Below are 230,686 nucleotides of genomic sequence, written 5' to 3' on the forward strand. Positions count from 1 at the left end.
AAAAAGTGGATCTTCAGGTAAAACATTCCCACAGGAGTGAAAGTGGGCGGCCTGCGCTTTGAATATATTCTACAACTGTTATAACAGTTATCAACTTGAGCTTTCTAGAAATGAGATAGAAGTCGTTTTTTCAACTCTTGCAATCATTGTAGGACTTATCTAGCGCAGGCGTCCACTTCGACTCCTGAGGGATTAGCATGGTCTGAAGATCCACTTTGAAAAGTGCCTTTCTTTTCAAAGTTAGCTGAAGAACATGCCCCTCGGAAAGCGAAGTGGGCAAGCCGGAGCGGTTTTAAGCACACTCTTCATCTCAAAATTATCAAATCATTTGTAGCGCAGTATCCAAATGTTGCGCTACAAAACAGATAGCATTGTTCATGTTTGAAGTTAAGAAAAATAGTTTTGTCTCAGCCTCTTTTTGCTAATGAATGGGACGGTTACTTTCGTTTATTAATTTTTGATACTTCGGATGCCTTTTGACGAAATCGTCCAAACTTGCACCGTATTGCTGAATCCAGTAGCGCACAATTTTTTGTGTTACTTCTGCTCCTTCATATTTTCTACCAGCTTTTGCTCTGGTTGTTTCAAAATCTTCCCACAATAGCTCAACCCAACTTCTTGCTTCGAGTATTGTAAGCGAGGGATTTTTTTCTTGCAGTTCTTCTGCTAATCGTTGTATTTCTTCTTGCATCTTGCTTCCTCCACTATTGTTTTTGTATATCGCCTAAAATGGAAAGTGGGACCGCCTCTTCCTCTTCAAATTTTTGTCCCAATAAATTAATCCGGTGTCCCCAGGCAAACACACCATTAATATAGGTAATCTCAAATGTCTGACCAGGGTCCCCCGCTAATTCATAACGCATACCTTTTTTAAAATCTGCTGGATTTACTAAATAGGCCGCTGCCATTTGCATCTTTCTTTGTAAGATTTCATATTCACTGACATTTCCCCACTGTTCAGCTTTCTGTAGTTGTTCTTTTAGACTAGCAACCTCTGCTCTTAACTCATCTACTGTATAGGAACTGTATCTTCTCTCCATTCTTCCACCACCATCTTGTTTTCTAGTTTAAGTTTAGCACGGGATAAGTTTCGATTAAATATTTATGGTCATTTTATTTTTTTCTGTACTCAAGAAGCGTTATAATTAAAGTAACCTAATAAAAAGGATGTTGATCAAGTTTGATAAAATTATTTGCCACAGACCTTGATGGTACATTACTAAAACATGGTAATGTTATTAAAGAAGAAGATATCAAAGCGATTCATCGACTTCAAGAACAGAACATTGATTTTGCAGTTGCAACCGGTCGAATGGAACGTGACATAAAAAAGATTTGCTCAGAAATAAATCATGATGCACATCGAATCAGTCAAAATGGTGCATTCGTTGACACGAAAAGTAATCAGGCACTTCTAGCCAAAACATTTGATGCAAAAACTAGTAATGCCATACATAACGTTGTAAATTCCTTTTCAAGTCCATTTTCTATCACAACGGCAGATGAATCGTATATTTCAGTAAAAACACCAGAAATCAAGGCGGTGGAATCGATCCTCTATTTTCCATTGGTAGAGGGTGTAGATTTTGCTGATCAATATAACGATGATTTCTTACCTAGTAAGTTTATGTTACTTGGGGAAGAAAAAGATATTGTTGCATTACAAGAAAAAATTAACGAACAGTTTCTGGATGTTAGCGAAACCTATTTATCTGATCCAAGGTGTGTTGACATCGTTCCAAAAGGTGTCAGTAAAGCGTTGGGATTACGAACACTTGCAAAACACTTAGGTATAGAGCCAGAAGAAATAGCGGTAATTGGTGATTCATACAATGATATTCCAATGTTTGAAATGACCCCTAATAGCTTTGCAATGAGTACCGCACCAAAACCGGTGCAGGAAAAAGCAGCACATGTAGTCGATGATGTTCATCAAGCAATTGAGTGTCTGACACATTTGGTAAACAACTAAACCTGATACAAGCGTCTGCTTTCCAGTCGCTTGTATTCTTTTTATTGTTCTTCATTAACATGCTCTTCTATAAAACGATTAATCAGATCCCCTGCAAAACCTTTTCTGTATAAACTAGCTTTCACCTTTTGTTTTAAAGCAAATCCGCTATCTTTTTTTTGATATTTTGTCACCAACTTTTCGCCTTGAAATACAATAGCATTGTATTCCTCATCATGATCACGTTCGACTTCCAAATTGTTAACAACTTCTGAAATAACGTCAAAGGTAAAACCTTTTTGCAACAGGGTTTGCTTCAAGCTATCTTCCTGTTGCTTAAAAGATTTTTTAGTTGAACTATTTAATTTCTTAAGTGCCAATTTCTCTACCTTTTCAAACTGTTGATCAAATGTATAATGTTTTAAAGCTTCTTCTATAAGTGATGCTTGAATGCCTTTATCCACTAATTCTTTCTTGATCAACATTGGCCCTTTACTTGAAGTTTGGACGCGAGTGCGTACCAATGCTTCACTAAAAGCGGCATCGTCAAGCAATTTTTCTTTCTTTAAGCGATCGATCACTTCATCAATGTAGGTGTCTTCCACCTCTTTCTTTTCTAAATAATCAATTAATTCTTGCTCAGAACGCATTCTGAAACTTAAATACTTCACAGATAGGGTATACACTTTATAAGAGGAATCTTGCTCTTGAATTTGTTCGATTAATTCAGGTGTTAAAAGCATACCTTTTCGTAAATGATAGTCAATAAGAATGTCTTCATTTACACTAAAGCCATAATACTCTTGATCATTTTCTGTTAAAAAAATGTTATAACGGTATTTCGATTTTTTTTGGGTTGTTATTTTGGTTATTTCCGGCACACTTATCACCTCAATACTATTTTATCATTCAAACGTTTGTTCTACAATTTATAACTGGAGGGATTTCAATGAACATTGCTATTGCAGGAGGAACAGGATTCGTTGGTGAACATCTTACAAAAGCATTAACATCAAGAGGAGACGCAGTATATATCTTAACAAGGTCTCCTGAAAAATATCTCAATACCGCTTTAGTAAAATATGTTGGATGGTTATCAGATCAAAGCCAACCTGAAAAAGAACTGCCAAAACTTGATGGGATTATCAATTTAGCAGGAGATTCGCTGTTTGGTTATTGGACCAAATCAAAAAAAGATAGAATTTATCAGAGCCGAATTAACGCTACTTATGCAATCGATAAATTAATAGATAACTTAGAAGCTAAGCCTGAGGTCTTAATCAACGCCTCGGCAGTTGGCTATTTTGGTACCTCGGATGAAAAAACTTTTACTGAACAGTCTGAAGAACAAGGAAATGACTTTCTTGCTGAAGTAACTGATGCCTGGGAAAAAACAGCACTGCAAATCAAATCACATAATGTTCGCACAGTACTAGCCAGGTTTGGTGTTATTTTGGGCAAAGAAGGTGCTTTACCTTTGATGGCTCTTCCTTTTCGATTTCTTGTCGGAGGTAAAATAGGTAGTGGTTATCAGTGGGTATCATGGATTCATATTGAAGATGTTGTAGGAATGTTACTATTTGCTCTGGATAATCCTAATGTTGAGAACGCCTTCCATCTGACTGCACCAAATCCGGTGCGTAACAAAGAATTATCTGCTAGTCTGGCAGATGTTTTAAATCGTCCTAATTGGTTTCCAACACCTAGTTTTTTATTAAAAACTGGTCTAGGAGAAATGAGTATACTAATTGTTGACGGTCAAAAGGTGCTACCTGAAAAAGCGTTAGAATTCGGCTATCAATTTAACTATCCTACCATCGATGAAGCATTGAAGGAAATTTATAATTAAACGTCATAACAGTTGATATATCGTCATATTATCTCTTTTTTATGAAGAAAATGTTATATATATTAAATTTTCTTAATATTCCTTCTTTTTACTCAAAATTTTTTATGATTTTTTTATGATTTTCTATTTACAATTTCCCTATTGATTGTGTAAGATAAGGGTAAGATTTATTGTAAGTTAACTGCTTAAATGAGCAGTTCGTATAAGGGAAGGCAAATGGTGCGCCACCAGTAATACATACTGGTTCTAATGGGTTCGATTCCCATCCCGAATTTTTGTTAAAGTTTGATAAAAATTCGAGGGTGGGAAGAGCAAAGTGACGCACTGTCTCTGTCCTTTTTTCACCCTCCCATCAACAAGGAGGGATTTTTTATGCTTAAAAAAAGAGACGTCCAAGATGCTCCGGTTTTATTTGATTTAATGTCTGATCCTGAAGTATTTCCTTACGTGAGACACAAAGCATATTCAAGTGACGAGTTCTATTTTTTAACGAAACAAACCATCGAAGCGGAAGAAAACGGTGAATTGATTTCTCGTACAATCGTCGATGATTACTATAATCCGATTGGCACGATCAATTTATTTGATATTGAAAATAATGCAGGCTTTCTGGCAACATGGATTGGCAAACCGTATTTTGGCAAGGGATATAATAAGTTAGCAAAAGACGCCTTTTTCGAAGAGTTATTTTACCATCATGACATTGACGCTGTTTTTATTAAAATTAGACGCGCGAATGTACGCTCTTTAAAAGCAATTTTAAAAATCCCTTTTGTTATGTATGGTAATGAAAGCTATCCACAAGTATTTGATAAAATAAATGATTCACAACCCGAAGCTATCTATGACTTATATGTGATTACGAAAGAAAATTACTTCTCTCACGCTCAAACCACTGTCGAGGGAGAAGAAGCAATGTGATTTATCCACACCATTTATCCACAACTCTGTGTATATTGTGCATAAGAGTTGTGGATCTTGTTTTGATAAGGTCAGTTGTTCACTGCTTTTTTTATCGTTTTTCTGTGGATAATGTGGATAAACTCTAAAGAGCGTTCTAATAAGGAATACTTTTGTTGATAACCCTGTGAATATGTTAATATATGAACAGGAGGTTTATTTATGTTTGAAGCGAAATTATTTTGTGATCACTGTGAGAAAAAAATTGAGTTTCTTGAAGAATACTTTTTTAGGAGTAAACTACAAGACGGATTAGGTATAACAAACGTGAAAAAGTATTATAAAGAGTACGGCACTGTTTATTGTAGTACTTGTATGAAGAATTTGTTTAAAGATTAGGCTTGCGCTCTGTTAAAAGAAAAGCGTATGAAGATAGAGCGGAGGAATGGAAATGCGAAAAGTGCTAAAAATTATTATACAGATAAGTGTATTATTTATTTTTTATTATATCGGTGAAACGATCCAAGAAACATTCTCTTTGTTTATTCCTGGTAGCATTATCGGTATGCTGCTATTTTTTGCGTTATTAACATTTAGATGGATTCGCGTGGAGTGGGTAGAAGAAGGCATTGATCTATTAATAAAGGATATGCCGATATTTTTTGTTCCAGTCACAGTAGGGGTGGTTCAATATCTAGATTTCTTTATTGGAAAAGGAAGTTTAATGATACCTCTGATTATCCTTAGTACCTTGCTAGTGATACTGAGTGGTAGTCTGATTACCTCATTACTAGTGAAGAAAGATGGTCATACATATGAATGAATTTCTATTAGGCAGCGTTTTTCTGATTGCAACCATCGCTCTTTTCTTTGTCAGCAAACAAATATATCGATTATTTCCTAACCCTTTTACATTACCAATTTTTTTAACATCAGGCATATTTGTGATTATATTGTATGTTGTCGATATCCCCTATCAATTGTATATGCTTGGTGGACAATGGATCGATCTATTCCTAGGACCAATCGTCGTAGCATTAGCGTTACCTCTATATCGACAATTGAAATTAATTAAAAGATATGCACGTTCCATTTTTATTGGAATATTTGCAGGATCAGCTGTAGGCGTATTATCAGGGGTATCGGGAGCAAAGCTGCTTGGATTCGAACAATGGCTAATTCAATCGGTTGCAGCTAAATCTGTAACAACTCCTGTAGCACTTAGCATTACAGATACAGCTGGGGGAAACTTATCGTTTGCAGCCGTTTTTGTAATGATTGCAGGGATTAGTGGTGCTATGTTCGGACCATCGCTTGTTCGAATATGTCGAATTGAGCATCCTGTTGCTAGAGGGCTCGGGATTGGAACGGCTTCACATGCAATCGGTACGGCAAAGGCCTTAGAGTTAGGGCAGTTAGAAGGTGCTGTTAGTGCTTTATCAATGACAATTAGCGCGGTAATTGTTTCATTTTTAGTTCCATTCTTTTTAATGTTTTTTTGAATAGTTGATGTTTCACTGGAAAAGTTGTCATCTTAACGGGATAACTCTCCTCGTTGACGGGATACCATCTTCTCTTCACGGGATATATCGACTTAGCCTGTCAAGCAAGTAATATATCCCGTGAAGCCGACTGATTATCCCGTCTACAGCATCACTTATCCCGTGAAGAATTCCTTCCTGTGCCTCATTTTCGCACGACATACTTACAAGCCTTCCCCCCTTTTGCCAAACATTCTACTCTTTCAACTTGCTCAGTCTTGAGCACAGATTTAAATAAATTAAGTTCACCCTCACATGGCTTATCGTATTTATTTGCAATTTCTGCAATTGGACAATTATACTGGGAAAAAGATAAAGAAGTGTCATCCTCTTCTTCAAGTTCTGACATATATCCACCCTCACGTTGGATTTCAATAAGCGCTTGTACTTTTTCTGTGATGTTATCTTCAGAAAAAATACGCCTGCTGTACTTTTTGTATAATCGTTCTTTCCTCTTTTCGAATAATTGGAAAATTGCTTCTTTGCCCATTGTTTGTTCAATATCGGATAAAAAATCCACTACAAGTACATCATAACTTTTAGGGAATTGATTTTCACCAGTTCTTGTTAACGAATAATAAATAACAGGTCTCCCCATTGGCTGACGAACCGTTTTGGTAGTAATTAATTTGTCGCCTTCTAATTTGATCAAATGCTTTCGAACTGCCATTTCTGAAATATTTAAATAGGCTGTTATTCCACTAACTGATGATGCTTGATTCTTCTTTAGTAGCTCTAATATCTCATTTCGTGTAGATTGTTGTTTAATCATTTGTGACACCACCTTTATAAATATACTTATCTATTGACAAAATTGTTTTATATAGTTATTTTAAAGGATGATTCTCTTTTTGTCTGTGATTAACGTCATACAGACATAGATGGAAGGTGAGTTAAATGGGAATCGTTGTGGTAGAAATTTGTGATAGTAATTTAATGAACACATTTGATATAGAGGCAATTATTGAAACAGAGTACCCAGAGGTAGCTGTATTAATAAATGATTGTTTGAATTTTTGTGGATTGTGTCGATTAAAACCATACGCACTGGTCAATAATCGCAGGATTCATGGAAAGACACCTGAAGAAACTTTAGATAAAATTCGAAAGGTCATTGAAGAAGAATTAGCTTTCTTCAATGAGTAAGGTTCCGTCTAAACGGAGCCTTTTTTTCATCAAAAAAAGAGGCCTGAGCAACAAAATTCACTCAGACTACTGGAAAATAGATGATAATTCGGTATATCTTTTATCTAAACCTTGTGCCACTGCTTCATGAACAACTTTGCCTTGATACGTATTTAAGCCTTTAGCAAAAGATGGATTCTTTCGGATCATTTCTTTTAAACCCAGATTTGCAAGATGTAAAACATATGGTGCCGTAACATTTGTTAGAGCATATGTTGCTGTTTTAGAAACGGCTCCTGGTATATTAGCAACAGCATAATGATTGACACCGTGTTTAATATAAATCGGGTCTTCATGTGTTGTAATCCGGTCAATCGTCTCAATCGAACCTCCTTGGTCAACCGCAACATCTACGATAACCGATCCTGCTTCCATGGTTTTTACCATGTCTTCTGTGACCAACTTTGGTGCTTTTGCGCCAGGGATTAATACCGCCCCAATTAATAAGTCTGCTTTTCTTGCTTGCTCTGCAATATTATATTGATTGGAAGCCAATGTTCTTATTTTACCAGCGAATAAATCCTCTAACTGTCTCAACCGTTCAATATTTATATCTAATAATGTTACATTTGCCCCTAAGCCAATTGCCATTTTTGCCGCATTTGTTCCAACAATTCCGCCACCAATAATCACGACATTTGCAGGCGACACACCTGGAACTCCACTAACGAGAACGCCTTTACCCCCATGCGTCTTTTCCAAAAAGTGAACTCCTGCCTGTACCGACATTCGTCCTGCAATTTCACTCATAGGTGTCAGCAGTGGTAAACCACCATTATTTAATTGAATGGTTTCATATGCTATTCCAGTTGTTTTGTTTTCTAATAATGCATCTGCTACAGCACCTTCTGCTGCTAAATGCAGGTACGTAAAGAGCATTAAATCTTTTCTAAAAAAGCGAACCTCTGAGGCTTGTGGTTCTTTGACTTTTACAACAAGTTCCTGTGACCAGGCTTGCTCTGCCTCCGCTACTATGATTGCTCCAGCTTCTTGATATAAATGATCATCAATTCCACTTCCGATACCTGCACCTTGTTCAATCTTCACTTCATGACCAGCTTGTGTTAACGCCATCACACCAGCCGGTGTCATCGCCACACGGTTTTCATTACTTTTAATTTCCTTCGGCACACCAATCTTCATTATCCCACCTACCTTCTCTTTGCTAGTATGGTATGAAAATTTCTTATTATTCGTTTTCCCTTTTTTAGGTGGATACAATACAATTTAACAAAAAAAATTAATATAGATCTGATATTGTAGTAGATTGTAACGTTTTTTTCATGTCTTTTTCAGCTTGCGAAAGTACATGTTGAATATTTTGACCGACAAGACGTGATTTATCATCATTTAAGGTAGATGGAAGCGAAAATTTAAATAAGGGACGATCAAGCTCAATCGCACTAAATACATCAAATACCGTAATATCTTGGGCATTCTTTGATAATCGTATTCCTCCACCTGCTCCTTCTTTCGTAGTTATAAGACCAAAGCGATTTAGCGATTGCAGTATCTTTACTACAGTAGGATTTGGGATATTTATCTGCTCCGATAATTGTCGCGCTGAAACATACTCTGTGACACCCTCATCTATTTTTACAGCAGTATAAACAACAATAGATAAGGCATGGGAAAAAGCTGTAGAATAACTCATTTTATCTCCTCTTTCAAATATCTCTTAATTAATCACGAATAGTCCTCATTAACTGACTTCATTTATATTTACTATAACAATAGCTTTATGAAAGTCAATCTAAAAAAACAGTTGACTTATTTATAAACTAAATATATATTATATATAGTTTATAAATAAGGAGTGGTAATGATGAAAGTCTTTGTAACAGGTGGGACTGGTTTCTTGGGAAATCATTTAGTAAAGAAATTGTTAAAGGAAGGATATCAAGTAAAAACGCTGGTGCGCTCAATTAGTAAAGCAAAGGAAATATTAGGCTCTACAGACGCCATTTTTGTTCAGGGAGATATGGCTAATGTCGATGCCTTTGCAGATGAACTTAAAGATTGTGAGCTGCTTTTTCATACGGCAGCATATTTCAGGGAATCCTTCTTATATGGTTCTCATTGGGAAGAATTAGAAAAGATCAATATAACGAATACGCTCCGACTTTTTGAATATGCCAAGAAATATAACGTCCAGCGTATTTTTCATACGAGTAGTAATAACACGATTCAAAAAAGAAAAGATAATAAACCAAGCACTGAATTGGATCTGAAGAAATTGGAGGATGCGAAAACTCTATATGCAAAAAGTAAAATTATTGGTGACAAGCTTATTGGCGACTTTAGTAAACAGCAATCCATACCTGTGATTACTTTCCTACCTGGTTGGATGATGGGACCAGTTGATGCAGGTCCAACAACCGGAGGAAGATATATTCTTGATTATCTCAATAAACAAATACCTGGTAATGTGAACGGTAGCATCGATATCGTTGATGTAAGAGATGTTGCAGATGCAATGGTAGCAGCAATTACCAAAGTGAATCAGACTGATCGTTTTCTTGTTACAGGTAACCATTTCCACTTAAGAGAATTATCCCATCATTTAGAAAAAGCATCAGGAATCCCTTCTCCTAAGCTTACCATTCCTAAACCCGTTGCCTTTACCCTTGCATGGTTTATTGACAGGATGGCAGCTATCACAAAAAAAGAAATGTCTATTTCCGTAAATGGTGTCCATGAAGTGACTGAAGGCAGAGTATGTAACAATACTAAAGCAATCAATTCATTAGCCATTTCTTATCGACCACTCCATGTTACGCTTCAGGACTCTGTTAGTTGGTATAAGGAACATCGTAGTGAACTACTCACTGTACCCATATCACCACAGCCAGAGAAACAATCATCATAGTTGTACTTTAGCTTTATAGACATTCAACAGAATTTAGATAAATTTTAAAGTAAACCTTCAATTATTAAAAAACCGCAACCACCCTCGGTTACGGTTTTTGCCTATGGAGCATAGCGGGATCGAACCGTTGACCCTCGCTCTGCCAGCACAATGCTCTCCCAGCGTTGTTTGTTTCACTGTCCTTACCTTTATCAAAGAAATCTATTAAAAATTGATAATAACGATCACCTTAGTTATAATTGAAAAATAACCCATAATTTTACTAATATACCCAACATTGAATTTTAGTAAATTCCTGAAAACTACGGATTTTCAATTAACTACTATGCTTTATAGACGAGGAGGCGTAGCATTCCTATGAGAATAAGCCCCTACATAAGTTTTGATGGTAAGTGTGAAGAAGCGTTTCTTGAATATCAACGAATCTTCGGTGGAAAGATAGTCACGATGTTAAAGTATAGGGATGCCCCTATGGTAAGAGAGGTAGATCCAGATTCACATAATCGAATCATACACGCTTCACTTCAAATTAATGATTTTATCCTTGCTGGAGCAGACACATTACATGGAGACTATAAGAAACCTCAAGGTGTTTTTGTTATATTAAATTTCCCTGAGCAACTAACTGCAAAAAAGGTTTTCCATTCATTATCTGATGGTGGAGAAGTGCTTTTGCCGTTTGAAGAAACCTTTTGGTCCACAGGTTATGGTATATTAGTCGATCGATTTGGCGTTCCTTGGAAAATAAATTGCGATTAATCACCTATTCCAAATAGCGGAATATATACTAGCCCATGGAGATTGACCACCATGCGCATATAACGAAAACGACACTACAATATCGTGGTGTCGCTTTTTTTCTAGTTGTACCAAAGAGGGATACATTCTAATCCCCACTACTGATAAATGCAAAAGACCGACCCTTTCGGAACGGTCTTTTGCATTAATGGAGCATAGCGGGCTCGAACCGCTGACCCTCGCGCTGCCAGCACGATGCTCTCCCAGCTGAGCTAATGCCCCTTTCTATATAACTATTATAGTAGAAAAAGAGTTCAAAAGCACGAACTCTTAATCTGCCATTTCTTTTGTCTTAAGAATATAATTAGAAGCGATTAACAATCCAACAGATACAATAATTGTAATTGAAGCTGCTCCCCACAAGGCGCTTGGAACTGAACCTTCCATTAACATTTTTGTTATATGTCCACTAATACTATTAGGAAACCATGGCATCCGATAAGAAAATATTTGATTGATTGCAGACATTGCCATAATTGTAACAACAGTTAATGTTAAGACAAGACCAGGTACTTTCACTATTGTATTATAAAAGATAGTTAAGCTAATAACAAAAATCAGCCAGATCAAATAGAAAAAGAATAAACTAAAAAATTGCCCTACTGTTATCTGACCGAATAACAAATCAACATAATACCAGCTTGCTAACATACCGATCAAATATGAAGTGAAAACTAATAACAATTTTTCCGCCCATTTAGCTGATATGTAGGTGAAATAGCTAACTGGTTTCACTAAAATTAATTCTGCCACACCACTCTTTCTTTCACCAGAAATAACTGCCATTGAAATGGCCACAATTACTAGTACACCAAGCATACTTAATTCAGTTAAACTCATCATAATCGCTTGAGCAGGTTCTACTTCTGGAGGCTCGATTACTGTCCCTTCAGGCATTCCTCCTACAGATTCTAATATTTGTGGTAAGTAATACGTCGATATAGGATCCATAATACAAATAACGATAAAGACAAGCGGTACCCATATCCACTTATAATTTCGCCAATCTTCTAATAATTCTTTTTTAAATATTGTCATCCATTGCATTAGTTTTTCACCACTTTCATAAAGAGATCCTCTAACGTCGTTCTGCTTAATTCAAATTTAACAAGTGGCCAATCCGTTGCAATCGCTTCCTGTAATATTTCTCTTCTAGCTGTATCGATATCCTCAACAACGACATGGATTTCCCCTTTTTCTAAAAAGGTTTCCTGAATACAATCCAATTGCTTCAGCCTTTCCTGATATGTACTAGTATCGCCTCGGAAAGCTAGCTCAAATTTAGCTGTTTGATGTTTATGACGTAATGATTCAATTGAGCCCGATTCTACAATTTCTCCATGATGCATTAATAATAAATCATCACTAATTTCCTCGGCATCTCCTAATATATGTGTAGAAAAGAGAATGGTCGTTTGTTGTTTTAACTCTTCCATTAATGTTAATACTTCTCGGCGTCCAAGTGGATCTAACGAGGAAACAGGTTCATCTAACATTAATAACTGCGGACTGTGAATCATGGCCTGGGCTATTCCTAATCGTTGTTTCATACCGCCTGAGTATTTTCCAATTCGCTGATTTCTTGCTTCAAATATAGCTACTTTCTCGAGTAATTGATCTGCTTTCTCTAATGCTTCTTTTTTTGATAAATGGGCAAGCTGACCAACATACACTAGAAATTCCTTGCCTGTCATCCAAGGATGGAAGATTGGATATTGTGGCAAGTAACCGATATACTGGCGAATATCTTCACCTTTTGTAGCACCATCAAAATGAATCGAACCATCTGTCGGCTTCAAAAGCCCTGATAGCATCCTTAATGTAGTTGTTTTACCCGCCCCATTTGGTCCTAGCAAGGCAACACATTTTCCTTTTTCAAGAGTGAAATTCAAACCCTTCACAACTTGATCGCCTTTGAATGCTTTCATTAAATTTTGAACCTCAATAACTGCCATTTAGTATTGCCTCCTTCCGATAATAAAAAATAAAATAGGTCCAATAAATCCGATAAAAATAACAATCACTGCCCACATAGCTTTAGGACCATTCGTCTTTTCTGCTTTAATTAAAGATATAAGTGCAATAATCATTAACAAAAATTGAATAAAAATTATCGGGGCAACAATTGGTAGTGCATTTAATATTTCTTCCATGGTCTCACCTCCTCATATAGTATGTTTACGTTTATCAAAGTAAATAGTTTCAATATTTTATATTTTGATATGTTTCCACTCTGTTTCTTCCATTCCTTTTTGCCTGATAGAGAGCGTTGTCCGCTTGTTCCAGCAATAATTCCGTAGATTGATCCTGATGCTTGGCTATACCGAAGCTAGCGGTGATCTGAGGGATATCTTCAAATTCAAAATTAGCTATCGTCGTTCGAATTTGTTCTATTAATGGAAGAGCTCCTTTTTCTCTTCGTGTAACTATTATAAATTCTTCACCTCCCCATCTACCAATAACGTCATCTTCACCTAATTGAGAGGCTGCAATTTCGGTAATTTTTTTAAGTACTTTATCTCCAGTCGGATGACCATACGTATCATTCACAGCTTTGAAATGGTCAATATCAAATAATACAACATAAAAATCCTTTTTCTTTTGAATGCTTTTCTCTAACCATAAATACACTTTTCGTCTGTTTGCTATTCCAGTTAAAGGATCAAAATAAGCTAATCTCTCTATTGTTTCTTTTTCAGCATAGTAAGTGATAACCCTGCGAACGAAATAGATAAAAATAATATAAACTAAAATAGACAGATAATATTGGAGTAGTCTTTCTGTACCTTTATCTGGAATTGATGACCAATAGTCGAATCCAATATATATCATAATCGCCCATAAAACCAATGCATAATAAATACCTATTTTTCTTGGTAAAGCAATAAAAATAAATACTAATATTAACGGCGTCCAATATGTTGAGCTACCCGTATACGAATAACCCTTTACGATCATGTCTATTGTTATAATAGAATGAAATTTAATAATATGAAGGATAGTTACAACAGTAAGGTTTAAATATTCAACTAACTTTAATGTATTAGGGAACCATAATAATAGAAATGAGAGAGAGAAAACTACCACAAATACACTTAACATCCATATATTGAAAGGATTGGAACGCGAAGAAAAAAAGAGTCCTATAACGCTCGCAATTGTAATAACAGGTAAGATAAATAAATACATATGACGTTTGAGTCTTTCGTATCGATTCATGTTAGGTACCCCTCTGTTGTGGAATGATTATAACTAATCTCAGTATATCAAAACAACAAAGTCCCTTCTAATAGAGAGTATTCTAAAAATGTTCATAATTGAAATTTTTGAAGGGGCTACAACAGAAGTATTTTGTAATTAAAAAAATCAAAACGATTCGAATAGACTTCGATATCGTTTTGATTTTTACATATTCAAGAAATAAACTGCGCACTAAGTTCAAGGGGTGATATTGAAATGATTTAACTGGAGATACGGCTGCCCACATTCCTTTCCTTGGTTTCTCTTAATACTATGTAACAGCCTATTACTCTTTACTTTCTTTCAATTGGTAAGGTGCAACACCTAAATGATCCTCCAGATTTAATAATTTCTGAAAATTCTACTTCAATTACTTTAAAGCCTTTTTGAAATAGTTGACGATTGGTCTCTTCGTTTTCTGGCAATGAAATAACCTTTTTATCACCTATAGAGAATACATTGGTTCCTAAAGTAAACTGCTCACGATCCGCTACTTCAATTAAATCATAGCTCTCATGAAGTTTTTCAACATCTTCTTTTTTAAAAGCTGGACTATAGATTAAACCAATCTCTTCGCTAACTAGGTTGAAGGCACAATCTAAATGAAGAATATCATCGCGTATCGGGAGAGCCACCACGTCTTTATTTGGAAGATGGTGTTGCAATTCAGTTATAGCTCCACTGGTGGTACGTTCACTGTTTCCTACCCACACCTTATCTTCCGCAACGATTACATCGCCACCCTCAATCGAACGAGTTTTCAGCGTTTGATATGTAATAGCGTGTTGATCAAGTACTTGCGTTAATACATCAATTTCAGGCTTACGAATATTTCGTCCCATTTCAGCCGTATAAAGTGTATTACCTATAGCAAAGCCGATGTCTCTGGTGAATACTTGTTCATTTAATTTAGGATCTGTAAACAATTCGATAACGTCGACCCCATGTTTTTTGAGCGTCTCTACAAAATGTTGATGCTGCTTTGTCGCAATTTCAATATCAATATTGTCATTTTCATAAAACTTTTGTGTTTCATTGATCACTTTTTTTATTTCCATATATATTGGCGGACAGACGATAACCTTCTCTAGACTGCCATATTCGTTTTGTTGATGGATCATTTTAGTCCCCCTTTACATATATTGTACCAATTTTAGATAAAAAGATTCTTTTTTAAAAAAGTGTGTTACATATTCTTACAGTATAGTTTTACCCTTTTCTCATTGATGTTAATCTTTAAATAACTTAAAAACGATTTAGGAGGTATTCCATTGAATCGCAGACATAGGAAAAATCCAAATTTTTTCACTTGTGTCATTCTAACGTTTAAATTAATGTTTCAGTAATGAACCTCTCATGACTAAAATCACGAGATTCTTGGGAAGAGAGCCTACTTGCTCATTTTTTGCCTAATAAGCAGCGGTTTCTCTTATTTACCAAGCTATCCCCGTAGTTCCTACGGTTCTTCGTTTTCGTGACTATTCTAGCGCATAGAGTCTTAGACCTTAGTCTCGTATATTTTTACTCGCATTGATGTCACGGTCATGCTGGGCGTGACAAGCAGGACACATCCACTTTCGAATGTCGAGTGATTTCTTGCCGTCTCGATGACCACATTCCGAACAGCTTTGACTAGATGGAAACCATTGATCGACCTTTATGATGACACGACCATACCATTCCGCTTTGTACTGTAATTTCGCAACAAAACTAGACCATGATACATCAGAAATACTTTTCGCTAGTTTATGATTACGCAACATACCTTTTATGTGTAAGTCTTCCATACAGATCACATCGTGGTTTTGGATGATTGCTGTGGAGAGTTTATTCAGAAAGTCGTTGCGTTGATTCATTACTTTTTCATGTAAGCGAGCCACTTTTTGTTTTTGCTTTTGATAGTTTTTCGCTTCAAACAGGCGAATGCCATTCTTTTTTGCAACTAATGCTCTTTTGGACAATTTACGTTGCTCACGTTTTAGTTTCGCTTCCATTTTGGCCGTAAATCGATGGTTGTTTTCTTTATGTCCATCCGAAAAAACCGCGAAATCTGTGATGCCTAGGTCCAGCCCTATGGCCGAATCTGTCTTGGGCAATTCGTGTATTTCTTCTTCACAAAGAATCGAGACAAAAAATCGGCCACTAGCCTGTTTGCGAATCGTTGCTTTGACAATACGACCTTGAGGTTCTCGGCTTTTTGCACATTTAACGAAACCAAGTTTGGGTAATTTAATCGACTTGTCTAAAATAGCAATATTGTGATTCGTGAAGTGTGTCGTGTAACTTTGAATAGGATGCTTTTTGCTTTTGAATTGTGGCTTACCATTTTGGAGAGAGAAAAAACGTGTGAAAGAATCTGCGAGGTTTCGAAGCGCATTTTGAAGAGAAAATTTGTCTACTTCACGAAGCCATTCCGTGTCGGGTTGTTTCTTTAAATCGGTTAATCGCTTGGAACATGCGGAATACGTTAGTCCTTTTCCCGTTTCTGCATAGGACGTATTCCATTGATCCAAAAAATGATTATAGACAAATCTGGAACAACCGATTGTCTTCATGATCAGAATCGCTTGTTCGTTGGTTGGGTAGATTCTATATTTATAAGCTTTGTGTCGTAGCACCGTCTTTTCCTCCTTTCTTTTTCGGATGATGGATAGATGTACGCTCATTCTTCATGAATAGCTCCTACAGAAAAGTGCCTCGACAATAGTATAACATCGCTTGATGACAAACGCACGTTCGAAACCCATGTTATCTTTCTTGAATGTAAAAAACATGTCGGTTGATGAGCATCGCTAAAACGATGCCTCAACCGAAGCTTGCTTACTCACGACTGAAGGCACGAGTTTGCGCAAGTTATATCATCAAAAAAACATCGTTCACATATGATAAAGCAATATCCTATATAAGCACGGTTGATTCGTTTGATAGACAGTCAATCGTGCTTTTTATTTTATGGCCACTCTCCGATTATGTAAACTAAAAAAACACTAGCTAATAATTAGCTAGTGCTTCTCTGTACAACAATATCTTCATTATCAAGTACAATTTCTACTCTAGTTACATCTTCCTCTTCTAAGACAAGGTCTGTGATACCATCCTCGACTTTATCTTGGATTACGCGACGTAATGGGCGTGCACCAAAACGTGGATCATATCCTTTATCTGCGAGGAATTTCTTCGCATCTTCACTCACCGTTATTTCTAGATCTGCTTCTTTTAGTTGCTCAGAAAGCTCAGCAATCATTAGGTCAACGATTTGCAACAAGTCATCTTGCTCTAATTCGTTAAACGGAATGATCGCATCGAAGCGATTCAAGAATTCTGGCTTAAAATAATTACTTAAGTTTTCTAATGTAGAAACAGCTTCGTTATTGTCACTGTTAAACCCAACTGTAATATTTTTTGTTCCAGTACCAGCATTGCTTGTCATAATGATCACACTGTCCTTGAAGCTTACCGTTCTGCCATGACTGTCTGTTAATTGACCATCCTCCATAATTTGCAGGAACATATTCTGAACATCTGGATGAGCTTTTTCGATTTCATCTAATAAAATCAAGCTATATGGGTTATGACGAACTTTTTCTGTTAATTGACCTGCTTCTTCATGACCAACATAACCTGGTGGTGAACCGATGATTTTAGATACGGCGTGTTTTTCCATATACTCACTCATATCAAGACGGATCATTGCTTCTTTTGTACCAAACAGTTCTTTTGCTAATGCTTTAGTTAATTCTGTTTTACCAACACCTGTTGGGCCTACAAATAGGAAAGAACCAATTGGGCGATATTTTGATTTTAAACCTGCACGGCTTCGACGGACTGCTTTTGCTACTTTATCTACTGCTACTTGCTGTCCAATTACCTTTTGTCCTAAATTAGTAGCTAAGTGCTTCATTTTTGATTGCTCGTCAGATTGAATCTTTCGAACAGGGATACCTGTTTTTTCTTCAATAATTAATTGAATATCTTCGACTGTTACCTCTGCCTTCGGTGCTTCATTTGTTTCTTCCAATTTCTTTTCTAATTTAATTTCTTGATGGCGTAGATTGGCTGCTCGTTCATAATCTTCTTTTTCTGCTGCTTCCATTTTTTCTTTGGCTATTTCATCTAAACGTTTTTGCAAGGAATCATGATCGCTTTCACTTACCTCTAAATTTAGACGTGCACCAGCTTCATCCATTAAGTCGATTGCTTTGTCTGGTAAGAAACGATCTTGGATATAACGTTTGGATAATCCTACTGCTGCATTTAGTACCTCATCCGAATAGGTGACTTTATGGTATTTTTCATATCGCTCTTTTAATCCTTGCAAAATTTGTTCTGCTTCCTCAAGTGATGGTTCCTTGACCATAATCGGTTGGAAACGACGTTCTAATGCAGCATCTTTTTCAATTTGGCGATATTCTTTTAATGTGGTCGCACCGATAAGTTGCAATTCACCACGTGCAAGAGCTGGTTTTAGAATATTGCCAGCATCCATTTGCGAGCCTTCTGCCGTACCTGCACCAACTAGTAAATGAATTTCATCGACAAAAAGAATTACATTTTGACGTTCTTGCAGTTCCGCTACCAGTTGTTTCATTCGTTCTTCAAATTGACCGCGAACACCGGTATTTGCGACAAGTGATGCCACATCTAAAATATAAATTTCTTTGTTGAGTAACTTGGATGGGACATTGCCTTCTACTACTTTTAATGCAAGTCCTTCTGCTATTGCTGTTTTACCAACACCCGGTTCCCCGATTAAGACTGGATTGTTTTTATTACGACGATTTAATGTCTCCATTACACGTTTTACTTCTTTATCTCGACCAATGACAGGATCAACTAATCCTGCTCTTGCAGCATCTGAAAGGTTTTTTCCTAATTGATCTAAAATACCGTTACCTTTACCAGCTTGTGAGTTAACTGTTTTTGCTTGTGCTTGATTCGATTCACTTCCTCCACCTGCGAAAAAACCTTCAAATCCTTGATCTTTAAACATATTTCCTGATGGTTGTTGCATTTGATTTTTTATATCTTGAAAGCATGTACTACAAACATGTAAAGACTCTGTCTGATCATTGAATCGAAGGTTTACATTAATAGACGCTTGACGAATTCCACATTGTTGACATTTCATTTGTCATTCCTCCTTCAATTTTCAAAAGGTCAATTTGACTTTGACTATATTTGACCTTTCATCTTATTCCCTATTATAGTCTGACCTTTTTTGACTTTCAAGTCCTTTGCTCACAAAAAAATATTATAACAAGAAAAATCCAAACGATTCAAAATAGGCTTTTTGAATCGTTTGGATTTCTATGCGTAATAGGAATGCTGCGCAATAACTGATGTGGTAATTTTGACAGTTATTATGGGCGTATCAAGCTAATCCCCCAGGAGTCGAAGTGGGCGCCTGCGCTAATTTGATATTCTACAACGGTAATATAAAGAATCATATTGGTATTTCTATCTTTTTAAAAATGCATTATTTGGAGTAAAAGCTCAAAATACTAGCTGTGCCAATAATTGTAGAACCAATATATTAGCGCAGGCCGCCCACTTTCACTCCTGTGGGAATGTTTTACCTGAAGATCCACTTTTTTAAGCGTTCTTTGCTTAAAAAAGTTAGCTGAGGGTAAAACCCCACGGAAAGGGAAGTGGGCAGCCGGAGCGGATCTAACCAGTTAAAACAATTTCAAAATTACTACATCATTTATTGCACAGTAGCCATATATTGCGCAACAATATATATAACCGTTCGCATTTCAAGTAAAAAAAATAGATATGTCATAGTCTCTACTTGAAATGAATTCTATTTTATAATCGTCATTTTTTAAATAACAACCCCAAATGGAATCAATACAATTGCTAAGGCTAAAATGACCATCCATAAAATTTCTTTTAGCACATAGATCCCCCTAATAAGCTTTACTCTCATCATATCACAGGAAAGGTTATATGCTTGCTGTTTGGTACAAAACATTACAAAGAATTTACATTAGAAATGTTGCTAGCACTCTCAGCTAATGAATTTCTCTGCCCATGCTTTAACGCATTTTTCAACTATGCTACAATAGAAGTAATCCGCAAGTAAAAGGAGTTGTTCGACTATGACAACGATCCAATTAACCAATAATAAAAAAACATTGACCCTTCACGTACAGCAAATGACCATTTATAAACAAGCAAAAATTATCGAAGCTACCAGCAAACAAAACCAATGCTATAGCATTATCTTTTACAAAAACCGTTTTATCAACGCCAAGAAAACTACCTCTATCCGTCTGCAATCTTTTTTACATCGAGCCCTCATCAATGGTTACAAATTTACTTCATATCATCCGTTAACAAAAGCATTACTCTCTGAGGAGAAAAGCTATCCTATTTCAACCAACAACCATATGGTCAGCAAATTACAAGATAAATTTAATGATACAGAAATGCTCTATGTGCTTGCTATGTTTGATAACTTTCTCGATCAGAAGAAAATTCAGGCTTTATGCAAGAAAACTTTTTATCAATATCGCCGTAATGGACAACTACTAAAAGCATTTCGAATTTTAATTAATTTTCTCCAAGTTAGACCACATGACACATTCGCGCGTGACATGCTCCATCATTTTGACTTCCAAAAATATAAAGATCGATATCAAAAGATTGATCAAATTACCGAAAAATGGTCTGATCCTCTCTATTTAGAAGCCGTCTTTTTTGAACAAGATTATCCTAAATCAATCATAAATCCACTTCTGCAACAATATCATGTAGATAACCGTGAATTTGATCAGCTAAGTTTATATTTTATAAAATCTTCAGAATTAGATGCTGTTGCCAACATCGATAGACTTTCAGAAAAACTATTATCTAAAGAAGACCGAGCACACTTATGGGAACTTTTATTAGAAAAACAACCAGACTCTAAAGAAATTATAAATAAGCTGGTAAAACTTAATGGATACAAACAACTATTAAACCATTATCTCACTCATCGTCAGGCAAATATTGATTTAAAAATACTTGAAGAGGCATTAGAGCAAGTTTCCTCTGAAGATTTAATTGAAAATTATCAACTTCTATTGGAATCCTTAATGACTTCTTATAAAAATGACACCGTCCAATTGGAGAAATTATTACACATTACAATTCGCAAGTTACTACATCACCTATCATTACCTGATATCATGGAAGCATTACCGCAGACAGAATTGCCAATTATCAACAAATTAAAAAAGATGGAACAACTTACAGACAATCCTGATCAACAGTTTGCTCTCGGGGAAATTTATTATGACTTAGAACAATATGATCAAGCGATTGCTTGCTTTGAATGGGAAATGGAATTATCTCCTAACAACCCAGAACCTATTAACTATTTATACAAAAGTTATTTAGCCAAAGGTGATAAAACACAAGCAAATACTTACAAACAATTGATGGTCAACATCCCATCTTAAGCCTTTTCCATGCTACGCAATAAAGTCTTGTCAGCATGAATTATTACCCACTACTCAAGCTCTATCCTTAAATAGAGCTTGAGAGCATTTTGCATTCCAATATAAACTCACTTCACAAAGAAACTCCCTAGATTCAGAGTATTCTCTCTATTATGATATAATGGAAAAAAATTCACGACAAATAGGGTGATTCGATGAAACAACAATATTATGCAATTATTGACATTGGCTCTAACACGATGCGATTAGTAATCTACTTACGAGAACAAGGCGGTAGATTGAAAGAGGTGGAAAATGTAAAGGCTGTTGCAAGACTGCGCACCTTTCTGGATGAAAATAATCATCTAAATCAAGCAGGCATCAGTCGACTCGTCACAACATTAAAAAGTTTTCAAGATGTCTTAGTGATCTATCCATTACAAGAAGTTGTATGTGTCGCTACAGCAACAATCAGACAAGCTGCTAATCAAGAAGAAATCGTGGTACAAGTTGAAGAAGAAACCGGGATGACGATGCGTATTCTATCTGATGAAGAAGAAGCATATTATGGGTATCTCGCAGTCGTAAACTCTACTTCGATATCCACTGGTATTACCGTCGATATCGGTGGTGGTAGTACAGAAGTGACATACTTTAAAGATCGCGAATTACAAAATGCTCACAGTTTTCCTTTTGGTGCGTTAACGCTAAAAGAATTCTTCTCCAGCGAAATACCAACCGAAGTAGAGTTGAAAAATTTACGCAACTATTTAGCCGAACATTTTAGCACCCTACCATGGCTATCTGACAAAGAGGTGCCACTGGTAGCAATCGGCGGTAGTGCCCGAAATCTTGTCCAAATTGATCAAAATTTAAAGGAATACCCCTTAGCCGGCCTCCATCAATACAAAATGTACGACACAGATATTAAAAATGTTAGTAATTACTTAACATCATTAAAACCAGATAAGTTATCAAAGGTAGAAGGATTATCTAAGGATCGCGCAGATATTATCATTCCTGCGATAGAAGTATTTCACAGTTTATATCAAATTACACAAGCAGACAGTTTTATCTTAAGTCGAAAAGGGTTAAGAGATGGAGTCTTTTATGAGCAATTATCAAAGGAGACAGGTTCTATCCTTTTTCCTAATGTGTTAGAGGATAGTATTCAGGAATTAATTAATGATTATAATTTGGAACCTAAGCAAATCCTGCACGTTCAATATTTGACCAGAAAACTATTTGATTGTTTGAAAGAAGAGGGATTAATTCACTTTGATAAAAAAGATTGGCATTTATTAAAAAGAGCCAGTTATTTATGTAACCTCGGCGAATATATTGATGCCGAATCTAGTGCCCAACATACATTTTATTTGTTAGCCAACCGGACAATTGATGGATTAATGCACAAAGATCGACTCAGACTTGCTTTAATTGCATCCTACAAAAATAAAACAGTGTTTAAACAATTTATTAAACCTTATAAATCGTGGTTTTTAAAAGATGAACGCAAACGATTACGACACTTAGGAGCTTTATTAAAATTCAGTTATTGCTTAGATGCAACAAAAAGACAGGTTATTAAAGACATATCCTGCACTCACAAGAATAACAAACTATACGTCACCCTACTCTGTGAGGGAGATGCCACCCCAGAGGAATATCAATCAGAAAAACAAAAAAAGCATGTCGAGAAGGCGATAAAGAAAGAAATTGAGTTGAATTTTAAATTGTAAAGTTTAACTTTACCTATTCTTTACATTTTCTTAACAAAAGGACGCTCATAAAGCGTTATGATAGATGATAGATATTGTCTAAAAAGGATGATGATTGATGTCCACTGTCAAACAACAAAAAAATTTAGATTCTCCAACCTTTTATAATAATAGAGAGCTGAGTTGGCTCTCTTTTAATAAACGTGTGTTAGAAGAAGCAGATGATCATACAAATCCATTATTAGAAAGATTACGATTTCTTGCTATTTTCTCTTCCAATCTTGATGAATTTTTTATGGTACGGGTAGCTGGTTTAAAAGACCAGGTTAAAGCTGGCTTTAACCGACCTGATAATAAATCAGGCTTAACCCCAAAACAACAACTATCCAGAATATCTAGCTTCAATCATGAACTTGTCGAGCAACAATATGATTTATATAAAAATGTCTTACCACTCTTAACAAAAGAAAATATTAAAATATTAAATATGGAAGATATAAGTACCTCTCAAATCAATCAACTTGAACATTATTTTGATGAAGAGATTTTTCCTGTATTAACTCCAATGGCTATTGATGCCTATCGTGCTTTTCCTATGCTGTTAAATAAGTCAATAAATCTAGCGGTCCAGCTAGAGGATATATATGACTTTGATCATGAGCAAGTCAAAACAGCAATCGTACAAGTTCCTGCACTATTGGATCGTTTTATTCAAATTGGCGAATCACACCATTATGTCTTATTAGAAGATTTAATTCGCTATTTTATTCATAAATTTTTTAAAGGATATCATGTGTTATCAAGTACAACATTCCGAATCACTCGTAATGCCGATATGACAATACACGAGGAGGGTGCCCGAGACCTTTTAAAGGAAATTGAAAAAGAATTAAAGAAAAGAAAATGGGGTGCTGCCGTCCGTTTGGAAGTTGACGCCCGTGAAAATAATACAGAAATGACAGAATTTCTGTTAAATGTTTTGGAAATCCACAAAAAAGATTTATACATTATTAATGGACCATTAGATCTTACCTTTTTAGATGATTTTTATAGCCATGTCAAAAAAGAGTATGAAAACTTGGTTTATGAAACATTAATTCCACAGCCTGCTCAAGATATCCATGAGGATGAAACTATATTTGAAGCCGTTAGAAAACGGGACATATTTCTGCATCATCCTTACGAAACCTTTGAACCAGTTGTCGACTTGATACGTGATGCAGCCGATGATCCTAATGTTTTAGCTATTAAACAAACATTGTATCGTGTTAGCGGTGGCTCACCCATTATCGAGGGATTAAAGCGTGCTGCAGAAAATGGGAAACAAGTAACGGTTTTAGTGGAGTTAAAGGCAAGATTTGATGAAGAGAATAATGTGCAATGGGCTAAAGAGTTAGAAAAAGCTGGTTGCCACGTAATTTATGGGATGATTTCGTTAAAGACACATAGTAAAATCACGCTTGTAGTTCGAAAAACATTAAGTGGAATTGAACGAGTTGTACACCTAGGTACCGGTAATTACAACGATCAAACCGCTAAATTTTACACGGATATGTCCTATATGACAACGAAACGAAAATTTGGAGTAGATGCTACTAATTTCTTCAACTATTTGAGTGGCTATACAGAAAAGCCCACCTTTCATCATTTATCAATGGCTCCTTTTAATATTCGAAATGATATTATTAGCTATATCGATAGTGAAATCTCGTTTCATAAACGTTATGGAAATGGCCGGATCATTGCAAAAATGAATTCACTAACAGACAAGTTGGTGATTCAGAAGTTTTATGAGGCTTCGCAAGCTGGTATTAAAGTTGACCTGGTGGTACGTGGTATTTGTTGTTTACGTCCAGGCATCTCAGGTATTAGTGATAACATTAACGTAAGAAGCATTGTTGGGCGATTTTTAGAACATACTCGCATTTATTATTTTCATCATAATGGCGAAGAAAAAATATTCTTATCATCTGCTGACTTGATGACTCGAAATATGGTCAAACGTGTGGAATTAATGTTCCCGATTTTTGAAGGGAGAATTAAATCAAGAATTCTCTCTATTTTAGAAATAACATTACGAGATACCGCCAAAATGCGAATCCAAGCACACGATGGCAGTTACACACATGTTAGACATCAAACATCAGGCACACTATGGAACAGCCAACTGACCCTGTTTGATATGGCTTATAATGTATTGGAAGATGAAGAATAAGAGCAAACTAAAACGCTCAGAATATATTCTGAGCGTTTTATAATGTGATACTTATTTTCTTCTTCAACTAAAGAATCACCCGTTTGTTTAAGTACAATATTTCACATTTTTCTTGGTTCAAGATTATTTTATTGCTGATTCCCAAGCTAAGATGAATTCTTCTATTGATGAATATCTGCCTTTTTTGTCTTTTTGAACTGCCTTTATTGCAATCTGATAAAGTTCTTGTCCAGCATGCCACTTTGAAATTGAATGGTCAATTTCTCCCCCTAAAAGACCAAATGCTATTGCTCCCAAGTTATAAACATTGGTTCTTTCATCAATTTTAGCACCTAATTCAAATTCTTCTGGTGACATAAATCTTGATGAACCCCAGAGTCGCCCCATTGTGTTAATGAATGGTTTTTTCTTATATAAATCAATGTCGCAAATCTTTGTTACATTACTTTTAAAATCATATAAAATACTCCCGTCATAAAAATCAACTGCTACATAGTTATTTTTCTCTACATTTAGATGGAATTCTAATATAACCTTAAATGACTTTAAACGTTGTTCTATTGGTAATTGCTTAAACCGGTAAAAAGGAGAGTCAGGGTGTGTGTATTTATGAGGTGGTGGAAACGACCAATGGGAGTGAAGACACTCACCTTCAAACCATTCAAAGACTAACCCACATCCTTTCTCAACCTCAAAATGCTCTAGTAAATTTATCAAGTGTTTATGTTGCAAGTCTTCATAAATGGAAATTGAATTCTTCAACGCCGTTATCGCTTCTTTTGGTTGTCCTGTATATTCTTTTGTTTTTGCCCCAGCATACTTTACAAACTTTTTTATCTCGTCATTTTCAATTCCGAAACATATATTTCCTGAGTCTTGATCATCAAAAACCCTAAATACTTCTCCCATATTTGTTAGCCATTCGAAGTTATGTTTTTCTTTTAATTGAAATGATACGTTATCTAGACTTATAACTTGTAATTCGCCCATTTAACCCTCCATTTTTCCTATAAAGACTTATTCTATTTAATTTTGGAGTATGCTCTTTGTTGTACTAAACTGCTTCGTTAGTTCAATATGATTGCAATTTAATTTTAACATAATATCCCAACATTTCATCCGAAAAAAAAGACCACCAAATTAATGATAGTCTTGTTCATGTAGATCGGTCTGAGTTTGAAATTATCGCCCCCTTTTCCCTGTTCACGTTTTACGTGCTGCTTTCACCACTACAGTGTTCCATACACCTGTAACGTAGCATGAATTTTTATATAAGCTAGTCTTACTTACACACATCTAACCTCACAATATGGTGAGGTTAGACCCATACTTCAGAGGTTTGTCAGCTTAACCTTTTGTTTTAGGCTTTTAAGCATTCTCACCATATTATTTTGTAAATTATTCTAATTCAACTTTAATTGGTTCCATCTCAATCGGCTCTTCATTTGCACTTAATGTTCCAAATGGGACAACTATTGAATAATCTCTATAATCAAATTTATCAGGATCTTTTATGTTAAAAATGGATTGATAATGTAAATTACCATCATTTAGTGAGTTTGCTTGATCACTACGAGTCTTGTGTTTAAGCATTTTTTCCATATCCAATTCTCCATTTTCTTTCCTTTGAATATTGTCAGACTTAATTATCATTATAAATTCAGCAAAATTTTGGATCATATCCTTTCTAATTGAATTTGTATTGACATTCTGTATATGATAATCCAATATTAGTTGTTCTCCTTTTTGCTGTACATCATTTACCTTTATAGCATAGTCAAATCTACTACTTTCTACGATAAATGGATTCGAATGGTCTAAAGAATTCACAATATCTTTATCCGATTTAACTATTTCAGGTTGAATAGTTACATACTTTGCATCATCACTGATTTTACTACTAAATAGTTCTTGCTTATCTTTTTCAACAGATCTTCCGTTTACCTCAGTTGTTAAAACATTTGCGTGAAATTTTGATAAAGAATTTCCTTCATTATCAAAAACAGTAAGTCTAATATTATCCTTTTTACCAGCCAACGGTAGGGTCGTCTTATAATTTAATATCGTCGTTGCTTTCCCTTTTACAACTGACTCCATTTGAAGTGAATAACCTTGACCCTCAAGTTCCGTTTTAACTTCTGAATAAATTGTTTCAGAAGGGATTTGCTCAACTGGAACATCAAATTTCCAAAGCCCTTTCGCACCTGTTATATAAGTAAATGTTAAGGGTAAAGTATAATTTTTAGCTAAGTTAGCATTAGGATTATAAAATTCTATGGACGCGATGTATCCATCCTCTGTTTCTTTTAATTCTGTCATTGTCGAAGACCACTGATTTTGTTCTTCACCATCAAATAGATGAAAATTATATCCAGTTTCTGGTCCTCTATCCCCTATACTATCCATTGATACTTTGTCACCTTTAGCGTTAAATGTAATCCCAATAATATTCCCATCGTAATAAGCACTTGTTATTGTAATATCTACTCCATTACTTGTAGCCTGTTGATTTAGTTGAGTAATCAAATTACTTTCTAATAACTCATGTCCGATTTGCAAGCCAACGTTATCATAAATTGAGCCCAATAATGGGATGTATGATAAAGCATATGAAATAGGTGCAAAAACTAAACCTGCTGCTAAGAATAAGGTTACAGCAATTGAGGCAACACCACTAAAAAGTTTAACTTTAGATTTTCTTTTCGGTACTTTTTCTTTACTTCCTTTTTCCAACCCTTTATCTATTGCATTAAAGATTTCTTTTTTTGGAACTTCTATTTCGCTTATTTCTTTATGAAAACGCTCTTTGTTCACTGTAATTCACTCCCCCAATACTTTTTTTTAACTCAATTTTTGCCCGACGTAAATATGTTTTAATTGTATTTTCGGGTTTTCCCATTGTTTCTGCAATTTGAAGAATAGTTAAATCGTGATAGTAATATAAGATAATTACTGTTTGATAATTTTTACTTAAACTTGATATTGCGTTTATTACGTCCATTTCACCTTCAACATCCCTACTGCTACCATCTGATATATTATTAATAAGGTTCTCATCAAAAACTTCTTTCTTTCTTTTTCTTAATACATCATAAGCCGTGCGGATTAAAATTTTAGTTAACCAAGTATAAAAAAACTGAGGTTGCTTTACTTGTTCAATTGATATAAAAGCCTTATAAATTGTTTCTTGAAGCACATCCAATGAATCTTCTTTATTTCGGACGTAAAGAAAAGCTGTTTTATACAGTTTCTCACTTTCATTTTTGACAAGAGTCTCAAAGGCTTCTTCGTTTCCATTTATAGCTTTCTTTACTAGTGATAAATTTTTCAATTTATAACCTCCTTCCACCAGTTAGAGCAAACAACAGCTTAAAAAGTTTCAAAAAATTAACTAGAAGAAAATTGTTTTCTCCTAGCTTCAATAACTACTATTAAATCAAAAAACTAACGTCTTATGCTAATTAAGGATAAGCAACGCGTTAATTTAAGTGTCACAGAATTGCTTGTTGAATAATTAAATAAAAGAGTTTAGGACATCCCTAAATCTTGAATCATTTCCACCCTGTTTCCGAATGGGTCTCTGAACTCAAAACGTTCAAAACCTGGTATTGGTACCCCTTCAATTATCTGAATGTTATTTTGTTCTAACTCATTTCGCCAGTATGATATGTCCTCTACTTGATAAGCTAAATGGGCCTTTGTTTTTAATCGGTCAAAACCATCTTCTGTACCTATATGTACATCTCTATCCCCGACTTTTAACCAAAACCCTCCACGTCCCTTTAGTGATTCGGGCTTTTCTATCTCAGGCAGACCTAGAACCCCACAATAAAATTCTTTCCCCTCTTCTTCAGCACCTTTTGGAATGGTTATCTGAGCGTGATGTAAGCCAAGAATCATAAAATAATACCCCCATTATCAATTTGAATTTTTGATACCTTTTATATAAGATTCAACAACTTAGATGTAAATTCCTTCCTCCACTAGTTTAGCTTTAGTTGAATAAAATTTTCTATTTTTCACGCATATTTTAACATAAATTCAAAAAATCTTTTCGAAGAATAGACCACAACTCATTATTAGCATCACATATCATACTTAAAATAACATCGCTTTTACCCACATTTTCATACCTAAAATGTAAACTGTACATAAAGTTAAGTAAACATGTTAAAAGTATTGCTATTTACTATGTCAATCTAGGTGTTAAAAACTGATAGCCGTTGCTGTTTTAATAAAAATAGGAGTAGAAAACGCTATGCGATTTCTACTCCTATTTAATATGTTATTTATTGTTTTCTTTCCCGATACTGCACTCGTTATTAAATTTTGACTGCCTTTTTTCTTATTATTCCTAATTAAACCCGATAATCTCTCTTGGTAACAGTTGTTTTAACATCAGATCATCCAAACTTTTGAATTGATAGCCTTGTTCTCTGAGGTCATCAATTAAATAAGCTAAGGCATCTGCATTATCTTTTGAAACAGTATGCATCAGCACGATAGCTCCGGGATGAATCTGATCCATCACTTGCTGATAGGCATGTTTCCAACCTTTTTCAGAACCCTCATTCCAATCAACGAATGCTAATGACCAAAAGATATGTGTGTAACCTAACTCATTTGCCCATGCTAACGATGTTTCATTAAAAGTCCCTTTGGGAGGACGAATATATTGTACATTCACTTTATCATCTAGTTTTTCTATCTTAGTTGTCAGCTCTGTCACGTCTTTTGTAAAAGCTTCTTTTGAGATTGAAGTAAAGTCACGGTGTCCGTCCGAATGATTACCAATAATATGGCCATCAGCAATCATTCGTTTCACTAACTCAGGCTGGTCTTCTACATAATGACCAGTCAGAAAAAATGTGGCTGGTGCCTCTTTTTCTTGTAACACATTTAATATTTGCTCCGTAAACCCCGCTTCATAGCCGTTATCAAATGTGAGATAGACATGTTTATCTCCTGATGGATCTAGATAATAACTGTTGTATTTTTCTAAAATTTGTTGATACTTCCCTACCTCAGGCTGTTGATTATTTGTTCCCTTTTTATAACCCCAACCATAACTTTCTGCACCGAGGTCAATTGGTGCTACTATTAACAGAACTAAAAACAATAAAGTTAATTTTTTCATATGATCACCTTTTTTAATTATTATTGAACAAAAGGATGATCATATCCACATCATTTATAAAAGAATGCTGGCAATCCATCCAAATATAAACAATGGGATATTAAAGTGTAGAAAGGTTGGTACACAAGTATCCCAAATGTGATGGTGTTTGCCATCAGCACTTAAACCGGACGTAGGTCCTAATGTACTGTCACTTGCCGGAGAACCTGCATCACCTAATGCACCTGCTGTCCCAATTAATACAGCGATTGCCATCGGTGAAAAACCAGCGGCTACACAGATTGGTACATAAAGAGCTGCGATAATAGGGATTGTTCCAAAAGACGAACCTATACCTAATGTAATAACTAGTCCTACCACTAACAATATAAGGGCTATAATCGCTTGATTTCCTGCCAACATACTTGATGATGATTCGACTAACGCATCAACAGCACCTGTTTCTTTTAGAATGTTTCCAAAACCAGAAGCAACCAGCATAACAAAAGCAATTGTTCCCATCATACCTACACCTTGCTGAACAAAGGAATCACCTTCACGTAATGGTACAGCAAAAAATAACACCATTAGAATTACACCTGTTAAGGCACCAATAACTAAGCTTTCCGTTAGAAGTTGGGCAATTAATGCTGCTAAAATGGCGATTATAGTAAAAACATGCGATGAATTAAAAGTAATTTTATCCTTTTCATGATCTACTTTTATACTATCTACGGGCAAGTATTGCTTTGCTTCACGATTTTTTCTATAAGTGAAAAATACGGCAATTAATAAACCAACAACCATTCCGAGGCCTGGTAATAATAGTGAGAGTGCTATCTCCTTGACCGTAATCGTGACACCATTATTGCTCATTCCATCTTGAATGGTTTGATGAAAGATAAGTCCAAAACCAGCTGGAATCATCACATAAGGGGCTTTCAAACCAAATGTTAAAGCAGTAGCAACTGCACGTCTATCCAATTTCATTTGATCGAATAATTTTAATAATGGCGGTATCAAAATCGGAATAAATGCGATATGCACTGGAACTACGTTTTGTGATAGAGAAGCGATACCTGCTATCACTAGTACAAGCATCATTTTCTTTCCTGTTAATACTTTGATTAATCCACGTACTAATATTGAAGTAATACCCGTATAACTTATCATGGCAGCGAATACTCCTAATAAGATATAACTTAATGCGGTTGTCGCCTGGCCACCCATACCTTCTATCAACATTTCGATCGCTTCCTGAAGATTCATACCTGCCATCAACCCTGCCACAACCGCTGCGATGATAATAGCGAAAATGACATGGACTCTTAATAAACTAAGGGCCAACATGACAATAACTGATACAATAACAATCCATTCCATACTACTCTTCTCTCCCTTTATTCGTTAGCCAAGTTCTTTTTCCATTTTTTCGATCATTTCAATTAATTGATCAACATCTGCAATCGATGTTTTTTCCGGATCCATTTGATCAAGTTGTTTAAGGAAATGTTCTAACTGTAATCTAAGTTGTTTAATTTTTTCTTCGTTATTCATGCTCTCGCTCCTTTCCTTATTCGTGACGCTACTATATGTGGTCTCACTTTATCCCTTACTCATGCTAATAGAAATTCACATACTTGTCTAGAATTTTTTTAACCAACTATTATTTCCCCTTTAAAAGTCCTACGGCATAGTGGTTACAAAATGCATAGTATTGATAATTTTGTAAGTTCGTTTTACATGGATAAGTTACTTCTGATCTTCTTCACGGGAAAAGTCCTGCTATAGACGGGAATTATACTGCTCTTCACGGGAATTATCGTTTTTTCCCGTGAAGAAGCAAACAATTCCAGTCTACAGAAGGGTATTCCCCGTGAAGGGATTGTTAATTCCCGTTAACAGCACATAAATTCCCGTGAAGAGACTTTACACTCTGTTGTTTCAAAGTTTAGATAAAGGAATCCTTTTTAAAGTATAAAAAAGCATGCAGTCTGAATAGATTGCATGCTTTTGGGTTATTTTGTTTCGAAGGTGAAGGTGAGGTGGTTGGCGACTGGGATGTAGGCGCCGATCTCTTGCTTGGTCACGTTTTTGATGACTATTTTTTTATTTGAACCTTTTAATTCTAAGTATACTTCACCAAGCGTCATCTGACCTGTATCCTTAACAGCGGGAAGAAAAGCTTTTAACTGGCCTATTTTCGACTCAGGGACCGTGTATGTTTTGCTTGATTTCGTTTCTTTTCCAACTACCGCATGAAAAGTAAGCGGCAAATCATGGTGCGCTCTCGCTTCTTGCAAAATCATTTGATTAATCTGATCTGACTTTTCAGCCTTTGCAGTTAATGCACCTTTCACATGCTTTTCCTCAATTTGATAGTAAAAAAGATCTTCCTTCTTGTCACCATTCACATTGTTTATTTCGTTTACATTTACCAGTTGAAAATCCCAATTCACTTCAGACGATTCGGATTGATAAGCTAATGGCCAATGACCTAAAAAAACATTAGCCCTGTAACCAAATGCAAAAGGGGACGGCTTTATCGTTGATTCATTTAAGAGCTTTATGAGCACGGGATTATCTATATCAACTTTAGCATCTTCCAATAATTCTTTTACTTCATCACTTGGTTCAATTGTTGTATCCTCTTCTGACATCTGCGTGTACGTATTATCTTTCTCAATTGATGTTACATCATCTGGAACTTTTTCTTTGGAATTTGCAATTAGCGGAATCATTAACATCATAAGTGATAGGATGACAGAAAGACCTAGTTTCTCCATTTATTTCGCTCCTTTTTTTGCTTAGTTTTACATTTGGAGCGAAAAATATGCGTATTAATTACTTAAATTGATAACCTCTAACGTTTCTGTAATATTGACACTATCTTCAATTGTCCTGATCATCGAACAATTCTTTCTTGCAACCTCGATACTTTTTTCCAATTGTTCTTTCTTCAATCCTACTCCTTTTACGACAAAGTGTAATTGAATAGCAGTGATCTTATTTGCTTGATCTGATGCTCGTTCAACTTCTGCTGATATTTTTAAATCATCAATTTCGATTCTTTTTTTATCTAATATTTTACGAAAGACAGATGCACTACAGCCGGCAATAGACGCTACCATCAGTTGAAATGGTCGATAACCGTACTCTTCATTTCCAGAGATATCTAGTTCACCAAACGGTAATTGTGTTCGAACGCCACCTTCAGAAAGATAAAAATCCATTAAAATTCCTCCTCATTAATAATCTTTAAACACAAAGAACTTAACCATAAAAAAGCTTGCCAATGATGATAGTCCCATCGCTAACAATTTCGCTAGATTATAATTCCACCATGAAGGCATATCCATAAACATAAACAATGTATGTGCTCCGATAAATACACCATTACTAATAACTAAACTGACGACTGCTTGTACGATGAAAGAGAGTCGTTGATAGGCGTTGCCTTCGGATGTTCTTTTAAAAGTAATCGAAGCATTCCATATATAACTGTTTAATATAGCTAGCGAGTAGGCAATCGTGTTAAACACTAGTAAAATCATACGGTTTTCTGTGTGAAACAATAACAACAATATATTTAATGCCCCGATATCTATTATGGCATTACTGGCACCAATCATACTAAATTGCAAAAATTGAAAACGTCCACTTTTCTTTGGATGTTTTTTCATATTGCCCCTTCTATCCCTTAATCTTTTGTATTTTCTATTGTTTTATCTGTTGAATCTTGCAAACCTGCAACTTGTCGATAAAAATCTAATGCTTGTTTTGATTGTTCTTCCCATCCCATTTGATGAATCTCTTGCCAAGCTGCTTTTGCCAAACGTTTTCTTAAGGTCTCATCTTCAAAATGCAATACAGTCTGAATAAAGTTTTCCAGACTTTCAGGCTCATACAATAAACCATTTACTTCATCTTGAATTTGTTCTTTAGTGGGGCCACTCCTGGCAGCTACGATTGGCAGGCCCGAAGCCATTGCTTCCATTAAAACTAAACCAAGTGTTTCTGTTGTCGATGGAAATACAAAAACATCAGAAGAAGCATAGGCTTGAGCTAATTCCTCGCCATGCATAAATCCAGTAAATACTGTATCCGTTCCTTTAAAGTATTTTTCAAGTGTTGCTCGATGGGGGCCATCACCAACAATTGCTAGTACAAATTTATCCGATTTTTCAATGACTGATCGAATTTTCTCAATTTCTTTCTCTGCCGCTAATCTGCCTACATACAGTAGCAATTTTTTTGATAGCTTACCATTCGACAATTTGCTGCGCATTTCTTGACTCGATTTATTAGGGTCAAATAGTGTAGTGTCAACACCACGTTTCCAAACATGAACATTCTTAAATTGTTGTTTCTCTAACTCTTCTTTTACGATATGTGATGTACACAAATTAAGCTCTGCTTTATTATGTAATTTCCGAAAATACCACCATAATAACCCTTTGAACATAGATAAATGATAGTAATCCAAATATTTCGGTACTTGCGTGTGGTACGATGCGATTAAAGGAAAGTGTAACTTTTTGGCATAATGGACACCTGAAGCACCTACAAAGCCTGGATTTACCACATGGACAATATCAGGCTGGTATGCTTTTATAATTGCTTTTACTTTTCTATTGGGAAGTGCAAAGGGTTTGGAGCGATAAAAAAATAATTTCCGGGCTGGCAACCCAATCACTTCCGCCCCCTTGTATTGATCCACACCTAAGTCAGGTGCAACAACCTTGACTTGATGACCCGCTTGCAAAAAGTAGCGTATACTATTTGTTAATCGAGTGACAACACCATCTGTGGATGGCAAAAACGTTTCTGTGATGATTAGTATTTTCATTGTCGCCTCATCCTCAACATCTATTTCTACTATACTTCCCCTTTCTTGGCATCATTAATCAAATCTATTTCCACTTCACGTTAGGTAAAATATTCTTTTCTATTACCCGATCTTTATGTTTGATTACTGTTCTTAAGATTTCTCTTATTACATCTTCGTTTAGCAAGTGTGGTTCAAGTCCTAAATCCTTTAACTTCGTATTTTCTGCTTGAAAGAAATGCTCCTCTAACTCCACTCTTGGATTTTCTAAATTAGCAATCTTGGTTTCAAAGCCTTCTTCTTTAGCAACTTTTTGTACTTTTTCAGCTAAATCGGCAACAGAAAATTGTTCCGTAAATTGATTAAACACTCGAAACTCTCCAATATCAGCAGGATTATCAGCTGCGATTTCTATACATCTCACGGTGTCTTTAATATTTAGAAAGCCTCTTGTTTGTCCACCCTTGCCATATACCGTTAAATCATAACCAACTGTTGATTGAATAATAAAACGATTTAAGGCAGTTCCGAAAACACCATCATAATCTAAACGATTTGTTAATACTGGATCCAACTGGGTTTCTTCTGTTTCAAGACCGTATACAATACCTTGGTTGAGGTCTGTTGCACGTATACCCCAGATTTTACAGGCAAACATAATATTATGGCTATCATGTACTTTGGACAAATGATAAAAAGAACCAGGTTGTTTTGGAAAAGGTAGTGTATCTTTCCGCCCTTTATGTTCGATTTCAATATATCCTTCTTCGATTGGAATGTTCGGAGTACCATATTCTCCTAGTGTTCCTAGTTTAATTAAATGACAGTCTGGAACGATTTCTTTTATACCAAATAAGACATTTAATGTTCCCGTTACATTGTTTTCTTGTGTATATACAGCATGTTCTCTATCTATCATAGAATATGGTGCGGATCTTTGTTCAGCAAAATGAACAAATGCATCAGGCTGTTCTTTTTTCAATACTTCTTTTAGAAAATCGTAATGGACGAGATCACCATCAAAAATGTTAATATGTTTCCCGGTTAATTCTTCCCATTTTGCTACTCTCTCCTCTAATGAAGCAATAGGTGTTAGTGAATTAGAATGAAGTTCATTATCTATCTTTCGTCTTACACCATTATCAATAATCGATACATCATGTCCTTTTTTCGATAAATAAAGAGCTGTTGGCCAGCCGCAGAAACCATCTCCACCTGCTACTATAATTTTCATCTAAACCCCCACCTTTTCTCAAAAATCTTATACTTTTTTTGTTATTAAAATGTTATCATGGATCATAAATATAAAACAGAATATTCAGAATGTTTACATAATTTTAATATATATAGAAAAACGTAACAAGCAATAAGCTGTTACGTTTTTTGAATCACATATATTTACTGAATCTATTTTCTAATCGTTCTTGAAAAATAGATATTATAATACACAAAGGCCAGTAAATGAATGCTACTAGTATATACATGGTTAAAGAGTCAAAGCTTCTCCCACCAGCTATCTGGGCTTTTTGAAACAGTTCTGGAACTGTAATGACAGCAGCTAGGGACGTGGCTTTCACTAAGTCCAGAAAAACATTCGTCAAAGGTGGCATTGCGATACGGGCACCTTGTGGCAAAATAATTTTCATCAGTGAATTCCAATAACCAAAGCCTAGTGCTTTTGCTGATTCCCATTGACCTTTAGGTACACTATTAATCGAAGCGCGAATTACTTCTGCAATGTATGCCGCACTATTTAAGCCAAAACCTAAAATCGCTGCCGAAACAGCAGACATCTGTAAATCTATCGTGTCAATCATAGGCAGCCCATAATAGATAATAAATAGAAATACTAAAATCGGTGTCCCGCGCATAAACGAAATATACACCCTCGCCGGATACCGTAAAGCGATCAACTCAGAGCTACGTGCTAGAGATAAAAATAGCCCTAGCACTAGCCCTAAAGCCATACTCCCCAATGAAACAATAATCGTCATTGGTAAACCACTAAGAATCAGTGGTAAGTTTTCCATCGCTAATGTAAAATCAAACAAATCTTTCACAACTATCACACCTTATAGGTCAAGCCCCTCAATTTCTTCAATTTCACCTTCTGGTTTCTTAGAAGCATCTTCTTGATAAAATTGAGTTGCAAGCTCTGTTAATGTACCATCTTCTCTCATTTCTGCTAATGTTTCATTAATCTGCTGTTGCAATGTCTCGGCGTCTTGATCCATTGCCACTGCTTGCTCTGTTGGATGGAATTTCAAATCTGGATGTAGATGAATATCAAATTCTGGAAATGCTCCCACTCCGAATTTTGATAAGAAATAATCATTAACAATTACATCCGTATTACCGTTATGAACATCTCTTAGATAAGCCTCGTTTGGCGCGTTGCCGTATGTTACCACTTCAGCACCGAAATGTTCTGCTATCTGGCTAAAGATGGTTGTCGCTCCACCACCAGCACGTTTCCCCTCTAAATCTTCTAAGTTTTCGATCCCTGAATTATCTTCTTTTCTGACTACCATTGTGGTATAAGAATACTTATATGATTCAGAAAACGCAAATTGTTTTTTTCTTTTATCGGTTACTTCAATATCATTTACCGCTACATCAATTCTACCACTCTCGATAGCCGGCAACATACTGTCGATTCCCATAATTTCGAATTTCACATCTAAATCTAAACGTTTAGCTATTTCACGCATCACTTCTACATCATAACCTGTTAAATTTTCATCTTCATCATAGGTGGAAGCTCCAATCAACGTACCAGAAGTTCCGGCAACAATTGTTCCTTCTTGCTGAATTTCATCCCATTTTTCACTTTTGAGATTATCTTCATTTTGTTCTGCAGAAGACTGATTCTCATTACTATCACCAGTACCACAAGCAAACAGTGTTGCCATAACCATAATAAAACTCATAAAAACAAAAAAATTCCTCACTACAACTACACCCCTCATAATTTGTTATATGTATCATCTCTTATAAAAGATAACAGTTTATCTTCTTTATTTCAATGTTTTTATCATCTGTTATAGTAGAAAAATTTTACTGTTATATTATCACCTAACATAAATAGACACTATTGACTTTTTTCAAAAAAATGCTATTATTAAATTAATTATTAATTTATAATAATTATAATTAAAAGATAATGATAATCATTGTCATATAGGATTTTAACTGAATTATATTCTCAATTAGAAAGGAGAAATATTAGTAATGAGTAATGTAATTAAAATGATTTTAAATAAACCCATATTTGAAAACGAGACAACATGGAAGGATTCTCAAATACTTTCATTTTTGCGGAAACACAGTGAATTAATCGCTGCTTTATTTAGTGGCTTGTTGATACTTTCCGCATGGTTATTACACGATTCACTCTCTACGCGGAGTTGGACCATATTATTACTTAGTGCCTTTGTGATCGGCGGTTATGCAAAAGCAAAAGAAGGTATTACAGAAACCATCTCCAAGAAAAAATTAAACGTTGAACTTCTGATGATTATGGCAGCTATTGGTGCTGCTTCGATTGGCTATTGGACAGAAGGTGCGATTTTAATCTTCATTTTTGCCTTATCTGGTGCATTAGAAACCTATACGGAAAACAAAAGCGAAAAAGAATTAGAATCGTTAATGAATTTACAACCAGAAACAGCAACACTCGTCAGCAAAAAAGAAGTAAACGTTACTGAGTTAAAAATCGGCGATCATATTATCATTAAAGCTGGCGAACGAATACCTGCTGATGGGGTAATCATTAAAGGGGAAACATCGATCGACGAAAGTGCTTTGTCAGGGGAAGCCATTCCTGTCACCAAAAAAATAGAAGACGATGTATTTGCAGGCACTGTCAACATAAATGGCACATTATTTGTAGAAATCCATACATTAACCGATCAAACACTTTTCCAAAAAATTATTCAACTTGTCCAACATGCACAAAGCGAGAGATCTCCGTCACAACAATTTATTGAGCGATTTGAAAATACCTATGTAAAAGTAGTTTTAATTTCAGTCGGCTTTATGATGTTTTTACCATATTTCTTATTTGGCTGGTCTTGGACAGATACTATATATCGTGCCATGATTTTACTTGTTGTTGCTTCACCTTGTGCTCTCGTGGCCGCGATTATGCCAGCAACATTATCTGCCATCTCAAACAGTGCCAGGAATGGAGTCCTTTTTAAAGGCGGTATCTATGTCGAAGGTTTATCTACAATCGATACCATTGTCTTTGATAAAACTGGAACATTAACAAAAGGTGAACCTATAGTAACAGATTCCTTTATTGATCCAACGTATACTTATCAATATCTAGCGAATGTGATCTATCGAATTGAAAATGAATCAAATCATCCATTAGCACAAGCTATGACATCTTGGGCAAGTGACCACAAGAAGGATACCACGATTACTGTCGAAGAGGTAAAGCACGATAATGGAAAAGGATTAAGAGGTCGTATTGATAACGAAGATTGGTTGATTGGCAATAAAGCTATGGTTGGAGATAGACAGGCTGACGAATTTATTAATGCTCAGGGCGTTAACATGGATGAGCATGGTGAAAAAACGATGGTCTTTGTCAAAAAAGCAGAGAAAGTTGTAGCAGTATTCTTCTTGAAGGATACCTTACGAAAAGATTCTATTGAGGCAATAGAGGCATTAAATAAAATGGGAATCAAAACCGTCATGTTAACAGGTGATAACGAAAGTACAGCAGCAGCTATCGCCAAAGAGGCAAATATTGATGAGTTTTATGCTAACTGTTTACCTGAAGACAAAGTGAAATACCTAAAACAGTTATCTGAGAATAATAAAAAAGTTGCAATGATTGGGGACGGAATTAATGATGCACCTGCCTTGGCAACAGCGAACTTAGGGATCGCAATGGGAGCAGGTAGTGATATCGCATTGGAAACGGCTGATATTGTCTTAATCAAGAATAAACTTTCAAAAATCGTTAAGGCCGTACGCTTGTCTAAAAAAATGAATCGTGTTATAAAACAAAATATCGTTTTTTCTATCGCTGTCATCCTAACACTAATTGCTTCTAACTTCTTGCAACTGATCGATATGCCACTTGGAGTTATCGGACACGAAGGCAGCACCATCCTAGTCATCCTAAACGGACTACGCCTGTTAACATTTAAATAATCAATGCAAGAAGAATTATTACACAACAAAAGGATTATGCGACACAACTTTGGTAGCAATTTTGAAAAGGTATATGTGCGTGGTAACCGCTCTGGCTTGCCCACTCCCCTTTTCATGGGCTTTTTCCTTCAGCTAACTTTTCCAAGTAAAACCCACTTGGAAAAGTGGATCTTCAGGAAAAAGAATCACATAGGAGTGGAAGTGGACGCCTACGCTGAATGAAGTTCTACAAAGATAGCTAGTGCTAGCATATTGGATTATTACAGATATGAACATCTTTTATTAATTATCGTAAGTAAGCTAAAGAAAATTCATAAACTATATTGAATAATACCAATAGAATTATTCTTACTGGCGTTGTAAAGTATTAAAAAGCGCAGGCGTCGGCTTCCACTCCTGCGGGATGTTTTTATCCGAAGATCCACTTTTTAAGCGTCCTTTGCTTAAAAAGTTAGCTGAGGAGAAAAACCCGCGGAAAGGGAAGCCGACAAGCCGAAGCGGTTGTTACGCAGTTCTCAAATCTCATAATTAGAAACTAGAGTTATGTCGCATAATCCTTCAAATACGCATAAAAATCCAAACGATCAAATAACTATCGTTTGGATTTTTCTAATTAAAGAATTCTTTTGTGCTAATCTCTTTCTTGTTTATGGGTTTCTCTTTTGTTTTTGTGTTTACTTTCTATTTCTGCGTTAATTTCTCCTCCGGTGATGATGATGATTCCTGAAAGGTAGAACCATATCATAAGGATGATTACACCACCTAAGCTACCATATGTCGCCGAGTAATTGCCCATTGACGAAACATAGTAAGAGAATGCTAACGATGTTAACTGCCAAAACACCGTAGCAAAGATTGCCCCAATATAGACATGTTTAAAATAAACTTTTTTACTGGGAGCTAACCGATAGAGTGTCACTAAAACAATAAAGAAAATAACGGAAGAAATTACCCACCTTAATGCGTTCCACAAATCTAAGAATCCTGCAGACAAACCGAAAAATGAAAAGAGATACACGCCGATCATCCGTCCAAATATCGGTAACAGAAATGCGATAAGAATGACAAGCAACATCGCAATCGTCAAGACAATGGAAATTCCTCTCGTCACAATAAAAGACCGTTCTTCATCAATATTGTATGCTTTATTAAAAGAGCGAATTAAAGCATTAATACCATTTGAAGCAGACCAAAGTGTACCGATAATCCCAATTGATAATAACCCACCATTACGATTATTCATAATTTGTGTTAGATTATCAGTTAAAAGTGTCATGATTTCATCTGGCGCATAGGTAGAAACAAAGTTCATCACATCAATATTATCGAACGGTAAATAACCTACCAATGTTACAAGGAAAATCATAAAAGGAAACAAGGATAATAAGAAAAAATAAGATAATTGAGCCGCTAATCCCGGAACCTCATCAGACGTAATTCGTTCAAAAAGTCGTTTTAGAAAACGAATAAACGGTTGATTTAACCATTTCTGTTTCATTTAGAATCTCTATTGTCTATTTTCTTTGTGATTTCCTGTAATTGATTAAGCATATCTAGCGCTGTGGTTAAACCGGATGAAAGCTGCTGTGAACATTTAGCGTATCCTTCATTAAGTTGATGGATAGCATCTGCTGGGTTTTTGGCATAATATGCAGATTTATCCCCACAATTCTTGAGGTTTTCGGCTACAAAAATTCGTGTATCTCGATCAAATAATGTCAGCAAACCTCCAACAAGTGCTCCAGCTGCAATTCCTTTAATCAGTGTTTCTTTTCCCATTAGCTCTCAACCCTTCTCTATTTTGATAACTTACCGTTGCTATAAATTGTGCTCTTTTTCAATATACTCGAATAAATGTGCACAACCTTCTTGAACTAACTCGAATGTATAATCAAAATTTTTAGTGAAATATGGATCAGGTACATTTTGTTCTTTTGGCTGGTCGATAAAATCCATTAATTTTCTTACGGTTACTTTTTTAGACTCAAAATTAAATTGTTGTAAATCGTCCATGTTCTGCTGATCCATTGCAATGACGTAATCGAATTCTTCTAAGTCATTTGCTATAATTTGACGCGCCTTTTGTCCTTGATAAGAAATCTGCATCTCGTCTAATTTTTTTCTGGTTCCTTGATGCGGAGATTTTCCAATATGCCAATCACCTATCCCAGCTGAATCAATTTCAAACGTATCCTCTAGTCCTTTCTCCTTGACGATTTGGCGAAAGACCGCTTCTGCCATTGGCGATCTGCATATATTTCCTAAACAAATAAATAACACTTTAATCATATAATACCACCTCATTCATTATGCTAATCCTCTTTTTAAAAGGATCTGTTACGAATATTCTAACAATTTCTCTTTAATTATTTCTGGTTCCACTGGTTTACTATAGAAATAGCCTTGATAGTAATCACAATCTTGATGTTGAATAAAAGAGAGAATCTGTTCACCTTCTACCCCTTCTGCTACCACCTTTAAACCAAAAGTATGTCCTAATTGAATCATTGCTTTAATAATTTCAGCGCTTCCCGATTGATTAAATAATTCTTTAATAAAAGATTGATCGATTTTTAAATAATTTATCGGAAACTTTTGCAAATACCCCATCGAAGAGTATCCTGTGCCAAAATCATCAATTGATAATGAGATACCCATATCTCGTAATTGGTTCATTGTAGCAATACATTCTTCTGTGTTTTGCATGATACTGTTTTCTGTAATTTCAATTTCTAAATAATTAGGGTCCATCCCTGTTTCCTTAATAATATTTTTCACTCTTATTAAAAATTCTGCTTGTTGTAACTCTACCGCAGACACATTGACAGCTACCATCACTGGTTTGAGTCCGCTTGATCGCCATTTTACAAATTGGTTACATGCTTCCCGTAATACCCATTCCCCAATTTGTTCGATCATACCGATCTCTTCTGCTATTGGAATAAAAGTAGATGGTGGGATCTTTCCCTTTTTACCATGTTCCCATCGAATCAATGCCTCGACACCGACTATTTCATTCGTATGTACGTCCACCTTTGGTTGATAAGAAAGAGTAAACTCATTAAATTGAAATGCTTTACGTATATCTGACTCGAGTAATAGTAATTCATTATATTTTTCACTCATTTGATTATTATATTCAAATACGCGATTACCACCGTTCACTTTGCCATAATGAACAGCAACACTCGCTCTATTGATATAATCCTCTGCTTGCGCTCCCGATTCATTCAAATAACTGATACCTATTGTTCCGGTCATATAAAAGTCATTTTTCGATAAGACAAATGGCTGTCGAATGCTATGTAAAATTTCTTCAGCGAATGGACTTAAGTCTTCTATCGTTTGATCAACAACAATAATGAATTCATCTCCACCAAACCGATAAATCTTACAACCTCTAGGTGTTATCTCAAGAAGGCGATCTGCAATTAATGTAATTACTTGATCTCCTGCATATTGCCCTAATGTGTCATTTATATTTTTCAACCGATCCAAATCACACATAATCAGTGCTTTAGGTGTATTAATTTGCTCATTTTCAATGCTTATTTCTAAATCTTTTAATAATTTTTCACGATTAGGAAGGTTTGTCAATCTGTCATATGTTCGTAAATATTCTATTTCCTGCTCCGCCTTTTCAAAAGCTGTAATATCGATAGAAGTACCAACAATTTCAATAACTTTTCCATTCTCTATGATCGGTGATAACATCGAATATAAATAACATTGTTGATAGGTGTGTCTAAAGGCAATATCTTGACCTGTTAACGTTTCGAGTAATTTAGCCTTAAACAAAGCTTTCAAATCAAGATCCAATTTCGATAAGTCTGCATCTTTTCCTAATAAGTTATCTGATAGACCTAACTTTTCCTTTAACTTCCCCGCTAATAGTGAAAAATAGAAACGGCCATCCACTTGACGAATCACAAATATCAAGTTCATATTTTGCTGGATAATTTGTTGATAATTATGGTCTTCCAAAAGGTTATTGCGTTTACTGGGATTATTGTTTAGATCATCTTCGACTTGTTTGATTGCTTTTTCATTTGGCATGGTTGTCACCTTTATTTTTTATAGTTTCTTTTAGTATACGTTAAACAGACCAGCTAAAAAAGTAAATTAAGGACTTTTTTCTACTATTGCCCTATATTTCACTTTATTTCTATAAAAATATATCTTAACCTAATTTATCGATTCTTTTCTGTAAGGTCGCTTTGACATTGGCAGCAAGTCCGTCTAGCAGAAGATACTCTTCCATTCGTTGCTTGTTTTGACGATCATGAAATAAACAATCAAAAATATCAAAAGATGACACACGGTGTTTAGCCTCTTTTATCTTTTTCAGCTCATCCGTAGGTTTCACTGCACCTTCTTTTAATACTCGAAAATAAAATCCGCTATACCCTGTCTCCGTTACTACAGCAGGCATTTCATTAATACCGTTTACTTTTGCTATTTTGTAACATGGTTGCCGTGGTTGAGATACTTGAACCTCTGCTTCCCCTAATTGAAAAATGTCACCGATAAAAACATCTTTTTCAGTTAGACCTTCAATCGTTATATTTTCACCAAAAGCGGGATAAGCAAATGATTTATTATATTGTTTGTTCCAAAATAAATAATGTTCTTTCGGATACATTAGTAATGCTTTTTCTACACCACCATGATTTTTCAGGTCTGCCTGTCCATCTTCTTCAAAACCAGTTAACGTTAGAAAGCTAGGTTGATTAATTGGTTTTTTAATAAAGCCAGTTCTTATTTCTTTTCCTTCTAGTTGATATATTTTAGGTTTTCCAACGTTTAAAGAGATAATGGTATATACCATATGAATCCTCCTCCCACTATTTAAGTTCTATTATACAAAAAATAAACGAAAAAAATTACCATTCACCCCTTTTCACTATAATTTTCAGATGTTAGAATGGCACCTGCGAAATTTTTCAGTAAGGAGTGGTGAGTTATGCACGTAGGAAGTAAAGGTTGGTATGTAGAGAAATTGAAAGAAAAAGGTGTGCGTCATCATGAAGGAAGAAAAATCGAAAAATTCAAAGCACACGTCCTTGCTAATCTATTGGACGAAAAAGAACAATAAGCGAGCTTAAAATCCCAATTTAATCGGCGTATCGTTAGCGTCTCAAAAAGTAACAGGCCATACAACGGTCTGTTACTTTTTTGTTTTAAAATAATTGTTAAAATACACCACCCTTTCTACCGTCATAATTCTTAATTAAAAATAGAATAATTATATATAAAGGAGAAAACCATTAAAAGGGATATAGATGTCTTAGATGGTTAATAAAGCATATCATGAAATTAATTTTTGATATAAATACGTTCAACTTATGGAGGTAACAACATGTTTTCAAATACGGAAATTGGAATTGATTTAGGTACAGCAAATATTCTTATATACGCAAAGAACAAAGGTATTATTTTAAATGAACCATCTGTGGTTGCAGTTGATACAACGACTAATCAAGTAGTAGCAGTTGGTAATGAGGCAAAAGAAATGATTGGTAAAACGCCACGAAATATTGTTCCGATTCGTCCACTAAAAGATGGTGTAATTGCTGATTTTGATATGACCACACAAATGTTAAAAGCATTCCTAAAAAAAGTAAGTAAAAAAGCAGGAGTATCGATGCGAAAGCCTAGTGTAGTGGTTTGTACCCCATCTGGCAGTACGGCGGTGGAACGAAGAGCTATTGATAATGCAGTGAAAAATTTTGGCGCAAAAGAAGTGCATCTAATTGAAGAACCAGTCGCAGCTGCAATCGGTGCGGACTTACCTGTCGCTGAACCAACAGCAAGTATGATTGTTGATATTGGTGGAGGTACCAGTGAAGTTGGTATTATTTCCTTTGGTGGTGTAGTAGCTAGCCGTTCCGTCCGCGTAGGTGGAGATCATATGGATGAAGAGATTATTCAATATATTAAACGCCATTACAATGTATTAATCGGTGAGAGTAGTGCCGAAAAGATCAAAATGGAGATCGGTTACGCGCTAGTCGAGCATTCAGAGGAAGAAATGGATGTCAGAGGACGTGATCTTGTTACAGGCTTACCAAAAGTAGTTTCAATTCGTTCAACAGAAATCCAGCGTTCTATTAAAGAAGTATTGGAATCGATCTTACATGCCATCACTGAAACATTGGAAAGTTGCCCACCAGAACTAAGTGGAGATATTGTAGATCAAGGTATTACTATTACTGGCGGTGGGTCTTTGTTAAAAGGGATGCAAGAATGGTTATCAAATGAAGTGAACGTTCCAGTACACCTTGCTCAAAATCCATTAGAATCTGTTGCGATTGGTACAGGACGTTCTTTAAAAATGATCCAGAAATTACAGAAAGCTGTGAAATAAAACCTCAATCCTGATTGATTTTTTAGAAGATGTGAATAGACAATAACTCCCTGAACAATATGATATAATTGGAAATAATATTATTTTAAAGGAGTTATAGTATGAAAGCACCCTTCACCATCTCAAGAGAGAAAAAAGAAGAAATGGTAACATCGATTCAAGATTTCTATCTAAACGAACGCCAAGAAGAAATCGGAAATTTAGAAGCAGGCTTTTTATTAGATTTTTTTATGGTTGAAATAGCTCCAATCTTCTACAATCAAGGCATAAGAGACGCACATCAGTTTTTAAGTGAAAAATTAGAAGATGTTTTTGAAATTGAGAAAATAGAAAAATAAAAAAATGAAGAGTGTCTTAAGCTTACATCAATCAATGTATATCGGGCACTTTTCTATTTCTATGCTCTTTTTTCATTCCTGAAAACGTGTTATGATGCCTTCTATTGGAGGTGATCAAATGAAAGCATACATTCTCTTAATTTTAGCTGCTATGTTCTACGCTGGAAATTTAATTGTAGGGAAGCCTGTTACACAGGAAATTCCTCCAATAATGCTATCATTTTTTAGATATTTAATAGCTGCTATCGTTATTTTGCCAATTGGTTATCGTGAATGGAAAAACAATAAGGAACTATGGAAAAAAGAATGGAAAGCAATCCTGGCATTATCTATAACAGGACTTGTTCTCTTTAACATTTTCGTTTACTTAGCACTTAACTATACGACCTCTATCAATGCAGGGATTGTAGAAGCATCTACACCGATATTCACACTTATTCTTACCTTTTTATTATTTGGCGAACGATTTTCCAGAAAGCAAATGCTTGGGGTATTTATCTCATTATTCGGGGTGTTTTTTGTCATAACAAAGGGATCATTGGAAGTGATCACGAGTTTGCAATTTAACAGTGGTGATTTAATTATGCTACTAGCGATGATTACCTGGTCCTTTTATTCGATTTTCATTAAACAACATACATGGAAGTTTCCAACGTATGGCGCATTACTAGTTATGGTGGTAGTTGCTATTATTATATTTATTCCTTTAATGACCATCGAAATGAATCAATTCAGCACGATTAATTGGTCATGGAAAGTCATTGCCGGTCTTATCTATTTAGGTGTGTTCCCTTCTTTAGTAGCATTAATAGCTTATAATAAAGGAATTGAAGCCATAGGCCCATCACGTGCCTCTGTCTTTTTAAATTTAATTCCGGTATTTACTATGTTAGGTGCAGTTATATTCTTAGGTGAGCAATTAACATGGATACAGTTAATCGGATCGTTTTTTGTTATATTTGGGGTACTGATTACAAATAGAGCAAAGTTGAAAAAAAGATAGGTAACGGAAGATTATACCGTGATAAATAAAACCAACAGAAAATGCTTGGATTTTAGTGTCCAAGCATTTTTATTCTTACGATCTTTCTAGCAAATCTTTAATTTTTTCTTTTAATGTTGGCATCTCTTTCTCTACAACGTTCCAAACAATCTCATTATCGATACCAAAGTAATTGTGAATTAACACATCCCTAAGACCAGCCATCTCCCGCCAAGGTACATCCAAGTGGTGCTCCCTATACTCCTTTGATATCCGCTTTGTAGCTTCACCAATGATTTCAAGATTGCGAATCACTGCATCTTGAATTAATTTTGAGCTGAAAAAGTCATCTTTTCCATTAGGAAGATACGTTTCAATATTGGTTAAACACTACATAATATGCCTCAAATAAAGTTTGTCATCTTTCATAGGTGAAAGGCTCCACTTAAAATATCTTCCTTAATACTCCAATGAATAGAGTTTTCGGTTACAACATCAACGTTGGTTTTTACTATGTTTTCAACTTCTTGTTTAAAGCAAATCAAATCAAACAAACTTCTTCCTTCATCAAAATCCACTAATAAATCTAAATCACTTGAAGGTCCCTCTTCTAATTTAGAGACCGAACCAAAAACCCGTACATTTCGGATTCCGTGTTGATCTGCTAGTTTTAATATTATGTCACTTTTTTCTTGGAGCACATCATAAATCATAATGCATCCCTCACATTCGATATGTTACATCCATTATACCATTTCTGAAATCAGTTTATATAATGTGTGACTTTAAACTTTCCTTGTATATTTGTCTTGTTATTTTTCATTCACCAAATGTCCATTCCGCTAAACTATCGATCGCAAAAGTAGGCTGTTTTTCGATTTCTTTTAAATCCTTTTTCGTAGTAACGCCGGTGTGGACTAATAACGAATCAATTCCAGCATTAATTCCTGCTAATATATCTGTTGCATAATTATCTCCAACCATTAACGTTTCTTCTTTTGGTGTCCCTAACACTTCCAGTGCTTGTTCAACAATAATTGATTCTGGCTTTCCAATAAACGTTGGTTGAACTCCGGTAGTTACGGACAGAACCGAAATAAGCGAACCTGCACCCGGCAGAAAACCACGCTCTGTTGGAAGGGCAACATCGCCATTTGTCGCAACAAACGAAGCTCCTGAGCGAATATGTAATGCACCCTTCGCTAACTTTTCATAAGTAATGTCACGATCTAATCCCATTACGACCACATCTGCATTTTCTTCTACGATTTCAAGACCGCATTCCTCTAATGCCATATGGAGACCTCCTTCACCAATTGGATACACCTTTGCCTCTTTATTTTGCTCTTTTATATAACTTGCCGTCGCCATACTTGTAGTAAAAACGTGTTCTGTTGTACTCGGAACTCCCATATCCACTAACTTTTGAGAAACATCACTAGGGTGTTTCGTTGAATTATTTGTTAAAAAAAGATATGGCAAGCCTTTACGTTCTAATTCTTTTACAAATTCAATCGCTTCAACTATTTTTTCGGTACCTTTGTAGACCGTTCCATCTAAGTCAATTAGAAAACCGCTATATTTTTTCATGAGATCCTCCCGAATTTTTTGAAAATTCCATGTATTTCATTTGTCATTTTCACAATAAATGATAGTATATATTTATGACAGTTCCGTCAACACACCTATTTATATGTTATCATGTATAATATTTTCAATGCATTTTCACACATGGTAGTATAACATAGTACCATTATTTTTTTTGACACGTCGTTACAAGATTATAGCATATCGTGACACATATGCGTATAAAGTGAGACTTCTACTCACAACGGTTAACACCGTAAAAACTCGTAAATAAACATGTAGAAAGGTAGTTAAAGTTAATGACAACGAATAACCCGAAAGCAGTTATTGTTATTTTTGGTGCAACAGGGGATCTTGCAAATCGAAAACTTTATCCTTCCATTTACCGACTCTATCGTAATGGAAAGTTATCTGATAATTTCGCAGTGATTGGTGTAGCAAGACGTCCATGGACAAATGAAATATTCCGTGACAAAGTCAAAGAATCGATCGAAAGTTTCGATGATGATCATATTGATGCAGATGAATTTGCCAGTCACTTTCATTACAACCCATTTGATATTCAGGATCTAGATCATTATGAGAAATTAGAAAATTTAATTAATGAATTAGATGTTAAGCATGATACTGATGGCAATCGTCTCTTTTACTTCTCAATGGCGCCAAACTTTTTTGGTACCCTTGCAGCAAACTTAAAATCAGAAGGATTAACAACGACAAAAGGTTGGACTCGTTTAGTTATCGAGAAACCATTTGGCCATGACTATCAATCAGCGAAAGAGTTAAATGATCAAATAAGAGAAGCATTTAACGAAGATCAAATATACCGTATTGATCATTACCTTGGCAAAGAAATGGTTCAAAATATCGAAGTGATTCGTTTTGCTAATGCTCTATTTGAACCTCTATGGAACAATCAATACATTTCTAATATTCAAATTACATCAAGTGAAGTACTTGGTGTAGAGGAGCGTGGTCGCTATTACGATGGTGCAGGCGCATTAAAAGACATGATGCAAAATCATATGTTACAAATGCTTGCGCTCATCGCAATGGACCCACCAATAAAGTTAACACCTGAGGAAATTCGTAGTGAGAAAGTAAAAGCATTGCGTGCCTTACGTGTTCTAAATGAAGATGAAGTGGGACAATACTTTGTTCGCGGACAATATGATAAGGGACTCGTAAATGGCGAAGAACTTCCAGCATACCGTGATGGTAATGGGGTAGATCCTGAATCCAATACAGATACTTTTGTTGCTGCAAAGCTAATGATCGATAATTTCCGTTGGGCTGGTGTACCATTCTATCTTCGTACCGGAAAACGTATGAAGCAAAAATCAACAGAAATTGTAGTAGAATTCAAAGATTTACCGATGAACCTTTATTACGGTAAAGAACATGAGACAAAGTCTAATCTTTTAGTAATTCACGTACAGCCACATGAAGGGATTACCTTACATGTAAACGCCAAGAAAGGGGATTATAACGCTTCCTCCACACCGATCACGTTAAGCTATGACAATAACTCAGATGATAAAATGAATACACCAGAAGCATATGAAATCCTTTTACATGATTGTATGCGTGGTGATTCTACCAACTTCACTCATTGGGACGAAGTGGCATTATCATGGAAGTTTACCGATGTCATTGCGAAAGCATGGTCACAGAAAAAAGCGGATTTCCCTAACTATGCTTCAGGTAGTAACGGACCAAAAGAAGCTGACCAATTATTACACAATGATGGCTTCGAATGGTGGGACGTAACACCAGATTAAGTCAATTAGCAATCAATCAATATTTCTGTTGATTGATTGCTTTTTTATAATAAACAAAGAGGAGTGTTGACATGAAATTTTATGATATTTCGATGGATGTTCATCCTAACATGCAAGTTTGGGAAGATATAGAAGGGGCCAAACCTGTTTTTGATAGGAACACGAGTGGTCATGTGACGAGTACCACGGCACATATTGGCTTACATACTGGCACACACATTGACGCCCCCCTCCATATGATTAATGATGCGGATACTTTTGAAACGATTCACTTGGAAAGATTAGTACGTAAAGTGAAAGTAATTGATTTAGAAAATGTAAAGGATGGTATCACACGCTCTGACTTGGAAGCGCATTCGATAAAAAAAGATGATTTTATCCTGTGCAAAACGAAAAACTCGTATCACGATAAGCCTTCTTTTGATTTTAATTTTATCTTTTTGAAAGAAGATGGCGCTGATTATTTGAAGGAGTTAGACATTGAAGGGATTGGCATTGATACATTAGGAATCGAGCGTTCTCAAGAAGGAAATCCCACACACAGAACCTTATTCCGTCATGATATTATCATTATTGAGGGATTGCGCCTTAAAGAGATTGAGCCAGGTGAATACTTTATGGTGGCTGCCCCACTAAAATTAGTCGGCACCGAAGCAGCACCGGCTCGTGTTTTGTTATTTGATGAACTATAAATATATTAAAATATAAATTCATTGATAGTATTAACAGTTCCGAATACGTATATTAATCCGAACGATTTCGAAGGGAATCGTTTGGATTTTTTAATGGTAAAGATCTTTTATACCAGCTTCCTTTTGTTTGCTTATCATTTCATATGTTACATAACTTATGATAAAATGATATTAAGTAACATACAGGAGTGAAATATATGGAGTTTGTCCATCCAATTAGAACGAAGGAACAAATTAATCAATTCAAATCCTTTTTAAAGAAAAAGTCCGCTCGTGATTACCTTTTATTTGTGCTCGAAATAAACACAGGTATGCGAATTAATGACTTACTTACATTAAAAGTCCATCAAGTATGGGACGGAATACAACCTCGGGAATTCCTTTCAGTTTCAACACCTATCTACTTAAACACGAATGTCTATATCGCAATCGACAACTATTTATCCACTTCCTCGTTACATGGAGAAGATTATTTATTTCGAACAAAAAATAGTGGTAAGCCAATTACGAGACAGCAGGCATATCGTATTATTAACCATGCTGCACGTGAAATAGGGATGACAGATAAAGTTGGCATCCATACCTTAAGGAAGACTTTTGGATATCACGCCTACAAACAAGGAATTGCAATTTCATTAATAAGAGATATTTATGGACACTCATCTACTTCCGAAACATTACACTATATTGGACTGAATAATGAAATGCCCAATTCGATTAAGATTGATATCAATTTATAAGAAAGGAGAATGTCCTTGTTTGGTGATACATTATTTACAGAATATTTTATTTTCTTAATAGGTCTTTTATTTATTTTAGGGGTGTTAACGACCAAGTTTTCCAGTCGTATAGGCGTACCTGTTTTAATCTTATACATAGGATTAGGTATGTTAGTCGGCAGTGATGGTCTTAATTTCATTTACTTTAGTGATTATAGTCTTGCTCAACATATTGGGATGCTAGCTCTCGTTATCATTTTATTTGAAGGTGGCCTTCAGACAAAATGGAGCGATATCCGCCCTGTGATTGGACCTTCGATATCCCTAGCTACTCTTGGAGTTATCCTAACCTCAGTCATAGTTGCAATCTCTGCAAAATTCATATTGGATGTTAGTTGGTTAGAAGGATTTTTATTCGGTGCGATCGTTGGTTCGACTGATGCAGCCGCTGTATTCGCAGTATTAAAAGGACAAAATATTAAAGCTAAAATAGGATCCACATTGGAAGCAGAATCAGGTTCCAACGACCCGATGGCAATGATTCTAACCATTTCCTTTATCGAATTAATCACAAATGATCAAGCCTCCTATTTAATGTTAATCGGTTCTTTCTTTTGGCAGATGGTGATGGGGGTTGTGATCGGCTTAGCTATGGGTGCGATCGCCGTTTATTCGATTAACAAAATTAATTTAGATTCCAGTGGACTCTACCCTGTTTTTGCTCTAGCCTTGGCCTTATTAACTTTTAGTTTAGCGGACCTTACTCAAGCTAGTGGACTTTTAGCTGTTTATGTAGCAGCGGTATTTGTAGGCAATTCTGAGATTGCTTATCGCCACTCGATTTTTCGTTTTAATGAAGGATTCGCCTGGATTGCCCAAATATTAATGTTTACTATTCTTGGTTTATTAGTATTCCCTAGTGATTTATTTGCTTGGGATATCATTTGGAAAGGACTAGTTATTTCCTTAATCCTTATTCTACTAGCGAGACCTGCTGCCGTTTTTCTAAGTACAATAAAGCTCAACTATTCGTTAAACGAAAGGCTGTTTCTCTCTTGGGCCGGATTAAAAGGGGCAGTGCCAATCGTATTAGCTACTTTCCCTCTGGTTGCTGGGTTAGAGAATGGACAGCTTTTCTTTAATGTTGTATTTTTCGTAGTGCTTATCTCTGCCGCCATTCAAGGTTCAACGATTTCTATGTTTGCAGAAAAACTGGATTTATCTGGGCCAAAAAGGACCGAGCCGATGCATAGCTTGGAACTTGTCTCAATCGGAAAGGCTAACGCAGAAATGATCGAATATGAGGTGAATGAAAAGTTAGATATTATCGGGAAAACATTAATCGATATTGATTTCCCCAAAAACACTTCCATCAGTGCGATCATTCGAGATAATCAATTAGTCACTCCAACAGGTACCACTGTTATAAAAGAAAATGACATTTTATTTATTCTTGTTTCCCACAAAGATAAAAAACATGTGAAAAAACTATTGGAAGGTAAATGAATTATCTTACGGACAATTTTTATTTATATCACGACTTTTGTCCATAAGATCGATTCTTACGGACAGAAATTAGACAATAGTTAGAATTTTGTCCATAAGGTTCATTCTTACGGACAAAAAATCGGCCAAAAGCGAAAAGTTGTCTATAAGATTCTTTCTTATGGACAACTAGCTATCTATTTCTAAACTTTTGTCCGTAACACAAAAAAATCCCACAGCAACTGTGGGATTTTTCATTATGATTAATCTTCTAACCACTCTGTGTGGAATACGCCTTCTTTATCAATTCGTTGATACGTGTGGGCACCGAAGTAGTCACGTTGTGCTTGTAAAAGGTTTGCCGGTAACGTTTCAGTACGATAGCTGTCATAATAAGCTAGTGCACTTGCGAAACCTGGAACTGGAATACCTCGTTCCATTGCAATCGAAAGCACTTTACGCAATGACGTTTGATAGCTTTCTACGATCTCTTTGAAATATGGATCTAATAATAGATTCGCTAAAGCTGGATCGCGGTCATATGCTTCTTTAATTTTTTGTAGGAACTGTGCACGAATGATACATCCACCACGGAAGATCATGGAAATGTCGCCGTAACGTAAATTCCAATCATTTTCTTCAGAAGCTGCACGCATTTGCGCGAAACCTTGTGCATAAGAAACGATTTTACTCATATAAAGTGCTTTACGGATTGCTTCGACAAGCTCATCCTTGTCACCTTCATATGGTTTTTCTTGTGCAGACGGCCCTTGTAGTACTTTACTTGCTGCGACACGTTCTTCTTTCATTGCTGAAATGAAACGTGCGAATACAGATTCTGTGATAACTGGTAATGGTACACCTAAGTCAAGTGAGCTTTGGCTTGTCCATTTACCTGTACCTTTTTGACCTGCAGTATCAAGGATAACATCTACCATTGGTTTACCAGTTTCTTTATCTTTCTTCTTGAAGATATCTGTTGTGATCTCGATTAGGTAACTGTCAAGTTCACCTGTATTCCATTCTTTAAAAACTTCATGTAGTTCATCTGCTTCTAATCCTAGAACATTCTTCATAATGAAGTATGCTTCACAGATTAATTGCATATCACCATACTCGATACCATTGTGCACCATTTTCACATAGTGTCCTGCACCATTTGGTCCAATGTACGTTACACAAGGATCTCCTTCTACTTTTGCAGAAATTGCTTCAAAAATAGGTGCTACTTTTTCATAAGCTTCTTTCTGTCCACCTGGCATGATCGAAGGTCCTTTAAGTGCTCCTTCTTCCCCACCAGATACACCCGTTCCAATGAAGTGGATACCTGATTCATCTAGTTCTGCATTACGACGGATAGTATCTTTAAAGAACGTGTTACCACCATCAATTAAGATATCTCCTTCATCAAGCAGTGGTTTTAATGACGCGATTGTTGCATCTGTCGCTGGACCTGCTTGTACCATTAACATAATTTTACGTGGTTTTTCTAATGATTCAACAAATTCCTCAATCGTTTCTGCACCAACGAAGTTTTTGCCTTTTGCTTCATTATTTAAGAAATCTTCTGTCTTTTGATAAGTTCTATTAAATACTGATAAAGAGTATCCTCTGCTTTCAACGTTTAACGCTAGGTTTTTACCCATTACAGCAAGACCTATCACACCAAATTGTTGTTTTGCCATTGTCTTATTCGCTCCTTTTCTTTTATCACTATGTATGATTCCATCCTCTATTTTAGCATGAAATCATAAATTCCTGTAGTGATCTGAAAAATTCACTCCATCTAATAAGTTATTATATCCTTACCATCACTGCAAGTAATAGCCATTCATTTTCTGAAAATTCTGCTTACGCAAGTTACAATATCCATTCTTCGATTGCTTTTGCTACACCGTCCTGGTCATTGGAGAGTGTTTGCCAATCAGCCTTCTCCTTAACGGTCTCCTGCGCATTACCCATCGCAACCCCTAGACCAGCTTGCTCAATCATTTTAATATCATTAAGGCTGTCGCCCATCGCCATTACTTGGGACATGTTGATACCTAACCGTTCACAGACAACCTCAATCGCTGCTGCTTTATTGACACCAACTGCATTCACTTCAATGTTGGTTGGACTTGAGTTACTTAATTCTACCTCTTCCCAACTCTCGATCACGTTCATGATTTTTTCTTTTGTTGCAGCATCTTTTGTATCAAAACCGAATTTTAACCATTCATGTGCTAATATATCTTCTGGAACCTCACCACGCCAGATGTTATCAATCGAGGAAAGCCATGCCCATGTTTGATGTTCTTCTTTTAATTGGACAAGTTTTTCAATAATTCGTGCGTCAATCGTTTGTCTTGCGATCAAATCACCCGTCATCGTCCATATCTCACTGCCGTTGACTGTGATGAGGTAGTGTATATCTAACTCTTTTGCAATGATCGAACTTGTTTGATAATGTCTTCCTGTAGAAATAATTACTTCTACACCTTTTTCACGTGCCTTTATGATCGCTTCTTTATTTGCTTTGGAAACTTGATGGTCCGTACCTAATAAGGTGCCATCCATATCTAATGCAATTAATCGAATGTCTTTTTTCATAATAAACTCCTCTGGTCATAGTCTCACTCTATTTTATGTGAAAAATGATGAATTAGCAAAAAAGCGAACTTCGTATGTTCCGTGCTATAATAGCCATAATAATGAAATAAATGAGGTGAAAGAAAATGCAAAGACGTGCTGTCGTCAGTGTTGTTGGAAAAGATCAAGTAGGCATTATTGCCAAAGTCACAACCGTTTTATATGAAAATGAAATGAATATTTTAGATATTAGACAAACCATTTTACAGGACTTTTTTACAATGATTATGTTAATCGATATTAAAGATCCCAGTAATTTAGAAGCATTACAAGAAAAATTTAAACCAGTTGAAAAGGAATTAGGACTTAAAATTAATATTCAGCTAGAAGATGTATTTCAAGCAATGCACCGTGTTTAAGATAGGAGGATAACAGATGCCAATAGCTTTTACCGAAATTCAAGAAACCATTCGCATGGTGGAAATGGAACACTTAGATATTCGCACCGTAACAATGGGCATTAGTTTGCGCGATTGTGCGGATCATGATTTTGAAAGAGTGAAAGAAAATGTCTATCAAAAAGTGACAAGTTATGCGAAAGACTTGCAGAAAACAGCAACACAAGTGGCAACCGAATATGGGGTACCGATCATTAACAAGCGCATTGCCATCTCTCCTGCTGCTGACCTTTTAGGTAATGCTACTAAAGAACAAGCAGTTGAACTTGCAAAAACATTAGATAAAGCTGCACAAACGCTTGATGTAGACTTTATTGGTGGTTTCTCTGCGCTTGTACATAAAGGCATTTCAAAAGGAGAACAGATTCTTTTAGATGCTTTACCTGAAGCACTAAGTCAAACGGAAAGGGTTTGCGCATCGATATCAGTTGCTACAACACGCACAGGGATTAATATGGATGCTGTTAAACAAATGGGCAACATCATTCATCAGACAGCAGAATTAACAAAAAATAATAATAGTATTGGCTGTGCCAAACTTGTCGTCTTTTGTAACCCTGTTGAGGACAATCCGTTTATGGCTGGCGCTTTTCACGGTGCAGGTGAAGGAGAAGCTGTCTTAAGTGTTGGGGTTAGTGGACCTGGTGTTGTACTAAACGCCCTGAGAAGATATCCCAATGCAGATCTTGGAGAAGTATCAGATGTCATCAAAAAAACAGCATTTAAAATTACAAGAGCTGGTGAATTAATCGGTCGTGTCGTAGCTGATCATTTGAATGTACCCTTTGGTATTATGGATCTATCGCTTGCCCCTACCAATGCGATGAATGATAGTGTAGCAGAGATATTAGAAGAAATCGGATTGGAACGTGTCGGAACACATGGTACGATCGCTGCCTTAGCTCTTATGAATGATGCTGTTAAAAAAGGTGGCGCGATGGCAAGTTCTTACGTTGGTGGTTTAAGTGGTGCCTTTATCCCAGTAAGTGAAGATAACGGGATGATTCGAGGTATTGAAGATGGCGCCTTAAACTTATCAAAATTAGAAGCAATGACGTGTGTCTGCTCGGTTGGACTTGACATGATTGCCTTAGAAGGAAAAGCTAGTCCTGAAACATTAGCGGCAATCATTGCAGATGAAGCAGCGATCGGAATGATTAATAAAAAAACAACAGCGGTACGCGTTATCCCTGTGATTGGTAAAGAAGAGGGAGATACCGTCGAATTCGGTGGACTACTTGGCCGTGCACCTATTATTGGTGTCAATCCTTTTACATCTGATAAATTAATTAACCGTGGCGGTAGAATTCCGGCTCCATTGCAATCGTTAATAAATTAATGCATAAAGAACGAGCCTCTCATTTGGGGCTCGTTCTTTTTGTGCTTTATATTCACTTATGAAAGACAGTTCTTCTCGGTTTTCACTTTTTTGTCCTTCATCTCGCTTATGATGGACACTTTCTCTCCGGTTTCACTTTTTTTGTTCTTCATCTCTCCTATGAAGGACAGTTCTTCTCCGATTTCGCTTTTTTGTCCTTCATCTCGCTTATGAAGGACAGTTTCTCTCCGATTTCACTTTTTTTGTCCTTCATCTCTCCTATGAAGGACAGTTCTTCTCCGATTTCGCTTTTTTGTCCTTCATCTCGCTTATGAAGGACAGTTTCTCTCCGATTTCGCTTTTTTTGTCCTTCATCTCGCTTATGAAGGACAGTTTCTCTCCGATTTCACTTTTTTTGTTCTTCATCTCACTTATGAATGACTATCTCACTCTATTTTCTATTTTTTTGCCCTTCATCTTAAATATATTTTCAGAATTTTATGATTATTTTTACTTTTTCTTAAATAATTGACGAATATTGTATAGAGTGATATTATGTTTTTTACCGAATTATATACGTTAGCTCTTATCAAGAGAGGTGGAGGGAATGGCCCTATGAAACCCGGCAACCGTCAGCAATGCTGATAGGTGCTAATTCCATCAAAGCAAATTAATGCTTTGAAAGATAAGAGGACATTTAATGAACTTCCTTTCTGTCCTCTTGTGCAGAAAGGATTTTTTATTGTGATTTACACACAATAAAGTGAAAGTTATCAGGAAATTTGCGTCCGTTTATTCTATGCTTCTTTGTTAAAACTCAAGCATTGCAGTAGGATTGCACCGTGTTAATGGAAGGAGTGAGCAATCATGATTCAGATTAAAAATCTATCGAAACTGTACCAGACAAAAAAGCAAAAAGTGCAGGCAGTCGATAATGTTTCATTAAATATTGAGCCTGGTGAGATATTTGGTGTTATCGGCTACAGTGGTGCTGGAAAAAGTACTTTTGTGCGTTTAATTAATCGTTTAGAAGAACCAAGTGATGGTTCTGTTGTAATTCATGATAAGGACATAACCAAGATGCCTGGGCATCAATTACGTAAAAAGCGTCAAAAAATCGGGATGATTTTTCAACATTTTAATTTACTTTGGTCACGAACCGTTTTTGATAATATTGCTTTTCCACTAGAAATTGCTGGGGTCTCAAAAGCAAAAAGAAAAGAGAAAGTACTAGAATTGATTCATTTAGTTGGTCTTTCTGGGAAAGAATATGCCTATCCTTCTCAACTAAGTGGCGGTCAAAAACAGCGCGTCGGTATCGCCAGGGCACTTGCTAACGATCCTGAAGTGTTGTTATGTGATGAAGCAACCTCTGCACTTGATCCGGAAACAACCGATGATATATTAGATTTACTTGTCTCAATTAATAAAAAGTTGGGATTAACGATTATTTTAATCACCCACGAGATGCATGTCATACAAAAGATTTGCCATCGTGTTGCCGTAATGGAGAATGGTAAAGTAGTCGAGACGGGAGATGTTTTAGATGTCTTCGTTAAGCCGCAATCAAAAACAACGAAGCGGTTTGTGCAACAATTAAACCCGCTAGAGCATGAGAAAGATAAATTATATAGCTTTATTAATGAGCGAGATGATAGCGAAGTTGTAAAACTCCACTTCATCGGAAATCATGCAAGACGCGCCTTAATCAGCGAATTAGCCAAAAAATTCGAAGTAGAAATCAACATTTTACAAGGCTCGATTGCTCCAACTCAAGAAGGGGCATATGGTACTTTATTTGTGGAGATCAATGGTGAGAAAGCTGTTTTAACAAACACAATTCAATACATTCAGGACTCTGGTGTGGAAGTTGAGGTGTTAAAGCATGCTTAAAGAGCTATTTCCAAATGTAAGAATGGAAGATATGATAACAGCCACAGAAGAAACATTATATATGACATCAATTGCAGTTCTCGGAACACTTATTTTAGGAATCATTTTAGGATTACTACTATTTTTAACAGATAGAGGTAACCTATGGCAAAATCGATTTGTAAACTTTATTACTGCATTAATTGTAAATGTATTTCGTGCTATACCATTTATCATTTTGATTTTATTATTATTTCCTTTTACGGACTTTATAATAGGTACAATTCGGGGATGGGAAGCAGCCTTGCCTGCCTTAATTATTGGAGCTGCACCTTTTTATGCCCGATTAGTCGAAATTGGATTAAAAGAAGTTGATAAAGGAGTAATTGAAGCCGCGAAATCAATGGGCGCAAAAACACATACAATTATTTTTAAGGTGCTATTACCTGAATCGATGCCAGCACTAATCTCTGGCTTAACGGTGACGGCAATCGCCTTAATTGGTTATACTGCAATGGCAGGAATTATTGGTGCTGGAGGTCTGGGTGATCTAGCCTACATGAAAGGTTTTCAGCGCCGTGATTTTGATGTCGTATTGGCTTGTACCATATTTGTGATAGTTATTGTATTTATTTTTCAATTTATTGGGGACACACTATCCAAAGTGATAGATAAAAGATAAAAAATATTGAAGGGATGATCTATAATGAAAAAATTACTAACATTATTGCTTGCAACATTGCTTTTTGCATTAGCTGCTTGCGGAACTAGCGAAGAGGAAGATCAGACAGCAGACGAATCAACAGGAAACGAAGAAACAGAAGCTACAAACGAAGGTGAAGATGAAGAAGCACAAGAACAAGAAAGTGTTGAAATTACGGTAGGAGCAACTAGTGTCCCACATGGTGAAGTATTAGAAGAAGTTGCACCTCTATTAGCAGAGCAAGGGATTGAAATGGAAATTGAAATTTATCAAGATTATGTTTTGCCTAATCAAGACTTAGAAGATGGCATTATTGACGCTAATTATTTTCAACACATACCTTACTTTGAAGGCCAAAAAGAAGAGATAGGCTATGATTTTGTTAATCTTGGTGGGGTTCATACTGAACAATTAGGTATCTACTCTAAGGATATTCAAAATGTAGATGAAGTACCCGAGGAAACAGTTGTTATTCTAAGTCGATCTGTGGCAGACCATGGGAGAGTGTTATCGTTATTACAGGATCATGACCTCATTACACTTGACGAAAATGTTGATCCGGTTGATGCAACAGTAGATGATGTTGTAGAAAATCCACTTAATTTAGAATTTGATGCAAGTGTGGACGCTGGATTATTGCCAGAATTTTATGACCGCGAAACAGATGCACTAGTAGCGATTAACGCTAATTATGCAATTGAAGGTGGCGTAAACTTTGATGATGCTGTTATTCTAGAGGAACCAGATTTCTCTTATACAAATATCATCGCAGCTCGCTCAGAAGACGAAAATAATGAAGCATTGCAAAAGTTAGTAGAGGTACTTCAGTCAGAAGAAATTAAAACATTCATGGAAGAAGAATATAAAGGTGCAGTAGTACCTGCAGAATAATAATGTAAAAAAGGTGGCGAACTTGATAAAGTGGTCCCTATGTCAAGGACACTTTTAAAAAAAGGCCTTAAATTTAGATGATTAATATCGTATTCTTCTGTTAAGGAGAAGATACGACATAAGAACCAGTACCTCTTCTGCCATAGAAAGTTACTGGTTCTTAAATTTTATCCGTGTCTTAGATGTATATATGAATAGAAATTTTATAAAGTCATTTGATAGCTTTCAAGTATTTATGCTGGGGGAAGATAGGCCGAATTACATTCATAGGTATTGTAACCAATTGGATGATTCACAATGGCAATGGTTTTATGAACAGATGTTGGAACCTGTTGCTTTTGTTACGGACATCACGTATCTTTTCTATGTACTAAAGTGGATTCTAAAGTATGACTTTGACGATTTATCCTATGCTGTGTATTTTCAGGATATTATGAATCCCGAATGTATTCCGCAGTCACAAATCAAAGATGAGTGGTTGGCGAAACTGTTGGATCGCTATGAGCAACGTTTGAAGAAGGAATTATCGGAAATCCATTATAGCTCGAATGTTACTATTGATGATGACGCTGGTATATTCTAAGTGGGTATTCACCTGTTTTTAAATACGCTGCATATTGATTAGGGGAGAGTTTTGCTAGTTTCCATTGATAACGGTCATTATTATAATAATCCATGTAGTTATCAACCTCTTGGCAAAGCTCCTCAAAACAATGGCAGTTTTTCAAATTGAGTTCATCCTTCATATGCCCGAAAAATGACTCCTGCGGTGCGTTGTCCCAACAGTTACCACGTCGGGACATGGATTGCCTAAGTTCCTTATCTTTTAACAGTTGTCGGAAAGAGACGCTTGTATAGTGACAGCCTTGGTCAGAATGGATGATGGCATCCGTCTCTAAGTTATTACCATGCGTTTTTAGTAGGATTTTAATTGTTTCCAATACAAAATCGACTTCAAGTGATTCACTTGAAACGTATGCCAGTACCTGTTTCGTGTAACCATCCTTTATGACAGAGAGATAAGCTTTACAGCCATTATTGTAATAAAGATAAGTTATATCTGTAAGTAGTATTTTTCCTGCACCATGTTGTTCAAATTCTCTATTTACTATATTTTCTGATATGGTATCTGTCCTCAACGCTTTAGCCATTCTTCTGTATGGATTTGCCTTTCTGATTGGACAAAATAAACTAAACTTTTTCATGAGGCGACTGATTTTCTTTTGGTTCATCCTTATGCCCATATGCAGAAGGCGCATATATATGCCTCGTCTGCCTTTGTCATATCCGCGAAAACGATATGCTTCCAATATTAGTTCAAAATCTTTTTTATCCTGCTCATCTTTCTTTATGCGTTTCTCTGCGGACTTCAACCAGTTGTAATAACCACTTCTTGACACACCTGCCATATCACAAAGCCAATAGATATTAAGCTCATTATTATCTCTTAATGTTATTTCTTCGATGTGTCTGAATTTTTCTTCTGGCGTTGCTTCTGGTTTTCCTGCCACTCTGCCTGCCTGTCTAGAAATTCTGTTTTTTTTAGAAATTCATTCTCTTGTTTTAAGTATCTGATTTGATGTTCCAATCGCTTTATTCGGTCGACATCCGTTAATTCCTTAGTGGAAGGACGACCAGAATTTTTCCCTCTCAGGTCTTGATAACCGTCTATTCTCGATGCATACTCCTTAATTCTTTGAACCAGACTGCTTCTTCTCTTTTCACCTAAAAGAGTCGGATCAATTCCCATATCACTTAGTATAGCTGATGGTCCTTTTCCAGTTTGGTATTCGGGATGAAAACGTTCTTTAAATTCTTTTGTGTAAGAAATAGTTGTTTCACTTACTTTCTCGATGAAAGGATTGGACCGTAGCTGTATTTGTTGTTCTTCTGAAAATTTGTTTCTCCCCATTTTTTCAACCTCACCTATTAGAATAAGTTAACTATAACAAAAAAAAGACCCTGCAAAACAGAGTCAGTAAAAATTCAAGGACATGCCTCTTTTTTTAAACTGTCTATTCTACAGGGTCCATTTTATGATTCGCCACCTTTTTTTTATAAGTTAAACCGACTGACAAGTTGATTCAAATCTTTCGATAGTTTTGCAAGTGAATCAGCATTACTCGCAATCTCTTGCATGGATGCTGATTGTTCCTCAGCAGTTGCTGAGCTCTCCTCTATTCCTGCCGCTACTTCTTCTGATGTAGAAGCAATATCTGTACTGGCACTGCTTACTTTTTCACTTGAACCAGCAATCTCCGTTAAGTTGGTTGTGATAATATTGATACGATCAATCATACTACTCATCGATGACTGAATCGTCTTAAAGCTTTGCTGACTTTCCAGTATCTGTTCATTACCAGTCTCCACTTTTGAATAACCGCCTTCTAGCGCACCAGCTACTTCAGAGGTTTCGGATTGGAGACCACCGATAATATCTGTTATTTCTGTAACAGAATCACTCACTTGCTCCGCTAATTTACGTACTTCATCTGCGACAACAGCAAACCCTTTACCGGATTCTCCTGCTCTTGCTGCTTCAATTGCTGCGTTTAATGCTAAAAGATTTGTTTGTTCGGCAATATCTTGTATCACATCAATTAGTGTAGATATTTTTTTCGATTGATCTTCTAAACCTTTTACTTTTCCAACGGTATTCCTCATCATTTCTGTAATTTCTTTCATATAGTCTACGGATTGATTCATTTGTGTTTCACTTGTTGTTGATAATTGCAGGACATCCTCTGATGCAGTTTGCAAGGACGAACCTTCTGTGCTTGAATCTCCTATTTTGCGGTGTAATGCTTCCATCGATGCCGAAATATCTCCTGAAGCACTTGCTTGTTGCTCAGCCCCTTTTGACATTTCCTCCATCGTTGTTGCTATTTGCTGTGAACCTTGACTAACTTCATCTGACGCTCGTGAAAGTTCATTACTTTGACCATTTACCTGATTAGAAATCGTTTTGATTTGTCCGACCATATTTCTTAATTCATCCATCATTCTGTTCGTACTCTTAGCTAAACGACCAATCTCATCTTTTCGATTATCATCTAGATGAGCCATGTTAAGATTACCATTTGCTACATTTTCATTCACTTCCACTAACTGTCCAATCGGTTTCGTTATTTGACGAATTAAGAGAAAGCTCATTAGGAATAAAACAATGATAAATATAGCCATGATAATAATAAAAGCAACAAATGTATAATAGGTGGTCATTTCTATTTCTTCTAAAACAGTAGTCGTGCTCTCATCTAATTCCTGTTGCAATAAATCGATCTCATTACGAGCAATTTCAAATTCATTGCGCATATTGTCTAATAGACTGTTTATCATAACGGTATCTGAAGATTCAAAAATCGATTCGGTCATCGTTTTCCATCTGTCGAAGCTAGCATAAAAATTAGAGAAATGTTCATCAACGAGCGTTTGATCAAGATGTGTATTTTCTCGTAATATTTCCTCTGCTACTTGCATTCTTTCCTCTACTTGTGACACATTTTCTTGATAATCTGCTACATATGTTTCTTGATTTCCTTCCTCTAAAAATGATGTAATAATAGATTGATCAGCCTGATACAAATCTCGATCCGCATTTAACAAATTAAAGGTTGGCTGATAAAGGTCATCATAGAGTTGTTGTTCTAATTGGTCACTTGTTGATACAATAGTCATAATGAATAGAGTAGTGCTTGCTACAATCACAAGAATAGCCAATCCGAGGATGGCATATAACTTTGTAGCTATCTTTTGGTTTTGTATAAATCTTTTCATTTAAAGTCCCCCTTCCCCCCCTATATCGACATAAACAGTCAAAATATTAAACTTAGGAGATGGTAACATGCAGAAATTAGTATTAGAAGAAGCGTGGAAAACAACAATTAGTGACCAGGATCACCAAGACATCGTCACAATTTTCAATAAAACGAAAGAGACACTAAAAAAAATCATCCCGATTCGTTCTGCCTTCAATCATAGGGATGATTTATTAATAACTGTATTACTTCATAATTTTACTGATACCAAGTTAGACTTGCGTAATGTAACCATCCAACTCGTAAAGGAAGAGGAGACCTTAGCTACTCAAAAATTCCAAGATAACAGACTATTATTAGAGCCAATCACCAGTATGCCCTGGACATTCATTTTCCCTAAAAATAGCTACTCATCGCTAGATAAATTCAATGAACAATCCTATCAGATGATTATGATACCTTAGCCGAGAGCATCTCTTCGGCGATAGCTAATAAAACTGAACACAAGTCCCACCGTACTAATAAATAATAAAATTAAAATCGGTGTCCAATTAAATTCATCGACTGGTAATTGTGGAATATGCGAAAAACTTGATAGATCCGCTAACCAGGCGGGCATCTCGATTAATCCACCTAAATATACCGTGAAGAAAGAATAAACGAGATAGAGCCAAACCAATGGTGTCGATTTCGGTTTCCACGCAAATAATAAAACGGCAATCATTAGAACCAATAGCATCGCCGGTAAATACGACAGACCTGCTTTTAGTAGATTAACAAATGGAATAGGTTCTTCCATAACTTGTGAAGAAGCAAACCACAAACCAAAATTAGCAAGAAAAAGAGACACGATTCCAAGTAGAATAGCGATGATCAAATAATGAGCGATTAGGGAGAATCTTGAAATTCCTCGTGTCAATAAATGCTCTGTTCTGCCTTTCTTCTCTTCCCCTCTTACTCTAAGAAAAACTAACACTGCTGGTACCGTCGCCATAATGGCTAATACTACCATCAACATTGTAATAAATTGTTCTGTCATACTATATGCTGAATTGTCTCCTACCATTTGCATGAGTACTTCATTATTTTCAAAAAAGGCTTCCAGATCACCTAATACCGAACCATAAGAAGCACCTAAAAAAAACATCACAATCACCCAGGAAATAATAGCCGTTCGTTGTAATCTCAGAATCAGACCCAAAGGAGATAACAACCATCTTGATCCTTCTCTTTTACCTGGTTTTGACGGCAGAAGCCCTGCACCAATGTCACGGTTGTTATTTAAATAAAATGCAATCAGCGTAAATACAAGAGACACCACAATAGTTACCAAGATCGGCCACCAATAATTTTGCACATATACTTCCGTTCTCAAAACAAGACCAAGCGGTGAGATTAAACTTAATACTTCACTGCTTACATCACCAATCGCTCGTAATAAATAGGCGACTATTAATACTAGAAACGAAAGACCAACTACACCACGGGATGTTTCTGAGAGTTGGCTAATCAACGCTGTAATCGAGGTAAACCATAACCCTGTAACTGTAAGTGTCAGTCCATATAAGATAGAGCCTGTCATCCCCATTCCACCTAAGTTCATCGCAATTAAGCCAAAACCGATTAATAACCCAATCACGATATTTAAGAGAGTAACGAAAATAACGGAAGCACTTAAACTAGATAAGCGCCCAACTGGTAAAGAACGAAGTAGTTCCTGTTTTCCCTCTTCTTCTTCTGCCCGTGTCATTTTAGTGATGAGTAAAATACTCATCACAGCAAAAACAATTGCTGTAAACAATAACATTTGGTGTGCCATCATTGCTCCATTTGTATAATTATCCAAGCCATAGCCTGGTCCTACCATTGCTGTCATTGCGGGATTTTCCATTGTTTGTGCCATCGATTGCCGTTCCTGATCTGACTGATATAACCCAGTAAAAGCAGAAGCTGTTAAGACCGTGACCCCTACTAACGAAATCGCCCAAATTAAGCTCGCTACTCTATTTTGTCTCAAAGTAAAGAACAACAACTGGAATGTTTTATCATATAACATGCCCTCACTCCTTATTCAACTGTTCTTCAGAATGATAATGGCGCATAAACAAATCTTCTAATGTTGGTGGATTACTCTCTATCCTTTTGATCCCTAATTGACTTAATTCTTTCATAACTTGAGAGAGTCGTTCCGTATCTGCTTGAAAATAATAAACTCCTTGATCTAAAAACAAATGATGAACACCTGGTACATCCTCTAATATACTAGCCGATTTTTCTGTTTCCACTCTAATATTTGTTCTGGTTAAATGACGTAATTCGTCCAATGTTCCACTTTCAATCATTTCACCTTTTCTAATGATACCGACCTTGTCACAAAGCTTCTCCACTTCTGATAAGATATGACTGGAAAGCAGTACACTTTTTCCTTGTTGTTTGACCTCTTCTACACATTGTTGAAAGACTTTTTCCATTAGAGGATCTAATCCAGAAGTAGGTTCATCTAGAATAAAAAGATCACTTTCAGAAGCAAATGCAGAGATAAGTGCTACTTTTTGGCGATTACCTTTAGAATAGGTGCCAGCCTTCTTTTTGGGATCTAATTGAAACAGGTCAATAAGATGATCTCTTTTTGTTTTATTTAATTGCCCTTTTAAACTTAAAAAAGTATCGATGATTTCTCCACCTGTTAGGTTATTCCATAAATTCACATCCCCAGGAACATATGCTACTTTTCGATGAATATCTACCGCGTCTTTCCAAACATCTTTACCAAAAATAGTCGCATGACCGGATGTTGCTTGAATAATACCTAATAAAATTCGAATAGTAGTCGATTTTCCAGCTCCATTTGGTCCAATAAAGCCATAGACCTCTCCCTCTTTCACTTCAAATTCAATGTTATTTAAAGCTTGAAATGATCCAAACTTCTTACTAACTTGCTTTATTTCGATTCTATTCAATAACAAAACCTCCCTATAGTTTTGAAATATTTTCACTTATATATTTCATAATATATAAGTTTTTATTTAATTTCAACATATTTTGAAATTTATTTATTGTTTAATTTCAAAATATTAATTAAAATAAGAGATAGAGGTGAAGTAAATGGACGGTTTTCAAAAACGAACCAAATTAAAACAAAACAGTATATTAGAAGCGGCCTTACACTTATTTTCTCGCTTCGGTATAAAGAAGGTGTCGATTGGTGAAATTGCCCAAAAAGCGGAAGTTTCCCAGGTAACCATATATAATTATTTTGAAAGTAAAGACAATTTAATCCATCAAACACTTGTCTATTATATAGAAAAAACCTATCAGAAATACCAAGATATTATTAATCGTAATACAAGCTTTCCTGAAAAAATAGAAAGCATAATTTTTAATAAAGTCGATATTGCAGGTTCTATACACGAAGAAGTTTATCAATATCTGATAAAAGATTTTGCAGATGGACAATCCTATTTAGAAACCATATACCAGGAAAAATCGATACCGTTTTTTCGACAACTGATCGCACAAGGAAAAACAGAGGGGTATATTCATAAAGAAATATCAGAAGAAGCAATCATGTTTTATATCCACATGATGAAAGAACATATGCAAAAAAAGGAACTAAATGATTATTTATTACCTATTACAGAAGATATAATGCATCTGTTCTTTTATGGTATAATGGGCAAAAAACAGTGAAAAGTATGACATCAAGGAGGCAGTTTGATGACTTCATCACCCAATCAACGATTCACATATAACGACTTACTTACTATTATTCAACAAATACCGACACCGATGTTCCTGGCAGAAATAATCGATGAATATCATATTAATATCACAGAAAGCAACCATGTTGTAGAGAAGTTAACTGGTTTTTCAAAACAAGAACTGCTTAAAATGAGTCCCTACGATCTAATAGATAAAGACCTGCTACGTAAAGCCAGTTTTGACCAAACAGAGATTTCTGAAAATACACCTTTTATGTTTGAATCGATTATTACCAAAAAAGATGGTTCCGTCACACCAGTCTTATTTCAAGTAATTATTATTACATTAAGTCATAACAAAAAATATTCAATCACTTTGATTCACGATATTACCGATAAACGAAATACAGAGGTTTTGTTGGAAAAGACCCATCAACAACTAGAATCCTTATTTGTCTATAACCCAGACCTTATTTTTATGCTTAATCGACAAGGGCATTTCACAAACATAAATCCTGCTAATGAACGAATATTGCAATACACAAAACATGAGATGTTGCACATGAATTACAGCGATATTATATATAAAGAAGACCTAGACTGGACCAACCAGAAATTTGAGGAAGTACTTCAGAATGCTACCATGCAAATAGAGTTACGAGTACATAATAAAAGTGGAGATTTACTTACTTTAGATATCACAGCAGTTCCTACCATACATGATGGAGAAGTGACTGGTGTGATTGGTGTGGCACGTGACATAACTTCGGAGAAAGAAATGGCAAAACGACTTCAAGCAAGTGAACAACGGTACCGTTCTATATATGAAAATAATATTGATGCGGTACTTTCATTTGATTTGAATGGCTGCTTCTCTTATATCAATAAAGCGACAGAACAATTAATGGGTTATCGTGCAGAAGAATTAATTGGCACTCCTTTTCTTCCTCATATCATCCCAACGGAAAGAAGACGCACTGCAGAGGAGTATACCAAAGTAGAACAGGGGATTGCGGTTCAGTATGAAACATGTATGTTCAATAAACAAAAAGAACATGTCTATTTACATGTAACTGTTATTCCTATTATTGTCGATGGAAAATTAACCGGCGTTCACTGTTTAGGTAAAGATATTACAGATAAGAAGAAATTTGAAGAAAAACTGAATTACATGGCCTATCATGATTATTTAACAGAATTACCGAACCAGCATTACTTTCATCACCAATTGAAAGAACTAATGGATACGGAGCAACCGATAGAACCTTTTTCTATTTTCTTTTTAGATTTAGATCGTTTTAAATCGATTAATGACTCTCTTGGCCATGAATATGGTGATAAATTACTAAAAAAGGTCGCAGAACGACTACAATGGTTCACCCCGAAGAATGCAACAGTTTTCAGGTATGGGGGTGACGAGTTTATTTTGCTTTTACAACAGACCACTGTATCCAAAACCGGTGAACTTGCTGCTCGGCTAATGGCGGCTTTAGCTCAACCATATGAGTTAGAAGGAATTGACATTGTCGCCACACCTAGTATAGGTATCAGCGTATACCCACAAGATGCACAAGATGCCAGAACACTGATCAAAAAAGCAGATAATGCGATGTATCATGCTAAACGAATGGGTAAAAGTAATTTTCAGTTTTATCATGATTCCATGCTTAGTAAAATAAAAGGAAATATTGAATTAGAGTCTCTCTTACGAAAAGCGATTAAACGGAAAGAATTTTCACTTTTTTATCAACCGCAAATTGATACAAAAAGCCAGCAAATTTATGGTGTAGAAGCATTAATTCGCTGGAACAGTCGTGAACTAGGCATGATTTCACCAGCAGAATTTATTCCGTTAGCAGAGGAAAGTGGCTTAATCGTTCCGATCGGTGAATGGGTGATTAGGGAAGCATGCCAACAAGTGAAAAAGTGGCAAGATAAAAATCTCCCATTGTTTCCAGTATCCGTTAACTTGTCGATTAGACAATTCTATCAATCTGATTTAATACCTATGGTACGTAACATTTTAGAAGAAACTGGGATCGAACCACATTACTTAGAACTGGAAATAACAGAGTCAATGGCCATGGAAGCTGATACTGCGACTATTATTTTACAAGAATTAAAAAATGTTGGCGTAAAAATCGCAATGGATGACTTTGGTACTGGCTATAGTTCACTCAGTTACTTAAAGAAGTTTCCGATCGATCATTTGAAAATTGATCAGTCTTTTGTCAAAGATATTTCCTATGATGAAGATGACAAAGATATTGTCTCTACCATTATTACCTTAGCGCATAACCTTAACATGCTAACGATTGCTGAAGGCGTAGAAACAGCAGAACATGTTGCATTTTTAAAAGAACATAAGTGTGATGTATTACAAGGATATCATTTTAGTAAACCATTACCACCGCAAGAGTTTGAAAGTTGGATAAAAAGTTGGGATAAGTAAAAAAATGAATAGATCTTATAGTGAAAGTTATAATGTGATACTTCAATCAGAGGCTGGAACACTAATATTACTCTTAACTTCAGACACGAGCGATGCAATATACATTGTTGCGTAATATCAGGATACTGTGCAGTAAATTTTTTGCGTTGTAGTAATTTTGAGATATTAACACTGTTTAGCAATCGCTTCGGCTTGTCCGCTTCCCTTTCCACGGGTTTTTCCCGTAGGAGTGGAAGCGGACGCCTACGCTAATTTGATATTCTACAACGCTAGCATGAGGTTGCATTATACCATTACTTTCATGTGAAAAATTCATTGATGGAGTAACAGCTCAAAATGATAGCTGGCACAATAGGTGTAGAACCATTATATTAGCGCAGGCCGCCCACTTTCACTCCTGTGGGAACGTTTTACTTGAAGATCCACTTTTTTAAGTGTTCTTTGCTTAAAAAAGTTAGCTGAAGGGAAAAAAACACTGCATAGAAAACACTACGAAAGCTTTGCTTGAGTATATGTTGCACTTGTGCCCGTGGTAAAAGGAAAGTGGGCAGCCGGAGCGGATGTTTATCAGACAATACATTTCAAAATTACCACTTTGGCTAATAAATACACTTCGGTTATTGCGCAATTTCTTCCTTATACTCATAAAATCCGGTGAAACTTACCAGGAAGTTAGCGTCCTAGATGAAAACTCGAATCTTGAAGCGGTGTATTACGGCCGGTTGGCGTCGTGATGAAGCTGGCGGACATAAGCTTCTACATTTTGATCATAGTCAGGGACTTTGAATTGCAATCTATCCGCTACAAAGGTCACCAATTCTCTATACATCTCGAACATATGAAATAACACACGCCAGCAATTATCATAGGTAGATAATTGAAACGTTTGTTGCAGCGCTTGCCAATCTCTTGCTGTTGTATACTGCTCTAAAAATTTATATGATTTCCCTAGATTCACTTGAAAACCATACTGGCAACCTACTTTCCATGCTATCAATCTTAATATTTCTTCTCGCATAACTTTTTCGATATGATTTGTTGCATACAAAAATTCATTACGACAAAGCCCTTTTGCGACATAAGTAGAAACCCACCAAAATTCATTACACGCATCTAAAAATTGATTTTCAGTCGGCATTTGCAGGAAATGACTTTCTTCTGTAGGAATTGGTTTATTCTTAACACGCTCATCTTTGTCTAATAATATGGTTGTTAAACTATCATTTTTTACGTATGAATCTAATTCTTCTATCGGAACAAGCATCAAATCAATTCGATTTCCATCTGTAAATTGCATCAAAAAGCTAAACCAATTACCAAGAGATGGCGGAAAAAGTTCACTATCTTCTGGTGTTTGCATAATTAAAATCTCTCCAAAATAGTCAATCCACTCTCTATTTTTTATAAAAGAATCCATTTCTGTAACAAGGTAAACGATATCATAATCTTGGTAGCTGTCTTTTTCAATATTTTTATTAACTCGTGAACCATTCATGCCAACCACACGAATACGTTCGTCCTGCTCTGCAAAATTCATGATTAACTGCATCATTTCCGATTCCTTCCGCATCCACTCACCCCTTGTATAGAAAAAAGCGGATATTATCTAAGCTAATAGAGAATGATCCGCTCGTTTTTTTCATTCATATATCCCATATGTTCTGTTTACATCCTGCACAAAGATAATCCCATTTCCCGGTTCATTAATCTTCAAATCGTCACTGATTTTAGTCACAATTGCATCTGTTACATTCTCATCTGAGAGGATCATAACAATTTCCTTTTCTGGTTCAATGTCCATGGAAAAGAGCTTGCTCGTCTCATGAACCCCTGAGCCCCGTGCATTAAGAATGGTACCACCTTTTGATCCCGCCTTTTGTGCAGATTCTACCACTTCTTCTGCCTTGCCTTTATCGACTACCACCATAATATTTTGATACATAATCTCTTCGTCACCTCTTTCATCACCATCATCGATTTGACAACTTCTAGTTCCCATTAGACTTGATAATGACGTTGTATAAACGATCCCATGGTTTGGCTTATCAAAACGAAATACTTTATTTAAATGTTCCAATGTTTTCTTTGTTGTCTTGCGGTTGCTAATCATCATTACGACTTCTTTACGCATATCAGTAATCGACAGTAATTTTAGAATTTTATTACTTATTGTTCCCTTTCCGATACACAAAGTTCCACCAGATACTCCGCACTTTTTTGCTTCTTTTAATATTTTACTTCCCATTCCAAACTTGACAATAACGTGGATCAGTTCAAAATGAGGGATATGGTCTTTTGAGGTCATATTACTCAAAACCCCCTTTTTTCGACTTTATTTTAAATATTAACCCTAACAACTGCAAGGTGATCAATGGTGTTAATGCTACCATAGCAATCATACCAAAGCCATCAACGATTACGTCAGCACCTTCGATTGCGTCGGCTGCACCATGCGTGAATGCGAGAATAAAAGTAGCTGTCATTGGGCCTGATGCAACGCCCCCAGAATCAAATGCAATACCGACAAACAATTTGGGTACTATATACATTAAACCTACAGCAATTAAATATCCTGGAAGTAAGTAATGCCATAATTGCAACTCAGGAATTAAAATTCGGAGCATTGATAAGGCGATCGCTATACCTACCCCAATTGCTAAGGTGAATAATACAATTTTTCGTTTAACATAACCACTTGTTACATCTTCAATTTGATTGGTTAATACATATACAGCAGGTTCTGCTAATATCGTTACAATACCTAGTATTAAACCAATAATAACAATATACGCTTTATTATCTAAAGAGGCAATACTATAACCTAATTCTGTTCCCAATTCCATAAAACCTGCATTTACTCCTACCAAAAATAATACAAGGCCGATAAAAGTAAATACAAGTCCCGATATTATTTTACGAAAAGAGCTTTTTGACAGTTTAAAAGAGATCTTTTGAAAAATTAAAAAGATTAAAATAATTGGTAAAAGCGCAATGAATACTTCTTGTGCAATATGACCAAACTCGTGTAGAAATGGACCAAATAGAGAACTTGAGACTTGATGATCTTGTTCCATTTCCCCAGAAATCTCTTCTTGATTGGTGATGATGCTCATTAACATTACTGTAATAATCGCGCCAACTGAAACGATCGCCACAAGTCCAAAACTATCCTTCTCAGATGCTTTACTATCCTTTTTCAAAATGGAAATACCGATCGATAACGCTAAAATAAAAGGAACAGTTAAAGCTCCTGTGGTCGCCCCTGATGCATCAAATGATATCGCTAAAAATTGAGGGGACGTAAATATTGCAATCACAAGAACAATACCATAAAGTATGGTTAATAATTTAAATAATGGAATGTTGTGAACTATACGAATTAACCCTAGTGCCAGCAATGCCGCTATTCCAATTGAAACAACAATGACGATCATAAATTTCGATACAGACCCAGCTGTTACTAGCTCAACTTGACCAGCTAGAATATGTAGGTCAGGTTCTGCTATTGATATAATAAAGCCTAAGAACAAGCCTGCCAAAATGACAACCCATATTTTATTAGATTTTGCAATTGCTTTACCCATATGCTTTCCTATTGGTGTAATACCGATGTCCACGCCCAATAGAAAGATTGATAGACCAATAATGATAAATACTGCACCTATTAAAAACCGGATGATTAAGGATACATCGAGAGAAGTCAACGTAAAATTTAATATCACCACGATTAGCGTGATTGGAAGTACAGCAAGAACTACCTCTAAAAGCTTTGAAGTTAATACATTCAAATAGACACATTCCTCTCTTCATTAGGTGTTTGGTTGTTAACGGACGATCACTTCCTGTTACATTCCATTAACCACAAGTTGGAGCATAAAATTCACTATATCTATGGTAATTAATTGCACGGAAAAATGAGGGGGAAACGGTAGATAATAAAATTATATCATAACAAAAGTTTCCACTACAAAAGAGAAGATTACTTTAAATTGCACTCAATGGGCTAAGGACCACTTTCTTCATTATTAGAATTATGTTACCATCAAATGGAAGGAGGGTTCCCATGGCTCATCAAAATCAGAACAAACCATTCAATGATGTTATCGATCATATGGAAAAACACACTGGTGGCACTTTTAAGACTGGTGGCAGACTTCCCCGGCCAATTAAAATAATAGGATATATATTATTTGGTAGCCTATTAGTCATGTTTATAATCGGTGTAAGCCTTTCTATGTTTTTATAGAAATATACTCTTTATTTACTTCAAATCAGCTAATATAAACTCCAAATATAGCCGCACAATATTAATTTCTGTATGTTCACTTAACGTTCTGCTACCGACGACATCCTCTATTTCGTTAAAAAGAGGTTGGTCCTGGTCATCAAAAATAAAGTCAATCCCAACCATACCAAAGGGAAACAGTTCTACAATTTTATCTACCATATTTTTTTCTTGTGTCGTCAAAACATATGCCTGAGCTGTGCCACCTAACGAATGATTTGCTCGGAAATCTTGATTAGATTCTCTTAAAATGGCAGCTATAATTTGTTTACCAATCACAAAAACTCTAACATCTTTTCCTGATTTAGCTAGTGGTTGCACGATAAATTGCTGTCCATTCAATCTAGGTATTATGCCTTTTAATTCTTGATAAGAGTCAATTTTATGTACTTGCTTTCCTCCACGTCCATCCACTTCTTTGATAACAAAAGGGAATTCATGAAATCCCTGTTTGATCAAGCTCGATCGATTTAAGAAAAAGGTATCTGCCATTGGAATATTGTGTTGAGCCAGTAGTTGATGGGTCTTAGCTTTATCATTTGCTACACTAGCAACAGACGAAGCATTGTAAACAGGAAGCCCCATACATTCTAATTGTCTACTTAAAAGATCATTGATGGTGCGCATGATAACAAAATCAGGAAGCGAATCCTCTTGGTTCGACTCGATAAACAATTTATTATTCCTAACTCCATAATAAATTTGATGAACATACACTAATGTTAATTCCACCTTAAGAAATTTCGCTTCATTTATAAACCAATCAATGTATGCTTTATTTTTGTCTGCATCTTCTTGTTCATAGATGATCCATGCTTGCATATCTAATGCCTGCCTTCCAATGCGTGTTGTATATATTCCATCATACTTATGGTTACGTCAACCCCAGTACAATCGTAGATATTTTTAAAATGAGAATTTGAATTGACTTCACATAAAATTGGTTCCCCATTCTCACCAAATAATAGATCGACACCAGCAAAATCGGTACCTATTAATTGACTACAACGAATGGCAAGTTCTTGCTCTTGTTCAGATGGTTGATAAGGATACATTTTTCCACCAGCCGTTACATTAGCTCTGAAATCATTATCCGATTGCCTTAACATCGAAGCTACAACCCGGTCTCCAACCACATTTAACCGAACATCTTTACCGTAACTTGAACGAATGTATTTTTGAAAAATATATGCCTTGCTTCCCAGTTCAGTCGTTTTTTTTATCAAATCTTTTTCGTTTTCGATCAAATAGACTTGTTCCCCAAAAGAACCGAATGTTTCTTTTATGATTAGTGGAAAGCCTAACGTTTCTTTCACCATTGACAGGTGGCCATAATCCTGTAGTTCCATAAAAACTTTTGGGGCAATAATGGTTTGCGGCATTGAAATTCCATGATCAGAGAGGTGTTGATAAGTGAGTGCCTTATCATCACAAATTTCGATAGCGCTCGCTCTATTAAATAACCGTATTCCCATTTTTTCTAATTGTCTTGCTAAAAATAAATCTTTATCCCAAAAAAACACGAAGTCAGGGTATTCGCTAATTCCCAACAATGCTGCTTGAGCATTATGAATAGTTACTAATAAATCATTGTTTTTGATTGCCTTCATTTCTATGTTGAATGAATGAGCAGTCTTAATTAACCACTCCACTTGTTCCGAGAATTTAGTGCTATGTAAATTACCATTATAAATAATCCAACCCTTTTTTCTAATCATAGAGACTCCTTCTACCACTTTTTTATTTTTTAGTATAGCACAGCAACAATAATAAGATATTTACCCTCGATTAGTGAAATATTAGATGCAAGCAATACATGCGATTGGTGTGCCGACATACTCATTCTGAATAAGCAGATATTTGATTGCGCCCATTTCTCTTGGCGTTGTATAACGCTTGATCAGCGCGTTTTAACAATTCGGAAGCACCAAAGTCAGAGGTGCTAATTATTGTTTCTAAGCCCATACTTATGGTGACATACGGCTCAATCGAAGAACATTTATGTTCAATCTCTAGTGAAGCTATTCCATTTTTAATTTTTTTAGCCTCCTCAAGAGCATTTTCACGGTTCGTTCCTGGGAGAATGATAACAAACTCCTCTCCCCCATACCGTGCAAAAAAATCTTCTTGTCTAACTAAGGATTCTATCTTGCCTGATACTTCTTTCAAACATTCGTCTCCCTGCAGATGACCATACGTATCGTTATAGACCTTGAATTCATCAATATCAATCATAATCACAGATAAAGGTGTCAACTCTTCCGAAAATTTTTCATATTCCTTTTCTAAAACTTGATCAAGTTTTCTTCGGTTTGGTATTAATGTTAATCCATCAATATTAGCAAATTTACTTTGGATTTCTAATTCTTTACGATGAGCTGTTAATTCTTTAGTATCATCTCTCATTTTTTTAAAAAGATTTCCGACAAATCCACCGATTATCGAGAAGAAAACCAATCGAATCATCCAATACATGGTCATTTGATTCACATTACCTGTTACCTCCAAAAATAACAGTGGCCCTGCTAAAACACCTGAAATCATCCCTACTATTAAACCACCAGGCATTTTCCAATACCAGCCCGCAAGAATAATTGGAAAATAGAACAAATGAACAGGAACCGTATGCGGTCGAAATATTAGGGCAATCCCCCATGTCAAGAGTAAGACTAGTAGAATTACCATAATTAATACACTTTGTTTTTTCATCATAAATCTTTATCTCTCCCAAAGCTCTGTAATTTTAAAAATAATCTACAAATTTTATTTACTTCATATGTTATCAGACTACATTGATATGTAAATATGATTTTTAAGAAGGAGTAGATAATAGCTTTTTAATGGATTAGTCACATCTATTTCTCTAGGTGAATATCATGTGTTGAATAGGAAGGAGTGATCTTAGATGTACAATTATTCAGATGGAATCTACCAGCAGCACGAAATAAAAAACTTATGCGAAGAATATAAGAATTATTATGTAATGGGCCAACTAAATGATGGTGCACAATTTGAAGGCATTGTTGATAGCGTTGATAACTCTGGGGTCAATATGTTAATAGCTGAGGATATAGTGGAAGAGCAATCAGATCGACAGCTTGGTTATTACGGACCAGGCAGAAGAAGGTATCGTCGTTTCAGAAGACAAAGATATCCCTTTGGATTATTAACAAATCTATTATTGTATCCATTTTATTATCCACCGTATCCTTATTATCCTTGGTATTAGAAGAAATCCTCGATAATTATAAAAATATATGTCTAATCCCATATTTTTTTTACTTATGGAGATTAGACTTTTTTTTATTCTATGTTTGCTTGCTTTCAGTTAGTTATACTTCACTATTATTATGGTAATAATAGTATAATAATGGCTCTGTTATTTAAAGTTAATCACAAGTAAGGAAGTATGTAATCATGAATAAAATTTCAAATATACAACTATTTTCATTGATATTAGTATTTGAGATTGGAAGCACCACATTATTTGCATTAGGAATCGGTGCTAATCGTAATGCCTGGATTGTGATTCTAATTTCATATTTTCTAAGCTTGAGTTTGTTATGGTGTTACACCCAGATTCCGCGCTATTATCCAAATCAAAATTTTTCTGAAATTCTAACCGACAGTTTAGGTGTCATTTTGGCTAAGCCGCTTCTATTACTGTATGGTATTTACTTTTTTAATCAAACAACACATAATTTTTATGAATTCGGTGTACTGATTAGAATAACCGCTCTGCCCAACACACCGTTGTTAGTTATTTTATATTTATTTATTTTGGTTATGATTTACGTGTTACACAAAGGTTTAGAAGTTATCGCAAGATCCATAGAAATATTTTTACCATATTTCGTTTTATTTTTAATTCTCATTTATTTCTTAACGTTTCTGTCTGAGGATTTTCAACTTTCCAATTTACAACCTATTCTCGGCGATGGCTTCAAACCGGTACTAAAAGAAATACCGACTGTACTCGCTTTTCCATTTGGTGAAATGGTGGTCTTTTTGATTTTTTGGCATTATATAAATAAACAGCAGTTAATAAGAAGAACAACTTTTATAGCTGTTACAGTCTCGGCTTTAATCATAACAACTTCACTAATAATATTTCTTGCAATTTTAGGACCGGAATTGACCTCAAGCTCTGAAATACCTTTGTTGGAAACTTTATTATCAATCCATATAGCAATGATTTTTACGAACCTTGACAGTATAGGTGTATTTATTATGTTTATCGGCGGATTCTATAAAACAGCTATACATTTCTTCGCCTTTTCCTTAGCCTTAACTTGGCTATTTAACAAATCTAATCCGAAGTGGGTCATTTTTATTTTTGGCTTGCTATTGCCAATTATTACTCAATATCGTTTTTCTAGTTTAGATGACCAGAGATGGAAGGGTATGGAAGGAGGAGTCTATAACATACTCTTATATTCCTTACTTCCATTATTAATACTACTCATTATAATGGTAAAGAAAAAAGCAAAAAATTGAAAAGGAGATTCCTTCCATGTTTGATCCAGATGTACTTAAAGCAGATCCTTTATTAGCCTTTCTCTTATTTGGTGGTTTGACATATGCATTGCTTTTAGTAATCATCCTAATAATAAAACTAATAAAGAAACTTTTTTATTAGTTATTGCTTAGGTTCTAATGATCCTTGAATTAATCCAGAATTTAAAATTTCCACCTCTACATCCAAGTCGAATGAGGCGTTTATAAATTCGGTCTCCCAATTTTTTTTTACTTGATTCCAGACTACAGGATTTTTTTTATTTAAAATATCACCGAACCCAAAAATATCTGTTTGAAACTCTTTTTGTGCTCTCGATAACACTTTAACTAGTTTATTTTCTATTTCAGATTCAGCTATTTTTTCAATCTCTTCAATAAATTGAATAACATCTTTTTTCTGAGAAAAGTTATTTATCGCTTGTTGCTCTGCAATCTCTACTGTATGCTTTATTTTTATAGTGAAAGATATATCAGATTTATTAGTAACATTTGGGACAATTTTAGATTTTAACTCAGTTAAATTGAGGGTTATATAGTCGTTTTCTTTATATGGAAAAGTTAAAGCGCCAATTTGACTGTTTTCGTTTTTATTGGTAATCCAGTTATATGCCATCGTTTCTTCATTACTAATAAACCCTACAAGTTTATCCTTTTTAAACACAGCACCGCCCGATAAATGTAAGTTTTTTTTAGATTCTTCCTTCTCTAATGTAAGAACACCCAAAACGGGATTACTGCCCATTTCTAATGCATCTTTATAAAATGTTAGTAAATTATCAGCTACGGCGTCATATTCAGCATTATCAAATAAACTGTACAAAAAATTAGCCGGAAGTTTAGAAATGCTATTATGCTGTTTTTCTATAATTGCCGCAGCACTAGTTTCTTGGGCTACAGCCACCCACACATAACTACGTACTTCCTGTTCCCTTTGAAAGGTTTCAAATAATGATATCAAACCTTCTTTAGCAACCTGTTCACTTACAACAATTACTTTATTATGGGCATAAAAGGCTTTTCTATCTATTTTATGATTCGCTTTTCTCATTAGTTCAGAAATAGTTCTCCCCTTCACAGCTACTATTAAAAAAGACTCATCCTGGGAAGATGTAAAAGTACTCTCTGCAGACGGTCTAAGATATTGAGAGGTTAAAATGTATTCGCCTGTATTTTCATCGATATCAATCGCCATTGCAGTTACAATACCGATCTCTGTTAATTCTTGTACATCCCAACAACCTGCTAGAACTAATACACTTATCACTAAAATCATGATTAGTTTTCTCAATACTGCTACCTCCCCAGAATTAATTTTTTCCTCATGATCAATACCTGATGTTTAAAACCTTTTTCTTATAATTGTTTTTGACTTACTTTGCAAAAATCTTAATGGAAGTCTAATGATACTATCTCTTAAATCCTTCATTACTATTGGTGCTAAAGGAGTTAGATATGGTACGCCAAAAGACCTTAAAGAAACAACGTGAGCAACTAAGAATAGAGTACCAATTAATAATCCGAAAAATCCGAATATGCCTGATAGCAACAATAAGAAAAACCTCATCAATATCACAGCATTGTTTAATGCTGTCACTACAAATCCAGTAATCGCCGTCAAAGCTACCACAATTACCATCGGAGCTCCGACAAGACCCGCTTGAACAGCCGCTTCTCCAATTACTAAAGCACCTACTATACTCACTGCAGATCCTATAGGTCTTGGCATCCGGACTCCAGCTTCCCTTAATAATTGAAATATGACAATCATGATGATAGCTTCTAAGAGAATTGGAAAAGGAACCCTCTCCTCTGCTGCAGCCATAGTTGTCAGTAGTAAAGTGGGAACCATTTCATGATGAAAAGTAGCAGCTGCTACAAAAATAGCTGGCGTAGATACGGTCAGAAACAAAGCCATTATTCGAAAAATACGTATTAATGACGAAATATAAGCATTCGAATAATAATCTTCTGGAACTTGAAAAACTTCAATAAATAAATGTGGAACCGTTAAGACAAAAGGTGTACCATCACATAAAATAGCAACCCTACCTTCTAATATCTTCGCTGCAACTTTATCTGGCTTTTCGCTATTTCCAATCGTTGGGAAGATGGAATAAGGGTGGTCTTCAATATAACTTTCAAGATAACCTGATTCTAGAATGACATCTGTGTTAATTTCTTTCAGACGTTTTCTAACTTCTTCTACGACTTCTTGATTAACAATATTATTCAAATAAGCGATTCTTACTTTTGTTTTGGTTTCTTTTCCGATAATTGATTCCTCAAAAATTAAATTAGGATTATTTATTTTACGTCGTATCAAAGAGGTATTGGTTTGAATTACTTCATTAAATCCTTCCCGAGACCCTCGGACCGTTGCTTCTGTCTCCGGTTCTTCAACACCTCTAGATTGATAACCGACTGAAGTAACTAATAATACTCGATCATATTTATTGATGAAGATTGCTGTTTGCCCTGTTAATATACCATCTATTACTTCCTCTAGTGTTGTTGCTTCCTTCATCGATGGAGCTTTTATCATTTGATTTTTTAGAATCGATATAAATCCTGGGGAGTCTGCGTTCATGTCCTTCAAGTTAGTTCTTGCTAAACCATCCATTACGTTAAAATGGATAAAATCCTCACTAACCATCCCTTCCATATAACAAATAAATGCTGAGGTCTCTTCTTGATTTTGAATTTTAAAATTTCTAAATTTAATGTCGATCGAGTTATGAAAAATCTCTTGTAGCATAGCTTGGTTTTCATTCAAATCCTTCTTAATTTTTTCACTTGCATATTTTTTTTGCCTTGGAGTCCGTAACCTTCTCATCAGAATACCCTCTTTTATAAGATTATTACTTTATTGTTTGTTGAAAATATAAAATAGATACACGGAGAGAAGAAATATAACCAGGAAAATTTCATGAAAATGCCACGGAAAGGGAAGTGGACAGCCGCAGCGATGGTTTCCTGTACGCTTTATTTCAAAATGGCTACTCTGATCACAAACGCGTTGATATCTAGTGTTATATGCTTTCTTTCCTTACAAAAAAGGAGTGAACGGTTTGTGTTCACTCCTTCTTACTATTTATTGACCGTAATGCTACCATTTTTGGTTCTTAACTTAATCGTATGATCGCCATCACCGATGATCATGTCATAACTAGAATCATTAAAAAGATTAATACTACCGTTATTCGTCTTAGTATCAAATACAACGTTCGTCGGTTCTTTTTCCGTCTCTATAGTTATGCTTCCATTATCTGTTTGAAAGTCAATTTGTCGATCTAATTCTTTGGATACCAGTGAAATCGCTCCATTATTGGTTTTACCAATCAATTTACCTTCCACATTCTCAAGTTCAATTTTACCATTATTCGTGTTGACTTCTACTTGATCAGAAATGATGTTATGAAGAAAGATTTTACCGTTCTTCGTTGTTGTCAAAATATTCTTTGCATTCATTTCTTTAACTCGTATACTGCCATTATCAATTTCTGCTTGCAATGATTGATATTCTCTTTCAGGTACGTAAATTGTTAACGTACGGTTGAAGTCAAAGAAGTTTAGACTAAATAGTTTTCTTTTTTCATTTTCTGTTTCAATGAGTAATGTAGCGCCACTCTCTTCAACCATTAAATTGTTTTCATTTTTATTTACTGCATTTCCTGTTAACTCCACTCGGATACTATCATCAGTCGACGGAACCATTTTCACCGCTTCATTATTCACTCGAATATCAAAGGAAATTATATCTTCATTTGTAATTTCTACTGATTCTTCAAGCGTACTTGGCTCATAATAACTGTAGGCAACTGCACTTCCAATTCCACCAACAAGTAAACATACCACGGCAATCACGACTAATTTTTTCAGATGTTTCATTATTTCATTCCACCTTTCACAATTCTTACATTAAAGTTTAAGTAGCCCATAAAACCTTTTGTAACAAAATTAGTGACATATACCATCGCAATTATTATTAATAAACCAATCCCTGTTAAAGTAATAGAAAAGAATAAATCGAAATATAGAAATGAGCCCGGATAAAACAGTAAATTTATTAAAAATAAAAACGGTGATATAACAAAAGCTCCACCCATTATCCAGCCTGATACAATCAAAGAAACAAGGGCGATAAATGGTCCAAGTACAATAACTAGGTTGAAGAAACCTAAACCAATAACAGCCCAAACTGCTCGCAGAAAATTCCCTGTCGATGAAGTAGCTTCTGCCTTTTCAAGGTAATGAGTGGCTAACAGTTCTTTTGCTATATGATTCGGGGAACCTAGCGATTGTGCAATTTCTTCTTCTGTTTTGTCATCTTTCTTGGCCATGTCAAAATGCTCTTGGAAATCCGCTAATATATCTTTTCTTTCATCATCTGAAAGTCTGTTCAAAGATTGATCTAACTTTATTAAAAACTGATCTTTATTCATCACTTACACCTTCCTTTAAAATATAATTTACACCGTCTGAAAAATGTTTCCATTCTTCCATCAATTCGTTAAGATGATCTTGCCCTTTATCTGTTAACCGATAATACTTACGAGAAGGCCCCTCTTGTGACTCCTGTAAATAGGTGGTAAAGTATTCTTCTTTTTTTAATCTTCGAAGCAACGGATAAACAGATCCTTCTGAAATTGCTATTTGATCAGATATTTTCTGAACAAGTTCATATCCATATCGATCTTGTTTATTCAGTAATGCAAGCACACAAAGTTCTAGAGCACCTTTTTTAAATTGAATATTCACTCTTTGATCACCTTCATTCTTCATTTTAGTACTGTTCATTGTATAGTACTAACTTTTTTATAATACTTTCTAACATAATATACCACTTACTACTGTTCATTGCAAGGTACTAATCTAAATTTAATATCAAAAAAGCCGAAAATATGCTTTTACACATATAATCAGCTTTTTTAAAAAAATTTTATTCCAATTAATAAAGTTCAAAAGAAGCATCGTATAATTTTTCTGTTTCCTCAAACCGCTCTGTTTTAGATGATGTTCCCATAACAACGGAAATTAACCGTATGCCATTTTGCTCAACTGTTCCCGTAAAACCATAACCCGCAAGGTCCGTGTATCCTGTCTTTAAGCCATCCACACCTTCATATGCCAAACCATATGCGGTGACAGTTGGTAGCATCCAATTGGTGTTAGGATAGGTTGTATTGTTTCTTACATATTGTTTTTCATTAATTGTTTCCAGTAACTCGGGATATTCCGTGATTAAATAGTTAGCAAGCTTCGCTAAATCTTGGGCTGACATCGTATTCGTTTCCTCAAATTCACCTACAGAAAAATATTTACCGAGATCCGCATTATCAAGCCCTGTGCTATTTACAAAACGGGAATTTTCTAATTTCAATTCTTCTGCTTTTTGATTCATTTGTTTTACGAATTGCTTTTCAGTTGTCGCAACAGCCTCTGCCAAAGCAATGGCTGCACCATTAGCAGAATGAATGGCCATCGCTTCAAATAATTCTTTGACCGTATATGAATTACCTTTTTCTAAATGAACAGAAGCAAACCCAGGTTGACTAGATATCGCATAAGCATAATCACTAATCAAAACCGTCGTATCCCAAGCAAGGCTTTTTTCCTCAATCGCCTCCAATACGAGTAGTTCCGTCATCATCTTTGACATGCTAGCAGTTGGGAGAGATTCGTCACTATTTTTTTCGAATAAAACTTGTCCGGTGTTAGCGTTTATAAGAAATACCGAGCTTGCATCCAATTCTATATTCTTTATCCGTAAAAACCTAGGTATTTTTTGTTCAGGTAAGCCTAGTGTATTTAGTTGTCGTTCAGATATAGAAGCTTTTTTCATTGGCAATGGTTCACTTTCTTCTTTGGCCATCGCCCCTACAAAATAAAATCCGCTAGTAAATAATACGAGTATAATAACTACTAATAACTTTTTCATGTAACCTCACCATTGTCTTTGACTTTACTAAAATATTATATCATACCATGCAACCTCTACGCCTGTAGACCTAGAGAATTTACGTCTACAGAACAATATGAACCTCTCATCACTAAAGTGACGAGTTTCTAATGTATCAACTTCAAACGATGCTTAACATTAGTGGGCGGGACACAACACCCTCTATCCCCTCGGCAAGAGCGTTAGGGACTACTTTTCTTATGATATTTCCTGCTGCATTCACATCAGCGTGGATGAAAGTCTTCTCTTTGGTCCGATATAATCCTCGTTTTATCCTGCGGCCACTAAACCTAACCTTCGTTGGAACACCTTTTTCATAGTGGGGCAATTCATCCATGTCCACCAAACTTGCTTTTGATGTGTAGCTTTCTTCTTGCTGGTGTACGCGGATGTCATAAGCTTCCGCTTTATATGCAATCATACGAATCAGCATCGTATGGGGGAGCGTTTGAAAGTGTTGCTTGTCCTGCTTACGAAGACTCACTTTCTGCTTCCATCCCTTATTCACCCCGATGACAATCGTGCTGACTTTGCGTGCTAGTGCTAACTGAACGATATGAAAACTTGCTTTATGGAAGGCGTCTTTTAACTTAAAGAAACGTTTTTGATCTAACCGATGTAATCGTTTACTTTGGAAGGAACCTTCTTGTGGTCCCTTTCCTTGTCGTAAAACACAGTAATAATGGGCACGCTGTTTGTTATAATATTGATTGATACTTTTCACCATTTGGCCCTTGATAATGACAGGTGAGGAGCCTGTATTATCGACGATGGTTGCCAAACAATCAACACCGAGATCGATACCCATGATATGTTGTTCATCCAGTTCTAAGCGTTCTTTCTCTTCCTCTTTCCTGATCACCAATTCGATCGTATATTCGCCATAGGTCGGTATCATTCTTACTTGTTGTAATGGCCCCTTAAGCCCTAACTTTCCGATATTCAGTCTTTCTTTCGTTTGAGGAAAACGGAGATATTTATCGTCCTTCACCTTACATACCTGATTAGAAAAGACACAAGCGATTCTTCCATTCTTCGGGACATACTTAGGAATTTTTGGCCTTCCGATATATTTGTCTGGATGGACTTTGTAATCTTTCAGGCTGACAAAATAAGCTTTCCAATTTTGAAACACTAGTCTCATGACTTGTTGATTGACTTGACCAGGTAAAGCTAGGTAATCCGCATTCTCTGACACTTTAAACAAGCTGTCTAAAAAGGCATAAGAAGGCCATTTCTGTTGGGCAGATGGATACTCGAATAACACAGCATCTTGGATCTCTTGGCGCTCGTCCACGGGCTTTTTTAATTCTTTTTGCCGTTTCTTTTCTACTGTATTTCTTTTGATGGCATTCATTTGTGGAAGATGTTGGTCAATGAGGTCGAACACTTCTTGTTGTTGTGGTTGAAGGTTTTTTCCTTCATCAAAGGCGGTAAAAATTTGACGGATGTGAAAGTTGGTGGCATTGTACAGATTTTTCGCTAAAAACGTGAGTTGGTCACAATAAGGATAAAGCCGATGCCCTTTTTTAATGCGGATTTGTTGCGTACGGTACATATTCTTCACCTCTTCTTTTAAAGTAGCACCCAACAAACACAAACATACGTTCCTTTTTTATTATTATATACTAGAACAAATGGTCTGTCAAAACCGTTCACCATTCATCTCATCACTAAAGTAACGAGTTTTCTGGTGAACATTTATAAAAAGAAATTATTGGTTATTAAAAATTGTAGGAGGGATTATTGTTGAAGTGGTTAGAATTTATTATTAAGCGAAAGATTTTAGTTGTGTTGCTAGTTGTTTTAATAGCTATTCTCGGGTGTGTTTCTATTTTTAAATTGGACAAAGAGCTATTACCATCTGTTGATATGAATGGTGCATATGTAAACATATTAGCTGGGGATATGGCTGCTGTAGAAGTTGAACGGAAAATAACAACACCTTTAGAAAAACAATTACAAGGATTAGATATAGTGGTATAGTGGAAGAGCTTCATTCTAATTCTGAAATTGGTCGAAGCAATATTCAAATTAACTTTAAATCTGATAGTGGTGATGCTGGCATTCAGGAAATTGAGTCCATTGTACATACTATCGCCGCCAGTAATCCTAATATTCAAGATTATATGACCGGGCAATACGGTACAAATCAGGATTATGAATTATATATGGATTTATCTGGAGAAGATATGGAAACTATTACCTCTTTTGCTGAGGATGTTTTAGAACCAAGACTTGAAAATTTAGCTGAGGTTAGTGATGTAGCTTTTGAAGGGTTATATCAGCAAGAAGTAAGTAAAAGTCGTATTCATCGTCCAATTTTTTTTATGACTAGCCTTACGACATCTGCTGGTATGCTACCTTTGGCCATAACAACTGGTTCATCAGGAAATTATCAAGTCCCGATGGCAACGGTGATTATTTCCGGATTATTATTTGCCACATTCATCACTTTACTATTAATACCAGCTGTTTATCGACTTTTCAGCAAAAAGGAACGAAAAATAGAAGAAGAATACTCAGATCAAAAGCAAGAAATCATCTAAATGAGAAGATGCTGGTACAAAGAAATTTATAATTACAAAAATCCAAACGATTCAAATAGACCTTGAAATCGTTTGGATTTGTATACATATAAGGAAGATACTGCGCAATAACCAATGTGTATGTATTAGCCAAAGTGGTAATTTTGAAATGTATTGTCGGATAAACATCCGCTCCGGCTGCCCACTTTCCTTTCCGTGGGGTTTTACCTTCAGCTAACTTTTTAAGCAAAGAACGCTAAAAAAGTTAGCTGAAGGTAAAACGTTCCCACAGGAGTGAAAGTGGGCGGCCTGCGCTTATATATTTGTTCTACAACTGCTGTGACAGATAGCATTTTGAGCTGTTATCTTATTATTTCTTTTTTTACATAATAGAAATGGCATAATGCTACCTCATGCTAGCGTTGTAGAATATCCAATTAGCGTCCGCTTCTACTCCAACGGGATGTTTTTATCCGAAGATCCACTTTGGTAAGTGATCTTTGCTTACCAAAGTTAGGTCGAGTAAGCGGGAATACTTGATTACTTAAAGTATTCCTCACTCCTCACAGAACCGTGCGTGCGCTATTCACGCACACGGCTCTTCCTATCACCTTTCACAGAATATACGATATATGCCGTCTCAAGTCATATATGTTCGTTTTCGTTCTCGGATTTGGTAATGGATATTTCACCAAAAATAATTCAAACTTCTCCCAACTGAAGGATTTTCGTTGACTCCTTCGATTCATCCATTTAAATAGTAAATTTTTTATACAACGCAGAAAATAGTGGACTTCGTGAGCATTATCCGTGATACAATAATAATTATAGTAGCCCACTAGCGATTGTTGGATTCGGCGCATGATGTCTTGAATATCCCTCGTTCGATTTGCTTTTAACCAAGCTTTATGTTGTTTAATCTTGGCCCGGACTTTCTTCTTACTACTTTTCCGTTTTACACGGTAATTACCTTTCTTGCTTTTACTACAATAGTGCGTAAAGCCAAGAAAATCGAACGTAGATGGTTTCTTCTTTCCGTCACGCTTTGCATCTTTCCAGGCATAAGGACCAAACGAGATAATCTTCGTTTTATCCTCTGCAATTTCTAGATGAAACTTACGTAACCTTTGAATCAGATTCGTGTAGAATCGGTTGGCATCTTCTTTGTATTGGAAACAACACACAAAGTCATCCGCATAGCGAACCATGTAGGCTTGACCCTTACATTGTTTCTTTACTGCTTTCTCAAACCATAGATCCAACACATAATGAAGATAGATATTCGCTAGAACCGGAGAAATGATACCCCCTTGCGGGGTTCCCCGGTCTGTATCGATAAATTTCCCATCTTCCATATAACCACCTTTTAGAAATCGAGCGATAATACGAAGTAAGTTGGGGTCATTGATACGATGGCGAAGAAACTTCATCATCCAATCATGACTCACATGATCAAAGAATCCTTTGATATCCGCATCTACTATATAATTGGTTTTCCGTTGTTCCATGTATACATTTAAAATCTTTAATGCATCATGGCAGTTTCTATTCGGACGAAAACCGAAGGAACAATCGAGAAAATCATTTTCATAAATGGCATTCAAAATCTTCGTAATACCCATTTGAACGATCTTATCTTCATGTTCGGGGATACCTAGTGGCCGTTTCTTGTTGGAACCCGGCTTGTCAATGTAAGAACGCTTGACCGGAATCGGTCGATAAGCCTTTCTCTTCATTCGTTTCACTAGGCCTTTGATGTTTTGGTCTAAATTCGCTTCGTACATTTCTTTGGTAGTGCCATTCACACCGGTTGCTTTACCTTTCGGTAATTGGTAATGGCACTGTTTCAAGTTACTTTCATTTAGTAAATGTACGAGAGAATTAAAGACAAGGTTCTTATCCGATTTTGCTAATTCTGTTATCCTATTAAGTTTCGTTTCCATAATACGTTCCACCTCTGGGTATGGATTATGTTTCTCTATCAAGGGTGATGACAGGTAACGGCCTTTCCTCCATCGGCATTACCCAACTTCATCAGTACTACGCCGTTATCCGACTTCCTTTAGGCATTTGACAGCCCTCACTTTATTATCGCTTGTTCGTCATTACTTTCTTTATCCGAAAGACCTAAAGGACCTCCCGAGTTACCGCAACATATCAATGTGTAACGTGCCAGGGTCTTCGACTCCGGAGAAGATAGCATTCTCTCGCCTTTAACGAGAATCCTATTGTTGCCTTCTATGCCTCAGAACACATCGACCTTCTCAGCTTTGGTTTTATTTCAGAGCTCTATCCCTCAGCCACTAGGGCTTTCCGGCCCGTTACCTAACTGTCTACGCTTAAAGGCAATGTGTTACCACTTGCCCTCCAAGACTCGCTACAAGTGAATGGCTAGTTCTTACTTGGCGGGAATCCCACCCGCTATATGTTACGACCTATGCTCGGCCGCACCTGAGGAGAAAAACCCGTGGAAAGGGAAGTGGACAAGCCGTAGCGGTTTCTAAGCACACACATCATGTCAAAATTAATACATCATTTGTTATATCGTTCGTTTATGATGTTGAGACAATAGGTTATGTGCTAATCTATTTTTGCTAACCTAAGATATTATAACCAGAATCAACGTAAACAATTTCACCAGTAACCCCACGGGATAAATTACTTAACATTGCTAATGACATGTCTCCGACTTCTTCTTGTGTCACGTTGCGTTTAAGTGGTGCTGTTTCTTCAATTTTATGAAGTATCTCATTAAATGATGGCACACCTTTTGCTGCGAGCGTTTTAATCGCTCCTGCAGAGATAGCATTTACACGAATATTAGAGCTTCCTAAATCCATTGCTAAATATTTCACGGAAGATTCTAATGCCGCTTTTGCTACACCCATGACGTTATATCCTTCCACGACACGTTCCGCTCCTAAATAGCTCATGGCAATAATCGAACCACCTTCTGTCATGAATGGCTGTGCCTCCCTAGCTACCGCAATCAGCGAGTAGGAACTGGTATCCTGTGCAAACGCATATCCTTCACGAGTAGTATTGACAAAGTTATTTTTCAAATCTTCTGAATGAGCAAAAGCAATGGAATGAACAACTCCATGAATAATGCCGGCTTCTTCACCAATTTTTGAAAAAGCTTTTTTAATACTCTCATCGTCATTTACATCACAAGCAAGAACTTGTTGAGCTTCAACATCTGTTTTTTCTAATAATTTTGTTAGTTTCGTATAGGATCTTTCTTTACGATAGGTAAAAATAAGGTTAGCGCCCGCTTGATGAAGTGATTTTGCAACACCCCACGCCAGACTTCTCTCATTCGCTACTCCCATGATAACAAAATTTTTATCTTTCACTTTTAATAAATCGATCATATTGTCCACCTCTTGTTTTTATATATGGTATTAGTACCTGATACCAATATAACATAATTATTTCTTCTATGTATATTAAGAGCTATATTGCACAAACCTAAAGCAAGATTTCAAACAGTGAATTTGTTAACAAAACTCACCGGAAAGTTACCGTTCATTTACCTCCACACTTAATTCTATCACTTGAAGTTTGGGTTTTTCGAATGGTCACTCTCGTGATAATAAAAAAAGGCGGTTGATTTTTTATGGTTGTAACATTAATTATTGCAGGTCTAATCGTTGCTCTCATTGCCTTAGTTTACACTGTAAAGGTTGGTAAAACAATAAATGCACAAAAAAGTGAGTATGATCATAATCCTAAAATTTCTGAAAAACATCCATTTCTCCTCAATCCTGTATTTTTAGCATATATCTTAGGATTTGGAGCGCTACTTATTTTTATTTTTTTCCTCGCTATGCGCTATTATTAAAGTGTATGTGTCCTTTGCTTTATAAAAATTTTTATACTATTGACATTCTCTCACATGTACAAGAATAAATTTATTATATAGTTTGATTATTAAATTTATGGGAGGGAAGTGTCATGGAATGGTTAGCGGATTTCAATGAACAAGGTGCTGAGTTACTCGGTACAATTGGAGGCTGGGTGTGGGGACCTCCTCTGCTTATCCTTTTAGTCGGTACAGGATTATTTCTTACATTCAGACTCTTATTCCTACAATTCAAATTACTACCTTATGCGTTAAAACTATCCTTCAGTAAAAATCAAGACAAAACATCCAAAGGAGATATTAGCCATTACCAAGCATTAACAACCGCCATGGCTGCGACCATCGGTACTGGTAACATTGCCGGTGTAGCAACAGCTGTTGTAGCAGGTGGTCCTGGAGCTGTTTTTTGGATGTGGATTACCGCTTTAGTTGGAATGGCAACAAAATATGCAGAAGCCTTACTAGCCGTTAAATATCGGGTTCAAAATGAGAATGGTGAAATGTCTGGCGGTCCTATGTATTATCTAGAAAGAGGTTTAAGAAATAAAAAGCTGGGTAAATTCTTAGGTGTTTTATTTGCGATCTTTGCTGCTATTGCAGCTTTTGGAATTGGTAATATGGTGCAATCAAATACAGCTGCTGCATCTTTAGAGGAAACATTTTCAATTCATCCATTTATTACAGGTATTATTTTTGCATTATTAGCTGCCCTCGTTATTATAGGTGGTATTAAGAGTATTGGACGAGTAACCGCTTACTTCGTTCCAGTAATGGGTGCTTTTTATATTTTAGGCGGACTAATCTTAATTATATTAAATTTCGAACTTGTTCCAGCTGCTATCAGCTTTATATTTGAAGATGCCTTTACAGGAAGCGCAGTTGGTGGGGGAATTTTAGGTACTGTTATTCGTTATGGGGTTGCTCGGGGTGTATTTTCGAATGAAGCAGGTTTAGGTTCTGCTCCAATAGCCGCTGCTGCTGCAAAAACAGATTATCCTGCCAGACAAGCATTGGTATCGATGACACAGGTTTTCTTTGATACCATCATTGTTTGTACCATTACAGGAATTACGATTGTAATGGCTGGTCAATGGGATGGTGGCCTCGATGGTTCAGCCTTAACTAGTGCATCTTTTTCACAATTTTTAGGAACAACAGGTTCTTATATCGTAACATTTGGTATTTTATTCTTCACTTTCTCCACGATTCTCGGATGGTCTTATTATGGTGAGAAATCCGTAAATTATTTATTAGGAGAAAAAGGTGTCCGGTTTTATCGATATATCTTTATTGCCTTTGTCTTTATTGGTGCTGTCGTTTCACTCGATGTAGTATTTAATTTTTCTGATGTAATGAACGGACTTATGGCATTTCCAAACTTAATCGGATTGCTTGCTTTGTCTGGTATTGTTGTGGCAGAAACTAATTCCTTTATGAAGATTGCAAAAAAAGAAAGATCTCCATCGAAAAATTAGTCTAAAATACTGGAAACATAAGAAAAAAGCGCAGAGCGCCCGTTTAGAAACGTAGCGACTTCGGAATCAACTGAGATAAAGGAATCACGTTGAGTTTACGAACCGATGATGACTTATCGTAGGGCGATTCGTGAAGTCGCCTAGTTTCTGGGTGCTTGGAGCTAGACATGACAATGCTTATATTCTTTCTTTACTCATAAATAAAAGCCTCCTAGAGGGGCTTTTATTTATCAGTTATAAGGTTTTAGGATTTTTTGCTTTTGCTAATTTAAACTTCTCTTTCAATAAATGGAAGAACCCTTTAAAAAATCGTCCATTCACCATCATTAATATTCCATCAACCATTGGCATATTGACCATTCCGCCCGTCATTCGAGCGATACCCCTAAAAGGCATATTATAAATCGACATCATGATTAAATTTGCCGTGCTTCGCTTACCGATTTTACGTAAGAACCAATGAGAGAAAAGTACACTTTTATACAAAAGCCTGCCAAATACCCCTTTCGCATAATGACATTGAGCAATCATATCATTATATCCAAGTGGTTTATCACGATCCCAATTCGGATCTGGAAGCTTTTCTCCTATTAAATGTTCAAATTCATCAGATGGCACCTGATTAACTTGTCCTTTATAATAGGAGGGTAGGAGCTCCTTTACGTATGGCAAAGGCGCATTTGTTCCTTCCATAAACACTTCTTCCTGTAGTTTAATGTCTGCACTAGAGGCTCCGATCATTATTTGATATTCTGCCTTTTCAATTTCCCATTGGTTTGTTTTTACATTAAAGTATCGAAATGTATTATCATTAAATGGAATTCTTACTGTTTTGGTCTCTCCAGCATTAATAAACACTTTTATAAAACCTTTTAATTCTTTTTTAGCTCTAAAAATATTGCCAGACTTACAACCGACATATAATTGAGCTACCTCCATCCCAGCTTTACTTCCAGAATTAGTAAGCTTAAATGACACGCCATTCTTGTCCACACTGATATCCGAATATTCAAACGTTGTATAACTTAATCCAAAGCCAAAAGGGAATAGCACATCTACGTCAGCCGAATCATAATAACGATAACCGATATAGATACTCTCTCGATACTCCACCGTCGCTTCCTTTCCAGGAAAGTGTTGATAAGAAGGTGTATCTTCATATTTTAATGGATAGGATTCTGCTAATTTACCAGAAGGGTTGACGTCTCCTGATAAGACTCGTAAGATAGCGCGTGCACCCGCTTGTCCTCCTAAATACCCGTGTAATAACCCTTGCACCTTATCTATCCAAGGCATTTCAACTGCTGAACCACATGAAATTATACCAACGATATTAGGATTGACAGCATGAAGTGCTTCTAATAATTCAATTTGATTTTCAGGAATTTTCATATCTTTTCGATCAAGTCCTTCTGCTTCTGTCACTTCATCTAAACCGATATAAAGCAAAACAACATCAGCTTGTTTTGCCAATTCACATGCGTTTTCAATTTTTTTAGGATCTTTTTTTCCATAGCGTTCAAAACCTGGCTCATATCCAATATTAATAATTCCTGATTCTTCAAAACAATCCATCGTATGATCTAAAATGGTTGGATTTACAATCGAGGAACCTGCACCTTGATATCGTGCATCTTTGGCAAAGTCACCGATTACCGCTACTTTCTTACCAAATTTCAATGGCAGAATTTCCTGATCATTTTTCAATAATACAATTGATTCTTCCGCAACTTTCTGTGAAACACGATGATGTTTCTCAATATCAAAATCTATTTTCGGTTTTTTATAGGCATTTTGTGTAGTGAAAATCAAATCCAGCAATCTATCTACCGATTTGTCTAATATATCTTCACTCAGATCTCCGTTACAAATTGCAGCTACTATTTCCTGGTCCGTTTCACCACCAGTTGTAGGCATTTCTAATTCATTCCCCGCTTCTAATCCCTCAATACGATCATTACTTCCTCCCCAATCAGTAATGACCGTGCCGTCATATTGCCATTCTCCCCGTAAAATGTCCTGCATAAGATGAGTATTTTCATTCGTGTAAGTACCATTCAGTTTATTATAGGAAGACATAATAGCTTTTGTGTTTCCTTCCTTTACAGCTATTTCAAAAGCAGTCAAATAAATTTCTCTTAGTGCTCTCTCATCTACTATAGTATCAATTGTCATCCGTTTTTCTTCTTGATTGTTAACAGCAAAGTGCTTTACACAGGCAGAAACTCCAAACGATTGGATGCCCCTAATATATCCAGCAGCCATTTTCCCCGTAAGATAAGGGTCTTCACTAAAATACTCAAAATTCCGTCCGCATAACGGATTTCGCTTCATATTGATACCTGGTCCTAATAGTACATTGACATTTTGTTCAATTGCTTCTTCGCCCAGGTATTCGCCTACTTTTTCACCTAATTCAACATTCCAACTATTAGCTACAGTTGCTGCTGTAGGATAACAAGTTGCTGGAACGCCCTCATTCAACCCAAGCTTATCTGCAGCAACAGCTTGTCTTCTTATGCCATGGGGGCCGTCAGCAAGAAATATACTTTTAATACCTAAACGTTCTATATCCTGGGTTTGCCAATAATCTTTTCCTGACATTAAAGATGCTTTCTCTTCCAGTGTCATTTCAGCTATTATATCTTTATATTTCATATGAAGTCCTCGTTTATTCTTAAAGTTCATAGTTCCATTTTGAAAGCGTAATTACTCTCATATGTATTCTACTACAGAATATAGCTATTTTCTATTACTTACTTTAAAACCATACCCCATCATATTCACTATTGCATATAAGAAGGATTATACGACATAACTCTTGTAGTCATTTTGAGATGATGTATGTGGGTAGTATCCGCTACAGCTTGCCCACTTCGCTTTCCAGGGGGCGCGTCTTCAGCTAACTTTTGTAAAGAAGTTCGTTTTACAAAAGTGGATCTTCAGATCACGCTGATCCCCTAGGAGTCGAAGTGGCCGCCTACGCTGAATGAAGTTCTACAGAGATTGCAAGTGCTAGCATTTTGGATTGTTATAGATATGAGCTTATTTTGTTAATAATAATAAGTAATCTAGATACAAATTCAAGTCGATGTTGAATAAAGCCAACATTTTTATTCTGACTTTAATTGTAGGACATTAAAAAGCGCACGTCGGCTTCCACTCCTGCGGGATATTTTTATCCGAAGATCCACTTTTTAAGCGCACTTTGCTTAAAAAGTTAGGTCGAGTAAGCGGGAATACTTGATTACTTAAAGTATTCCTCACTCCTCACAGAACCGTGCGTGCGCTATTCACGCACACGGCTCTTCCTATCACCTTTCACAGAATATACGATATATGCCGTCTCAAGTCATATATGTTCGTTTTCGTTCTCGGATTTGGTAATGGATATTTCACCAAAAATAATTCAAACTTCTCCCAACTGAAGGATTTTCGTTGACTCCTTCGATTCATCCATTTAAATAGTAAATTTTTTATACAACGCAGAAAATAGTGGACTTCGTGAGCATTATCCGTGATACAATAATAATTATGGTAGCCCACTAGCGATTGTTGGATTCGGCGCATGATGTCTTGAATATCCCTCGTTCGATTTGCTTTTAACCAAGCTTTATGTTGTTTAATCTTGGCCCGGACTTTCTTCTTACTACTTTTCCGTTTTACACGGTAATTACCTTTCTTGCTTTTACTACAATAGTGCGTAAAGCCAAGAAAATCGAACGTAGATGGTTTCTTCTTTCCGTCACGCTTTGCATCTTTCCAGGCATAAGGACCAAACGAGATAATCTTCGTTTTATTCTCTGCAATTTCTAGATGAAACTTACGTAACCTTTGAATCAGATTCGTGTAGAATCGGTTGGCATCTTCTTTGTATTGGAAACAACACACAAAGTCATCCGCATAGCGAACCATGTAGGCTTGACCCTTACATTGTTTCTTTACTGCTTTCTCAAACCATAGATCCAACACATAATGAAGATAGATATTCGCTAGAACCGGAGAAATGATACCCCCTTGCGGGGTTCCCCGGTCTGTATCGATAAATTTCCCCTCTTCCATATAACCACCTTTTAGAAATCGAGCGATCATACGAAGTAAGTTGGGGTCATTGATACGATGGCGAAGAAACTTCATCATCCAATCATGACTCACATGATCAAAGAATCCTTTGATATCCGCATCTACTATATAATTGGTTTTCCGTTGTTCCATGTATACATTTAAAATCTTTAATGCATCATGGCAGTTTCTATTCGGACGAAAACCGAAGGAACAATCGAGAAAATCATTTTCATAAATGGCATTCAAAATCTTCGTAATACCCATTTGAACGATCTTATCTTCATGTTCGGGGATACCTAGTGGCCGTTTCTTGTTGGAACCCGGCTTGTCAATGTAAGAACGCTTGACCGGAATCGGTCGATAAGCCTTTCTCTTCATTCGTTTCACTAGGCCTTTGATGTTTTGGTCTAAATTCGCTTCGTACATTTCTTTGGTAGTGCCATTCACACCGGTTGCTTTACCTTTCGGTAATTGGTAATGGCACTGTTTCAAGTTACTTTCATTTAGTAAATGTACGAGAGAATTAAAGACAAGGTTCTTATCCGATTTTGCTAATTCTGTTATCCTATTAAGTTTCGTTTCCATAATACGTTCCACCTCTGGGTATGGATTATGTTTCTCTATCAAGGGTGATGACAGGTAACGGCCTTTCCTCCATCGGCATTACCCAACTTCATCAGTACTACGCCGTTATCCGACTTCCTTTAGGCATTTGACAGCCCTCACTTTATTATCGCTTGTTCGTCATTACTTTCTTTATCCGAAAGACCTAAAGGACCTCCCGAGTTACCGCAACATATCAATGTGTAACGTGCCAGGGTCTTCGACTCCGGAGAAGATAGCATTCTCTCGCCTTTAACGAGAATCCTATTGTTGCCTTCTATGCCTCAGAACACATCGACCTTCTCAGCTTTGGTTTTATTTCAGAGCTCTATCCCTCAGCCACTAGGGCTTTCCGGCCCGTTACCTAACTGTCTACGCTTAAAGGCAATGTGTTACCACTTGCCCTCCAAGACTCGCTACAAGTGAATGGCTAGTTCTTACTTGGCGGGAATCCCACCCGCTATATGTTACGACCTATGCTCGGCCGCACCTGAGGAGAAAAACCCGCGGAAAGGGAAGCCGACAAGTCGGAGCGATGGCAAAGCACATATAATATCTCATAATACACTACAACAGTGTCGCATTGTCCTGCTTATATGCGCTTAGTTGAAATTTATGTTCAAGGAATATGAACATGCTTTTGATACGAAAAAGGACAGGTAGATAGCAGAAGGGGCTGTCGCAAAATGCAGAGTATGCATTAGACGACAGCTCTTTTTTCCATTGGATTGTGTATTTAAGGTCGATCCTTTTTATTTCGGTTGGGTTGTTTGGTAATAATAGGATAATAGAACGGTTTTTGACACACTTAAATAAGCCTCCACTTTTTCAAAAATTTTTAAGCTGTCTTTAATGGATGGTAATAGAGACGGATACGGTTCGATTGAATTTTTGTATGTATTTTATTGAGATTATAACCAAATGCCAGAATCATTAACTCATTTCGCACATTGTTTATTCCTCTTGAATGAAACTTTTTCAAATGATAATCTTCCTTTATGACACCAAAAGTTCCTTCTACTTGTATGGAACGATTCATGCGATAGAGCGTGCCTGTTTCTGTTTGAATATTTTCTTGCGCTGTTTCTCGGAACGCAAGAAATTGCTTTGCTACGTGTAGTTGTCGATTACCTTTCGCTTTTGTACATTTCTCCTTAAGTGGACAACCTGTGCAGTCTTCACATTCGTAGACGGTTACCAAAGATTGGTAGCCTGTCTGCGAGGTTCGTGTATAGTTTCGAATCGCATGTAACTGCTTGTCATTTGCGCACGTGTACGTATCGGTGCTTTTGTCGTAAGCCATATTTTCTCGGTGTTTGATTTCCTTTTGGAACGAAGCTTTTTTCTTTCGTTCATGATTTTGTGGCTTGATATAGGCCGTCTGCTCCTGCTTCTCTAAATACACATAATTTTCTTCGCTTTCGTATCCGGAATCCGCGACGATATGGCGATAGGTGAAAGGGAGATGTTCCTTTAGATAGCGAAGTAGCGGAATCAATGTCGTCGTGTCGTTACGATCTGAAAAAGCATCGATCCCCACGATGAATTCTGCATCCACGGCAGCTTGGACATTGTAAGCTGGTTTGAGTTGTCCGTTTCTCATATGATCGTCTTTCATTCGCATAAACGTGGCATCATGGTCTGTTTTGGAATAACTGTTCCGTTTTTCTCCCATAATCTGCTGGGAAACGTCATATTGCTTTTTGCGTTGAAGCATGTCCTTTACTTGTTCATGGTATCGTTGAAGGACGGTTTTTCTTTTCCCTTTACCATAAACAAACACGATTTGTTCTTCTTCCTGTCGTTCTTCTAGGAAGGCAAGAACCTTTTTTAAATCCTTATGAAATGTCTCATAAGAAGTGTGGAACATTTTACAGTAAGTTGTATTGATCTGTTCTAGGAGTGTTTGCCATTTCACGTACATGTTCGTTTCATATTTGGTGATGGCCTTTTTCCATACAAAGGAATACCGATTAGCATAGGCTTCGATTTTGGTACCATCAATATAGACGGTTTCTCCGGTAATCACTTCTTGTTGGTAGAGCCACTCGATTTGTTGGAAAAAGAGCTTTGCCATCACGTCATCTGTTAGGTATTTTTTCTTGAATCGACTGATGGTCGCATGGTCAGGAGCGGGATACCCTTGGAGAAGCCAATGAAAATGAATGTCCCGACGACACGCCTTTTCAATGGCGCGTGAAGACGTGATTTTTTGGGAAGCCGCGTACGTAATGATCTTAAATAAAATGACTGGATCGACTACCGGTTTTCTCCCTTTTGGAGAGTATGCCTGTAGTAATTCTCTGTAATCCATCCTTTCACATAAGAGGCAATGGAGTCGGACCGAATCATCTAATGGAATCATTACTTCCAGATCCATCGGCAGATATAGTTGATAATTTGTCGATGGTTGCGTATACTGAGTTTGTGTTATTAGTTTATTGGTCATAAGTTAATAATACACGAAAGCAGGCCCTTTGTGGTCTGCTTTTTTTGTCTTCACAAAAAAACTGTTGCACAATCTAAATTCTTGATTGTGCAACAGCCCCTTCTTATTTATTTCTAGTTAAAACCTACTAGACGTTGTGAAATTTTGTAGGCACCTACCGAAATTTTACGCCCTGCACGGCCAGGCAGATTAATTAATCTCCCCATTATTCCATATTTTAAATTCCTATATAACAATAGATCATTCCGTTTTATATATCGCATTAACTCTTTTTTCTTTGCCAAATTCTCCGCAGTTCCTGATCGAATTAACAATATCGCAGAAACTACTGTAACTATTTCTAAATGTCGTAATAGATAGTTCCGTAAATTGTCATTGTAAATAGTCATTTGTTGCGCCTTTTCGATCATTAACTTATTCACCTTTATCTGCTGATCAATTCTTTCTATCATAATATGTTCTTGTACGGATTGGTCATCTCTACCAATATAGTATCTGTATAAGTCAACATTGACATAATAGATAGTTTTAACAAATTCTAAAGGAGTAAATACGTATAAGTTATCAACGTAAAATGTGTGTTTTGGTAAATTCAATCCACAACTTTGCAATAATGTTGTACGGTAAATGACAGAATGCATTAGAATATATTGTCCTTTGCGGAAGGGTTGCATATCATCCCAAGTAAAAATTTCCTCTTCAGGCAGCGCATTATCATATTTCATAATTTTTTTATATTTAGAACCTTCTTTTTCGTAAACAAAGTTATTGACTACCATATCTACTAATTCTTGATGATTTAATAGATTACGTAATTCAGCTAACAGTTTCATATAGGCACGAATATCTACCCAATCGTCACTGTCTACTACTTTGAAATATAGACCTGAAGCATTCCTAATTCCTGTATTAACAGCTTCTCCGTGCCCACCATTTTCCTGATGAATAGCCTTGATGATATTAGGGTATCGCTCTGCATAATGATCTGCAATGGCAGCTGTACCATCACTTGAACCATCATTGACAATAATAATTTCGACTTCATCATTGCCAGGTAACAGTGATTCAATACAATATTTCATATATGCTTGTGAATTATAGCACGGTATTACAACTGATAATAATTTCATAATTCCACTACCTTTACTCCGCTTGTTTTTCTGGTTCTTGTTTAAAAATGATTTTAAAAATAGGGAAGAATACCCAAAAAGATATCGCACTATTTATAATCATTGTAATCACATCTGCTGTCGTTTCACCTAAAGATCCCATCCCCCACGTATTCATTAGTAAATCATATATCGGAGCTTTATAGAAACCTTGAGCAGCAGCAGCACCAATTGTAATAATAACATAGGCTACTAAATACCAAAATGCTGCGTTCCAAATATTACTGTTTGATTTAAAGGTAATACTTCTTTGGGCAAAGAAGTTAATTATCTGAGCAACTGCAATTGCTATCTGTACAGCTAAGAAATAGGCAAGTCCGCCGCCACCTCCTGCAGATAAAGCACCAGCAGCATAATCAAACACATAATAAGAACTACCATCAAAGTTCTCGCCAAACTGCATAATCTGAAAATTAGTAGATACTAAAGAGGTTTGTGCAAAAATGCTCTTCAGAATTGGCATTAATGCAAGTTGTAATACTGTTACACCATTACTTAATAGAAAAAACACTAAGAATTGGGCTATATTAGGATGGTTTTCCTTATATCTCGCCCAAAAACCGAGTGGTCCTGACGCTAATTTATTTTCGTTTGCATTATTACTCATTTTATCTCTCCTTTGTCGCATTAGCTGTTTCCAACTACTTGTTGTTGCGACTTTAGCATCTTTCTTCGTTCTCGCAAGAAATGTCTTAATCCTTTAAAGAAATGGCCATTCACCATTTTTAATATTCCATCTAACATTGGCATATTCACTACTCCACCTGTCATTCTAGCAATTCCTCTAAATGGCATATGATAGACTGACATCATAATGAGGTTCGCTGTTTCACGTTTACCAATTTTACGTAAAAACCAATGAGAAAACGTAATAAGTCGAAAAGCCAATCGAGCAACCATTCCCTTTGCATATTGACACTGAGCAATCGTGTCATTGTATCCTAAAGGTTTGGAACGATCCCACGATGATTCAGGTACTTTTCTACCAAGTAATGTTTCAAATTCTGATTGTTTTACATCAGCAACTTTTCCATGATAATAGGAGGGTAGTTCTGCCTTATGGTAAGGTTGTGGTGCATCTGTCCCTTTAATTAACTTAGTATCTTTTAATTTAATGTCAGCACTGGATGTACCGATTAAGATATCATAGGATGCACTCTCAATTTCCCATTTATTTGATTGAACATTAAAATAACGAAATGTTTTATCATCAAAAGGGATCGTTACTTGTCTTGCTTCGCCTGGTTGAAGAAAAACTTTGGTAAATCCCTTTAATTCTTTCTCCGGTCGGAATATCTGATCGGATTGACTATGAATATACAACTGAGCAATTTCCGCACCAGCATAATCACCTACATTTTTTATCGTAAATGCAACTTGATTGTCTGTTACATCAATATCACTATATTCAAACTCGGTATAACTTAAGCCGTATCCAAAAGGAAAGCGCACATCTACCTTGGCAGAATCATAATATCGATAACCGATAAACAAGCCTTCTCTGTACTCTACACTTACTTCTTTTCCCGGAAAATGTTGATAGGCTGGAGTATCTTTATAGGTTAAAGGATATGTTTCCGCCAGCTTTCCAGATGGATTGACCTGTCCAGTCACGACATTCATGATTGCACGCGCACCAGCTTGCCCGCTTAAATAACCATGAACTAACCCTTTTACCTTGTCGATCCAAGGCATTTCAATCGCTGAACCACAAGACAATATCGTTACAATATTCGGGTTAACTTGATGAAGTTCATGTAATAATTCCACTTGATTTTCAGGAAGTCTCATGTTACTTCGATCAAGACCTTCTGCTTCTGTCGCTTCGTCTAAACCAATATATAATAATACAACATCAGCGTTTTCCGCTAGTTGACAAGCATTGTTCATCATTTTCTTATTACGTTTTCCATAGCGTTCAAAACCTTGTTCATAACCGATGTGTGTTATAGGCAATTCTTCAATAATATCTAACGTATTGTCTAATTTAGTAGGATTAACAATCGATGAGCCAGCACCCTGATAACGTGGATTCTTGGCAAAGTCACCGATTGTTGCTATTTTTGTATCTTTTGATAAAGGAAGAATGTTGTCTTCATTTTTCAATAAAACAATCGATTCTTCTGCCGCCTTCTGTGCTTGTTGATGATGTTTTTCAATATCAAAAGATGTCTTCACTTCTCCCTCAAAGACTTTCTCTGTGGTAAAATGAAGATCTAATAATCGGTCCACACATACGTTTAAAGCATCTTCACTAATGATTCCATCGTAAATCGCTTTGACAATTTCCTTATCTGTTTCTCCTGCTGTTGTTGGCATTTCCAACTCATTACCTGCTATAAGACCTGCTACACGATCATTGCTGCCTCCCCAATCCGTAACAACAACACCATCAAAGCCCCACTCATCGCGCAATATTTCTTGCATCAAGTGAATATTTTCATTTGTATATTCACCATTTAGTCGATTGTAAGAAGACATAACCGTCTTTGATTGTCCTTCTTTGACAGCAATCTCAAAAGCAGTCAGGTAAATTTCACGCAATGTTCGCTCATCGACCACTGTATCAATTGTCATTCGTCTTTCTTCTTGATTATTTACGGCAAAGTGCTTTACACAGGCAGAAATACCATGTGATTGAATTCCTTGAATATAACTTGCAGCAATTTTTCCAGCATGGTAAGGATCTTCACTAAAATACTCAAAATTCCGACCACAAAGTGGATCTCTTTTCATATTAATACCAGGGCCTAATAATACGTTCACTTTTTGTGCTACTGCTTCTGCGCCTATGAAACTACCAATCTCTTTGCCTAGTTCTGTATTCCAACTATTTGCCACTGTTGCAGCTGTAGGAAAACATGTTGCCGGGATACTTTCATTTAATCCTAAATGGTCCGCAGCCTCTGCTTGCTTACGAATACCATGAGGACCATCTGCCAAAAACATATTATTAATTCCTAAACGATCAATATTTTCTGTTTGCCAAAAGTCTTTACCAGACATTAAAGATGCCTTTTCTTCAAGGGTCATCTTATCAATTATCTCAGTGTATTTCATTTTTTTGATACCTCTTTTTCTAGAATTTAGTTGTTACTTTTGCATCTAAATTATATTAATTATCTTTAGATTATTAAGAATGAAAGGTAAGTTAGTCCACATAATGTAAAACAAACCATGAAAACCTTTTTATTTTCTCGATAACTATGTATATCCCAAAAATTCAGTTGTTTCTCCAATATATTTTTCGAGCAAGACTTTCACCTTTATCAGAGATTTTTCATTATCTAAGAACGCTTACAATATGTCTTTATGCTACCTTTCCTACAATCTAAAAGAATTGTCGCACCTTACCATGAACAAAGAAATTTTAGCATATTTTAAATACAAAAAACGACTAGCTTCATAAACAGTCAAGTTTATCCCACGAATTGTTCATGAAATTTACTAACAGTTTTTACTATTTGGAATTTTTTCATATAGTTGCTTCTCCGCTAAATGTTGTACTTTAATGTAGATCAAAAAATAGGAATTAGATACTACCTTATGATTCTCGAACTTCAGGGTTTATACACTCGACATAAATATCAGAACTATTAATTGCATTCAAACTCTTTCACGAAGTTTTAAAACTTCTTCCGCCTTCTGCTTTGCCAATTACAAATTAACTACCAAGTGGCTTTATTTGGATTAGACTTTCACCAAATAGCAATTATGAACTTACCATAAACAAAACCCAAAAAAACTTGAACCTTAGTCCAAGTTTTGTGATAGTATTTTTTTATCAGAAATGAAATACTTATAAATAATTTAATTATAAAAGAGCTAATCCAAAAGTGGCATAAGAATTCTCATTTCAAACCAACTCCCTTTCTTCTCTATATTCACTACCCCATCATATTTTTGCAATGTATAACGAATACTTTTTAATCCAAAACCATGTAGATGTGACTCTTTCTTTGTTGTTTGAGGTAAACCTTCAATTAAATGCAGTTCATCTTCAAAATAATTTTCAAACCTTATCATCAAAAAACCTTTTTGTTTAAACAACGCTACATGTATTAACCTTTTTTCTTCGTCCTCTATTTGCCGTTCATATTCAATTGCATTATCCAAAGCGTTTCCAAAAATTGTGCATATATCCATTATATCCATATTATTTAACAATGTGCCATCAACTACATAGGTTAGTGTTATATTATTCTTTATACAATATAAATTTTTGCTTGCAAAAAGTGTGTCTAGCACATGATTCCCTGTTTTGTTCTGTGCTTCATAAAACTTAATTTCATTCTCCATTTTCGCTAAATGTTCACTTCTCTCTTCTTGATTTTCTAGTGCTTTAAGAGCTATTATTTGGTTTTTTAGATCATGATATTTATAATTTATAATTGCAATACTCTCTTTCGATTGTTGATACTGTTCATACTGTTTTCTTAGAATACTTTGCACAGCTTGTAATTCATGCCGAACTCTTAAATCGTTGATTTGTATATGGTAAGCATATAATATTGCAAATCCACCTAGATCTACAAAGGTTCGTATATTAAGAATGTCTTGTGCATATTGCCCACTAAATGGTGTACGAGAAGTAACAAAACTCAAATTACTTATGGAAAAAACAGCCACTCCTATCGCCAATGTAGAAAAAAACTCACGGTATCTAATATTTAACTTTCCTTCTTTCGGCATAAGTCTCCTTTCAAAGATCCAAATAAACCCAAAAGAGAAAACATATACTATGATAAATAGAAAGGTGGATGCCATAAACGTATTTTCTAGCTCACCTTGCCATAAAAAATAATGAATTTGCCATTCAAATGATGCAACTAATTCAGCTGCAACAAATGCCCGAACACTAAAATAACCAGCTTCAATTAGTGTAATATCGCAACTGAGGTAAATAAAAAGAAACATCAATGCGATAGCTACAATCATGGATGGAATCCAAAATTCAATAGGTAAATCCTTTGTAGCTATTAAAAATATAGCTTGTGCAAATAAAACCAAAACAGCAAACCCAATAAGTTTCCAGCCATGTAACTTCTTTTTTATTAGTGAAACATAAACAATACAAGCAATCCATTCGGCTATTGCCGTATATAATCGTGGAATATCTGGCAATACATCTGTCACTGTATCACTTCTCCCCAATATTTCGTTAAGGCTTCCATAAAGGGTTTCTTTTTATTGCGACTGACTAACAGTTTCTCCCCTCTAACAACTGCGCAATTATTGCTCATACCTTCTACATGTTCCAAATTGATCAAATAACCTTTATGTGCACGAAAAAAATGGTAGCTTCCTAATTCTTTCTCTAACTCCTTCATTGTTCCAGCTGTGACAAATTCTTCTTTCTGTGTTTTAAACAATAAATTATGCCCCTGACTCTCCACATAATAAATGTCTGAGACCTCTAAACGCTTCACGCCACCTTTGATATTAATCGTTAGATAATGAGTTTTTTTTCGGTTTATTCTATCTACAGCTCTACTTAATCGTTCTGAAAATTGAAAATAAGAAATAGGTTTTAAAATATAGTCCAAAGCATTCACTTCATACCCTTTAATCGCATATTGTGTAGAATTCGTAATAAAAATAATAATTACTTCTGCATCTAAATAACGTATTTCCTCAGCTGCAGACATGCCATCCATAAAATTCATTTGAATATCCATTAAAATAACGTCATAATTAGACTGATAATTTTTAACGATCTCATCACCATCAGAATATGTCTCTATGGTAAGTATTTCTTCTTTTTCTTCTTCAAACCTTCTCAGATATTCGGTTAATTGTTGCTGATACTTCACATCATCTTCCACTATTGCGATACGTATCATAGTATCTCTCCTTTCATTTTATTCTTTATGTTTTCCTACTTTTTTCAAAAAAATATTTTTACATGGTATACATTTTTTACTGATTACAACTGTCTATCCTATCTGTTTGAAAAATATAAAAACAATTTTATAATTCAAATTTACTATTAGGTTATATTTCATAGAAATTATAACATAGATTATTTCTTCCTTATGAAAAAACAGAGCAGTTCTCAGCCTAAGATATAGACTTTAAACTACTCTGTTTACAGTAATATAACTGTATTGAATACGTAATTCGAGTGAAATTTTTCATTTGCTCTAGCGTTTTAATATTCTTCCAACTTCTCCGGATGATTGACACTTTAACAATATGGTATTACTGCTGCATTTTCCAAGTACGTGATACAGCATAGAGTACATTTTTATTTGCTCGTTGTAAGCTTTTAACCGTTCCTACTTCTGTACTAGAATCCTTTGCAGCTTCCATGAAGATCTCACTTTGATTCTTACCACCTTGCCATTCAGCCATCACATCAAGAGTTACATCCCCTCCTGCATGGATCATTTGCATAACGTTCATATGTGGATATATGTTAGCATCTGTGATAACGATACCTTTAAAGCCCCATTCGTTTCTAAGCACGTCCGTCAACAAGCTTTCATTTCCTCCTGCCCATTCCAATCCAATGTAATTGAACGAACTCATCATACCTAAGCTACCGCCTTCTTTAACAGCAATCTCAAAAGGTTTTAGGTAAATTTCTCTAATTGCTTGTTCATTGGACCAAGTAAAGAGTGTTGAACGAACACCTGCTTCACGCTCATTTAAAGCAAAGTGTTTTATATAAGTGATAACACCTTTTTCTTTAGCACCTTTAACTACTTGTGCAGCAATTTTTCCAGATAACACGCCATCTTCGCTATAATACTCAAAGTTTCTACCATTGTATGGTGTTCTGTGAATATTCATCGCTGGTGCAAACCAACCACTATAGCCAAATGCTTGTGCTTCATTACCAACACTTGTACCCATTAAATACCCTGCATCCGGATTCCAAGTTGCTGCAACAATATTTGGTGATGGATATGTGACACCGACTCCTTCTGTACCCATGATCGGACCTGAGTATACATTAGATGCAATAGCCATCGTACCATCAGGTTGTAAAGTCTTCGGTACACCTAATCGTTCAATTTCTAATAGTTGGTAAGCACCTGTTCCACTGACTTGTGTCAATTCTTCAAGTGTTAATTGTGAAACAAATTCCTCCCATTTTGGGTCATCGTAAGGAACATCAACCATGTCGGAGAGCATGATAGTTTCTTCAAGCTCCTGTCCATAAGCTGGCATATCTTCATCCGTATATCCTAAGGACTTATCTGTAGGTACTTCATAGGACATAGCATCGAGAATTTCCTCTGTTGCAACATAGTCAGACTCTTGAGGGCCTGTAAATGCTCGGCTGGATTCATCCCATTCTCTTGTTAGATAATCATCGATATGGTGAGCATCTTCAAATTGATTTGCGGCAACTTGTGCATCTGATGGCCTCTTACCATCATTTTCCTCATTATATATAACATTATCTTCTAAATTATACGTTTCAGAATCCACCATCGTATGCGAGTCATTCATTAACATAATTTCATAATTACCCTGTTCTAAGACATACGCTTCATGTTCTTGATAGTCATAAGAAGCCATATCTTCTAATTGAAAAGAAAGTGAATAAGTCTCAGTATCGCCAGGTTGAATTTCGTTCGTCTTGTTAAAAGCAACTAGGTTCACTGAAGACTTCTCTATTGCACCCGTGTAAGGAGGATTATAATAAAGTTGAATAACATCCTTACCAGGTACATCTCCGGTATTTCTTACTGAAACACGTACAGTTACTTCCTCACCCTCAACAGCCATGTCTATTATTTCTTTCTCAAAGTTGGTATAGCTAAGACCATGTCCAAAAGGATACATTACCTCTTCATCATAATTGTAATTTTCGTCGGTCGCATGACGGGTTTCATAATATTTATAACCTACATAAATCCCTTCATGATTTTGTACGAAATACCCCTTTTCCTCTGGTGCATTAGTATAATGGAAATCATCACCAGTCCAGTTACCTTCCTCGTCAATACCCTTATAATTATTCGCTGCTGGCATACTTAAAATATCTTTTGGCCATGTGTCTACTAAACGACCTGAAGGATTAACAGAACCATTCAAAATTCTAGCTAGAGATTTTGTTCCACTTTCACCTGGATATCCAATCCATAGAACACTTTTAATAGATGGATACTCCTTTAAAAAGTCTAACTCCATTACATTTGCTGAATTTACAACTAAAATAACATTTTCAAAGTTCGAACTAACAGTATCAACTAAAGCTTTTTCATCGTCTGACAGTTGAAGGTCTTTTGCACTCAAATCAACCATTTCCCCGCCTCCACGGCCAATCACAATCAAAGCCGTTTCAGAATAATCTTTTGCATGCTCAATAATTGTTCTTCCGTCTTCATATAAAGAAGTATCTTCATATGCATCTGCTTGAACTTCAGGGAGTTTAATATTATTTTCTGTTCCTAATATCTCAGAATCACTTTTATTTGCAGGTGCTTCCGTTTCATCAATCGAAATATCACCATTTGCTATAAAGTTATATTGTAAATATAATAAATCTTCATTCAACTCGAAATTACCTTCCTCTCGAAGTGCATCTTCAAGCTTCATTGCAGATGTTACGTCTGTTGCAGTGGAACCACCTGAATTATACAAGGTTTGAACCGCTCTCATACCAAACACATTAATCTTGGCTTTTTCTTCTTCAGAAGTAGAAATTGGCAGAAAATCATCTTTATTCTGCATTAGTACAAAGCCTTCATCGGTAATCTTTTCGACTGTCTCTTTCGCACTGGAAAATGCTAATTGTTGTTCTTCTGTATCCGGTTTAAATTTTTCTAGCAACCAATACCCAGAAGATGTAATAACAAAACCATAAATTAAAACTCCACCTATTATAACAAATAGTGTACTAAAACTTGCGATAAGAATGTTTCTCTTTTTCCTACTCATTTTACTTTTTGATTGCTTCTCTTTCTTTTCCATACTTTACCCCTCTTTCTTCCATAAATTCCAGATTACTTTTTACATTTATCTTCTCAAACTAAAATATATATTTAAGGTTTAAGACCCACTCATTTTGATAACGGATTCATTAATAATCCAAGCTCACCTTCCCTTAAATATAATTTAATTTAAAAAAATATTATCACATATTATCCCTTATTTTTTACTTCTCTCATAAACGGTAGATTTTATTTCATAAACTGCATATTTGATAATTTTCTTACATATCTTTAAATTAGAAAATGTTAAGGATTTAACTATACCTTCTCCAAGTTGTAAACAATCTCTGCCTTTTTGTTTCTTTTTCTGGTTTTTCGGTATGCGTGAGATAACGTATCACCCTATCTAAATAGTTTCTCGCTCCCTGATTAAAGGCTACTTTTATATCCAACTGCCCATTTATCTAGGCAAACTTCTCCCATATAGTCATAATAGTTATCGCAATGAGGACAAATCATAGGGTCTTTTCCTCCACTTGCGATCACTCGCTCTCTCCACGTTTGACGGTGCAAAGTCTTTTTCACTTTCACGAGGATGCACTCCACTTTCTCTTGCCACTTCCCTAACAGCTTTCTGCAGATCGATTTACTTCTTCGAGAATAAATATCATAATGACGAATCACTTTAAATTGTTCATCGAGAATATGTCTAATCAAACATTTAATTTATGCTTCTACCATCATCGTTTTCGTTTCTTTTTCTCCTGTTTTCTTATCCACATACGTAAACGTCACAAAATCACCATCATAGGCCACAATTCGATTCAGACTAATCGCTGGTCGTCGCATATAATACCCTATATAGAGTAATGGTTCGGTTACATTCCCTCTATTTTTTTTGGTGCATACACATAAAAACCTTCTCCATTTGCGGTATACGCCTTCTGTAATCGGCCTTGCACCCTCTTTTTCTCTTTCGGAGACAAATATGCACGAATCATTTTCAATACTACTGTTTGCCATTGCTTACGCAACCTGGTATACGGAATATAATCATAAACGTAGAACCAAACGTATGGTGGTCCGCAATAATATCTGGTGTTACCTTTACCTTTTCTTCAAAAAATTCTTGAATCAAACGCACGCCTTCATCCATTAGTGGTTTTAACAATTCTCGTCGCAACAGATATATATATCGTAAATCTTCATCAAACGTGAGAATCACATGTCGATGGTTCACTTGATACACATCTTCGCTTTCTCCCTAAGCACATGTGTTACAGAAGCGTTCTTTACATCGATAGGGAACGTGTTTCGTCTCATGGCAACCTTCACAAACAAAGAGTTTAAATCCTTTTTTCATATCCCCGCAATCTCTCAACGTTCTCCAATGTTGGCGATGATTAAATAGAATTTCTTTTAGTATATTAGCCTCCATGTTACTACCTTATCATAGTTCAAAATCCTATGGTACCGCGGATTAAATACTTTTTCACATACAAAAAAAACCGTTCTGACAATAAACAGACCCATGTCAAAACGACTATTTCAATTCTTTTATATATTTTTGGAATAAGGAAACGACTTTAGATTGTACCCCTCTTTTTCGATAAACAAGATAAACATGTTGTGGAATTTTATCTTTCAATCGGACTTTTGTTAAATGTTTATTATCAATTGATTCTTCTACAAAATCAATCGAAATACCTACGTATTCATTAATTTCACATAATCGATGTGCCGTTAGTATGCTGCCAAATTCATGGACTATATTGGGTGAGAAACCTTGTTCTAAACATTTTTCTATAAAAAGGTGTTCTTTACCATTACTAACTGCTTTTACGACTATCGGATCATCAGTTAGTTCTTCGACAGATACTTCTTCTCTTGCAGCAAGCGGGTGACTATTTGATACAATTAAAACAACTTCTCCCTCAGCAATTACTTCATATTCACAATTATCTATACCTTCAGGATCCATTACCAGGCCTACATCTACTTCGTCATCAAATAAATTAGCTAAAGGATATTCATCTGGATATTCCCTTAATTTTAATTGAATGTCGGGGTAAATTTCCGAAAACTGAAAAAGATAATCCACCGGTAATACAGCAGTTGTCGAATAGGTAACCAGCACATTTAAGATACCTTTACTACCACTAATAATACTTATTTCTTGTTTAATATCCTCAATTAGATAACGCAAGTGTTTAGCACGCGCATGTAACAACTCACCTGCTTCTGTCGCTTCAACACCTCGTGGCCCTCTATAAAATAATTCTGTTTCTAGCTCTAGTTCTAATTGCTTTATCGTCTTACTTACACCTTGAGGAGTTATATATAAATCTTTTGCTGCAGCAGTTACACTCTTTTTCTCATATACTTTTATAAAATATTCTAAAGCTTCGGTATTCATAGCAGTCCCTTTCATTCGTTGACAGTCTGTCTCAGTTCTCGTATTGCCAAATCCGACAGAATGTGAAAAAATAACATTGATATTAAAGTATAGCTTACCATAAATAATAGGATGCTTGTAAAGAATTTATATAATTATTACTCTACTAAACAACAAAAAGGGGATGTCATCGTGTACGACTATCTAATTGTAGGTGCCGGGTTGTTCGGATCAACTTTCGCGCACGAAGCACATAAACGTGATAAAAAATGTCTTGTAATCGACAAACGAGACCATATTGCGGGAAATGTATACACTGAAGAAATTGAGGGAATTCAGGTTCATAAGTATGGGGCACATATTTTCCATACCAACAGTAAAAAAATCTGGGATTATATCAATCAATTTGCTGAATTCAATCGGTATACGAATTCCCCTGTCGCTAATTATCGCGGGGAAATTTATAACTTACCTTTTAATATGAACACATTTAACAAACTATGGGGAGTCTCTACTCCTCAACAAGCAAAGGAAAAAATCGAAGAGCAGAAAAAAACTATTACAGGGTCTACTATCACTAACTTAGAGGAACAAGCGATTTCCATAGTAGGTACAGATATCTATGAGAAACTAATTAAAGGTTATACAGAAAAACAGTGGGGGCGACCAGCTAACGAACTTCCGGCATTCATTATTAAACGTCTACCAGTGCGTTTTACATATGATAACAATTATTTCAATGATCGCTATCAAGGCATACCCATTGGTGGTTATACGAAAATAATCGAAAAAATGCTTAATGGAATAGACGTTCAATTAAATACGGACTATTTTGATCATAAAGAAAAGCTCGATCGATTAGCAGATAAAGTCGTTTATACCGGTATGATTGATCAGTATTTCCAATATTGCTATGGAAGACTGGAGTATCGCAGTTTACATTTCGATACCAAAATATTAGATGATACAGATAATTTTCAAGGTAATGCTGTCGTAAACTACACGGATGATATTACACCTTTCACCCGAATTATTGAACACAAACACTTTGAGTTTGGTACACAAGAACATACAGTTATTACGGAAGAATATCCAAAAGAATGGACGGTTGATGACGAGCCTTATTACCCAATCAACAATTCTAAAAACACAGAGATGTATAAACAATATAAGGAACTTGCCGATATAGAAGAAAATGTCATTTTTGGTGGAAGATTAGCTACTTACAAGTATTACGATATGCATCAAGTAATAGGAGCTGCTCTAGCTACCATTGATAAAGAGTTTTCCTAAATAACAAAACCTCCATATTTAATCGAGACTTAACTCATTGGGCGACTGGCACATATCAAGTGAATAAAAATAAACTTAAGAAGGACAAATCGACATAACTTTAGTGTTCACCATAATACGTTAAAGTAGAATAACAAATTCTCATGATCACCCTCACAATAAAAATCGCACTGTCCTTCTTTTATACATACAAAAAATCACATTTGTTCCAACCGCCTGATTAAGTTTCGATTGGATTTACTTGGGTCTATTAATAATATATCCCATAAGTAATTCAAAGAATTCTGTGTTTCTATTCATATTGCTTAATGATTGATGTGCCTTCACATAGTGATTCCACATCTCTTTTTTAGCACCGTCTATTCCTAGCACGGTAACAAATGTTGCACTTTTATTTGTGACATCTATTCCAGCAGTTTTGCCTAAAACTTCAGTATCAGCTTCGATATCCAATAAGTCATCCTTAATTTGAAAAGCAATACCGGCATGATAGGAGAAGGTTTTAATAGCCTCCTTTTCTGCTGATGTGGCTTCTGCTAATATCGCTGGCATCATTAGGGAAGCTTCAAATCCTATCCCCGTTTTATAAAAGCATAACTCTGTTAACTCCTCTAATGTTAAAGCTTTTCCTTTAGCTTCTAAATCAATAATTTGACCTTTACACATTTCTTGAGTCATTTTCGTTGAATATTGGATTAATTCCAACACAGTGTTCGCATCGTATGACGCCAATCTCGTTTGTTCTTCAACGGCTTTCTGTGTCATAAATAAACCGGTAAGTTCTGCTACGGCACTATTATATACTTGATGAACGGTTTTGCGTCCTCGTCTTATGTTTGCATTATCCTGTGATGGTAAATCATCAAAAATCAAGGAAGCAGTATGCATATATTCAACCGCACGAATTAACGGAATAATACTCTTTTTATCAAGCTGATAACCATCGATCGCCATCATACAGGTCATGATCGGTCTCAGCCTTTTCCCGCCGCCCACTATACTATAATTTGCTGCATCAATTAGTGGATGTTTTAATTGAAAGTCTTCTTCCTTTTCAACCTCTAACAACTCATTAATTTCTAAACGCAACGTTTCCAATATCTCATGAAACTTTTCCTTCTTTTTCTCATTGTCTTTCAACGTTTGAATCATTTGGTCACGAAGTAATTTATCGAAAAAAGCTACATTGTTTACTTTTGCCACAGACTTTTGTAATAACTTTTCAAATGATGTAACACCTAATGAAAAAGTGGCCATTAATTCCTGATAGCGACCCACTCCCACTCGTTGTTTTAATCGTTTTAGCCCATTTATAGCTCTATCTAACAGGATTTGTCGCACATTTGGATCACCATGATAAACGTTATTTATAAGATAGCTGACGACTGTCCAATACAATGCGAACGGATTAATTAAGTCAGGGCGATTCTTTTTATGCTTCAGATAATACGTATATGGTGTCACACTATTAGCTTTTAAATCTTGATCAAGATCTGCCAAGTCATCTGCTAGCTGATTATAAATACCATAATAAAACATCCGCTGATCGATTGAATCGTCATCATCTAATTTTTGAAAAGAACGTACAATCATTCTTGAAGAAGATGACTTTAGAATCACCGGAATATATAGTTCTTCGTTGGTATAACTTGTGTCTGCTAAGTCCTTATTACGATCTATTTCCTGAGCATGAAAGAATAAATAGGCATTCTGATAAAAGCGATCAACATTTTCCTTACTTTGACTTTCTTTTAAAAAGGTGTATGCCTCCGCTAATTCGTGATAAATCCGTTTAATCTCCTCTTCATGCTCACCGTGCCAATCATTCAATGATACAATTTCACCTTTTTTTAATGTCGCTTCAATTAAGTTTGAAAATTGTTCTTTTTCATACGCCGTTAAAAAGTTTGCATCTAACAGATCATCAATAAATGGATAAGTTAAACCATAGCAGTAACCAATCCGAACTGCTTTGTCTAGTCGTCTGCTACGTTCTTGACGCGAGAGGTCCTCTGGCAATGACTCGATTTCATGCATCAACACTCCTGCAATAATCTTGATTAACTTCCGTTGTGCATGCACTTTGTTTAATTCTGTTGGAATAAGTGAGGATACAACTTTCAATTTCTCGATTAACCAGAAAAAAGTTGACTCTAATCCGTCTTTTTGGGCGATTTGATAAAGAGTAATCAAGCTAAATAATTCTTGTTGCGTATTCTCACCAAGATATACTTGAACATCCTTAGTGATAGTCTTTATTCGAGTTTTCACTTCTGGTTTGGTCACATCTCTCCCTAAATCGCGCATATAAATATACGTAATACTTCGCTCCAAATAACGATTTAACTTACCCTTCTCGTTTAATTTCTTCAAAAAATAGGAATAATGCTCTTCAATGACACTTTCTATATGAAAAAATCGACTCTCTTTATTCTTCTGCTTTCGATAACGCTTCAGATCTTTCACAAGTACCTTTGCGAAACTTTTTTCTTTTAACTGTTGTGTGAGTACTTGGAAATAAGCGTTGGCCATATGTTCTGCATCTTGATATTGTTTTATATTTTGATCGACCATTTCAGTCCATTCCTCTTCATATCTTTTTCTCTATCACTGTGTAAACGTCCGTCATATCCTCAATGAAAATGTTCAAGCGTTAGCAAAGAGCATAAGTGGAGGATAAACGGACACTAACATCCTGATAAGTTTTACTAACAATCAGTGAAAGTTTAAAACTCCCATTAATTGAAGTCTCACTTTATTATAACATCCTATGATAAAAAAATTACTTTAGAAACATAACCAGTGAATCGATCATTGTCTTTTTCAATTTACAAAAGAAGATTTTACATTACTATGATCAATCTTCTTTTGTATACTCGAAATAGTCAAAATCAACAAAACCACCTTTTTCTTGTGTAGCATAATTAAATAACCCTATTCGATAACCCATGAAATGATCTAGAGTATATTTCATTTGTAACGTTTCACCGATTTGCACCCAATCGTTACCATCTGCAGAATAATAGAATTGAGCCTGATCGACACTATCTTCAAAATCGAAGTTGATCTTTAGATAAACATGCTGTTCTGGACAAGCTTGTTCTTCTACTATTTGTTCTTGTCCCTCTCCGTTATTCGTCGTCATTCTCACATAACGATCTCCATTTTCTTTTTGGCTAATACCGACCGTACCAAAGTTACTTTGTAAAGCGATTAATCCTGCATAATCACCATTTTTCATATTATTAAGATCTACAGATACCGTTCCACTACATTTAGGTCCTTCTGTTCTTTGTGTTAACGTATTTGGTGCATGTAAGACATTATTGGTTACATGACCTGTTTTTAACCTAAGAAAACCAGATCGTTCTGTAACAGACCACAACTTATGATTTGGATTGTGATTCCATTGCCAATGTAATGCTAATCGTTCACTTTCATATTCAAAATCATCACTTATCACTAGAGGTTTACTATCATCTTCCGGTAAATTAATTTCAAAGTGTTTTGGTGCCTCACCATTGACACCGATCATCGGCCAACCCTCTTGCCATTCCACCGGTAATACATATGGAATACGTCCAACTGCATCATGATCCTGGAATAACATGGCATACCATTTATGATCAGGCGTATCAAAAATAGCACCTTGTGCGATACCTTTGTTTTGGTATCCCATATCATCATCTAAAACAACTTTACGTTCATAGTCACCTAAAAGATCTGTGGAACGGTAACACACTTGCCTACGTCGCGCATTACCATCTGTTGGCCATTCAATAAATAGCAAATAGTACACTCCATCTATTTTATAGGCATGGCAGCCTTCACAACGAAGGCCTATATTATCTCTTGGCGTTTCTAATAAAATTTGATCGATTCCATCCTTTTTCACATCGGAAAGGTCTGCATGAAGCTCGGTAATTCGAATATCTCCGCAACCATAGATCACAAATACCCTTCCCTCATCAAAAAGTAAAGCAGGATCATGGTAAATACCATCAATAACCGTGCGAGTCCATGATCCTTTTTCGATATCCTTTGTTTGATAAATATAAAACTGTTTCATGTCATTGCTGGAAAAGCACAGATAAAAAGTATCATTATGGTATCGCAAACTTGTTGCCCATTGACCTTGGCCATATATACCTTTACCACCTACTAATTGGTGGGCAGGATTTTCTTCTAATATGTCATATACATAAGAGACAGTTTCCCAATCTCTTAAATTTACGGATTTCATAATCGGGCAACCTGGCATCGAATGCATACTGGTACTCACCATATAAAAAATATTTTCTACTCTAATGACATCTACATCTGGCACATCTGACCAGAAAATTGGATTTGTTAGCGTGATATTACTCATTATTTTTGCTCCTTCCATAACTAAGAACATCTGATTTGAATACCCTTACATTATTCCAAAATAATTAGAGGATGGCAAACAATATTGACTTTCTAACACCGATGGATTAAACAGAAAATGAGCATCAATTAGTTGTTGATGCTCATACTTATCTTATGTTCCACAAAAAGTCTGATAGTTTTCATCACTATCTGGCGGTACCTTGCTATAGGCTTCCTGATCGAGTGTATATGCATATGGGTTAGATAGTACAGATAATAACTGATCCATTACATGATAATTACCTTCACTAACTGCTGCTTCGATTGCTTCCTCGACTCGATGATTTCTCGGAATAATGGAAGGGTTGTGCTCTCGCATTAATTGTTGTACTTGCTCTTTCGACTCCGTTTGTTCTTTTAATCTGTCTTGCCACTGTTGATACCATTTTGTAAATGCTTTTGATTGGAAAAGTCGTACTTCCTCATCAAATTGATCCAACGTTAACGACCTAAACGTATTGGTGAAATCTGCTTTATGCTGTTCCATTAGATCTAATAGTCGCCTTATTAATACTTCATCATCCGCTTGTTGATTAAAGATACCTAGTTTTGTGCACATACCATTTAAATAGTTCTGGTCGTATAAGGTTACATATTGCTCAATTACTTCTTTGGCTAAAGGTAATGCTTTCTGTTCATCCTCGTTAATCAAGATCAGGATTGCTTCAGCAAAACGCGCTAAGTTCCAGCCGCCTATATCAGGCTGATTACCATATGCATAGCGACCTCGGATATCAATCGAACTAAAAACGGTACTTTTATCATACGTATTCAAAAAAGCACATGGACCATAATCAATTGTCTCACCACTAATCGTCATATTATCGGTATTCATCACGCCATGAATAAATCCGACTAATTGCCATTTCGCAATCAAATCTGCTTGTCGTTTGCTCACTTCTTTTAACAAGGATAAATATTTATTGTCATCTTCTTTTACATCTGGGAAATGGCGATCAATTGCGTAATCGGCTAATGCTTGTAAATCCTCTTTTGTGCCCCACTGCCTTGCATATTGAAAGGTACCGACACGTAAATGACTTGCTGCCACTCTCGTAACAACCGCTCCAGGGAAATCGACTTCACGCTGAACAGATTCTCCTGTAGTAGCAACCGCTAAACTGCGATTAGTCGGTATTTTTAAACTATGCATTGCCTCACTCATGATATACTCTCGTAACATCGGACCTAAAGCTGCACGCCCGTCCCCACCTCGTGAATACGGAGTTTTCCCAGATCCCTTTAATTGGATATCAACACGCTTCTTTGCTGGTGTTATTTGCTCACCTAATAATACTGCCCTACCGTCACCCAGCATAGTGAAATTAGCAAATTGGTGACCTGCATATGCTTGTGCAATAGGAATACTTCCGTTTGGGAGTTGATTGCCCGCAAAAATTTCTGGATTCTGCCTTAATTCTTCTATATTTAAGCCAATTTCCTTTGCTAATGACTCGTTTAACTTAATTATAATTGGTGCTTTAACTGCTGTCGGACTCACTCGAGAATAAAAAAAGCCTGGCAATCGTTGATAACTGTTATCTAAATTCCATCCAATAGTTTTTGTCATACAGTCTCCTTTCGACCCGTAATACTTTTTTAGTATGGTCAATAAAAAATACTAGCATGTCCTTTATTCATATTATAACAGAAGACGATAGATAGTATCCTCTCACTAAATACAGCGAATTAAATAATTTCCACTAATCACTTAGGATAGTTGACTCTTTCAGTTCGAATGGGTTGTACATAAACTAGTAGTAGCTACAAATGAGGGAGGAATTAAAGTGTCAAATAACACAAAACCAATGACAGGCGATTTGGCGAAGAAGTTGTTAAATGATAAAAATGTATATTTAACAGAAGAAGGAAAGCGTCTATTAAAAAATATGTCGTCTAAACATAAATAGTTTAACTACTGTAGTGTTGATGATAATTCTTATGAAATGCAATGTAAGTTCCAACTCTACATTTTCAATATAGGTTGGAACTTATTTCACAGATTAATCTAACTCTGACATTCCGATTCTATATAACTTATCATCGTTCACTTCTGCTGATCCTCTTCCGTCCGTATTATTACTAATGAAATAAAGGTAATTATCTTCAGTCCAAACGTCGCGAATTCTACCTAATCCCGTTACAACTTCTTTATGTTGATTGGTTTCTAAATCAAACTCTAAAACGGCTGTCCCCCTCAACGCTGCGACATATAACTTTTCGTCTGAATAAGCCATGCCAGACGGTGCCCAAGTCGTGTCATCTCCAGAAGTAAAAAGCGGCGACACCAAACCTTCTCGTTCTTGATTACCTTCAATGATCGGCCAACCATAATTTTCTCCAGCTCCGATATTATTGATTTCGTCATTTGCACTATTTCCGTGTTCACTAGCATAAATTTCACCTGATGAAGACCATGCAATCCCTTGTGGATTTCGATGTCCATAACTATATACATAAGAATCAGATTCAGGATTATCTTCCGGAATAGATCCGTCTAATTCCATTCTAAGAATTTTACCTCCCAGAGAATTAAGATCCTGAGCAATTTCTGCATTAGAGGCATCACCTGTTGTCACATATAATTTATCATCAGGTCCTATTTCCAATCTTCCGCCATGATGATAGGTGCCACTAGGTATCTCATCAATGAGCACTTCTTCCTCTTGCCAACCTTCATCGGACAACCTTAGTGTGACTACTCTGTTAAATTGACCCGATTCGTCTGTATATGTGTAATATCCGTAAGCTAAGTTCGATTCAGAGAAATCAGGAGTTAGAACAAATCCTAATAAGCCTGCTTCAGCTGCATCGGATTGGTCCTTTTCCAAGGAAATAGTTTGTCTTTCCATTTCTTCATTTTCAATTTTTACAATTCCGCCTGGTCTCTCCGTTATATAAAAGGCATTTTGATGTTTGGTAATCGACCAGGGTACATCTAAATTTTCTGCCAATACGGTCAACTCTGTTTCTGTACGTTCCTCATTTGCTGATTGATTATTCTCTACACCTGTCTGATCTTGTTTTTCCTCTTGAAATTCTTGATTTTGATTTGACGAACAAGCACCGATAATGAAAAGCACTAATAAAATAGCGACTGACATCTTTTTCATATATTCACCTCTGATAATATGACTACTTATAATCCTTTTTATCCTAATTACTATAAAAGTAAACTACTAATATTTATGTTCAGCTTTTCTTGGAAAGTTACAAAAATCCACTTAGTTTTGCTATTTAAGATTATAATGCTTGTTGATTGCCATCAAAAAAAGGTAAAATGGAAAGAGAAAGGTAAGGTGTATCATATGAATAATGAACAATTAAATGCAGCATTACCTCCAAAAACGTGTACGATTGATCGGTTGATCACAGTTCCAGCTGATGTAAATAAAGCATTGGAGGGGAAAAAAACTGCAACTAGACGTAATGGACGTTATGCTGATATCGGAGAAATAATGATATTAGAAAATCAGAAATTCAGAATAGATGATGTCTATCAACAAACGCTTGGTGAGTTGACAGATGAAGATGCGCAAAGGGAAGGATTTCCAAACCTTGAGGACTATAAACAATCAATTTTAGCAATGCATCCAGGAATGCCTTGGGCAGCTAAAATGAAAGTATGGGTCCACGAATTCAGCAAAATCGATAGCTAATCAATACAAAAGGGAAACTCATACCAGAATAATGAGTTTCCCTTTTTGTTAATATGAATGATGATTTTCATCTGCCATCGCCATTGCTTTTGTTGGATGAACTGTGCCAAATGGGTGTTCTGGCGGTGCATAGATCGAGTAAAGTTTCAGTGGTTCACGGCCAGTATTGATAATATTATGCCATTTGCAGGCAGGGACCATTACTGCAAAATCGTCGCAAACAAATTGTTGATAATCTAAATGGTCACTTCTGTCCCCCATTAGTACCAGACCTTGACCTTGTTCAACTCGTAAAAATTGATCTGTATGTGGATGCGATTCTAAACCAATATCTTCGCCTACACCGATACACATTAAAGTTACTTGTAAATGGTCTCCGGTCCATATTGCTGTACGAAATGTATTATTTCGTTTCGTTGCTTGGTCTATATTTATTACAAAGGGCTGCTTCCCAAAGTCATGGACATGTTGCCCCGTGGCACTGTTTTGGTAGTTCCCTTGCTGAGGCATTGTTGGATACCATTGATGATAAGGATTGTAATGCAATTTAACTTCTCCTTTCTTTCTTGCTATATTTCTATAGTATGCATTTGCCTAATCAGTTGTAAGTATTCTAAGAAAGAATAGGCGAAAGGATTACATTTGAAGTTTTGAATTTACAAAAAGCACTACTCTTGAAAATAGATAACCAATTACTCCTCCCACAACATTTAGAATAATGTCATCCACATCGAATTGGCCGATTCGCAATGTAATTTGTGTTACCTCTACCAAAACAGTCAAAACTGTTACAGTTACTACTAGTTTAGAGAACTTACGATATGTCTCAAACAATAATGGCAGAAGTAATCCTAAGGGAAGAATGACTAAAATATTTCCGATTATATTATTAAAGATGACGACCAAAGGAAAATAATCACTCCCTGTCAAATAATGATAAGTATTGCTAAATGGAATTAGATTAGCATTATCCCAAAAAGACTCTACAAGAGATGCGTCATCAGAAACAGTAGTGTGATATCGATTACCTTCTATCCCATTGAAATAGTCATTGATTCTAACGATAATTCTTTCAAAGATTAACAGAAAAGAACTAAGCAAAAGAAAGCTGATAAAAATTAACCATAATACGATTCGATATATCTTATGTTTTAATTGTTGAGACAAAATGAAACACCTTTCTGTCTGGTTTTCTATTATTTTACCATATTTTAGTTTTGGTTATGCGACATAACTATTGTGATAATTATGAGATGTTATATGTGCTTTACAATCGCTCCGGCTTGTCCGAGCGATTACCACCCACATATATCCTTTCAAAATTACCACTAGAGTTATGTCGCATTGTCCTGCTTATACGCACAAAAATCCAAACGATGCAAAATGGTCGTTTGGATTTTTCTAATTATATAATTCTTTTGTCCCTAACTCTTATCAACTAATCATCAATCAATATTAATCACAATTTTCCCTTTAGTATGATGACTTTCACTTAGCGCATGGGCTTGCTTAACACCTGATTCAGATAGCGGGAATCGATGCCCAATTGTAACACTTAATTTGTTTTGTTCTAATAAGTCGGCCAATTCTTTCAAGCGATCACCTCTTGGCACTAACCAAATAAAGTCTGATTTGATATTTTTTTGCTTGGCCATTTCTTGATCGGGCTGACCAGCAATCGAAGCAATCGCGCCACCTTCTCGTACAACATTGAAACTTTTTTCAAGAATATCTCCACCGAGAGCATCTAATACGAAGTCATAGTCTTTTAACTCATCTTCAAAATCCTGTTTTGTATAATCAATCACCTCATCAGCACCAAGCGAAAGTAAAAAGTCGATGTTTTTTGTACTTGCGGTGGTAGAGACATATGCCCCTTTATGTTTGGCAAGTTGAATAGCAAACGTACCAACACCGCCTGCACCTGCGTGAATTAAGACTTTATCATCCTTTTTAACATTACCGAAATCAAAAAGACATTGATAAGCTGTCAACGCTGTTAATGGTACGGCAGCTGCTTCTTCAAAACTGGTATTAGCAGGTATTGGTGCTAATAAATTATCATCTACCAAGGTATACTCTGCATATGTTCCTCGATTGGTTGTATCAGGCCTTGCAAATACACGGTCACCAACCTTGAAATCTTTTACACCTTCTCCAACTTCATCTATAATCCCTGCTGCATCCCAGCCTAAAACAATAGGAAACTCAAATGGAAGCATTTCTTGTAAGTAGCCTTCGCGCAACTTCCAATCAATTGGATTGATTGAAGTGGCATGAAGTTTTACTACTACTTGATTTTCCCCAGGTGTTGGCTTATCTAACTCCTGCATTTTCAGTTGTTCTTTTCCACCATATTGTTCAATTACAATTGCCTTCATTTATTTATCACCCTTTGAGTAAAATTTAACACTTATAAAAAATTAATTATTTTCTACAAATAAATTTCGAACTGTCCATAGCATACCCCGATTTTTGACAGAAAAAACATTTGGTCTCAAAGAGCAGAGGGCACAGCATAGTAAATTTCCGTTTTGTGTACTACTAAATTATTACTCCACTTTTTTAAACTTGTTCACCTGATTATTTAATTCATTTACAGTCTCTTGGTTATGGTTCGCTTCATCGGTAATCGTAGTAATCGAACCTAGTAAGCTGGACGTATTTTCATTTGAGTCCACCACCACATTTACACTTTCTTCAACCGCCAATGAAATTTCTTTAAGACCTGCAGCCATTGTGTCAGATGTACGTCGTAAATCACCAGATTTCGTGCTGAACCGTGCTAACATTTCATCGATCATGTCCATATCTAATTTATAATTAGTTGCAACTTTTACAAATTCATCATAGTCATTCAATATCTCTTCCATCACATATGTCATGATTTTATTTGAATTATCAATGAGTTGATTAACGGATTGTGTTACTACAGTGTTAATATTTTGGATATCATTCGCCGTTTCTTTCGTACTATCTGCTAATTTACGCACTTCATCTGCTACCACCGCAAAACCTTTGCCAGCTTCTCCTGCTCTTGCCGCTTCAATTGAAGCATTTAACGATAATAAATCTGTCTGGTTAGATATATCCAAAATGTTGGTAGTAAGTTCATCGACTTTATCAACAGATCTACTATTTTCGATTGATTCTGCCATGGAAGCTTGAATCTCATGTAATATCGTCTCTGTCTGTTCCTTATTTTGGATAGACTTAGCACGAACTCGATCCGCACGTTCTGTTATTTTGCCGACTTTCCCCTGGTTTTCTTTGGCATCCCCATCAATATCATTTGCTGCTGAAAGAACTTGTTGCGACCCCTCTTCAATAGTCTGAATTGTGCTACTTATTTCTTCCATACTAGCCGATAATTCATTCAAGGCTCCCGAAATATTAGAGGTAGACTTTTTAGATTCAATTAAATGATTACTAATATTTTCAGTTGATGTATGGATTGTATTGGAACCAGATTTTATCGAAATCATTGCATTTTGCAAAGTCTCTAAAAATCGATTAATCCCCTTGGTCATTTGTCCTATTTCATCTTCAGAATTGTTTTCAATTCGTGCTGTAAGATCTCCTTGATTATGTTCTAACTTATGAATAATATCTCGCAGACTCTTATTTGCATTTTTGAGAGGACGAATGATAGTTTTCATGGTTATTCCAAACGCTGCAATTGCTGATAGGAGAAAAATTACTGCCATTGACCAGATAATGACTGTTGATCTAAATACTCTAGAATCTATCAGAGATTTTTCATGTTCTACACGATTGTCTAATATCGTCTCAAAATCACCTTTAGTAATCTCCACCTCTGTTGATAATGCTTGCAGATCATTGTAATTTTGTTGCAGAGAGGAAACCTCATTTTGAGAAATATTCTCTATGATTACATTAACTTGTTGAAAATACAAATCGATGTTTTCTCGAAATGGTATGTAGGCATCTGTTAAGGAAGCATCCATCGACTTATCCGAAAACCCATCAGATAATGAAGCGATTTCATCAACCGCATCAATCGCTTCATTCATACTATTCGTAATATTTTCAGTTACTTCCGATCGGTTAACACTCTCATTTATTAAAACCGATTGAATGGACGCCTCCATCTCACTGATCTCTTCTGTTAATTTTATTTGTTCATCTTTAATATTTACAAAATAATTGGAAAACAAGTTGGTTGATAGTGACACTTGAGAATTAGTGATTCCACTTAAAATTGTATTTAATGAAAATAAAAAAGTTAAAAAGATTAGAATAATCAATATTCTTTTTGCTATAGATCTACGCATGACTTTCCTCCTAGAATATATATACTATATTAAAAGGATAGTCTTCGTAAGTCTATAAGTCCATCAACTATTAGTTGATACCGGGTGACTTTTGGTTTATGCTACATACTACTTATTTCTTAACAAATGCATTTTGATCATAACCTCTTTCCACCCAATAGCCGATATGTTCATGGTCAAGCAATTCAATTTTTGTTAACCATTTTACCGATTTATATGCATAGTGCTTAGGGGTGACTAATCGTACTGGCCCACCGTTTTCTTGACTAATTAATTCTCCATCGATTAAAACAGCTACCATAATATCATCCGCCAATGCCTGTTCAAGGGACAAGGCTTCCGTATAAACACCATCGCCTGAGGAAAACTTTACATATGTTGCGGCTGACTGAATACCTGCACTGTCTAAAAGTTCTTTTAAGGGAATCCCCTCCCATGTTACATCATAGACACTCCACCCTGTTACGCAATGGAAGTCACTTAACTGTGCCTTACGTTTCAATTCCAAAAATTGTTGCCAATTGAATTGCATCTTGTTGTCTACAAGCCCTTCAATGGATAAAACCCAATTTTCGTTTGAAAAAGTAGGAGTTTCCGTAACCGTATAATAACGAAATGTTCCTCGTCTTCCTTCCGCTGACAAAACATCGTGCTGTGGTGCTGGTATTGGTTTCATATCATTTTCCTTGCTTAGTGTCTTACTGACATCGCTCCAACTTGGTAAATAGGATCGAATCCAGTTACCTAATAATCCAATTGAAATAATTGCTGTTACCCCTCCTGCAGCAAATTTAAGAAAAGTACGACGACTCACAAATGGATTACTTTTGCGAATCACTATTGGTTTTTCATTTTCGATTGTTTTAGGATTTTTCAATAAATTTTTAAACCATTGACTTCTGGTTATGCTGTGATAGATAACATAAGGAATCCCTATCCATGTCGCAACATCATGTATAAGTAAGGCATTAGAACTAATAACCGGTGTCACTGCTTCTGGAAAAGATAAAATAACACCAGAAACAATAAGTACTATTAATATACCGAGTACAAGGTAGAGATTGATGCGATGATCTTTTCTTTTTCTGAGCGTTGTAAGGTGTTTGGTGATTTTAGGAAGATAAAACAATAACGGTAAAATACTAATAAGTCCGATCCAAATATGCAGATCTTTAATCCAGACACGTGTCGCAGGAAAGGTAGAACGAAAACTCGCTGATACTAATATTAAACCCGTGATACTTAATAACAAAAATAAGATTGCATTCGAATGGTGTAACCGTTTCAATTTCTTTGCAAACTTCAGATCTCGTTGAAAAAATAGCTTCCAGTTCATTAGAAATCCCCCCTCAAATGCTTAAAGTGAGACTAAATAAGTTGTTGCAAGCATAATACAATTCACTCAAAAATCATAGGGAGACAGCTCAGGAAGCACCAAACTTGAAATTAATTAAGAAAAACCGGGAAAGCCCACCCGGTCCTTTTAGTAGTAATTTTGAAATAGATAACAGATGTAAAACCCGCTACGGCTTGCCCACTTCGCTTTCCAAGGGGCGTGTCTTCAGCTAACTTTTGTAAAGAAGTTCACTTTACAAAAGTGGATCTTCAGATCACGCTGATCCCTTAGGAGTCGAAGTGGCCGCCTGCGCTAAATAATGCGCTAGAATGGGTGTAAGTAGTAATATCGTGACTTTTTATTTTGTTAATAAGCCGCGACATGTTAGCTGTCACAAACGTTGTAGAATCACTTTATAGAGTAGGCCTTCCGCTTCCACTCCTGTGTCATCTGTTTTCCCTGAAGATCCACTTTTTTGAGCGCTTAGTGCTCGAAAAAGTTAGCTGAAGGGAAAACGCCGCGAAAAGGGAAGTGGGCAGCCGGAGCGGTGGCTTCATATATACTACATTTCAAAATGACTACTTTGATAACAAATACCTTGATACTTTGGATTATATGCTTTCCTTGCTTATAAAAAAGATAGGAGAATATCCCCTATCTTTTCCACTCTTTATTTCAAATGATCGACAGCTGCTCTTTCGATTGCAAGGCCTTCTTTGTAACGCTCCATAAATTGCTCAAATCCTTTGACATCCTTTGGATCTGGAGATATTGTCTTCACTTCCTGATCTGCGAATACTTTCTCGTTTAAATAGTCGTCTAATGTTTCGCTACCATCTTTATTGATCATATAAGATGCTAGTAAGGCAATTCCCCATGCCCCACCTTCTCCAGCTGTCTCCATTACGGAAACAGGTGCATTAAACGCTCCAGCTAAGAAGCTTTGAGCTACACCTTCTGTCTTAAATATTCCACCATGGCCTAAAACTTCTTCAAGCTTTACTCCTTCCTCTTTTAAAAGAATATCCATACCTATTTTCATCGCACCAAATGCGGTGAATAAATGGGTGCGCATGAAATTCGCTAGGTTAAAATTGCTCTCGGAAGAACGAACAAACAATGGTCGGCCTTCTTCAAAATGTGTCATATGTTCCCCTGAAAGGTAACCATAGGATAATAATCCCCCACCATCTGGATCTCCTTTAAGTGCTAAGTTAAATAATGTTTCATAGAGTTTATTAGCATCTACTTTGATTCCCATAGCATTTGAGAATTCTTCGAACATTCCTACCCATGAATTCAAGTCAGACGTACAGTTATTAGAGTGAGCCATCGCTACTAAATTACCAGTTGGTGTTGTTACAAGATCGATTTCAGGATAGACCTTAGATAGATCTTTTTCCAACACTACCATCGCAAATGCCGATGTACCTGCCGACACATTACCGGTACGTTGTGCGACACTATTTGTCGCAACCATTCCCGTTCCTGCATCACCTTCAGGCGGACAAAGTGGAATACCAGCCTTTAGTTCACCACTAACATCTAAAAGCTTTGCACCATCTTCTGTTAAGTAGCCAGCATTTTCTCCTGCTACTAATACTTCAGGGAAAATATCTTCCAGTTTCCAAGAGAAATCCTTATCTGAGATTAGGTCATTGAACTGACCGATCATTTTCTTGTTAAAATCTTTCGTGCTTAAATCAATTGGAAATACTCCAGAAGCTTCGCCTACACCAAGTGCTTTTTTACCAGTTAGTTGCCAATGGATATATCCTGCAAGTGTTGTTTGAAAATCGATATCAGCAACATGCTCTTCCTTATTCAAAATTGCTTGATATAAATGTGCGATACTCCATCTTTGTGGAATATTATAGTTGAATAATTCGGTCAATTCCGATGCAGCCTGTCCTGTCATGTTATTCCGCCAGGTACGAAATGGTACAAGAAGCTGATCGTTTTTATCAAAAGCCATATAGCCGTGCATCATTGCACTAAATCCGATAGCTCCAACCGTTTGCAAAGGAACGCCGTACTGTTGTTTTACATCCTCCGCCATTTTTTGATAACTATCCTGTAATCCTTTCCAAATATCATCAACACTGTACGTCCAGATGTTATCTACATAGCTATTTTCCCAATCATGACTACCAGATGCAATTGGCTCATTGTTTTCATTAACAAGCACAGCTTTAATTCTTGTTGATCCCAGTTCAATCCCAAGTGCTGTTTTACCGTTTAGAATCGCTTCTTTTACATTTTGACTCATGTTATTTTCCTCCAATAATAATGTATTTTAGATGTTTATAAAAAAGGTTCCTAGAATAGTTGTGTATGTACTCTGAGTGAGTAAAAGCGCTTTCTTTATTATAGACATATAACTTGTCGGTACAACTAATTAGTTTATCGCATCTATCTATAAGAAAGGATATTTTGTGAATTATTATTGTTTCTTGAGTTGTAATTCTATAATAGCATTTGTATATATAAAGCGTCAAACCAAATTCGTCCGTACGTGTTATTTCTAACTAAAAAAAGTATGAATCATTAACTATACACCTTAAACCAATTAATCTGACTTTCGCGAAAGAAAAGAAGTACTAACGTAGAAAATTTTTTGAATAAAAAATGCGTCTGGATGTTTTTTTGATGGTATTGCATATTGAGTGAGTTGGAGAAGTGTAAAGGTTGATCTTCTAAAAAGAATGTCGAAAGAATCTATTAAAGTCACATGCATGTTATAATAGAGTCATCAATAGATCGACTTCATATGAGGGGTGGCGCACTGTTGTCCTGTCGTTAGTCTCGTTGGGAGACTTCCCAGGATGGGAGGTGGCGCCTATGGATATCGATAACGTTTTGACAATAATGCTTTCATTTTTGTCACTAATGATCTCTTTTGGGATGTTAGTTGCGTTTATCATGTCCAATAAAAATGATAAAAAATAACCCCTCATATGCTGGCAAGCTCTAGGGGTTATTTTCCTCTATTTAGTGCTGCCCCTCTTACCGGGGTTCGGTCTATTGTAACCGTAGACGTTGGAGCGTCTGCGGTTTTTAATATTATATGGATTTCTATTAGTATTATACCCTATTCCAACAGTTTTTACAATTGCCTTAAACCACCTCTTTCCAAATACGTTAGTTATGTTTAGGAAAAAAAACAATATTATGGTACATTATTTTTAAAAGGGGATGTGACAAATGGAAGATCAAAATAGATTTTTAAAATTTATTGGCGGCAAAAATATCTTTTACATACTTGCTTTTTTCATTTTAATTGGTATTTCTATCTATATTTATACCAAAATATCATTTATCTTTCACCCGCTTACTGTGATTATATCGACAATTGCACCTCCAGTGATTTTAGCATTTATTGCATACTATCTGCTAAATCCGATTGTTAACCTTCTTGAAAGATTGCATATCAAACGAATTTGGGGCGTTATTATCCTGATTCTCGGTATCAGTGGTGCACTTACTGGACTTATTTTGTTAACTGCACCATACATTGAAGCGCAAGTGAAAGATTTAGTACAATCCTTTCCAGACTATTTAAAACAATTTGGTACCAGTATGACAAAATGGGTTCAAAACTCATTTTTAGCTCCCTATTATGATGATGGATATCAGTGGGTAACCGATCGATTAAGTGAGCTTCCACAATTAATAGGAACTTATATTTCTGACGGTTTTGAGGGCATACAAAATGTTGCTAGTACCATTACAAGTACTGTAGTATCAATCATTACTTTTCCATTTATCTTATTTTTCTTATTAAAGGATGGTAAAAAGTTTCAGCGTTTTACAATTAAATTATTTCCACCTAAATTTCGTGAGGATACAAAACAAATTTTCAATAATATCGACACACAAGTTGGTTCCTACATTCAAGGTCAAATTATTGTAGCGACTGTTATTGGGATTCTGTTATTTATAGGTTACCTGATCATTGGGCTCGATTATGCTTTTACATTGGCAATTGTTGCTGCGGTAACGAGTGTAGTTCCATATTTAGGGCCAACCATTGCCATTATTCCGGCGGCCATTATTGCGATTGTCGATTCACCTTTTATGCTACTTAAACTTGCGATCGTATGGATTGCGGTACAATTCTTAGAAGGAAATTTCGTTTCACCAAATATAATGGGTAAAACAATGAAAGTTCATCCTCTAACTATTATATTAGTATTACTGATCGCAGGTAATCTGTTCGGTGTTGTCGGGGTCATTCTAGGTATTCCTGGTTATGCCATCGTTAAAGTTATAGGTTCTTATCTTTTCTATAAATTCCAGAAACGGTATAACAAGTATTATGGAGAAGATCGTGGACATTATGAAATAGAAAAATAACCGTTAACAGATGTTGCTTCTCATAAAAGAGAGTTTCATCTGTGGTTCAGAATGAAAGGGTTACCATTATAACTGATTTGTTTTATAATAGCATCAAGATCATGAACAACTATACTGAGGAGTGAACATTCATGGAACAAAAAAATTGGGCAGGTAATTACACATACAATGCAAAAAATTGGTACGAGCCTGAAACGATCGAACAAATAAAAGAAATAGTAAAACAAAGCGAAAAATTAAGAGTAGTTGGCTCACGACATTCTTTCAATGGCATAGCCGATTCAAAAGAAACTATTATCTCACTTCAACATCTTAATCGAGTGCTATCGTTAGATCCGGATAACCAAACAGTCACAGTTGAAGGTGGGATTATCTACAGTGATCTCAGTCAGTATCTTGAAGAACATGGTTTCGCCCTGCAAAACATGGCCTCCTTACCTCACATTTCTGTGGCAGGGGCTTGTGCAACAGCCACACATGGCTCCGGGAACCATAACCGAAGTTTATCTGACGCGGTTGTTGCTATGGAAGTTGTCACAGCAAATGGTGAGCTTGTACAATTTTCTCGAACTAATACTCAAGAAGAAATGAATGGGGCTGCAGTAGCTCTTGGTGGTTTAGGCGTGGTAACCAAACTTACCCTAAATGTGATTCCATCCTATTATATTAGACAAGATGTTTATGAGAACTTACCGTTAGAAAACCTTAAAGACAATTTTGAAGAAGTTTTCTCAAGTGCTTATAGTGTCAGTCTATTCAATGATTGGCAAAGTGAAACATTTAATTATGCATGGTTAAAACGACGTCTTGCTCATCCCCAAGAACCTATTGACCTGAGACCCACTTTTTTTGGTGCTACAAGTGCAACCGAAAGTCGTCATCCTATACCAGGTATTGGTGCTGAACATTGCACCGAACAATTAGGAGTGTCTGGAGCATGGCTTGATCGCCTGCCTCACTTTAAAATGGAGTTCACACCAAGTAATGGAGAAGAATTGCAAAGTGAGTATCTTCTTCCACGTGAGTATGCTTATGAGGCGTTATTAGCAATTAATAAGATAAAAGAGCACATAGCACCTCTACTCCATATTTCAGAAATACGCACGGTTGCAGAAGATCAACTATGGATGAGTTCTTGTTACCAGCAGGATTCTGTCGGTTTTCATTTTACCTGGAAAGATAATTGGGAAGAAGTGCAAAAGGTATTACCGAAAATAGAAAAAGCTTTAGAACCTTTTAACGCTAGACCACATTGGGGAAAATTGTTTACCATGGCACCTGAAAAAGTTCAATCACTTTATCCGAAGTTGCCAGATTTTCAACAATTACTGAAAAAATATGATGCAGACGGTAAATTTAGAAATTCGTTTATGGATACTTATATTTTTCGTGATAAATAATAGGTTTAAAAAAAAGAGCGAGTCTCCTCTCGCTCTTTTTTGTTTACATACAGACAGTTAACTCTTTGTCGCAGCAGTTTCCGAAAAATTTAGTGTCTGTATTTCTTTTTTTATAAGCGATATGACACGTTCTCGATCTGATGAATTGTTCTCAAAATCCAAACGATCTACATTAATTTTTAATACTGGTGATGCGTTATATGCTTTGAAATATTCTCTATACTCTTTGTTTAGCCTTTCCCAATAGGCATTTTCTGTATCTATTTCATAACTTCTGCCTCGTTTTGTAATGCGGCGAATCGCTTCTTCTGTAGATATTTCAAGATAAATCATTAATGCGGGTGGCTGACAATGCTCGATCATATTTTTAAATAAACTTAAATAAATATCAAACTCTTCTTCTGACATTTCTCCGTTATCTTTAAGCATCTTAGCAAAGATAACATCACCATAAATCGAACGATCCAAAACAGCCTGGTTCATTCTACTAGCATTTTTTATATGCTTAAAACGTTCGTTCAAAAAGAATACCTGCAAAGGAAAGCTGTAGCGCTCCCTATCATAATAAAATTTATCCAAAATCGGATTATTAACTACTGGTTCTTCAAATGGAGTGTATCCTAACTCCTTTACAACAATATCCATTAATGTAGTTTTTCCTACACCTACTACACCATCGATCGTGATCATTTTCCATCCAGCTCCTCTTGTTTTTTTCAAACCTTTTAAACAATCATTATAAAAGCCTTTCAATATCATTAGCTCCTTCAACCGAGATTTCTTCCTTATTAAACAACTTTTTTATCTTTGATAGTGGGAGGAACGGAAGACTTTGGCTCCGAACTTATCCATGCTAAACCTAACACTATAATTATTGCACCAATGATTTGAGGTAATAAAATGGCTTCATTAAAAAATAATGCGCCAGCTACTGCGGCTGAAGCAGGGACAAAATATCGATAAAAATTGGATTTTGTTGCCCCTACTCGCTTCATTGAGACATTCCAGATGACAAATGCTGCGACTGTACATAAAACTACGTTATATCCAATCGCTCCCCACGTTATAAATGATAAAGAAGACCATGCAATACCTTCCCATCCCCCAATGGTAAAAGGAAATAAGAATAGCGTACCAAATAATATGTACCAGGTTGTCACTTTTAATGGAGAGTATTTATTCATGAGTGGCATACATGCTAAATTAAATAGCGCTCCAATCAAACTGATCGACAATGCCAAAAGGTTCCCTACCATATATTCTGAACTTAAATCAAAACCATCGCCACCACCGAGAATAATCAATGATACACCAACAATTGCTACTAGACCTCCAACAGCAACTCTTAATGTCATTTTTTCTTTAGTAAATAAAGGTGCAAAAAGTGCAGCGAAAATCGGCCATGGAGCTACATTTAAAAGAGAAGCATTAGCGAGCGTTGTGAATTTAATCGAATACATCACTAAAATTTCTAATAAAGTGACCCCGATTAATCCGATCACTGCTAATTTAATCAAATCCTTTTTCTCTACCTTTAGATTCCCTTCCGTCCATTTAAGAACCAAAAATAAAATTGGGAGTGCTAATCCAAAACGCAAAAACACGAAAACCTCAGCAGCAAAAACCTCCATTGCCCACCGAGATACCCCAAAATTCACTCCCCAGATTACCGATACAAAAATAAGTCCTAAATAAAATATTACATTTGATTTCAACGACAAAACATCCAATCCATTTTAATATACCTAGTCATTATACACGATTTTTCGACAGGGTAACAGATACTGTATCCACTTAGTAACATACTATTTTAAATAAGTTTTATGTACGAAAAGTTAATGAGTTCGTTCCTCGTCGAGAGTTTATACGATAGTTACTGCTAGATTGCCAATGAGAATCTTCCTCGTCGGCTTTTCTTGCGATAACCACTGTGATTTTGCCGATGAGAGCCTTCCTCGTCGGCTTTTCTTACGATATTCACTGCGGTTTTGCCGATGAGAACCTCCCTCGTCGGCTTTTCTTGCGATATTCACTGCGGTTTTGCCGATGAGAACCTCCCTCGTCGGCTTTTCTTGCGATATTCACTGCGGTTTTGCCGATGAGAGTCTTCCTCTTCGGTATTTCTTATGATAATCGCAGTGGAATATCGATGACTTTTTCTTAAAAAACTAAAACAACAAACAACAGGTAACTATTCTTTCGTTACCTGCTAACTGTTCATCTAATATAATTAGGATCGGAAAAACATACGTCTATTTCTTCGCTTTACTCACTTTCAATTGCTTACCTTTTACTTTTGTATGTTCCATTGCTTCTAAAACTAGTGATCCTTTACCATTCAGGATATCCACATAGGACCAGTTGTCTTTAATCGAGATAATACCAATATCATCTGCTGTTACATTGGGGATGTTGGAAATAGTCCCAACAAGATCGATTACCCTTATTTTCTTCTTTTTACCGGCATTAAAATGTAATTTCATAATATCTTGATTGATTCGTGCACTTTTATTATTCTTTACAATGCGACGTTCTCCCATTTTTTCATCGAAGGATGCTTTAGCATCTCGAACTTCTTCTTTAGAAGGCGCAAGCTTTTCAAGGAGTTCAAAACCAATATAATTTTCAATTGGTCGTAAATTCTTCTCTTCATAGTGACTTGCAAAAGTGATTGCTTTTCCTTTATTACCAGCACGACCGGTTCTCCCAGTTCGGTGAACGTATCCTTCTTTTTCCCTCGGCACATCGAAGTTAATAACAAGTGAAACATTATCTACATCAATGCCTCGTGCCGCTACATCTGTCGCAATAAGATAACGAAACGCACCTGACTTAAAACCATCCATAACAGCAAATCGTTGTTCTTGCTCCAATCCACCATGAATTTGTTCACACGGGTAACCTGATTGTTCCAATTCGGTCGAGACTTCGTTTACTTGTTCTTGGGTATTGCAAAAAATGATACAGCTATCGGGATTTTCGATAACGGTCAAATCTTTAAGTAAGTCCATTTTTGATTCTTTTATGACGCCATACAGACAGTGTTCAATACTTGAAGTTGTAACTTCTGTGGTAATTTCAATTTTTATTGGATCTTTCATATGCTCCTCACAAAGCTTCTCAATTTGTATTGGTAAGGTAGCGGAATAAACATTTGTTATTCTGTTCGATGGTAGTTTTTCCATGATCGCTTCTACTTCATCGATAAAGCCCATCTTCAGCATCTCATCTGCTTCATCAATAATCAGGTACTTAATATGATCTAGGTTTAGTGTCTCTTGTTCGATATGATCTGTTACCCGACCTGGTGTACCCACCACTACGTGTGTTTTTTGTTTTAGTTCTTCTTTTTGAAAAGCAAAAGGTTCTTTTCCATAAACAGCTAAAGCTTTAATTCGTTTGAACCTACCTATATTGGTTACATCTTCTCTAACCTGTGCGGCAAGTTCCCTTGTTGGTGTTAGTACCAATGCTTGCGGTCTATTCTCTTCCCATATAATTTTCTCACAGATAGGGATGGCAAAAGCAGCAGTCTTTCCACTTCCAGTTTGTGACTTTACAATTAGATCCTGATTTTTAAGTAATCTGGGAATGACTTCACTTTGAACGTTTGTAGGTTCATTATATTTTAATACATCAAGTGCTTTATTTACTTCGTCACTTAAATGATAACTTTCAAAATTTCCTTCCATCACTATACCTCATTTATTTAAATTTTACTTATACTATTTACGTAGACTATGAATCATATTCTGCAGTATGGTCCTAGAAAAAAAGAAAAAGGACTCTATATAAGAGCCCTTTAGAAATTAAATTATGCTTTATTAACATTTGTAGCTTGAGGTCCACGTTGACCTTCTTCTACGTCAAAGCTAACTGCTTGACCTTCGTCTAACGTTTTAAATCCGTCACCTTGAATAGCTGAGAAATGTACGAATAAATCTTCTCCACCTTCTACTTCGATAAAACCGAAACCTTTATCTGCGTTAAACCATTTTACTGTACCTTGTTGCATATTTGTTTCCTCCTATGTGGATCATGTTTCCACAATTTAATACTATTATTGCTCAATCTAGATAAAAGGTGAAATGTGTAAAAGTTATTCTTACCTCTCAGACCAATACCGAACAAAAATAATTCTTACTTAGAATAGCATATAATGTTTGGAATAGCAAGTGTTATTTGGAAGTAGCAAATTATTTATGTCTTTTTGGCTTTTTCTTTTTCTCTACTTCAAGCCTAGCCATTTTGTAAAAGGACACTATCATTAAAAACATGATAATAGAAAAAGGTAATGCCGCAATTATTAACATATTCTGTAACCCTTGTGTACCACCAAAATATACAATAATGGCAGCCATTGCAGACATAGCTAGTCCCCAAGTAATTTTAATTGAACTGGGAGGATTGATCGAGCCGTTAGTACTCAACATTCCTAATACGAAGGTCGCTGAGTCTGCAGACGTAATAAAAAAGATTGCAATCACTAGAATTGTGATCATAGACATTAACGTTCCAAGCGGATAATGTTGCAAGACTCCAAACGTTGTGGTCTCCAGGGAATACTCAGAAATTAGATCTATTCCATGTTGTTCAATATTTAAAGCCGATACTCCGAAGACAGAGAAAAAGACAAAACAGACAAGAGCAGGTACGAAAAGCACACCCATCATAAATTCTTTGATCGTGCGACCTTTTGAAATTCTTGCGATAAATATACCCACAAATGGCGCCCAGGAAATCCACCAAGCCCAATAAAAAATCGTCCAGTTATCAATCCATGTTCGACCTTCATCATTTAATGGTGAAATACGAAAGCTCATATCAAAAAAGTTTGCAATATAACTTCCTAGAGTGGATGTGAACATATTCAATATATATAAAGTGGGACCAACCGCAAATAATAGGAGTAATAATGCAAAACCTAAGCCCATATTAATATTACTCAAATATTTAATCCCTCTACCAATCCCTGACCATGCCGATATAATGAATAAAAGCGTAGCAACAGCGAGGATAAGCAGTTGCATACTAAAGGTATTAGGTGTATCGAATAGATAAGAAAGTCCTCCATTAATTTGTGCTGAACCAAAACCGAGTGTTGAAGCAACACCTACAACCGTTGCGAAAATCGCTAAAATATCAATGATTTTACCTGCTATACCTTTCATACTTTTTTCGCCTAGAATAGGTATCAATGTCGCACTAATTAATCCAGGTCGATCATAACGAAATTTAAAGTATGCTAAAGACAACGCTACAACTCCGTATACAGCCCAAGCGTGAATCCCCCAATGAAAAAAGGAATATTGAAGGGACTGTTTGATCGCTTCACCAGAGCCAGGCTCAGCTCCTGGTGTACTTTTAAATGCATGTGATATTGGTTCTGCTGTCGTCCAAAAAACCAACCCCATTCCCATCCCTGCACTAAATAACATAGCAAACCAGGATGATAAGTTATAATCTGGCGTATCATTTTCTTTTCCTAATTTAATATTGCCAAAACGCGAAAAAATAAGATAAATACAAAAAGCTAGAAATAGCATAATCGTAATTAGATAATACCAGCCAAAAACTTCGGAAATGTATGTAGTAATAGCTGATGTCGTTTCTTTTAAATGTTCAGGATTAATTACTCCCCATATGACAAGTGCAGCACATATAGAAAGTGAAATCCAAAATACAGGTCCATTTCCTCTCACAATTCCACCTCAAATCATTTTTTTCAAACGATTATATTATCACCGATAAGTAATAAAATATCAAACACAATTCGACATATCCTGAGAAAAATAGCGCTATCTTTTAGCATTTGTTGTTTTACCTGATTCATACATGACTTAAAACTCATTAGAATAATGAATTATGAATAGAATTAGGAAAACATTAAGCGTTAGGTCATTTACCTAACGCGTGTATGCCTTGAAACTAATCATGATTTCAAAGTAGTTTTTATATTACCATCTTCTTTTTATAAAAATGCGATATGCCTCTTCCGTTTCTGTAATAGACATGGTATGTGTAATAATATCAGTAAAATCATTCATTTTTTAGATTTGGAGTAGTGTCATATCAATCTATTTAAACGGATTAATCCTTATGCGTCTTGTACCCTGACCACAGTACTAATAAACCTGCAATCAAGTACTATATGCCTTTTTCGCAAATAGAAAAGGCATAAGTTCGATATCGAACTTATGCCCATTTCTTTTTTAAACTACTTCCTTTATCTTCCGATCATTTCGTATAAAATTCCAGTTCAGCGATATTCGCGTGACCTCCATCAGGACTTATATAACGAAGATAGCGATACGTTTCTTCATTTGAAAGTTCCACTACGTTCCATCCAGAGTCTGGCTCTGAGCTGATCGTATATAAATCGACGAACCCTTCGTTTGAAGAAACATTTGACCCTTGAATTTTACCTCCGGTCATCCTGCGCGCAAATCCTTCCCTTGGGTAGAATCTAATTTGAACAGGTTCCACTTGGTTACCTTCTCCTGTATCAATGCCTGTATAACCACCATTTGCTTCTTGATAGTCGAAGAAGGTACTTGTATCCCCATCAAATGCTTTATCATATTCTGTACCTGCTGACCACGCTGGGCTTGTTCCAAAAAGATCTCCTGTTACTAATGCTAGCTGATTGGAAATGTCAACAACTAGCTCTCCTACTACCCCTGAACCGTCCATTGCCTCTGCAATAACTTTAACTTCTCCATTTAGACCTTTCGTATTACCGGATAATAATCCATCTGCGGTAATAGAAGCAGTTTCTGTATCTGAACCATCTAAATCAGTTAGAGACCATTCCACGTTTTGGTTTGCATTGGCTGGAGAGACTTGTGCTGTTAATTTTAATGTTCCACCATTTGAATCGATGGCCTGCACTCCATCTTCGCCACTCACAGAAATGTTAGAGACTTCATCAAATAAATTAATTGATTGGGCAACATCCTCCATTGAAATGACTTCCTTACTAGTTGTTGTATAGGCCGTATCCGTTAGAATAACATCAGTTGTAAATGCCTCTGTTTCTTTTGCTTTCATATTCACCTTAAACAAGTCTGGATCGTTAAAGAAACGACTTGGTGGACCTTCTACCATGAGACGAATCTCACCTGGTTGTTCAGAATCATGCGTTATTTTTAATTTTTTTACTAAAGGATCGACGGAAACAAACTCCAGTTGCTCCGGATCGTAATTAAGATTCATTTCGATTGAACGAAGGTTATCACCTTCACCGCTCATTGCATAGGTAAGACTAAATGAATCACCTACTTTTACATCCTCTACTTCATTAACAGATAAAGCAGGTTCTGAAGTTTGAACATTCACCGTATCTGCTCCAACAAAAATCTCTCCGTTTGAAGAGGTGATACTAATCCTAACTTCAGTGTCGCCGGTTTGTCCAGATAATGCTCGAACAAATTCTCTACGTTCCATTTTCACTTGATAACCCTTGTTTCCTGCTGTAATGTTACCGTTAACCGTTTTGCCGTTAATAGCAAGGGTAGCAGATTCACCATCAACTAAATCCTTAGCATTATCTGGCACTTCAACATTTATGGTAAGCTTCCCTTTCAACTTTCCATTTAATTTATCAGGGTTCACATCAACATTGGACGAAACAATAAAGTTAGCGTTTGGTTTTGGTGCTTCCTCCATGTCGTTACCTAAGAAATAGCTTGTGTGTGGCGGTTGGTTATAGGCCACATTTTGCCAAGCAATTCCTAAGCGATACACCGAATCATGCATAAGAGTTGGAATTCTATGCTCTGTGAGATCAGTTGTTGTATAGAGACGAAGTTCTGTACTCTCAATATCTCTCACAATGACTTCTTCACGCCAATCACCAATGAGATCCGCTTGTAATGCCGGATTTCCTTTAGTACCATTGTTCGAAGTTGTGCCTTCCATCATCAAAATATTGTCTAGCTCATTATTTTCATAATCCCATTTATCAATCCTTGGTGTTCCAATTCCCACATCATAATCTGTCCATTCATGGTCTAATAGCTCACGGGATAAATCACCATCCCACCAGATAGCAAAGTTAGAAGTTGGAATGTCACTACCAATTTCTTCACCATCGGCTGTATAAAAGTAACCTTCATTATCATTCCACGCGCCACCGACTGCCCATGCTTCTGCACCTGGATATCGAGGATCTACATCTGCGGATAATCCCCTTCCAGTATCTGCACCTGTAGGAACAGCCCATAGCTCTTCACCTGAAGCTGCATCTCGCATGCTTAAACCATAATCTCCCCATTCATGAACTTGAAATACTTCCATACCTTCTCTATTAGGATCAAGGTCACTTACATGCATTGCATCACCATGGTTCCAGCCTGTTGAGTACATGCCTGTACCATCATCATCAACAGCCATTGCACCAAAAATAATTTCATCCTTTCCATCTTCGTCTACGTCAGCAATACTTAAATTGTGATTTCCCTGTCCTTCATATTCTTCATTACCTTCGTCCGTATCAAACGTCCAAAGCTCGGTTAGCTCCCCATCTCGGAAGTTATAAGCTGTAAGCATCGATTTTTCATAGTAACCACGCGTCATCACAATACTAGGCTTTTGACCATCAAGATAGGCCACCCCTGCAAGGAAACGATCTCCTCGGTTACCATATGTGTCACCCCAATCTCCCATGTTGCCCCGAGCCGGTGAAAAGTCTGTACTAACAAGTTCTTCTCCTGTTTCACCATCAAAAACGGTTAAGTATTCAGGTCCTTCCAGGATATAACCCGAATCATTACGATAATCTGCATCAGGATCACCGATCACATTACCAGCTGCATCCGTTGCACCATCAGCTGTTCTAAGTGTAACTTCCGCTTTACCATCACTATCAAAGTCATAAACTAAAAATTGCGTATAATGTGCACCCGCACGAACATTCTTTCCTAGACCAATTCTCCATAATTGTGTACCGTCTAATTCATAAGCATCCATAAAAACTTCGCCTGTATATCCTGAGCGCGAATTATCTTGAGCATTTGATGGTTCCCACTTTAATATAATTTCATATTCACCATCACCATCAAGGTCACCCACACTTGCATCATTTGCATGATAAGTATAATCTACCCCATCAGGAGTAGTACCACCTTCTGGTCTTTGAAGTGGAATCGAGTGATATTGATCTCCCCACACATTTACTTCTTTTGATTCGTCTGCTTCTTCTCCATCTAAGATAACGCTTACACTATAGGTCGACTCAATTGTACCCTCTTGATCTAAATAATTTGTGCTTGATGTGATGGGTTCATCATTTATCTTGTCACCGTCACGATAAATATTAAAAGTAACCTCTTCTGAATCTGTCCCCAATAGGCGCCAACTTACAAAAATACCGTCATCAGTGTTAACAGCAACAACACCTCGTTCTAAATACTCCATTTGATAAGGAGTCTCTCCAGTTTCATTTGCACTAACGGATGGCAATTGAAATGTGCTAGCAAATGAGGCAGAAACAAGAACTGAGCTTACAACAATTGCACTTTTCTTCAATCGTTTCTTAAATCGTTTTAACATACATTAATCCTCCTAAGGTTAGATTGAAAACAAGTAATTAGTGTTGATTGATATTGGATTTAAGTGCCTGGTGATGGTGTTAACTTTTTCTCGAAAATCAAAACAGACATTCACCTCCTTTAAATACTTTCATCATCCTAATCACTGTTAGCGCTTTCATTTTATGAAACATTAAAAATCCCTCGTTTTTTAGTCTAACAAGAGGATTTTTCAGAAGACATGTAAAGCTTAACAGAATATTGCATACTAAAATATTAAAAAAACAGACTTTAATTGTTAAAAAACAGAGAAAATTATTTCTAAATGTTTGAAATCTTTTGTTTATCATATAAGAATGTTCTCAGTGTTCTATAGGTTTTCTATCATTAGAAACATATAAAAAGCAGAAAGAAAATTTCTCTTCTTTCTGCTTTAGATTCTCATCTATTTTTTTCATAAATTAATTGATTGGCTGTAGCTATCCATTCCAATTGACGAAGCTTTATTTCAAACAAGGTAATCGGATTGCGATATAATTCTGGTTTTTTCTGCATATCATTTAAGTTAGCTTTATTACTTTCTATTTCATCATATGTTTCAGATAAAGTTTCCCGCAATACATTATCCGGATCTGCGAAAAACATGTTAATATCGCGTTCAATAGATTTCTCAAATATCTCGAACTGTTGCATAAATTCATCAATCACACTTTTGATCGTTTTGCTGTAATCTTTCCCCTTAATGTATTGTTTAAATTTATCATGAAGTATTTCTTTGTTTTTCAATAATGTATCGACAAGTTTCCCTGCACCTTTCCATAAAACTTCTGAACTAGCATAATGACTTATGAAGGTTGTTTCCGTCAACTGAATATTTCTTCTTGTCATCCGGTCGATATCCCGATTCCAGTCATTTAGAACTCTACTGTCACACTCAAAAGATATCTTTTCTTCTCCATATAAATGATTAAAACTCTCGCACATTTCCCTTAAATAGGTTTGACTCTCTTTAAGCTCATTTTCACTATTCTCAATCCACCTTTGAAGGTCTACATATAAGTCTGGTAAAACTGTATCCTCGATATATTGATTGGTTCGCTTATTTATTTCATGATTGAGCTCGCTATGGATTTTACTGAGATCACTATCTTTCTTTACCACTTCTGCACTTTGTTGAATCAATATCGGTAGCTTTGTCTTCAAATCCTGTCGCCACTTCTCGATAATTTTGCTATAAGCGTTTTTAATGACTTTTGCAGAGTTCTCTTCGATATCACGCAGTTGATTCTGTGCACCCTTCAGTTTGGTAACAATCTCTTCATTCCATTCTATTCGATCTCTTAATGAGATCTCCGCTTCTTCTCGTTTATCAAGCAAAAAGTCCATCGATTTTTTAATGTAATAAAGAATACTAGCCGTGCGATTATCTTCTATATATCGCTCATTTTTGATCGATTTTATGAATGCAGAAAACTCGTCTATCTGATTATTTTTACCTTCTTCTACAAAAAAGGTAAAAACTTTTGCATTCGAAAAATAACTATTAATTCTAGTACTTATTTTATTAGTCCGTTCTATTGCAGTATGCCGTTCGATCTTACTACATAATAGAAAATGGATAGGCAGATCTGGTGCTTGCTCTTTGATTTTAACAGCTGTATCAAGCTCGTTACTTGTCAGATTGGAATCTGCATTTATCACAAACAAGAGACCATCAGCTAATTTTAAATATTGGTTAGCTTGACTCCTGAATTCATTTTGTCCAGTGAGTGCTGGAGAATCAATTAAGGCCAGTTTATGGTTATTTAAAAAAGATACCGGCATTCTGCAAGATATTAGACTTTGCCCAGCAAGGGCTGCTTCTTTAAAATCGTGATGTTCTGAAATACTTCTTTCCTCTTCTTGCGTAATAGCCTTAATTTTCGCATTGTCCGCATCTTTATAAAGGACTGTAGCGTTACTCGTCTCTTCTGAAAGCTCTTCTTCGAGTATTGTATTCACAAATGTTGCCTTTCCTGTCGCTTCCGTTCCTGTAATCATTAAATGATAGTGATTTAAATCTTGTAATTCATTAATCAGCCATTGGTAACGTTTATCCGATGACAAACCTTCTTTCTCTGCCCAGCCCATAATGGATTTAAATAGAGTAACTCCATCTTCCATACCATGCTGATAACGAGCGGACTGACTTACTAGACTTTCCGCCTTATCAATAGTCGAAGCTTCTATACTAGATGGATAAATTTCATTCCATGTCAGTACGGCAGATGAGGCAATCACAGCATTTGAAGCTGTAGCTGTTTTCATCCAATTGGTTAAGTGAGTAGGCATTAAATAAGCGAATTCTTCTATTAAATAGTTTCCATTCAATAATTCAAAATATGTTATTTTATATTGATCGGAAAGTTTGCTCCATACATAGGATGGTTCTGGATCAACACTCAACAGCAGGTTGTTGATCTCTTCTAACCAAGAGAAATACAAATCATTTTGTTTATAACTATTCCATAGTGTTGTTGTTATAGACTCAAAACGATTGTGATCAACGTGATAAAGAATGGTTAAAACTTCGCTAAAATAATTTGGATGAATGGATGAAGTATGTCCTTGTTCTACATACTCTTCTAAAATTTTAAACCATAATAATGATTCTGTTCGTTTTGCTTCGTTAGCAGCAAGCTCAACCGCATTCTCCCAATCCTCTTGCTCTTCAAAGAATCCCCTTGCCGTATCGGTTACTTGAGGATAGTCAGGGTTTATATCAACCGCTTGCTTAATCGAATTTACTGCCTTCGCATACTTTCCAAGTTGTGTATATAATGAAAATAGCTGCAATAACACTTCCGTCTTTAATACATCTGAATCTGTTTCAACAGAATTGTAGTAGTCCTCCGCAATAGCAAGTAAATTCATTTTCACATGCGCATCTGCTATATTTTTCTGTGCCCAAGGTTTTAATTCATTTGAAACATTTTCCCATTTAAAAATGGCCGATTCAAAATCTTGATAGAAATAATATACCTCTCCCTGCGCAAATCGGATATACGATAGCTCAGGCATTTCATTTTGTTGTTCTTCGTTATATAATTCACCTAAAATCTTGATTGGCTCGACATTATTAATACCATCTGTATATGTATGATAATAGGATTTACTAATTAGTTGGTTTTCCATTGGTATCATGCTCCTCCATATTACCTTATTAAAACACGTTTCTTTATAATATAAATACCTCGATCTTAATTCTAACAAACATCGTACATGTACAATGTTTCATTTATTTTTCAATTATAATACATTTTAGTATCTTATCTGAAAATATTTCCATTTTTATATTGACTGATCGTTCGGTTAGTTGTATGATAGTTCCAAAGATACTTCTATGAGGTGGGTTATCATGACTAATGATTTAAGAATTACAAAGGGCAACGAAACAAAACATCGAATTATTGCTGCCTCCATAAAAATTATTTCAGAAGAAGGACTAAAAGGATTAAGTGCCAAAAAAATAGCAGATCTTTCAGGAATTAGTAAGAGTAATATATTTCACCATTTTGGTTCTGTAGATGAAGTGGTACATGTAATTTTTGAGAATATCCTCGCTGATATGGTGAAACCGATTGAAGCCAATCAGGAACCAGACTTAGAATCATTTCTTATTTTCCTTGGGGAAAGTATCTACTCTATTAGTGATGAAGAAAAATCAGCCTATGCTGTGTTACTTCATTTTTACAATACTTGTTTATACAATGAAAAATATAGAGCCTACTTATTGAAGACAAAGATTGAGGTGATTGGGGCTATTGCAACACAGTTATCGCGCTATAGTTCTCATAGAAAAGAAAAGCTTTTAAAGGTTTCTGAAATGATCATCATGACATTAGATGGTTACGGACTCCATTTTTTACTAGATTCTGATCGTGCTAGGTTTAAGGAAATATGGACATTACAAGTAAAAGCATGGCAGTCCTTATTACAATAGGGAACTGTCATTTTTAACAAAATAATAGTGACTGTTCGAACGGTCAGAAAGAGGTGTTCCATGTTGAAAATTCCAAAGTTTTTCCATGAAATATTAGGTGAGTTTCAGACAAAATCTTCTTTAGTTGTTATTGCTGTTTTTGTACTGATTTCTGGTTTTTTCACAGGTATTCTGGGATACGCTGAATGGAAAGAGTTATCGTTAATAAAACAAATAGTGACATGGTTTTTATTCTTAGATATTTCTGGAGGTGTTATTGCCAACTTAACAAAGGGAACGGATATTTTTTATAATCGGCATTCTAGTAATAGGTGGATATTTATAGCTATCCACGTGCAACCCATTATCCTTTCCTGGTCAATGGAAATATCGTTTCATTATGGGATTATAATTTGTGTTTACACGTTAATTAGTGCAGCAATCTTAAATTTGACTAGAGAGCTCTCGATTCATATCCTCTTAGCAGGTAGCTTTACCGGTATAGGTTTGCTGATTGTAGCATACTATAGTCAGGCGATACCCTTCTTTGCTACTACTTTATTCATTTTTTATATTTTTAAGGTGCTGTTTAGCTTTTCCGTTTTTCATCATAGGGGGGAACAAAATGACTATTAATCAATCACACATCGACTTGCTATCTAGTGCATTTGAACATGACCCTATGTTTGTTCATTTCTTATCAAACAAAAAAACATCTAAAAAGTTAATAACATTTATCATCAAACAAAATCGATTATTAGATGGGCTGGCCCTCACTGACGATAAGAGCGTGCCAAGTTACGTGGCAATAGTAGATCGACCAAAGAATTTGAGAAATGTATCAATATGGGCTAAAGTGAAATTAAATATAGAGATGTTTTTATTACTATTTCAGTTACCATTTCATGTGCTCAGATTCTTAACTAAGTATCAAAAAGCCACTTTTTCAGTTGCGCCAAATCAACCTCATTACTATTTAACAATGATTGGTGTAGATCCTCCCCACCAAGGAAAAGGCATTGGAATAAAGGTTTTACGTGAGATTCATAAAATTGCTGAATCTTCCCAGCCAGCCTATCCTGTTGCACTTGATACGGAAAATCCACAGAACATCGCTTTTTACGAGAGGGTTGGTTATGGACTGATGGATACTAAAACCATTGATGGATTAGAGATATATTGTATGAGGCGGGTTGTAAAGTAACATTAGTATTTTCTTAAATAATAGCGCTAGGTACTAATTCAAATGTATAATTTCGGTACTGTTTAGGAATATCCCCCCTAGAATACTTCTAGTGGGGATAAAATCTTTTCAAATTAGTTATTTGTTGTTTTTGAAATCATTAACTTATTTGAATTCTAACAACGCCACACTTTCCACATGTGTCGTCTGCGGAAACATGTCAACAGGCTGCACTTCCTTCGTTTGATATCCCCCATCTTCTAACACTCGTAAATCACGCGCCAATGTAGAAGGATTACAAGAAACATAGACAATACGCTTTGGCTTCATTTCTAGCATTGCATGTAATAGAGCCTCATCACAGCCCTTTCTTGGAGGATCAACGACAATAACATCTGGTTTAAGACCTTGCGCTTGCCACCAAGGCATTACTTTTTCAGCTTGTCCTACATAGAATTCAGCATTATCGATTTGATTTAATTTCGCATTTTCCTTGGCATCATTGATAGCTTCTGGCACAATTTCCACACCATAAACCTTTTTAGCTTTTTGTGCGAGAAACAATGAAATCGTACCTATACCACAATAAGCATCTATGACAGTTTCATTTCCAGAAAGATCTGCATATTCTAATGCTGTGTCATATAACTTTTTTGTTTGCGTTGGGTTGACTTGATAAAAAGATTTAGCAGAAATAGCAAATTTAATATCGCCAATTTCATCATATATATATTCGTCTCCCCATAACACTTTGGTTTTCTTGCCAAGAATCACATTTGTTCGATCTTTATTGATATTTTGCACGATTGATTTAATATGAGGATATGTTTCGGTTAGTTCTTTTATTAAAGCGTCTAATTGTGGTACTTTTTCTGTTTTCGTTACTAAAACAATCATTGTTTGCTTGGTTACTTGACCAGACCTTACCATTATATGTCGCAGGATACCTCGATGATGTTCTTCATCGTACGCCTCGATTCCAAGACGATTAGCTATTTCTCGAACTGCATCAACCATCCGGTCATTGACTTCATCCGTTATGATACATTGCTCCATGTCATCGATGATATCATGACTTCTTTTTCGATAAAAACCTGTGATCAACTCCCCATTTTTAGAGCCAACAGGTATCTGCACTTTATTTCGATAACGCCACGGATCATCCATTCCAATCGTAGGATGGACCGGAATATTTTCAATATGTCCGATCTTTCTTAAAGAGTTTTGCACTTGATTCCTATTCATATTGAGTTGCATCTCATAGCTCATGTGCTGTAATTGACAACCACCACATTTATAATAAACATTACATGGCGGATCGACACGATGTTCACTTTCATTTGTCGTCTCGATTAAACGACCAAAACCAAAGTTCTTTTTCACTTTGATTACTTTTACTTTTGCTGATTCTCCTGGGAGCCCATAGGGAACAAATAAAGGATACCCATTAATTTTCCCGACTCCATCACCTTCGTGAGTTATATCTTCAAATCTAACTTCAATTGTTTGATTTTTTTTAACTGGTGGGGCTACTTTTGTCATATTATCAACGTCCTTTGTCTAAAAAAAATGTCATGGTCATACCTCGACAATCTTTCTTATCATATGCTGTCCAAATTTTATCATAGCTCGTGTCAAATAGGAAATACTGTGTCTAATTTAATCATTTCCTGGGAAATAATAAAAGATACATCCGTTGGTTCGAATGTATCTTCTATTATTATTCTATTTCTGTCTGTTTCTCAATAAATTGATCTGATACGAAAAATTCAATGTGCTGATAAAGATTTTCAAATTCACCTGGTAATAAACCGCCGTATTCTCCATCAAGGTTTAATTGCATTTTTTCATCTGTAGAAACTTTAATTCTATTTGCTCTTGTATAAAAAATGTTTTTATCCTCTAAATGTGCTCCTCTAGTTGCAAGACTGGCAATACGAACAAATTCAGCCAAGTTTGTTTTACGAAGAATGACTAAATCAAAATAACCATCATCCATTTTAGCCTCTGGTGCAATTTTTTCAAATCCACCTACTGAATTGGTATTGGAAACAAGAAAAAGCATAATTTCATCCTCGAATATTTTTCCATCATATTCAATTTGTACATTTATCGGTTTTAATGATGGCAACATTTCAATACCTTTTAAATAATAGGCAAGTTGTCCTAGCATCGTCTTTAATTTACTAGGCACTTCGTATGTTAATTCAGTTAGTTTTCCACCACCAGCAATATTCATAAAATAGTGTCCATTAACTTTACCGATATCCAGTTTACGGATGTTATGATCTAATATCACACTTACTGCTTTTTGAATATCCCTAGGGATACCTAAGGCACGCGCAAAATCATTCGTCGTACCTACAGGAATAACCGCTAATTGTGGTCGGTGTTCTTGTTCCGCTATGCCATGCAATACTTCATTGATTGTGCCATCTCCACCGGCTGCGATGATTAATTCAAATTTGTATTCGACAGCATATTTTGCAGCATCAACCGCATCTCCTTCACATGTAGTGGCATGGGCAGATGTTTCATATCCAGCTTCTTCAAATCGTCTTAATACTTCGGGTAACTCTTTTTTAAACAGCTCTCTACCAGAAGTAGGATTATAGATAATACGTGCTCGTTTCATATTCATTCTCCTCTTACGAAAAACCTTCTACCTATCATCATATATGTTTTGGTTATTTTTGCAAATCATAAGCAAAAGCGACTTTCTTTACAGGATGTAATTATCTTTTAATGGATATTGTTCTGTGTAAATACATATGAACTTAAATGTTTTTTACCCACCAAACACGACGATACAATATGCAACGCAATATAAGGATACTACGTAATAAATGAGGCGATAATTTTGACATGGTGTGTGTGCTTAGACACCGCTGCGGCTTGTCCGCTTCTCTTTCCACGGGTTTTTCTCCTCAGCTAACTTTGGTAAGCAAAGATCACTTACCAAAGTGGATCTTCGGATAAAAACTTCCCGTAGGAGTTGAAGCGGACGCCTACGCTAATTTGATATTCTACAACGCTAGCATGAAGTAGCATTATGCCATTTCTCTCATGTAAAAAATTCTTTAATTGAAGTAACAGCTCAAAATGCTATCTGTCATAGTAGTTGTAGAACAAATATATTAGCGCAGGCCGCCCACTTTCACTCCTGTGGTAACTTTTTACCTGAAGATCCACTTTTTCAAGCGACCTTTGCTTGGAAAAGTTAGCTGAAGGGAAAAAACCACGGAAAGGAAAGTGGGCAGCCGGAGCGATTTATTAGTCAATTACACATTTCAAAATTACCACTTTTGCTATTAAATATGCATCCATTGTTGCGCAGTAGCTTCCTAATACACATAAAAATCCAAACGATTCAAAATCTATTTGAAACGTTTGGATTTTCGAATTACAAGATTATTTTTTTATATCCACTTCCGTCAAAGGTTTCTTATTACCTTTTTTCCATTTCTTCTAAAATTATCTTGTTAACCATCGGTGGATTGGCTTGTCCTTTTGTTGCTTTCATTGTTTGACCAACTAGGAAGCCAAGCGCTTTATCTTTACCGTTTTTGTAATCAATGATCGATTGTTCATTCTGATCCAAAATGCCGGTAATGATATCACGAAGCTGACCCTCGTCAGAAATTTGCACCAGACCTTTGTCTTTGACAATCTTTTCTGGGTCTCCACCTTTTTCTACGAGTTCTGCGAATACTTTTTTCGCCATTTTAGACGAAATCGTGCCATCTTCGATTAATTGGATCATTTTTGCAAGTGATGCTGGCGTCATTTTCAGGTCTTGAATTTCTACTTGTTGTTTATTCATATAGGCAGAAACTTCACCCATTAACCAGTTCGATGCTTGTTTCGTATCTGCACCAGCTTCAATGGTTTCCTCAAAGAAGTCAGACATTTCTTTTGTACTTGTTAGAACGGCTGCATCATATGTTGGTAGATCTAAGTCTTTTACATAACGTTCACGGCGTGCATCTGGTAATTCGGGAATTTCTGCGCGAATGCGTTCCTTCCACGCCTCATCAATATAAAGTGGTACAAGGTCTGGTTCAGGGAAATAACGATAATCGTCAGAACCTTCTTTGACACGCATAAGAATCGTTTCTTTCTTTTGTTCGTCATAACGACGTGTTTCTTGTAAGATCTCGCCGCCATTTAGTAATACTTCTCGTTGACGTTTCTCCTCAAATTCAAGTCCTTTTTGTACAAAAGAGAAGGAGTTTAAGTTCTTTAATTCTGTTTTTGTACCAAATTCCTCTTGTCCAACTGGACGGATCGAAATATTGGCATCACAACGTAAGGAACCCTCTTCCATCTTACAGTCAGAAACACCAGTATATTGGATAATATTTTTTAGTTTTTCTAAGTAAGCATATGCTTCTTCTGGTGTACGAATATCTGGTTCCGATACAATCTCGACAAGTGGTGTACCTTGGCGGTTGTAATCGACTAGTGAATAACCATCATCGCCGTGTGTTAATTTACCAGCATCCTCTTCCAAATGAAGACGGGTAATACCTATTTTCTTTTTCTCACCATTTACTTCAATTTCAATCCAGCCATTTTCGCCAATTGGCTGATCGAATTGCGAAATTTGATAAGCTTTCGGATTATCTGGATAGAAATAGTTTTTACGATCAAATTTGGTATTAGTTGCGATGTCACAGTTGATAGCCATCGATGCTTTCATCGCATAATTAACTGCTTCTTCGTTTAGTACTGGCAATACACCTGGGTAGCCTAAATCGATAGGATTGACATTAGCATTTGGTTCTGAACCGAATGCGTTTGGTGCAGGGCTAAAGATTTTAGACGCTGTTTTTAATTCCACGTGTACCTCTAAACCAATAACTGTTTCAAAATTTGTCATTACTGATCACCTCCTAAATTAGGACGTTTTGTATGATGATCTGTTGCTTGCTCATAAGCATATGCGGTACGATAAATCATCGACTCATCAAAGTGTTTACCGATAATTTGCAAACCGATTGGTAACCCATTGCTGGAAAATCCACAAGGCACTGAGATACCCGGTAAGCCGGCAAGGTTTACAGGAGTTGTTAATACATCGTCCGTGTACATTGTTAATGGATCATCAATTTTTTCGCCGACTTTATATGCAGGTGTTGGAGTCGTTGGTCCAATTACAACGTCATATTCTGCAAAGATTTTTTCAAAGTCATTTTTAATTAATGTACGAACTTTTTGTGCTTTTTTGTAATAGGCATCATAGTAACCTGAACTCAAGGCAAACGTACCCAGCATAATACGACGTTTTACTTCGTCACCAAAGCCTTCTGCACGAGATTCTTTGAACATATCAATCATATCGACATTTTTTTCGGTACGTTTACCGTAACGTACACCATCAAATCGTGCTAGGTTGGCACTTGCTTCAGACGATGCTAATAAGTAATACGCTGCTACTGCATATTTGGAGTGTGGTAAGGATACTTCTTCCCATGTGGCACCTAAGTCTTCATATTGCTTTAACGCTACTAGTACCGCTTCTTTAACCTCAGGGTCAACCCCTTCTGCTAAGTACTCTTTTGGTACTGCAATGCGTAAACCTTTGACATCTTCTTTAAATGCGTCACTGTAGTTTGGAACTTCTACATTAGCAGAAGTTGAATCCATTTTGTCATGTCCTACAATGGCTTGTAGAAGGTGGGCATTATCTTCTACGGTTCTAGTGATAGGCCCGATTTGATCTAAGGAAGAGGCGAATGCCACTAAACCAAAACGAGATACAAGACCATAGGTTGGCTTCAGACCTACTACACCACAGAATGCTGCCGGTTGACGAATCGAACCACCAGTGTCAGATCCTAGTGAAAATAATACTTCACCTGCCGCTACCGCTGCTGCAGAACCCCCACTCGATCCACCTGGTACATAATCGGTATTCCAAGGGTTGCGAGTGTTCTCGTAACTTGAATTTTCTGTGGAAGAACCCATTGCAAACTCATCCATGTTTAACTTTCCAATATTGATGGTGTTTTCAGCATTTAGCTTTTGGACAACGGTAGCGTCGTATAATGGATCATTTAAGTTATCTAAAATTTGACTGGCACAAGTCGTGCGTACTCCTTTTGTAACGATATTATCTTTAATACCAATTGGCATACCATATAGAATTGATGCATCAGCACCTAACTTTTCATCCAATTCTTTCGCTTGTTTTTTTGCTTTCTCTTCATTTAATGTTAAAAACGCTTGTACTTTGTCATCTACTTCATTAATTCTATCGTATGATGCTTGCACAAGATCACTGACCGTAATTTCTTTATTATGTAGCTTTTCTTGTAATTCTTTTAACGTATAATCAAAAAGTGACAAAAGAAACCCTCCTTATTCTAGAATTGATGGCACACGGAATTGACCATCTTTTTGATCTGGTGCATTTTTTAATGCATCTTCTTTTTTGATCCATTCTTTTGGCTCGTCTTTACGCATCACATTTTTCAAATCTAATACGTGTGTGGTTGGCTCCACATTATCTGTGTCTAGTTCGTTTAATAATTCTGCGTAGTTAATGATATCACCCAATTGCTTTGTGAACATTTCTACTTCTTCATCTGTTACTGCAAGACGAGCTAAATTAGCAACGTGCTTCACTTGATCTTTTGAGATATCTGCCATGTTCTTCACCTCCGTATATATTCAAACCTAGCATCATTAAGTAAAATCCATAACGTTTATTTTACCATTAATCCCGTGATTTCAAAACATTTTTGAACAGAATTAATGGTAAATATGGACAAAGCCTTCCTCTTCTCCAGGATTTCGAACAATTAATGCTTCTTGTGTATCTCCTGATGTAATATTTATTTCTAATTGATAATCATTTGGAAAACCTGATAAAACAAGCCCATAAACATACTGTGTGAAACCGATTAGTTCAGCCTTTCCATAAAACGAAACAGGGATTTCTACCGTTAATTTTTGCAAATCACCATTTTGATAGAAACCTTTACCTATTACACTGACATAATTCGGGAAATAAGAAGCGACATCGGTTTCAAAATCAACTAATGTGGCATGGGTATCTGCATACGTATTTCGCCCGTTTTCAGATGGGAATAATACATTTTCTTCGTTAATTTCTTCCCAATCATCAATCGATGCTCGATCACCAGGTATATTCGTCTTTGCAACAAAATTACCTGGTACTAGCGAACTTTGAGAAGATTCTCTAAAAACGGATAACATGATTGGCACATTTTCTAACCCTTCTATTTGACGAATTCTTTGCACCACTTCATCTGCTATTTGGTTCGCTTCTGAAAGCATTTTATCTTCTGAAATATCTTCATAATAATATGGACCACCTATTTCTGTTTGAAATCGATAGACAGATTTCATCGCGATTCCAATTGAAATACCTGTTAATTCAACCACATCATCATTCGATTTCGTCAAATAATTTTGCTCTAATATATGGGACAAATACTTTGGATTATCTTGCTCTGCTTCTTGCACTACTTCATCAGCTTCTTCCTCGGCTTCAACTCCCAATTCCGGGTTTAATCCAAGGGGTTCCTCATCTTCATCGTAACGTTCTAACCAATCATAAAGGATATCTTCTGTTAAATACTGACCCTCTTGAAAATAGTAGGTTTCTGGATCAAATACTTCCTTTGAATGACGGCGTAATCCTTCTTCCAGTTCATCAATGTCAACTCGATTGGCAATTTGGTTGGTAATAACACCACGTGCCTGACTTAAATTTGAATCAATCAGTACACGATAGTTCTCCTCAGACAAATTATGTTTTGGGATGATAGCTGTTTCTTGAAGACTATCATCTAAATTTTCATCTATTATCGCTTCTTCTTCTTGTTCACCGAAATCAGGGGCACATCCTGTTAAAACGAGTACTCCGACACAAAGGCTAGCCATCCACTTCTTCATTCTGTTTCGAATCCCCCTCAAGTGTCTCTTGTAATAATTGTTCGTCCCAAATTTCTATGTTTAAGCTTTTTGCTTTATCTAACTTGGAACCAGCTTCCTCCCCAGCTATTAACAGATCTGTTTTTTTACTTACACTACCTGTTACATTACCGCCTAATGCTTCGATACGCTGTTTGGCTTCTTGTCTTGTATAAATCGACAACTTACCTGTAAGAACAATTGTTTTTCCAGAAAAGGAACTATCAGCTGCAGCTTTGGTTACTTTTGGTCCTTGATATGTTAAATTCAAGCCTAGGGCACGTAACTCTGAAATAAGTTGATTCACTTTTTCATCTTCAAAATAGCGGACAATCGAGTCTGCCATTTTATCACCTATTTCATCTACTGCTACTAGATCATCAAAACCTGCCTCTTGTAACTTTTCCATCGTTTCGAAGTGAGTTGCTAACGTTTTTGCTGCTTTAGAACCAACATATCGGATACCGAGACCAAATAACAAACGCTCTAATGAATTTTCTTTAGAATCTTCAATTGCTTTCAACAGGTTGTCTACCGACTTCTCCCCCATACGTTCTAATTTAAGGAGTTCCTCACGATCTAATCGATATAGATCGGCAATCGTATGAATATACTCTGCTTGAAAGAGTTGTTCAACTACTTTTTCCCCTAGTCCATCAATATTCATAGCAAGCCTTGATACGAAATGGATAAGGCCTTCTTTTAATTGAGCAGGGCAGTTTGGGTTGATACAGCGTAATGCCACTTCTTCTTCTAAACGGACTAATTCCGCCCCACAGGATGGACAGTTCTCAGGCATCGCAAAAGGTTGTTGTTGATCGGTTCGCATATCTTCTACAACACGTACTACTTCTGGAATAATATCTCCCGCTTTTTTGATCACTACCGTATCACCAATCCGAATATCTTTCTCTTTAATTAAATCTTCATTATGAAGAGAAGCTCGCTGAACCGTTGTACCCGCTACTTTAACTGGTTCTAAAATCGCTGTTGGTGTGACGACTCCTGTACGACCGACACTTAACTCGATATCGGTTAGCGTTGTTACCGCTTCTTCAGCTGGAAATTTATATGCCGTTGCCCAGCGGGGACTTTTTGCCGTAAAGCCTAACTGTTCTTGTGCTTCTAAATTATCAACTTTAATAACAATTCCGTCAATATCATAAGTGAGGTTCGCGCGTTTTTCAACCCATTCTTCGACATATTGAATTACTTCTTCTATACTGTTACATTTTCGCCATTCAGGATTTGTCTTAAAACCAATTTTCTCTAAATATTGGAGTCGTTCAATATGTGTTTCTAGTGTACCTGATTCCCATTCACCAACCGCATATAAAAAAATATCAAGTTGACGTTTTGCTGCAATTTTTGGATCCAATTGTCTAAGAGATCCAGCTGCTGCATTTCTTGGATTTGCAAAAGGTTCTTCTTCGTTCTCCACACGTTTTTGGTTAAGCGATACAAAAGCCTGTTGTGGCATAAATGCTTCCCCTCGAACTTCAATAGGTGCTTGGTCCGGGATTCTTAATGGAATACTCTTGATCGTTTTTAAATTACTGGTAATATCTTCACCAGTTGTGCCATCACCTCTTGTTGCACCTTGAACAAAGAGGCCGTCTTGGTATCGCAATGAAATCGCTAGTCCGTCAATCTTTAGCTCACAAACATATGTTACTTGTTCTGTTGCTAATCCTTCACGTACACGACGATCAAAATCTTTTAGATCTGCTTCGTTAAAGGCATTTCCTAAACTCAACATTGGGACACGATGGGTGACTTTTTGAAATGCTTCTAACGGCTCGCCTCCCACTCGTTGAGATGGCGAGTCAGCAGTAATCAGCTCTGGAAATTCTGCTTCGATGTCTTTTAAATTTTTCATTTTCTTGTCGTATTCCGCATCTGGCACACTTGGATTGTCCAAGACATGATATTCATAATTATATCGATTTAATTCTTCACTTAATGTCGCCAATTGCTCTCGTGCCTCGTTCTCAGTCATGTTAACAGCACCTCCTTTTTACGCTTTCGTAATTGGGGCAAATTTAGCAAGAAGTCGTTTAATTCCTGTTGGTGCAGGAAAGGCAATATCCAATTCCATAGCATCACCTGATCCATTCACTTTCACTACTGTTCCTTGTCCCCACTTTTTGTGATTCGCTTTGTCACCGACTTGCCAAGCTTCTTTTTCACCACCAGTTGTCTTGTTTACTGTTTTTTGTGGTTTGCGTTTCGGTTTTGGTGTGTCAAAAGGTAAATCCTGATCTTGAATCGCTATTCTCTCTTGTTTGGAACCAAACATCGATTCATGGAGTTCTTCTTTTCCTTCTACTAAATCTTCCGGTATTTCGTCGATAAAGCGGCTAATTGGATTCATATTGGTTCGTCCAAACAATGTACGCATCTTCGCATGGGATACATGCAGGAGTTTCTCGGCTCTGGTTATCCCGACATAGGCGAGACGACGTTCTTCTTCCATTTGGTCATCGTCCATCATCGAACGACTATGTGGGAAGACACTTTCCTCCATACCAATTAAGAAGACAACAGGGAATTCCAAACCTTTTGCTGCATGTAACGTCATCATCGTTACTTTATCGTTCGCTGTCGGATCATCATCCATTCGATCAATGTCAGAGATTAAAGCTAAATCCGTTAAGAAGCTTACCAATGTTTTGTCTTCGTTTGTTTCTTCAAAATGTTTTGTTACTGTTTTAAATTCTTCGATGTTTTCTAAACGGGTCTGTGCTTCAATGCTTCGTTCATTTATTAACATTTCTTCATAACCGGTTTTCTCGATTACTTCCTCGACCATATCAGTAGCGGTGAGAAACTCTTGTTGTTGTGTCCAATTTTTGATCATTTGGCCGAACTGCATTAATGATTTCGCTGCTTTGGCACTAACCCCAACAAAATCAACCTCTTGCACAGCTGTATACATTGAAATATCATGTGCTGCCGCATAAGCCTGTAATTTATCTAGAGATGTTTTCCCGATGCCTCGTTTCGGTTCATTTACAACACGAGCAAAACTAATATCATCCTCTGGATTTACAATGAGGCGGAGGTATGCAAGCATGTCCTTGATTTCTTTTCGATCGTAGAACTTAGTACCACCAACCATCTGATAAGGAATATTTGCTTTCATAAATGTTTCCTCAATTGCACGGGATTGGGCATTGGTTCGATAAAGCACAGCAATATCATTATGTTTATAATTTTGTTGCATCACAAGTTCTTCGATACGATCCGCTACGAACAAGCCTTCTTCACGTTCGGTTGACGCCTGGAAATAACGGATTTTATTGCCATCGGTATTATCTGTCCAAAGATTTTTTGGTTTTCTGCCTGTATTGTTTTCAATTACTTGGTTTGCTGCTTGTAAAATCGATTTTGTCGAACGGTAGTTTTGCTCTAACATCACCACGCGGGCGGAAGGATAATCTTTTTCAAACGATAAGATATTGGTAATATCCGCACCACGCCATGCATAAATCGATTGATCCGAATCCCCGACAACACAGAGATTCTGAAATCGTGATGCCAATTGTTTAACTAGTTGATATTGCGCATGGTTGGTATCTTGATACTCATCCACATGAATATATTGAAAACGGCGCTGAAAATATTCTAATACCTCTGGCACCCTTTTGAAAAGGTGGATCGTCTGCATTATTAAGTCATCGAAATCTAATGACTGATTTTTTCGTAAACGTCTTTGGTATTCGGTAAAGACTTCGGATACTTGTCTACTGAAGAAGTCGTTCGCGCTTTCCGCAAATGTTTCAGGTGTAATCAATTCATTTTTAGCACCACTAATCATACCTAGGATTGCTCTTGGTTCGAATTTTTTCGCATCGATATTTTTATCTTTTACAATATTTTTAATAACCGTTAGTTGATCACCACTATCTAATATCGAAAAATTGCGACTATACCCAATCCGGTCAATGTCACGTCTTAATATGCGTACACACATTGAGTGAAACGTCGATACCCACATATCATTACCATAGGAGCCAACAAGATTGGCAATACGGTCTTTCATTTCACGAGCCGCTTTGTTTGTAAAAGTAATTGCTAAAACGTTTCGTGGTGATACATCTTTTTCATCTAATAAATAGGCAATTCGATGTGTTAATACACGTGTTTTTCCACTACCTGCACCTGCCATAATTAAGAGTGGTCCTTCTGTATGTTGAACTGCCTCTTGCTGTGGCTTATTTAATCCTTTTAATAAGTCGTGTTTCATCCGACTCATCCTAACACCGTCCTTTTACTTTGTTGCTTTCACTGTTTTTAGTGCTTCTTTTGGGCGATCATAGATAACATTGCCAACGACAATAATATCTGCATATTGACTCATTTCTGCGGCCTGTTCTTTCGATTCTATGCCACCACCATATATCAGCTTCGTCTGTTTTAGTTCCTGACTGATTTTTTTAGTAAGTGCTGGATCTCCATATGTACCACTGTATTCTAAGTAGAAAAAAGGTAGTCGGAATAAATGTTCCGCCATTCTCGCATAAGCTATTGCATCTTCTTCTGTCGGAAGTTTGCAATCGGCATGCTTGTAAACTTTTGATTGCTGATTCATAATACAATAGCCTTCAGCAAACATCTCATCCCAGTTAACGATATCACCATATTCACGAATCGCCTCATGCTGAACATCCATCATCCATTTTTTTTGCTTGCTGTTTAACACCATTGGTACAAAATAATAATCGAATCCCGGGGTAACCGATTCGATATTTGATATCTCGAGAATAACTGGCACCGTATGACGGCGAATTCTGCTTAATAATTGTAATACTCCATCAAGTGTGACATGATCTGTGCCACCAACAATAATGGCATCTGTTCCTGATTCACAAATTTTATCTATCATTTCTTCTGAGATCTCTTTTGCCGGATCTAACTTGAAGATATGTTTCCATTCGTCGATATTATACACAATCATAATCCTCCATTAATGACGATTCTATATCCATTATTTCATTATAGCAAAAATCTAGACATTTTTAGAATGATATCTTGTGGAAAGTAAAATATGATGCATTTATTGGCATAAATAGTTGCTGTGTTGTGCGATCGATGTGTTTATCGGACAAAATGAGGACTCCCAGGTTCTCCTTTTGGGTGATATATGCGTTTATCGGACAAAATGGGGGCTCCCAGGCACTCCTTTTGGGCGATATATACGTTTATCGGACAAAACGGGGGCTCCCGGGCACTCCTTTTGGGCGATATATACGTTTATCGGACAAAACGGGGTCTCTCGGGCATCTCTTTTGGGCGATATATGCGTTTATCGGACAAAACGGGGACTCTGGGCATCCCTTTTGGGTGATATATGCATTTATCGGACAAAACGGGGACTCCTGAGCACTCCTTTTGGGCGATATATATTTTCAGCGGATGAATCGCTGTTTTTTTTCTAATATAGCTTTATCTTACCATCTATTTAGCTTCTTTCACGTGTAATTGTTTTTTTTTACATAATATGCCCCCTTGTTTTTCCCTTTTTGTATATAATATTTGTTCAACACATAGCGAATTCGCTTTTCTGGCAAAGATAAATGAATCCAATGACTTACTCTGTCAGTTGTGATTCGTTGATCAGGAAAAAGAAAAGCAAACTCTTCAATTGCTCTTAGTACAGCTGAATGCAAGGCTTCGCGCATACCACAATAATGACAAATACAGGTTCGTCCTTCTACTGTTTCAAAGAACTTATGACATGATCGGCATGGTATACCTTTTTTCAACTGGTTATAATCATAAATGGGATATTGGATGTACGGAGATTTCTCTAAACGGATGGATTGAAGCTTTTCGGCTAAATGATGAAACGAAATATCTAATCTGGTGGGAGCTTGCTGTAATTTATGAAAGTATCGATTTAACTGTGAGGGTAATACTATTTTGGATGTGCGAGGAGCTTGAAGTAACGTGAATTCAGGGTTAACAAAAACGACTTTTGCTTGCACATGATTAAGAAATTCTAGATTTTTCAATAACTGTCGCAGCAAGGCTTCACTTCTTTTCAACTGTGTCAGAGGATCATCAACTTCTTGATTCGGTTCGATAAATAGTTTTTCGTTCTCATAATAGTAATTGCCTAGGAAATTTTTAACCTCATACATGTAAATAGTATTGTTCATAAGCAGGATGTTATCTACTTGAAAAAACCTATTGTTGTGGGAAAACCAGAGGTCTGTTAAGGAAAGATAGTCACAACTTAAGTTGTCGATATAAGCATCAAACAAAAGCTCACCTTCATATCCCTTTTTCAACTTGCGATACTTACTGTTTTCATCAGATGATAATCCTCTTCGAATACGGAGATATTCATACAGGATTAACTCATAAGGTTTCTTACGAGGGTGCATTGCTAACCTTCCTTTCTGTCTAAGTTATTTTACATTTTACAGTAAATAACATAAGAATACCAGACGTATTTTACGCCTGGCTTATTTGTCAATCTCACTAAATACACCAACATAATTGGTTACATTATCCCCAGCATCCTTTAATATGCTGATCGATAACCATTGAGTATAAATTTCTCCATCTTTTCGTTTATTTATAATTTTGCCTTGCCAAATCTCTTTTTCTCTTATTTGTCGCCACATTTCGTTATAAAACTCTTCACTTTGTTCTCCAGAGCTTAAAACATTAGGATTTTCACCTAGCACATCCTCTTCCAGATAACCGGTGATCTTCGCGAATGCTTTATTGACCTTCGTGATTTTTCCATTTTCATCTGTCACTAAAATTCCTTGTCCCGCATTATTCACAATGTAATTTGATAAGTTTAATTTATCCGTATAGTACATCCAAATTATAATGATCAAGCTGGCAAGCGCAAATTGAGACAATGCCATAAAACCAATCGCATAATGACCGTTAATATCGTGGACAATTGTTAATATTATCGGTGGGAAAAATCCACCTAAACCACCCATTGCCGCCACTATACCATTGACAATCCCTGCTTGTTTTGAGAAATATAATGGCACTAGTTTAAAAATTGTACCATTTCCAACTCCAGAAAAGATTGCTACCGACAGGCTTCCGATTGTATAAAGCAAAATGGTTGGTGAAAATGATAATAAAATTCCAGAAACAGTTAGCCCTGCAAAGACAATCATTAATACTTTGAATGGGTTGAATTTATCACCTAACCAGCCACCAACTGGTCTTAATAAGGTACACAAAGCAATGAATCCGGCTGTCCGTAAACCTGCATCTACTTCTGTTAGTTGAAACTCGGAAACTAGAAAATTTGGTAAATAAACGGTTAAAGCAACAAAAGATCCGAATGTAAGAAAATAAAAGAAACTGAGAAACCATAATTTATTGTTTTTATAGACACTCAATACTTGTTGTTTTAACGATGTGTCGACTTTCGGTTCGTTTCGATCGCCAAAAACAAAATTTAAAATCGCAAATAATAATAAGGGAATAACAAATACAAAGACAGCAATACGCCAACCATACATTCCTGCAATAATAGGAGCCCCAAAGGATGTCACCGCGGTTCCAATGTTACCTACACCATAAATCCCGTTGACGAAACCATGTTTTTCTCTTGGATAATATTTTGGTAGAGATGTTACCCCTACAGAAAAAATCGCTCCCCCAATACCTAAAAATAAACCTGCAACAATTAAATCTGTAAAACTGTTAGCTATCCCTAGATAACCTACAGGTAAAATCAAAAACAATAGACTTAAAATAAAAAGTCCGCGTGCCCCAAATCGATTCGTATAAAAGCCTAATGGAACTCGCAACACCGACCCTAATATAACCGGGATTGCAGTAATCAATGAAATCTGACCGGCTGTTAATATAATATCTTGTTTAATAAAACTCATTAATGATGAAAGTATCACCCAAACCATAAATCCAACAACTAAACTCAAAGTTTGTAATGGTAGCTGAAGGCCTTTTACATTCTTCATTTAAACACATCCTCTCTATATCTACATCTCGTTACTCATTATCATAGCTGCTTTTGCTCTCAAAATGTGTGATGTATTTCACACAAAGTCATTGAAAAGATTTTTTCTGGCTTGAATAATATCATCCGATTTCGATTAAAATGGTAGAATGGATTATTTTGTTACAATTATTTGAAGAATAGCCTTTAGCTTGACACTTCCACTACTATTTCATTTATAATTACAATTGTTGTGTAATAGATACTTTTTGTTTATAAGGAGTATCAATAAAATATAAAGAATTTATCAAGGAGGACAATCATTATGTCATTAATCGGAAAAGAAGTACTACCATTCCAGGCGGAGGCTTTTCGTCAAGGAGAATTTCTAGATGTTTCAGAAAACAATTTCAAAGGTAAATGGAGTATTGTTTGCTTTTATCCTGCAGACTTTACCTTCGTATGCCCAACAGAATTAGAAGATTTACAAAATCAATATGCAGAACTGCAAAAATTAGGTGTTGAGGTGTACTCTGTTTCCACTGATACACACTTTACGCATAAAGCTTGGCATGAAAGTTCAGATGCGATAGGAAAAATCGAGTATACAATGATTGGTGATCCGTCACACGTTATTTCTCAAAACTTTGATGTGTTACGTGAAGATGCAGGTCTTGCAGATCGCGGTACTTTCATCATTGATCCAGATGGTATTATTCAAGCAGCAGAAATCAATGCAGAAGGTATTGGTCGTGACGCGAGCCAGCTTATCAACAAAATCAAAGCCGCTCAATACGTACGTAACAATCCTGGTGAAGTTTGCCCAGCTAAATGGGAAGAAGGAAGCGACACATTAAAGCCTAGTATCGATCTAGTTGGTAAAATATAAGAAAGAAGGGTCTAAATGCTTGATCAAGAAATAAAATCACAACTACAAGAGTATTTGAAACTATTAGAGAATGATATCGTCATTAAGGCGAGTGTAGGTTCTGATGATGTTTCTAAAGAAGTAGACGAACTCGTAAATGAAATTACAAGCATGTCTGACAAAATTTCAATCGAACAAGGCTCTTTTGATCGCACACCAAGCTTTAGTATCAACCGTAAAGGTGAAGACTCTGGCGTAATATTCGCTGGTGTTCCGCTTGGACATGAATTCACATCCCTAGTGCTTGCACTCTTACAAGTAAGTGGTCGTGCACCTAAGGTCGATGAAGCTACCATTGAACAAATTAAAAAGTTAGAAGGGCCATTACATTTTGAAACATATGTAAGTCTTTCTTGTCAAAAATGCCCGGATGTCGTACAAGCATTAAACATTATGAGTGTCGTACATCCTGAGATCACACACACGATGGTAGAAGGATCTGCTTTCAAAGAGGAAGTAGAAAGTAAAGATGTAATGGCAGTGCCTTCTGTTTATTTAAATGGCGAGCAATTTGTCGATGGACGTCAAACACTTGAAAGTATTCTTGAAGAACTTGGAAGCAGTGTCGACATTTCTGAATTAAATGAGAAAGAGCCTTATGATGTATTAGTTGTCGGCGGTGGTCCAGCTGGAGCCAGTGCAGCCATTTATGCAGCACGTAAAGGTATTCGTACTGGCATCGTAGCAGAACGATTCGGCGGCCAGGTCCAAGATACACTTGGTATTGAGAACTTCATTACCACTAAATATACTGAAGGACCAAAGCTTGTTGCTAATTTAGAAGAGCATGTGAATGATTACGACGTAGATATCATGAACTCTATGCGTGCCAAATCATTAGAAAAAAAAGACTTTTTCGAATTAGAACTAGAAAATGGTGCCATGTTGAAAAGTAAGACACTTGTGCTATCAACAGGTGCTCGCTGGCGTAATATCGGCGTTCCTGGAGAAGCGGAATTCAAAAATAAAGGGGTAGCCTATTGTCCACACTGTGACGGCCCTATTTTTGAAGGTAAAGAGGTTGCCGTGATCGGTGGCGGTAACTCTGGCGTCGAAGCAGCGATTGACCTTGCCGGTATCGTTAAACATGTTACTGTATTGGAATTTTTACCAGAGTTGAAAGCAGACTCTGTACTGCAAGATCGTCTTCACAGTCTGCCGAATGTAACGGTTATTACAAATGCAAGAACTTCTGAGATTTATGGTTCAGACAAAGTTGAAGGACTTCGCTATGTAGACCGTGAATCAGAAGAAGAAATAGATATTGCTCTAGCAGGTGTATTCGTACAAATTGGTTTAGTGCCAAATACAGAGTGGCTTGAAGGAACACTTGAGCGAAACAAATTTGGTGAGATTATCGTTGATGAGCGCGGAACAACAAGCATCCCTGGTGTATTCGCAGCAGGTGACTGCACGAATAGCGCTTATAAACAAATCATCATTTCAATGGGATCAGGTGCCACAGCAGCATTAGGCGCATTTGATCACTTGATCCGAAATTAATTTAGTAATAAAAAGGTTGTCACTAGTATCGGTGACAACCTTTTTATTATGGACAAAATATACGATTTTGAAGTTTTTTGTCCGTAAGATCTATTATTATGGACAAAAAATCTAGTAATAACACAATTTTGTCCGCAAGATGTATTCTTACGGACAAAAACTAAAATTTTTCTCAAAACTGTCCATAAGATTCATTCTTATGGACAAAATCTTCTCATCAAGCCTATTTTTGTCCGTAAGAATTTACATATCACTTATGATCAGCTGGAAATTCTAGACCTATTTCAGCTCGTGCTTGATCCAATATCCGCATTGTTGCTAATGAATGCTCCCATGTATTAACATCATTTTCTGTTTTTCCGTTCTCTATAGTTTCAATAAACGATTTTGCTTCATAATACATCGTTTTTTCTTCCTGACCAGTATCTAAAACTTCTTCAGTGCCATCGTGATAAACGATTTTCACATCATTCATATCAGAAAACTTCCCAATAACAATAGATCCTTTTTCCCCTTGTATTTCAGATGGAAGAGAAGAATTCGTGATTTTCGAGAACATGGCTACACCATTTAAATCAGGATAGTCTACTGTAACCGTTCCTTCTCCATCCACACCAGATTCCAGCATATAAGCGGTGGCTTTTACACGGGTTGGTGCTCCAAATAAAGCTACCATCGGGTAAAGACAATAAACCCCAATATCCATTAGCGATCCATTCGATAATTCTGGTTTAAAAGCATTTAATACGATACCTTCTTTATATTTATCATAGCGTGAAGAGTATTGACAGAAGTTCGCTACATAACGACGAACAGGACCAATTTTATCAAGGCTATCTTTTATTAGCTTGAAGTTAGGAACATGTGTTGTTTTCATCGCTTCCATTAAGGTTACGTTATTTTTCTTAGCGGTTTGGATCATTTGCAAAACCTCTCGTTCATTTGAAGCAAAAGGTTTCTCAACAATCACATGTTTTCCGCCATTCATACAAGTAATCGCATGGTCACTATGCAGGGCAGTTGGTGATGCAATATAGACCGCATCGATTGAGTCGCTATTCGCGAAAGTTTCCACATCTGTAAATATTGTTTCTACTTGATATTTACTAGCAAATTCTTCAGCTTTCTCTTCTGTCCTTGAATAGACAGCATTTAATTCAAAATTTTCTAATTTACTTGCACCATCAATAAAACGATCTGTAATCCAATTTGTTCCGATAACTCCGAATTTAATCATCTGGGTACCTCCATCTTCACTGTTTTATACACTTCGAAAAAGAGTACCTTAAATAAGGCACTCTTGATTATTCTACTCCTGTTGTTCATCTTCCTTTAACCGGTCCAACACAATACGATAGCCATCATTACCATATGCTAAGCATCGCTTGACACGTGAAATCGTTGTGGTTGATGCACTCGACTCTTTGGCAATTGCCGTATAGGTTTGTCCTTCATCCAACATTTTGGCAACATGCAATCGTTGTGCAAGGGATTGAACTTCATTCATGGTTGCAATATCATCAAAAAAGCGATAGCATTCTTCGCGATTTTTTAGTGTTAACATAGCATCAAATAATTGATCTAATTGTTTGCCACGCAATTTATCGATTTGCATGGTATACACCTCTCCTTTTTATTCCGTTTCACTAGATAGTTGAACACCATCAATACCAGGGCTAGTAGGGATAACGTTTACCCATGTTTGACCTGAAACAAACGGAACAGGCTCTCCATCTTTCGTTGGGATTATTCTACCATCAATTCGCTCCCATTGCACGTGTTGCACTTTACCTTGCTGTAGTAATAAAGCATTCCCACCAGATTCCAAATCAATTTCACGACGACCGGCATCATCGATCACTTGGTGTGGCGTCTCCATAATTAAGACATTTTCAAGCATGATAGGTGTACTATCTGTCTTTTCTACTGTTTGTACTCCATCACTATATCGTTCGTAACTTTTCTTTTCTTGATCATAGACGTATCTTACCGAATAATTACTATAACTAAATTGCACATCTGTAGCAGTTTCCCCTTCTGATGCTTGATCTTCCTCGATAAAAGTAAGGGGCTGATACTCTGCTTCTAAAGGATACTCTTGTTCTTCTGCGCGCTGATAAATTCCATCAAATAATGCGTATGAGTTGTGAGGAGCAACGCGATCACTTGAACGTTCAAATAATACTTTGTCATTATCGTAATACATACCGTTCAAACCTTGTGCTGCACCGTTTTGGATCATATCTTCAATAAAGTTCGCTGCCCCATGATAGACATAAATAGCATTATAATCATCGGCTAAATTAAAATAATAGGGTCTTGCACTACGAACAGGTCCTACTCGTTCAGGAATGTCACTTTGAAAAATCGCCATTAATCTGGTAATGTTTCCTTCAGCTAAGATTTCAAAAACAGTATCTGCTTGCGAAAGACCTGTTTGTGGTCTAGCTTTTGGGTGATTATTTACCATCACAGCAATCATTCGGTCCGTTACTTTTTCTTCTGCTTCCATACCAGTTAACGGATAAATATGTTCTGGTGTCGATGGTTTTTCTGGCTCTTCAAGTTCTTCTTCTACCTCTTCCACTGGCTCTTCTTCAGGTTCAGGCTCTGTAGTTGTTTCATCATCAGAACAAGCAACTAAAGAAAAAAGTAAAATAAAAATAACGAATAATAACTTCTTCATCTGTCTGCCACCTTTTTCATTGTATGTAGAAATCAAAGATCGGCATACACTTCAATGCATGCCGATTTAACTATTATTAGTATAACAAAAATTTAACGCATAATCGCCGGAAATAAAATATCTTTTTTCTTCACATCGATAATTCCTAATGGTGTTATCCGGACGAAAGGTAAATGCATCGATGATAGAAACAACAAATTATATGGCGGATCTTGATACTGATAGCCATGATCAATCAAAATATCTTTCATTCGCTGATCTTCCACCATGAGATCCGGCATACTACCGTCATACATCATTCCAGCGATTGTTAGTGGCAATTCGAAAATGACCTCTCCTTCATGAACTAATACAATACCGCCACCCATTTCCTTCATTCTTGAAAAGGCAAGTAATAAATCAGATTTACTTTTGCCGATTAAAACAATATCTCCTGTGAGCGAATAGGAGCTAGCCAGTCCTCCAAGTGTTTTGGTAAACCCTTTGATAATCGTATTCACGCGCCAATCACCTTCGCGGTCTACTAACATCAAAAAAGATTCATCTGTAGAATTAATAATTTTTTCCGTATTCGCATCAATAGCAATCGGATATGGTTTCATAATGACGTCATTCACCATTTTCAGTCCGACAGGCATCGAAAATTGTAAATCACGTTCAGTTAACTGCCAGTCTAATTCAAGTTTACCTAATCCATATTTTTTCCAATCAATAGCCACGTCTTGATTCACTAATTTACCGTCTTTTTTGAGCCACTTTCCTTTTGCTAACACCGATTCAGGGGTGGCATTATCAGATGATGTCAATATATTTAAATGGGCAACACGTCCAGGGGCAATTCCGCCCAGCCTTTCCTCTAAATGAAATTGTTCCGCAGCATTATACGTCCCCATCATATAAGCTTCAATCTCCGGCACACCACTATCAATAGCGATTTGAATACACTGATTAATAATACCATTTTTATAAAAGGCAGGTGTCGAACCATCTGTTGTCATCGTTAAGAAATCATAAGAGTTTATCCCTAGCTCCTGTAACTCTACTAACAATTTCTCTAAATCTGGTCGAACCGAGGAATTACGCAAACCTACCCGGTAGCCCATTGAGATACGATTAAAGACTTCCTCTCCAGATAATGCTTCATGATCAGAGCTTACACCTAACAGTTTTAATTTTACTAAGGTTTTCTCTGAGGCACCTGGAAAATGTCCTTCAACAGGCTTTCTTAGTCGTTTTGCTTCTTGCATCCAGTATAAAATACGATCATCATCTCGTAATACTTGTGGCCATGCTGTTAACTCTCCACCTTGTACGACAGCCTCATGTTGTAACCATGCATGAACTTCTTCATCATTAAAAATTTCTTGTTCTTCATTTATTTCGGACTGTGAATCAAAACGCGCCCACCAATACATTGATACCGGTAATTTCATGAAATCTTCCAGTAATGTAAACGCTTTCTCTCTATTTGTTAAATAAAGCCATGGTAAGTTGTCATTCATCAATGTTGTTGTTCCTGTTTGTCCGGCATACATAGCTAGTTCATATGGGTTATAAAGTTGAAATGGATGTGCGTGTGGTTCGATATAACCTGGCACGATAAATTTCCCTGTGCAATCAACAACCTCAACATCCACAAGTGATTCAGGTAATCTGCTGCCCACATATACAATACGATCGTTATATATCCAAATATGTGCTTCCAACCATTTTCGCATAAAGACATTCAGATAATAAGCATTTTTTAATACCAAGGTTGGCTGCTCTTTCTCATCAATTACAGCTACTTGCTTACGAATTTCTTTGTTACGCCATCTATATAAATGATCATTCATTATAATCTCCTCATCTTCTTTTTCATTTCCTTTTATTTTATCACGTATTGATAGCGTTTGCATTGTGATTTATTTACAAAATTATGACTATTTTTTAGGCAGATTTACGTAAAAAAAGTAACATAATAAATGATACGACAATAATAGACAATACCCATGCCCACGCTAACGTCATTTTGTTGGATTCAAAGGCTACGTATATCGCCATCGGGATCGTTTGAGTCCGACCTGGAATATTACCAGCAAACATTAAAGTTGCCCCAAATTCTCCTAATGCTCGTGCAAAACTAAGAATTATCCCAGACAAAATAGACTTTTGGATGAGTGGAAGTGTAATAAAACGAAAGACCTTCCATTCGTTAGCACCATCTACTCTAGCGGCGTCTTCAATGTGTCGATCGACAAAGGATAGACCCGTTTTGACCGACTGATACATTAATGGAAAAGCAACAATTACTGCGGCAATTACTGCGGCCCAAATGGTAAACATCAGCGTTTGATTTAAAAGCAGATTTGTCATTTTACCTAATACCCCATTTTGACCAAATAGCATGATTAGGATAAAGCCAATCACAGTTGGTGGCAAAACAATCGGTAATAATAGTAATGTTTCGATCCAAACTTTCCCTTTGAATTGTTTCCTTGCCATTAAAAAGGCAACGGTAATCCCAATTGTAGAAACAATGATTAATGCAATAAGAGACACGGTTACAGATAATTTAATTGGTTGAAAAAATGCTTCCATCTATGTCACCATCTACTTCTAAAAATCCATATTGTTTAAATAGCTCGATCACTTCTTCAGTTTGTAAGAATTGATAAAAGGTTTTTGCTGCTTCTTTTTGTTGTGAGTTCTTTAAGATACCAACAGGATAGATGATGGGATCATATTCTCCTAGAGGTAACTCATGATTTATATTAACTTTGTCAGATATTTTTGCGTCAGTTTGATAAACAATTCCTGTATCCACATTTTCACTCTCTACATATTGGAGTACTTGTCTTACATCTTTAGTATATACTAATTTGCTTTCCAATTTAGTGAAAATCCCTGAGTCTGTAAAAGCTTCTTTTGCATACTGCCCAGCAGGCACTGTTTCCGGTGTCCCGATTGCAAGCTTATTGATCTGTTCAATTGATTTAAGAGGTGATGTATCTTTTGCTTGAATCCAGACCAGTTTGTTCATCATTAAAGGCTCGATAAATTCTTCATCCATCAATCCTTCTTGTCTTACCTGTTCAAATTTATCAATAGAGGCAGACAAAAACACATCCACGGGAGCTCCCTGAATTATTTGCTGACTCAATGATCCTGATCCTCCCAAGTTAACGGAAACTTGGATCGATGGGTGTTCTTGTTCAAATAAATCGATCACTTCTTCTAAAACATCTATAAGTGAAGCTGCTGCAGATATAGTTATTTCCTGCTCTTCTGATTGGCAGCCTGTTAGTAGAAGACCGACTAACAATATCGATACTATACGACGTTTGATCATGTTCTAAAACCTTTCTATGCTTGTATTTTACTATTATAACATGTTAACTTAGTGCTCTAATATTAGAAAGTAAGAAACCTTCACGGCTGGATGTACTTTTTAATTGTAGTATAATGAGGGAAAAAAGGTTGTGATATATATGACAGATTTTTCACATATCAATGAACAAGGCAGAGCGAAAATGGTCGATATTACCGAGAAAAAAGTGACAAGTAGAACGGCTATTGCTCACTCTAGCATATTTGTAAACAAAGAAATCTATAAGAAAATAATAGATCAAACAATTGGTAAAGGCGATGTCCTATCTGTTGCACAAGTAGCTGGAATTATGGCAGCTAAGCAAACATCAACGATTATCCCAATGTGTCATCCGTTGCCGCTGAGTGGCGTAGATATTCAGTTTGATTGGGTACAGGATGAGGATACATATGAATTGGTTATAACTATTGAAGCAAAGACCAAGGGAAGTACTGGTGTTGAAATGGAGGCATTAACGGCTGCTTCTGTTACAGCATTAACGGTCTATGACATGTGTAAAGCCGTCGACAAAGGAATGGTTATTGGTCAAACTTATTTAGTAGAGAAGACAGGTGGAAAAAGCGGTGTATATAGAAGAGAGGAATGAATCACTCAAAAATAATTGAGTGATTTTTTTTATTTGTGTGTAACTTTTGGAAAAGTGATCCGTTGTTAGATTAGATAAAAAATAGAAAGGAATGGGGGAACTTGCAAATCAACCGTATACATGACTGGTATGACAAGTACCATCATGATATTTATAATTATATTTTTTATATGCTTGGCGACCATGAGCAGGCAAAAGACTTAATGCAAGATACCTTCGTTCGTGCTTATCACAGCTTTGATTCCTTCCACGGTGGCGAAGAAAAGGCTTGGCTCGTTCGTATTGCAAGAAATATCACCATTGATTATATCCGCAAACAAAAGCCTATTGCTTATATGTTTGATTGGTCAAAACCGCTACTTGCAAATGTGAAAACACCAGAACAAATTTCCATTCTCAATGAAAGAGAAAAAGAATTATACCAAGCACTCCAAAAACTGAAGAATTCCTATCGTGAAGTTATTATACTACGAAAAATAAAGGAGCTTTCGATAAAGGAAACAGCTGTTATCTTAGATTGGTCCGAAAATAAAGTGAAGGTTCAGCTTTTTCGTGCCCTCAAGGCATTGAAAAAAGAATTGCAAAAAGGAGGATTTATGCATGAGCAATTTTGATAGGGAGTGGAAATCACTCAGTCAGAAGGTCAAATTATCCAAGCACGAAAGCGAGGAAATGAAGAGACTTCTTTCTCAGAAAATCCAAGAACCGCCTCGATCACGTAAATTTATTTTTAAACCTTTAGTAAGCATAGTAGCAGTAGCTTGTATTATTACTATTTTACTACTTAGTAATGGCAACACTGAAAGAATCACCCCCTTGAGCGACACGACCGAAGAACAAGTAGAAGATGACATAATGGTAGTGATTACGAATAACGCTACATTTGATTTTTTAGGCGTAAATCTAGTGATACATCAACCTTTTCAACGAATAACAGGTCCTACATCAGTAAATGCTGATTCATCATTTATTGATAAAGGAGATTCATTGTATATTGAGTTAATAGAGAGAGAAGATTTTGATTCACAAGAAAAGACTTCACTAGAAGCGGTAATTATTATGGAAAACAATGATCGCGTTACTATCGAACCAAAAGTTCCGATCACCGTTGAGAAGGGAAGAGAATACCATTTTGAGATAGTTGGAAACTCCGTTGAAGAAGCACAATTTAAAAGGTTGGACGGTATAGAGCAATAATTACTTTTATTGCTCTTTCTCTAACCATTCTTCAATAATCGACCAAATTTTTACTGCTTTCGCCTGGCTTTCGAAATAGTTATAATCAATATTTTCTTTATGAATCAGATACATACGGTATGCCCATTCATAGTCTTCATCTTCTTTTGGATAAGTGGTTGAAAAAGCAATTGCTTCTAGCCGATGAATAATAATATCCTCCACACCAATAACGTAGAGTTTTTTGTTATTCGGAAGCTCTAACTCTGTAACAAGGTCTTCGTTTCCCTCAAGAAAATTAGATGGTACTTCTATTGCAATTTCGAGCTCTGTATTATACCATTCACGTTCCACTCTAATGAAATCTAACTCGCTTAACAATTGATCAAATTGTGCCCAACCATCACTGACAAAATCAATATCATGTGTTTGATAGTCATTTCGAGTGTATATTTCAACCGCTAATCCACCCACAATAATCGGGTGAATATTCTTATTTTTCATATATTCTGTTATCATAGAGGCGAATTCTAATTGCCGTTCAAACTTAGGTAGTGTTTTTAATTTAGGAAAGGTTTCTTTTATTTTTTCAGCGGTAATCATAATACATTTTCCTTTTCGATATTCGCTTTATTTTGCCTTCTGCTTCCGCTTTTTTCCATCTAGCTACCGCAATTTTATCAAGAGCTTCTCGTTCCCCAAGTGTTCTTGTTCTTGATCTTTTTCGTCTCTTAGGTGGCAAGGATTTGAAAATCGTTTCATTTGCAGACTTACGATTTTCTTTAATGATAAGATCAATTTCTTCTAATTTCTTTTTTCTCATCTTCACTGCCACCTTTCTTTTTCTATTATAGACATTATGGTTTTGATTAAAACAATGAATCTATAAGTCTTTGTTGATTTCTCTCATTACATGACCAAGCTCTGGAATAATTAGTCTTTCCATTGCTAATTTTACAGCACCTGATGAGCCTGGTGTAGCAAAAATAGCTTTATCCTGGATGACACCTGCTGTTGCTCGTGAAAGAATTGCAGCCGAACCGATATCCTCTTGATAGCTCAACAAGCGGAACACTTCTCCAAAGCCTGGCATTTGTTTATCCAACAAGCGCTCGACTACTTCAATGGTGACATCTCTTTTCGCAATTCCAGTTCCACCATTTATTAAAATCGCGTCAATGTTTGATTGGGTAATCCCGTCCTCTATTGCTAATTTAATTTCCTTCTGTTCATCTTTTACAATTTGGTGTGCAACTACTTGATGATTATTTCGCTCTAAATAGTTACACATTAATTGGCCACTTTTATCTGTCTCTTTTGTCCGGGTATCACTCACGGTAATTATTTTACATCTTACAGAGTTTGGTGCTTCTGCTTTGTGTGCGTCTGACATCTATCTATATGCTCCTTTTTTAATTATTTTTGTAAAAATAGGTTTCTAACCAATCCAGAAATAACTCATAATCTTTTTCTACTTGTTTCTTATAAAAACGTGACCATAGGACAAGCTCATGAATAAAAGCATCTTTATTTTCTTTAATCCTGTTATGAATCTCCTCTTCACTATGATAGTCTAATAAATCTGCTTGAATATCTTGATCAGCTCTAGCATGAATTTTTGCTGCGATTTTCCCCATATTCTTCACTGATTGTTTGATTGGTTTTAACTCGTTTAAATGCTTGAGCGATATATCTTTATCATAAGCACATCGTTCCCTTACATAAAATTCACGCTTTCCGATCGTGAAGTAACCTAGATAAGCATCTGCTTGATGATGCATCGCTTTTTGGGTGGCGACTACTCGTTCTCCTTGATGTGGATACTTGCTCCAAAATAGTTCGTTATAAGGGAGAAAATATGCTGGTACTGCTGGACGTGCTTCTTTTACCTCTAATATAACGTCATCGTGATCATCGTTATGAACTCCTTCGATTAACACATAATATCTTTTTAAACCTGTTGATGCGACGCCTGATCCTGTTTTCTTAACAATGTCTTTTATTTGATAATGTTGCTCATTTTTATATAAATCAGTTGGTAATGATGCTAAATATTTATGCCAATTATCGATTATTTCTTTATATTCTTTTGCTGTAACTTCTTCTAATTTTTCCTTATCTCGATTAAACTCTCTTCCCCCTTGTTCATTAAGAATCGTTTGTTTATGCAATTCGTGTGTCTGTTTGCGCTCTTCGAGTTTTTCCAATGTCTTTTTGATAGGTCCTTTGGTGTTTTCTAGCGTAAAATGAAGTTGAGTGGGATCCTCTTCACGTTTCGCAAACTTTTTGATTTGTTTACTATATGCTTTTAGAAAGGATATGACTAATTCATCTTGCTCTGTCACACCTTGTTGTTCTGCTAACAAACGAATACTAACAATCATTCTTAAAATATCGTATAAATAGGAACCCAGGTATCCTTCATCAAAATCGTCTACATCAAAAACAAGGTTGCCCTCTTCATCTTGAAAACTACTAAAATTATCAAAATGCATGTCACCCATAATCCATGTCGCTTTTTCTTCGTTCGCATGGAAGCTAAACGGGATGTTGCTGACATCATAATAAAATAAATAAGCACCACCTCTATAGAAACTATAGACATCTTGTTTCATTTTATGATATTTTTTACGACGATCTTTCTTCGACAATTTCATTACACGATTGTCTAATTGCTCTAGAATAGTGTGCAATGCTTGTTTTCGCAAAATCCGTTTCGTTTCATATACTTTTGATTGCATATTTCGTACCAACGAGATCACTCCTATGATGATAGTAATTCCATTTTATCATACAAAAAAAGAACCACCTACCTATATATGGTAAGCAGTTCTTGTTTTAAATGGATAAAACTATTTTGTTCCCTGACGGATCTTTAATAGTCGCTTGTTTCTGTTGTTGTTCCACATGTACTCCAATTGCTGTTAAGTTGGATAAGGTATTATTTAATACTTCTTTACTTGGATAGGTAAGTGTAAAAGAGACAAGTCCTGCACTATTTTCAGATGGTGATGGTGCACCAACACCATTCCATGTGTTTAGTCCAATATGATGATGATACTTACCTGTTGAGATAAATAACGCTTGATCACCAAATTGACAAACAGTTTCAAATCCTAATCCCTCTTCATAGAAAAATTTTGTTTTAGCTATAGCTGCTACATGTAAATGAATATGACCCATTACGGTTTGAGCAGGTAAACCTTGCCATGCGCCTTGCTGACCTTCTTTTAATAGATCCTCAAAATCTAACGGGTCTACCGCCATCACAACCTGATCATTTTGCCATGTCCATGTGTTAGGATCTTTATCAATATAAACTTCAATTCCATTTCCATCAGGATCATTGAAATATAATGCTTCACTGACAAGGTGGTCTGATGAGCCTAATCTGACATTGTTTTTGATACAATGGAATACAAAATTTGCAAGATCTGAACGATTAGGCAATAGAATAGCGAAGTGGTATAGTCCTGTAGTTCTTGCTTGTTTTGGTTCTGCGTTTTTTGGTTGTTGTAATGATAAAATACTTGTTCTGCCGTCTGCTGTTAATATTGCTTGTGAGTCTGTTTTCTCTAATATATCAAATCCTACAATTTGTTGATAAAATTGAATGGACCTATTTAAATCTTGCACATTTATTTTTACATGACTTACATACGTATTCGGTTTTTGATGAAATTTCATAAGAGTCCTCCTGTTATTCAACTTACTTTATGTAAGTAATTATACTTTTGTAAGGGTTGAATGTCAAAACTGTTGATTTAAATTGATATTTCTCTCCCAAGAAATTTAATTATGTGATTTATCCTTCTAATAATTAGCTAGAGTTATGCTTTTTTTCTAGCATTTCCGATTGCTCTTTTTGCAGATCGGTTGCTCCTTCTTGCATTCTAAGCGCCTTTTTGCAGATCGACTACTCCTTCTTGCAAATCTACTGCTCCTTCTTGCATTTCAAGCGCCCTTCTTGCAGATCAGCTGCTCCTTCTTGCATTTTAAGCGCGCTTCTTGCAAATCCACTGCTCCTTCTTGCATTTCAGAGCGCCCTTCTTGCAGATCAGCTGCTCCTTCTTGCATTTCAAGCGCGCTTCTTGCAAATCCACTGCTCCTTCTTGCATTTTAAGTGCGCTTCTTGCAGATCAGCTGCTCCTTCTTGCATTTTAAGCGCGCTTCTTGCAAATCGACTACTCCTTCTTGCATTTCAGAGCGCCCTTCTTGCAGATCAGCTGCTCCTTCTTGCATTTCAAGTGCGCTTTTTGCAAATCGACTACTCCTTCTTGCATTTCAGAGCGCCCTTCTTGCAGATCAGCTGCTCCTTCTTGCATTTCAAGCGCCCTTCTTGCAAATCCACTGCTCCTTCTTGCATTTTAAGCGCCCTTCTTGCAGATCCACTGCTCCTTCTTGCATTTCAGAGCGCCCTTCTTGCAGATCAGCTACTCCTTCTTGCATTTTAAGTGCGCTTCTTGCAAATCGACTGCTCCTTCTTGCATTTAAAAAGCACCACAGTTTTCATCAACTGTGGTGCTTAAATCAAAAGTATTATTTTGAAAACCCAATATCCTTGCGATAGAAAAAATCATCAGAACTATCAAAACGTGAGAGGTAATTATAAATTTCGGTCTGTGCTTTTTCTGGACTATTTTGCAGTGAGCCAACGAGAAGGACTCTGCCTCCAGTGGAGTGAAAGCTACCATCTTCGGATTGACCTGTTCCTGCATGAATCACGTAAACATCAGAATTGGCAGTATCTAAATCTGGAAGCTTCACATTTTTCGAATAAGATCCTGGATAACCTTTGGATGCGACAACTGTACCTATCGCATATCCATCTTTCCAACTTAATTGTGGATCCTTTCCAGCTGTTACATCCTCAATTACTTGGATTAAATCATTTTCTAGTAACGGAAGCACTACCTGTGTTTCCGGATCACCGAATCGGGCATTAAATTCGATTACTTTCGGTCCTTCTCTTGTTTCGATTAACCCACCATATAAAACGCCAGTATATTTACGACCTTCTTGCTTCATCCCTTTTGCAACTGGCTTTAAGATTTTTTCAACTGTGAACTCGACATGACTTGGATCAAGATCCGCAACAGGAGAAAAAGCACCCATTCCCCCAGTGTTTGGTCCCTCGTCATGATCATACGCGCGCTTATGATCACGTGCTGATACCATTGGATAGACGTTCTCTCCATCTACAAACGCAAAAAGGGAGAATTCTTTACCTTCTAGATACTCTTCAATCACAACTCGGCTTCCGGCATCACCAAACTTATTATCAATTAACATATTTTCTACTGCATCTAATGCCTCATGATCTGTCATGGCAACGACCACACCTTTACCTGCCGCAAGTCCGTCTGCTTTGACAACGATTGGTGCGCCTTCTTGTTTTATGTATGATTTTGCTTTTTCTACATCTGTAAATGTCTGATACTTTGCTGTTGGAATATCATATTGTTGCATAAATGCTTTCGCAAAATCTTTACTGCCTTCGATAATTGCTGCATCTTTTGTTGGACCGAATACTTTTAAATTCTGATTACGGAAAGCATCAACGACACCTTTTGTTAAAGGGACTTCTGGACCAACAATTGTCCAATCGATTTGCTGTTCTAAGGCAAAAGTTACTAATTCATCGATGGCATCGTCTTTTATCGGTACACAGGTAGCTTCTTCTGCAATACCACCATTACCTGGCGCTGCGAAGATTTCTGTGACGCGTTCGCTTTCCTTTAATTTTTTGACAATGATATGCTCACGTCCGCCACCGCCGATTACTAATACTTTCATGGGAGAGCCTCCTTATATTTCGAATATAGGAAAGGATTCTCAACTTGTTGAGAATCCTCCGCTTTAATGCTTAAAGTGACGCATTTTTGTTAATACCATCGCAATTCCGTGTTTGTTACATTCATCAATTGAATCCTGATCACGTTTGGATCCACCTGGTTGAATGATCGCTTTAATTCCTGCTTTTGCTGCATTTTCAACGGTATCTGGCATTGGGAAGAAGGCGTCTGATGCCATCACGGCACCTTGAGCTTTTTCGCCTGCTTGTTCAAAGGCAATCGCAGCAGCACCGACACGATTCATTTGTCCAGCACCAACACCTAATGTTTGATCACTTTTGGCAACTACAATTGCATTTGATTTCACATGTTTTACGACTTTCCACGCGAACAGTAATTCGTCGATTTCTTTTGCATCTGGTTTACGATCTGTTACCACTTCAAGATCATTTGCTAAAATTTTTCCATTATCACGATCTTGCACTAGTAGCCCACCGATCACACTGACTACTTTTTTAGTATCTGTTTCATTGATTTCCATCGGTGTTTCTAGTAAACGAATGTTTTTCTTTACCGTTAGGATCTCAATTGCTTTTTCGGAAAAGCTTGGCGCAATCACAATTTCTAAGAAAATATCTTTTAATTGATCGGCAGTTGCTTCATCTACCTCACGGTTAAGTGCAACAATACCACCGAAAATCGAGACAGGATCTGCCTGGTATGCTTTTTGATAAGCCTCTGAAATCGTCTCACCAATTCCAACTCCACATGGGTTCATATGTTTTACCGCAACAGCTGCAGGCTGCTCACCAAATTCTAATACCACTTCTAAAGCAGCATTGGCATCTTGAATATTGTTATACGATAATTCCTTGCCATGTAATTGTTTGGCATTGGCAATCGATGCACCTTTGACATTTCCTTCTTTATAGAAAGCTGCTTTTTGATGTGGGTTCTCCCCATATCTTAGGGATTGAACCTTTTCAAACGTTTGGGTAACTGTTTCAGGGTCTTCCTCATCTGTAATATCGACAAAATAATTCGCGATCATTGCATCATAGTTTGCCGTATGACGGAATACTTTTGCGGCTAATGTCTTGCGGAATTCCGCTGTGCCACCGTTGTCTCCTAGGTTGTCAAGCACAGCATCATAGTCCGTTGGATCGACTACTACTGTTACATCACGGAAGTTTTTAGATGCTGCTCGCAACATCGTTGGTCCACCAATATCAATGTTTTCAATTGCATCTTCTTCTGTCACATCAGGGTTTGCAATCGTTTCTTTAAATGGATAAAGGTTAACGACTACGACATCAATTGGTGCAATATCACGTTCAGCTAGTTGTTTCACATGTGATTCTTCATCACGACGTGCTAGCAATCCTGCATGAATATAAGGATGCAACGTTTTTACGCGGCCATCTAAAATTTCTTCAAAACCTGTAATTTCTGAAACAGCTTTTGCTGGTAAGTCTGCTTCTTTTAAAGCTTTTAATGTTCCACCTGTTGATATTAATTCATAACCTAATTTATCTAATCCTTTAGCAAAAGGAACTAAATTACTTTTGTCTGATACACTTAATAGAGCACGTTTTTTCAACGTTATTCTCCTCTCGTAATCAATTTCTGAATCGTTGCTGGATAAAGCGTATGTTCCACTTGTTGAACCGCTTTTTGTAAATCTTCTCTACTCATATCATCTTCAATTTGAACAGGTGCTTGCGCAATAATCTTTCCGGTATCCATCCCTTCATCTACATAATGAATGGTTACTCCAGATACCTTTACTCCAGCATCAAATGCTTGTCCAATCGCATCTAGTCCAGGAAATGCTGGTAAAAGTGATGGATGAATATTAATGATTTTTCCTTCGAACGGACGAAGTAATGTTTCACCGATCAGACGCATGTATCCTGCTAAGACGATTAAATCTACTTTTTCTAATTGAAGTATTTCTACTAGCTTCGCTTCAAACATTTCTTTATTTCGATATTGTTTCGGATCAAATGCAAATGTCGGAGTACCGTACTCGTTTGCTTTTTCTAATACTTTTGCATTAGGTGTATCACAAACCAGTAATGCTACCTCTGCATCTAGCGTACCATTTTTTTCAGCTTCAATAATGGCATCATAATTACTTCCGGTTCCTGACGCAAATACTGCTATTTTAGTCATTGGAAAATGTCACCCCTGCTTCTGTTGTAACCTCACCGATAACATAGGCCTGTTCACCGATATCTTCTAACAATTGGAGTGCCATATCCGCTTCATGTGCATCAACGATTACTGCCATTCCGATCCCCATGTTAAATACGCCATACATATCTTCTTCTTTTAGTTCTGCTTGTTTTTGTAAATAATCAAAAACGGCCGGCTTTTGCCATGAACCTTTTTGAATGTTCACACCTAAACCTTCAGGTAATGCACGTGGTAGGTTCTCATAGAAACCACCGCCAGTTACATGACTAATCCCTTTAATCGTAAGGTCTAACTTTAATTGTTGAATCGCTTTGGTATAGATCTTGGTTGGTTCGAGAAGGGCTTCTCCTAAAGTGGTCGATAATTCCTCAATTTGATCTTGGTAGTTGAGACCTTTATCTTCTATAATTTTACGTACTAGTGAAAAACCATTGGAATGAACTCCAGATGATGCAAGGCCAATCACTTTGTCCCCTGCTTGAATGCTATCACCTGTGATGATTTGCTTTTTATCAGCAATTCCAACAACGAAGCCTGCGAGATCATACTCATCATCTTCATACATCCCAGGCATTTCCGCTGTCTCACCACCAATTAATGCGGCGTTACTCTGCACACATCCATCTGTGATGCCTTTAACGATTTGTTCGATTTTTTCCGGTTGATTTTTACCACATGCGATGTAATCCAGGAAAAATAGTGGATCGGCACCTTGAGCAACGATATCATTGACACACATCGCAACTAAGTCGACTCCGACTGTATCATGCTTATCCATTTCAAAAGCAAGCTTTAGCTTTGTTCCGACACCATCTGTTCCTGAAACTAGTACTGGTTCTTCATATGAGAATTTACTTAAATCAAAAAGGCCTGCAAATGCTCCAACGCCACCGATTACTTCGGGACGATTTGTTTTTGCGATATGCTTTTTCATTAAATCGACTGCCTGGTAGCCTGCATGAACATCGACTCCAGCATCTTTGTAGATATCACTCATTATTTGAACTCCTTTTTGTGCCTGGAAGTTTTATGGCCACTTTTGATGGTTTTATGGCCACTTCCAGGCTTTTTATGGCCACTTTTTCTACTTTTATGGTCACTTCTTAACATTTTATGGCCACTTTCCACCGTTTTATGGCCACTTTACTCTTTATAAGCAGGAATCACTGTATCCGGATAAATTTCCGTTGGATAATTTCCAGTGAAACAAGCTTGGCAGACACCATGCTGTCGGCGATCACGATCTGCTACAATCGATGCTTCCAAGCCTTTTGTTGATAAAAAGGATAAGCTGTCGGCACCGATGATTTCGCGCATATCTTCTAATGAATGATTCGCTGCGATCAATTCACCTTTTGTTGACGTGTCTATTCCATAATAACATGGATTTTGAATTGGTGGCGAGGCAATCCGAACATGTACTTCGGTTGCACCTGCTTCTTTTAATAAACGAACGATACGTCGGCTCGTTGTACCACGGACGATTGAATCATCTACCATGACGACTCGTTTACCATCGACAATCCCGCGAACTGCTGATAGCTTCATTTTCACACCTTGTTCACGCAGTTCCTGTGATGGTTGAATAAACGTTCTGCCGACATAACGATTTTTAATTAACCCGAGCTCATATGGAATTCCGGTTGCTTCTGAGAAACCAATGGCTGCAGAGATACTGGAATCAGGTACACCGGTTACGACATCTGCTTCTACTGGTGACTCTGTCGCAAGTTGTTTCCCCATTGTTTTACGACTCGCATGGACATTTGTCTCATTCAAATCACTATCTGGACGGGAAAAATATACGTATTCCATCGAGCAAAGCGTACGCTCCATTGGAGAGGTAAATTGCCTCGTACGTAAGCCATCTTCATCAATGATAATTAACTCACCAGGATACACTTCTCTTTCATAGGTTGCACCAATCAAATCAAATGCGCAAGTTTCAGAAGCAACCACATAAGCATCACCCAAGCGACCAAGCGATAACGGACGTAATCCACGTGGGTCTAATCCGATAAATAGCTGATCTTCAGTTAAAATTGAAAATGCATAAGCACCTTTTATCATGCCAAGCGCTGAGCTAATCGCATCTTCCATTGGTACATTTCCACTTCGTTTAATTAAGTGGGCAATTACTTCTGTATCTGAAGTAGTTTGCAGAATACTACCTTGTGCTTCTAATTGGCTTTTTAATTGGTGGGCATTCACTAAATTACCGTTATGAGCTAATGCCATACTATTTGTTTGAGAACGGAACACAAGTGGCTGGACATTTTCAAATCCGCCGCCACCTTGTGTTGCATAACGGACATGACCTACCGCTGCATGCCCTGTTAAGCGTGAAACTTCCCCTTCTGAAAAGACATCATTAATTAAACCGACACCTTTATGGACGTTCAGTTTTTCACCATCTGTCGTGACAATCCCTGCACCTTCTTGTCCACGATGCTGGAGGGCATGAAGACCGTAATACGTCATTTCTGCAGCCTTTTCATGTCCCCAGATCGCAAATACTCCACATTCTTCGTTTAAGCCTTTGATTTCAGCAAGCACGGGATAGCTCCTTTCCATAGCTGTTGTAATGATTCTACGTCTTCAGTGATTGCTTCCTTGTCACCATTTCGTACTACTAGTCTATTAGACGAAGTTACTGTTCCTAACAATCTTGCATCTTCTACTTTTGCTTCAAATGCCTCACGTTTGTCTTCTGGAATCGATACTAAGAATCGTGATTGTGATTCACTAAATAATCCACTCGTTAAATCACCATCTACCTGAATCTCTGCACCTAGCCCTTTCTCATTAAATAGACTTTCCGCTATCGCAACGGCTAGTCCACCTTCTGCAAGATCATGGGCAGAGGAAACAAACCCTGCACGAATGGCATCTAGTAATTGTTCCTGGCGTTTTGCTTCTGTATCTAAATCAATTGCTGGAGCTTTTCCAAAATACTTTCCTTCTAAAAGGTTTTGTAATTCACTGCCACCAAATTCTGCTTTTGTCTCACCGATCACATAAACAAGATCGCCTTCATTTTGAAAATGAGATGGCGTAATGTCTGCTAGTGATTGATGTAAACCAACCATACCTACAACAGGCGTTGGAAAAATCGCTTGGCCATTTGATTCATTGTAAAGTGATACGTTCCCACTAATAACTGGTGTATTAAGGCGTAAACTTGCGGCACTCATACCTTCCACACTTTTTTCCATTTGCCAGAAGTTTTCTGGTTTATCTGGATTTCCGAAGTTCAAGCCATCTGTTAAGGCAAGTGGCTTTGCACCAGATGCAACTATGTTACGAGCTGCTTCTGCTACGGCAATCTTACCGCCTACTTCAGGATCTAAATGAATATAACGAGAATTACAGTCGGTTGTCATCGCGATCGCTTTATCATAACCACGCACTCGAACTACTGCCGCGTCAGATCCTGGTGAGAAAACGGTATTTGCTTGTACCATTGAATCGTATTGATCATAGACATATTCTTTACTAGCGATCGTAGGCTGCTGTAATAATTGTTTCAATGTTTCTGCATGATCGTTCACTTCCGGTTTGTAGTCAGGCATCTTTTGATATTCTTCATAAAATACAGGAACTTTTGATTCTTTATGAAAAATTGGTGCGTCTTCTGCCAGATTATCAACTGGAATATCAGCTACAACGTCACCTTTATGCAATAAGCGGAACATTTTATCATCTGTTACTTCACCTACAGCTACTGCTTCCAGATCATATTTTTTGAAAATATCAACGATTTCCTGTTCTTCACCTTTTTTCACACATAAAAGCATACGTTCCTGAGATTCAGATAGCATCATCTCATAGGCGCTCATATTCTCTTCACGCTGTGGAATTAGATCTAAGTTCATTTCCATTCCCATACCAGCTTTACTTGCCATCTCACTTGCAGATGATGTGAGACCAGCTGCGCCCATATCCTGAATACCTACTAATGCATCGGAATGAATCACTTCTAAACATGCTTCAATTAATAATTTTTCCATAAAAGGGTCACCAACTTGTACGTTGGAACGTTTGCTTTCGGAATCCTCTGACAAATCTTCTGAAGCAAAGGTTGCCCCGTGAATACCGTCACGTCCAGTTTTAGAACCAACATACATAATCGTGTTGCCTTTTCCTGCTGCAATCCCTTTCTGAATATCTTTGGTATCGATTAAACCAACACACATTGCATTCACAAGTGGATTTCCTTCATAACAATCATCAAATTGCACTTCTCCGCCAACGGTTGGAACCCCTACACAGTTGCCATAACCAGCAATCCCATGTACGACTTCATCAAAAAGGTATTTGACGCGGCCTGTATTCAAATTACCGAAGCGCAGTGAATTTAGGGAAGCAATTGGGCGAGCTCCCATCGAAAATACGTCACGAATAATACCACCTACACCTGTTGCAGCACCTTGATATGGCTCAACTGCTGAAGGGTGATTATGACTTTCGACTTTAAATACGACACCTTGACCATCACCGATATCTACCACACCAGCACCTTCACCAGGCCCTTGCACGACTTGAGGACCTTCCGTTGGGAATTTGCTTAGTAATGGCTTCGATGTTTTATAACTGCAATGTTCTGACCACATTACCGAAAAAATGCCGATTTCCGTGAAGTTTGGACGTCGACCCATAATGTTTTTGATCATGTCATATTCTTTATCTGTTAAGCCCATTTCCTGATAGACTTTATCTTGTTCTACTTGTTCTGGACTTAATTCAGGCGCCTGCAACATAACGTTCCCTCCAGTTTTCTAACATTGATTGGAATAGTTTTAAGCCATCATCACTATTTAAAATAGCTTCTACTGCACGTTCCGGGTGTGGCATCATTCCTAACACATTTCCTTGTTCATTAATGATTCCAGCAATATCTGCCACAGAACCGTTCGGATTATTTTGATAAGAAAATACAATTTGGTTATTTTCTTTTAATTTAGCAAGTGTTTGATCATCACAATAGTAGTTTCCATCATGATGGGCAATTGGAATCGAGACAACTTCACCTTTTTGATATTTTGAGGTGAAAAGTGTGTCATTGTTTTCAACAACTAAGTTTTCAAAATGGCACATGAATTTTAAATTTTGATTTCGAAGCATCGCACCTGGAAGTAAACCAGACTCTAGTAGAATTTGGAATCCATTACAGACACCAAGAATCGGAATACCTTTTTCTGCTTGTGTGCGTAATTGCTTGACGATATCAGAAGTAGATGCAATCGCACCAGAACGAAGATAATCACCATAGCTGAAGCCACCAGGGATTAAAACCGCATCATATCCATCAAGATTTGCTTCCTGATACCATACTAAATCTGCTTCTTCTCCTAGTGCATCTTTTGCCGCATAGTACATATCGCGGTCACAATTGGAGCCTGGGAAGACAACGACAGCAAATTTCACTGTGTAACCCCCTCTTCCACTGTATAGGAGTAATTTTCAATAACTGGGTTAGCAAGTAACTTATTACACATATCTTCAATTTCTTTCTCAATATTGGCATCATCATTTACCGTTAATTCAAGATATTTACCGACACGAACTTCTTGTACGTTGTCATAACCTAATGTATTTAAAGATCCTTGTACTGCTTTTCCCTGTGGGTCTAAAACGCCCTCTTTTAATGTGATGTGTACTTTTACTAGTTTCATTGTTTTGCCTCCAGTCTCGTTAAAATATTGTCATATACAGTGACTAAATCTCCTAGATCTTCGCGAAACACGTCTTTATCCATTTTTTCGCCTGTTGCAATGTCCCATAGTCTGCATGTATCTGGACTTACTTCATCAGATAATACGATTTCTCGATTAGCATTTCGTCCAAATTCGAGTTTGAAGTCGACAAGCTGTAAATTGATTTCTTTGAAAAAGCTTTGCAGTTGTTCGTTCACTTGGCGCGCCATTTCTTTAATTTGCTTGAGGTCGGCCTCTGTAGCATCTGTTAAAAGCAAGGCATGCTCATCGTTAATGAGCGGATCACCAAGCTCATCCTTTTTATAAAAAAGTTCGACTAGTGGCGGTGAAAAAATCGTTTTTTCTTCGATCCCTGTGCGGCGAACAATGCTTCCTGCCGCGACATTTCGCACCACTACCTCTAATGGAATGATCGTCGTTTTTTCAACTAATTGCTCGGTTTCGTTTAAGGCTTCTTTAAAATGACTACTGACACCATGCTGATGTAAGTATTCAAATACTTTGGCAGAAATTAAATTGTTATAACGACCTTTACCTTGGAATTCTGCTTTTTTCTCTCCATTAAAAGCTGTTGCATCATTCTTATAAGAAAGGACTAACAATTCTGGCTGATCTTTGACGGTAAACACTTGCTTCGCTTTTCCTTCATATAACAACTTGTCCTTCATCTCGTTACACGCTCCTTATGCTAAGCCGATTTTTTTGAAGATTTGATCGACATTTTTTAAATGGTAGGTATAATCAAAGCAATCATCTAATTGCTCTTTCGATAATGTACTGGTAATCCGTTCTTCCTGTTCAATTAACTGACGGAATGGTGTTGCGGTTTCCCATGCTTTCATTGCGTTTGGTTGTACCATATCGTATGCCTCTTCACGACTCATTCCTTGATCAATTAAGGAAAGTAATACACGTTGAGAGAAAATCACACCATAGGTACGATCAATATTACGTTTCATATTCTCAGGAAATACCGTTAGATTTTTCACGATATTGCCAAAACGATTCAACATATAATTAAGTGCAATCGTCGCATCCGGTAAAATTACACGTTCTGCCGATGAGTGGGAAATATCACGTTCATGCCATAATGATACATTCTCGTAAGCTGTCATCATGTAACCACGGATGACGCGCGCCATACCTGTCATATTTTCCGAACCGATCGGGTTACGTTTATGCGGCATGGCAGAAGATCCTTTTTGTCCTTTTGCAAAGAATTCTTCCACTTCACGTGTTTCTGTTTTTTGCAGACCGCGAATTTCTGTCGCGAATTTTTCAATAGAACTTGCGACAAGTGCTATTGCTGATAAATATTGAGCATGACGATCACGTTGCAAAGTTTGTGTCGAAACGGGTGCTGCTTGTAAGCCTAATTTTTCACAAACAAATTTTTCTACAAAAGGATCGATATTCGCGTAGGTACCTACTGCGCCTGATAGTTTACCAGTCTCGATCACTTTGGCCGCTGCATCAAAACGCTCTAAATTACGTTTCATTTCTTCATACCAAAGCGCCAGCTTCAGACCAAATGTGGTAGGTTCAGCATGTACACCATGAGTACGTCCCATCATTACAGTATTTTTATGTTCAATTGCTTTTTCTTTTAAAATTTCAATGAAGTTTACGATATCGCGACGGATAATTTGGTTGGCTTGTTTCAGCATATAGGAAAGTGCCGTATCGACTACATCCGTTGAAGTTAAACCATAGTGCACCCATTTCTTTTCATCACCTAACGTTTCCGAAACCGCACGAGTAAATGCAACCACATCGTGACGTGTATCTTGTTCAATTTCAAAAATACGATCAATATTAAATGAGGCATTTGCTCTTATTTCTTTTACATCTTCTTTCGGAATGATACCTAACTCACTCCAAGCTTCACATGCTAAAATTTCCACCTCAAGCCACGCATTAAAACGATTCTCATCTGTCCAAATCTTTCCCATTTCTTCTCTTGTATAACGTTCGATCATGAATGTTTCCTCCTAGTTTTCGATTATCTTTTTTTCTACTAGTTCATTATATATGATTAATGGATCGTCCCCAATAAATGTTACATGACCCATTTTTCTAAGTGGCTTGTTTTCGGCTTTGCCGTACATGTGAATATGTGCAGAAGGATTGTCTTCTAATTGATTGAAAAAAGGTTCGACATCTTTACCAAGCAAATTGACCATTACTGCACCACCGTGAGCGTGAACTGGAATAAGTGGCAAACCACAAATTGCGCGAATATGCTGTTCAAATTGAGAAACATTACATGCTTCGATCGTATAATGGCCAGAATTGTGTGGGCGTGGTGCTAATTCATTAATGAGAATCTCTTCACCACAGACAAACATTTCAATTGCGAATGTTCCAACCACACCGATTGTCTCGGCAATAGCTTTTGCTGCCTGTCTTGCTTTTTCTCCAATTTGTTCTGACACAAGACCAGGTGCAATTGTTGCATGTGAAATGTGATCACGGTGCTTATTTTCGGCAACAGGGAAATAGGTCATCTCTCCTGATTTCGTTCTTGTGAACACAATCGAGATTTCTTTATCAAAAGGCACCCATTTTTCAATAATTAAGCGATCAGCGGAATCTAGCATTTCAGAAGCTTCTTGCAAATCATTTGGACTAGAAAGCTTGATTTGACCTTTGCCATCGTAGCCACCTCGACATGTTTTGGCTACGGAAGGGTAACCGATTCGTTCAACTGCGGTCTGTAACTCTTCGGTTGTCGTCACAATCGCGAAGTCGGCAACAGGCTGGTTACTGTCAACCATTGCTTTTTTCTCTAATTCACGATCTTGTGTGACTTTTAGTGAGTTAGCACCCTGTGGAAGAATACCGGCTTCTTCTAAAATTTGAGCCGCCTTTAAATCGACATTTTCAAATTCATAGGTCACGACATCGCTTTTCTCTGTCAATTGTTTGACTGCTGCTAGGTCATCATATGCAGCTACAATTTGCTGATCTGCAACTTGTGCGGTCGGGCAATCTGGAGTAGGATCTAAAACAATAACGCGATATCCCATATGTTTGGCAGTTGTCGTCATCATTCGTCCCAATTGTCCCCCGCCAATAATTCCGATGGTAGATCCGAATAATAATTTATTGGTCTGCAAGTTGGTCCCTCATTTCTGCTACTTTTTGTTTCATTTGATCTTGATAGTTTTCTAGACGTTTGGCAACTTTTTCATTAGATGTACCGATTATTTGGGTGGCAAGAATACCAGCATTTTTAGCACCAGCTTTACCAATCGCTACGGTTGCAACTGGTACACCACCTGGCATTTGCACAATTGAATAAAGGGAATCAAGTCCACTCATTGTGCTCGTTTTAACAGGAACACCGATTACTGGCAAAGTAGTTTTAGAAGCAACCATACCTGGCAAATGTGCTGCGCCTCCAGCCCCGGCGATGATTACTTTTAACCCTCTGTCACGAGCTTTCTCAGCATAAGCGAACATGTCTTCAGGTGTACGATGTGCGGAGATTACCTCTTTTTCATAACTAATTTCTAGTTCTTCAAGCATTTCACATGTATGCTTCATCGTTTCCCAATCTGAAATACTTCCCATAATAACACCGACCTGTACCATTGAAATCCCTCTTTTCTTTGTAAAATATCAAAAAACCTATTCATCTTCTCTATCAGGAGAGAAGATGAATAGGTTATAAGTCCATAACTACCCTGATGATTTTCTACTAAAAATCATCGTTCATCTTCCCTCATAGTCCATCATTTACGGTGACGGGTAGAAACTTTTGAGCCATATTCTCAGATTATATGAGGAATTAATTACAGTAAATTATTGGTTTTTCTGTTGTTTTGTTAGATTAATTAACTACATTATTATGATAACAAGAGCACTCGAACTCTGTCAACAAAAATCGAACATTAAAATAATAGTTCATTTTAATGTTCGTGTTTTGCTATTTTCGCATCAAATATTATGTTTCTTCCATATGGAAACTTTTCTCCATTTTCTTCTATAAAAATGGGTTCTTCCACTCGTCTTACTGGTTGATATCCTTCTTGTTTGATTCGCTCTAAACATGCATCAATCGATTCATTCTCCTCGACTGTGAACTTCTTCTTGTTTGGCTTCTTGCTGTTCTTCTGCTTTTTCGACACTTTTTCGAATCCTCCCTTTTTTTACTTGCTTCACCCAGAAACCACCATGAATCTGCTTGGGTTCATAGGCAATAATAAAGGCCTTTGGATCAATTGTCTTGATCGTTTCGTATAAATGCAGTTCATATTTTCTTGGTGACAAAATTTGCATCGACAATCGATCCCCGTCCATCCCATATGCATACCAAGCGGTCACACCGTAGCCTTTTTCTCTCAGTTGTCTTGTGAACGAAATATCAGGATTGGAAGAAATCACATTCACCGTAATATAACCTAATGCTAATTTCTCTTCAATCATTGAGCCAATTACCACCCCTAAACCATATCCAAGTCCGTATGCGACTAAGTTTTGAATTTCACCAAGATTGTCTAATACTAGCCCTAATCCCAATGTATAAATGACGATTTCAAAAGTTCCAATTGTTCCAGCTATATAGCGTCTTCCTTTTAACGTTAAAATCACTCTTAATGTAGAAAGTGATACATAAACAATATTGATTGCCATGATAATGACTACCATAATAAATGCATTTTCAAGCATTATAGCACCTCCGTTTACGCACAACCTTTTTTATAGGTTCATATCCTATATTATAGCGAACCTATTTTAACATAGCTACGCATGAAAGGGGAGAGATTGCTTTGGATCCATTTCAACATATGCATGAATGGAAAAACAATTTAGATCAATTTTTTGGCGGCAATTTTTGGGATGATTTTGAACATATTATCAAACCTCCGATACCTGCCGTTAATATATATGAATTAGATAATGAACTAGTAGTTTATGTTAACTTGCCCGGAATTAAAGATCGTAAACAAGTAAAGGTGTTTGTGGATTCTAATATTTTGGAATTGAAGGGGTCACTTTTTCCAGTTCAAACGTCGGGGAAATTAATAAAACAAGAGATTTTACAAGGGGACTTCTCAAGACAAATTGACCTTCCTTTCCCAGTAAGACAAGATCGGATCAATGCATCTTTAAAACAAGGAATGATGACGATTCACTTGCATCGACTTATCCAGGATCAAAAGAAAAAGAATGCTATTGAGATTGATGAATTTGAGGAATGAAAATAATAAAATAGCACTGATTTGTTTTATAATATAAAACTCACTTTTATATTATTGACACACTTTTTCTTACCCTCTATACTTAGACTATATGATGAAACCGCTTTAGATGGAGGGGAATGTATATGAGTAAAATAGATAATATAATGAATCATCCTGAAGAGATATACGATATAAAAACAGTAGCGAGAGGACCAATCGGCAAACTGCCTCTAACTGATAAAATGCTCAGAAAATCTCCAAGTGGAGACTTATTCGGGTTATCTCAAAATGTGGGGATGGGTTGGAGTCCGAACAGCCTAGATGGCAAACAAGTGTTATTACTAAGTACACAAGGTGGCCTAAAGGATGAAGAAGGCAATCCACTAGCATTAGGTTATCATACCGGGCACTGGGAAGTAGACATATTAATGAAAGAAGCGGCAAATGAAGTTAGTCAGCATTCAGGAATTCCTTTTGCTGCCTATGTGAGTGATCCATGTGATGGCCGTTCTCAAGGAACTACTGGTATGTTTGATTCCTTCCCATATCGAAACGATGCAGCAATGGTGTATCGTCGCTTAATTCGCTCGTTACCAACTCGTGATGCAGTATTAGGAATCGCTACTTGTGACAAAGGATTACCTGCTATGACAATTGCGTTAGCATCGATGCATGATTTACCTACCGTTGTTATTCCTGGGGGTGTTACATTACCTCCTCTATATGGGGAAGATGCTGGCAAGGTTCAAACGATTGGTGCGCGCTATTCCAATGATGAACTATCATTAGAAGAAGCAGCTGAGCTAGGTTGTGCGGCATGTGCAACACCAGGCGGCGGCTGTCAATTCTTAGGAACCGCTGCAACTGCACAAGTCGTTGCTGAAGCACTAGGTATGACAGTTCCACACGCTGCACTAGCACCATCCGGCCAAAAGGTATGGAAGGAAATGGCACGTCAATCATCAAGAGCGATTATAGCAATGGAAGAAGAAAAATTGACAACCAAAGATATCGTGACAGATGATGCCATCCATAATGCCATGGTAGTTCATGCGGCGTTTGGTGGTTCTACGAATCTACTATTGCACATACCTGCTATTGCACATGCGGCAAAATGTACGATTCCTTCTATTGAAGATTGGCACCGTATCAATAAAGAAACACCACGTTTAGTAAGTTTATTACCAAATGGACCAATACCACACCCAACAATTCGTGGTTATTTAGCAGGCGGGGTTCCAGAAGTGATGTTACATCTTCGTGATTTGGGGTTATTACGTGAAAACGTGATGACGGTTACTGGTCACACTCTCAAAGAAAATTTAGACTGGTGGGAACATTCCGAACGCAGACAAAAAATGAAGGAAAAATTAAAAGAAGCAGATCAAATTGATGCAGATGAAGTAATCATGTCAAAAGAACAAGCCGAAGAGCGCGGATTAACGTCGACAGTCACATTTCCAACTGGTAACATCGCACCAGAGGGAGCTGTCATTAAATCGACATCAATTGATCCTTCCAGACTTGATGAAAATCAAGTGTATTACCATAAAAGCGAAGCTAAAATCTACACTAGTGAAGCTAGCGCAATTGAAGCAATTAAAACAAAGCAAATTAAAAAAGGCGATATTATGATTTTAACCGGATGCGGGCCGTTAGGGACTGGAATGGAAGAAACGTACCAAGTTACTTCCGCATTAAAACACTTATCGTATGGTAAATATGTAACATTAATTACCGATGCTCGTTTTTCTGGTGTATCCACTGGAGCCTGTATTGGTCATGTTGGGCCAGAAGGACTAGCTGATGGACCAATCGGTAAGCTTCAAGACGGTGATATCATCGAAGTTAGAATCGATGCTAAAAATCTAGAAGGTACAATTAATTTTGTCGGACATGCTGATCAAGAAGTTTCGTATCAAGAAGGTGCTGCTATTCTCGCATCAAGAAGCATCAATGCAGACATCAAACCTTCCGACAACCTCCCAGATGATACTCGTTTATGGGCTGCTTTACAAAAAGTAAGTGGCGGTACTTGGAAAGGCAGCGTATATGATGTCGATCGAATTGTGGAAGTTTTAGAAGCTGGGGAGAAAGCATTGAAAGAAAAATAAAAATAAGGCTGAGACATAAATCAGGTGGTAATTTTGAGATTTTAGTACTGCCGTAACAACCGCTACGGCTTGTCCGCTTCCCTTTCCGCGGGTTTTTCTCCTCAGCTAACTTTTTAAGCATAGATCGCTTAAAAAGTGGATCTTCGGATAAAAACTTCCCGCAGGAGTGGAAGCGGACGCCTTCGCTTTTTAATGCTTTACAACTAAAGCAAGAATAGTCATGTTGGCTTTATATAATATTTTTTTGAATTTGTCATTAGATTACATTTCTTCGGTATCCAGTTAATAAGATTTATTGTTAATTTGTATTAAACCAAAATAATAGCAGTTGTAATCTTTGTAGAACTTCATTAAGCGTAGGCGCCCACTTCCACTCCTATGGGATCCTTTTTCCTGAAGATCCACTTTTCCATGCGGTTTGTGCTTGGAAAAGTTAGCTGAAGGAAAAAGCCCATGGAAAGGGGAGTGGGCAAGCCGAAGCGGATACTAAACATATACATCATGCCAAAATTGACACCTCAATTATGTCACATTTTTCTTCTAATAACATAAAGTCCAAACACTTCAGATGGATTTCCGAAGCGTTTGGACTTTTTAATTATAGAACTCTTTTGTTCCAGTCTATTCTTTTCTATCCTTTGATAAACACTGTCTTCGTTGTTGTGAAGAATTCTTTGGCTGCTTGGCCTTGTTCTCTTGAGTAGGAGCTTGATGCTTTCATGCCACCAAATGGCGCTTGTAATTCGACACCTGCTGTTTCCGAGTTAATTCTTACTAATCCTGCCTCAATATCGTCGATGAACGCTAAAATATGATCAATATTTTTCGTGAAAATCGAAGCACTTAAACCGAAGTCTACATCATTCGCCAAATCGATCGCATCTTCAATGGTTTCCACTTTCATTAGTGCTAAAACAGGACCGAAGATTTCTTCTTGTGCAATCGTCATATCTGTTGTTACATTATCGAAAATCGTTGGTTCGATATAGTAACCTTCTTTAAGGTTACCCTCCGTCAAAACATTACCACCTAACGCTAGTGTGGCTCCTTCTTCTTTCCCTTTTGCGATATAATGTTTCACGGTATTAAACTGGCCTTCACTCGCACAAGGACCCATCCAAGTTGATCCATCCATACCATCACCAACCGTAATCTCTTTTGCCTTTTCAAGTAGACGTTCTTTAAATTGATCATAGATAGCCGATTGTACGATGACACGACTACTACAGGTGCATTTTTGCCCCGTAGATTTCAAACCACCACTTAAAGTCGCATCGACAGCTGCTTCAATATCACAGTCTTCCGCAATGATGATCGGGTTTTTCCCGCCCATTTCTAGTTGATATTTTCCACCACGCGCTCCGACGGTATTTCCAATATTCCTACCTACATTGTTAGAACCAGTAAAGGTCACGGCGTTGACATCGTTATGTTCCGCGATACCTTGACCGACAACAGAACCACTACCTGTCACAAAATTAACTACACCTGCTGGAAATCCTGCTTTATCAAAACATTCAAAGACTTTTGCCGCAGTGACAGACCCCTCAGAAGCTGGTTTTAATACAACGGTATTGCCATAAATTAATGCGGGTGCCATTTTCCAGATCGGAATCGCAACAGGGAAGTTCCACGGTGTAATCACACCAACAACTCCAACCGGTACGCGTTTACTGAACATGAAGGCACTCGCATCTGTTGATGGAATCACATCACCCTCTGAACGCATGCCTTCTCCTGCATAATATTTGAGGATTTGAATCCCTCTAGTCGTTTCACCTTTAGCTTCAGGTAATGATTTCCCCATTTCTTTTGTCATGGTTGTTGCGATCTCTTCTAAATTTTCTTCCATAATTGCTGCCGCTTGATAAAGGTAATTACCTCGTTCCGCTCCCGCTAATTTACGCCATGCTTTTTGTGCACCTTTTGCTTGGGCAACGGCATCATCCAATTCGTCTCTTGTTGACTTTTGCACACTACCTACAATTTCGTTTTTGTTCGCAGGATTCGTACTTTGAACCACTTCACCTGATGCAGATGCTTTCCATTCGCCACCAATATAATTCAAAAATGTTTTTTCACTCATATCAAATTCTCCTTTTTTTATAAATTAGTTGCTAATTTTACTGGGTTTCTTAAAATACCAATTGACTCAATTTCTATCTCAATTACATCACCCTCTTGTAAAGTAAAACTATCATCAGGAATAATACATGTTCCTGTTAATAACGTTGTTCCATCTAGAATGTCGTTATCTTTGATTAAGTAGGACACTAACTCATTGTAAGTTCGCTTTAACATAGAGGTATTTGCATTACCCTTCGTTACTAATTCCCCGTTACGCTCAATCCGACACTCTATTTCTAGGTTGTATGGATCTTCGACTGTATCCGCTAACAAAATTGCAGGACCAATAGCACACGAATGCTTCCACATTTTCGCTTGTGGTAAATAAAGCGGATTTTCCCCTTCAATATCCCTACTACTCATATCATTCCCAACTGTAAACCCTACTATTTCACAATCTGCTTTTACTACTAATGCTAATTCAGGTTCTGGTATTTGCCAATTGGAATCTGTTCTAATTCCAACAGGTACATTAGGTCCAATCAATCGCCTTGCTGTTGACTTCAAGAAAATTTCAGGTCTTCTTGCATCATATACCTTATCATAAAAAGAATCTTTTTGAACATTTGCTTCACGATTTCTTGCTTCCTTACTTTTTAAATACGTTACACCAGCTGCCCAAACTTCATCTGATTGAATTGGTGCCAGTAAATCTAACTCAGAATAAGACTTTTCGATTGGTGATTTCGATTTGATATCCTCTTCTATTAATTGAAGAGCTGATTTTTTTTCCTGTTCTGTTTGGCTAAGTAAATCTTGAAATGTATCATACGTAAGCTCAAAGATGTTATTTTCTTTTGTGATAACAGCTAACTGTGTTTGACTTTCATTTTTTTTGTATCTTATTACTTTCATTTACACTTCCTCCTCATTTTCAAACTAATATGTTTTACATTATAAAACTAAGTTTTTATATATAGTTAATAAAAAAATTTATCACGAAAGATAAATCCTTTTATTGCCTAACGTTTGAGAAATTTCAGAACATGTCTGTTTCAACTGATCTACAATTTCTTTTTCTAATTTTGTGGTAATTGTTTGTTTTGTAGTTGAAATACTAATAGCTGCAATCGCTTGATTGGTATGATCAAAGATTGGTACCGCTATACAAAATATGCCTGGTTCATTTTCTTCATTATCTATAGAATACCCTGATTGTCTTACTTTATCTAATTCTTGTAAGTAAACTTGTTTTTCTGATATTGTATGGTGGGTCTGTTTAAAGAACTCATAGTTTTCTATAAGTTTCGCTATTTCCTCTTCACTTTTATAAGCAATTAATGATTTACCAACAGCACTTGAATGGATAGGTACTCTTTTTCCTATTCGAGAATATACAATTGCTGAGGCGCCTTCTACTTTATCGATATAGACACCATAAACACCCTCTAATATAACAAGGTGTGCGGTCTGACCGGTAACAACCGACAAATCTATTAAATGTTTTCTAGCAATCTCTCTAATATCCATACTGTTAAGGACAAATTGGCCTCTTTCCAGTAACTTTAAGCCCAAACTGTATTTACCACTATCCAAGTCTTGTTTAATATAATTGTGTTGTTTTAAAGTTTTTAGTAAAGAATGTGTGGTACTTTTATTTAAATCTAATTTAGTGCTAATTTCTGTGATTTTTAATTGTGAATGTTGATCATTAAATAAATTTAGGATTTTCAATGCTCGATCAACAGATTGGATAATTGGCATAGATGAAACCTCTTTCATTAGTTGCTTTTAAACGATTGTAACATAAAAGTTTTATATATTCAAAAGCTATTTCAAATAATCAAACTAATTGCAATATTAATGATTAAAAAAACCCCGGAGTTTTTCACCAAGGTTTTTGTTACATTTACAATATTTTAATGTAAGAATGCTAGATATGCTATGAAGATTATGAATAACACCCACATGATTGGGTTAATTTCTTTTACTTTTCCTTTAGCTACCATTGTAATAGGGTAGAATATAAAACCAACTGCAATACCTGTAGCAATACTGTATGCAAGTGGCATTGTCACCACGGTTAGAAATGCCGGAACAGCAATTTCGAACTTATCCCAAGGTATATCTTTTAATGATGAAGCCATTAGCACCCCAACGATGATAAGTGCCGGTGCTGTTACCGAATTAGTCACTACTCCTAGTAAAGGGGAGAAGAACAATGCTAAGATAAATAAAGCTGCTGTTACAACGGAAGTGAAACCTGAGCGGCCACCTGCTCCAACCCCTGTTGCAGATTCTACGTACGATGTGGTTGTTGATGTACCTAACGTTGCACCAACAACGGTAGCAGCAGAATCTGAAAATAATGCCTTACCTGCGCGAGGTAATTTGTTATCTTTCATTAGTCCTGCTTTAGAAGCAACAGCTACTAATGTACCCGCTGTGTCAAAAAAGTCAACAAACAAGAAAGTTAAAATTACAACTAACATTTGTAAAGTGAACACTTCACCTAAGTGTGAGAAGGCCGCACCAAAAGTTGGTGAAACGTCTGGGATTGGTGCAAAAATAGCTTCTGGTGTTGGAACTTGGCTAAAGATCATCCCAACAATAGCAGTAATCACCATTCCATAAAAAACGCCACCTTTTAACCCTAAAGTGATTAAAATAACGGTAATAACGATACCGAATACCGCTAGTAATGTTGGTCCATTTGTTAAATCACCTAATGCTACCATTGTAGAATCGTCCGCTACAATTATTCCTGAATTTTGAAAACCAATAAATGCGATAAACAAACCAATACCTGCACCTACAGCCATCTTTAAAACAGCCGGAATGGCGTTAATCACTTTTTCACGTATACCTGTAAGAGTTAAAATAATAAAGATAATACCTGAAACTAAAACACCTGCTAAAGCCGTTTCCCAAGGAATACCATAACCTAATACCACTGTATACGTGAAAAATGCATTTAGACCCATTCCTGGTGCGAGCGCAATTGGATATTTCGCAAAAACACCCATTATTAAGGTACCGATCGCAGCTGCTAGGGCTGTCGCCACAAATACAGCATTTTCATCCATACCCGTTGCACCGTCTGCTGCTAACATGCTTGGATTAACGAATAAGATATATGCCATTGCTAAGAAAGTAGTAATACCAGCAACTGTTTCTGTGCGATAATTTGTTCCTAAATTATCAAATTCAAAAAACTTTCTCATTTTATATTCTCCCCTTTTTGGACATCTGTCGTAAAAAAAATACTCTAGGCATTAACCTAGAGTATTCCTTACAATTCGGAGAAGTCACTAAAACAATTGACAAATAGCAACTTACATCCTCCTCGTAGTCGAAGCAAATTCCGGTGCTTCGGTAGAAACTCTTGGGCCATATTCCCAACATTATACGACGGATGGTTATAAATAAATTATTAAGTTCATTTAATATATTACTACCCTAGAAATCATCAGTCAAGAGAAAATACGAATATTATGCCATTTCTTTTATTTATCGTTCGTTTTTTCAAACGTCTGCTACATATGGTAAGAAATAACATGAAATACAGCTTATTTTTACATGAACCCGCACTAACTGATGAAATTCAAGCCTTAGAATGTTGATCTAGAGATTATATCCTAACACCGTTTCAAATAAAGGGAGACATCACATTTGATTAAAGTGATATCTCCCTCTAGAACTATTAACGATTTTCATTTGTGAAATATTCCCACTCTATACAGCTTTCTCGAGACTTTAAGCATACAGAACACACCATAGTTTACAATAATCAATATGGTTTCAAATTGAAAGTAACTCTACTACTATCCTCGCACATCTCTTGATCATGTTATTTATAAGGAGGACATCAGCCGGTTTCCTTACTGCTTATTGTACTTGTTCCATTCGCTTCCGCTTGTGTCGCCATATCACTGCCACACCTACAAGCAGGAAAAGACCTCCGACTATCAGCCACGAATACATCGATGTTGCTGTGGATGGCAAAGTAGCAACATCCCGTTCGCTCTCCTTATCTGGCAAGGCTGTAACACCTAAAGAATCTGTTTCTTTTGCTTTTTTGTTTGTATTTTTTTCTTCTATAGTTTTCTGTTCTTCGTCTGTATCCTCTTTTTTCGGAGCATCTCTTTCTTCCTCTGTTACATTTGTATCCTGTTCTTCAATTTTTGCAGTCTCTTGTTCTGTCACATTTACCAGTATGGTTGCAGAAAGTTCGTTCGGGTTCGATACATCCTCTGACAATTTTCCAATAAACATGTATTCTCCCGCTTCGTTACCGTTAAATGACGTTGTCTCACTAGCTTCCCATGTGACAAAGACTTCTAAAGTACTTTTATCACTAACTATCACTTCGATCGTTGTTGGTAAATTAAGATCTGAGATATCTGTACCATAGGCAACCGTAATATCAGCTATAGCTGCAATGCCCGTTATATATGGATCTATCATTTCTTCTTCCACAACAACTTCCATAATTACAGCTAAATTATCAGGGTTTTTCAAGCCTTCTTGTTCAACCAGCTCCCCTGTAAACAGATACGTTCCAGCTGTATTACCATCATAATTTGGAGCACCCTGATCCCAAGTAATAGCCATTTGGAATCTCTTATCGTTAGCTGTTATCACTTCCACTGTTTCTGGCAAACCTATCTCTTGACGTGTCGTACCGTAGTCAACTGACATATCATCAGGTGAGACAATTTCGGTAATATCTACTGGAATTGGGGTAAAGCCATACCCGTATTTATTCGCATACGCCTCTGTTGTCGAAGTTAAATAACCAACCAATGTAAGATCTCCCGCATGGTCCACATTTTCTTTAAACACATCTTCAATACTATCGTTAAGTAATGTTTCAGAATTAAGAATCGTTACTTTTGTAAGATTATTACCACGAAACGCTGCTCTCATCACATTCTCGATAGTTACCGGAAGTATTAAATCTGTTAATTTATTGTGAGAAAAAGCAAATTGTTCAATTGTTCGTATACTTTCTGGGAACTCGATTTCTTCTAATTTATTATAAGAAAATGCAGCGTTTCCAATCGTTTCAATCCCTTCAGAAATAGTAAGTGTTGCAATATCATTGGCATAAAAAGAACGATAACCTATTGTCTCTACATTTCCTGAGATAATTAATTCGCTCAATGCGTTGTATGAGAATGCCTGTGACTCAATAGTTTCAACACTATCTGGAATGATAACACTAGTCAATCCTTTATTTCTAAACGCTTCCTCTCCAATTGCAGTAACAGTTAAATGCTCATCACCAATTTGAGCAGGTATTTCTAATGCTCTCTCTGGTCCTGTATAACCTGTAATTGTCGCTGTGCCATCTCGATTATCCACAAACGTAAATTCCGGTAACGCTTCAAAGCTGTACCCATAATTATTAGCATGAGTTTCCGTGGTCGAATTTGCATAACCGACAAGCGTAAGGTCAGCAGCGTTTGCTACATTGTAGAAAAATATAGAATTATCATTAAAAATCGTATTTGAGTTATACACCGTTACCCTTGTTAAATTATTATTGGAAAATGCTTGCTCACCAAGTTCTGATATTGAACTCGGCAACACAACTTCTTCTAACTGATTATCACTAAACGCACGGGAACCAATCGATTCTAACTGTGAAGGGATTTCCAGCTGTGCTATCTTATTACTATAAAATGCATAGTTTCCAATGCTTTGAACACTTTCTGGTATGTTGACAGTTTGAATCTCGTTATTTCGAAATGTGAAAGCCTCAATGTTTGTCAATCCATCAGGTAAATCTACTTCTGCTAACTGATTATCAGCGAATGCATAGACTCCAATACTTTCAACACCTTCAGGGATAGAAACGGATTTCAGTTCATTATTAAAGAAAGTATACGGTTGAATAGCTGTTAACTTACCAGGTAATTCTACTCCCTCCAACTGATTACCTCTAAAAGCCATACTATCAATCTTCGTGATGCTTTCAGGAAACTCAATTTCTGTGAGATTATTATCTTGAAATGCCCAGACACCAATGTATTCCAAGCTATCTGGTAACGTAACAGATGTTAATCCCGCATTATGGAATGCACTATTCCCAATCTTGGTAACCGTTAAATGCTCACCACCAATTTCAGAAGGTATTTCTAATGCAGTCTCTGGTCCTGTATAACCTGTAATTGTTGCCGTGCCATCTCCATTATCCGCAAATGTAAATTCCGGTAACGCTTCAAAGCTGTACCCATAATTATTAGCATGAGTTTCAGTGGTCGAATTTGCATAACCGACAAGAGTAAGATCAACATCGTTCGCAACATTACCTGCAAAGCTATCGGTACCTTCAAATACCAAATTTGAGTTATACATCGTTACTCGCGTTAAAGCATTATTTCGGAATGCACCTGAACCAATCGATGCTACTTGTGCAGGAATCTCCAGCTTCTCTAACTGATTTCCAAAAAAAGCGCGATCAGTAATTTCTGTTAATGAATCTGGCAAGATAACTTCCGCTAGCTCATTATCTCTAAACGCTTCATTCTTAATGCTTTGAACACCTTCTGGAATCTTGACGGATTGAATTGCATTATTAGAGAAGGAACTACCTTCGATAATTGTCAGTCCTGTTGGTAAATCTACTTCAATTAACTGATTACTCCCAAATGAAAAACTACTAATTTTCGTTACATTATTTGGAATATTGATTTCTATGAGATTATTATTGTGAAATGCCCAAGAACCAATCATCTCTAAACTATCTGGTAGAGTAACGGCAGTTAATCCTGCATTACGGAAGGCACTGTTACCAATCGTTGTGACTGTTAAATCATCATCTCCAATTTCATCAGGAATTTCTATTTCTGTTTCTGTTCCTGTGTAACCAGTAATGGTCGCTGTTCCATCTCCGTTATTATCAAACGTAAATTCTAGCAATGCTTCAAAACTGTATCCATTATCATCTGCATAAGTATTGGTTGTTGAACCTGCATAACCGATAAGTGTAAGGTCTGTTGCATTCCCTATAAACACATCATCTCCAAATTCTGTATCCCTGTTATTAATAGACACTTTTGATAGACTATTATTTTGAAATGCCCCTTCATGAATTTGTCCGACGGTATCAGGGACATTTACTTCTGTTAATTGGTTATCACTAAAAGCATAAGCTCCAATTGTTTGCATATCATCTGATATTGAACTTTCAGATAAAGTAGAAGACGCAAGAGCCGAAAGAAGTATAGGTTCTGCTGTTTCAGATATTGTCAGTGTGGTTAATTGATTTCCTTGAAATGCCCGTGCTCCTATTTCCTTTACATCTTTAAAGAGTGTTAATTCTGTTAATGCATTGTCACGAAATGCCTCTGAGCCGATTTGTTTGATACCCTCTGGAAGTGTGACGCTCCTTAATCCTTTGTTTTTAAATGCGTCGTTACCAATTCCAGTCACATCTTTTCCTTCTATTTGACTCGGAATCGTCACGTCTTTATTACTTCCAGTATATTCCGTTATTGTAAAGGTACCATCGCCGTTATCACTCGTTCCAAATTCTGAAACAGCTCCCGATAATGGTTCAAAGCTATGTCCGTATCGGTTTGCGTAAGCTTCTGCCGTCGAGCCAACATGCCCAACAAGCGTAAGGTCTGCTGGATCTGTCACATTATTTTCAAATACTGCAATATCTAAGTCTAGTTCAGGGTTATAAACCGTAACTCTAGTTAGCTGATTATCTCGAAATGCCCTTTGATCGATTTTCACAACCTTTTGAGGAATCTCTAGTTCTGTCAGTTGATTATCCGAAAAAGCATAACCAGCAATAGTTAGTTCTGAATTTGGCAGTGTCACTTTTGCTAACTGGTTTTGATGAAATGCTCGCCCACTAATTGTCGTCACACTATCCGGAATGTGGATTTCCGTGAGTGCATTTTTCTCAAATGCATTGTTTCTAATCCACGTTACACCATCAGGAATGGTCACCCTTTCTAACTTGTCGACATTCTCAAGTTTATGAGAGGCAAATGCATAAGCTTCAATCCATTTTACTGGTAACATTAATTGATCAGGTTCAGCCAGACCTTCAGCAGGTATCTCTATTTCGGTAGCTGAGCCTGTGTAACCAGTAACTATAGCATGAGTAAGGCCATAAAAAGTGAAGCCTCCATTATCATGTGAAGTTTCCATACTTAATTGTTGAGAAGTTTCTACTTCTTCCTCTTCTACTCCTTCGTCACTGTCCACTTCTGGTGCTTCTTTCGCATCATCTTCAGGAATATCCTCTGTTGGATGAATCTGTTCTGCCTTCACTTCTTCACTTGGCTTCGAGCTATCTGTTTTTTCTTCAAGTTGTGCTTCTTTCTTATTTGTTGATTCTTTTTCTTCCTGTTCACTTTCTTCCTCTACATCACTGGTATTTACTTGATCATTCACTGTATCTACTATTTGTTCTGTTTCAACTGCTACTTCCTTTGTATCTGGATTTTGTTCTTGCTCCACTGCAACCACATGTAATCCAATTTGAGCGGGACTAAGAGCTAGTAACATACAAAAGAAAATCAAAATCCTTCGTTGCATTTGTTTCCGGTAATTCCATGGCCAATCACTGTTCTTCATCTCCAGGTCTCCTTTTACTTCTTAGTTAACCATCGTAATGTTCGATGATCGTTAAGATTTCTCCGCTATTTTTTTGTTTTCATCCCTTCTTTGATTTTTTACATTACCGGTTTTCATCATAAAAGATTAACGTTAAATCAAGGTTAAATGGAGATAATTCGATTAGATTTATAAAAAAAGGAGAAATTTGTTTTACATTTAAAATACGAATAAGATACCAAAACGTTTTTATCAACGATTTCAAAACTTCCTACCTAACAAAAAAGAGATATTGCTTTTACACAATATCCCTCATTTTTCTCCGTTTCCTCTGTGGAATTTAACGGAAAATCTATTCAGTTTTAATTATTTTCGCACCTTCTACATACAGTCAAATCAACATTTTCACTTAAAATGCTCTTACTAACTATTCCCACTCAATCGTCGCTGGTGGCTTACTCGTTACATCATAAAGCACACGGTTAATGTGATCCACTTCATTAACAACACGGACGGATATCTTTTCTAATACGTCCCAAGGAATACGTGCCCAGTCGGAAGTCATGCCATCGATCGACGTTACAGCACGGATACCAATCGCATAATCATACGTACGGGCATCTCCCATGACACCAACACTTCGAATATCAGGAAGAACCGTAAAGTACTGCCAAATATCTCGGTCTAGTCCTGCTTTTTTAATTTCCTCGCGTAAAATAGCATCCGATTCACGAACAATCTCCACTTTTTCGGGCGTAATCTCTCCCAATACTCGGATACCTAAACCAGGACCTGGGAATGGTTGACGCCATACAATCTCATCGGGTACACCTAACTCCGTTCCTAAAGCACGAACTTCATCTTTGAATAATGTGTTTAACGGCTCAATTAACGTGAATTCCATATCTTCCGGTAAGCCACCTACATTATGGTGTGATTTAATCGTTTGTGCTGTTTCTGTACCACTTTCGACAATATCGGTATACAACGTACCTTGAGCTAGAAAGTCCATCTTTTCTAATTTAGCTGCTTCATCATCAAAGACATAAATAAACTCGTTACCAATGATTTTACGTTTTTGTTCTGGATCAGATACACCTTTTAGTTTTGATAAGAAACGATCCTGTGCATCAACTTTAATGATATTCATATGGAACTGATCACGGAAGGTACGCATCACCGTTTCCCCTTCATCTTTTCGCAATAGACCGTGGTCCACGAAGATACATGTAAGCTGATCGCCAATCGCTTTATGAATTAAAGCTGCGACTACTGAGGAGTCAACCCCACCACTGAGCGCACACAATACATTACGATCGCCAACTTGTTCTCTAATCTTGTCTACTTCCATATCAATAAAGTTCGCCATCGTCCAATCACCAGTACATTTACATGCTTGGAAAACAAATTGCTTTAATAGATTATTACCATATTCGGAATTGCGAACTTCTGGATGGAATTGCACCCCATATAAGTTTTTCTCTATATTTCTCATGGCTGCTACAGGTGTTGATGAACTGGTTGCTTCAATCGCAAAATCTTTTGGAGCTTCGATAATTTTATCGCTATGGCTCATCCATACAACCTGCTCTTTAGGTGTACCTTCAAAAAGGAGTGCATTGTCTTTGACATGAATATCTGCTTTTCCGTACTCACGTTGATTCGCTCGTTCTACTACACCACCGAAATGATGGGTCATCAATTGCATTCCGTAACAGATACCTAGAACTGGTATACCAAGCTCAAAAATTTGTTCATCACAACGGAAACTATTTTCACCATAGACACTATGAGGTCCACCTGAAAGAATAATCCCTTTTGGATTCATCTCTTTAATTTCCTCTATCGTTAAACGATGGGAATGAAGCTCACTATATACACCAAATTCACGTATTCGTCGGGTAATTAATTGGTTATATTGACTACCAAAATCTAAAACTAAAATCATTTCATTGTTCACTTCCAAGTTGTCCACTCCTTCAATTAATCTAAAGAATCTTTATGTATTATCACAAATAAAAATCTGCCTTTCTTTAAAAATATACAGAAAGGCAGAAATCTACAATAAGATCACCGCCTTCATAGTCCGAACATTTACGGTGTTCTGGTAGAAACATTTGAGCCCTATTCTCAAACATATATGAAGGTGTTGAAACAGATGCATAGAGAACTGCATCAAGTAAAAAACAGATTGGCGTGCAACCATGCTGTCACACTATAATCACGCTATAATTTTTATCTATTCTATCAATCGTTTCGATACTGGTCAAGCTATTATTTGATCAATTACTTGTTGGAATAAATTCCTTAATTTACTTTTATCTTCTGATGTTTCCTGATTTCTGTAAATATATTGTTCATAAGCTAAGGTTAGGTCATACATTTCAGTTGTTCCTAATTGTTGATCAATTTCCTTTGCGTATTGTCTCAACGTCTGACCTTTTCTGCGTTTGAAACCTCTGTTTTCTAAAAGATCCAACAAATAAATATAGGCGGGTTCTAAATCTAATTTCTGAGTTAGTTTATCCCATTTTCTTAATGCATACCAATCTTTTATTTGATTCCTTTTTAGATAGGCAATTGTTGTTAATATCAGCGTGATGACAACGAGACTGATCCAAAAATAGAGCCAACCATTACCATTATCCTTATTTGCCGAACCACCTAGCATACTATCTTCTTGCTCTTCATCTGTTTCTGCATCTTCGGTTTCAGGTGTTTCTTCACTTATATCTTCCTCTGGCACTTCTTCCTCTTCTGCAGGATCTTCTGTATCAATATCACTGGTTACTTCTTGATAAAAATCAGTTGGATTAGTGAAACCACTAGTTGGCTCAAAAGGTACCCATCCCGTATCTGGGAAATAAACCTCAACCCACGAGTGCGCATTATTATTGGTCACTTCATAAAGGGAATAACCCTCCGGAAGCGCTGGTTGATCGGTTACTTCTGCTCCCCCAGTAAAACCCTTCACCCAGCGGGCTGGGATATCTAAGGAACGTAACATCACCACCATCGACGTTGAAAAGTTATCACAATACCCTACTTGTGTTTCAAATAAAAACTGATCGACATAATCTTCTCCGTCTTCCGGGATTGAAACATCTTCAATTTGATAGGTATAACCATTTAGAGCGAAATAACTTTCGATTGCCTTTGCTTTATCATACCTTGTTTCTTCACCATCTACTACTTCCGCCGCTAAATCACTGACCCTTTCTGGTAAATCCTCCGGTAATTGCAAATAGGACTGTTTAATGTGATCAGGGTCATTATTAGAATTTCCTCGAAGCTCATCTAAGGAAAAAGATGGTGCATCATATTGGACGGAGTACGATGTGTTAGGTGACTGTTCGGATGATTCCACCTCAATCATACCTGATTTCATGTCCATAAAAAACGACTCACGTTGCGAGGATTGTATTCGATTAACACCATAAGGATAGACTACTTTAGGTAATTCATTGGTTGACTCAGGGCGTACCATTGCTTCGTATGGCTTTGTTTCAGTATCTTGCACAGAAAATGTACGAAACCGCACCTCACCATTCTCTAAAGGAACATAATCTAATTCAGCAGAACGCTCCCACCCTTTTCCGGTATAGACATCCTTCGACTCAATACGCCAATATACATTATCATGTACGATTGCTTCAAATACTTTTGTATCGTCTTGCACAAATGAACCACCTAAACGTGAATCATCCTCACCATATCCCACTTTTTGGACTGGGCCATCGCCAAAACCGACATGTCCTGCAGTACTTTGGATAAAGGGTACAGGATCAGGCCACTGCGGAGTTGGTTTCGGTGAATAAATCCCTAATAAAGCAGCCAATAATACAATGGCAATAATCGGTGTCATCCAAGTCAATAGATTGCCTTTTTTATCATTCGTTTCACTATTATCCATTAGTTTCACATAACGGCTAAGTCCTAGAACAACAAACGATATCACAAACGTCCGCACCATCGCGAGTGGCGCTTCATATACAGTGAATGTATCTAATACAGCTAAATAAACGATCGTTAATACGACAAACAGGAAGAATTTATTTGCAACGGTGAACCAGTAGTGTAATAAATAACTCATTAACCACAACAATAATAAAAAGAGTAAACTTCTAAAAAAAGCAGTCATTAGAAACCAATCATTATCCCAGGCAATTTCTAAATTATACCTTAACTCTGACATGATTACTTGAAACCATTGTAAAGAAAGCAATGTTTCTTCAAGAAATAAATAATCGAGAATCAATAATAGGGATATCGATTTAATCAGAAATTTCGCCAAAGCATTTTTAAGAAAAAAGGATACTAAAAAACAGATCGCTGTGTAGATTACAAACAAATAGGAACTTCCGGTATCTGTCACTTCCTCTAATGGTCGCAGCCATTCCCAAAACAATAAAAATCCAGCTAGCAATAGGATAAAGGAGGAAATGGAGGATAAAGAGATCTTTGATGTCATCGGGATGGACTCACCTCCCACTGTTCTCTCAGTAACTGTTGCTCTGTAATTATCTGCACGCTAATATTTTTCAAGCGCAGTGATTTTATTAATTGTTGTTGGTGTAGTTGATGATCTTTCTCTGCAACAATATAACAAATCATAACGATATAATCCTGACTCTTCCATGCAACAAACCGATCTACTAGTACTTCATCTAAATGTGTAATCACAAATAAAACAGTAGAACCTTTTGTCAATTCGGGTATAGGGGAAATTATTTTTTGCGCTAAAGGTACTTCATGTTCTTGTTTGACAGTGGCCAAATAATTTTGAACAGCTGGAAACTGGAATTGCAACTGTTGATTAGAGAAATATTTCACTTCTTTACCTAACGTATAAAAGGAAACGTTTTGATTCTTCTTGCGGATCGTATGCAAAATCGAAATCGTCCATTCAATAGCCGCTTCAAATACTAAAAGACGCTGATATTGCAAGCCGTCCACATCAAGGATCAATGCCATACTTGAATCTTTTTCTTGCTCAAACTCCTTTGTCATGACCGTATTTTTCCGAGCAGTTGTTTTCCAATCAATCCATGAAAATCGATCACCCGGAATATATTCACGAACACCTGAGACAACATTTGTTAGTTTTTCATCATGCATATGGGACGCGCTAGCCCCTTCTTCTAAACTTAACGAGTAGTATTTCCACTTCATTTCTTGTATCGCGGGATAGACATAAAATTCTTGGCCGAGGTCGATCGTATACGCTGCCTCCACAAAGCCAAATGGATCGCCAACTTTCAAGTGCACTTGTGACAATTGATGCTTCCCTCTTGGCAAATGGGCTAACGGATAAGAAATGGCTATATTTCTATGAAAACCGGGATGAATTACCTTTTTCCATAGTCGTTTTCTTTCAAAACCTGTTTGTTCTGATAGAAATTGATACTTTTTTTTGCCAATATCCTGATATTGAAGTGACTCTGGATAGTCTTCTTCGACAATTAAAAAAAAGAGTGGGAATGGAAACTTTCGTTTAATGGTAATGTTTATCTCTAATTTTCCACCTGCTTGGAGATATCTATTAGTCAATTGTCTATCAATTTTCCAGTTTTGCAGAGGATAGAAAGGTAGCATCATCATATATAGAATAATTGGTAACATACTATAAAAGAGAAACCAACTAACAAATCCACCTTGGAACATAGCAAACACAAATAAAAATCCTAATAAGAAAAATAACTGGACTTCCGTTACTATTTTTCGAATGAGTACTTTCATCCATGTAATTCCTTTCGAACAGGAACATCTATTTCGTCTAAAATTTGTGTAATTAATTTTTCTTGGGTAACTCCTTCATATCTTGCCTCTGGTCGCAAAATAATTCGGTGTGCCATCACATATGGCGCTAATTTGACGACATCATCCGGGATCACATAATCCCGATCTTGAATATAGGCATGAGCTTTGGCTGCTTTCATTAGAGCAATTGAACCACGGGGACTAACCCCTAATTGCACAAAGTTACTTGTTCTAGTTGCAGAAACAAGCTGCACAATATAACGTTTTACAGTAGCGTCGACATATAAAGAATCGACTTCTTTCTGCATTTCTATCAGCTCTTCTTTATGAATCACTGGTGTAATTTCATCGATCGGATGTTGTCGATCCGTCCGATTTAACATCTCGAACTCATCTACTTCATTCGGATATCCCATACTTAACTTCATCAGAAAACGATCCAGCTGTGCTTCAGGTAATGGATATGTTCCTTCGTAGTCAACCGGATTCTGTGTTGCCATTACAAAAAATGGTTTATTCAATGATTTTGTCATACCATCGACGGTGACATTCATTTCTTCCATTGCCTCTAATAATGCAGATTGTGTCTTTGGCGATGTTCTATTAATCTCGTCTGCTAAAACAATATCACCGAAGATCGGACCACTACGAAATTCAAAGACCATTTCTTTCGGATTGTATATCGATACACCCGTCACATCGGATGGTAATAAATCTGGCGTAAATTGGATACGTTTAAATTCACAATCTAGTGATTTTGATAATGCACGTACCATCATCGTTTTACCAACACCTGGCACGTCTTCTAACAGTACATGTCCATCTGCTAGTAATGCGACTAAACTCAAAGTTACCTCTCGTTCTTTACCTATCATAACTCTTTCGATATTTTGCAAGATTTTCGCGACTTGGTTCTGGTATTCCATTGTTCCGCCTCCGTTCTGCAAACTATTCATTCCTGAAGCTATTCCTACCTATAACTATACTATACTTCAGCCCAATGCGCCTACCAATTAAACTAGTAAATTTAAGGAATATTTATTTTGGATCGTAATCAACTTATTAGAAACTTGATAATACTATATACAAAGTAGACACAGACTTCTAACTCTTGAAAACTTTAAAAGCCTAATGCACATAAGTATGACGTCGTTTATGAAGAAATTTGTATTCTTCACGGGAATCCCCTTTCGCTTCACCGGAATTACCATGCTCTTTACAGGAATTATTCTTCTGTAGACGGGAATTGTGCTTTGCTTAACGGGAAAAAAGGCTAATTCCCGCCAAGCGCACCATATTTCCCGTCTACAACAACACTATTCCCGTGAAGAAACTCATATATACTACACCACCGATTTAATAAGAGCTCCTAGAACAGAGCACATATACAAGTGTGAAAGGTAAAATTCGATACTTTAGTGGAAAAGAACAGTATGAAGACCCACTGGGGAGCAGCAGTCAAGCGCTGGTTTAGCATAATGAGGACGTTTTTTAAAACCGAAACAATAACCTCAAGGTTGCCCTTGAGGTTATCCGATGATTACTCGTTCGGTTGGATAGTGGAAACGATCTTTGGTATCGTCGCCTCGAATGATAAATAGGAAGGTGAAGACACCGATTCTACCGATAAACATCAGCGCCATAATCAGACACTTTCCAAATGAGGATAGATCAGGTGTAATTCCGAGCGAAAGTCCTGTTGTTCCAAAGGCAGAAGCCACTTCAAAAATAACTTCCATCAAAGGGAAACTTTCTGTTTTCATCAAAATAATAACTGAACTTACACAAAGCATGAGAGCAGTGGTTATGACAATAAAAGAGCGTAACATATCTTCTTGATGAATCTCCCGTCCAAATACTTTCACACTAGAATTTCCTTTAGCATAATTCCAAATCGTTAACAACATAATCGCAAAAGTGGTTGTTCGTATACCACCACCAACACTACTTGGTGATGCACCAATAAACATTAGAGCACTAATTAAGAAAAGCGTTGGCAATGAAAATTCGGAAACATCCATCGTGGATAAACCACCACTTCTGCTTGTTACAGATTGAAAAAGACTATAAAAAAAAGTCTCGTGCCACGATTTATCAGCAAAAAAGGCGTCTCTTTCCAATAAAAAAATTAAAATTGTACCACCGACTACAAGCCAGAAAAAGGTTACAGTAGTTATCTTTGTGAATAAGGAAAATTTATGACGATCATTAACTCCATATACTCTACCTCTTAAGACTTCCTGTACTTCTATTAATACCGGAAAGCCAATGGCACCGAGAATAATTAGAATCATATTTATAAACTGTACAAAGTAGTCATTGGCAAAAGGTATTAACGAAGCTCCAGTGATATCCAAACCTCCATTAGTTGTGGCACTGATTGCCCCAAACACACCTTGCAACAGCGCTTCAGGCATCGTGTCGTAATAATTCAAGAAATGAATAGATAAGATAATAGCACCAATAAATTCAATAATTAGCATTAATTTAAAGATTTCAAGCATCAGTTTTACAAGCCCGGCCAATGTTTTACTATTCTGATCAACCATGATCATTTTTCGACTTCGTATACCAATTTTTTTACCTAAAATCACCCATATAAAGGTACCCATCGTCATGATCCCAATTCCGCCTAAATGCAGAATAACGGCAATGGCAATCTGACCTGCTGGATTAAATACTTCTGATATTGAAATAACCGTCAGGCCTGTAACACTTATCGCTGTAACAGCTGTAAACATCGCATCAATAAAGGAAAGCTCCACACCTGGATTATGAAAAACAGGTAAACTTACCACTATTGTCGATACGATCACAGCTAACAAGTAATATACAACTATATGATGAATAGCAGACCAATTCTTCATTATTTCTTTCATTTTATCTATAATTGCCATCATTTACGTTCTCCTTCAATATAATGAAACTAGTCGATAGTTTACCATATATTGACCGATTAATCACCTTTTCTCTGAAATATTACTATTTTGTGAACTACTCCCACCACTTACCACCCTTACAGGTTGCTTGAAGTGGGGGCTTCTTGGGTAATTGCCACTTTTGGTAGCTGACGAAATTTACCAAGCTAACCCTCTTGTTCCAAGAGTTCATCTTATCATGAGGCACTCGCTAATAAGCGCATGCCTTCTTTTTTGATATTGAGTGCTGCGTTGTAATCTCGATCAAGTTTTAGTCCACACGAACAAGCATATACCCTCATGTTCATTGGCATGGGTTGAATATTTCCACAACTCGAACATGTTTTGGAAGATGGAAACCATTTGTCCACTTTGATAAGGTGTTTCCCTTGTTCTTTTAGTTTGTACTTTAAGAATGAAGTGAACATTCCCCATCCATTATCAGCGACGCTTTTACCAAATTGAAGTGCTTGTGACATTCCCTTCATGTCTAAATCTTCTATGACAACCGCATCATAGTGCGTTACTAACTCCTTTGATAGATGGTGAAGAGAATTCTTACGTTGGTTCGCGACTTTCTCTTGCATGTTAGCTACTCGAATACGTTGTTTGTTCCAATTGGAAGAGCCTTTCTTTTTACGAGATAGTTTACGTTGCTCGATCGCTAATTTACCAAGCATTTGTCGATAAAACTTTGGGTAATTGGCTTTCTTACCGTCGCTATCAACAAACAGCCCGTCCATCGTAAAGTCTAAGCCAACCATTGTGTGGATTTCCTTAGGATCGATCTGCTTTTCGTACGCTGTGAGAATAGAAATATAGTATTTTCCTGAGGAAGTTATAGATAAGGTGCAAGATTTGAGTGTATGTTCGGAAGGTATCTCTCTATGTTGTTTCATTTTGAGCCTTTTCAATTTCGGTAATTGGATATAACCATTTAACAATTGAATATTCCCATTCACAACATTTGTGGTGTAGCTTTGCTTGTGTCGTTTACTTTTGAATTTGGGGAACTTGGCAATTCCCTTAAAGAAGGCTTTATAAGCTTTATCTAAGTTTCGTTGAGCGTTTACCAAAGCTAAAGAATCTACTTCCTTTAACCAGGCATATTCTTGTTTATATTTGGCAGGTGTAGGAAGTTTCACCTTTTTTAATGTCTCTTTATCATCTTTTAGGTGGTCGTACGTTTCTTTTCGTTCAGCTAACATTTTGTTATAAACAAAACGAACACAACCAAAGGTTTTATGTATCATCAACGCCTGTTCCTCCGTTGGATACACTCGAAACTTATAGGCCTTGTTTTGTTTCGTCATATCCATCACCTCCCTCTTTCTAATAATCATTATAGAACGCAAGTTCGGTGATTGCAACTTCTTTGGGATATCTCCCAACCGACATTCATCTCCCCCTTACCGTTGGGCTATGCCCTTCACACGCTTGAAGAGGGCGACTTCTGTCGGAAGTGCGTTAAAAACCGCTATAGGAATCTCGATGGAACCTGCCATTCGCTTGAAATAGATAATTTTCTGGTACCGCTTTTTCAATCATAGGAAAAATGACACGTTCCTCTAAGCGTACATGTTCTTGTAATAATGCTCCCAATTCACGAAACAACTGGCGATCTGGACGTTTCGAACCTCTTATTTGATACACATAACTTCTAATTTGCACATGTTGAATCAGCATCTCTTTTATTTCAGGTTGGTCAACAGATTCGTATTGCCCGTAAAGAGGTAAAAGGACTTCTTCTTCGTCACGAAAATGATCTTCTCCATCCTTTTCCCAAAATTCAATCACATCTCTGGTCATTTTTTGAATACTGCTATTATCATCTGCTTTTTTTAGTTGTTGGGCCATTGTTAAGGTATGATGATGGTGATGGGATAATGGATATAACGCTTCGTGTCTCTTCATTTGATCGGCTCCTTTTTTAATATTCTTAGTTAAAAGTTGTGTTTACGCTCATTTCATTTTAAAATATTGAGGGTAGTGATTGTGTGATCGAACACACAGTAAAGGAGAAATGGTATGCGTTCCCCAGAAAAATTAAGTAAGTTTGTGATGGATACACGATTCAATCGATTCATCACCGCTCTAATAATCTTTAACGCCGTGTTAATAGGTTTAGAAACTTTCCCGACAATCTATCAGCAATACCACACATATTTTGTGGTAATCGACCTTATTATCCTAGCTATCTTTACATTAGAAGTGGTTCTAAAGATCATGGTACTCAAAAAGAGCTTCTTTACGAATGGTTGGAATATCTTTGACTTTGTGATTGTATTAGGTAGTCTTATTTTATATAGTACCCCATTTGTAAGTGTATTACGTATTTTCCGTGTATTACGGGTTTTCCGTACGATTACCACGATTCCAACTTTAAGAAGAATTGTGGCAGCCTTATTTATGGCGGTCCCCACTATTAGTAGTGTATTGCTAATTATGACAATTATCTTTTATGTATATGCTATCTTAGGGACCTCTTTTTACGGAGATATTTCGCCTGAATATTTTGGTGATATCTTTTTAAGCTTTGTGACATTATTCCAAATCTTCACCTTAGAATCATGGGCAAGCGGTATTTTCAGACCGATATTTGCAGAAGAACCATGGTCATGGCTTTATTTCCTTTCCTTCATCGTAATTGCAACGTTTATTATGATCAACTTAATTGTTGGGGAAATCGTTAATAATGCCCAAAAAATCACCGATGATTTTGAAGAAGAAACAGATGAAATCAAAGAAGATACCAGTGAAATTAAAGAACTGCGCAAAGAAATCAGAGAAATCAAAGAAATGTTACAAAAGTAAGGGGACAGAGAAGGGACAGAGGGACAGGCACCTCGTCCCTTTTTTGTTATTGTATTTCCCAATCAATCGGCGTGAGTTGATGTTGTTTCAGCAAATCATTCGTTTTAGAAAATGGTTTACTTCCAAAGAAACCGCGATGTGCAGATAGTGGACTAGGATGCGGGGATTTTATAATATAATGTTTCGAACTATCAATTAATGCTTGTTTTTTCTGTGCCGCTGCTCCCCATAAAAGATAGACAACAGGAGTAGTTTTCTCGTTCAGGGTATTGATAACATGATCGGTAAATCGCTCCCAGCCTTTCTTCTGATGAGAGTGTGCTTGCCCCGCTCTAACCGTTAATACATTATTAAGCAACAAAACACCCTGCTCTGCCCACTTCACTAAATATCCATGCGTCGGAATTGGTAATCCAGTATCCGTATGTAACTCTTTATAAATATTTCGTAACGATGGCGGAATGTCCACCTCTGGTTTTACCGAAAAACTTAATCCATGTGCTTGATTTGGTCCATGGTATGGGTCTTGTCCTAATATTACTACCTTTACTTTGTGAAAAGGTGTGTAATGTAGGGAATTATATATATCATGCATCTCTGGATAGATCGTGTTTTGTTGGTACTCTTGCTTTAAAAAGTCACGCAATCTTAAATAATAATCTTTTTCAAACTCGGATTCTAGTATTTCCGCCCAATCATTTTTGAGAATTTTTGTTGTCATATACCTCAGTCCTTCAATATAAATTGTTCCACTTGTTCTTTTGTGGGCATGCCTTTTTGTGCCCCTAATTTCCCTATCGATAATGCGGCAGCTGCGTTGGCAAACTTCACGGATTCCTCGATACTTTTCCCTTCCGCTAAGGCTACTGCCAACGCTCCATTAAAAGTATCACCTGCTCCCGTTGTATCGACAACATTTACAGGGTGAGAACTTATATGTTTTTCTTTACTTTTTTCGATAAAAGAAACACCTTGCTCGCCTCTAGTAACAATCAGTTTTTCATTCCAATTGTTATTAAATAATTGCTGCCATTCTGTTTGATTTGGAGTAATATAGCTAGCTTTATGCCAACTATCTTGTGCTAATCCAAAAGCTGGTGCTGGATTCACAATAATCGGAATATCGTGTTCTGCACACATATGTATACAATATTCAATTGTTTCTTTCGGAATTTCAAATTGAATCAGCACATAGTCACTATCCAAAATAGCTGCTTTCGTTTTTTCTATGTAATCCGGTGTAACATGGGCATTGGCGCCTGAGATTATTATAATTCGATTATCTTTCTCAGACAAAACAATATTAGCTAACCCAGATCGTGTATCTTTTATTCGAGCAACGTTGTCAACAGCGATGTTCTCTGTTCGTAAATTATCAAGTAATTCATCACCAAAAGCATCATCCCCAACACAGCCGATCATCTTTACATCTGCGCCTAGTCTTGCGGATGCTACCGCTTGATTTGCACCTTTTCCACCTGGAATCGTTTGAAAATCATTTCCTCTAACGGTCTCCCCTTGTGCCGGAAAAAGATCTGTCGATGTGACTAAATCCATATTAATACTACCAACCACTGTAATCTTAGGTCGTTTTACCATTCTACTTCCTCCCACTTAAAATAGGATTCAATCGAGTAACTTTATTTATTTAATTATAATGATAAACCGCTTTTGAATAGATGTAAAATATGTAGAAATGCAAGAAAGGAGGGTGTATTTGCAAGAAGAATAGTGTGAGATGCAAGAAAGAGAGTGAATCCGCAAGAAGAACTGCCTGATATGCAAGAAGGGGAGCTAATTTGCAAGAAGAACTGCGCTATATGCAATAAGAGTATCTTTTCCAACAAAAAAACTGCGAATCAATGAATCGCAGTTTGAGCATACTAATTGTTGGGAATATATACTAAACAATAGATTTTGTATCTTTATTTATCCAGCCATCTGCCCAGTGTTGGATACTTTGTAAAACTGGCTCCAGTGCCTTACCTTTTTCCGTAAGGGCATATTCAATTCTAACTGGTGTTTCGTCGTATACATTTCGTTTCACGATACCTTGTTTTTCAAGATCTTTTAGTCTTTCGGATAAAACTCGACCACTGATACCAATATTACCTTCTATTACAGAAAAACGTTGCGCACCTTCTAATAATTGAAAGATGATTAATCCAGTCCAACGTTTATTTAATATATTTAATGCCGATTCAAACTTCGGGCAAATTGTTTTATCTGCCATCGCTCTCACCTCTTTAATAATAGTATAGCAAATTTTTTTACAGAAATAAAATAAATTAATTACTTGACGTAATTAATTATTGTTTGTATACTTAGTTACATAAAGTAAGTTAATATTTTTTTGGGAGGAATTTTAATAATGGCAAACGTAAATTTAGACAAAGTGCACAGTGCATTGAATTTTGAAGTAAAACACATGATGGTATCAAAAGCAAAAGGTGAATTCCAAAATTTCGATATTGATTTTAATGGTAGTTTTGACGACCTTGATAATGCTAGTGTTAAAGTAACAATTGATGTTGCTTCGATTGAAACAAACAATGATGATCGTAATGGTCACTTAAAATCTGAAGACTTTTTCAATGTTGAAAAGTATCCGAATATTACTTTTGTAAGTAAAAACATTAAAAAATCAGGTGATTCTGAATATCAAGTTACTGGTGATTTAACGATCAAAGATGTAACTAAAGAAGAAACATTTACAGTGGAATACAATGGTAAAGCAAAAGATCCAATGCAAGGTAACACCATCGCAGGTGCAGACGTAGAAGGCAAAATCAACCGTGAAGATTATGGTTTAACTTGGAACGCTCCACTTGAAACTGGTGGCGTACTAATCGGTAAAGATGTTAAGTTCTCTGGTGGATTTGAGTTTGTTGTAGAAGAATAAATGACTCGAAAAGCCAACGCATTACGCGTTGGCTTTTATTTTACACTGTATTCCTCTCAATTAATGTAACATGAAATTGTTGATGAGCTGTAGACGTTGTCCTGATTACTTGTTGAAATAACTTTTCACCCATTGTTACAAGTGGGATCTCAAATGTAGTGATCCCCATCATTTTAGCGATCGGCTGGTTATCAAAACCAATAATCGCTAAATCTTCAGGCACTCTCAAATTCGTATGGTTACAAGCTGTTATAATCCCTGCTGCCACCACATCACTTGTTACTAATAAAGCATCAGGTTTATGGAAAAGTTGTTGTATCAAATTCACCACTTTTTGTCCATCTTCTAAATTATAATTCTCCGTAAAAACAAATGACTCCTGATAAGGCAAATCTTTTTGCTTCAAAAAATCCCGATATGCTTGTTGACGAAAATAACTATTTGAACCTGTTTCCCGTCCAATTGAGTAACCAATATTTCGATAGCCTTTTTCATATAAGTATTTTAGTGCAGATAAGAAGCTTTGATAATGATCGATATAAACAGAATCGATCGTTCTATTCCCTTTCGCATTTTCACAGATAACAATTTTACCGTATTGACGGTATTTTGTTATTGTATCTAGCCCCGAAATTCTAGAACAAATGATCAATCCATCAATCTGTTTATGCCTTAACATATCGAGCGCTTCCTGTTCCCTTTCTTTGTTATAATTCGTTTGGATTAATACAAAATGATAATTGCTTTCGACTGCTTTTTTGGCTATTCCTTCAATTAACAACCCGAAGTAAGGATGATTGGCAAAAGGGACAACAACACCAATCAGCTGGGATTTCCCTTGACTAAGGTGAACTGCAGTCATATTAACCTGATAATCGGCTCTTTCCATTGCTCGAAGAACCGCTTCTCTTTTTTCTTCACTAACATATGGATGTTCATTGATCACGCGAGAAACTGTTGTTACCGAAACATTTGCCATTCTAGCAATATCACGAATATTCGTCATATTATTTCCCTCTTTTTTCAAAAAAGTACTTGCTCTGAAACGCGTTCCATCCTCTAAACTATCGGTAGGAGGTTGGATGATGAATATCTTATTTGGTATTTTTGTTTGGTTATTAATGTGTAGTAGTATTCTCATTTTAGCATCGTTGGCAACTCGAATGGAAGAGAATAGCAACGAAGAAACTGTAGAAGGTTATGTTGGTTATATTGAGGAAATTTATAGTCGGAATATTTTGGATCAAAAGAAGTGAATGGTGCTCATTAGGTTAAGGGGAGTGCAAATCAAATATTTTTTTACACTCCTATTTTCATGTTAAAATGATGCAAATCAGATGAAATTTCAAATTAAGGAGTTCAAGCAAAATGAGAATCCCGATTTATCAGATTGATGCTTTTACAAATAAACAATTCAAAGGAAACTCCGCTGCGGTATGTCCATTAAACGAATGGATAGAAGAGGATTTAATGCAAAAGATTGCAGCAGAAAATAATCTATCAGAAACTGCATTCTTCGTAAAAAAAGAGGATGTATATGAGTTAAGGTGGTTCACTCCAATAGATGAAGTCGACTTATGTGGACACGCAACATTAGCAACTGCCTATGTCATATGCACGTATTTAGATACAAATGTGAAACACATTAAATTTAAAACAAAAAGTGGACTTTTAGAAGTATCTGAGGATGATGGTCTATTTACATTGAGTTTTCCTTCCAGAGAAGGGGAAAGATGCGAGACGCCAGAAGAACTTATTAAAGGTTTAGGGAAAGTACCTAAAGAGGTCTATAAATCACGAGACTATATGGCAGTATTTGAAAAAGAGCAAGATATTTTGGATCTTGATTTAAATATGGATGAATTAAAAAAACTAGACGGATTTGGTGTAATAGTGACAGCAAAAGGGGAAAAAGTGGATTTCGTATCAAGATTTTTTGCACCAAAGGCAGGAATAAAAGAAGACCCAGTTACTGGTTCTACTCATTGTACGTTAGTTCCCTATTGGAATAACATCTTAAAAAAAGAGGAACTTGTCGCATTGCAATTATCAGAAAGAGGCGGAAAGCTATATTGTACAAATACGGGTGAAACTGTAAGAATAGCTGGTGAGGCTGTATCGTATTTAGAAGGGTATATAAATGTTTAGTGGTGTAAGTTAGTTGAAGAAAAACGATTAAAAACGCTCAGAAAAACCTGAGCGTTTTTGTTTGCTGTTTTTTTCCAACACTCTATTCTTAAATATGCTTCAACATCGCGACAATCGATTAATTGTTAGAGCTAACCTTATTCCAATCCAAATCTCCCTAACTGTCCCACGATCAGATCTCCAACACGTAACTAATAATTTCTTTGATTTTGCCTTCTTTATGCTTATTCAATTTATAAATGTCACAAAAACTATAATGGCGTTGTTCCCCATCTTTATTGGTTGAATGGATAATCCCATTCACTGCTGCTTCTTTGCCATGTGTAATCATATGTTCGATCTCTAATTCAAATTCGTTGCCATTATCCATTCCTTGAAGTGCGGTTTCTAAGTTATCGATTCCTTTAATTGTATCATTACCAACCATGCGCCAGACGATATCATCTGTTACACTTGCTAGTATTTTTTCGATATCACCTTTTACAAATGCTTCATTAAATTCGCGAAACAGCTGCTGATTTTTTGTTTCCATATTCGATCCGCTCCTTTTTAAAAATTAGTATATCATATGGTAGATTTTTGTTATACTGAAGAGGAATAATTATGTTTATGAGATGATCTATTGATTGTAAAACCACCTCAAAAAACCGAACATTTAAAGCAATTAGAAATAATGAACGAACGTTACCTCGATATTCCCTCCAAGACCTTCGATTTATTCCGTCGTGAATTATCCGGCTATTTGGGCGAAAAAAGCCTGCCTTATTATGTTGATCTAAGTAATTTTACCTCCCGCTATGATTTATATGGATTACGTTTGAAGGATCATAACCACCACTTCCAAATCGATGGATTATTCTTATTCCCTACCTTTTTCTTAATTACAGAAGTAAAACACCTAAAAGGAAAACTTTACTTAAATGAATCAGAACAATTGATTCAAAATAAAGATCAAGAAGAAAAAGTCTATCAACATCCCTTAACCCAAGCAAATCTGCAGAAAACACAACTTCAGTCTCTATTAACAAACCTCGGATATTCAAATATCCCCATTCACACCTTGGCGATTTTCACTCATGACCAGGCTCAATTATCTTTCCAGCATCTTGATATGATACCAGTTCAACAGTGTCCTGATCGTTTGCAAAAGTTAGTTTCTAGCTATACTGAGAGAATCTATGAAATGGATCAGTTGTTACAGCTAGGCAAAAAATTATTGACTTTACATCAGGAACGTTCTATATCCATTTTGGAACCGAAGAGAGAGATCTTAAATAATATTAGAAGAGGTGTTTTTTGTCCGACTTGTAAACCTAAGGCAATGCGACGGACTCACGGAACTTGGATATGCAGTACTTGTGGACATCGTGATAAAAATGCACATCTTGATGCATTATGTGATTTTGTCTATTTGTTTGGTTTCTACATCAATAACAAACAGGCGAGATGGTTTTTATTAGTAGATTCACTTTATACAACATCACGAATTTTAAGAAAATTGGAAGTTGAAACTAGTGGAGGGACTAAATTTAGAGTTTACAATCTGAAAAGTCTGCTTAGAAAGTACAAGCGATAGTAAATCTTTTGATTTTCTATCGCTTTTTTTAGCTTCTTTCTTGCAATTCGCACTGTTCTTCTTGCAGATTTGCTCTCCTTCTTGCAGTTCACGCTCCCTTTCTTGCACCTCAACAAAAAAGCAGATTCACAAAAAGGAATCTGCTTCTACTAACTATTGAAAATCTCTCTTGATTGTTTTTTTCCATTCTTTTTGGAAGATTTCTTTGTTGTTTTCATAAGCGATCAGACGATTTACTAGATAAAAGTTGTCTTGATCACTTGTCATTTCACTAAAGCTCTCTAATTTCGTTTGCCAATCTTCTCGGCCAACATTTAGTTCCCATTCACATGTTACTTTTGCTGATAATGGATCATTTTCTTTAATAGTGAAGGTATTTTTATTAATACTACCGTGCTCTACACCATTTGATAGTAGTTTTCGTTCCCCTTCATCTGACATATCTTCTAATTTCCAAATGCCATTGATTAGATCATGCTTTACTTCACGTGTTCGTTTCTCTTTTCGTAAGACTTCTTTTTCCATCACTTCAGCAGTTTCTGGTACTTGGAAGTGGTCACCAGCACCCTTGTCTTCTGGCTGCGCGGTCCGAACAGGTAACTCCAGATAGGTATTTTCGCTTTGATAAATGGTTAAATTCACCGGTTTTGGTGATGGCCAAGCTTGAGGCCAATAAGTTGGTGCCAACACTAACTCAAGTGAATGTCCAGCGGGTATCTGTTGTCCTAGCACATTTAAATCGACACGCACTCGGTATTTTTCACCAGGTGATAGTGCCTTTGGATCTTCATGCGATTCTAAATGATTAAGATTTAGCATTCCCCATGTAATCATGGTAGATTCTCCAGTTGGTGCTTTATCGTTTACTTTTGCCATGATAAAAGCATTTTCTTGATCAACGGAGAACTCAGCATGGAAAGTAGGTTTTCCTAATAATTCGACGTTCTCCTCTAATGGTGCAGAAGTAAAGACGGCTGCTTTCCCATTTTCTAAGCGCTGGTCTGCAGGTAAATCTCCTGGTTGACCAAATGGACAGAATACACCATTGTAAAAACCATGCTCTTGCATACTTGGAATCACGACAGGATCATTACTCATACTCTGATCGGTCGTAATGCTTTGACCTTTTAACCACCATTTATTGCTAGAAACATTCTCGGATGGCCAAGAGTTATCGCCTACCCACTTACCTGGTCGTTTTTCATACGTTACTTGTGGTAACTCGCTATCCTGAATCCATGAAAGTAGCTTTGGCTCTTCCATAATGCCTGTATCGATTCCTTTGAGCCATTGGTCCCACCAGCGCAAGCATTCTTGTAAAAAGCCAATGTTCGGCTCAGGTGTTGCTACTTCTGGATACTCATGTGCCCAAGGGCCAATCAAGCCTTTGCTTTGATTTGGCAAATGCTCTAATAGGCGAAATACAGCATTGGTGTAGCCATCTTGCCAGCCACTTACAGCGAATACCGGAATATCGACTTTCGAGAAATCTTCACAGATAGAACCATACTTCCAGTAATCATCACGACGTTGATGTGTCAGCCATTCTTCTACAAAAGGTGGCGTGTTTTCCAATCGATCGAGCCAGTTATCGCGCCAGCTTGCACCTACTACAGCCGGATCTTGTGGTCTGGCATTATAAACAAACATCGTCGAAGCCCACCATAACATGTCAGATGCTAATACATTACCACCTTTGTAATGAACATCATCCGCATAGCGATCATCTGTTGAGCATAAAGTAATCACTGTTTTTAATGCAGGGTGTTGACGTTCTGCTACCTGTAAACCGTTGAATCCTCCCCAAGACTTACCAATCATTCCTATTGAACCAGTCGACCACTCTTGTTGACAAATCCAATCAAAAATTTCTAACGCATCATCGTGTTCTTGTTTTAAATACTCGTCTAATAGAACACCATCCGAATTACCAGATCCACGAATATCGACACGAATACTGGCATAGCCATGTCCAGCAAAATAGGGGTGTCTGATCGAATCACGAATGGCAGTAAAATCGTTCTGACGATAAGGAATATATTCTAAGATTGCTGGCACAGGATTTTCCGTTGCATCTTCTGGCAACCAAATCGTTGCTGCTAATTTCGCACCATCCGACATTGGTATCCATACATTTTCTAATTTTTTTACTGTTCGTGGAAAGTCTTTTATCACACGGCGTTCTTGTGAATCTTTTATATTAAAAACCAATGCTGTTCACCTTTCTTTAATAAAATTACGCTAATGCCATACGTTTCTTTGCTTTTTTCTCTAGTAATCCAAGTGCCAAGTCAGCAACAATTGCTAAAACTGTCGCTGGAATAGCACCAGCATAAATCTTCACTTCTGATTGTAAACTAATTCCTGAAATAATCTCTTTTCCTAAACCTTCTGCCCCAATATATGGTCCAATACATGCTACAGCTATTGCGATGACGGATGCCACACGCAGCCCTGCTAATAAAAAGGGAATCGATAATGGAAATTGGACTTTGGCTAATAATTGTAGAGAGGTCATCCCTGAACCTTTACCAGCTTCCATAATACTGTCATCTACTTCACGAATTCCAACATAGGTATTTCGCACAATCGGCATTAAGGAATATAGGAATAATCCAATCACCATTGTCTCAAATCCTAATCCGAAATAAAGCATGAGAATGGCTAGCATCGCTAAACTTGGGATCAATTGCAATATATTTGTTAACGAAATAATAAATGGTGCGATTCGTTCGTAACGTGCAGCTAGGATGCCTAATGGGATGCCTATGACTAACGCCAATGCGATACCATAGACCACCATCAATATATGCTGAACGGTTAATTCAAAAAGTAAACTGCTGTTCTCTGCCATGTATTGACTTAATTCTTGGAGAAAGCTCATGTCATCACCTTTCCCTATTCAAGCATTCCTTTTTCTTGTAAAAATTCACGTGCTACCGCTTCTGTGCTTTCTTCTTCCATATCCACTAAACGAATTAATTCTGTCATTTCTTCTGTGCTCACTGCCCCAACTAGGGAATCAAAAATATCTGCTACTTCTGGATACTCATCAATTACCGCATTACGCGCTACTAAAGATCCTTCATATGGCGGGAAGAAATTTTGATCGTCTTCTAAAATGGTTAAATCATATGCAATAATTTGTGGGTCAACTGTATAAGCAGTCACTGCCTCAACATCGCCGCTTTCGATTGCTTTATACATTAAGGCTACATCCATTCCTCGTGCATCAGCAAACTCATAACCATAGGCCTCTTTATAACCTTCATAACCATCATTTTCACGTTCAATCCAAGAGTTATCCGTACCGATCGTCACTTGATCAGCTACTGTACCTAAATCTGACATTGTTTCAATTCCATGTTCATCTGCAAAAGACTGTTTAATTGCAATGCTATATTGGTTACTAAATCCAGTTGAGTCATACCATTTCATATCATATTTTTCACCAAAAAGTTCTTGGGCTTGCTCTAACGTTTTTGCTGGATCTGTTGAGTATTCTACTTGATCTTCATCAAAGTGGTTATTGTATACTTCACCTGAATATAATGTCGCAAAGTCGAAATCCTCTTTATCAATAGCTGTCATTACCTGTGGACTTGCAGGAATATCTTCCGTTATGTTCACTTCATGGTCTGTTTGATCTTCCACTAAAAGTTTCACCATTTGTCCCATAATTTTAGGGTCCGTATTTTTTTGGGCACCATACTCAAAAACTTCTCCTCCATCTGCAGATGTGCTACCTCCACATGCCGTTACGATCATTACTAATGCTGTTAGTACACTTGCTAATATTAATTTCTTCATGATGTTTCTCTCCTTTTATGCTTTAGAATAATTTTTTTCAAATCTATGGAATACAAAATCCATTAATAACGCTATTACAATTGCTAGTATCGTTCCGGTAAAAATCATATGTTTATCGTTATAACCGATACCAGCCAAAATCAAATCACCTAATCCTCCTGCTCCAATTAAGGCGGCTAAGGTTGTCCAACTGATAATATACACAGTTGTTACGCGAATTCCTGACATCACATATGGAAGAGCAGCAGGAAGTTCTACTTTAAATAATCGACCAAAGGTGCTAAATCCCATCCCTTTTGCAGCTTCCACAATACTTGGATCAATCGATTGGATCCCTGTATAGGTATTTCGCAGTAAAGGTAATAACGCATATAAAAATAAGGCTGCTACCGCGGGTCGAAAACCGATTCCGAGTAGCGGTATCATAATTGCTAACAAAGCTACGGTCGGTATCGTTTGAAAAACATTCGCTATATTAAAAATAAGTCCTTTGATTCTTTCATTTTTCATCTTGGTCATATAAATCGCCAAAGGTACCGTAAATACAATCGATAATAGCATAACAACAAATGAAATAACTAAATGCTCCCACATGTATGAAAGAATCGAATCATACTTATCCTGCCAAAATTCGATATACTCTGTTAGTAAATCCACTATTTTCCACCACGCTTAAGTTGATAGAAGCGTTGTAATACTTCTAACAGTTTTTCGCTTTTTATGATTCCTACTACTTCATTCTGATCTGATACAACTGGTAAGGTTTCCTGTTGATTTCCGTTGGATTGATCAAGCAATAACTCTCCATGAGCACTATCAGGAACAGGTTTTTTATCGATGATTATTTCCTTTACTTCTT

Annotated in this window: 202 protein-coding genes, 1 tRNA gene and 4 riboswitches (1 of these 207 cut by a window edge); of the genes, 56 read left to right on the top strand and 147 right to left on the bottom strand. The window is 36.6% G+C overall.

The features are described from left to right. Nucleotides 1-421: 421 nt before the first annotated feature. Nucleotides 422-691, bottom strand: a complete 270-nt coding sequence (locus tag BN3107_RS02310; protein ID WP_058306029.1) for a YfhJ family protein — start codon at nt 689-691, stop codon at nt 422-424. A gap of 13 nt (nt 692-704) precedes the next feature. Then, on the bottom strand, nt 705-1,040 hold the full coding sequence (locus tag BN3107_RS02315) for a YfhH family protein (protein WP_058306030.1): 336 nt from the start codon (nt 1,038-1,040) through the stop codon (nt 705-707). 140 nt (nt 1,041-1,180) lie between these two features. Between BN3107_RS02315 and BN3107_RS02320 the strand changes: the two genes are divergently transcribed. Further along, nucleotides 1,181-1,972: a Cof-type HAD-IIB family hydrolase gene (locus BN3107_RS02320; protein ID WP_058306031.1), complete on the top strand. Its 792-nt coding sequence runs from the start codon at nt 1,181-1,183 to the stop codon at nt 1,970-1,972. A 41-nt stretch (nt 1,973-2,013) separates the two neighbouring features. Here the strand turns inward: BN3107_RS02320 and recX are convergent, their stop codons facing one another. Further along, nucleotides 2,014-2,832 (bottom strand): recombination regulator RecX, encoded by an 819-nt coding sequence (recX, locus tag BN3107_RS02325; protein WP_058306032.1) that lies wholly within the window; start codon nt 2,830-2,832, stop codon nt 2,014-2,016. Nucleotides 2,833-2,900: 68 nt separating this feature from the next. Here recX and BN3107_RS02330 point away from each other — a divergent pair, with 68 nt between their 5' ends. The 4 genes from BN3107_RS02330 to BN3107_RS02345 all read left to right on the top strand — a co-directional run bounded on the left by BN3107_RS02330 (nt 2,901) and on the right by BN3107_RS02345 (nt 6,202). Then, nucleotides 2,901-3,800, top strand: coding sequence for a TIGR01777 family oxidoreductase (locus tag BN3107_RS02330; RefSeq protein WP_058306033.1), 900 nt, complete (start codon nt 2,901-2,903; stop codon nt 3,798-3,800). A 372-nt stretch (nt 3,801-4,172) separates the two neighbouring features. Continuing rightward, a complete protein-coding gene (locus BN3107_RS02335) occupies nt 4,173-4,721 on the top strand; it encodes a GNAT family N-acetyltransferase (RefSeq protein WP_058306034.1) in 549 nt (182 codons plus the stop codon). 430 nt (nt 4,722-5,151) lie between these two features. Then, the gene (locus BN3107_RS02340; protein ID WP_077065031.1) at nt 5,152-5,523 is read left to right on the top strand and encodes a CidA/LrgA family protein; all 372 of its coding nucleotides are present in this window, start codon (nt 5,152-5,154) and stop codon (nt 5,521-5,523) included. Next, entirely contained in the window at nt 5,516-6,202 is a 687-nt protein-coding gene (locus BN3107_RS02345; RefSeq protein WP_058306036.1) for an LrgB family protein, read from the top strand. Before BN3107_RS02340 ends, BN3107_RS02345 begins: the two co-directional genes overlap by 8 nt. A 184-nt stretch (nt 6,203-6,386) precedes the next feature. Here BN3107_RS02345 and BN3107_RS02350 read toward each other — a convergent pair whose 3' ends face one another. Then, a complete protein-coding gene (locus tag BN3107_RS02350; protein WP_058306037.1) occupies nt 6,387-7,013 on the bottom strand; it encodes a helix-turn-helix transcriptional regulator in 627 nt (208 codons plus the stop codon). Nucleotides 7,014-7,138: 125 nt separating this feature from the next. Here BN3107_RS02350 and BN3107_RS02355 point away from each other — a divergent pair, with 125 nt between their 5' ends. Continuing rightward, a complete protein-coding gene (locus BN3107_RS02355) occupies nt 7,139-7,387 on the top strand; it encodes a DUF1450 domain-containing protein (protein WP_058306038.1) in 249 nt (82 codons plus the stop codon). 66 nt (nt 7,388-7,453) lie between these two features. Here BN3107_RS02355 and ald read toward each other — a convergent pair whose 3' ends face one another. Both ald and BN3107_RS02365 read right to left on the bottom strand, forming a co-directional pair. Next, nucleotides 7,454-8,569 (bottom strand): alanine dehydrogenase, encoded by a 1,116-nt coding sequence (gene ald / locus BN3107_RS02360; protein ID WP_058306039.1) that lies wholly within the window; start codon nt 8,567-8,569, stop codon nt 7,454-7,456. Between the two features lie 97 nt (nt 8,570-8,666). Continuing rightward, entirely contained in the window at nt 8,667-9,080 is a 414-nt protein-coding gene (locus BN3107_RS02365; RefSeq protein WP_058306040.1) for an RrF2 family transcriptional regulator, read from the bottom strand. Between the two features lie 168 nt (nt 9,081-9,248). Between BN3107_RS02365 and BN3107_RS02370 the strand changes: the two genes are divergently transcribed. Further along, nucleotides 9,249-10,295 (top strand): NAD-dependent epimerase/dehydratase family protein, encoded by a 1,047-nt coding sequence (locus BN3107_RS02370; protein WP_082631211.1) that lies wholly within the window; start codon nt 9,249-9,251, stop codon nt 10,293-10,295. 357 nt (nt 10,296-10,652) lie between these two features. Then, nucleotides 10,653-11,054 (top strand): VOC family protein, encoded by a 402-nt coding sequence (locus BN3107_RS02375; RefSeq protein ID WP_058306042.1) that lies wholly within the window; start codon nt 10,653-10,655, stop codon nt 11,052-11,054. Between the two features lie 188 nt (nt 11,055-11,242). Here BN3107_RS02375 and BN3107_RS02380 read toward each other — a convergent pair. The 8 genes from BN3107_RS02380 to BN3107_RS02415 form a co-directional block, all read right to left on the bottom strand. Further along, nucleotides 11,243-11,315, bottom strand: a tRNA-Ala gene (locus BN3107_RS02380). Between the two features lie 48 nt (nt 11,316-11,363). Continuing rightward, nucleotides 11,364-12,140 carry an ABC transporter permease gene (locus BN3107_RS02385; RefSeq protein WP_058306043.1) on the bottom strand — a complete coding sequence of 259 codons (777 nt, stop codon included), beginning with the start codon at nt 12,138-12,140 and terminating at the stop codon, nt 11,364-11,366. Next, a complete protein-coding gene (locus BN3107_RS02390; RefSeq protein ID WP_058306044.1) occupies nt 12,140-13,048 on the bottom strand; it encodes an ABC transporter ATP-binding protein in 909 nt (302 codons plus the stop codon). The genes BN3107_RS02385 and BN3107_RS02390 overlap by 1 nt, the downstream gene beginning before the upstream one ends. Continuing rightward, the gene (locus BN3107_RS02395) at nt 13,049-13,246 is read right to left on the bottom strand and encodes a PLD nuclease N-terminal domain-containing protein (protein ID WP_058306045.1); all 198 of its coding nucleotides are present in this window, start codon (nt 13,244-13,246) and stop codon (nt 13,049-13,051) included. 49 nt (nt 13,247-13,295) lie between these two features. Further along, nucleotides 13,296-14,312 (bottom strand): GGDEF domain-containing protein, encoded by a 1,017-nt coding sequence (locus BN3107_RS02400; RefSeq protein WP_058306046.1) that lies wholly within the window; start codon nt 14,310-14,312, stop codon nt 13,296-13,298. A gap of 314 nt (nt 14,313-14,626) precedes the next feature. Beyond that, the gene (locus tag BN3107_RS02405) at nt 14,627-15,454 is read right to left on the bottom strand and encodes a dimethylarginine dimethylaminohydrolase family protein (protein WP_058306047.1); all 828 of its coding nucleotides are present in this window, start codon (nt 15,452-15,454) and stop codon (nt 14,627-14,629) included. 384 nt (nt 15,455-15,838) lie between these two features. After that, nucleotides 15,839-16,951 (bottom strand): IS200/IS605 family element RNA-guided endonuclease TnpB, encoded by a 1,113-nt coding sequence (gene tnpB, locus BN3107_RS02410; protein ID WP_058306048.1) that lies wholly within the window; start codon nt 16,949-16,951, stop codon nt 15,839-15,841. 380 nt (nt 16,952-17,331) lie between these two features. Then, entirely contained in the window at nt 17,332-19,461 is a 2,130-nt protein-coding gene (locus BN3107_RS02415; RefSeq protein ID WP_058306049.1) for an ATP-dependent Clp protease ATP-binding subunit, read from the bottom strand. 973 nt (nt 19,462-20,434) lie between these two features. On the opposite strand from BN3107_RS02415, the gene BN3107_RS02420 reads away from it, so the two are divergent. From BN3107_RS02420 to BN3107_RS02430, 3 genes are all read left to right on the top strand, one after another. Continuing rightward, nucleotides 20,435-21,778, top strand: coding sequence for a tetratricopeptide repeat protein (locus tag BN3107_RS02420; RefSeq protein WP_058306050.1), 1,344 nt, complete (start codon nt 20,435-20,437; stop codon nt 21,776-21,778). Nucleotides 21,779-21,972: 194 nt separating this feature from the next. Beyond that, nucleotides 21,973-23,496, top strand: a complete 1,524-nt coding sequence (ppx, locus tag BN3107_RS02425; protein ID WP_058306051.1) for an exopolyphosphatase — start codon at nt 21,973-21,975, stop codon at nt 23,494-23,496. 97 nt (nt 23,497-23,593) lie between these two features. Then, on the top strand, nt 23,594-25,690 hold the full coding sequence (locus BN3107_RS02430) for an RNA degradosome polyphosphate kinase (RefSeq protein WP_058306052.1): 2,097 nt from the start codon (nt 23,594-23,596) through the stop codon (nt 25,688-25,690). 123 nt (nt 25,691-25,813) lie between these two features. On the opposite strand, the gene BN3107_RS02435 is transcribed toward BN3107_RS02430, so the two are convergent. The 14 genes from BN3107_RS02435 to BN3107_RS02495 all read right to left on the bottom strand — a co-directional run bounded on the left by BN3107_RS02435 (nt 25,814) and on the right by BN3107_RS02495 (nt 38,585). Further along, the gene (locus BN3107_RS02435; RefSeq protein WP_058306053.1) at nt 25,814-26,680 is read right to left on the bottom strand and encodes a protein kinase domain-containing protein; all 867 of its coding nucleotides are present in this window, start codon (nt 26,678-26,680) and stop codon (nt 25,814-25,816) included. 408 nt (nt 26,681-27,088) lie between these two features. Next, entirely contained in the window at nt 27,089-28,504 is a 1,416-nt protein-coding gene (locus BN3107_RS02440; protein WP_058306054.1) for a DUF4179 domain-containing protein, read from the bottom strand. After that, a complete protein-coding gene (locus BN3107_RS02445; protein ID WP_058306055.1) occupies nt 28,482-29,021 on the bottom strand; it encodes a sigma-70 family RNA polymerase sigma factor in 540 nt (179 codons plus the stop codon). Before BN3107_RS02445 ends, BN3107_RS02440 begins: the two co-directional genes overlap by 23 nt. Before the next feature lie 197 nt (nt 29,022-29,218). Further along, the gene (locus BN3107_RS02450; RefSeq protein ID WP_058306056.1) at nt 29,219-29,590 is read right to left on the bottom strand and encodes a VOC family protein; all 372 of its coding nucleotides are present in this window, start codon (nt 29,588-29,590) and stop codon (nt 29,219-29,221) included. A 454-nt stretch (nt 29,591-30,044) separates the two neighbouring features. Beyond that, nucleotides 30,045-30,827 carry a delta-lactam-biosynthetic de-N-acetylase gene (gene pdaA / locus BN3107_RS02455; RefSeq protein ID WP_058306057.1) on the bottom strand — a complete coding sequence of 261 codons (783 nt, stop codon included), beginning with the start codon at nt 30,825-30,827 and terminating at the stop codon, nt 30,045-30,047. A 54-nt stretch (nt 30,828-30,881) separates the two neighbouring features. Continuing rightward, nucleotides 30,882-32,189: a Na+/H+ antiporter family protein gene (locus BN3107_RS02460; protein ID WP_058306058.1), complete on the bottom strand. Its 1,308-nt coding sequence runs from the start codon at nt 32,187-32,189 to the stop codon at nt 30,882-30,884. A 24-nt stretch (nt 32,190-32,213) separates the two neighbouring features. Then, on the bottom strand, nt 32,214-32,363 hold the full coding sequence (locus tag BN3107_RS19935) for an SE1561 family protein (protein WP_187370984.1): 150 nt from the start codon (nt 32,361-32,363) through the stop codon (nt 32,214-32,216). A 461-nt stretch (nt 32,364-32,824) separates the two neighbouring features. Next, nucleotides 32,825-33,592: a YfkD family protein gene (locus tag BN3107_RS02465; RefSeq protein ID WP_058306059.1), complete on the bottom strand. Its 768-nt coding sequence runs from the start codon at nt 33,590-33,592 to the stop codon at nt 32,825-32,827. A 54-nt stretch (nt 33,593-33,646) separates the two neighbouring features. Further along, nucleotides 33,647-34,039, bottom strand: coding sequence for an OsmC family protein (locus tag BN3107_RS02470; RefSeq protein ID WP_058306060.1), 393 nt, complete (start codon nt 34,037-34,039; stop codon nt 33,647-33,649). A gap of 15 nt (nt 34,040-34,054) precedes the next feature. After that, entirely contained in the window at nt 34,055-34,489 is a 435-nt protein-coding gene (locus BN3107_RS02475) for a GtrA family protein (protein ID WP_058306061.1), read from the bottom strand. Between the two features lie 17 nt (nt 34,490-34,506). Then, nucleotides 34,507-35,655 (bottom strand): glycosyltransferase family 4 protein, encoded by a 1,149-nt coding sequence (locus tag BN3107_RS02480; protein ID WP_058306062.1) that lies wholly within the window; start codon nt 35,653-35,655, stop codon nt 34,507-34,509. A gap of 64 nt (nt 35,656-35,719) precedes the next feature. After that, nucleotides 35,720-36,868: an NAD-dependent epimerase/dehydratase family protein gene (locus BN3107_RS02485; RefSeq protein ID WP_058306063.1), complete on the bottom strand. Its 1,149-nt coding sequence runs from the start codon at nt 36,866-36,868 to the stop codon at nt 35,720-35,722. A gap of 154 nt (nt 36,869-37,022) precedes the next feature. After that, nucleotides 37,023-37,664: an amino acid ABC transporter permease gene (locus BN3107_RS02490; protein ID WP_148434640.1), complete on the bottom strand. Its 642-nt coding sequence runs from the start codon at nt 37,662-37,664 to the stop codon at nt 37,023-37,025. 42 nt (nt 37,665-37,706) lie between these two features. After that, nucleotides 37,707-38,585, bottom strand: a complete 879-nt coding sequence (locus BN3107_RS02495) for a transporter substrate-binding domain-containing protein (RefSeq protein WP_231735239.1) — start codon at nt 38,583-38,585, stop codon at nt 37,707-37,709. Nucleotides 38,586-38,865: 280 nt separating this feature from the next. On the opposite strand from BN3107_RS02495, the gene BN3107_RS02500 reads away from it, so the two are divergent. After that, on the top strand, nt 38,866-40,803 hold the full coding sequence (locus tag BN3107_RS02500; protein ID WP_082631213.1) for a heavy metal translocating P-type ATPase: 1,938 nt from the start codon (nt 38,866-38,868) through the stop codon (nt 40,801-40,803). A gap of 631 nt (nt 40,804-41,434) precedes the next feature. Here BN3107_RS02500 and BN3107_RS02505 read toward each other — a convergent pair. The 5 genes from BN3107_RS02505 to BN3107_RS02525 form a co-directional block, all read right to left on the bottom strand. Beyond that, a complete protein-coding gene (locus BN3107_RS02505) occupies nt 41,435-42,301 on the bottom strand; it encodes a YihY/virulence factor BrkB family protein (RefSeq protein WP_058306066.1) in 867 nt (288 codons plus the stop codon). After that, entirely contained in the window at nt 42,298-42,582 is a 285-nt protein-coding gene (locus BN3107_RS02510; protein WP_058306067.1) for a hypothetical protein, read from the bottom strand. Before BN3107_RS02510 ends, BN3107_RS02505 begins: the two co-directional genes overlap by 4 nt. Nucleotides 42,583-42,621: 39 nt before the next feature. Beyond that, nucleotides 42,622-43,092, bottom strand: coding sequence for a low molecular weight protein-tyrosine-phosphatase (locus tag BN3107_RS02515; protein WP_058306068.1), 471 nt, complete (start codon nt 43,090-43,092; stop codon nt 42,622-42,624). Nucleotides 43,093-43,140: 48 nt separating this feature from the next. Then, nucleotides 43,141-44,859 carry a sensor domain-containing protein gene (locus tag BN3107_RS02520; RefSeq protein WP_058306069.1) on the bottom strand — a complete coding sequence of 573 codons (1,719 nt, stop codon included), beginning with the start codon at nt 44,857-44,859 and terminating at the stop codon, nt 43,141-43,143. A gap of 124 nt (nt 44,860-44,983) precedes the next feature. Then, nucleotides 44,984-45,631, bottom strand: a complete 648-nt coding sequence (locus BN3107_RS02525) for an MOSC domain-containing protein (RefSeq protein WP_058306070.1) — start codon at nt 45,629-45,631, stop codon at nt 44,984-44,986. Nucleotides 45,632-45,766: 135 nt separating this feature from the next. Between BN3107_RS02525 and BN3107_RS19270 the strand changes: the two genes are divergently transcribed. From BN3107_RS19270 to BN3107_RS02540, 4 genes are all read left to right on the top strand, one after another. Next, entirely contained in the window at nt 45,767-45,898 is a 132-nt protein-coding gene (locus tag BN3107_RS19270) for a YflJ family protein (protein ID WP_077065033.1), read from the top strand. A 264-nt stretch (nt 45,899-46,162) separates the two neighbouring features. Continuing rightward, the gene (gene mreBH, locus BN3107_RS02530) at nt 46,163-47,170 is read left to right on the top strand and encodes a rod-share determining protein MreBH (protein ID WP_058306071.1); all 1,008 of its coding nucleotides are present in this window, start codon (nt 46,163-46,165) and stop codon (nt 47,168-47,170) included. Nucleotides 47,171-47,271: 101 nt separating this feature from the next. Next, nucleotides 47,272-47,508 (top strand): DUF2164 domain-containing protein, encoded by a 237-nt coding sequence (locus tag BN3107_RS02535; protein WP_058306072.1) that lies wholly within the window; start codon nt 47,272-47,274, stop codon nt 47,506-47,508. A gap of 118 nt (nt 47,509-47,626) precedes the next feature. Next, nucleotides 47,627-48,511, top strand: coding sequence for a DMT family transporter (locus tag BN3107_RS02540; RefSeq protein WP_058306073.1), 885 nt, complete (start codon nt 47,627-47,629; stop codon nt 48,509-48,511). 75 nt (nt 48,512-48,586) lie between these two features. Here BN3107_RS02540 and BN3107_RS02545 read toward each other — a convergent pair whose 3' ends face one another. From BN3107_RS02545 to BN3107_RS02555, 3 genes are all read right to left on the bottom strand, one after another. Then, a complete protein-coding gene (locus tag BN3107_RS02545; RefSeq protein ID WP_197412036.1) occupies nt 48,587-48,868 on the bottom strand; it encodes a HepT-like ribonuclease domain-containing protein in 282 nt (93 codons plus the stop codon). A 47-nt stretch (nt 48,869-48,915) separates the two neighbouring features. Beyond that, nucleotides 48,916-49,203: a nucleotidyltransferase family protein gene (locus BN3107_RS02550; protein WP_058306074.1), complete on the bottom strand. Its 288-nt coding sequence runs from the start codon at nt 49,201-49,203 to the stop codon at nt 48,916-48,918. Nucleotides 49,204-49,309: 106 nt separating this feature from the next. Then, the gene (locus BN3107_RS02555) at nt 49,310-50,080 is read right to left on the bottom strand and encodes a TIGR01457 family HAD-type hydrolase (RefSeq protein WP_058306075.1); all 771 of its coding nucleotides are present in this window, start codon (nt 50,078-50,080) and stop codon (nt 49,310-49,312) included. Nucleotides 50,081-50,376: 296 nt separating this feature from the next. On the opposite strand from BN3107_RS02555, the gene zwf reads away from it, so the two are divergent. From zwf to BN3107_RS02575, 4 genes are all read left to right on the top strand, one after another. Next, complete coding sequence (gene zwf / locus BN3107_RS02560; protein ID WP_058306076.1) at nt 50,377-51,858, top strand: glucose-6-phosphate dehydrogenase; 1,482 nt, start codon at nt 50,377-50,379, stop codon at nt 51,856-51,858. A gap of 71 nt (nt 51,859-51,929) precedes the next feature. Beyond that, a complete protein-coding gene (locus BN3107_RS02565) occupies nt 51,930-52,550 on the top strand; it encodes a cyclase family protein (RefSeq protein WP_058306077.1) in 621 nt (206 codons plus the stop codon). 197 nt (nt 52,551-52,747) lie between these two features. Continuing rightward, nucleotides 52,748-53,290: a tyrosine-type recombinase/integrase gene (locus BN3107_RS02570; RefSeq protein ID WP_058306078.1), complete on the top strand. Its 543-nt coding sequence runs from the start codon at nt 52,748-52,750 to the stop codon at nt 53,288-53,290. 15 nt (nt 53,291-53,305) lie between these two features. Then, nucleotides 53,306-54,775 (top strand): potassium/proton antiporter, encoded by a 1,470-nt coding sequence (locus BN3107_RS02575; protein WP_231735240.1) that lies wholly within the window; start codon nt 53,306-53,308, stop codon nt 54,773-54,775. A 242-nt stretch (nt 54,776-55,017) separates the two neighbouring features. Here the strand turns inward: BN3107_RS02575 and gndA are convergent, their stop codons facing one another. Continuing rightward, entirely contained in the window at nt 55,018-56,439 is a 1,422-nt protein-coding gene (gndA, locus tag BN3107_RS02580) for an NADP-dependent phosphogluconate dehydrogenase (protein ID WP_058306080.1), read from the bottom strand. Nucleotides 56,440-56,614: 175 nt separating this feature from the next. Further along, the gene (locus BN3107_RS02585) at nt 56,615-57,346 is read right to left on the bottom strand and encodes a Cof-type HAD-IIB family hydrolase (protein WP_058306081.1); all 732 of its coding nucleotides are present in this window, start codon (nt 57,344-57,346) and stop codon (nt 56,615-56,617) included. 125 nt (nt 57,347-57,471) lie between these two features. Between BN3107_RS02585 and BN3107_RS02590 the strand changes: the two genes are divergently transcribed. The 6 genes from BN3107_RS02590 (at nt 57,472) to BN3107_RS02615 (ending at nt 63,150) form a co-directional block, all read left to right on the top strand. Next, entirely contained in the window at nt 57,472-57,744 is a 273-nt protein-coding gene (locus BN3107_RS02590) for an ACT domain-containing protein (protein ID WP_058306082.1), read from the top strand. Nucleotides 57,745-57,760: 16 nt separating this feature from the next. Continuing rightward, nucleotides 57,761-59,122, top strand: a complete 1,362-nt coding sequence (locus BN3107_RS02595) for a PFL family protein (RefSeq protein WP_058306083.1) — start codon at nt 57,761-57,763, stop codon at nt 59,120-59,122. 562 nt (nt 59,123-59,684) lie between these two features. Further along, nucleotides 59,685-59,793: riboswitch (SAM riboswitch) on the top strand. Nucleotides 59,794-59,968: 175 nt separating this feature from the next. Next, nucleotides 59,969-60,994: a methionine ABC transporter ATP-binding protein gene (locus tag BN3107_RS02600; RefSeq protein WP_058306084.1), complete on the top strand. Its 1,026-nt coding sequence runs from the start codon at nt 59,969-59,971 to the stop codon at nt 60,992-60,994. Then, a complete protein-coding gene (locus tag BN3107_RS02605) occupies nt 60,987-61,655 on the top strand; it encodes a methionine ABC transporter permease (RefSeq protein WP_058306085.1) in 669 nt (222 codons plus the stop codon). Before BN3107_RS02600 ends, BN3107_RS02605 begins: the two co-directional genes overlap by 8 nt. A 24-nt stretch (nt 61,656-61,679) precedes the next feature. After that, nucleotides 61,680-62,567, top strand: a complete 888-nt coding sequence (locus BN3107_RS02610; RefSeq protein WP_058306086.1) for a MetQ/NlpA family ABC transporter substrate-binding protein — start codon at nt 61,680-61,682, stop codon at nt 62,565-62,567. A gap of 283 nt (nt 62,568-62,850) precedes the next feature. Further along, a complete protein-coding gene (locus tag BN3107_RS02615) occupies nt 62,851-63,150 on the top strand; it encodes a hypothetical protein (protein WP_222860157.1) in 300 nt (99 codons plus the stop codon). Here BN3107_RS02615 and BN3107_RS02620 read toward each other — a convergent pair. The 3 genes from BN3107_RS02620 to BN3107_RS02630 form a co-directional block, all read right to left on the bottom strand. Next, the gene (locus tag BN3107_RS02620; RefSeq protein ID WP_058306088.1) at nt 63,122-64,078 is read right to left on the bottom strand and encodes an IS3 family transposase; all 957 of its coding nucleotides are present in this window, start codon (nt 64,076-64,078) and stop codon (nt 63,122-63,124) included. The two genes, BN3107_RS02615 and BN3107_RS02620, sit on opposite strands and share 29 nt — an antisense overlap. Next, nucleotides 64,021-64,479: an HTH domain-containing protein gene (locus BN3107_RS02625; protein WP_058306089.1), complete on the bottom strand. Its 459-nt coding sequence runs from the start codon at nt 64,477-64,479 to the stop codon at nt 64,021-64,023. The genes BN3107_RS02620 and BN3107_RS02625 overlap by 58 nt, the downstream gene beginning before the upstream one ends. Nucleotides 64,480-64,622: 143 nt before the next feature. Further along, nucleotides 64,623-66,344, bottom strand: a complete 1,722-nt coding sequence (locus BN3107_RS02630; protein WP_058306090.1) for a methyl-accepting chemotaxis protein — start codon at nt 66,342-66,344, stop codon at nt 64,623-64,625. 67 nt (nt 66,345-66,411) lie between these two features. Between BN3107_RS02630 and BN3107_RS02635 the strand changes: the two genes are divergently transcribed. Beyond that, on the top strand, nt 66,412-66,789 hold the full coding sequence (locus BN3107_RS02635) for an SLAP domain-containing protein (RefSeq protein WP_058306091.1): 378 nt from the start codon (nt 66,412-66,414) through the stop codon (nt 66,787-66,789). On the opposite strand, the gene BN3107_RS02640 is transcribed toward BN3107_RS02635, so the two are convergent. Together BN3107_RS02640 and BN3107_RS02645 are read right to left on the bottom strand one after the other, a co-directional pair. After that, a complete protein-coding gene (locus tag BN3107_RS02640) occupies nt 66,786-68,381 on the bottom strand; it encodes an ABC transporter permease (protein ID WP_058306092.1) in 1,596 nt (531 codons plus the stop codon). The genes BN3107_RS02635 and BN3107_RS02640 overlap by 4 nt on opposite strands. Before the next feature lie 4 nt (nt 68,382-68,385). Next, entirely contained in the window at nt 68,386-69,285 is a 900-nt protein-coding gene (locus tag BN3107_RS02645; protein WP_058306093.1) for an ABC transporter ATP-binding protein, read from the bottom strand. 145 nt (nt 69,286-69,430) lie between these two features. On the opposite strand from BN3107_RS02645, the gene BN3107_RS02650 reads away from it, so the two are divergent. Together BN3107_RS02650 and BN3107_RS02655 are read left to right on the top strand one after the other, a co-directional pair. Beyond that, nucleotides 69,431-70,015: a TetR/AcrR family transcriptional regulator gene (locus tag BN3107_RS02650; RefSeq protein WP_058306094.1), complete on the top strand. Its 585-nt coding sequence runs from the start codon at nt 69,431-69,433 to the stop codon at nt 70,013-70,015. Between the two features lie 27 nt (nt 70,016-70,042). Beyond that, a complete protein-coding gene (locus BN3107_RS02655) occupies nt 70,043-72,478 on the top strand; it encodes a sensor domain-containing protein (RefSeq protein ID WP_058306095.1) in 2,436 nt (811 codons plus the stop codon). 712 nt (nt 72,479-73,190) lie between these two features. Here the strand turns inward: BN3107_RS02655 and BN3107_RS02660 are convergent. The 3 genes from BN3107_RS02660 to BN3107_RS02670 all read right to left on the bottom strand — a co-directional run bounded on the left by BN3107_RS02660 (nt 73,191) and on the right by BN3107_RS02670 (nt 76,266). Further along, on the bottom strand, nt 73,191-74,048 hold the full coding sequence (locus BN3107_RS02660) for an aminoglycoside 6-adenylyltransferase (RefSeq protein WP_058306096.1): 858 nt from the start codon (nt 74,046-74,048) through the stop codon (nt 73,191-73,193). Between the two features lie 69 nt (nt 74,049-74,117). Further along, on the bottom strand, nt 74,118-74,783 hold the full coding sequence (locus BN3107_RS02665; protein WP_058306097.1) for a P-II family nitrogen regulator: 666 nt from the start codon (nt 74,781-74,783) through the stop codon (nt 74,118-74,120). A gap of 1 nt (nt 74,784) precedes the next feature. Then, the gene (locus BN3107_RS02670) at nt 74,785-76,266 is read right to left on the bottom strand and encodes a DUF1538 domain-containing protein (RefSeq protein ID WP_058306098.1); all 1,482 of its coding nucleotides are present in this window, start codon (nt 76,264-76,266) and stop codon (nt 74,785-74,787) included. Nucleotides 76,267-76,541: 275 nt separating this feature from the next. On the opposite strand from BN3107_RS02670, the gene BN3107_RS02675 reads away from it, so the two are divergent. Next, entirely contained in the window at nt 76,542-76,724 is a 183-nt protein-coding gene (locus BN3107_RS02675) for a hypothetical protein (RefSeq protein WP_058306099.1), read from the top strand. Between the two features lie 15 nt (nt 76,725-76,739). Here the strand turns inward: BN3107_RS02675 and BN3107_RS02680 are convergent, their stop codons facing one another. The 3 genes from BN3107_RS02680 to BN3107_RS02690 form a co-directional block, all read right to left on the bottom strand. Further along, nucleotides 76,740-77,585, bottom strand: a complete 846-nt coding sequence (locus BN3107_RS02680) for an ATP-grasp domain-containing protein (RefSeq protein ID WP_058306100.1) — start codon at nt 77,583-77,585, stop codon at nt 76,740-76,742. Nucleotides 77,586-77,587: 2 nt separating this feature from the next. Then, complete coding sequence (locus BN3107_RS02685) at nt 77,588-78,481, bottom strand: RimK family alpha-L-glutamate ligase (protein WP_058306101.1); 894 nt, start codon at nt 78,479-78,481, stop codon at nt 77,588-77,590. Between the two features lie 121 nt (nt 78,482-78,602). Further along, on the bottom strand, nt 78,603-79,475 hold the full coding sequence (locus BN3107_RS02690) for a GGDEF domain-containing protein (protein WP_058306102.1): 873 nt from the start codon (nt 79,473-79,475) through the stop codon (nt 78,603-78,605). Between the two features lie 193 nt (nt 79,476-79,668). Between BN3107_RS02690 and BN3107_RS02695 the strand changes: the two genes are divergently transcribed. Continuing rightward, nucleotides 79,669-79,992, top strand: a complete 324-nt coding sequence (locus BN3107_RS02695) for a hypothetical protein (RefSeq protein ID WP_058306103.1) — start codon at nt 79,669-79,671, stop codon at nt 79,990-79,992. A gap of 188 nt (nt 79,993-80,180) precedes the next feature. Beyond that, nucleotides 80,181-81,260, top strand: coding sequence for a GerAB/ArcD/ProY family transporter (locus BN3107_RS02700; protein ID WP_058306104.1), 1,080 nt, complete (start codon nt 80,181-80,183; stop codon nt 81,258-81,260). Between the two features lie 142 nt (nt 81,261-81,402). Here the strand turns inward: BN3107_RS02700 and BN3107_RS02705 are convergent, their stop codons facing one another. From BN3107_RS02705 to BN3107_RS02735, 7 genes are all read right to left on the bottom strand, one after another. Then, nucleotides 81,403-82,569 carry a Ger(x)C family spore germination protein gene (locus tag BN3107_RS02705; RefSeq protein ID WP_058306105.1) on the bottom strand — a complete coding sequence of 389 codons (1,167 nt, stop codon included), beginning with the start codon at nt 82,567-82,569 and terminating at the stop codon, nt 81,403-81,405. A gap of 51 nt (nt 82,570-82,620) precedes the next feature. Further along, the gene (locus BN3107_RS02710) at nt 82,621-84,114 is read right to left on the bottom strand and encodes a spore germination protein (RefSeq protein ID WP_058306106.1); all 1,494 of its coding nucleotides are present in this window, start codon (nt 84,112-84,114) and stop codon (nt 82,621-82,623) included. Nucleotides 84,115-84,368: 254 nt separating this feature from the next. Then, the gene (locus BN3107_RS02715; protein ID WP_058306107.1) at nt 84,369-85,169 is read right to left on the bottom strand and encodes a DUF4097 family beta strand repeat-containing protein; all 801 of its coding nucleotides are present in this window, start codon (nt 85,167-85,169) and stop codon (nt 84,369-84,371) included. Beyond that, a complete protein-coding gene (locus tag BN3107_RS02720) occupies nt 85,169-85,723 on the bottom strand; it encodes an HAAS signaling domain-containing protein (protein WP_058306108.1) in 555 nt (184 codons plus the stop codon). The genes BN3107_RS02715 and BN3107_RS02720 overlap by 1 nt, the downstream gene beginning before the upstream one ends. Then, a complete protein-coding gene (locus BN3107_RS02725) occupies nt 85,716-86,039 on the bottom strand; it encodes a PadR family transcriptional regulator (protein ID WP_058306109.1) in 324 nt (107 codons plus the stop codon). The genes BN3107_RS02720 and BN3107_RS02725 overlap by 8 nt, the downstream gene beginning before the upstream one ends. 190 nt (nt 86,040-86,229) lie before the next feature. After that, nucleotides 86,230-87,219, bottom strand: a complete 990-nt coding sequence (locus BN3107_RS02730; protein ID WP_058306110.1) for a D-alanyl-D-alanine carboxypeptidase family protein — start codon at nt 87,217-87,219, stop codon at nt 86,230-86,232. Between the two features lie 142 nt (nt 87,220-87,361). After that, complete coding sequence (locus tag BN3107_RS02735) at nt 87,362-88,798, bottom strand: RNA-guided endonuclease InsQ/TnpB family protein (protein ID WP_058306111.1); 1,437 nt, start codon at nt 88,796-88,798, stop codon at nt 87,362-87,364. A 191-nt stretch (nt 88,799-88,989) separates the two neighbouring features. Between BN3107_RS02735 and BN3107_RS02740 the strand changes: the two genes are divergently transcribed. After that, entirely contained in the window at nt 88,990-89,226 is a 237-nt protein-coding gene (locus BN3107_RS02740; protein WP_058306112.1) for an efflux RND transporter permease subunit, read from the top strand. Further along, a complete protein-coding gene (locus BN3107_RS02745) occupies nt 89,226-89,789 on the top strand; it encodes an efflux RND transporter permease subunit (RefSeq protein WP_058306113.1) in 564 nt (187 codons plus the stop codon). Before BN3107_RS02740 ends, BN3107_RS02745 begins: the two co-directional genes overlap by 1 nt. Before the next feature lie 593 nt (nt 89,790-90,382). On the opposite strand, the gene ltrA (BN3107_RS02750) is transcribed toward BN3107_RS02745, so the two are convergent. Next, on the bottom strand, nt 90,383-91,711 hold the full coding sequence (gene ltrA / locus BN3107_RS02750) for a group II intron reverse transcriptase/maturase (RefSeq protein ID WP_058306114.1): 1,329 nt from the start codon (nt 91,709-91,711) through the stop codon (nt 90,383-90,385). Nucleotides 91,712-92,362: 651 nt separating this feature from the next. Beyond that, entirely contained in the window at nt 92,363-93,142 is a 780-nt protein-coding gene (fabI, locus tag BN3107_RS02755) for an enoyl-ACP reductase FabI (RefSeq protein ID WP_058306115.1), read from the bottom strand. 245 nt (nt 93,143-93,387) lie between these two features. On the opposite strand from fabI, the gene BN3107_RS02760 reads away from it, so the two are divergent. Next, entirely contained in the window at nt 93,388-93,612 is a 225-nt protein-coding gene (locus tag BN3107_RS02760; protein ID WP_058306116.1) for a hypothetical protein, read from the top strand. Between the two features lie 113 nt (nt 93,613-93,725). Beyond that, on the top strand, nt 93,726-95,108 hold the full coding sequence (locus BN3107_RS02765; RefSeq protein WP_058306117.1) for an alanine/glycine:cation symporter family protein: 1,383 nt from the start codon (nt 93,726-93,728) through the stop codon (nt 95,106-95,108). 234 nt (nt 95,109-95,342) lie between these two features. Here BN3107_RS02765 and BN3107_RS02770 read toward each other — a convergent pair whose 3' ends face one another. The 13 genes from BN3107_RS02770 to BN3107_RS02825 form a co-directional block, all read right to left on the bottom strand. Then, nucleotides 95,343-97,766, bottom strand: a complete 2,424-nt coding sequence (locus BN3107_RS02770) for a beta-glucosidase family protein (protein WP_058306118.1) — start codon at nt 97,764-97,766, stop codon at nt 95,343-95,345. A gap of 663 nt (nt 97,767-98,429) precedes the next feature. Beyond that, nucleotides 98,430-99,758, bottom strand: a complete 1,329-nt coding sequence (gene ltrA / locus BN3107_RS02775) for a group II intron reverse transcriptase/maturase (RefSeq protein WP_058306119.1) — start codon at nt 99,756-99,758, stop codon at nt 98,430-98,432. An 856-nt stretch (nt 99,759-100,614) separates the two neighbouring features. After that, a complete protein-coding gene (locus BN3107_RS02780) occupies nt 100,615-102,225 on the bottom strand; it encodes an IS1182 family transposase (protein ID WP_058306120.1) in 1,611 nt (536 codons plus the stop codon). A gap of 113 nt (nt 102,226-102,338) precedes the next feature. Continuing rightward, complete coding sequence (locus tag BN3107_RS02785) at nt 102,339-103,355, bottom strand: glycosyltransferase family 2 protein (RefSeq protein WP_058306121.1); 1,017 nt, start codon at nt 103,353-103,355, stop codon at nt 102,339-102,341. Between the two features lie 13 nt (nt 103,356-103,368). Beyond that, nucleotides 103,369-104,001, bottom strand: a complete 633-nt coding sequence (locus tag BN3107_RS02790; protein WP_058306122.1) for a hypothetical protein — start codon at nt 103,999-104,001, stop codon at nt 103,369-103,371. 20 nt (nt 104,002-104,021) lie between these two features. Then, complete coding sequence (locus BN3107_RS02795; protein WP_058306123.1) at nt 104,022-106,454, bottom strand: glycoside hydrolase family 3 C-terminal domain-containing protein; 2,433 nt, start codon at nt 106,452-106,454, stop codon at nt 104,022-104,024. Between the two features lie 765 nt (nt 106,455-107,219). After that, nucleotides 107,220-108,530: an ATP-binding protein gene (locus tag BN3107_RS02800; RefSeq protein ID WP_058306124.1), complete on the bottom strand. Its 1,311-nt coding sequence runs from the start codon at nt 108,528-108,530 to the stop codon at nt 107,220-107,222. Next, nucleotides 108,527-109,237, bottom strand: coding sequence for a LytR/AlgR family response regulator transcription factor (locus tag BN3107_RS02805; RefSeq protein ID WP_058306125.1), 711 nt, complete (start codon nt 109,235-109,237; stop codon nt 108,527-108,529). The genes BN3107_RS02800 and BN3107_RS02805 overlap by 4 nt, the downstream gene beginning before the upstream one ends. 358 nt (nt 109,238-109,595) lie before the next feature. Then, the gene (locus tag BN3107_RS02810) at nt 109,596-112,322 is read right to left on the bottom strand and encodes a glycoside hydrolase family 3 C-terminal domain-containing protein (RefSeq protein ID WP_058306126.1); all 2,727 of its coding nucleotides are present in this window, start codon (nt 112,320-112,322) and stop codon (nt 109,596-109,598) included. 686 nt (nt 112,323-113,008) lie between these two features. Beyond that, nucleotides 113,009-113,305 carry a transposase gene (locus BN3107_RS19940; protein ID WP_058306127.1) on the bottom strand — a complete coding sequence of 99 codons (297 nt, stop codon included), beginning with the start codon at nt 113,303-113,305 and terminating at the stop codon, nt 113,009-113,011. Continuing rightward, the gene (locus BN3107_RS19945) at nt 113,292-113,531 is read right to left on the bottom strand and encodes a hypothetical protein (protein WP_058306128.1); all 240 of its coding nucleotides are present in this window, start codon (nt 113,529-113,531) and stop codon (nt 113,292-113,294) included. Before BN3107_RS19945 ends, BN3107_RS19940 begins: the two co-directional genes overlap by 14 nt. A gap of 15 nt (nt 113,532-113,546) precedes the next feature. Beyond that, nucleotides 113,547-113,720 carry a transposase zinc-binding domain-containing protein gene (locus tag BN3107_RS20315; RefSeq protein ID WP_187370985.1) on the bottom strand — a complete coding sequence of 58 codons (174 nt, stop codon included), beginning with the start codon at nt 113,718-113,720 and terminating at the stop codon, nt 113,547-113,549. A 105-nt stretch (nt 113,721-113,825) separates the two neighbouring features. Then, complete coding sequence (locus tag BN3107_RS02825; RefSeq protein WP_058306129.1) at nt 113,826-114,698, bottom strand: LysR family transcriptional regulator; 873 nt, start codon at nt 114,696-114,698, stop codon at nt 113,826-113,828. 171 nt (nt 114,699-114,869) lie between these two features. Here BN3107_RS02825 and glf point away from each other — a divergent pair, with 171 nt between their 5' ends. Then, nucleotides 114,870-115,970, top strand: coding sequence for a UDP-galactopyranose mutase (gene glf / locus BN3107_RS02830; RefSeq protein ID WP_058306130.1), 1,101 nt, complete (start codon nt 114,870-114,872; stop codon nt 115,968-115,970). Between the two features lie 237 nt (nt 115,971-116,207). On the opposite strand, the gene BN3107_RS02835 is transcribed toward glf, so the two are convergent. The 3 genes from BN3107_RS02835 to BN3107_RS02845 form a co-directional block, all read right to left on the bottom strand. Next, nucleotides 116,208-118,544 (bottom strand): polyprenyl synthetase family protein, encoded by a 2,337-nt coding sequence (locus BN3107_RS02835; RefSeq protein WP_058306131.1) that lies wholly within the window; start codon nt 118,542-118,544, stop codon nt 116,208-116,210. A gap of 283 nt (nt 118,545-118,827) precedes the next feature. Next, nucleotides 118,828-120,339 carry a glycoside hydrolase family 43 protein gene (locus BN3107_RS02840; protein ID WP_058306132.1) on the bottom strand — a complete coding sequence of 504 codons (1,512 nt, stop codon included), beginning with the start codon at nt 120,337-120,339 and terminating at the stop codon, nt 118,828-118,830. 153 nt (nt 120,340-120,492) lie between these two features. Further along, nucleotides 120,493-121,950 carry a protein adenylyltransferase SelO gene (locus BN3107_RS02845; RefSeq protein ID WP_058306133.1) on the bottom strand — a complete coding sequence of 486 codons (1,458 nt, stop codon included), beginning with the start codon at nt 121,948-121,950 and terminating at the stop codon, nt 120,493-120,495. A gap of 217 nt (nt 121,951-122,167) precedes the next feature. On the opposite strand from BN3107_RS02845, the gene BN3107_RS20205 reads away from it, so the two are divergent. Further along, nucleotides 122,168-122,290 carry a hypothetical protein gene (locus tag BN3107_RS20205; protein ID WP_262359930.1) on the top strand — a complete coding sequence of 41 codons (123 nt, stop codon included), beginning with the start codon at nt 122,168-122,170 and terminating at the stop codon, nt 122,288-122,290. 93 nt (nt 122,291-122,383) lie between these two features. Here BN3107_RS20205 and BN3107_RS02850 read toward each other — a convergent pair whose 3' ends face one another. Continuing rightward, entirely contained in the window at nt 122,384-123,493 is a 1,110-nt protein-coding gene (locus tag BN3107_RS02850; protein ID WP_058306134.1) for a PQQ-dependent sugar dehydrogenase, read from the bottom strand. Between the two features lie 195 nt (nt 123,494-123,688). Between BN3107_RS02850 and BN3107_RS02855 the strand changes: the two genes are divergently transcribed. Continuing rightward, nucleotides 123,689-124,039 carry an ASCH domain-containing protein gene (locus BN3107_RS02855; RefSeq protein WP_058306135.1) on the top strand — a complete coding sequence of 117 codons (351 nt, stop codon included), beginning with the start codon at nt 123,689-123,691 and terminating at the stop codon, nt 124,037-124,039. 48 nt (nt 124,040-124,087) lie between these two features. Here the strand turns inward: BN3107_RS02855 and BN3107_RS02860 are convergent, their stop codons facing one another. From BN3107_RS02860 to BN3107_RS02885, 6 genes are all read right to left on the bottom strand, one after another. Continuing rightward, nucleotides 124,088-124,549: a cupin domain-containing protein gene (locus BN3107_RS02860; protein WP_082631219.1), complete on the bottom strand. Its 462-nt coding sequence runs from the start codon at nt 124,547-124,549 to the stop codon at nt 124,088-124,090. A 126-nt stretch (nt 124,550-124,675) separates the two neighbouring features. Then, complete coding sequence (locus BN3107_RS02865; protein WP_058306136.1) at nt 124,676-125,206, bottom strand: VanZ family protein; 531 nt, start codon at nt 125,204-125,206, stop codon at nt 124,676-124,678. 278 nt (nt 125,207-125,484) lie between these two features. Then, a complete protein-coding gene (locus BN3107_RS02870) occupies nt 125,485-126,420 on the bottom strand; it encodes an NADP-dependent oxidoreductase (RefSeq protein WP_058306137.1) in 936 nt (311 codons plus the stop codon). Nucleotides 126,421-126,591: 171 nt separating this feature from the next. Further along, the gene (locus tag BN3107_RS02875) at nt 126,592-128,334 is read right to left on the bottom strand and encodes a methyl-accepting chemotaxis protein (protein ID WP_058306138.1); all 1,743 of its coding nucleotides are present in this window, start codon (nt 128,332-128,334) and stop codon (nt 126,592-126,594) included. Between the two features lie 112 nt (nt 128,335-128,446). Then, nucleotides 128,447-129,670, bottom strand: coding sequence for a molybdopterin-dependent oxidoreductase (locus tag BN3107_RS02880; RefSeq protein ID WP_058306139.1), 1,224 nt, complete (start codon nt 129,668-129,670; stop codon nt 128,447-128,449). A 670-nt stretch (nt 129,671-130,340) separates the two neighbouring features. Then, complete coding sequence (locus BN3107_RS02885; protein WP_058306140.1) at nt 130,341-131,939, bottom strand: xylulokinase; 1,599 nt, start codon at nt 131,937-131,939, stop codon at nt 130,341-130,343. 935 nt (nt 131,940-132,874) lie between these two features. On the opposite strand from BN3107_RS02885, the gene BN3107_RS02890 reads away from it, so the two are divergent. Both BN3107_RS02890 and BN3107_RS02895 read left to right on the top strand, forming a co-directional pair. Next, nucleotides 132,875-134,026, top strand: a complete 1,152-nt coding sequence (locus BN3107_RS02890) for an AI-2E family transporter (RefSeq protein ID WP_058306141.1) — start codon at nt 132,875-132,877, stop codon at nt 134,024-134,026. Nucleotides 134,027-134,157: 131 nt separating this feature from the next. Further along, a complete protein-coding gene (locus tag BN3107_RS02895; RefSeq protein WP_058306142.1) occupies nt 134,158-135,426 on the top strand; it encodes an FAD-binding protein in 1,269 nt (422 codons plus the stop codon). 57 nt (nt 135,427-135,483) lie between these two features. On the opposite strand, the gene BN3107_RS02900 is transcribed toward BN3107_RS02895, so the two are convergent. The 7 genes from BN3107_RS02900 to BN3107_RS02930 all read right to left on the bottom strand — a co-directional run bounded on the left by BN3107_RS02900 (nt 135,484) and on the right by BN3107_RS02930 (nt 148,130). Continuing rightward, the gene (locus BN3107_RS02900; protein ID WP_197412035.1) at nt 135,484-136,179 is read right to left on the bottom strand and encodes a deoxynucleoside kinase; all 696 of its coding nucleotides are present in this window, start codon (nt 136,177-136,179) and stop codon (nt 135,484-135,486) included. A 35-nt stretch (nt 136,180-136,214) separates the two neighbouring features. Next, on the bottom strand, nt 136,215-137,141 hold the full coding sequence (locus BN3107_RS02905; RefSeq protein WP_082631216.1) for a DMT family transporter: 927 nt from the start codon (nt 137,139-137,141) through the stop codon (nt 136,215-136,217). 537 nt (nt 137,142-137,678) lie between these two features. Beyond that, complete coding sequence (locus BN3107_RS02910) at nt 137,679-139,121, bottom strand: DEAD/DEAH box helicase (RefSeq protein WP_058306144.1); 1,443 nt, start codon at nt 139,119-139,121, stop codon at nt 137,679-137,681. A gap of 119 nt (nt 139,122-139,240) precedes the next feature. Next, nucleotides 139,241-139,441 carry a cold-shock protein gene (locus BN3107_RS02915; RefSeq protein WP_058306145.1) on the bottom strand — a complete coding sequence of 67 codons (201 nt, stop codon included), beginning with the start codon at nt 139,439-139,441 and terminating at the stop codon, nt 139,241-139,243. Nucleotides 139,442-139,622: 181 nt separating this feature from the next. Beyond that, nucleotides 139,623-141,128 carry a glycine betaine uptake BCCT transporter gene (locus BN3107_RS02920; protein WP_058306146.1) on the bottom strand — a complete coding sequence of 502 codons (1,506 nt, stop codon included), beginning with the start codon at nt 141,126-141,128 and terminating at the stop codon, nt 139,623-139,625. A gap of 535 nt (nt 141,129-141,663) precedes the next feature. After that, entirely contained in the window at nt 141,664-144,978 is a 3,315-nt protein-coding gene (locus tag BN3107_RS20370) for a rhamnogalacturonan lyase family protein (RefSeq protein WP_077065035.1), read from the bottom strand. 419 nt (nt 144,979-145,397) lie between these two features. After that, nucleotides 145,398-148,130: a GTPase domain-containing protein gene (locus BN3107_RS02930; protein WP_231735241.1), complete on the bottom strand. Its 2,733-nt coding sequence runs from the start codon at nt 148,128-148,130 to the stop codon at nt 145,398-145,400. 223 nt (nt 148,131-148,353) lie between these two features. On the opposite strand from BN3107_RS02930, the gene BN3107_RS02935 reads away from it, so the two are divergent. The 3 genes from BN3107_RS02935 to BN3107_RS02945 are packed head-to-tail and all read left to right on the top strand — an operon-like array spanning nt 148,354 to nt 150,121. Beyond that, entirely contained in the window at nt 148,354-148,938 is a 585-nt protein-coding gene (locus BN3107_RS02935) for a TetR/AcrR family transcriptional regulator (protein WP_058306147.1), read from the top strand. Nucleotides 148,939-148,998: 60 nt separating this feature from the next. Next, nucleotides 148,999-149,553 carry a hypothetical protein gene (locus tag BN3107_RS02940; protein WP_058306148.1) on the top strand — a complete coding sequence of 185 codons (555 nt, stop codon included), beginning with the start codon at nt 148,999-149,001 and terminating at the stop codon, nt 149,551-149,553. Continuing rightward, nucleotides 149,543-150,121 carry a GNAT family N-acetyltransferase gene (locus BN3107_RS02945; protein WP_058306149.1) on the top strand — a complete coding sequence of 193 codons (579 nt, stop codon included), beginning with the start codon at nt 149,543-149,545 and terminating at the stop codon, nt 150,119-150,121. Before BN3107_RS02940 ends, BN3107_RS02945 begins: the two co-directional genes overlap by 11 nt. A 144-nt stretch (nt 150,122-150,265) precedes the next feature. On the opposite strand, the gene rlmD is transcribed toward BN3107_RS02945, so the two are convergent. The 11 genes from rlmD to BN3107_RS03000 all read right to left on the bottom strand — a co-directional run bounded on the left by rlmD (nt 150,266) and on the right by BN3107_RS03000 (nt 166,011). Then, on the bottom strand, nt 150,266-151,642 hold the full coding sequence (gene rlmD, locus BN3107_RS02950; RefSeq protein WP_058306150.1) for a 23S rRNA (uracil(1939)-C(5))-methyltransferase RlmD: 1,377 nt from the start codon (nt 151,640-151,642) through the stop codon (nt 150,266-150,268). A 178-nt stretch (nt 151,643-151,820) separates the two neighbouring features. Further along, nucleotides 151,821-152,735 (bottom strand): diacylglycerol kinase, encoded by a 915-nt coding sequence (locus tag BN3107_RS02955; RefSeq protein WP_058306151.1) that lies wholly within the window; start codon nt 152,733-152,735, stop codon nt 151,821-151,823. Between the two features lie 813 nt (nt 152,736-153,548). Next, on the bottom strand, nt 153,549-154,982 hold the full coding sequence (gene gatB / locus BN3107_RS02960; RefSeq protein WP_058306152.1) for an Asp-tRNA(Asn)/Glu-tRNA(Gln) amidotransferase subunit GatB: 1,434 nt from the start codon (nt 154,980-154,982) through the stop codon (nt 153,549-153,551). After that, nucleotides 154,982-156,451: an Asp-tRNA(Asn)/Glu-tRNA(Gln) amidotransferase subunit GatA gene (gene gatA, locus BN3107_RS02965; protein ID WP_058306153.1), complete on the bottom strand. Its 1,470-nt coding sequence runs from the start codon at nt 156,449-156,451 to the stop codon at nt 154,982-154,984. Before gatA ends, gatB begins: the two co-directional genes overlap by 1 nt. 12 nt (nt 156,452-156,463) lie before the next feature. After that, nucleotides 156,464-156,754, bottom strand: coding sequence for an Asp-tRNA(Asn)/Glu-tRNA(Gln) amidotransferase subunit GatC (gatC, locus tag BN3107_RS02970; RefSeq protein ID WP_058306154.1), 291 nt, complete (start codon nt 156,752-156,754; stop codon nt 156,464-156,466). Between the two features lie 102 nt (nt 156,755-156,856). Then, complete coding sequence (locus tag BN3107_RS02975) at nt 156,857-158,026, bottom strand: CamS family sex pheromone protein (protein ID WP_058306155.1); 1,170 nt, start codon at nt 158,024-158,026, stop codon at nt 156,857-156,859. After that, nucleotides 158,007-160,043 carry an NAD-dependent DNA ligase LigA gene (gene ligA, locus BN3107_RS02980; protein WP_058306156.1) on the bottom strand — a complete coding sequence of 679 codons (2,037 nt, stop codon included), beginning with the start codon at nt 160,041-160,043 and terminating at the stop codon, nt 158,007-158,009. The genes BN3107_RS02975 and ligA overlap by 20 nt, the downstream gene beginning before the upstream one ends. 18 nt (nt 160,044-160,061) lie before the next feature. After that, nucleotides 160,062-162,302 carry a DNA helicase PcrA gene (gene pcrA / locus BN3107_RS02985; protein WP_058306157.1) on the bottom strand — a complete coding sequence of 747 codons (2,241 nt, stop codon included), beginning with the start codon at nt 162,300-162,302 and terminating at the stop codon, nt 160,062-160,064. Nucleotides 162,303-162,317: 15 nt separating this feature from the next. Further along, nucleotides 162,318-162,998 (bottom strand): heptaprenylglyceryl phosphate synthase, encoded by a 681-nt coding sequence (pcrB, locus tag BN3107_RS02990; protein WP_058306158.1) that lies wholly within the window; start codon nt 162,996-162,998, stop codon nt 162,318-162,320. Nucleotides 162,999-163,518: 520 nt separating this feature from the next. Next, nucleotides 163,519-164,436 carry a nuclease-related domain-containing protein gene (locus BN3107_RS02995; protein ID WP_058306159.1) on the bottom strand — a complete coding sequence of 306 codons (918 nt, stop codon included), beginning with the start codon at nt 164,434-164,436 and terminating at the stop codon, nt 163,519-163,521. An 81-nt stretch (nt 164,437-164,517) separates the two neighbouring features. Continuing rightward, nucleotides 164,518-166,011, bottom strand: coding sequence for a nitrate/nitrite transporter (locus tag BN3107_RS03000; protein WP_058306160.1), 1,494 nt, complete (start codon nt 166,009-166,011; stop codon nt 164,518-164,520). A 303-nt stretch (nt 166,012-166,314) separates the two neighbouring features. Between BN3107_RS03000 and ahpC the strand changes: the two genes are divergently transcribed. Both ahpC and ahpF read left to right on the top strand, forming a co-directional pair. Beyond that, on the top strand, nt 166,315-166,878 hold the full coding sequence (gene ahpC / locus BN3107_RS03005; RefSeq protein ID WP_058306161.1) for an alkyl hydroperoxide reductase subunit C: 564 nt from the start codon (nt 166,315-166,317) through the stop codon (nt 166,876-166,878). 15 nt (nt 166,879-166,893) lie between these two features. Beyond that, nucleotides 166,894-168,420, top strand: a complete 1,527-nt coding sequence (ahpF, locus tag BN3107_RS03010; RefSeq protein WP_058306162.1) for an alkyl hydroperoxide reductase subunit F — start codon at nt 166,894-166,896, stop codon at nt 168,418-168,420. A 250-nt stretch (nt 168,421-168,670) separates the two neighbouring features. Here the strand turns inward: ahpF and BN3107_RS03015 are convergent, their stop codons facing one another. The 6 genes from BN3107_RS03015 to modA all read right to left on the bottom strand — a co-directional run bounded on the left by BN3107_RS03015 (nt 168,671) and on the right by modA (nt 174,437). Next, complete coding sequence (locus tag BN3107_RS03015; RefSeq protein ID WP_058306163.1) at nt 168,671-169,657, bottom strand: Gfo/Idh/MocA family protein; 987 nt, start codon at nt 169,655-169,657, stop codon at nt 168,671-168,673. Nucleotides 169,658-169,729: 72 nt separating this feature from the next. Then, the gene (locus BN3107_RS03020) at nt 169,730-170,035 is read right to left on the bottom strand and encodes a YerC/YecD family TrpR-related protein (RefSeq protein WP_058306164.1); all 306 of its coding nucleotides are present in this window, start codon (nt 170,033-170,035) and stop codon (nt 169,730-169,732) included. An 18-nt stretch (nt 170,036-170,053) separates the two neighbouring features. Beyond that, nucleotides 170,054-171,106, bottom strand: a complete 1,053-nt coding sequence (locus BN3107_RS03025; RefSeq protein ID WP_058306165.1) for a DUF3048 domain-containing protein — start codon at nt 171,104-171,106, stop codon at nt 170,054-170,056. Nucleotides 171,107-171,198: 92 nt separating this feature from the next. Continuing rightward, nucleotides 171,199-172,941, bottom strand: a complete 1,743-nt coding sequence (locus BN3107_RS03030; protein WP_058306166.1) for an adenine deaminase C-terminal domain-containing protein — start codon at nt 172,939-172,941, stop codon at nt 171,199-171,201. A 94-nt stretch (nt 172,942-173,035) separates the two neighbouring features. Next, nucleotides 173,036-173,686, bottom strand: a complete 651-nt coding sequence (gene modB, locus BN3107_RS03035) for a molybdate ABC transporter permease subunit (protein WP_058306167.1) — start codon at nt 173,684-173,686, stop codon at nt 173,036-173,038. Then, the gene (gene modA / locus BN3107_RS03040; RefSeq protein WP_058306168.1) at nt 173,661-174,437 is read right to left on the bottom strand and encodes a molybdate ABC transporter substrate-binding protein; all 777 of its coding nucleotides are present in this window, start codon (nt 174,435-174,437) and stop codon (nt 173,661-173,663) included. Before modA ends, modB begins: the two co-directional genes overlap by 26 nt. Before the next feature lie 139 nt (nt 174,438-174,576). Between modA and moaC the strand changes: the two genes are divergently transcribed. The 3 genes from moaC (at nt 174,577) to BN3107_RS03055 (ending at nt 176,259) form a co-directional block, all read left to right on the top strand. Further along, a complete protein-coding gene (gene moaC, locus BN3107_RS03045) occupies nt 174,577-175,062 on the top strand; it encodes a cyclic pyranopterin monophosphate synthase MoaC (RefSeq protein WP_058306169.1) in 486 nt (161 codons plus the stop codon). A gap of 101 nt (nt 175,063-175,163) precedes the next feature. Continuing rightward, nucleotides 175,164-175,676, top strand: coding sequence for an RNA polymerase sigma factor (locus BN3107_RS03050; RefSeq protein WP_058306170.1), 513 nt, complete (start codon nt 175,164-175,166; stop codon nt 175,674-175,676). Next, nucleotides 175,663-176,259: a hypothetical protein gene (locus BN3107_RS03055; protein ID WP_058306171.1), complete on the top strand. Its 597-nt coding sequence runs from the start codon at nt 175,663-175,665 to the stop codon at nt 176,257-176,259. Before BN3107_RS03050 ends, BN3107_RS03055 begins: the two co-directional genes overlap by 14 nt. Before the next feature lie 6 nt (nt 176,260-176,265). Here the strand turns inward: BN3107_RS03055 and BN3107_RS03060 are convergent, their stop codons facing one another. From BN3107_RS03060 to BN3107_RS03145, 20 genes are all read right to left on the bottom strand, one after another. Next, entirely contained in the window at nt 176,266-176,841 is a 576-nt protein-coding gene (locus BN3107_RS03060; protein WP_058306172.1) for a DUF6036 family nucleotidyltransferase, read from the bottom strand. Continuing rightward, nucleotides 176,828-177,061, bottom strand: coding sequence for a hypothetical protein (locus BN3107_RS03065; protein ID WP_058306173.1), 234 nt, complete (start codon nt 177,059-177,061; stop codon nt 176,828-176,830). Before BN3107_RS03065 ends, BN3107_RS03060 begins: the two co-directional genes overlap by 14 nt. 60 nt (nt 177,062-177,121) lie before the next feature. Further along, complete coding sequence (locus BN3107_RS03070; RefSeq protein ID WP_058306174.1) at nt 177,122-177,631, bottom strand: MogA/MoaB family molybdenum cofactor biosynthesis protein; 510 nt, start codon at nt 177,629-177,631, stop codon at nt 177,122-177,124. Between the two features lie 19 nt (nt 177,632-177,650). Next, nucleotides 177,651-178,991, bottom strand: a complete 1,341-nt coding sequence (locus tag BN3107_RS03075; RefSeq protein WP_231735242.1) for a DUF2252 domain-containing protein — start codon at nt 178,989-178,991, stop codon at nt 177,651-177,653. Between the two features lie 85 nt (nt 178,992-179,076). Next, nucleotides 179,077-179,925, bottom strand: a complete 849-nt coding sequence (locus BN3107_RS03080; protein ID WP_058306175.1) for a VOC family protein — start codon at nt 179,923-179,925, stop codon at nt 179,077-179,079. A gap of 497 nt (nt 179,926-180,422) precedes the next feature. Beyond that, nucleotides 180,423-180,563 carry a hypothetical protein gene (locus BN3107_RS19720; protein WP_156416105.1) on the bottom strand — a complete coding sequence of 47 codons (141 nt, stop codon included), beginning with the start codon at nt 180,561-180,563 and terminating at the stop codon, nt 180,423-180,425. 214 nt (nt 180,564-180,777) lie between these two features. Then, the gene (gene purD / locus BN3107_RS03085) at nt 180,778-182,034 is read right to left on the bottom strand and encodes a phosphoribosylamine--glycine ligase (RefSeq protein ID WP_058306176.1); all 1,257 of its coding nucleotides are present in this window, start codon (nt 182,032-182,034) and stop codon (nt 180,778-180,780) included. Nucleotides 182,035-182,097: 63 nt separating this feature from the next. Continuing rightward, entirely contained in the window at nt 182,098-183,633 is a 1,536-nt protein-coding gene (gene purH / locus BN3107_RS03090) for a bifunctional phosphoribosylaminoimidazolecarboxamide formyltransferase/IMP cyclohydrolase (protein WP_058306177.1), read from the bottom strand. A gap of 2 nt (nt 183,634-183,635) precedes the next feature. After that, nucleotides 183,636-184,208, bottom strand: coding sequence for a phosphoribosylglycinamide formyltransferase (gene purN, locus BN3107_RS03095; RefSeq protein WP_058306178.1), 573 nt, complete (start codon nt 184,206-184,208; stop codon nt 183,636-183,638). Then, nucleotides 184,201-185,229, bottom strand: a complete 1,029-nt coding sequence (purM, locus tag BN3107_RS03100) for a phosphoribosylformylglycinamidine cyclo-ligase (protein ID WP_058306179.1) — start codon at nt 185,227-185,229, stop codon at nt 184,201-184,203. The genes purN and purM overlap by 8 nt, the downstream gene beginning before the upstream one ends. A gap of 146 nt (nt 185,230-185,375) precedes the next feature. Continuing rightward, nucleotides 185,376-186,788 (bottom strand): amidophosphoribosyltransferase, encoded by a 1,413-nt coding sequence (gene purF / locus BN3107_RS03105; protein ID WP_058306180.1) that lies wholly within the window; start codon nt 186,786-186,788, stop codon nt 185,376-185,378. Then, nucleotides 186,764-188,992, bottom strand: coding sequence for a phosphoribosylformylglycinamidine synthase subunit PurL (purL, locus tag BN3107_RS03110; RefSeq protein WP_058306181.1), 2,229 nt, complete (start codon nt 188,990-188,992; stop codon nt 186,764-186,766). The genes purF and purL overlap by 25 nt, the downstream gene beginning before the upstream one ends. After that, complete coding sequence (gene purQ, locus BN3107_RS03115; RefSeq protein WP_058306182.1) at nt 188,976-189,659, bottom strand: phosphoribosylformylglycinamidine synthase subunit PurQ; 684 nt, start codon at nt 189,657-189,659, stop codon at nt 188,976-188,978. Before purQ ends, purL begins: the two co-directional genes overlap by 17 nt. Beyond that, complete coding sequence (gene purS, locus BN3107_RS03120; RefSeq protein WP_058306183.1) at nt 189,656-189,907, bottom strand: phosphoribosylformylglycinamidine synthase subunit PurS; 252 nt, start codon at nt 189,905-189,907, stop codon at nt 189,656-189,658. The genes purQ and purS overlap by 4 nt, the downstream gene beginning before the upstream one ends. Continuing rightward, nucleotides 189,904-190,617, bottom strand: coding sequence for a phosphoribosylaminoimidazolesuccinocarboxamide synthase (purC, locus tag BN3107_RS03125; protein WP_058306184.1), 714 nt, complete (start codon nt 190,615-190,617; stop codon nt 189,904-189,906). The genes purS and purC overlap by 4 nt, the downstream gene beginning before the upstream one ends. A gap of 15 nt (nt 190,618-190,632) precedes the next feature. After that, nucleotides 190,633-191,928 carry an adenylosuccinate lyase gene (gene purB / locus BN3107_RS03130; protein ID WP_058306185.1) on the bottom strand — a complete coding sequence of 432 codons (1,296 nt, stop codon included), beginning with the start codon at nt 191,926-191,928 and terminating at the stop codon, nt 190,633-190,635. 12 nt (nt 191,929-191,940) lie between these two features. Further along, on the bottom strand, nt 191,941-193,068 hold the full coding sequence (purK, locus tag BN3107_RS03135; protein ID WP_058306186.1) for a 5-(carboxyamino)imidazole ribonucleotide synthase: 1,128 nt from the start codon (nt 193,066-193,068) through the stop codon (nt 191,941-191,943). Further along, nucleotides 193,055-193,546: a 5-(carboxyamino)imidazole ribonucleotide mutase gene (gene purE, locus BN3107_RS03140; RefSeq protein WP_058306187.1), complete on the bottom strand. Its 492-nt coding sequence runs from the start codon at nt 193,544-193,546 to the stop codon at nt 193,055-193,057. Before purE ends, purK begins: the two co-directional genes overlap by 14 nt. 113 nt (nt 193,547-193,659) lie before the next feature. Beyond that, nucleotides 193,660-193,758: riboswitch (purine riboswitch) on the bottom strand. Nucleotides 193,759-193,863: 105 nt separating this feature from the next. Then, nucleotides 193,864-194,082: an NETI motif-containing protein gene (locus BN3107_RS19285; RefSeq protein ID WP_077065036.1), complete on the bottom strand. Its 219-nt coding sequence runs from the start codon at nt 194,080-194,082 to the stop codon at nt 193,864-193,866. Beyond that, nucleotides 194,018-194,623, bottom strand: a complete 606-nt coding sequence (locus BN3107_RS03145) for a DUF2179 domain-containing protein (RefSeq protein WP_058306188.1) — start codon at nt 194,621-194,623, stop codon at nt 194,018-194,020. Before BN3107_RS03145 ends, BN3107_RS19285 begins: the two co-directional genes overlap by 65 nt. Before the next feature lie 101 nt (nt 194,624-194,724). On the opposite strand from BN3107_RS03145, the gene BN3107_RS03150 reads away from it, so the two are divergent. Both BN3107_RS03150 and BN3107_RS03155 read left to right on the top strand, forming a co-directional pair. After that, nucleotides 194,725-195,156, top strand: a complete 432-nt coding sequence (locus tag BN3107_RS03150; protein WP_058306189.1) for an Hsp20/alpha crystallin family protein — start codon at nt 194,725-194,727, stop codon at nt 195,154-195,156. Nucleotides 195,157-195,281: 125 nt separating this feature from the next. Then, nucleotides 195,282-197,252 (top strand): YjhG/YagF family D-xylonate dehydratase, encoded by a 1,971-nt coding sequence (locus tag BN3107_RS03155; RefSeq protein WP_058306190.1) that lies wholly within the window; start codon nt 195,282-195,284, stop codon nt 197,250-197,252. 631 nt (nt 197,253-197,883) lie between these two features. On the opposite strand, the gene gucD is transcribed toward BN3107_RS03155, so the two are convergent. The 12 genes from gucD to BN3107_RS03215 form a co-directional block, all read right to left on the bottom strand. After that, the gene (gene gucD / locus BN3107_RS03160) at nt 197,884-199,338 is read right to left on the bottom strand and encodes an alpha-ketoglutaric semialdehyde dehydrogenase GucD (protein ID WP_058306191.1); all 1,455 of its coding nucleotides are present in this window, start codon (nt 199,336-199,338) and stop codon (nt 197,884-197,886) included. Nucleotides 199,339-199,355: 17 nt separating this feature from the next. Next, complete coding sequence (locus tag BN3107_RS03165; protein ID WP_058306192.1) at nt 199,356-200,234, bottom strand: fumarylacetoacetate hydrolase family protein; 879 nt, start codon at nt 200,232-200,234, stop codon at nt 199,356-199,358. A gap of 81 nt (nt 200,235-200,315) precedes the next feature. Then, nucleotides 200,316-201,083: an IclR family transcriptional regulator gene (locus BN3107_RS03170; protein ID WP_058306193.1), complete on the bottom strand. Its 768-nt coding sequence runs from the start codon at nt 201,081-201,083 to the stop codon at nt 200,316-200,318. A gap of 155 nt (nt 201,084-201,238) precedes the next feature. Next, nucleotides 201,239-202,543: an NCS2 family permease gene (locus BN3107_RS03175; protein WP_058306194.1), complete on the bottom strand. Its 1,305-nt coding sequence runs from the start codon at nt 202,541-202,543 to the stop codon at nt 201,239-201,241. Between the two features lie 105 nt (nt 202,544-202,648). Then, a riboswitch (purine riboswitch) is annotated at nt 202,649-202,751 on the bottom strand. A 456-nt stretch (nt 202,752-203,207) separates the two neighbouring features. Beyond that, nucleotides 203,208-207,920 (bottom strand): leucine-rich repeat protein, encoded by a 4,713-nt coding sequence (locus BN3107_RS03180; protein ID WP_058306195.1) that lies wholly within the window; start codon nt 207,918-207,920, stop codon nt 203,208-203,210. A 406-nt stretch (nt 207,921-208,326) separates the two neighbouring features. Then, nucleotides 208,327-209,847: a glutamine-hydrolyzing GMP synthase gene (guaA, locus tag BN3107_RS03185; protein WP_058306293.1), complete on the bottom strand. Its 1,521-nt coding sequence runs from the start codon at nt 209,845-209,847 to the stop codon at nt 208,327-208,329. Nucleotides 209,848-209,961: 114 nt separating this feature from the next. After that, a riboswitch (purine riboswitch) is annotated at nt 209,962-210,063 on the bottom strand. A 102-nt stretch (nt 210,064-210,165) separates the two neighbouring features. After that, entirely contained in the window at nt 210,166-212,370 is a 2,205-nt protein-coding gene (locus BN3107_RS03190) for a DUF4129 domain-containing transglutaminase family protein (protein ID WP_058306196.1), read from the bottom strand. Next, nucleotides 212,367-213,638, bottom strand: coding sequence for a DUF58 domain-containing protein (locus tag BN3107_RS03195; protein WP_058306197.1), 1,272 nt, complete (start codon nt 213,636-213,638; stop codon nt 212,367-212,369). The genes BN3107_RS03190 and BN3107_RS03195 overlap by 4 nt, the downstream gene beginning before the upstream one ends. Next, nucleotides 213,635-214,585 carry an AAA family ATPase gene (locus tag BN3107_RS03200; protein WP_058306198.1) on the bottom strand — a complete coding sequence of 317 codons (951 nt, stop codon included), beginning with the start codon at nt 214,583-214,585 and terminating at the stop codon, nt 213,635-213,637. Before BN3107_RS03200 ends, BN3107_RS03195 begins: the two co-directional genes overlap by 4 nt. Nucleotides 214,586-215,188: 603 nt before the next feature. Next, a complete protein-coding gene (locus tag BN3107_RS03205) occupies nt 215,189-216,556 on the bottom strand; it encodes a TrkH family potassium uptake protein (protein WP_148434647.1) in 1,368 nt (455 codons plus the stop codon). 218 nt (nt 216,557-216,774) lie between these two features. Beyond that, on the bottom strand, nt 216,775-217,890 hold the full coding sequence (locus tag BN3107_RS03210) for an RNA-guided endonuclease TnpB family protein (protein ID WP_058306199.1): 1,116 nt from the start codon (nt 217,888-217,890) through the stop codon (nt 216,775-216,777). A 154-nt stretch (nt 217,891-218,044) separates the two neighbouring features. Then, nucleotides 218,045-218,491, bottom strand: a complete 447-nt coding sequence (locus tag BN3107_RS03215; protein ID WP_058306200.1) for a hemerythrin domain-containing protein — start codon at nt 218,489-218,491, stop codon at nt 218,045-218,047. 114 nt (nt 218,492-218,605) lie between these two features. Between BN3107_RS03215 and BN3107_RS03220 the strand changes: the two genes are divergently transcribed. Beyond that, a complete protein-coding gene (locus tag BN3107_RS03220; RefSeq protein ID WP_058306201.1) occupies nt 218,606-219,391 on the top strand; it encodes an ion transporter in 786 nt (261 codons plus the stop codon). Nucleotides 219,392-219,437: 46 nt separating this feature from the next. On the opposite strand, the gene BN3107_RS03225 is transcribed toward BN3107_RS03220, so the two are convergent. The 3 genes from BN3107_RS03225 to BN3107_RS03235 all read right to left on the bottom strand — a co-directional run bounded on the left by BN3107_RS03225 (nt 219,438) and on the right by BN3107_RS03235 (nt 221,624). Then, on the bottom strand, nt 219,438-220,112 hold the full coding sequence (locus BN3107_RS03225) for a uracil-DNA glycosylase (protein WP_058306202.1): 675 nt from the start codon (nt 220,110-220,112) through the stop codon (nt 219,438-219,440). Between the two features lie 5 nt (nt 220,113-220,117). Then, on the bottom strand, nt 220,118-220,990 hold the full coding sequence (gene rbsK, locus BN3107_RS03230) for a ribokinase (RefSeq protein ID WP_058306203.1): 873 nt from the start codon (nt 220,988-220,990) through the stop codon (nt 220,118-220,120). A 304-nt stretch (nt 220,991-221,294) separates the two neighbouring features. Next, nucleotides 221,295-221,624, bottom strand: coding sequence for a winged helix-turn-helix transcriptional regulator (locus BN3107_RS03235; RefSeq protein ID WP_058306204.1), 330 nt, complete (start codon nt 221,622-221,624; stop codon nt 221,295-221,297). A gap of 138 nt (nt 221,625-221,762) precedes the next feature. Here BN3107_RS03235 and BN3107_RS03240 point away from each other — a divergent pair, with 138 nt between their 5' ends. Then, nucleotides 221,763-222,293: a YceI family protein gene (locus tag BN3107_RS03240; protein WP_058306205.1), complete on the top strand. Its 531-nt coding sequence runs from the start codon at nt 221,763-221,765 to the stop codon at nt 222,291-222,293. A 40-nt stretch (nt 222,294-222,333) separates the two neighbouring features. Here BN3107_RS03240 and BN3107_RS03245 read toward each other — a convergent pair whose 3' ends face one another. Further along, a complete protein-coding gene (locus BN3107_RS03245; RefSeq protein WP_058306206.1) occupies nt 222,334-223,299 on the bottom strand; it encodes a LacI family DNA-binding transcriptional regulator in 966 nt (321 codons plus the stop codon). A 76-nt stretch (nt 223,300-223,375) separates the two neighbouring features. On the opposite strand from BN3107_RS03245, the gene BN3107_RS19725 reads away from it, so the two are divergent. Further along, nucleotides 223,376-223,549 (top strand): hypothetical protein, encoded by a 174-nt coding sequence (locus BN3107_RS19725; RefSeq protein ID WP_156416106.1) that lies wholly within the window; start codon nt 223,376-223,378, stop codon nt 223,547-223,549. A gap of 112 nt (nt 223,550-223,661) precedes the next feature. Continuing rightward, nucleotides 223,662-224,441 carry a PhzF family phenazine biosynthesis protein gene (locus tag BN3107_RS03250; RefSeq protein WP_058306207.1) on the top strand — a complete coding sequence of 260 codons (780 nt, stop codon included), beginning with the start codon at nt 223,662-223,664 and terminating at the stop codon, nt 224,439-224,441. Nucleotides 224,442-224,613: 172 nt separating this feature from the next. Here BN3107_RS03250 and BN3107_RS03255 read toward each other — a convergent pair whose 3' ends face one another. Then, a complete protein-coding gene (locus BN3107_RS03255; RefSeq protein WP_058306208.1) occupies nt 224,614-224,973 on the bottom strand; it encodes a nuclear transport factor 2 family protein in 360 nt (119 codons plus the stop codon). Nucleotides 224,974-225,063: 90 nt separating this feature from the next. On the opposite strand from BN3107_RS03255, the gene BN3107_RS03260 reads away from it, so the two are divergent. Then, nucleotides 225,064-226,017, top strand: coding sequence for a nuclease-related domain-containing protein (locus tag BN3107_RS03260; RefSeq protein ID WP_058306209.1), 954 nt, complete (start codon nt 225,064-225,066; stop codon nt 226,015-226,017). Between the two features lie 153 nt (nt 226,018-226,170). On the opposite strand, the gene BN3107_RS03265 is transcribed toward BN3107_RS03260, so the two are convergent. The 5 genes in view from BN3107_RS03265 to BN3107_RS03285 are tightly spaced (at most 25 nt apart) and all read right to left on the bottom strand, a layout consistent with a single transcriptional unit that may run on beyond the window. Next, nucleotides 226,171-228,228: a CocE/NonD family hydrolase gene (locus BN3107_RS03265; RefSeq protein ID WP_058306210.1), complete on the bottom strand. Its 2,058-nt coding sequence runs from the start codon at nt 228,226-228,228 to the stop codon at nt 226,171-226,173. A gap of 25 nt (nt 228,229-228,253) precedes the next feature. After that, nucleotides 228,254-228,901, bottom strand: coding sequence for an ABC transporter permease (locus BN3107_RS03270; protein ID WP_058306211.1), 648 nt, complete (start codon nt 228,899-228,901; stop codon nt 228,254-228,256). Nucleotides 228,902-228,915: 14 nt separating this feature from the next. Continuing rightward, the gene (locus tag BN3107_RS03275; RefSeq protein ID WP_058306212.1) at nt 228,916-229,827 is read right to left on the bottom strand and encodes an ABC transporter substrate-binding protein; all 912 of its coding nucleotides are present in this window, start codon (nt 229,825-229,827) and stop codon (nt 228,916-228,918) included. 15 nt (nt 229,828-229,842) lie between these two features. After that, nucleotides 229,843-230,484, bottom strand: a complete 642-nt coding sequence (locus BN3107_RS03280) for an ABC transporter permease (RefSeq protein ID WP_058306213.1) — start codon at nt 230,482-230,484, stop codon at nt 229,843-229,845. Continuing rightward, nucleotides 230,484-230,686, bottom strand: partial view of a betaine/proline/choline family ABC transporter ATP-binding protein gene (locus BN3107_RS03285; RefSeq protein ID WP_058306214.1) — the 3' portion only. Its footprint extends 913 nt past the window's final position; 203 of the gene's 1,116 nt are visible here — the last part of the coding sequence; its start codon lies beyond the right edge, outside the window; its stop codon occupies nt 230,484-230,486. The genes BN3107_RS03280 and BN3107_RS03285 overlap by 1 nt, the downstream gene beginning before the upstream one ends.

The sequence above is a fragment of the Gracilibacillus massiliensis genome (assembly GCF_001458115.1).
Lineage (GTDB): Bacteria > Bacillota > Bacilli > Bacillales > Amphibacillaceae > Gracilibacillus > Gracilibacillus massiliensis.

Excerpts from the sequence above, each read along its gene's own strand:
- BN3107_RS02475 (WP_058306061.1), bottom strand. The coding sequence starts at position 34,489 with ATGAAAAAACATCCAAAGAAAAGTGGACGTTTTCAATTTTTGCAATTT.
- BN3107_RS19720 (WP_156416105.1), bottom strand. The coding sequence starts at position 180,563 with ATGCAAGAAGGAGCAGCTGATCTGCAAGAAGGGCGCTCTGAAATGCAA.
- BN3107_RS02390 (WP_058306044.1), bottom strand. The coding sequence starts at position 13,048 with ATGGCAGTTATTGAGGTTCAAAATTTAATGAAAGCATTCAAAGGCGAT.
- BN3107_RS03250 (WP_058306207.1), top strand. The coding sequence starts at position 223,662 with ATGAGAATCCCGATTTATCAGATTGATGCTTTTACAAATAAACAATTC.
- BN3107_RS02405 (WP_058306047.1), bottom strand. The coding sequence starts at position 15,454 with ATGATCCATCAACAAAACGAATATGGCAGTCTAGAGAAGGTTATCGTC.
- BN3107_RS02510 (WP_058306067.1), bottom strand. The coding sequence starts at position 42,582 with ATGGGAAAAGAAACACTGATTAAAGGAATTGCAGCTGGAGCACTTGTT.
- BN3107_RS02310 (WP_058306029.1), bottom strand. The coding sequence starts at position 691 with ATGCAAGAAGAAATACAACGATTAGCAGAAGAACTGCAAGAAAAAAAT.
- BN3107_RS02395 (WP_058306045.1), bottom strand. The coding sequence starts at position 13,246 with ATGGAAGAAATATTAAATGCACTACCAATTGTTGCCCCGATAATTTTT.
- BN3107_RS02695 (WP_058306103.1), top strand. The coding sequence starts at position 79,669 with ATGTACAATTATTCAGATGGAATCTACCAGCAGCACGAAATAAAAAAC.
- BN3107_RS02955 (WP_058306151.1), bottom strand. The coding sequence starts at position 152,735 with ATGAAACGAGCACGTATTATCTATAATCCTACTTCTGGTAGAGAGCTG.
- BN3107_RS02385 (WP_058306043.1), bottom strand. The coding sequence starts at position 12,140 with ATGCAATGGATGACAATATTTAAAAAAGAATTATTAGAAGATTGGCGA.
- BN3107_RS02780 (WP_058306120.1), bottom strand. The coding sequence starts at position 102,225 with ATGACCAATAAACTAATAACACAAACTCAGTATACGCAACCATCGACA.
- pdaA (WP_058306057.1), bottom strand. The coding sequence starts at position 30,827 with ATGAAAAAATTAACTTTATTGTTTTTAGTTCTGTTAATAGTAGCACCA.
- BN3107_RS02915 (WP_058306145.1), bottom strand. The coding sequence starts at position 139,441 with ATGCAACAAGGTACAGTAAAATGGTTTAACGCAGATAAAGGTTTCGGT.
- BN3107_RS02640 (WP_058306092.1), bottom strand. The coding sequence starts at position 68,381 with ATGTTATATGATAAAACATTCCAGTTGTTGTTCTTTACTTTGAGACAA.
- BN3107_RS02690 (WP_058306102.1), bottom strand. The coding sequence starts at position 79,475 with ATGATGAAAAAACAAAGTGTATTAATTATGGTAATTCTACTAGTCTTA.
- BN3107_RS20370 (WP_077065035.1), bottom strand. The coding sequence starts at position 144,978 with ATGTTAAAACGATTTAAGAAACGATTGAAGAAAAGTGCAATTGTTGTA.
- BN3107_RS02565 (WP_058306077.1), top strand. The coding sequence starts at position 51,930 with ATGAAATTTTATGATATTTCGATGGATGTTCATCCTAACATGCAAGTT.
- BN3107_RS02825 (WP_058306129.1), bottom strand. The coding sequence starts at position 114,698 with ATGAATACCGAAGCTTTAGAATATTTTATAAAAGTATATGAGAAAAAG.
- BN3107_RS02785 (WP_058306121.1), bottom strand. The coding sequence starts at position 103,355 with ATGAAATTATTATCAGTTGTAATACCGTGCTATAATTCACAAGCATAT.
- BN3107_RS02935 (WP_058306147.1), top strand. The coding sequence starts at position 148,354 with ATGACTAATGATTTAAGAATTACAAAGGGCAACGAAACAAAACATCGA.
- BN3107_RS02460 (WP_058306058.1), bottom strand. The coding sequence starts at position 32,189 with ATGGAATGGATTGTTATTGTATCAGTTATTGTCATGTTGGCCCTTAGT.
- BN3107_RS02470 (WP_058306060.1), bottom strand. The coding sequence starts at position 34,039 with ATGGATTTTTATCTTTCTGAAGGTGGCGTTCGAACACAATTACCGTTT.
- moaC (WP_058306169.1), top strand. The coding sequence starts at position 174,577 with ATGACAGATTTTTCACATATCAATGAACAAGGCAGAGCGAAAATGGTC.
- BN3107_RS02315 (WP_058306030.1), bottom strand. The coding sequence starts at position 1,040 with ATGGAGAGAAGATACAGTTCCTATACAGTAGATGAGTTAAGAGCAGAG.
- BN3107_RS02430 (WP_058306052.1), top strand. The coding sequence starts at position 23,594 with ATGTCCACTGTCAAACAACAAAAAAATTTAGATTCTCCAACCTTTTAT.
- BN3107_RS02490 (WP_148434640.1), bottom strand. The coding sequence starts at position 37,664 with ATGGAAAACTTACCACTGATTCTTAGTGGTTTACCAATGACGATTATT.
- gndA (WP_058306080.1), bottom strand. The coding sequence starts at position 56,439 with ATGGCAAAACAACAATTTGGTGTGATAGGTCTTGCTGTAATGGGTAAA.
- BN3107_RS02535 (WP_058306072.1), top strand. The coding sequence starts at position 47,272 with ATGAAAGCACCCTTCACCATCTCAAGAGAGAAAAAAGAAGAAATGGTA.
- BN3107_RS02840 (WP_058306132.1), bottom strand. The coding sequence starts at position 120,339 with ATGAGTAATATCACGCTAACAAATCCAATTTTCTGGTCAGATGTGCCA.
- BN3107_RS20315 (WP_187370985.1), bottom strand. The coding sequence starts at position 113,720 with ATGGAGGCTAATATACTAAAAGAAATTCTATTTAATCATCGCCAACAT.
- BN3107_RS02805 (WP_058306125.1), bottom strand. The coding sequence starts at position 109,237 with ATGATACGTATCGCAATAGTGGAAGATGATGTGAAGTATCAGCAACAA.
- BN3107_RS02605 (WP_058306085.1), top strand. The coding sequence starts at position 60,987 with ATGCTTAAAGAGCTATTTCCAAATGTAAGAATGGAAGATATGATAACA.
- BN3107_RS02345 (WP_058306036.1), top strand. The coding sequence starts at position 5,516 with ATGAATGAATTTCTATTAGGCAGCGTTTTTCTGATTGCAACCATCGCT.
- BN3107_RS02515 (WP_058306068.1), bottom strand. The coding sequence starts at position 43,092 with ATGATTAAAGTGTTATTTATTTGTTTAGGAAATATATGCAGATCGCCA.
- rbsK (WP_058306203.1), bottom strand. The coding sequence starts at position 220,990 with ATGGTAAAACGACCTAAGATTACAGTGGTTGGTAGTATTAATATGGAT.
- purS (WP_058306183.1), bottom strand. The coding sequence starts at position 189,907 with ATGAAACTAGTAAAAGTACACATCACATTAAAAGAGGGCGTTTTAGAC.
- BN3107_RS02765 (WP_058306117.1), top strand. The coding sequence starts at position 93,726 with ATGGAATGGTTAGCGGATTTCAATGAACAAGGTGCTGAGTTACTCGGT.
- BN3107_RS03180 (WP_058306195.1), bottom strand. The coding sequence starts at position 207,920 with ATGAAGAACAGTGATTGGCCATGGAATTACCGGAAACAAATGCAACGA.
- BN3107_RS02870 (WP_058306137.1), bottom strand. The coding sequence starts at position 126,420 with ATGAAGGCAATTGTAATTGAACAATATGGTGGAAAAGAACAACTGAAA.
- gatC (WP_058306154.1), bottom strand. The coding sequence starts at position 156,754 with ATGGCAGATATCTCAAAAGATCAAGTGAAGCACGTTGCTAATTTAGCT.
- BN3107_RS03015 (WP_058306163.1), bottom strand. The coding sequence starts at position 169,657 with ATGATTAAATTCGGAGTTATCGGAACAAATTGGATTACAGATCGTTTT.
- BN3107_RS03195 (WP_058306197.1), bottom strand. The coding sequence starts at position 213,638 with ATGAAAGTACTCATTCGAAAAATAGTAACGGAAGTCCAGTTATTTTTC.
- BN3107_RS02550 (WP_058306074.1), bottom strand. The coding sequence starts at position 49,203 with ATGATTTATGATGTGCTCCAAGAAAAAAGTGACATAATATTAAAACTA.
- BN3107_RS03175 (WP_058306194.1), bottom strand. The coding sequence starts at position 202,543 with ATGAGAAAGTTTTTTGAATTTGATAATTTAGGAACAAATTATCGCACA.
- BN3107_RS02660 (WP_058306096.1), bottom strand. The coding sequence starts at position 74,048 with ATGCGGAAGGAATCGGAAATGATGCAGTTAATCATGAATTTTGCAGAG.
- BN3107_RS03275 (WP_058306212.1), bottom strand. The coding sequence starts at position 229,827 with ATGAAGAAATTAATATTAGCAAGTGTACTAACAGCATTAGTAATGATC.
- BN3107_RS02340 (WP_077065031.1), top strand. The coding sequence starts at position 5,152 with ATGCGAAAAGTGCTAAAAATTATTATACAGATAAGTGTATTATTTATT.
- BN3107_RS02630 (WP_058306090.1), bottom strand. The coding sequence starts at position 66,344 with ATGAAAAGATTTATACAAAACCAAAAGATAGCTACAAAGTTATATGCC.
- ppx (WP_058306051.1), top strand. The coding sequence starts at position 21,973 with ATGAAACAACAATATTATGCAATTATTGACATTGGCTCTAACACGATG.
- BN3107_RS02715 (WP_058306107.1), bottom strand. The coding sequence starts at position 85,169 with ATGAAACATCTGAAAAAATTAGTCGTGATTGCCGTGGTATGTTTACTT.
- BN3107_RS03270 (WP_058306211.1), bottom strand. The coding sequence starts at position 228,901 with ATGAGCTTTCTCCAAGAATTAAGTCAATACATGGCAGAGAACAGCAGT.
- fabI (WP_058306115.1), bottom strand. The coding sequence starts at position 93,142 with ATGATCGATTTATTAAAAGTGAAAGATAAAAATTTTGTTATCATGGGA.
- BN3107_RS02505 (WP_058306066.1), bottom strand. The coding sequence starts at position 42,301 with ATGAAACAGAAATGGTTAAATCAACCGTTTATTCGTTTTCTAAAACGA.
- BN3107_RS02720 (WP_058306108.1), bottom strand. The coding sequence starts at position 85,723 with ATGAATAAAGATCAGTTTTTAATAAAGTTAGATCAATCTTTGAACAGA.
- purM (WP_058306179.1), bottom strand. The coding sequence starts at position 185,229 with ATGAGTGATATCTACAAAGATGCTGGAGTCGATGTTCATGCAGGCTAC.
- BN3107_RS02355 (WP_058306038.1), top strand. The coding sequence starts at position 7,139 with ATGGGAATCGTTGTGGTAGAAATTTGTGATAGTAATTTAATGAACACA.
- BN3107_RS02945 (WP_058306149.1), top strand. The coding sequence starts at position 149,543 with ATGACTATTAATCAATCACACATCGACTTGCTATCTAGTGCATTTGAA.
- BN3107_RS02835 (WP_058306131.1), bottom strand. The coding sequence starts at position 118,544 with ATGGTCGATCAAAATATAAAACAATATCAAGATGCAGAACATATGGCC.
- BN3107_RS19940 (WP_058306127.1), bottom strand. The coding sequence starts at position 113,305 with ATGGCAAACAGTAGTATTGAAAATGATTCGTGCATATTTGTCTCCGAA.
- BN3107_RS03240 (WP_058306205.1), top strand. The coding sequence starts at position 221,763 with ATGGCAAACGTAAATTTAGACAAAGTGCACAGTGCATTGAATTTTGAA.
- BN3107_RS02995 (WP_058306159.1), bottom strand. The coding sequence starts at position 164,436 with ATGCACCCTCGTAAGAAACCTTATGAGTTAATCCTGTATGAATATCTC.
- guaA (WP_058306293.1), bottom strand. The coding sequence starts at position 209,847 with ATGATTTTAGTTTTAGATTTTGGTAGTCAATATAACCAATTAATTACC.
- BN3107_RS03155 (WP_058306190.1), top strand. The coding sequence starts at position 195,282 with ATGAGTAAAATAGATAATATAATGAATCATCCTGAAGAGATATACGAT.
- BN3107_RS02500 (WP_082631213.1), top strand. The coding sequence starts at position 38,866 with ATGAGTAATGTAATTAAAATGATTTTAAATAAACCCATATTTGAAAAC.
- BN3107_RS02555 (WP_058306075.1), bottom strand. The coding sequence starts at position 50,080 with ATGAAAAAATATAGCGGTTTTCTAATTGACTTAGATGGAACGGTCTAC.
- BN3107_RS02790 (WP_058306122.1), bottom strand. The coding sequence starts at position 104,001 with ATGAGTAATAATGCAAACGAAAATAAATTAGCGTCAGGACCACTCGGT.
- zwf (WP_058306076.1), top strand. The coding sequence starts at position 50,377 with ATGACAACGAATAACCCGAAAGCAGTTATTGTTATTTTTGGTGCAACA.
- BN3107_RS02350 (WP_058306037.1), bottom strand. The coding sequence starts at position 7,013 with ATGATTAAACAACAATCTACACGAAATGAGATATTAGAGCTACTAAAG.
- purD (WP_058306176.1), bottom strand. The coding sequence starts at position 182,034 with ATGAAAGTATTAGTAATCGGCGGTGGCGGACGTGAGCATATCATTGTC.
- BN3107_RS03070 (WP_058306174.1), bottom strand. The coding sequence starts at position 177,631 with ATGTCAGACGCACACAAAGCAGAAGCACCAAACTCTGTAAGATGTAAA.
- BN3107_RS19270 (WP_077065033.1), top strand. The coding sequence starts at position 45,767 with ATGCACGTAGGAAGTAAAGGTTGGTATGTAGAGAAATTGAAAGAAAAA.
- BN3107_RS02650 (WP_058306094.1), top strand. The coding sequence starts at position 69,431 with ATGGACGGTTTTCAAAAACGAACCAAATTAAAACAAAACAGTATATTA.
- mreBH (WP_058306071.1), top strand. The coding sequence starts at position 46,163 with ATGTTTTCAAATACGGAAATTGGAATTGATTTAGGTACAGCAAATATT.
- modA (WP_058306168.1), bottom strand. The coding sequence starts at position 174,437 with ATGATCAAACGTCGTATAGTATCGATATTGTTAGTCGGTCTTCTACTA.
- rlmD (WP_058306150.1), bottom strand. The coding sequence starts at position 151,642 with ATGACAAAAGTAGCCCCACCAGTTAAAAAAAATCAAACAATTGAAGTT.
- BN3107_RS02330 (WP_058306033.1), top strand. The coding sequence starts at position 2,901 with ATGAACATTGCTATTGCAGGAGGAACAGGATTCGTTGGTGAACATCTT.
- purC (WP_058306184.1), bottom strand. The coding sequence starts at position 190,617 with ATGAAGGACAAGTTGTTATATGAAGGAAAAGCGAAGCAAGTGTTTACC.
- BN3107_RS02465 (WP_058306059.1), bottom strand. The coding sequence starts at position 33,592 with ATGGAGAAACTAGGTCTTTCTGTCATCCTATCACTTATGATGTTAATG.
- ahpC (WP_058306161.1), top strand. The coding sequence starts at position 166,315 with ATGTCATTAATCGGAAAAGAAGTACTACCATTCCAGGCGGAGGCTTTT.
- ltrA (WP_058306114.1), bottom strand. The coding sequence starts at position 91,711 with ATGGAAACGAAACTTAATAGGATAACAGAATTAGCAAAATCGGATAAG.
- BN3107_RS03000 (WP_058306160.1), bottom strand. The coding sequence starts at position 166,011 with ATGAAGAATGTAAAAGGCCTTCAGCTACCATTACAAACTTTGAGTTTA.
- BN3107_RS02625 (WP_058306089.1), bottom strand. The coding sequence starts at position 64,479 with ATGGGGAGAAACAAATTTTCAGAAGAACAACAAATACAGCTACGGTCC.
- BN3107_RS03065 (WP_058306173.1), bottom strand. The coding sequence starts at position 177,061 with ATGAGAAAAAAGAAATTAGAAGAAATTGATCTTATCATTAAAGAAAAT.
- BN3107_RS02685 (WP_058306101.1), bottom strand. The coding sequence starts at position 78,481 with ATGATTAGAAAAAAGGGTTGGATTATTTATAATGGTAATTTACATAGC.
- BN3107_RS02940 (WP_058306148.1), top strand. The coding sequence starts at position 148,999 with ATGTTGAAAATTCCAAAGTTTTTCCATGAAATATTAGGTGAGTTTCAG.
- BN3107_RS02845 (WP_058306133.1), bottom strand. The coding sequence starts at position 121,950 with ATGACAAAAACTATTGGATGGAATTTAGATAACAGTTATCAACGATTG.
- BN3107_RS03055 (WP_058306171.1), top strand. The coding sequence starts at position 175,663 with ATGAGCAATTTTGATAGGGAGTGGAAATCACTCAGTCAGAAGGTCAAA.
- BN3107_RS02375 (WP_058306042.1), top strand. The coding sequence starts at position 10,653 with ATGAGAATAAGCCCCTACATAAGTTTTGATGGTAAGTGTGAAGAAGCG.
- BN3107_RS02975 (WP_058306155.1), bottom strand. The coding sequence starts at position 158,026 with ATGAAGAAGTGGATGGCTAGCCTTTGTGTCGGAGTACTCGTTTTAACA.
- BN3107_RS03190 (WP_058306196.1), bottom strand. The coding sequence starts at position 212,370 with ATGACATCAAAGATCTCTTTATCCTCCATTTCCTCCTTTATCCTATTG.
- BN3107_RS03165 (WP_058306192.1), bottom strand. The coding sequence starts at position 200,234 with ATGAAAGTAATAAGATACAAAAAAAATGAAAGTCAAACACAGTTAGCT.
- BN3107_RS03020 (WP_058306164.1), bottom strand. The coding sequence starts at position 170,035 with ATGCAAATCGATAAATTGCGTGGCAAACAATTAGATCAATTATTTGAT.
- pcrA (WP_058306157.1), bottom strand. The coding sequence starts at position 162,302 with ATGAGTCGGATGAAACACGACTTATTAAAAGGATTAAATAAGCCACAG.
- BN3107_RS02420 (WP_058306050.1), top strand. The coding sequence starts at position 20,435 with ATGACAACGATCCAATTAACCAATAATAAAAAAACATTGACCCTTCAC.
- BN3107_RS02480 (WP_058306062.1), bottom strand. The coding sequence starts at position 35,655 with ATGAAAATACTAATCATCACAGAAACGTTTTTGCCATCCACAGATGGT.
- BN3107_RS02665 (WP_058306097.1), bottom strand. The coding sequence starts at position 74,783 with ATGACCTCAAAAGACCATATCCCTCATTTTGAACTGATCCACGTTATT.
- BN3107_RS02590 (WP_058306082.1), top strand. The coding sequence starts at position 57,472 with ATGCAAAGACGTGCTGTCGTCAGTGTTGTTGGAAAAGATCAAGTAGGC.
- BN3107_RS02435 (WP_058306053.1), bottom strand. The coding sequence starts at position 26,680 with ATGGGCGAATTACAAGTTATAAGTCTAGATAACGTATCATTTCAATTA.
- BN3107_RS02370 (WP_082631211.1), top strand. The coding sequence starts at position 9,249 with ATGATGAAAGTCTTTGTAACAGGTGGGACTGGTTTCTTGGGAAATCAT.
- purL (WP_058306181.1), bottom strand. The coding sequence starts at position 188,992 with ATGTTGCAGGCGCCTGAATTAAGTCCAGAACAAGTAGAACAAGATAAA.
- BN3107_RS02635 (WP_058306091.1), top strand. The coding sequence starts at position 66,412 with ATGCAGAAATTAGTATTAGAAGAAGCGTGGAAAACAACAATTAGTGAC.
- modB (WP_058306167.1), bottom strand. The coding sequence starts at position 173,686 with ATGGAAGCATTTTTTCAACCAATTAAATTATCTGTAACCGTGTCTCTT.
- BN3107_RS02850 (WP_058306134.1), bottom strand. The coding sequence starts at position 123,493 with ATGAAAAAGATGTCAGTCGCTATTTTATTAGTGCTTTTCATTATCGGT.
- BN3107_RS02895 (WP_058306142.1), top strand. The coding sequence starts at position 134,158 with ATGGAACAAAAAAATTGGGCAGGTAATTACACATACAATGCAAAAAAT.
- BN3107_RS03200 (WP_058306198.1), bottom strand. The coding sequence starts at position 214,585 with ATGGAATACCAGAACCAAGTCGCGAAAATCTTGCAAAATATCGAAAGA.
- BN3107_RS02520 (WP_058306069.1), bottom strand. The coding sequence starts at position 44,859 with ATGCCAAATGAAAAAGCAATCAAACAAGTCGAAGATGATCTAAACAAT.
- BN3107_RS02525 (WP_058306070.1), bottom strand. The coding sequence starts at position 45,631 with ATGGTATATACCATTATCTCTTTAAACGTTGGAAAACCTAAAATATAT.
- BN3107_RS02655 (WP_058306095.1), top strand. The coding sequence starts at position 70,043 with ATGACTTCATCACCCAATCAACGATTCACATATAACGACTTACTTACT.
- BN3107_RS03170 (WP_058306193.1), bottom strand. The coding sequence starts at position 201,083 with ATGCCAATTATCCAATCTGTTGATCGAGCATTGAAAATCCTAAATTTA.
- BN3107_RS02880 (WP_058306139.1), bottom strand. The coding sequence starts at position 129,670 with ATGAACTGGAAGCTATTTTTTCAACGAGATCTGAAGTTTGCAAAGAAA.
- BN3107_RS03060 (WP_058306172.1), bottom strand. The coding sequence starts at position 176,841 with ATGATTACCGCTGAAAAAATAAAAGAAACCTTTCCTAAATTAAAAACA.
- BN3107_RS03235 (WP_058306204.1), bottom strand. The coding sequence starts at position 221,624 with ATGGCAGATAAAACAATTTGCCCGAAGTTTGAATCGGCATTAAATATA.
- gatB (WP_058306152.1), bottom strand. The coding sequence starts at position 154,982 with ATGACAAATTTTGAAACAGTTATTGGTTTAGAGGTACACGTGGAATTA.
- BN3107_RS02710 (WP_058306106.1), bottom strand. The coding sequence starts at position 84,114 with ATGAGAAGGTTACGGACTCCAAGGCAAAAAAAATATGCAAGTGAAAAA.
- BN3107_RS03080 (WP_058306175.1), bottom strand. The coding sequence starts at position 179,925 with ATGAAATTTCATCAAAAACCGAATACGTATGTAAGTCATGTAAAAATA.
- purN (WP_058306178.1), bottom strand. The coding sequence starts at position 184,208 with ATGACTAAAATAGCAGTATTTGCGTCAGGAACCGGAAGTAATTATGAT.
- BN3107_RS19935 (WP_187370984.1), bottom strand. The coding sequence starts at position 32,363 with ATGAATAACGAAGAAAAAATTAAACAACTTAGATTACAGTTAGAACAT.
- BN3107_RS02860 (WP_082631219.1), bottom strand. The coding sequence starts at position 124,549 with ATGCCTCAGCAAGGGAACTACCAAAACAGTGCCACGGGGCAACATGTC.
- BN3107_RS02680 (WP_058306100.1), bottom strand. The coding sequence starts at position 77,585 with ATGCAAGCATGGATCATCTATGAACAAGAAGATGCAGACAAAAATAAA.
- BN3107_RS02730 (WP_058306110.1), bottom strand. The coding sequence starts at position 87,219 with ATGAAAAAGTTATTAGTAGTTATTATACTCGTATTATTTACTAGCGGA.
- BN3107_RS03030 (WP_058306166.1), bottom strand. The coding sequence starts at position 172,941 with ATGAATGATCATTTATATAGATGGCGTAACAAAGAAATTCGTAAGCAA.
- BN3107_RS02450 (WP_058306056.1), bottom strand. The coding sequence starts at position 29,590 with ATGATTCTTGGCTTACATCACGCTCAGATAACCATTCCAAAAGGTGCT.
- BN3107_RS02760 (WP_058306116.1), top strand. The coding sequence starts at position 93,388 with ATGGTTGTAACATTAATTATTGCAGGTCTAATCGTTGCTCTCATTGCC.
- BN3107_RS02890 (WP_058306141.1), top strand. The coding sequence starts at position 132,875 with ATGGAAGATCAAAATAGATTTTTAAAATTTATTGGCGGCAAAAATATC.
- BN3107_RS02595 (WP_058306083.1), top strand. The coding sequence starts at position 57,761 with ATGCCAATAGCTTTTACCGAAATTCAAGAAACCATTCGCATGGTGGAA.
- BN3107_RS02540 (WP_058306073.1), top strand. The coding sequence starts at position 47,627 with ATGAAAGCATACATTCTCTTAATTTTAGCTGCTATGTTCTACGCTGGA.
- BN3107_RS02855 (WP_058306135.1), top strand. The coding sequence starts at position 123,689 with ATGAATAATGAACAATTAAATGCAGCATTACCTCCAAAAACGTGTACG.
- BN3107_RS03210 (WP_058306199.1), bottom strand. The coding sequence starts at position 217,890 with ATGACGAAACAAAACAAGGCCTATAAGTTTCGAGTGTATCCAACGGAG.
- BN3107_RS02335 (WP_058306034.1), top strand. The coding sequence starts at position 4,173 with ATGCTTAAAAAAAGAGACGTCCAAGATGCTCCGGTTTTATTTGATTTA.
- BN3107_RS03145 (WP_058306188.1), bottom strand. The coding sequence starts at position 194,623 with ATGCTTGAAAATGCATTTATTATGGTAGTCATTATCATGGCAATCAAT.
- BN3107_RS02570 (WP_058306078.1), top strand. The coding sequence starts at position 52,748 with ATGGAGTTTGTCCATCCAATTAGAACGAAGGAACAAATTAATCAATTC.
- BN3107_RS03220 (WP_058306201.1), top strand. The coding sequence starts at position 218,606 with ATGCGTTCCCCAGAAAAATTAAGTAAGTTTGTGATGGATACACGATTC.
- BN3107_RS02600 (WP_058306084.1), top strand. The coding sequence starts at position 59,969 with ATGATTCAGATTAAAAATCTATCGAAACTGTACCAGACAAAAAAGCAA.
- BN3107_RS02735 (WP_058306111.1), bottom strand. The coding sequence starts at position 88,798 with ATGTACCGTACGCAACAAATCCGCATTAAAAAAGGGCATCGGCTTTAT.
- purB (WP_058306185.1), bottom strand. The coding sequence starts at position 191,928 with ATGATCGAACGTTATACAAGAGAAGAAATGGGAAAGATTTGGACAGAT.
- ltrA (WP_058306119.1), bottom strand. The coding sequence starts at position 99,758 with ATGGAAACGAAACTTAATAGGATAACAGAATTAGCAAAATCGGATAAG.
- BN3107_RS02885 (WP_058306140.1), bottom strand. The coding sequence starts at position 131,939 with ATGAGTCAAAATGTAAAAGAAGCGATTCTAAACGGTAAAACAGCACTT.
- BN3107_RS02415 (WP_058306049.1), bottom strand. The coding sequence starts at position 19,461 with ATGAAATGTCAACAATGTGGAATTCGTCAAGCGTCTATTAATGTAAAC.
- BN3107_RS02810 (WP_058306126.1), bottom strand. The coding sequence starts at position 112,322 with ATGGAAAAGAAAGAGAAGCAATCAAAAAGTAAAATGAGTAGGAAAAAG.
- BN3107_RS02770 (WP_058306118.1), bottom strand. The coding sequence starts at position 97,766 with ATGAAATATAAAGATATAATAGCTGAAATGACACTGGAAGAGAAAGCA.
- BN3107_RS02400 (WP_058306046.1), bottom strand. The coding sequence starts at position 14,312 with ATGAATCGATACGAAAGACTCAAACGTCATATGTATTTATTTATCTTA.
- BN3107_RS02485 (WP_058306063.1), bottom strand. The coding sequence starts at position 36,868 with ATGAAAATTATAGTAGCAGGTGGAGATGGTTTCTGCGGCTGGCCAACA.
- BN3107_RS03245 (WP_058306206.1), bottom strand. The coding sequence starts at position 223,299 with ATGACGAATATTCGTGATATTGCTAGAATGGCAAATGTTTCGGTAACA.
- BN3107_RS02675 (WP_058306099.1), top strand. The coding sequence starts at position 76,542 with ATGGCTCATCAAAATCAGAACAAACCATTCAATGATGTTATCGATCAT.
- BN3107_RS03255 (WP_058306208.1), bottom strand. The coding sequence starts at position 224,973 with ATGGAAACAAAAAATCAGCAGCTGTTTCGCGAATTTAATGAAGCATTT.
- purE (WP_058306187.1), bottom strand. The coding sequence starts at position 193,546 with ATGGTACAGGTCGGTGTTATTATGGGAAGTATTTCAGATTGGGAAACG.
- ligA (WP_058306156.1), bottom strand. The coding sequence starts at position 160,043 with ATGACTGAGAACGAGGCACGAGAGCAATTGGCGACATTAAGTGAAGAA.
- BN3107_RS03205 (WP_148434647.1), bottom strand. The coding sequence starts at position 216,556 with ATGGCAATTATAGATAAAATGAAAGAAATAATGAAGAATTGGTCTGCT.
- BN3107_RS02700 (WP_058306104.1), top strand. The coding sequence starts at position 80,181 with ATGAATAAAATTTCAAATATACAACTATTTTCATTGATATTAGTATTT.
- BN3107_RS02610 (WP_058306086.1), top strand. The coding sequence starts at position 61,680 with ATGAAAAAATTACTAACATTATTGCTTGCAACATTGCTTTTTGCATTA.
- gucD (WP_058306191.1), bottom strand. The coding sequence starts at position 199,338 with ATGAGTGAAAAAACATTTTTGAATTATATTGGTGGCGAATGGAAAGCA.
- BN3107_RS19725 (WP_156416106.1), top strand. The coding sequence starts at position 223,376 with ATGATGAATATCTTATTTGGTATTTTTGTTTGGTTATTAATGTGTAGT.
- BN3107_RS03225 (WP_058306202.1), bottom strand. The coding sequence starts at position 220,112 with ATGACAACAAAAATTCTCAAAAATGATTGGGCGGAAATACTAGAATCC.
- BN3107_RS03025 (WP_058306165.1), bottom strand. The coding sequence starts at position 171,106 with ATGAAGAAGTTATTATTCGTTATTTTTATTTTACTTTTTTCTTTAGTT.
- BN3107_RS02875 (WP_058306138.1), bottom strand. The coding sequence starts at position 128,334 with ATGCGTAGATCTATAGCAAAAAGAATATTGATTATTCTAATCTTTTTA.
- ahpF (WP_058306162.1), top strand. The coding sequence starts at position 166,894 with ATGCTTGATCAAGAAATAAAATCACAACTACAAGAGTATTTGAAACTA.
- BN3107_RS02795 (WP_058306123.1), bottom strand. The coding sequence starts at position 106,454 with ATGAAATACACTGAGATAATTGATAAGATGACCCTTGAAGAAAAGGCA.
- BN3107_RS02585 (WP_058306081.1), bottom strand. The coding sequence starts at position 57,346 with ATGAAAAAAGACATTCGATTAATTGCATTAGATATGGATGGCACCTTA.
- ald (WP_058306039.1), bottom strand. The coding sequence starts at position 8,569 with ATGAAGATTGGTGTGCCGAAGGAAATTAAAAGTAATGAAAACCGTGTG.
- BN3107_RS03215 (WP_058306200.1), bottom strand. The coding sequence starts at position 218,491 with ATGAAGAGACACGAAGCGTTATATCCATTATCCCATCACCATCATCAT.
- BN3107_RS02365 (WP_058306040.1), bottom strand. The coding sequence starts at position 9,080 with ATGAGTTATTCTACAGCTTTTTCCCATGCCTTATCTATTGTTGTTTAT.
- BN3107_RS02930 (WP_231735241.1), bottom strand. The coding sequence starts at position 148,130 with ATGGAAAACCAACTAATTAGTAAATCCTATTATCATACATATACAGAT.